The sequence below is a fragment of the Aliiroseovarius sp. PrR006 genome, from assembly GCF_010500215.1.
In the GTDB taxonomy this organism is placed as follows: Bacteria; Pseudomonadota; Alphaproteobacteria; order Rhodobacterales; family Rhodobacteraceae; genus Aliiroseovarius.
Genome location: NZ_JAAGOY010000004.1, coordinates 1,529,091 through 1,735,817 on the forward strand (window position 1 = coordinate 1,529,091; position 206,727 = coordinate 1,735,817).

203 protein-coding genes, 3 tRNA genes, 1 other RNA gene and 2 pseudogenes (1 of these 209 cut by a window edge) are annotated in these 206,727 nt (G+C 59.4%); 108 read left to right on the forward strand and 101 right to left on the reverse strand.

Annotation, left to right across the window (positions count from 1 at the left end):
- On the forward strand, window positions 1–815 hold the 3' portion of the coding sequence (locus tag G0Q00_RS07480) for a mandelate racemase/muconate lactonizing enzyme family protein (protein ID WP_163037818.1). It extends 430 nt beyond the left edge of the window; only the last 815 of its 1,245 coding nucleotides appear in the window; the start codon falls outside the window, past its left edge; the stop codon is at window positions 813–815.
- On the opposite strand, the gene G0Q00_RS07485 is transcribed toward G0Q00_RS07480, so the two are convergent.
- Window positions 816–1,787: a Hint domain-containing protein gene (locus G0Q00_RS07485; protein WP_163037820.1), complete on the reverse strand. Its 972-nt coding sequence runs from the start codon at window positions 1,785–1,787 to the stop codon at window positions 816–818.
- Window positions 1,788–2,145: 358 nt separating this feature from the next.
- Here G0Q00_RS07485 and G0Q00_RS07490 point away from each other — a divergent pair, with 358 nt between their 5' ends.
- From G0Q00_RS07490 to G0Q00_RS07500, 3 genes are all read left to right on the forward strand, one after another.
- Window positions 2,146–3,105 carry a dihydrodipicolinate synthase family protein gene (locus G0Q00_RS07490; RefSeq protein ID WP_163037822.1) on the forward strand — a complete coding sequence of 320 codons (960 nt, stop codon included), beginning with the start codon at window positions 2,146–2,148 and terminating at the stop codon, window positions 3,103–3,105.
- Between the two features lie 25 nt (window positions 3,106–3,130).
- The gene (locus G0Q00_RS07495; RefSeq protein WP_163037824.1) at window positions 3,131–4,156 is read left to right on the forward strand and encodes a proline racemase family protein; all 1,026 of its coding nucleotides are present in this window, start codon (window positions 3,131–3,133) and stop codon (window positions 4,154–4,156) included.
- A gap of 66 nt (window positions 4,157–4,222) precedes the next feature.
- Window positions 4,223–4,903: a GntR family transcriptional regulator gene (locus tag G0Q00_RS07500; RefSeq protein ID WP_163037826.1), complete on the forward strand. Its 681-nt coding sequence runs from the start codon at window positions 4,223–4,225 to the stop codon at window positions 4,901–4,903.
- Window positions 4,904–4,939: 36 nt separating this feature from the next.
- Here G0Q00_RS07500 and G0Q00_RS07505 read toward each other — a convergent pair whose 3' ends face one another.
- Window positions 4,940–5,899 carry an NAD(P)-dependent alcohol dehydrogenase gene (locus tag G0Q00_RS07505; RefSeq protein ID WP_163037827.1) on the reverse strand — a complete coding sequence of 320 codons (960 nt, stop codon included), beginning with the start codon at window positions 5,897–5,899 and terminating at the stop codon, window positions 4,940–4,942.
- Between the two features lie 143 nt (window positions 5,900–6,042).
- Between G0Q00_RS07505 and G0Q00_RS07510 the strand changes: the two genes are divergently transcribed.
- Window positions 6,043–7,041 carry an NAD(P)-dependent alcohol dehydrogenase gene (locus G0Q00_RS07510; protein WP_163037829.1) on the forward strand — a complete coding sequence of 333 codons (999 nt, stop codon included), beginning with the start codon at window positions 6,043–6,045 and terminating at the stop codon, window positions 7,039–7,041.
- Window positions 7,042–7,082: 41 nt separating this feature from the next.
- Here the strand turns inward: G0Q00_RS07510 and G0Q00_RS07515 are convergent, their stop codons facing one another.
- Both G0Q00_RS07515 and G0Q00_RS07520 read right to left on the reverse strand, forming a co-directional pair.
- Window positions 7,083–7,559, reverse strand: coding sequence for a YqhA family protein (locus G0Q00_RS07515; RefSeq protein WP_163037831.1), 477 nt, complete (start codon window positions 7,557–7,559; stop codon window positions 7,083–7,085).
- A 136-nt stretch (window positions 7,560–7,695) separates the two neighbouring features.
- Window positions 7,696–9,375 (reverse strand): glycosyltransferase family 39 protein, encoded by a 1,680-nt coding sequence (locus G0Q00_RS07520; protein ID WP_163037833.1) that lies wholly within the window; start codon window positions 9,373–9,375, stop codon window positions 7,696–7,698.
- A 27-nt stretch (window positions 9,376–9,402) separates the two neighbouring features.
- Here G0Q00_RS07520 and G0Q00_RS07525 point away from each other — a divergent pair, with 27 nt between their 5' ends.
- Both G0Q00_RS07525 and G0Q00_RS07530 read left to right on the forward strand, forming a co-directional pair.
- Window positions 9,403–10,380 (forward strand): glycosyltransferase family 2 protein, encoded by a 978-nt coding sequence (locus tag G0Q00_RS07525; protein WP_239058344.1) that lies wholly within the window; start codon window positions 9,403–9,405, stop codon window positions 10,378–10,380.
- A 21-nt stretch (window positions 10,381–10,401) separates the two neighbouring features.
- A complete protein-coding gene (locus tag G0Q00_RS07530; protein WP_163037837.1) occupies window positions 10,402–11,100 on the forward strand; it encodes a class I SAM-dependent methyltransferase in 699 nt (232 codons plus the stop codon).
- Here G0Q00_RS07530 and G0Q00_RS07535 read toward each other — a convergent pair.
- The 9 genes and pseudogenes from G0Q00_RS07535 to G0Q00_RS07575 all read right to left on the reverse strand — a co-directional run bounded on the left by G0Q00_RS07535 (window position 11,097) and on the right by G0Q00_RS07575 (window position 16,126).
- The gene (locus G0Q00_RS07535) at window positions 11,097–11,381 is read right to left on the reverse strand and encodes a hypothetical protein (protein WP_163037839.1); all 285 of its coding nucleotides are present in this window, start codon (window positions 11,379–11,381) and stop codon (window positions 11,097–11,099) included. The two genes, G0Q00_RS07530 and G0Q00_RS07535, sit on opposite strands and share 4 nt — an antisense overlap.
- A 95-nt stretch (window positions 11,382–11,476) precedes the next feature.
- Window positions 11,477–11,701: pseudogene (locus G0Q00_RS07540) on the reverse strand (IS481 family transposase); the annotation flags it as partial.
- Between the two features lie 215 nt (window positions 11,702–11,916).
- A tRNA-Arg gene (locus G0Q00_RS07545) sits at window positions 11,917–11,993 on the reverse strand.
- A 54-nt stretch (window positions 11,994–12,047) separates the two neighbouring features.
- Complete coding sequence (locus G0Q00_RS07550; RefSeq protein ID WP_163037841.1) at window positions 12,048–12,227, reverse strand: CTP synthetase; 180 nt, start codon at window positions 12,225–12,227, stop codon at window positions 12,048–12,050.
- A 70-nt stretch (window positions 12,228–12,297) separates the two neighbouring features.
- A complete protein-coding gene (locus G0Q00_RS07555) occupies window positions 12,298–12,492 on the reverse strand; it encodes a CTP synthetase (protein ID WP_163037843.1) in 195 nt (64 codons plus the stop codon).
- 46 nt (window positions 12,493–12,538) lie between these two features.
- Window positions 12,539–13,045, reverse strand: coding sequence for an alkylphosphonate utilization protein (locus G0Q00_RS07560; protein WP_163037844.1), 507 nt, complete (start codon window positions 13,043–13,045; stop codon window positions 12,539–12,541).
- Window positions 13,046–13,107: 62 nt separating this feature from the next.
- A complete protein-coding gene (locus G0Q00_RS07565; protein ID WP_163037846.1) occupies window positions 13,108–13,467 on the reverse strand; it encodes a hypothetical protein in 360 nt (119 codons plus the stop codon).
- A 351-nt stretch (window positions 13,468–13,818) separates the two neighbouring features.
- A complete protein-coding gene (lepA, locus tag G0Q00_RS07570; RefSeq protein WP_163037848.1) occupies window positions 13,819–15,618 on the reverse strand; it encodes a translation elongation factor 4 in 1,800 nt (599 codons plus the stop codon).
- Between the two features lie 52 nt (window positions 15,619–15,670).
- Window positions 15,671–16,126, reverse strand: coding sequence for an Lrp/AsnC family transcriptional regulator (locus tag G0Q00_RS07575; protein WP_163037850.1), 456 nt, complete (start codon window positions 16,124–16,126; stop codon window positions 15,671–15,673).
- 124 nt (window positions 16,127–16,250) lie between these two features.
- On the opposite strand from G0Q00_RS07575, the gene G0Q00_RS07580 reads away from it, so the two are divergent.
- On the forward strand, window positions 16,251–17,300 hold the full coding sequence (locus G0Q00_RS07580) for a Glu/Leu/Phe/Val dehydrogenase (protein WP_163037852.1): 1,050 nt from the start codon (window positions 16,251–16,253) through the stop codon (window positions 17,298–17,300).
- A 148-nt stretch (window positions 17,301–17,448) separates the two neighbouring features.
- Entirely contained in the window at window positions 17,449–17,754 is a 306-nt protein-coding gene (locus G0Q00_RS07585; RefSeq protein ID WP_163037853.1) for a hypothetical protein, read from the forward strand.
- Here the strand turns inward: G0Q00_RS07585 and G0Q00_RS07590 are convergent.
- Window positions 17,751–18,203, reverse strand: a complete 453-nt coding sequence (locus G0Q00_RS07590; protein ID WP_163037855.1) for a low molecular weight protein-tyrosine-phosphatase — start codon at window positions 18,201–18,203, stop codon at window positions 17,751–17,753. The genes G0Q00_RS07585 and G0Q00_RS07590 overlap by 4 nt on opposite strands.
- A 124-nt stretch (window positions 18,204–18,327) precedes the next feature.
- On the opposite strand from G0Q00_RS07590, the gene G0Q00_RS07595 reads away from it, so the two are divergent.
- Together G0Q00_RS07595 and G0Q00_RS07600 are read left to right on the forward strand one after the other, a co-directional pair.
- A complete protein-coding gene (locus G0Q00_RS07595) occupies window positions 18,328–18,978 on the forward strand; it encodes a helix-turn-helix domain-containing protein (protein ID WP_163037857.1) in 651 nt (216 codons plus the stop codon).
- Window positions 18,975–19,664 (forward strand): NAD-dependent deacylase, encoded by a 690-nt coding sequence (locus G0Q00_RS07600; RefSeq protein ID WP_163037859.1) that lies wholly within the window; start codon window positions 18,975–18,977, stop codon window positions 19,662–19,664. The genes G0Q00_RS07595 and G0Q00_RS07600 overlap by 4 nt, the downstream gene beginning before the upstream one ends.
- Before the next feature lie 123 nt (window positions 19,665–19,787).
- Here G0Q00_RS07600 and G0Q00_RS07605 read toward each other — a convergent pair whose 3' ends face one another.
- The 5 genes from G0Q00_RS07605 to meaB form a co-directional block, all read right to left on the reverse strand.
- Window positions 19,788–20,312 carry a copper chaperone PCu(A)C gene (locus G0Q00_RS07605; RefSeq protein ID WP_163038379.1) on the reverse strand — a complete coding sequence of 175 codons (525 nt, stop codon included), beginning with the start codon at window positions 20,310–20,312 and terminating at the stop codon, window positions 19,788–19,790.
- Between the two features lie 50 nt (window positions 20,313–20,362).
- A complete protein-coding gene (locus tag G0Q00_RS07610; RefSeq protein WP_163037861.1) occupies window positions 20,363–20,710 on the reverse strand; it encodes a hypothetical protein in 348 nt (115 codons plus the stop codon).
- Window positions 20,711–20,840: 130 nt separating this feature from the next.
- Entirely contained in the window at window positions 20,841–21,128 is a 288-nt protein-coding gene (rpmB, locus tag G0Q00_RS07615; protein ID WP_163037863.1) for a 50S ribosomal protein L28, read from the reverse strand.
- A 201-nt stretch (window positions 21,129–21,329) separates the two neighbouring features.
- Window positions 21,330–23,159 (reverse strand): ABC transporter ATP-binding protein, encoded by a 1,830-nt coding sequence (locus G0Q00_RS07620; RefSeq protein ID WP_163037865.1) that lies wholly within the window; start codon window positions 23,157–23,159, stop codon window positions 21,330–21,332.
- Between the two features lie 283 nt (window positions 23,160–23,442).
- On the reverse strand, window positions 23,443–24,417 hold the full coding sequence (gene meaB / locus G0Q00_RS07625; protein ID WP_163037867.1) for a methylmalonyl Co-A mutase-associated GTPase MeaB: 975 nt from the start codon (window positions 24,415–24,417) through the stop codon (window positions 23,443–23,445).
- Window positions 24,418–24,548: 131 nt separating this feature from the next.
- On the opposite strand from meaB, the gene hrpB reads away from it, so the two are divergent.
- From hrpB to G0Q00_RS07640, 3 genes are all read left to right on the forward strand, one after another.
- Window positions 24,549–27,002: an ATP-dependent helicase HrpB gene (gene hrpB, locus G0Q00_RS07630; protein ID WP_163037869.1), complete on the forward strand. Its 2,454-nt coding sequence runs from the start codon at window positions 24,549–24,551 to the stop codon at window positions 27,000–27,002.
- 116 nt (window positions 27,003–27,118) lie between these two features.
- Window positions 27,119–27,577 (forward strand): NUDIX hydrolase, encoded by a 459-nt coding sequence (locus tag G0Q00_RS07635; protein ID WP_163037871.1) that lies wholly within the window; start codon window positions 27,119–27,121, stop codon window positions 27,575–27,577.
- Window positions 27,578–27,705: 128 nt separating this feature from the next.
- Window positions 27,706–29,187, forward strand: a complete 1,482-nt coding sequence (locus G0Q00_RS07640; RefSeq protein ID WP_163037873.1) for an inorganic phosphate transporter — start codon at window positions 27,706–27,708, stop codon at window positions 29,185–29,187.
- 70 nt (window positions 29,188–29,257) lie between these two features.
- Here G0Q00_RS07640 and argF read toward each other — a convergent pair whose 3' ends face one another.
- Together argF and G0Q00_RS07650 are read right to left on the reverse strand one after the other, a co-directional pair.
- The gene (gene argF, locus G0Q00_RS07645) at window positions 29,258–30,184 is read right to left on the reverse strand and encodes an ornithine carbamoyltransferase (RefSeq protein ID WP_163037875.1); all 927 of its coding nucleotides are present in this window, start codon (window positions 30,182–30,184) and stop codon (window positions 29,258–29,260) included.
- Window positions 30,181–31,362 carry an aspartate aminotransferase family protein gene (locus G0Q00_RS07650; protein ID WP_163037877.1) on the reverse strand — a complete coding sequence of 394 codons (1,182 nt, stop codon included), beginning with the start codon at window positions 31,360–31,362 and terminating at the stop codon, window positions 30,181–30,183. The genes argF and G0Q00_RS07650 overlap by 4 nt, the downstream gene beginning before the upstream one ends.
- Before the next feature lie 247 nt (window positions 31,363–31,609).
- Between G0Q00_RS07650 and G0Q00_RS07655 the strand changes: the two genes are divergently transcribed.
- From G0Q00_RS07655 to rimO, 3 genes are all read left to right on the forward strand, one after another.
- Window positions 31,610–32,485 carry a DMT family transporter gene (locus G0Q00_RS07655; protein WP_163037879.1) on the forward strand — a complete coding sequence of 292 codons (876 nt, stop codon included), beginning with the start codon at window positions 31,610–31,612 and terminating at the stop codon, window positions 32,483–32,485.
- A 107-nt stretch (window positions 32,486–32,592) separates the two neighbouring features.
- Window positions 32,593–33,177: a GcrA family cell cycle regulator gene (locus G0Q00_RS07660; RefSeq protein ID WP_163037880.1), complete on the forward strand. Its 585-nt coding sequence runs from the start codon at window positions 32,593–32,595 to the stop codon at window positions 33,175–33,177.
- Between the two features lie 104 nt (window positions 33,178–33,281).
- A complete protein-coding gene (gene rimO, locus G0Q00_RS07665; protein WP_163037882.1) occupies window positions 33,282–34,673 on the forward strand; it encodes a 30S ribosomal protein S12 methylthiotransferase RimO in 1,392 nt (463 codons plus the stop codon).
- On the opposite strand, the gene G0Q00_RS07670 is transcribed toward rimO, so the two are convergent.
- On the reverse strand, window positions 34,670–35,455 hold the full coding sequence (locus G0Q00_RS07670) for a hypothetical protein (RefSeq protein ID WP_163037884.1): 786 nt from the start codon (window positions 35,453–35,455) through the stop codon (window positions 34,670–34,672). The two genes, rimO and G0Q00_RS07670, sit on opposite strands and share 4 nt — an antisense overlap.
- A gap of 169 nt (window positions 35,456–35,624) precedes the next feature.
- Between G0Q00_RS07670 and G0Q00_RS07675 the strand changes: the two genes are divergently transcribed.
- From G0Q00_RS07675 to G0Q00_RS07685, 3 genes are all read left to right on the forward strand, one after another.
- Window positions 35,625–36,101, forward strand: a complete 477-nt coding sequence (locus tag G0Q00_RS07675; protein WP_163037886.1) for a hypothetical protein — start codon at window positions 35,625–35,627, stop codon at window positions 36,099–36,101.
- Window positions 35,986–36,531 carry a DUF4864 domain-containing protein gene (locus G0Q00_RS07680; RefSeq protein ID WP_239058346.1) on the forward strand — a complete coding sequence of 182 codons (546 nt, stop codon included), beginning with the start codon at window positions 35,986–35,988 and terminating at the stop codon, window positions 36,529–36,531. The genes G0Q00_RS07675 and G0Q00_RS07680 overlap by 116 nt, the downstream gene beginning before the upstream one ends.
- A 108-nt stretch (window positions 36,532–36,639) precedes the next feature.
- Window positions 36,640–37,674 (forward strand): fatty acid desaturase, encoded by a 1,035-nt coding sequence (locus G0Q00_RS07685; protein ID WP_163037890.1) that lies wholly within the window; start codon window positions 36,640–36,642, stop codon window positions 37,672–37,674.
- Here G0Q00_RS07685 and G0Q00_RS07690 read toward each other — a convergent pair.
- Together G0Q00_RS07690 and carB are read right to left on the reverse strand one after the other, a co-directional pair.
- Window positions 37,671–37,988 (reverse strand): hypothetical protein, encoded by a 318-nt coding sequence (locus tag G0Q00_RS07690; RefSeq protein ID WP_239058347.1) that lies wholly within the window; start codon window positions 37,986–37,988, stop codon window positions 37,671–37,673. The genes G0Q00_RS07685 and G0Q00_RS07690 overlap by 4 nt on opposite strands.
- Window positions 37,989–38,111: 123 nt before the next feature.
- A complete protein-coding gene (gene carB / locus G0Q00_RS07695) occupies window positions 38,112–41,381 on the reverse strand; it encodes a carbamoyl-phosphate synthase large subunit (protein WP_163037891.1) in 3,270 nt (1,089 codons plus the stop codon).
- A gap of 278 nt (window positions 41,382–41,659) precedes the next feature.
- Between carB and aspS the strand changes: the two genes are divergently transcribed.
- The 3 genes from aspS (at window position 41,660) to G0Q00_RS07710 (ending at window position 45,651) form a co-directional block, all read left to right on the forward strand.
- Window positions 41,660–43,510: an aspartate--tRNA ligase gene (gene aspS, locus G0Q00_RS07700; protein ID WP_163037893.1), complete on the forward strand. Its 1,851-nt coding sequence runs from the start codon at window positions 41,660–41,662 to the stop codon at window positions 43,508–43,510.
- A 93-nt stretch (window positions 43,511–43,603) separates the two neighbouring features.
- Window positions 43,604–44,401, forward strand: coding sequence for a DUF1800 family protein (locus tag G0Q00_RS07705; RefSeq protein WP_163037895.1), 798 nt, complete (start codon window positions 43,604–43,606; stop codon window positions 44,399–44,401).
- A 14-nt stretch (window positions 44,402–44,415) separates the two neighbouring features.
- Window positions 44,416–45,651: a DUF1501 domain-containing protein gene (locus tag G0Q00_RS07710; RefSeq protein ID WP_163037897.1), complete on the forward strand. Its 1,236-nt coding sequence runs from the start codon at window positions 44,416–44,418 to the stop codon at window positions 45,649–45,651.
- A 77-nt stretch (window positions 45,652–45,728) separates the two neighbouring features.
- Here G0Q00_RS07710 and G0Q00_RS07715 read toward each other — a convergent pair whose 3' ends face one another.
- Entirely contained in the window at window positions 45,729–45,911 is a 183-nt protein-coding gene (locus G0Q00_RS07715) for a hypothetical protein (protein ID WP_163037899.1), read from the reverse strand.
- A 119-nt stretch (window positions 45,912–46,030) separates the two neighbouring features.
- On the reverse strand, window positions 46,031–46,750 hold the full coding sequence (locus tag G0Q00_RS07720; protein ID WP_163037901.1) for a response regulator: 720 nt from the start codon (window positions 46,748–46,750) through the stop codon (window positions 46,031–46,033).
- A gap of 158 nt (window positions 46,751–46,908) precedes the next feature.
- On the opposite strand from G0Q00_RS07720, the gene mce reads away from it, so the two are divergent.
- Window positions 46,909–47,313, forward strand: coding sequence for a methylmalonyl-CoA epimerase (gene mce, locus G0Q00_RS07725; protein WP_163037903.1), 405 nt, complete (start codon window positions 46,909–46,911; stop codon window positions 47,311–47,313).
- Window positions 47,313–47,591 (forward strand): DUF1467 family protein, encoded by a 279-nt coding sequence (locus G0Q00_RS07730; protein ID WP_163037905.1) that lies wholly within the window; start codon window positions 47,313–47,315, stop codon window positions 47,589–47,591. The genes mce and G0Q00_RS07730 overlap by 1 nt, the downstream gene beginning before the upstream one ends.
- Window positions 47,592–47,624: 33 nt before the next feature.
- On the opposite strand, the gene G0Q00_RS07735 is transcribed toward G0Q00_RS07730, so the two are convergent.
- The 3 genes from G0Q00_RS07735 to G0Q00_RS07745 form a co-directional block, all read right to left on the reverse strand.
- Window positions 47,625–48,311, reverse strand: a complete 687-nt coding sequence (locus G0Q00_RS07735) for an EI24 domain-containing protein (protein WP_163037907.1) — start codon at window positions 48,309–48,311, stop codon at window positions 47,625–47,627.
- Window positions 48,311–48,889 carry a nitroreductase gene (locus tag G0Q00_RS07740; protein ID WP_163037909.1) on the reverse strand — a complete coding sequence of 193 codons (579 nt, stop codon included), beginning with the start codon at window positions 48,887–48,889 and terminating at the stop codon, window positions 48,311–48,313. Before G0Q00_RS07740 ends, G0Q00_RS07735 begins: the two co-directional genes overlap by 1 nt.
- Window positions 48,890–48,988: 99 nt before the next feature.
- Window positions 48,989–50,101 (reverse strand): class II histone deacetylase, encoded by a 1,113-nt coding sequence (locus tag G0Q00_RS07745; RefSeq protein ID WP_163038383.1) that lies wholly within the window; start codon window positions 50,099–50,101, stop codon window positions 48,989–48,991.
- Window positions 50,102–50,175: 74 nt separating this feature from the next.
- Between G0Q00_RS07745 and G0Q00_RS07750 the strand changes: the two genes are divergently transcribed.
- Window positions 50,176–50,433, forward strand: a complete 258-nt coding sequence (locus G0Q00_RS07750; RefSeq protein WP_163037911.1) for a DUF167 domain-containing protein — start codon at window positions 50,176–50,178, stop codon at window positions 50,431–50,433.
- Here G0Q00_RS07750 and G0Q00_RS07755 read toward each other — a convergent pair whose 3' ends face one another.
- The 5 genes from G0Q00_RS07755 to G0Q00_RS07775 are packed head-to-tail and all read right to left on the reverse strand — an operon-like array spanning window position 50,434 to window position 54,172.
- Window positions 50,434–50,856 carry a DUF805 domain-containing protein gene (locus G0Q00_RS07755; protein WP_163037913.1) on the reverse strand — a complete coding sequence of 141 codons (423 nt, stop codon included), beginning with the start codon at window positions 50,854–50,856 and terminating at the stop codon, window positions 50,434–50,436.
- Between the two features lie 22 nt (window positions 50,857–50,878).
- Entirely contained in the window at window positions 50,879–51,484 is a 606-nt protein-coding gene (gene plsY / locus G0Q00_RS07760) for a glycerol-3-phosphate 1-O-acyltransferase PlsY (protein WP_163037915.1), read from the reverse strand.
- Complete coding sequence (gene pyrC, locus G0Q00_RS07765) at window positions 51,477–52,748, reverse strand: dihydroorotase (RefSeq protein ID WP_163037917.1); 1,272 nt, start codon at window positions 52,746–52,748, stop codon at window positions 51,477–51,479. The genes plsY and pyrC overlap by 8 nt, the downstream gene beginning before the upstream one ends.
- A 10-nt stretch (window positions 52,749–52,758) precedes the next feature.
- The gene (locus G0Q00_RS07770; protein WP_163037919.1) at window positions 52,759–53,217 is read right to left on the reverse strand and encodes a hypothetical protein; all 459 of its coding nucleotides are present in this window, start codon (window positions 53,215–53,217) and stop codon (window positions 52,759–52,761) included.
- On the reverse strand, window positions 53,210–54,172 hold the full coding sequence (locus tag G0Q00_RS07775; RefSeq protein WP_163037921.1) for an aspartate carbamoyltransferase catalytic subunit: 963 nt from the start codon (window positions 54,170–54,172) through the stop codon (window positions 53,210–53,212). Before G0Q00_RS07775 ends, G0Q00_RS07770 begins: the two co-directional genes overlap by 8 nt.
- Before the next feature lie 240 nt (window positions 54,173–54,412).
- On the opposite strand from G0Q00_RS07775, the gene G0Q00_RS07780 reads away from it, so the two are divergent.
- The 4 genes from G0Q00_RS07780 to G0Q00_RS07795 all read left to right on the forward strand — a co-directional run bounded on the left by G0Q00_RS07780 (window position 54,413) and on the right by G0Q00_RS07795 (window position 60,708).
- Window positions 54,413–55,228, forward strand: coding sequence for a uracil-DNA glycosylase family protein (locus G0Q00_RS07780; protein ID WP_163037923.1), 816 nt, complete (start codon window positions 54,413–54,415; stop codon window positions 55,226–55,228).
- Window positions 55,229–55,252: 24 nt separating this feature from the next.
- Entirely contained in the window at window positions 55,253–55,801 is a 549-nt protein-coding gene (gene moaB / locus G0Q00_RS07785) for a molybdenum cofactor biosynthesis protein B (protein WP_163037925.1), read from the forward strand.
- Window positions 55,802–55,923: 122 nt separating this feature from the next.
- Window positions 55,924–57,381, forward strand: a complete 1,458-nt coding sequence (locus tag G0Q00_RS07790) for an efflux RND transporter periplasmic adaptor subunit (protein WP_163037927.1) — start codon at window positions 55,924–55,926, stop codon at window positions 57,379–57,381.
- Between the two features lie 3 nt (window positions 57,382–57,384).
- The gene (locus G0Q00_RS07795; RefSeq protein ID WP_163037929.1) at window positions 57,385–60,708 is read left to right on the forward strand and encodes an efflux RND transporter permease subunit; all 3,324 of its coding nucleotides are present in this window, start codon (window positions 57,385–57,387) and stop codon (window positions 60,706–60,708) included.
- Between the two features lie 293 nt (window positions 60,709–61,001).
- Here G0Q00_RS07795 and G0Q00_RS07800 read toward each other — a convergent pair whose 3' ends face one another.
- A complete protein-coding gene (locus tag G0Q00_RS07800; protein WP_370458551.1) occupies window positions 61,002–62,072 on the reverse strand; it encodes a hypothetical protein in 1,071 nt (356 codons plus the stop codon).
- 2 nt (window positions 62,073–62,074) lie between these two features.
- The gene (gene greA, locus G0Q00_RS07805; protein ID WP_163037931.1) at window positions 62,075–62,545 is read right to left on the reverse strand and encodes a transcription elongation factor GreA; all 471 of its coding nucleotides are present in this window, start codon (window positions 62,543–62,545) and stop codon (window positions 62,075–62,077) included.
- A gap of 293 nt (window positions 62,546–62,838) precedes the next feature.
- On the opposite strand from greA, the gene G0Q00_RS07810 reads away from it, so the two are divergent.
- The 3 genes from G0Q00_RS07810 (at window position 62,839) to G0Q00_RS07820 (ending at window position 67,162) form a co-directional block, all read left to right on the forward strand.
- Window positions 62,839–64,491 carry an electron transfer flavoprotein-ubiquinone oxidoreductase gene (locus G0Q00_RS07810; protein WP_163037933.1) on the forward strand — a complete coding sequence of 551 codons (1,653 nt, stop codon included), beginning with the start codon at window positions 62,839–62,841 and terminating at the stop codon, window positions 64,489–64,491.
- 122 nt (window positions 64,492–64,613) lie between these two features.
- On the forward strand, window positions 64,614–66,335 hold the full coding sequence (locus tag G0Q00_RS07815) for a tetratricopeptide repeat protein (protein WP_163037935.1): 1,722 nt from the start codon (window positions 64,614–64,616) through the stop codon (window positions 66,333–66,335).
- Entirely contained in the window at window positions 66,332–67,162 is an 831-nt protein-coding gene (locus tag G0Q00_RS07820; RefSeq protein ID WP_163037937.1) for a 4-(cytidine 5'-diphospho)-2-C-methyl-D-erythritol kinase, read from the forward strand. Before G0Q00_RS07815 ends, G0Q00_RS07820 begins: the two co-directional genes overlap by 4 nt.
- A 93-nt stretch (window positions 67,163–67,255) precedes the next feature.
- On the opposite strand, the gene G0Q00_RS07825 is transcribed toward G0Q00_RS07820, so the two are convergent.
- Window positions 67,256–68,251: a polyprenyl synthetase family protein gene (locus tag G0Q00_RS07825; RefSeq protein WP_163037939.1), complete on the reverse strand. Its 996-nt coding sequence runs from the start codon at window positions 68,249–68,251 to the stop codon at window positions 67,256–67,258.
- Between the two features lie 59 nt (window positions 68,252–68,310).
- Between G0Q00_RS07825 and G0Q00_RS07830 the strand changes: the two genes are divergently transcribed.
- From G0Q00_RS07830 to G0Q00_RS07840, 3 genes are all read left to right on the forward strand, one after another.
- Complete coding sequence (locus G0Q00_RS07830) at window positions 68,311–68,526, forward strand: DUF2007 domain-containing protein (protein ID WP_163037941.1); 216 nt, start codon at window positions 68,311–68,313, stop codon at window positions 68,524–68,526.
- A 5-nt stretch (window positions 68,527–68,531) separates the two neighbouring features.
- Window positions 68,532–69,290 carry a tRNA1(Val) (adenine(37)-N6)-methyltransferase gene (locus G0Q00_RS07835; protein ID WP_163037943.1) on the forward strand — a complete coding sequence of 253 codons (759 nt, stop codon included), beginning with the start codon at window positions 68,532–68,534 and terminating at the stop codon, window positions 69,288–69,290.
- A gap of 126 nt (window positions 69,291–69,416) precedes the next feature.
- Window positions 69,417–69,590: a YdcH family protein gene (locus G0Q00_RS07840; RefSeq protein ID WP_163037945.1), complete on the forward strand. Its 174-nt coding sequence runs from the start codon at window positions 69,417–69,419 to the stop codon at window positions 69,588–69,590.
- Between the two features lie 16 nt (window positions 69,591–69,606).
- On the opposite strand, the gene G0Q00_RS07845 is transcribed toward G0Q00_RS07840, so the two are convergent.
- From G0Q00_RS07845 to G0Q00_RS07865, 5 genes are all read right to left on the reverse strand, one after another.
- Window positions 69,607–70,482, reverse strand: coding sequence for an EamA family transporter (locus G0Q00_RS07845; protein ID WP_163037947.1), 876 nt, complete (start codon window positions 70,480–70,482; stop codon window positions 69,607–69,609).
- Entirely contained in the window at window positions 70,482–71,420 is a 939-nt protein-coding gene (locus G0Q00_RS07850) for a transcriptional regulator GcvA (RefSeq protein WP_163037949.1), read from the reverse strand. Before G0Q00_RS07850 ends, G0Q00_RS07845 begins: the two co-directional genes overlap by 1 nt.
- A gap of 296 nt (window positions 71,421–71,716) precedes the next feature.
- Window positions 71,717–72,439, reverse strand: coding sequence for an acetoacetyl-CoA reductase (gene phbB / locus G0Q00_RS07855; RefSeq protein ID WP_163037951.1), 723 nt, complete (start codon window positions 72,437–72,439; stop codon window positions 71,717–71,719).
- Window positions 72,440–72,622: 183 nt separating this feature from the next.
- Window positions 72,623–73,798 carry an acetyl-CoA C-acetyltransferase gene (locus G0Q00_RS07860; protein WP_163037953.1) on the reverse strand — a complete coding sequence of 392 codons (1,176 nt, stop codon included), beginning with the start codon at window positions 73,796–73,798 and terminating at the stop codon, window positions 72,623–72,625.
- Window positions 73,799–73,957: 159 nt separating this feature from the next.
- Window positions 73,958–74,761, reverse strand: coding sequence for an EAL domain-containing protein (locus G0Q00_RS07865; RefSeq protein WP_163037955.1), 804 nt, complete (start codon window positions 74,759–74,761; stop codon window positions 73,958–73,960).
- A 136-nt stretch (window positions 74,762–74,897) separates the two neighbouring features.
- Between G0Q00_RS07865 and G0Q00_RS07870 the strand changes: the two genes are divergently transcribed.
- Window positions 74,898–75,482 (forward strand): DNA-3-methyladenine glycosylase I, encoded by a 585-nt coding sequence (locus G0Q00_RS07870; protein WP_163037957.1) that lies wholly within the window; start codon window positions 74,898–74,900, stop codon window positions 75,480–75,482.
- On the opposite strand, the gene G0Q00_RS07875 is transcribed toward G0Q00_RS07870, so the two are convergent.
- On the reverse strand, window positions 75,479–76,681 hold the full coding sequence (locus G0Q00_RS07875; RefSeq protein WP_163037958.1) for a lytic murein transglycosylase: 1,203 nt from the start codon (window positions 76,679–76,681) through the stop codon (window positions 75,479–75,481). The genes G0Q00_RS07870 and G0Q00_RS07875 overlap by 4 nt on opposite strands.
- Before the next feature lie 180 nt (window positions 76,682–76,861).
- On the opposite strand from G0Q00_RS07875, the gene argH reads away from it, so the two are divergent.
- From argH to G0Q00_RS07890, 3 genes are all read left to right on the forward strand, one after another.
- Window positions 76,862–78,259: an argininosuccinate lyase gene (argH, locus tag G0Q00_RS07880; RefSeq protein WP_163037961.1), complete on the forward strand. Its 1,398-nt coding sequence runs from the start codon at window positions 76,862–76,864 to the stop codon at window positions 78,257–78,259.
- 258 nt (window positions 78,260–78,517) lie between these two features.
- Entirely contained in the window at window positions 78,518–79,783 is a 1,266-nt protein-coding gene (lysA, locus tag G0Q00_RS07885; RefSeq protein ID WP_163037963.1) for a diaminopimelate decarboxylase, read from the forward strand.
- Window positions 79,740–82,352, forward strand: a complete 2,613-nt coding sequence (locus G0Q00_RS07890; protein WP_203564957.1) for a DUF4175 family protein — start codon at window positions 79,740–79,742, stop codon at window positions 82,350–82,352. The genes lysA and G0Q00_RS07890 overlap by 44 nt, the downstream gene beginning before the upstream one ends.
- Before the next feature lie 7 nt (window positions 82,353–82,359).
- Here the strand turns inward: G0Q00_RS07890 and recR are convergent, their stop codons facing one another.
- From recR to G0Q00_RS07905, 3 genes are all read right to left on the reverse strand, one after another.
- Window positions 82,360–82,956: a recombination mediator RecR gene (recR, locus tag G0Q00_RS07895; protein ID WP_163037966.1), complete on the reverse strand. Its 597-nt coding sequence runs from the start codon at window positions 82,954–82,956 to the stop codon at window positions 82,360–82,362.
- Window positions 82,957–83,301, reverse strand: coding sequence for a YbaB/EbfC family nucleoid-associated protein (locus G0Q00_RS07900; RefSeq protein ID WP_108855271.1), 345 nt, complete (start codon window positions 83,299–83,301; stop codon window positions 82,957–82,959).
- A gap of 66 nt (window positions 83,302–83,367) precedes the next feature.
- Window positions 83,368–85,128, reverse strand: a complete 1,761-nt coding sequence (locus tag G0Q00_RS07905; protein ID WP_163037968.1) for a DNA polymerase III subunit gamma/tau — start codon at window positions 85,126–85,128, stop codon at window positions 83,368–83,370.
- A 108-nt stretch (window positions 85,129–85,236) separates the two neighbouring features.
- Here G0Q00_RS07905 and G0Q00_RS07910 point away from each other — a divergent pair, with 108 nt between their 5' ends.
- A complete protein-coding gene (locus G0Q00_RS07910; protein ID WP_163037970.1) occupies window positions 85,237–85,722 on the forward strand; it encodes a dual specificity protein phosphatase family protein in 486 nt (161 codons plus the stop codon).
- Window positions 85,723–85,813: 91 nt separating this feature from the next.
- On the opposite strand, the gene rsgA is transcribed toward G0Q00_RS07910, so the two are convergent.
- The 3 genes from rsgA to G0Q00_RS07925 form a co-directional block, all read right to left on the reverse strand.
- Window positions 85,814–86,845, reverse strand: coding sequence for a ribosome small subunit-dependent GTPase A (gene rsgA, locus G0Q00_RS07915; protein ID WP_163037972.1), 1,032 nt, complete (start codon window positions 86,843–86,845; stop codon window positions 85,814–85,816).
- A 191-nt stretch (window positions 86,846–87,036) separates the two neighbouring features.
- Window positions 87,037–87,134, reverse strand: an RNA gene (ffs, locus tag G0Q00_RS07920) — signal recognition particle sRNA small type.
- 37 nt (window positions 87,135–87,171) lie between these two features.
- The gene (locus tag G0Q00_RS07925; protein WP_255464738.1) at window positions 87,172–89,001 is read right to left on the reverse strand and encodes a bifunctional 2',3'-cyclic-nucleotide 2'-phosphodiesterase/3'-nucleotidase; all 1,830 of its coding nucleotides are present in this window, start codon (window positions 88,999–89,001) and stop codon (window positions 87,172–87,174) included.
- A gap of 184 nt (window positions 89,002–89,185) precedes the next feature.
- Here G0Q00_RS07925 and nudC point away from each other — a divergent pair, with 184 nt between their 5' ends.
- On the forward strand, window positions 89,186–90,148 hold the full coding sequence (gene nudC, locus G0Q00_RS07930) for an NAD(+) diphosphatase (protein WP_163037975.1): 963 nt from the start codon (window positions 89,186–89,188) through the stop codon (window positions 90,146–90,148).
- A 39-nt stretch (window positions 90,149–90,187) separates the two neighbouring features.
- Window positions 90,188–90,649, forward strand: coding sequence for an SRPBCC family protein (locus tag G0Q00_RS07935; RefSeq protein WP_163037978.1), 462 nt, complete (start codon window positions 90,188–90,190; stop codon window positions 90,647–90,649).
- Between the two features lie 19 nt (window positions 90,650–90,668).
- On the opposite strand, the gene G0Q00_RS07940 is transcribed toward G0Q00_RS07935, so the two are convergent.
- Window positions 90,669–91,502 (reverse strand): prephenate dehydratase, encoded by an 834-nt coding sequence (locus tag G0Q00_RS07940; protein WP_163037980.1) that lies wholly within the window; start codon window positions 91,500–91,502, stop codon window positions 90,669–90,671.
- 98 nt (window positions 91,503–91,600) lie between these two features.
- On the opposite strand from G0Q00_RS07940, the gene G0Q00_RS07945 reads away from it, so the two are divergent.
- The 5 genes from G0Q00_RS07945 (at window position 91,601) to G0Q00_RS07965 (ending at window position 98,088) form a co-directional block, all read left to right on the forward strand.
- Window positions 91,601–92,173 carry a cytochrome c family protein gene (locus G0Q00_RS07945; protein WP_370458552.1) on the forward strand — a complete coding sequence of 191 codons (573 nt, stop codon included), beginning with the start codon at window positions 91,601–91,603 and terminating at the stop codon, window positions 92,171–92,173.
- A gap of 179 nt (window positions 92,174–92,352) precedes the next feature.
- The gene (locus tag G0Q00_RS07950; protein WP_239058349.1) at window positions 92,353–94,251 is read left to right on the forward strand and encodes an extracellular solute-binding protein; all 1,899 of its coding nucleotides are present in this window, start codon (window positions 92,353–92,355) and stop codon (window positions 94,249–94,251) included.
- Window positions 94,252–94,289: 38 nt separating this feature from the next.
- A complete protein-coding gene (locus tag G0Q00_RS07955; RefSeq protein WP_163037982.1) occupies window positions 94,290–95,375 on the forward strand; it encodes a microcin C ABC transporter permease YejB in 1,086 nt (361 codons plus the stop codon).
- Window positions 95,376–95,377: 2 nt separating this feature from the next.
- Window positions 95,378–96,484, forward strand: a complete 1,107-nt coding sequence (locus G0Q00_RS07960) for an ABC transporter permease (RefSeq protein WP_163037984.1) — start codon at window positions 95,378–95,380, stop codon at window positions 96,482–96,484.
- Complete coding sequence (locus tag G0Q00_RS07965; protein WP_163037986.1) at window positions 96,481–98,088, forward strand: ABC transporter ATP-binding protein; 1,608 nt, start codon at window positions 96,481–96,483, stop codon at window positions 98,086–98,088. The genes G0Q00_RS07960 and G0Q00_RS07965 overlap by 4 nt, the downstream gene beginning before the upstream one ends.
- Before the next feature lie 6 nt (window positions 98,089–98,094).
- Here the strand turns inward: G0Q00_RS07965 and G0Q00_RS07970 are convergent, their stop codons facing one another.
- On the reverse strand, window positions 98,095–99,603 hold the full coding sequence (locus tag G0Q00_RS07970; RefSeq protein ID WP_163037988.1) for a D-alanyl-D-alanine carboxypeptidase family protein: 1,509 nt from the start codon (window positions 99,601–99,603) through the stop codon (window positions 98,095–98,097).
- A gap of 399 nt (window positions 99,604–100,002) precedes the next feature.
- Here G0Q00_RS07970 and clpS point away from each other — a divergent pair, with 399 nt between their 5' ends.
- The 6 genes from clpS to G0Q00_RS08000 all read left to right on the forward strand — a co-directional run bounded on the left by clpS (window position 100,003) and on the right by G0Q00_RS08000 (window position 105,082).
- On the forward strand, window positions 100,003–100,344 hold the full coding sequence (gene clpS / locus G0Q00_RS07975) for an ATP-dependent Clp protease adapter ClpS (protein ID WP_133489087.1): 342 nt from the start codon (window positions 100,003–100,005) through the stop codon (window positions 100,342–100,344).
- A gap of 21 nt (window positions 100,345–100,365) precedes the next feature.
- On the forward strand, window positions 100,366–101,355 hold the full coding sequence (locus tag G0Q00_RS07980; RefSeq protein WP_163037990.1) for a class I SAM-dependent methyltransferase: 990 nt from the start codon (window positions 100,366–100,368) through the stop codon (window positions 101,353–101,355).
- A gap of 46 nt (window positions 101,356–101,401) precedes the next feature.
- Window positions 101,402–102,229 carry an SDR family NAD(P)-dependent oxidoreductase gene (locus tag G0Q00_RS07985; RefSeq protein ID WP_163037992.1) on the forward strand — a complete coding sequence of 276 codons (828 nt, stop codon included), beginning with the start codon at window positions 101,402–101,404 and terminating at the stop codon, window positions 102,227–102,229.
- A 92-nt stretch (window positions 102,230–102,321) separates the two neighbouring features.
- Window positions 102,322–103,212 carry an oxygen-dependent coproporphyrinogen oxidase gene (hemF, locus tag G0Q00_RS07990; protein ID WP_163037994.1) on the forward strand — a complete coding sequence of 297 codons (891 nt, stop codon included), beginning with the start codon at window positions 102,322–102,324 and terminating at the stop codon, window positions 103,210–103,212.
- 158 nt (window positions 103,213–103,370) lie between these two features.
- The gene (locus tag G0Q00_RS07995) at window positions 103,371–103,820 is read left to right on the forward strand and encodes a MarR family winged helix-turn-helix transcriptional regulator (RefSeq protein WP_163037996.1); all 450 of its coding nucleotides are present in this window, start codon (window positions 103,371–103,373) and stop codon (window positions 103,818–103,820) included.
- An 86-nt stretch (window positions 103,821–103,906) separates the two neighbouring features.
- Entirely contained in the window at window positions 103,907–105,082 is a 1,176-nt protein-coding gene (locus G0Q00_RS08000) for an acetyl-CoA C-acyltransferase family protein (protein WP_163037998.1), read from the forward strand.
- A gap of 48 nt (window positions 105,083–105,130) precedes the next feature.
- Here G0Q00_RS08000 and hemC read toward each other — a convergent pair whose 3' ends face one another.
- Window positions 105,131–106,087, reverse strand: coding sequence for a hydroxymethylbilane synthase (gene hemC / locus G0Q00_RS08005; protein WP_163038000.1), 957 nt, complete (start codon window positions 106,085–106,087; stop codon window positions 105,131–105,133).
- A 115-nt stretch (window positions 106,088–106,202) separates the two neighbouring features.
- Here hemC and hemE point away from each other — a divergent pair, with 115 nt between their 5' ends.
- Both hemE and G0Q00_RS08015 read left to right on the forward strand, forming a co-directional pair.
- Window positions 106,203–107,240 carry a uroporphyrinogen decarboxylase gene (gene hemE / locus G0Q00_RS08010; protein ID WP_163038002.1) on the forward strand — a complete coding sequence of 346 codons (1,038 nt, stop codon included), beginning with the start codon at window positions 106,203–106,205 and terminating at the stop codon, window positions 107,238–107,240.
- A gap of 116 nt (window positions 107,241–107,356) precedes the next feature.
- The gene (locus tag G0Q00_RS08015; protein WP_163038004.1) at window positions 107,357–108,544 is read left to right on the forward strand and encodes an MFS transporter; all 1,188 of its coding nucleotides are present in this window, start codon (window positions 107,357–107,359) and stop codon (window positions 108,542–108,544) included.
- On the opposite strand, the gene G0Q00_RS08020 is transcribed toward G0Q00_RS08015, so the two are convergent.
- The gene (locus tag G0Q00_RS08020; RefSeq protein ID WP_163038006.1) at window positions 108,541–109,857 is read right to left on the reverse strand and encodes a DEAD/DEAH box helicase; all 1,317 of its coding nucleotides are present in this window, start codon (window positions 109,855–109,857) and stop codon (window positions 108,541–108,543) included. The two genes, G0Q00_RS08015 and G0Q00_RS08020, sit on opposite strands and share 4 nt — an antisense overlap.
- 356 nt (window positions 109,858–110,213) lie before the next feature.
- On the opposite strand from G0Q00_RS08020, the gene G0Q00_RS08025 reads away from it, so the two are divergent.
- Both G0Q00_RS08025 and G0Q00_RS08030 read left to right on the forward strand, forming a co-directional pair.
- Window positions 110,214–111,236, forward strand: a complete 1,023-nt coding sequence (locus G0Q00_RS08025; protein ID WP_163038008.1) for an aspartate-semialdehyde dehydrogenase — start codon at window positions 110,214–110,216, stop codon at window positions 111,234–111,236.
- A gap of 233 nt (window positions 111,237–111,469) precedes the next feature.
- A complete protein-coding gene (locus G0Q00_RS08030) occupies window positions 111,470–112,438 on the forward strand; it encodes a hypothetical protein (RefSeq protein WP_163038010.1) in 969 nt (322 codons plus the stop codon).
- Between the two features lie 218 nt (window positions 112,439–112,656).
- Here the strand turns inward: G0Q00_RS08030 and G0Q00_RS08035 are convergent, their stop codons facing one another.
- Window positions 112,657–113,301 carry a carbonic anhydrase gene (locus tag G0Q00_RS08035; protein WP_163038012.1) on the reverse strand — a complete coding sequence of 215 codons (645 nt, stop codon included), beginning with the start codon at window positions 113,299–113,301 and terminating at the stop codon, window positions 112,657–112,659.
- 143 nt (window positions 113,302–113,444) lie between these two features.
- On the opposite strand from G0Q00_RS08035, the gene G0Q00_RS08040 reads away from it, so the two are divergent.
- From G0Q00_RS08040 to G0Q00_RS08050, 3 genes are all read left to right on the forward strand, one after another.
- Complete coding sequence (locus tag G0Q00_RS08040; protein ID WP_163038014.1) at window positions 113,445–113,825, forward strand: hypothetical protein; 381 nt, start codon at window positions 113,445–113,447, stop codon at window positions 113,823–113,825.
- 84 nt (window positions 113,826–113,909) lie between these two features.
- The gene (locus G0Q00_RS08045; protein ID WP_163038016.1) at window positions 113,910–115,292 is read left to right on the forward strand and encodes a M17 family metallopeptidase; all 1,383 of its coding nucleotides are present in this window, start codon (window positions 113,910–113,912) and stop codon (window positions 115,290–115,292) included.
- Window positions 115,292–116,140 (forward strand): NlpC/P60 family protein, encoded by an 849-nt coding sequence (locus G0Q00_RS08050; protein WP_163038018.1) that lies wholly within the window; start codon window positions 115,292–115,294, stop codon window positions 116,138–116,140. Before G0Q00_RS08045 ends, G0Q00_RS08050 begins: the two co-directional genes overlap by 1 nt.
- 3 nt (window positions 116,141–116,143) lie before the next feature.
- On the opposite strand, the gene G0Q00_RS08055 is transcribed toward G0Q00_RS08050, so the two are convergent.
- A complete protein-coding gene (locus G0Q00_RS08055; protein WP_163038020.1) occupies window positions 116,144–116,491 on the reverse strand; it encodes a DUF2794 domain-containing protein in 348 nt (115 codons plus the stop codon).
- 330 nt (window positions 116,492–116,821) lie between these two features.
- Here G0Q00_RS08055 and paaI point away from each other — a divergent pair, with 330 nt between their 5' ends.
- The 13 genes from paaI to G0Q00_RS08120 all read left to right on the forward strand — a co-directional run bounded on the left by paaI (window position 116,822) and on the right by G0Q00_RS08120 (window position 128,382).
- Entirely contained in the window at window positions 116,822–117,256 is a 435-nt protein-coding gene (gene paaI, locus G0Q00_RS08060) for a hydroxyphenylacetyl-CoA thioesterase PaaI (RefSeq protein WP_163038022.1), read from the forward strand.
- A 38-nt stretch (window positions 117,257–117,294) separates the two neighbouring features.
- Window positions 117,295–118,602: a phenylacetate--CoA ligase PaaK gene (paaK, locus tag G0Q00_RS08065; protein ID WP_163038024.1), complete on the forward strand. Its 1,308-nt coding sequence runs from the start codon at window positions 117,295–117,297 to the stop codon at window positions 118,600–118,602.
- A 3-nt stretch (window positions 118,603–118,605) separates the two neighbouring features.
- A complete protein-coding gene (locus G0Q00_RS08070; RefSeq protein ID WP_163038026.1) occupies window positions 118,606–119,184 on the forward strand; it encodes a TetR/AcrR family transcriptional regulator in 579 nt (192 codons plus the stop codon).
- A 220-nt stretch (window positions 119,185–119,404) separates the two neighbouring features.
- Entirely contained in the window at window positions 119,405–119,803 is a 399-nt protein-coding gene (locus tag G0Q00_RS08075) for a cytochrome c (protein ID WP_163038028.1), read from the forward strand.
- Window positions 119,804–120,023: 220 nt separating this feature from the next.
- The gene (locus G0Q00_RS08080; protein WP_163038030.1) at window positions 120,024–121,136 is read left to right on the forward strand and encodes an S-(hydroxymethyl)glutathione dehydrogenase/class III alcohol dehydrogenase; all 1,113 of its coding nucleotides are present in this window, start codon (window positions 120,024–120,026) and stop codon (window positions 121,134–121,136) included.
- 127 nt (window positions 121,137–121,263) lie between these two features.
- Window positions 121,264–122,241, forward strand: a complete 978-nt coding sequence (gene mbfA / locus G0Q00_RS08085; RefSeq protein ID WP_163038033.1) for an iron exporter MbfA — start codon at window positions 121,264–121,266, stop codon at window positions 122,239–122,241.
- Window positions 122,242–122,321: 80 nt separating this feature from the next.
- Window positions 122,322–122,636, forward strand: a complete 315-nt coding sequence (locus G0Q00_RS08090; RefSeq protein ID WP_163038035.1) for a cupin domain-containing protein — start codon at window positions 122,322–122,324, stop codon at window positions 122,634–122,636.
- Between the two features lie 44 nt (window positions 122,637–122,680).
- Complete coding sequence (locus G0Q00_RS08095) at window positions 122,681–123,607, forward strand: AEC family transporter (RefSeq protein WP_163038037.1); 927 nt, start codon at window positions 122,681–122,683, stop codon at window positions 123,605–123,607.
- Window positions 123,592–124,716 carry an NnrS family protein gene (locus G0Q00_RS08100; RefSeq protein ID WP_163038039.1) on the forward strand — a complete coding sequence of 375 codons (1,125 nt, stop codon included), beginning with the start codon at window positions 123,592–123,594 and terminating at the stop codon, window positions 124,714–124,716. Before G0Q00_RS08095 ends, G0Q00_RS08100 begins: the two co-directional genes overlap by 16 nt.
- 35 nt (window positions 124,717–124,751) lie before the next feature.
- Window positions 124,752–125,582 (forward strand): S-formylglutathione hydrolase, encoded by an 831-nt coding sequence (gene fghA / locus G0Q00_RS08105; RefSeq protein ID WP_163038041.1) that lies wholly within the window; start codon window positions 124,752–124,754, stop codon window positions 125,580–125,582.
- A gap of 4 nt (window positions 125,583–125,586) precedes the next feature.
- Window positions 125,587–126,039 (forward strand): YaiI/YqxD family protein, encoded by a 453-nt coding sequence (locus G0Q00_RS08110; RefSeq protein WP_203564911.1) that lies wholly within the window; start codon window positions 125,587–125,589, stop codon window positions 126,037–126,039.
- 300 nt (window positions 126,040–126,339) lie between these two features.
- Window positions 126,340–127,194, forward strand: a complete 855-nt coding sequence (gene sseA, locus G0Q00_RS08115) for a 3-mercaptopyruvate sulfurtransferase (protein ID WP_163038043.1) — start codon at window positions 126,340–126,342, stop codon at window positions 127,192–127,194.
- Between the two features lie 3 nt (window positions 127,195–127,197).
- Window positions 127,198–128,382, forward strand: a complete 1,185-nt coding sequence (locus G0Q00_RS08120; protein ID WP_163038045.1) for an amino acid aminotransferase — start codon at window positions 127,198–127,200, stop codon at window positions 128,380–128,382.
- Window positions 128,383–128,479: 97 nt separating this feature from the next.
- Here the strand turns inward: G0Q00_RS08120 and G0Q00_RS08125 are convergent, their stop codons facing one another.
- The 3 genes from G0Q00_RS08125 to G0Q00_RS08135 form a co-directional block, all read right to left on the reverse strand.
- A complete protein-coding gene (locus tag G0Q00_RS08125; RefSeq protein WP_163038047.1) occupies window positions 128,480–129,319 on the reverse strand; it encodes a cation transporter in 840 nt (279 codons plus the stop codon).
- Between the two features lie 209 nt (window positions 129,320–129,528).
- Window positions 129,529–130,836 carry an ammonium transporter gene (locus G0Q00_RS08130; protein ID WP_163038049.1) on the reverse strand — a complete coding sequence of 436 codons (1,308 nt, stop codon included), beginning with the start codon at window positions 130,834–130,836 and terminating at the stop codon, window positions 129,529–129,531.
- 17 nt (window positions 130,837–130,853) lie between these two features.
- Entirely contained in the window at window positions 130,854–131,192 is a 339-nt protein-coding gene (locus G0Q00_RS08135; protein WP_163038051.1) for a P-II family nitrogen regulator, read from the reverse strand.
- 285 nt (window positions 131,193–131,477) lie between these two features.
- On the opposite strand from G0Q00_RS08135, the gene G0Q00_RS08140 reads away from it, so the two are divergent.
- Window positions 131,478–133,700: a transglycosylase domain-containing protein gene (locus G0Q00_RS08140; RefSeq protein ID WP_163038053.1), complete on the forward strand. Its 2,223-nt coding sequence runs from the start codon at window positions 131,478–131,480 to the stop codon at window positions 133,698–133,700.
- A 225-nt stretch (window positions 133,701–133,925) separates the two neighbouring features.
- Here the strand turns inward: G0Q00_RS08140 and G0Q00_RS08145 are convergent, their stop codons facing one another.
- From G0Q00_RS08145 to G0Q00_RS08155, 3 genes are all read right to left on the reverse strand, one after another.
- The gene (locus tag G0Q00_RS08145) at window positions 133,926–134,258 is read right to left on the reverse strand and encodes a hypothetical protein (RefSeq protein WP_163038055.1); all 333 of its coding nucleotides are present in this window, start codon (window positions 134,256–134,258) and stop codon (window positions 133,926–133,928) included.
- A gap of 241 nt (window positions 134,259–134,499) precedes the next feature.
- Window positions 134,500–135,105, reverse strand: coding sequence for a phospholipid-binding protein MlaC (locus G0Q00_RS08150; protein WP_239058350.1), 606 nt, complete (start codon window positions 135,103–135,105; stop codon window positions 134,500–134,502).
- Complete coding sequence (locus G0Q00_RS08155; protein ID WP_163038057.1) at window positions 135,098–135,841, reverse strand: VacJ family lipoprotein; 744 nt, start codon at window positions 135,839–135,841, stop codon at window positions 135,098–135,100. The genes G0Q00_RS08150 and G0Q00_RS08155 overlap by 8 nt, the downstream gene beginning before the upstream one ends.
- Before the next feature lie 194 nt (window positions 135,842–136,035).
- On the opposite strand from G0Q00_RS08155, the gene G0Q00_RS08160 reads away from it, so the two are divergent.
- From G0Q00_RS08160 to rsmD, 7 genes are all read left to right on the forward strand, one after another.
- Window positions 136,036–137,763 carry a type I secretion system permease/ATPase gene (locus G0Q00_RS08160; RefSeq protein WP_163038059.1) on the forward strand — a complete coding sequence of 576 codons (1,728 nt, stop codon included), beginning with the start codon at window positions 136,036–136,038 and terminating at the stop codon, window positions 137,761–137,763.
- Complete coding sequence (locus G0Q00_RS08165) at window positions 137,760–139,073, forward strand: HlyD family type I secretion periplasmic adaptor subunit (protein WP_163038062.1); 1,314 nt, start codon at window positions 137,760–137,762, stop codon at window positions 139,071–139,073. Before G0Q00_RS08160 ends, G0Q00_RS08165 begins: the two co-directional genes overlap by 4 nt.
- 118 nt (window positions 139,074–139,191) lie before the next feature.
- Entirely contained in the window at window positions 139,192–139,653 is a 462-nt protein-coding gene (locus tag G0Q00_RS08170) for a RidA family protein (RefSeq protein ID WP_163038064.1), read from the forward strand.
- Window positions 139,650–140,417: a glycerophosphodiester phosphodiesterase family protein gene (locus G0Q00_RS08175; RefSeq protein ID WP_163038066.1), complete on the forward strand. Its 768-nt coding sequence runs from the start codon at window positions 139,650–139,652 to the stop codon at window positions 140,415–140,417. Before G0Q00_RS08170 ends, G0Q00_RS08175 begins: the two co-directional genes overlap by 4 nt.
- Window positions 140,418–140,448: 31 nt before the next feature.
- Window positions 140,449–141,636, forward strand: coding sequence for a GNAT family N-acetyltransferase (locus tag G0Q00_RS08180; RefSeq protein WP_163038068.1), 1,188 nt, complete (start codon window positions 140,449–140,451; stop codon window positions 141,634–141,636).
- Window positions 141,637–141,716: 80 nt separating this feature from the next.
- Complete coding sequence (locus G0Q00_RS08185) at window positions 141,717–142,925, forward strand: NAD(P)/FAD-dependent oxidoreductase (protein ID WP_163038070.1); 1,209 nt, start codon at window positions 141,717–141,719, stop codon at window positions 142,923–142,925.
- Window positions 142,922–143,482 carry a 16S rRNA (guanine(966)-N(2))-methyltransferase RsmD gene (rsmD, locus tag G0Q00_RS08190; RefSeq protein ID WP_163038072.1) on the forward strand — a complete coding sequence of 187 codons (561 nt, stop codon included), beginning with the start codon at window positions 142,922–142,924 and terminating at the stop codon, window positions 143,480–143,482. The genes G0Q00_RS08185 and rsmD overlap by 4 nt, the downstream gene beginning before the upstream one ends.
- A 76-nt stretch (window positions 143,483–143,558) precedes the next feature.
- Here rsmD and map read toward each other — a convergent pair whose 3' ends face one another.
- Both map and sfsA read right to left on the reverse strand, forming a co-directional pair.
- Entirely contained in the window at window positions 143,559–144,407 is an 849-nt protein-coding gene (gene map / locus G0Q00_RS08195; RefSeq protein WP_163038075.1) for a type I methionyl aminopeptidase, read from the reverse strand.
- Window positions 144,408–144,442: 35 nt separating this feature from the next.
- On the reverse strand, window positions 144,443–145,141 hold the full coding sequence (gene sfsA / locus G0Q00_RS08200) for a DNA/RNA nuclease SfsA (protein WP_163038077.1): 699 nt from the start codon (window positions 145,139–145,141) through the stop codon (window positions 144,443–144,445).
- A gap of 38 nt (window positions 145,142–145,179) precedes the next feature.
- On the opposite strand from sfsA, the gene G0Q00_RS08205 reads away from it, so the two are divergent.
- Genes G0Q00_RS08205 through G0Q00_RS08220 form a run of 4 tightly spaced genes read left to right on the forward strand, consistent with a single transcriptional unit; the run spans window position 145,180 to window position 148,144 of the window.
- Window positions 145,180–145,908, forward strand: coding sequence for a molybdopterin-binding protein (locus G0Q00_RS08205; RefSeq protein WP_163038079.1), 729 nt, complete (start codon window positions 145,180–145,182; stop codon window positions 145,906–145,908).
- On the forward strand, window positions 145,905–146,636 hold the full coding sequence (locus G0Q00_RS08210) for a GNAT family N-acetyltransferase (protein WP_163038081.1): 732 nt from the start codon (window positions 145,905–145,907) through the stop codon (window positions 146,634–146,636). The genes G0Q00_RS08205 and G0Q00_RS08210 overlap by 4 nt, the downstream gene beginning before the upstream one ends.
- A gap of 12 nt (window positions 146,637–146,648) precedes the next feature.
- A complete protein-coding gene (locus G0Q00_RS08215; protein ID WP_163038083.1) occupies window positions 146,649–147,224 on the forward strand; it encodes a peroxidase-related enzyme in 576 nt (191 codons plus the stop codon).
- On the forward strand, window positions 147,221–148,144 hold the full coding sequence (locus G0Q00_RS08220; RefSeq protein WP_163038086.1) for an OmpA family protein: 924 nt from the start codon (window positions 147,221–147,223) through the stop codon (window positions 148,142–148,144). Before G0Q00_RS08215 ends, G0Q00_RS08220 begins: the two co-directional genes overlap by 4 nt.
- A 61-nt stretch (window positions 148,145–148,205) precedes the next feature.
- Here the strand turns inward: G0Q00_RS08220 and G0Q00_RS08225 are convergent, their stop codons facing one another.
- The 7 genes from G0Q00_RS08225 to G0Q00_RS08255 form a co-directional block, all read right to left on the reverse strand.
- A complete protein-coding gene (locus tag G0Q00_RS08225; RefSeq protein WP_163038088.1) occupies window positions 148,206–149,111 on the reverse strand; it encodes a LysR family transcriptional regulator in 906 nt (301 codons plus the stop codon).
- A gap of 234 nt (window positions 149,112–149,345) precedes the next feature.
- Complete coding sequence (locus tag G0Q00_RS08230; protein WP_163038090.1) at window positions 149,346–150,266, reverse strand: AEC family transporter; 921 nt, start codon at window positions 150,264–150,266, stop codon at window positions 149,346–149,348.
- A gap of 25 nt (window positions 150,267–150,291) precedes the next feature.
- Window positions 150,292–152,319 (reverse strand): NADPH-dependent 2,4-dienoyl-CoA reductase, encoded by a 2,028-nt coding sequence (locus tag G0Q00_RS08235; protein WP_163038092.1) that lies wholly within the window; start codon window positions 152,317–152,319, stop codon window positions 150,292–150,294.
- 176 nt (window positions 152,320–152,495) lie between these two features.
- The gene (locus G0Q00_RS08240; protein ID WP_163038094.1) at window positions 152,496–152,981 is read right to left on the reverse strand and encodes a DUF523 domain-containing protein; all 486 of its coding nucleotides are present in this window, start codon (window positions 152,979–152,981) and stop codon (window positions 152,496–152,498) included.
- Window positions 152,978–153,358 (reverse strand): hypothetical protein, encoded by a 381-nt coding sequence (locus G0Q00_RS08245; protein WP_163038096.1) that lies wholly within the window; start codon window positions 153,356–153,358, stop codon window positions 152,978–152,980. Before G0Q00_RS08245 ends, G0Q00_RS08240 begins: the two co-directional genes overlap by 4 nt.
- Window positions 153,359–153,383: 25 nt before the next feature.
- Window positions 153,384–154,157 (reverse strand): DUF6478 family protein, encoded by a 774-nt coding sequence (locus G0Q00_RS08250; RefSeq protein WP_203564912.1) that lies wholly within the window; start codon window positions 154,155–154,157, stop codon window positions 153,384–153,386.
- Between the two features lie 120 nt (window positions 154,158–154,277).
- The gene (locus tag G0Q00_RS08255) at window positions 154,278–154,949 is read right to left on the reverse strand and encodes a hypothetical protein (RefSeq protein WP_163038098.1); all 672 of its coding nucleotides are present in this window, start codon (window positions 154,947–154,949) and stop codon (window positions 154,278–154,280) included.
- Window positions 154,950–155,143: 194 nt separating this feature from the next.
- Here G0Q00_RS08255 and G0Q00_RS08260 point away from each other — a divergent pair, with 194 nt between their 5' ends.
- The 3 genes from G0Q00_RS08260 to G0Q00_RS08270 are packed head-to-tail and all read left to right on the forward strand — an operon-like array spanning window position 155,144 to window position 158,338.
- Complete coding sequence (locus tag G0Q00_RS08260; RefSeq protein ID WP_163038100.1) at window positions 155,144–156,070, forward strand: CPBP family intramembrane glutamic endopeptidase; 927 nt, start codon at window positions 155,144–155,146, stop codon at window positions 156,068–156,070.
- 31 nt (window positions 156,071–156,101) lie between these two features.
- Entirely contained in the window at window positions 156,102–157,067 is a 966-nt protein-coding gene (gene accD, locus G0Q00_RS08265) for an acetyl-CoA carboxylase, carboxyltransferase subunit beta (protein ID WP_163038102.1), read from the forward strand.
- The gene (locus tag G0Q00_RS08270; RefSeq protein WP_370458553.1) at window positions 157,064–158,338 is read left to right on the forward strand and encodes a folylpolyglutamate synthase/dihydrofolate synthase family protein; all 1,275 of its coding nucleotides are present in this window, start codon (window positions 157,064–157,066) and stop codon (window positions 158,336–158,338) included. Before accD ends, G0Q00_RS08270 begins: the two co-directional genes overlap by 4 nt.
- A gap of 406 nt (window positions 158,339–158,744) precedes the next feature.
- Here G0Q00_RS08270 and zapE read toward each other — a convergent pair whose 3' ends face one another.
- Window positions 158,745–159,830 (reverse strand): cell division protein ZapE, encoded by a 1,086-nt coding sequence (gene zapE, locus G0Q00_RS08275; protein WP_163038395.1) that lies wholly within the window; start codon window positions 159,828–159,830, stop codon window positions 158,745–158,747.
- 98 nt (window positions 159,831–159,928) lie between these two features.
- Between zapE and G0Q00_RS08280 the strand changes: the two genes are divergently transcribed.
- Complete coding sequence (locus G0Q00_RS08280; RefSeq protein ID WP_163038104.1) at window positions 159,929–161,170, forward strand: MFS transporter; 1,242 nt, start codon at window positions 159,929–159,931, stop codon at window positions 161,168–161,170.
- A 97-nt stretch (window positions 161,171–161,267) separates the two neighbouring features.
- On the opposite strand, the gene G0Q00_RS08285 is transcribed toward G0Q00_RS08280, so the two are convergent.
- Entirely contained in the window at window positions 161,268–161,726 is a 459-nt protein-coding gene (locus G0Q00_RS08285; RefSeq protein ID WP_163038106.1) for an Lrp/AsnC family transcriptional regulator, read from the reverse strand.
- Between the two features lie 160 nt (window positions 161,727–161,886).
- On the opposite strand from G0Q00_RS08285, the gene ald reads away from it, so the two are divergent.
- Window positions 161,887–163,005, forward strand: coding sequence for an alanine dehydrogenase (gene ald / locus G0Q00_RS08290; protein WP_163038108.1), 1,119 nt, complete (start codon window positions 161,887–161,889; stop codon window positions 163,003–163,005).
- A 118-nt stretch (window positions 163,006–163,123) separates the two neighbouring features.
- On the opposite strand, the gene G0Q00_RS08295 is transcribed toward ald, so the two are convergent.
- The 14 genes from G0Q00_RS08295 to pyk form a co-directional block, all read right to left on the reverse strand.
- Window positions 163,124–163,200 (reverse strand) — tRNA-Met (locus G0Q00_RS08295).
- A gap of 142 nt (window positions 163,201–163,342) precedes the next feature.
- On the reverse strand, window positions 163,343–163,771 hold the full coding sequence (gene mscL, locus G0Q00_RS08300; protein WP_163038110.1) for a large conductance mechanosensitive channel protein MscL: 429 nt from the start codon (window positions 163,769–163,771) through the stop codon (window positions 163,343–163,345).
- Window positions 163,772–163,899: 128 nt separating this feature from the next.
- Window positions 163,900–164,349, reverse strand: coding sequence for a YtoQ family protein (locus tag G0Q00_RS08305; protein WP_163038112.1), 450 nt, complete (start codon window positions 164,347–164,349; stop codon window positions 163,900–163,902).
- Window positions 164,346–165,002 (reverse strand): phosphoribosyltransferase, encoded by a 657-nt coding sequence (locus G0Q00_RS08310; protein ID WP_163038114.1) that lies wholly within the window; start codon window positions 165,000–165,002, stop codon window positions 164,346–164,348. The genes G0Q00_RS08305 and G0Q00_RS08310 overlap by 4 nt, the downstream gene beginning before the upstream one ends.
- Window positions 165,003–165,039: 37 nt before the next feature.
- Window positions 165,040–167,436, reverse strand: a complete 2,397-nt coding sequence (gene pheT / locus G0Q00_RS08315) for a phenylalanine--tRNA ligase subunit beta (protein WP_163038116.1) — start codon at window positions 167,434–167,436, stop codon at window positions 165,040–165,042.
- The gene (locus G0Q00_RS08320; RefSeq protein WP_163038118.1) at window positions 167,433–167,741 is read right to left on the reverse strand and encodes a hypothetical protein; all 309 of its coding nucleotides are present in this window, start codon (window positions 167,739–167,741) and stop codon (window positions 167,433–167,435) included. Before G0Q00_RS08320 ends, pheT begins: the two co-directional genes overlap by 4 nt.
- On the reverse strand, window positions 167,738–168,811 hold the full coding sequence (pheS, locus tag G0Q00_RS08325) for a phenylalanine--tRNA ligase subunit alpha (RefSeq protein WP_163038120.1): 1,074 nt from the start codon (window positions 168,809–168,811) through the stop codon (window positions 167,738–167,740). Before pheS ends, G0Q00_RS08320 begins: the two co-directional genes overlap by 4 nt.
- A gap of 70 nt (window positions 168,812–168,881) precedes the next feature.
- Window positions 168,882–170,129, reverse strand: a complete 1,248-nt coding sequence (locus tag G0Q00_RS08330) for an RNA polymerase sigma factor (RefSeq protein WP_163038123.1) — start codon at window positions 170,127–170,129, stop codon at window positions 168,882–168,884.
- 6 nt (window positions 170,130–170,135) lie between these two features.
- On the reverse strand, window positions 170,136–170,486 hold the full coding sequence (locus tag G0Q00_RS08335; protein ID WP_163038125.1) for a YciI family protein: 351 nt from the start codon (window positions 170,484–170,486) through the stop codon (window positions 170,136–170,138).
- Between the two features lie 125 nt (window positions 170,487–170,611).
- The gene (locus tag G0Q00_RS08340; protein WP_163038127.1) at window positions 170,612–172,021 is read right to left on the reverse strand and encodes a hypothetical protein; all 1,410 of its coding nucleotides are present in this window, start codon (window positions 172,019–172,021) and stop codon (window positions 170,612–170,614) included.
- Between the two features lie 317 nt (window positions 172,022–172,338).
- Window positions 172,339–172,704 (reverse strand): 50S ribosomal protein L20, encoded by a 366-nt coding sequence (rplT, locus tag G0Q00_RS08345; RefSeq protein WP_108855191.1) that lies wholly within the window; start codon window positions 172,702–172,704, stop codon window positions 172,339–172,341.
- 14 nt (window positions 172,705–172,718) lie between these two features.
- Window positions 172,719–172,919, reverse strand: a complete 201-nt coding sequence (gene rpmI / locus G0Q00_RS08350; RefSeq protein WP_142851789.1) for a 50S ribosomal protein L35 — start codon at window positions 172,917–172,919, stop codon at window positions 172,719–172,721.
- Window positions 172,920–173,051: 132 nt separating this feature from the next.
- Window positions 173,052–173,288: a hypothetical protein gene (locus tag G0Q00_RS08355; RefSeq protein WP_163038129.1), complete on the reverse strand. Its 237-nt coding sequence runs from the start codon at window positions 173,286–173,288 to the stop codon at window positions 173,052–173,054.
- A 62-nt stretch (window positions 173,289–173,350) separates the two neighbouring features.
- Window positions 173,351–174,790 carry a pyruvate kinase gene (pyk, locus tag G0Q00_RS08360; RefSeq protein ID WP_163038131.1) on the reverse strand — a complete coding sequence of 480 codons (1,440 nt, stop codon included), beginning with the start codon at window positions 174,788–174,790 and terminating at the stop codon, window positions 173,351–173,353.
- Window positions 174,791–174,936: 146 nt separating this feature from the next.
- Between pyk and G0Q00_RS08365 the strand changes: the two genes are divergently transcribed.
- From G0Q00_RS08365 to parA, 6 genes are all read left to right on the forward strand, one after another.
- Window positions 174,937–175,677, forward strand: coding sequence for an N-formylglutamate amidohydrolase (locus tag G0Q00_RS08365; protein WP_163038133.1), 741 nt, complete (start codon window positions 174,937–174,939; stop codon window positions 175,675–175,677).
- Between the two features lies 1 nt (window position 175,678).
- Window positions 175,679–176,014: a 5-carboxymethyl-2-hydroxymuconate Delta-isomerase gene (locus G0Q00_RS08370; RefSeq protein WP_163038135.1), complete on the forward strand. Its 336-nt coding sequence runs from the start codon at window positions 175,679–175,681 to the stop codon at window positions 176,012–176,014.
- Window positions 176,015–176,026: 12 nt separating this feature from the next.
- A complete protein-coding gene (locus G0Q00_RS08375; RefSeq protein WP_163038136.1) occupies window positions 176,027–176,341 on the forward strand; it encodes a DUF1244 domain-containing protein in 315 nt (104 codons plus the stop codon).
- A gap of 94 nt (window positions 176,342–176,435) precedes the next feature.
- Window positions 176,436–177,230: a class III extradiol ring-cleavage dioxygenase gene (locus G0Q00_RS08380; RefSeq protein ID WP_163038138.1), complete on the forward strand. Its 795-nt coding sequence runs from the start codon at window positions 176,436–176,438 to the stop codon at window positions 177,228–177,230.
- A 249-nt stretch (window positions 177,231–177,479) separates the two neighbouring features.
- Window positions 177,480–178,280, forward strand: a complete 801-nt coding sequence (locus G0Q00_RS08385; RefSeq protein ID WP_163038140.1) for a sulfotransferase family 2 domain-containing protein — start codon at window positions 177,480–177,482, stop codon at window positions 178,278–178,280.
- Between the two features lie 223 nt (window positions 178,281–178,503).
- Window positions 178,504–179,142 (forward strand): ParA family partition ATPase, encoded by a 639-nt coding sequence (gene parA, locus G0Q00_RS08390; protein WP_163038142.1) that lies wholly within the window; start codon window positions 178,504–178,506, stop codon window positions 179,140–179,142.
- A 69-nt stretch (window positions 179,143–179,211) separates the two neighbouring features.
- Here parA and G0Q00_RS08395 read toward each other — a convergent pair whose 3' ends face one another.
- On the reverse strand, window positions 179,212–180,066 hold the full coding sequence (locus G0Q00_RS08395) for a D-amino-acid transaminase (protein WP_163038144.1): 855 nt from the start codon (window positions 180,064–180,066) through the stop codon (window positions 179,212–179,214).
- A 102-nt stretch (window positions 180,067–180,168) separates the two neighbouring features.
- Here G0Q00_RS08395 and G0Q00_RS08400 point away from each other — a divergent pair, with 102 nt between their 5' ends.
- Window positions 180,169–180,618 carry a DMT family transporter gene (locus G0Q00_RS08400; RefSeq protein WP_163038146.1) on the forward strand — a complete coding sequence of 150 codons (450 nt, stop codon included), beginning with the start codon at window positions 180,169–180,171 and terminating at the stop codon, window positions 180,616–180,618.
- A gap of 2 nt (window positions 180,619–180,620) precedes the next feature.
- Here the strand turns inward: G0Q00_RS08400 and dgcA are convergent, their stop codons facing one another.
- Both dgcA and dgcN read right to left on the reverse strand, forming a co-directional pair.
- Window positions 180,621–181,586 (reverse strand): N-acetyl-D-Glu racemase DgcA, encoded by a 966-nt coding sequence (gene dgcA / locus G0Q00_RS08405; RefSeq protein WP_163038148.1) that lies wholly within the window; start codon window positions 181,584–181,586, stop codon window positions 180,621–180,623.
- A 72-nt stretch (window positions 181,587–181,658) separates the two neighbouring features.
- On the reverse strand, window positions 181,659–182,660 hold the full coding sequence (dgcN, locus tag G0Q00_RS08410) for an N-acetyltransferase DgcN (protein WP_163038150.1): 1,002 nt from the start codon (window positions 182,658–182,660) through the stop codon (window positions 181,659–181,661).
- Window positions 182,661–182,931: 271 nt separating this feature from the next.
- Here dgcN and G0Q00_RS08415 point away from each other — a divergent pair, with 271 nt between their 5' ends.
- Both G0Q00_RS08415 and G0Q00_RS08420 read left to right on the forward strand, forming a co-directional pair.
- Window positions 182,932–183,891 (forward strand): L-malyl-CoA/beta-methylmalyl-CoA lyase, encoded by a 960-nt coding sequence (locus tag G0Q00_RS08415; protein WP_163038155.1) that lies wholly within the window; start codon window positions 182,932–182,934, stop codon window positions 183,889–183,891.
- 258 nt (window positions 183,892–184,149) lie between these two features.
- Complete coding sequence (locus G0Q00_RS08420) at window positions 184,150–184,578, forward strand: Spy/CpxP family protein refolding chaperone (RefSeq protein ID WP_163038156.1); 429 nt, start codon at window positions 184,150–184,152, stop codon at window positions 184,576–184,578.
- A gap of 43 nt (window positions 184,579–184,621) precedes the next feature.
- Here G0Q00_RS08420 and G0Q00_RS15950 read toward each other — a convergent pair whose 3' ends face one another.
- On the reverse strand, window positions 184,622–184,744 hold the full coding sequence (locus tag G0Q00_RS15950; RefSeq protein ID WP_255464745.1) for a hypothetical protein: 123 nt from the start codon (window positions 184,742–184,744) through the stop codon (window positions 184,622–184,624).
- A 193-nt stretch (window positions 184,745–184,937) separates the two neighbouring features.
- On the opposite strand from G0Q00_RS15950, the gene G0Q00_RS08425 reads away from it, so the two are divergent.
- Both G0Q00_RS08425 and G0Q00_RS08430 read left to right on the forward strand, forming a co-directional pair.
- Window positions 184,938–185,903, forward strand: coding sequence for an acetyl-CoA carboxylase carboxyltransferase subunit alpha (locus tag G0Q00_RS08425; protein WP_163038157.1), 966 nt, complete (start codon window positions 184,938–184,940; stop codon window positions 185,901–185,903).
- An 86-nt stretch (window positions 185,904–185,989) separates the two neighbouring features.
- The gene (locus G0Q00_RS08430) at window positions 185,990–186,325 is read left to right on the forward strand and encodes a carboxymuconolactone decarboxylase family protein (protein WP_163038158.1); all 336 of its coding nucleotides are present in this window, start codon (window positions 185,990–185,992) and stop codon (window positions 186,323–186,325) included.
- A gap of 3 nt (window positions 186,326–186,328) precedes the next feature.
- On the opposite strand, the gene G0Q00_RS08435 is transcribed toward G0Q00_RS08430, so the two are convergent.
- From G0Q00_RS08435 to G0Q00_RS08450, 4 genes are read right to left on the reverse strand one after another with little or no spacing between them, the layout of a single operon-like run.
- Window positions 186,329–186,934, reverse strand: a complete 606-nt coding sequence (locus G0Q00_RS08435) for a pyridoxamine 5'-phosphate oxidase family protein (RefSeq protein WP_163038159.1) — start codon at window positions 186,932–186,934, stop codon at window positions 186,329–186,331.
- On the reverse strand, window positions 186,934–187,668 hold the full coding sequence (locus tag G0Q00_RS08440) for a 1-acyl-sn-glycerol-3-phosphate acyltransferase (RefSeq protein ID WP_163038160.1): 735 nt from the start codon (window positions 187,666–187,668) through the stop codon (window positions 186,934–186,936). Before G0Q00_RS08440 ends, G0Q00_RS08435 begins: the two co-directional genes overlap by 1 nt.
- Window positions 187,668–188,570, reverse strand: a complete 903-nt coding sequence (locus tag G0Q00_RS08445; protein WP_203564914.1) for an ABC transporter permease — start codon at window positions 188,568–188,570, stop codon at window positions 187,668–187,670. Before G0Q00_RS08445 ends, G0Q00_RS08440 begins: the two co-directional genes overlap by 1 nt.
- The gene (locus tag G0Q00_RS08450) at window positions 188,570–189,244 is read right to left on the reverse strand and encodes a cell division ATP-binding protein FtsE (RefSeq protein WP_163038162.1); all 675 of its coding nucleotides are present in this window, start codon (window positions 189,242–189,244) and stop codon (window positions 188,570–188,572) included. Before G0Q00_RS08450 ends, G0Q00_RS08445 begins: the two co-directional genes overlap by 1 nt.
- Window positions 189,245–189,401: 157 nt before the next feature.
- On the opposite strand from G0Q00_RS08450, the gene G0Q00_RS08455 reads away from it, so the two are divergent.
- From G0Q00_RS08455 to G0Q00_RS08470, 4 genes are all read left to right on the forward strand, one after another.
- Complete coding sequence (locus G0Q00_RS08455; RefSeq protein ID WP_163038163.1) at window positions 189,402–190,376, forward strand: zinc-ribbon domain-containing protein; 975 nt, start codon at window positions 189,402–189,404, stop codon at window positions 190,374–190,376.
- Window positions 190,377–190,938: 562 nt separating this feature from the next.
- Window positions 190,939–191,715: an FkbM family methyltransferase gene (locus tag G0Q00_RS08460; RefSeq protein ID WP_163038165.1), complete on the forward strand. Its 777-nt coding sequence runs from the start codon at window positions 190,939–190,941 to the stop codon at window positions 191,713–191,715.
- 12 nt (window positions 191,716–191,727) lie between these two features.
- Complete coding sequence (locus G0Q00_RS08465; protein ID WP_163038167.1) at window positions 191,728–192,609, forward strand: hypothetical protein; 882 nt, start codon at window positions 191,728–191,730, stop codon at window positions 192,607–192,609.
- A 10-nt stretch (window positions 192,610–192,619) separates the two neighbouring features.
- Window positions 192,620–193,588, forward strand: coding sequence for a hypothetical protein (locus G0Q00_RS08470; protein WP_163038169.1), 969 nt, complete (start codon window positions 192,620–192,622; stop codon window positions 193,586–193,588).
- 39 nt (window positions 193,589–193,627) lie between these two features.
- Here G0Q00_RS08470 and G0Q00_RS08475 read toward each other — a convergent pair whose 3' ends face one another.
- A complete protein-coding gene (locus G0Q00_RS08475) occupies window positions 193,628–195,352 on the reverse strand; it encodes a hypothetical protein (protein WP_163038171.1) in 1,725 nt (574 codons plus the stop codon).
- Window positions 195,353–195,497: 145 nt separating this feature from the next.
- Here G0Q00_RS08475 and G0Q00_RS08480 point away from each other — a divergent pair.
- Window positions 195,498–195,880 (forward strand): annotated as a pseudogene (locus G0Q00_RS08480) (transposase); the annotation flags it as partial.
- Window positions 195,881–196,152: 272 nt separating this feature from the next.
- Here G0Q00_RS08480 and G0Q00_RS08485 read toward each other — a convergent pair.
- The 5 genes from G0Q00_RS08485 to G0Q00_RS08505 all read right to left on the reverse strand — a co-directional run bounded on the left by G0Q00_RS08485 (window position 196,153) and on the right by G0Q00_RS08505 (window position 205,114).
- On the reverse strand, window positions 196,153–197,619 hold the full coding sequence (locus tag G0Q00_RS08485) for an HlyD family type I secretion periplasmic adaptor subunit (protein WP_163038175.1): 1,467 nt from the start codon (window positions 197,617–197,619) through the stop codon (window positions 196,153–196,155).
- Between the two features lie 47 nt (window positions 197,620–197,666).
- Window positions 197,667–199,391, reverse strand: coding sequence for a type I secretion system permease/ATPase (locus G0Q00_RS08490; protein WP_163038177.1), 1,725 nt, complete (start codon window positions 199,389–199,391; stop codon window positions 197,667–197,669).
- On the reverse strand, window positions 199,388–200,131 hold the full coding sequence (locus G0Q00_RS08495) for a SapC family protein (RefSeq protein WP_163038179.1): 744 nt from the start codon (window positions 200,129–200,131) through the stop codon (window positions 199,388–199,390). Before G0Q00_RS08495 ends, G0Q00_RS08490 begins: the two co-directional genes overlap by 4 nt.
- 270 nt (window positions 200,132–200,401) lie before the next feature.
- Entirely contained in the window at window positions 200,402–203,995 is a 3,594-nt protein-coding gene (locus G0Q00_RS08500) for a hypothetical protein (protein ID WP_163038181.1), read from the reverse strand.
- A 1,042-nt stretch (window positions 203,996–205,037) separates the two neighbouring features.
- Window positions 205,038–205,114: transfer RNA gene (locus G0Q00_RS08505), tRNA-Met, on the reverse strand.
- Between the two features lie 144 nt (window positions 205,115–205,258).
- On the opposite strand from G0Q00_RS08505, the gene G0Q00_RS08510 reads away from it, so the two are divergent.
- Window positions 205,259–205,771, forward strand: a complete 513-nt coding sequence (locus tag G0Q00_RS08510) for an acyloxyacyl hydrolase (protein ID WP_163038183.1) — start codon at window positions 205,259–205,261, stop codon at window positions 205,769–205,771.
- Window positions 205,772–205,773: 2 nt separating this feature from the next.
- Here G0Q00_RS08510 and G0Q00_RS08515 read toward each other — a convergent pair whose 3' ends face one another.
- The gene (locus tag G0Q00_RS08515; RefSeq protein WP_163038186.1) at window positions 205,774–206,454 is read right to left on the reverse strand and encodes a cyclic nucleotide-binding domain-containing protein; all 681 of its coding nucleotides are present in this window, start codon (window positions 206,452–206,454) and stop codon (window positions 205,774–205,776) included.
- Window positions 206,455–206,727 lie beyond the last annotated feature (273 nt).

Consider the following 206,727-nt stretch of genomic DNA (forward strand, 5'->3'; position numbering starts at 1 on the left):
CGTCGCCTGAGATGGCAGCCGAGGCAGCACTCACTCGCGTCGAACAAGGCTTTACCGCGCTGAAATTCGACCCCGCCGGGCCTTACACCATTCGATCGGGCCACATGCCGTCGATGAAAGACATCTCGCGATCCGTGGCGTTCTGCAAAGCGATCCGCGAGGCCGTCGGCGACCGCGCGGACCTGCTGTTCGGCACCCACGGCCAGTTCACAACCGGCGGCGCGATCCGCATGGCGGAAGCCATCGCCCCCTATCAGCCGCTCTGGTTCGAGGAACCCATCCCGCCCGACAACTTCGCCGAGATGGCCAAGGTCGCCCGCGCCAGTTCGGTCCCGGTCGCGACCGGCGAACGCCTGTCCACCAAGGCCGAGTTCGCGGAAGTTCTGCGCCAAGGCGCGGCCTCGATCCTGCAACCCGCGCTTGGCCGTGCGGGCGGCATCTGGGAAGTCAAGAAGATCGCGGCGATTGCGGAAGTCCACAATGCCTTGATCGCCCCGCACCTCTATGCTGGCCCCATCGAGTGGGCGGCGAATGTGCATCTGGGCGCCTCGATCCCGAACCTGCTGATGGTCGAGACCATCGAACAGGGCGGCGATTTCCACCTCGCCCTAATTGGCAATACCATCCGCTGGGAAGAGGGCTTCGTGATCCCGCCCGACGCACCGGGGCTGGGCATCACTCCCAATGAGGACCTGATGCGCGCGCATCCCTATACGGGCGACGGATTGCATCTGGAAATGCAAGAAGATCCCTGCAGCTATACCAAAGAGAACTGTTTTGAAGGTGGTGCGCCCGCACCAAAAGACGACCGCTGATCAGCAGTGCGACAACAACGGCTTTCCGTTTTTCAGATGCCGCGCCACCAGCTTTTTCTGACGCTTCCCGTCGGGCGCGAAAGTGGCGAATTCCGGAGCGTAATCCCGATCTGCAAGCTCGGGAAACAGCGCCAAGACCTCGTCCCGCGCGTCATCGCTGATCGCCTTCAATGCCTCTGGCCCAGTATACAGGCTTTCGCTGGGGGCGCCTTCTGCATAGACCACCTGATGTTCGTCAAACAGCATGTGGTAATAGGTGACCGTGGACACGGATTGGTCAACATAGATGCCGGGAAGCTGTGTCAGTTTGATCGCATGAATCAGAACATCTGTCGTGCCGAACATCCGTTGCGCGATGGGGGATTGGACCAGCATCCGATGTTGACGAGACACCAGCAAATCACGTTTGGGCAACCCGGCCCCCAGTGCTCCGGCGATGATGCGAATTGGAAACAGCTTGGGATTGCTTAAAAGCTGAAGCGGGGCAACCGGGCTTTTCCCGATCCAGCGCACAGGCTGCAACCCGTCAGCGGTCAAAACCAGGTCGCCTTCCTGAATGCCCTCGATCGCGACAGAACCACGATCCGTTTCGATCAGCGTTCCGGCAGTAAAACAGGTCACGTCCGTCCAGGCAAAACCGGATGTAATGTCCTTCGCGCCGCCGTCACTGATTATTATCGAACCATCATCGAATGCCGATCCCGGTGCAGGGACGAAGATATTTGTGGTTCCAGAGGCCCACCAAAAGAAATCCTCGGTATGCGTAACCCCATTGGAATCGGTGAAAGTTAGTTCGCGTGTTCCCCCGTAGATGTCGCCGTAGGTTGTGCCGCCAATCGTGATCTCTTCGCTGGGATCAAGCGTGAAGTAGGGCGACATGAACGGGTCGTCATCTTCGATGGTAACAGGCTGCAAGGTGATTGGGGTTCCAAAGCCAGACCAAATCCAGCCTTGCGTGCTATAGGTGGCCATGCGTCTGTTCCACCTTTTTAGCTCGCACCACATGACACCAGATGCTCGGCGACAGAGAGGATCCCCCGGTACTCGCCCCGAAGGCGGAGGGGCGGTGACGCTTGATCCTGTCGCTCGTCATCATGGGTTTGCCTGCTTTCATTGTAGATTTGCGCCGGTTGAAAATGCGGCCATCAATCTCCTTTAACGAAAGATTACCCTAAATTTACTCTCTTTCAAGTAGTATTCTCTGAAAGGTAGAATTCCCGACATTCTGGCCGCGCACCCGCGCCCAATTCAGTCATCGCACATTTTTCTGGATTTTGGATACATTATCCCTTAAACGTGACCTGAGCCCCAGATTGCAAAGGAATCCCTCATGCCCAAGACCGTGTTCGCAGGAACCATGCCTGCCCTGATGACCCCCTGCAAAGATGATCGCACGCCTGACTACGATGCGCTGGTGCGCAAAGGGCACGAAATGATCGCGGCAGGTATGTCCGCTGTGGTCTATTGCGGCTCGATGGGTGACTGGCCGCTTCTGACGGATGAGGAGCGAATGACCGGTGTCGAACGGCTGGCACAAGCAGGCATTCCTGTCGTTGTCGGAACCGGTGCGATCAACTCGAAATCCGCTGTGGCGCACGCAGCCCATGCCCAGAAGGTCGGCGCCGTCGGCCTGATGGTGATCCCGCGCGTTCTGTCTCGCGGGTCGTCGATGGCTGCGCAGAAGAACCACTTCAAAGCCATCCTGTCGGCAGCACCTGACGTGCCCGCCATCATCTACAACAGCCCCGTCTATGGCTTCGCGACCAAGGCGGATCTGTTCTTTGCCCTGCGTGCCGAGCATCCCAACCTGATCGGCTTCAAGGAATTCGGCGGCAAGGACGACCTGCGCTATGCGGCTGAACACATCACCAGCCAGGACGACAGCGTCACCCTGATGGTCGGCGTCGATACCGAGGTCTATCATGGCTTCGTCAACTGCGGCGCAACCGGGTCCATCACCGGGATTGGCACTGCCCTTCCGAAAGAAGCGCTGCTTCTGGCGGCCCTGTCCCAGAAAGCGGCCGAAGGGCACGCCGAAGCCCGCATGCGCGCGTTGGAATTGGAAGGTGCCTTTGGGGTTCTTGCCAGCTTTGATGAGGGCACAGATCTGGTACTCTACTACAAGCACCTTCTGGTTCTGAATGGCGAAGATGAGTACCGCCTACATTTCAACGAAACTGACGTCCTGTCGGACGCCCAGCGGAACTATTGCGAACAGCAATACAAACTGTTCCAGACGTGGTTTGCGGACTGGTCGAAACAGGGTGGCGTCATCTCCGAGTGCATGTAAGCTCTGACAAAACACGAGGTTCCAGATGCGCAGCAGCAAGACCATCCATGTTGTGTCCGCCCATGCCGAGGGCGAGGTCGGCGACGTCATCGTCGGTGGCGTGGCCCCGCCCCCCGGCAACACGGTGTGGGAGCAACGCAATTTCATTGCCGAAGACCAGACCCTGCGCAACTTCGTTCTGAACGAGCCACGTGGCGGCGTGTTTCGCCACGTGAATCTGTTGGTTCCCCCCAAGCATCCAGACGCGGACGCGGCGTGGATCATCATGGAGCCAGAGGACACACCGCCCATGTCGGGATCGAACTCGATCTGCGTGTCGACCGTGCTGCTGGACAGCGGCATCCTGCCCATGTCTGAGCCCGAAACTCATCTGACACTGGAAGCCCCGGGAGGGCTGGTCCGCGTGCGCGCCGAGTGCCGAAACGGCAAGGCTGAACGGATCTTCGTGCAAAACGTAGCCAGCTTCGCCGACAAGCTGGACGCAATGATCGAGGTTGAAGGGATCGGAACCCTGCGCGTGGACACAGCCTATGGCGGCGATAGTTTCGTGGTGGTCGAAGCAGACGATCTTGGCTTTAGAATTGCCGAAGACGAAGCCAAAGACATTGCCCGTCTGGGTGTACGGATCACCAATGCCGCCAATGAGCAGCTGGGGTTCTCGCACCCAGAAAATCCAGAATGGGATCACATCTCATTCTGCGCCTTTGCTGGATCACTATCGAAGACGAGCACAGGTTTTCAAGGCAAGTCTGCGGTGGCAATTCAACCCGGGAAAGTCGACCGCTCGCCGACCGGAACCGCTGTATCCGCCCGCATGGCGTTGATGGCGGCCAAGGGCCAGATGGCAATGGGGCAGTCCTTCGAAGCCATATCAATCATCGGTTCGCGCTTCACCGGGCAGATCGTTGGCCAAGCGCAAGTCGGACAACGCGACGCCATCATTCCCGAGATCTCGGGTCGTGGTTGGATCACAGGGACGCACCAACACATGCTGGACCCCGAGGACCCCTGGCCCGGTGGTTATCGGTTAAGCGATACGTGGGGGGCATAACCTCCCCCTTGCACATCTCGCACCCGCGCCCCAAAATGCCCGACAACCAAGAACCGAGATCCCTTTATGACCGCCAAACGCAAGATCGCACGCCAAAGCCTTCCGGATGTTATCGCCAATGACCTCCGCGAGCGCATTCTCAGCGGCGAACTGGCCGAGGGCGAGGTGATCCGGCAAGAGGCATTGGCCGACGAATACGACGTCTCGCGCATGCCCATCCGCGAGGCGTTGAAGCGGCTGGATTCCGAAGGCTTGGTCCACTTGACCAACAATCGCGGAGCCTCGGTCGTGAAGCACTCCATCGACGAGATTGCCGAGATCTTTGACCTGCGCATCTTAATCGAGGTCGACCTTTTCAAACGCGCGATCCCCAACATGACGCAAGCCGATTTCGATCGCTGCGAGGACATTCTGGACAAGATGGAAACCTCGTATGACGAAGATGACGTGATCCAGTGGGGGGCGTTGAACTTCGACTATCACACGGCACTTTATGCGGCGGCTGGGCGCGGCCTGACCAACGAGCTGTTGCACCGCGTGAACCTGCAGTCAGATCGTTATGTGCGGATGCATCTGAGCATCGGCGGCAAACGTGAATCTGCCAAAGACGAACACCGCCGCCTTCTGAACTTCGCCAAAGCCGGAGATATAGACGCCGCTGCCGCGCTGCTTACCCACCACATCAGCCACACCAAATCCGAGCTTGTGAGCGTGATCGCCGAGCTTAGGGAGGCCGAAACGCGCTGAGCGCGGGAGGCGGCACAAAATCCGCCCGGCGATCTGCTATGCAAGCTCCGGCTTGATGACGATCTTGCCCAGAACCTTGCCCTTACCCGTCCGCGCCAAGGCCTCTGGAACGGCTGCGAAAGGCAACACGGCGTCAATATGCGGCACAATCCGACCTTGAAGTGCAAGCTCGGCCGCTCGGCGCGTCAGATCCTGACCGGACGGCACCAAAAGCATCCCGATAGAGCGATTGCGCGACAGAAGCTTCCCCCCAAAGACGATGGACAACAGCGTGGGCACGTCTCCGCCCAGCGCCATATAGGCCCCACCTTCGGCAAGGGCCTGGGATATTTCACGCGGCCCGCGGGTTGCGACCATGTCGAGTATCCTGTCCCATCTCTCGCCCGTTTCGGTGAAATTCACCGTGGCATAGTCGATCACCTTGTCCGCGCCCAAGCTTTCAAGCCATTCAGTTTTGCCTGCGTTGTCCACCGCTGTCACATGCACGCCAGCCGCCTTCGCCAGCTGCATCGCCATCGTCCCGGACCCGCCGCCCGCACCGTTGATCAGCATCCGATCCCCGTCTGAAAGACCATCGGTGCCTGCCACAGCAATCCCCCCAGCCTGCGGGATGCAGGCCGCGATCTCATCCGAGAGAGCATCGGGGACGGCCACGGTTTCGTCGGAGGGCACACAGGCATATTCAGCAAAACCGCCGCGCGTCATGACGTAATCCCCCATGACCCTCTGCCCGATCTCAAAGCCGCTGACACCCTCGCCCAGCTTGTCGACAATCCCGACAATGTCCGATCCCAAAACCGGCACCTTGGGTTTGAACAACCCGCCGACAGTGCGCACCCATGCTGGCGCGCCGGTCAGGTATTCCCAATCGGACAGGTTAACCGCACAGGCCAAAACCTTGACCCGAATTTCACCCTTGGCGGGTTCAGGCAGGTCGATATCCGCGAATTGGAGCTGATCGGGACCGCCGTAGCGGCTATAAACAACTGCTTTCATGTTCAAATCCTTGCTCTAAATCTTGGCTTGCTCGCCGCGTCATAGTCAAGCACCCGTCATCTGGGCAAACCGACCGCATCTGAGAACTTCTTCACCCCCCCTGCCCGGGATGCTACACTTTCAGCATGATAGCAGATCCGACCATGAAAGCCGCCGTGATAACGGGCTATGGTTCTCCGGACCGTTTGGAACTGTGTGACGTCCCGCGCCCAAAACCGGCGAAGAACGAGGTTCGGGTGCGCGTACATGCCAGCACCGCAAACCGGACGGACACGGCCACATTGCGGGCGCATCCGTTCTTCGCACGCGCCATGACGGGCCTGTTTCGTCCGAAAATGCAGTCACTGGGAATGGATTTTGCCGGGGTTGTCGACATGCTTGGGTCTGAAGTGTCGTCCTACCAAGTGGGAGATCGCGTCTTCGGAATGTCGCCAGAACGTTTTGGCGCACATGCCGAATATCTCTGCATTCCGATTGACGATGCGATAGCCCCTATCCCTGACGGCATTCCATTTGATCAGGCCGTCGTTGGTGAAGGCGCATGGTATGCACATGGCACGACGAAGCTTCTGACCGAGGGCAAGCGTTGCCTGATCTACGGTGCCTCTGGAGCGATCGGGACAGCGGCGGTCCAGCTTGCCAAAGCGAACGGCGCCTATGTCGTTGCTGTCGTTGGCACCCGACATACGAGCTTGGCCAACGCGCTGGGTGCGGACCGCGTCGTGAACTATGAGAGAGAGGATTTCACCGCCATCGGCGAGACATTCGATCTGGTATTTGATGCAGTGGGAAAAACCTCCCGTTGGGCATGCCGACCCCTGTTGAAAAAAGGCGCACTCTATTGCGCGACTGACATGGGGCCATATTGGTCGAACATGCTGCTTGGCATCTGGTACGGACTAACGGGAAGCAAGCGGGTCCGCATACCATTTCCCGAGGACGCACCAGGCTTCATCAGGCGTCTCGCCGATCTCATGGCGCACGGAAAATTTCGAGGCGTTTTCGACCGCACCTATCCGCTGGCAGAAATCGCCTCGGCCTTTCGCTATGTTGAATCTGAACAAAAGACCGGGATCGTGGTGATAGATACGCTGGGTGAGTTAGAGTCTACCGGCGCACCAAAACCATACCCAGATCTTTAGAGGCTCGGTTTGCGGATAGATGCGCGCCCCGCACCCCCTCCTTACTTCGTCTTGCCACCCGTCTTCTGCGACAGGAAATAGCTGAGCGCCCCAATGACAAGCGCCACCGCAGCGCCATACCCAAGCAGGTCACGTTCTCCGTCCCAGCTGACCACCTGCCCCAAGAAGAGCACACCAAGCACAACGATTACCACTGCAATCAGCTTGTTCTTCAGGTCATCCAGATTGTTGATCGTCAGCCAGCTTGGCAGCTTCACATTCGTGCTGATGAACAACTCGTAAAGCCCGATCGCGACGATATAGAACACCGTCCCAAGCAGGAAGAGGTCAATGATTTCAATGAACTCCAGCGCAAGCGCCTTTGCAACCTTCCGCGTTACTTCACCGTTCTGAATGGTGCTCAAGATCAGCTGCACCGTCTCGATCAGCCCATAGACAAGCAACGTCGTCGCTGCCAGAAGTGCGCCAATCACTGCCAAGATGACCATAAAGCGGCTTGCGCCAAGGAGTGTGCTCATTCTTTTGCTCCGTTTTCGCCTGTCTGCGTGGCACGTCGTCCCACGTCAAGCACAGTCTTGTTCAACAGGCATTTCTAAAACGGAACTGATACACAGGAGCAACCTGAGCCATGCATAGCTGACAGGTTGCGGCCCCTTACTGGCCTGCGACACCTTTGTCCGCAGCTTTCAACTCGTACAATTTGAACCTCGGATACTGTTCTATCAGGCGATAGGAACCATGAATAAACTCGCGCAGTTCAGGAAGCTCATCGAGCTGTTCCTCAGAGGATCGATGATTACCAGTCACCCAAGGCGCCGCGTCTTTCGGTTGCACGACGATGCGGGTGGGAGGAGAGGCCTTCAACCGCGAAATAAGATCCTGACTGTACTGCCCCTCATAGTGGTTGACCATGAACGGCCAGGAATAGGGGTACTTGTATAGTGGAGGTGTTTCAGCCAAGAAATAAAGCATCGTCGCATACCCCCAAACAAAAAGCGTATCACCGGGTTCGTGGTACTTGTTCAACGTTGTAGTGAAGTCGAGCGTTTCCGTGAGATCAAAGTCAGTGGTGGGTTTGAGTTCGGAGAAATACGCACTACTCTGATTGCCTGTCGCAAACGCGATGATCCCATGCTTGTTCGACTTTGCGGCCACGCTGGGAATATAGAGCGAAAGCAGCAATACGCAGGCAATTCCATAGGACCGCTTACGATCTTCGGAGAGGTTAGAAAAATACTCGACTGCTATTCCGATCAGGAGTGCGTAAATTGGCACCAACGGAAGGAAATGATAGGCAAACCCCTTTCCTTGTGCTCCGCCAGACAGCCAGCCTGCAAATAGCCAAAGAATACATAATGCCAAGACGGCAGACCGCTTGGCCTTCATCCATTCAGATGCAGCGCACAATAGCCCAACAAACACCGCGCCCAGAACATAGACTGAGGCCATTCCGGGCAGCAGGAAACCGATTAGGGTTCCTGGAGCCTCGGGATTTTTGTATCCGATATAGCTCATGACGTATTTTTGAATCTCGATAAAATCCGTCCAAGCACCGAAGTAAACGAGCACCGCAACCACAGCAGCAAGGGTGATTACTCCTCCGATGCAACAAGCAAGGAAGTCAGTGACGTAGAAGCGGATGTCGCCTTTTCCAATGAGGTTGGCGAGCAAAGGCACAAATACCAGTATTCCCGCTCCGCCGATCGTATACTTGAAACAAAAAGCAGTTCCGAGGATTGCTCCTGCCCCGACCATCGCAGCGAACCGCGTTTTGTCGTTTTCACGCCTCCATCCCTTGAGCAGAAGCAAGAGGGCTGGAACCACAAGAAAACCCGCCCAACCGTCCGTTTGCGCGTGTTCCCAATACCCATAACTAAAGTACAAAATCGAGAACCCAACAGCAGCAGCGAAACCAAAGATCGGATTTCTTCCCAGTTGCTTTCCGATCTCGATCAAACCAAGCGCCGCAAGGGTCGCCACAACAAGATCCAGCGCACGGATTGCCATCATGTTATGCCCGAAAAGGGCTTGCGATAACCAGTGCATGGCTGTCGTCAGTGGGGGCTTGATGTTGTAGACATCCCGGTAGGTCACAAGCCCTTCATCCAATGCGAAAGCAATGGTGGCGTGTATCCCCTGATCGCGTCCAAAAGGCTCTAGAAGTGTGTAGGAACCAATGAATGGAACGATGAGCATCGTGAATACGCGCACAGCCCACCAAACTGTCTCACGCTCAAAGTTTTGCTGCATAGGCTGACCTGCGATGGAAAATGCTTTATGTTTTGATTTACATGATCTTATAACCACTCCATTAAATTGAACAAGACTGGCCAAGAAGGCTTACAAATGAACCGCACATCAATGGTTGAAACTGCAGATGCTCAGTCGCCCACTGCGCCCGAAGATGCCAGTGTTTCTATAGTCGTGCCATTTCTTGATGAGGCATCAACCCTTGAAACGTTGTGCAGCCGCATTCAGGCCGTCATGGAAACGCTCGGCCGTGATTGGGAGTTGATCTTCGTTGATGACGGAAGCACCGATGGCGGAGGAGAAATCGCAGCCGATCTGGCAAGACGCGTGCCACAGGTGAAGCTTGTTCGATTCACAAGAAACTTTGGCAAAGCATCCGCACTGTCTGCGGGGATCGCACAAGCACAGGGCGATATTATCGTTACCATGGATGCCGATCTTCAAGACGACCCTACTGAGATTCCACGCTTCTTGGAGAGACTGGCCGAGAACTACGACGTTGTTTCGGGATGGAAGCAGACACGTCATGATCCGCTGGGAAAAACACTGCCGTCACGCGTATTTAACCGCATGACCGCAAGAATGTTCGATATCGACATCCATGACATCAACTGCGGCTTTAAAGCTTACACGCGGCGCGCGGCGAAACGCCTGAACCTTTATGGGGAGCTTCACCGTTTCACTCCTGCATTGCTGCATGCTGTTGGTTTTAACTGCACCGAGATCGTTGTTCAGCATCACGCCCGAGAGCACGGTCAATCTAAATATGGTGTAACGCGGATGATCAAAGGCTTCCTTGATCTAAGCACGGTCAAGCTTCTGACGCGGTACCAGTCGCGACCGCTCCATTTTTTTGCGATGATCGGCCTTCCGCTATTGTTGATTGGCCTTGGCTTCATCGCGTACCTTACCGCACTTTGGCTGCTCGGAATGGGACCGATAGGGACGCGCCCACTCTTATTCATTGGCATCTTATTTACCGTCACGGGCACACAGATCCTTGGCGTCGGCCTCGTGGCAGAACTTTTACAGGCCTCGGGCCTGCGTGAACGCGACAAGTACGTCATTGATGAAATCGTCCAATCTTAAGACAAACGCGGAGTGATCTCAGTGCAAAGCCTCGTTCGTTCCGCCTATGTAAAGGTCATGCGTCTTGCCCGTGTTGTTTTATCCTTCGCAGGGCTGACACGATGGCTGGAACGCCGTGATGGCCGGTTCGCTAAGTGGCTTAGATCCCTGCTGGCAATCTATGATATCGACGACATGGTGCATCTGGATATCCCCTGGTGGAGCTTTGATGCGATTGATGCTGTGGATAAGAAACTAGCCAGAACCCAGAATGCACGTGTGTTCGAATGGGGGTCGGGTGCCAGCACGGTATGGTTGGCTAAACGGGCTGGTGAAGTGATCTCGGTCGAACATGATCCTAGCTGGGCAAAGATTGTTGAGCCTCGGCTTAAGCCCTTTGCTCATGTTCATACAGTTCAGGTGAAGCCACAGAAACATGGCGCGATTCCGTCAGCAAAGTTTGGCTTCGAAGGGCAATACTTTGACGACTACGTCGCCGCGATAAACGATATAGAGGGTGAATTCGATCTGATCGTGATTGATGGGCGCGCACGCGAAGCCTGCCTTCAGGTCGCGATCCACCGCTTGAAGCCGGACGGTCATATCCTGCTTGATGACTATAAACGCCGCCGCTATCAGGACGCTGTATCTGCCTTGGGATTGAAGGCCGTAACCCTAAATGGGCTAGCCGCGTGTCTGCCACTTCCAGACAGTACAGCTCTCATTTCTCGGGGCGATTAACCCAAATTCTCTCGCTTTTCGCGACGCCTTATCAAATGAATATTGTACAGCATCAAAAGCAATGTTGCCCCCATTACCAACGAGATTGACACAGACCCAATCCGAATGCCCTCGAAGGTAAGAAGCGCCGAGGCCAGAGCGCGCAATGAAAAGAAGCTCTTAGAGACAACAGCCTGTTTTGCTTGGCGCGATTGCCAAGCCTGCAGCAGCCATGATCCAAAGAACACCACCCCACCGATCAGGCCTATAGCCTCATTGACCAGAAAACTTTTCAATTCCATCAGTAAGTGTTCCTTACTTCGCACGAACGAATCCGCCGCTTTCGAACTTTTACACTTGAGGTGAGTGTCTGCAATGAGGGTTGTGAGCGTAGTCTCTAGTTGTTTAGTCCCGGCGTGTGGTGGGCTGGATTAACATTGAATCTTTCCGGCTCTAATGTCCAGATTTTGCAGATGCATTCGAATGGCGTGAGGCCTTGCGACGTCTTCAATCTGCGTGCGTAATTGTAGGCTGCAACGAAGTCGGTGATGTGCGTTCCAAACCGCAAATGGGTGTCGTAGTGATACCGATTGACCGTCGCTTCCTTGATCGTCCGGCTCATTGTCCGTCCTCAAGTTGGGTCGGGCTCTAATCGATGGCAGAGGAAAAATCCCGGGCAGGTCACGTCGCAAAGCATTTTCATCTGGAAAGTGATTCCGCGCACGCTTGACAGTAGCCGTAGCGCTACAGCCCCACCCTGCTTCCGTATTGCTTCCAGTGTTTTTCGACGCAGAGACACCCGAAACTCGCAATGATAAGCAATTTAAAAAATTAATATGGCGATCCCTGAAGGACTCGAACCCTCAACCTGCTGATTAGAAGTCAGCTGCTCTATCCAGTTGAGCTAAGGGACCGCTGGACGAAGCATTACCCCCGCCAGCGGTCTATTTTCAACCTGAAAACGTGGCTTAGCCGTTGATCTGCTTGGCGACGACCCAAGAAATAGGGGCGGCGACAACGAAACCGGCGACTGCGGCGTAGATGATCGGCTGTGCGGTATCCATGCCCACGGTCAACGCGGCGACGATAAGGATGCCGGCCAGAGTGACACCGAGAAGGATATAGATCACAGCGGCAAGACGTAACATATTAATTTCCTTGCATAATATTTGCAGGAGCGACCTTCTGCCCGTCTAAACCATGACGCTTTGATCAGGATCAATCGCCCGCCATAGCGCGCGCGACATAGTAACTCACCGGCAGACCAAGCACGAAGCCCACAGCGGCCGCGCCCAGAAGCGGCCACAGACCCGTCACGCCGTTCACCAGTGCGATCACCACAAGCACCGACGCGACGGTCGAGCCGATGATGCCGTAAAACGTGGCGACGATTTTCCAAAGCGGTGCGCGCATGGCGGGCCTCCTTCGCAGGCGGCATAGCCCACGGGGCCCGCGCTGCCTACTTCTTCTTCACAAACTGCGTCAGAATGACAATGCGCTGGCCTTCCACGCGGCCCTCGATATGCTCGGGATTATCGGCAACAAGGCTGATCCCCCGCACCGCCGTGCCGCGCTTCGCGGTGAAGCCCGCGCCCTTCACGGGCAGATCCTTGATCAGCACCACGGTATCCCCCGCACTCAGCGTGACCCCGTTGCTGTCCTTGTGGTTTGAGACCGCGGCCACATTGTCGACCCACGCCTGCGTGTCCTCGTCCAGATAGACCTGATCCAGCAAATCCCGCGCCCACGCAGCCTCCAACCGCTTGAGCATCCGCACCGACAGCACCTGAACCGCCGCATCCTCGGACCACATCGAGGACGCCAGCCCGCGCCAATGGTTTTCATCCGGCGTGCCGTCGATCTGAGCCGCACAGGTGGCGCAAATCAGGACCGAGGCGTCAGTTGGTCCGCCGGGAACGGAGAAAGAGGAGAGAGGCGCATCTGCGGCGCAGAGGGGGCAAGGCATGGGGGCTCCGAGGTTGGGTGAGGGAGCTATAGGGGGGATTGGGAGGGGAGGGAAGGTGGGAGCTAACTATCAAATTCAATCAAGTCTTCAACTGCAGCCCGAAGCCATGAATAGAGACCATCAAAGGTATCGCGTTCTTCATATCCGACCGACGCAAAATCGTGAATAATGTAGACCGTATTGTTGTCTTGCTGGTCCCAACATGCTGTGTCGTCGTTGTCCTGTCGGCGCGCAAAGGGGATGAGTTTTCGGTCCGGATACCGTTGTCTTAAGCCGGCGAGCGTTTGACTAAGCTGTTGTTCATCCAAGAAGTACCACGGCTCGAGGTCTGAAAACCCCAAGCGCCTGAGGCGAATATACTCTGGCGGAAACTCAAATCCATCGAGCGGTTTAGGAGCTATTGATTTGAATGCACTCGACATAGGCTCAGTTCACCCATATGGCATAGATTAATCAACCCAAAATTGCACATCAGCATAGCAAAGAGGACATCGCCTGACCCTGGGTGGGCGGAACGCCCTCCCGTGGGGAGGGTCGGGCGTTGTCCGGTCTGTCGACCGGACGGGAAGGTGTTGGGATGGGCCGACGGGTTAGCGCTCCAAGAGGGAGGCTGAATAGACGAGTGTGTGGACACGGAGTCGATGGAGTTGTGAGGGGGTGGGCACGCGATTTGCTGCGCAATTCGCTGCCGCCCACTGGTGCAATTTTCAATTGCACCTAATTCGCTGCCGCGCACAGAATGAAAAAGGCCGCTGACGCGGCCATTTTCATTCTTAATCATCCATCTTCAGCGCGTTGATAAACGCTTCTTGTGGGATATCCACCTTACCGAACTGGCGCATCTTCTTCTTCCCCGCTTTCTGCTTCTCCAGCAGTTTCTTCTTCCGGGTCGCGTCGCCGCCATAACATTTCGCCGTCACGTCCTTGCGCATGGCCGACAGCGTCTCGCGGGCGATGACTTTGCCGCCGATGGCCGCTTGGATCGGGATTTTGAACATGTGGCGCGGGATCAGGTCTTTCAGCTTCTCGCACATGGCGCGGCCACGCTGTTGCGCGCGGTCGCGGTGCACCATGGTTGACAGTGCGTCCACCGGCTCGTCATTCACCAGAACGGACATTTTCACAAGGAAGTCCTCGCGATAGCCGATCATCTGGTAGTCGAAGCTGGCGTAACCTTTTGTTACCGATTTCAGACGATCATAGAAGTCGAAGACAACCTCGTTCAGCGGCAGGTCATAGACGACCATGGCGCGCGAGCCTGCATAGGTCAGATCCATCTGGATACCACGGCGGTCTTGGCACAGCTTCAACACGTCGCCCAGATACTCGTCGGGCACAAGGATGGTCGCCTTGATACGCGGCTCTTCCAGGTGGTCGACGGTCGACAGGTCGGGCATGTCGGCGGGGTTGTGCAGCTCCATCATCGTGCCGTCTTTCAGATAGACGTGATAGATGACCGAAGGCGCGGTGGTGATCAGTTCGATGTTGTATTCGCGTTCGATCCGGTCGCGGATCACTTCGAGGTGCAGCAGGCCAAGGAAACCGCAGCGGAAGCCAAAGCCCAGCGCGGCAGAGGTTTCCATTTCATAGCTGAACGACGCGTCGTTCAGGGCGAGCTTTTCGATAGAGTCGCGCAGGTCTTCGAACTCGGCGCTGTCGACAGGGAAAAGACCACAGAACACCACGGGCTGGGCGGGCTTGAAGCCGGGCAGCGCGTCTTCGGTGCCTTTCTTTTCGTGGGTGATCGTGTCGCCCACACGCGTGTCGCGCACCTGCTTGATCGAGGCAGTCAGGAAGCCGATTTCGCCGGGGCCCAGCACGTCGATGGGCTGCATCTCGGGCGTGAAGACGCCCACGCGGTCCACAGGATAAACGGCATTGGTCGAGAGCATGCGGATCCGCTCGCCCTTTTTCAGCTTACCGTCGATCACGCGGATCAGAACGATCACGCCCAGATAAGCGTCATACCAGCTGTCCACCAGCATCGCCTTCAGGGGCGCATCGGGGTCGCCTTTCGGGGCGGGCAGCTCGTTAACAATGGCTTCCAGCGTCTCGCGGATGCCCTGCCCGGTCTTGGCGGACACCTGAATGGCACCGGATGCGTCAATGCCGATCACATCCTCGATCTGCTCGGCCACGCGGTCACAGTCGCTGGCGGGCAGGTCGATCTTGTTCAGAACCGGCACGATCTCGTGGTCAGCGTCGATGGCCTGATACACGTTGGCCAGCGTTTGCGCTTCCACGCCTTGGGTCGAGTCGACCACCAGCAGCGAACCCTCGACCGCTTTCATCGAGCGGCTAACCTCGTAGGCGAAGTCAACGTGGCCGGGGGTGTCGATCAGGTTAAGGATATAATCCTCGCCATTATCCGCCGAGTATTCGATCCGAACAGTGTTGGCCTTGATGGTAATCCCGCGCTCGCGCTCGATATCCATACTGTCGAGCATCTGCTCTTTCATGTCACGGTCGGCAACGGTGTTCGTCTCTTGGATGAGACGATCAGCCAACGTGGATTTACCGTGGTCAATATGCGCCACGATCGAGAAATTGCGGATGTGTTTCAGGTCGGTCATAGGCGGGATATGATGTGGTTTTTAAGGGCCGTCAAGGACTTCGATGCATCCCTCACTCCATCGGCATCACATTCCGCTTCACCATAGTCCGCAAGGTAAAGCTCGACCGCATCCGTGCGATGCCGTCCACACGCATCAGTTTCTCTTCCATGAAGCGGTCAAAGGCCGTCAGGTCGGCGACGGCGACGCGCAGCAGGATGTCCCGGTTGCCGCTCATCAAGTGGCATTCCATCACCTCGTCCATGCGCGAAACGGCGCGTTCGAATTTGGTGACGGCCTCGCCCATTTGGCTTTCCAATTCGACCGAGATGAAGACCGTCACCGGCAAGCCAAGTTTGGCCTGATCGACGCGCGCGCCATAGCCGGTGATCACGCCAGCCTCCTCCAGTGCGGTGATGCGGCGGGCGCAGGGTGTGGGGGACAGACCGACGGAATCAGCAAGCTCCCCAAGCTTCTGGCGTCCATTCTCTTGCAGGGCAGCGATGATGCGGCGGTCGATGGCGTCCATTAGATTTCTCTCGTCGTGACGTATTTCACATAAGATAATCTCTAAGCTTTTACGAGTCGACGCCTGATTTTGGTGAAATTCCCCCAAGTCGTGTTGTTAGCCTGTTAATAACAGGGAGGACATCATGAACATCACACAAGTGGCATCGCACACGCATGAAGGCGTCTATCGCGTCGAAGCAGCTGAGTTTGGGTTGGTTGGATTTATCGCCATCCACTCGACAGCGCTTGGTCCGGCGGCGGGCGGCTTGCGGATGAAACCATACGGGTCCGAGGACGAGGCGTTGACGGACACACTGCGCTTATCCGAGGGCATGACCTATAAAAACGCGGCGGCGGGACTGCCTTTGGGCGGCGGGAAATCCGTGATCATGGGCGATCCTGCGACGCTGAAAACACCCGAACTGCTGCGTGCGTTCGGGAAAGCGGTTGAAGCCTGCGAAGGCCGGTACTGGACAGCCGAAGACATGGGCATGACACCCGCAGACATGGCCGAAGTGGCCAAGGAATCGCGCTACGTCGCCGGGCTGGCGGACGGCAAGTTTGCATCGGGCGACCCCTCTCCAATCACCGCGCGCGGGATTTTCAACGCGATCCGTCAGGTATCCGCGCACGCGCTTGGCGATGCGTCGCTGAACGGCCGCGTGATCTCGGTTCAGGGATTGGGGCATGTGGGATGGAACCTGTGTCATCGCCTGAAAGCCGCAGGCGCCGAGTTGATCGTCACCGACATTGATCCCGACCGTGTTCAGGCCGCTGTCGCGTCGCTGGGGGCAACACCCGTGTCGCTGGACGAGATCTATGCGGTCGAAGCCGATATTTTTGCGCCCTGTGCAATTGGTGGCATCCTGAACGCGAACACCATTCCGATGCTAAAAGTGAAAGCCGTGGCGGGCGGTGCCAACAACCAGCTAGCCACGCCCCAAGATGCCGAACTGCTGCACGGTCGCGGGATCCTTTATGCGCCCGATTATGTCGCGAACGGAGGTGGCATCATCAACGCCGCGACCGAGATCCTTGGCATCGAAAACCAGGTCGATTGGGTAGATGAAAAGCTGCGCGCCTTGGATAGAACCATGGGTGACATCCTAACCAGCGCGAAAGAGGCGAATGTCAGCCCGGCCGTGGTGGCACAGGATGTGGTCACCCGCTCGATGACGCCGCGCGCCGCGTAAACGGATTGGCACTGCCCGGTCCATCGACCGGGCAGTGCCGGAAACCCGCGCATTGAAGCGCGGGGCAAATTGCATCTGGCACGTTCTGTCGGTATCCTGTGTGCAAATCGGGCAACAGACCCAAACAGGCACATATTTAGGTGATGGTATGAAACGAGCAGTTCTTGCAGTGACCTTGGCGACCGCGATGCTATCGGGCCCTTCAGCCTATGGCGGCACGATTGAACGCGCCTGTCTGAAGGCAGATCGCCCTGATGCCACGCGCAGCCTATGCCGCTGCATTCAGCGCGTTGCCGATGCGACCCTGTCCGGCGGAGAGCGCTCGAAAGTGGCGAAGTTCTTTAGTGATCCCCACAAAAGCCAATCAACGCGCCAATCCGACCGGCGCTCGGACGAGCAGTTCTGGAAAAGATACAAGCAATTTGGCGAGCTGGTATCGCAACACTGCAACTAAGACAGTCGCGCAATCAACCCCAGTGAAGCCGCCTGAACCAGATCAAGCGTCTGGTCGAAATCGCGCGTGTAATACGGGTCCGGCACATGATCCATTCCGGTCTCGGACGTGAAATCCGTGAAGATCTGAACCGGCGTCTGTGATCCCGCAGGGCGCAGGCGCTCGATACTCCCAACGTTACTATCATCCATGCCGATGATCAGGTCGAAGGCCTCGAAATCCCGGGCCGTGAACTGGCGGGCACGCAAATCGGACAGATCAAAGCCGCGCGCTTTGGCGGCGGCCTGCATCGGGGCATAGGGCGGGTTGCCCACGTGCCAATCCGAGGTCCCGGCGCTGTCGGTTTCTACCTCAAGCCCTGCCTCGGCGGCAAGCGCGCGAAAGACGCCCTCGGCGCTGGGGGATCGGCAGATATTTCCAAGGCAAACGAAAAGAATACGTGTGGTCATGGGCCGGTTGTAGCGTCGGCGACGCGGGCTGTCACCTGCTTGTGAACACCCCTGGCGGGCGCTGTTTCGCTTAGGGTGCAGATCGTGTCTTGCGGCCCCGTCGGCACTGGGTCAAAAGCAGGTCATGTCGCGTGCAAAACCTTACTCTCTGAACTGTCCGATTTCTCTTTCTCTTGACCTGCTGGGCAACCGCTGGGCACTGCATGTGCTGCGCGAGCTGCACGCAGGTCCGTCCGGCTTTGGAAAGCTGCGCGACGGGCTGCCCGGCATCGCGACCAATATGCTGTCTGCCCGTCTGGCCGAACTGGTCGAGGCAGGCTTGGTGTCAAAAACCGGGCGCGTCTACGCACTGACCGAGCGTGGGCAAGCAACGCGCGGGATCCTGTTTGAACTGGCCAGGTTTGGCCGCGACATTCCAGCGCCCGAGAATGCCGCCCCGACCAACGCACCGTCGTCGCAGGTTGCAGTTCTGGCTGGCGCGATCGAGCGTGCCGCCGGACCTCTGGACGAATTGCGAGCCGAGATCTGGCTGGACGATGCGCCGTTCTCGCTGACCGTTTCGCAGGGACGCGCGGCCATGGTCGCCGGGTCGATGCCGCTGGCCCCGGTGCGGCTTGGCTTCGCCTGGCAGGATCTTGAAGCGGTTGCACAGGGCGAACAGCGCGTGGCTAATTTCGCGGCCCAAGGTGAAATCGCCGCGCAGGATCCCTTGCAAGTGGCCGCGCTGCTTGATCTGTTGCAAAAGGCAATGGACATCTATGGCGGCTTTAAATGACACATATCCTGATCCTGACCGGCGCCGGTATTTCGGCTGAAAGCGGGTTAGGAACGTTTCGCGATGTGGACGGGCTTTGGACGAAATATGATCTGGAAGACGTGGCCACGCCCGAGGGCTTTGCCCGTGATCCGGCGCTGGTGCATGCGTTCTATAACGCCCGACGCGCCAACTGTCTGGAGGCCGCGCCAAACGCCGCACATGGCGCCCTTGGTCGCTTGCAAGCCCAACACACCGGGCATGTGACGCTGGTCACGCAGAATGTCGACGACCTGCACGAACGCGGCGGCGCGACAAATGTGATCCACATGCACGGCGAATTGGCGGGTGCGCTTTGTGCCGCTTGCGATCATCGCTGGCCCGCCCCGCGCGAGATGTCTCCGTCCGCCCCCTGCCCCAGCTGCAACGCCCCGCGCACCCGCCCTGACATCGTGTGGTTCGGAGAGATGCCCTATCAGATGGACACGATCTATGCCGCATTAGGAGAGGCGGACCTGTTCGTCGCCATCGGCACCTCAGGCACGGTCTACCCTGCCGCCGGGTTCGTGGGCGAGGCGCGCGCCATGGGCATTCCAACGCTTGAACTGAACCTCGAGCCCTCCGATACAGCGGGCATCTTCGACGACGCGCGCTTTGGACCCGCAACCGAGATCGTCCCTGCGTGGGTGGACGAAGTACTCGGCTAGCCCGCCAAAAAGGAAAGGCCGCAGCGGTTCGCTACGGCCAGTCGGGGTTGACGAGACCCCATAAGGGGGCGCGGGGCCGGGGACGCATAATCGCCCCGCACCCCCAATTCTGAAGGGCTGTCCTTAGTTGGAATCCACAGCGCCTTGGGTCATGGCGCCGTGACCTTCGCCCATTTTGCCACCTTCAGGCATACCGTGCTGCATGCCGCCGCCCATCGGGTTGCGGTTCAGATCAACCGGGATCTCGACAGTCATTTCGCCGGCTTTTTCAAACACCAGCGTTACGGTCAGGGTTTCGCCATCCACGAAGGGCGCATTCAGGCCCATGAACATCACGTGGTCACCGCCACGCTTCAGTGCGTGCATGCCTCCAGCGGCGATCGGGAAGCCCTCTTCGACCTCCATCATTTTCATGACGCCATCGGCGATTTCTTTGTGGGTGTGCAGCTCGACCCGCTTGGCGGCGTCGGATTTCGCGGCGATCAGGCGGTCATCCTCAGTGCCGTGGTTCATGATCTGCAAGAAGGCAGCACCAGCCTTGGCATTCATACCCGAGGCACGCGCATAGGCGTCGTTGATCATGATGTCACCGGCAAAAGCAGGCATGGCGATTAGGGCAGCTGCACCGGCAGCCAGAACGGATTTCATACGGAACATAGTCTTGTCCTTTGGTCTTTGGGTTGGTCTTGATGAAGGGATCAGACCAGCGCCGGGGGACCTCGGGCAGACGGGGACAGTTCATCCCGACCCGGCATGGCGACGGCACGCGAAGGGACGATGCTCGCGATCACCCGTGTTTCGGGCATATCAAGGGATGGAAGCGAGAATGCGGCCGCAAAGATCGACGTGCCATCGGGACACAGATGCACCGATTCGATGGGCTCGCCATCCGGGCCAAGCGTAATGGTGGTCATTCCGGTACCGGTACACAGCACCATGTCAAACGCACCATTCATATCCGGGTTTTCACCACGGGCATCCGCCAGCGCGAAGCTGGTGATGGTCAGCGCAAAGGCCAAAACATATGCGAATGCCGCTTTGATCATGCCACTTAGCTATGCCTCTTTTTCGAGGGCGACAAGTGACAAAATGTAACAGGTGAGACACACGCGAAAACCGCCCGCAGCCAAGGGCCGGGGCGGTTCAAAATCTGGTAGATCCAGAAAAGCGCGGGGCTTAGGCGGCTGCCTGAGCTTTCGCGATTTCTTTCTTGATCTTCAGAGCGTTGGCCGACAGCTCAACGTCTTTGGCTTTTGCCAGGAACGCGTCCAGACCACCACGGTGGTCAACCGAACGCAGGGCAGCAGCCGAGATGCGCAGTTTGAACGCGCGACCCAGTGCTTCCGACTGAAGCGTCACGTCGTTCAGGTTCGGCAGAAACCGGCGGCGGGTTCTGTTTTTGGCGTGGCTGACATTGTTGCCAGTCATCGGGCCTTTTCCGGTCAGTTCGCAAACTCGCGACATGGCTCTTTTCCTTGCTCACTCGGGCCAGATTGGTGAGATTTCAGCGCGCCCTCGCGCCGCTCACGTCCAGCCGGTCAATACAAACGGGCACTGCCACGGCAGCGCCCCGAATTCCGTCCGCGGTGAATAGACGCCTTATCGGGGGACGTCAAGTGAGTCGCGGGGCCGCGGGGCAGGAATTTTCCGCCCCGCCGCAATTGTTTACTCCTCGGCCAGAAAACCACCAGATTGGCGATCCCACAGCCCGGCATAGGTGCCTTTGGCGGCCAGAAGTTCGTCATGACTGCCGTCTTCGATCACCCGGCCCTGATCCAGCACGACAATGCGGTCCATCTGGGCGATGGTAGACAGACGGTGCGCGATGGCGATCACGGTTTTGCCTTCCATCATTCCATAGAGGGTCTTCTGGATGGCGGCCTCGACCTCGCTGTCGAGCGCCGAGGTTGCCTCGTCCAACACCAGAATCGGCGCGTTCTTCAGCATGACGCGGGCGATAGCGACACGCTGACGTTGGCCGCCTGAAAGTTTCACACCGCGCTCGCCCACATGGGCGTCATAGCTGGTGCGCCCTTCCGGGTCTTCTAGCGACTGGATGAAGTCATGCGCTTCGGCCCGTTCGGCAGCGGCAATCATCTCGGCCTCGGTGGCCGAGGGGCGACCATAGAGCAAGTTCGCACGCACCGAGCGGTGCAAAAGCGAGCTGTCTTGCGTGACCATGCCGATCTGCGCACGCAGGCTGTCTTGCGTCACACCCGCCACGTCCTGACCGTCGATCAGGATGCGCCCGCCTTCCGGATCGCGGAAGCGCAGAAGCAAGTTCACAAGGCTAGACTTGCCCGCGCCCGAGCGCCCGACCAGCCCGACCTTTTCGCCGGGATGCACCGACAGGGTGACATTGTCCAACCCACCCGAGCCTTTGCCATAGTGATGGGTTAGCCCGTCAAACTGGATCTCGCCTTTTGTCAGCGCCAGCGCAGGCGCGTTCGGCGCGTCCGTCACTTCATGCTCGACCGAGATCGAGCGCAACCCTTCGCGGATCACGCCCGCATGTTCAAACAGCCGCACCGTGACCCACATGATCCAGCCGGACATGCCGTTCAGACGGATGGTCAGGGCCGAGGCCGCAGCGACCTCGCCCACGGTGACAACGCCACGTGTCCAGAACCAGATCGAGGTCCCCAGAACGCCCACGATCAGCAGCCCGTTCAGCACGTTCAGGCCAAAGCTAAGCTCCGTCATCAGACGCAGGAAGCGTTGGAACCGCAGGCGGTGACGTTTGAGGGCTGACAGGACATAGCGCTCCTCGCTTTCGCCCTGAGAGAACAGTTTGACGCTTTCAATATTGGCATAGGCGTCCACGATCCGCCCCGACAGAAGCGACCGTGCGTCGGACCATTTCTCGGACGCGGACGCCACGCGCAGCGCGACCCAGCGGGTGTAGATGACGTAAAGCACCAGCCAGATCAGCAAGGGCGCGGCCAGTCGCGGGTCGATCTGGCTGAGGATCAGGGCCGCCGCGATCACATAGGTCAGCGCGTACCAGATGCCCTCGAACGCCATATAGGTGCCGTCCTCGACCGCGCCGCCCAGCTGCATCACGCGATTGGACAGCCGCCCGGCAAAATCGTTCTGGAAAAAGCCCATGCTTTGCCCCAGAAGATGCTTATGCGCACGCCAGCGGACTTGGTCATGCAGGTTGCCTACGAGGGTCTGTTCGAGCAGCAGGTGGTTCAGCCCGATGGTGGCGGGGCGTAGGAACAGGATGAACAGGGCCGCCAACAGCAACTCGACCCCATGGGAGGCGAAGAAGCTTTCGGTGGTGCTGCCATCCATCAGGTCGATCACGCGGCCCGAATAGAAGATCAGGGTGGTTTCGATCAGGGCGACGATGACACCCGACATGGCCATGAATGCCATCAGTCTGCCGAAGCCGTCATATTGCGACTTCAGATATGGCCACAGCTTGGCAGGCGGGGTGTTATCCGGCGACGGACGGAACGGGTCGATTAGATTTTCAAAGAAACGGAACATATCTGCGCCTCATGCGCTGAAAGAAATGGAAATGGGGGAGCGAGGCTGACGACAGCCTAACAGGACCGGCGTCTTACGCGTGGTATGGGGTCCTGAATACTCGCATCCGGCAATTCCTTCTTGGTGTCCGTGACGGGACGCTATCCGAAATGTTAGCGCCGATCAACCTTTGGCTTTAAGTGGGGTTTCGGTGGCTCGCTTCGCGAGCCTGAGGGGGCTTTGCCCCTCGCCCCATTTTGGGGCTCACCCCAGGATATTTATGGCAAGAAAATAAGAAGGGCCGCTAGATCTTCAAATGTCCCAACATATCCTCGGCGGCGCGCGTGGCCGAAAGCGTGCCGTTTGCCACCTGTGCGCCAAGGGTTTCGATCCGGGCACGGGTGTCAGGATTTTCCAGCACCGAGAGCAGGCCGATACGCAGGTCTTCCTCGAACCAGTGGCGGGCTTGGGCTGCGCGACGCTTGTCCCAATGGCCTTCGGCACGGCGCCAATCTGTCAGCTCGGTCATGGCCTCCCACGCGTCGGGCAAGCCGTCATGGGTGACGGCCGAGACCATCAGCGCTTTGGGGAAGCCTTCAGGGTCATAGACGCGTTTGCGCAGAAGACGTAGGGCACCGGCATAATCCGCACAGGTGCGCATGGCGGTTTCTTTGAGCGGCCCGTCGGCCTTATTCACCAAGATCAGGTCGGCGATCTCCATGATGCCGCGTTTGACGCCTTGCAGCTCGTCACCGCCAGCAGGCGCGAGAAGCAGGAGGAACAGGTCCGACATTTCGGCGACCATCGTTTCAGACTGGCCGACGCCCACGGTTTCGATCAGCACAATGTCAAAGCCTGCCGCCTCGCACAGCGCTACCGCTTCGCGCGTGCGGCGCGCCACGCCGCCCATCTGCGCCTGCGACGGTGAGGGGCGGATGAAGGCGTTCTTTTCGCGGCTCAGGCTTTCCATGCGAGTCTTGTCGCCCAGAATGGACCCACCGGAACGCGCCGAGCTGGGATCCACAGCCAGCACGGCCACTTTCAGACCCTTCTCGATCAGGAACATGCCGAAGGCTTCGATGAAGGTCGACTTGCCGACGCCGGGTGTGCCAGACAGACCGATACGCAGCGCCTGACGACCCTCAGGCGCGGTGGCTTCCAGAAGTTCGACCGCTTGCGCGCGGTGATCGGCGCGACCGCTTTCCACCAGTGTGATGGCACGCGCCAAGGCGCGGCGTTCGCCTGCAATCACCCGATTGGCCAGATCCTGAATGTCCATGTCGCCTCCCGCTTGTTGCCCTGTTCATGCCGCGCCGCCGCGTCCCTGTCCAGAGGCCAGCCGCATGTTAGCGCCCGCGCGTACAGTGATCTGGGCTGGACCCGACGCGCGGAGCGTCGGATAAGAGCGGGATGACGGACCAACTGCCCATTCACGACGCGATCCCTGATCTGCTGGCCGCATTGCGCGCACAGGGTCGCGCGGTACTGATGGCGCCGCCGGGTGCGGGCAAGACGACAGTGGTGCCGCTTGAGATGCTGAAGGCGGGTTCGTTTGACGGGCGGCTGATCATGCTAGAGCCACGTCGCTTAGCTGCGCGTGGGGCTGCCGAGCGCATGGCACAGACGTTGGGCGAGCGTGCGGGGGAAACTGTCGGCTATCGCATTCGCGGCGAGGCAAAGGTCTCGAAATCCACTCGGGTCGAGGTCGTGACCGAGGGTATCCTGACGCGGATGCTGCAATCGGATCCTTCGCTGGACGGCATTGGCGCGGTGATCTTTGACGAGTTTCACGAACGCTCTCTGAATGCAGATTTGGGGCTGGCGCTGACATGGGAAGCGATGGGCGCACTGCGCGATGATCTGAAGCTGGTTGTGATGTCCGCCACGCTGGACGCAGACCCGGTGGCGCGGTTATTGGACGACGCGCCGATTGTGCGCTCGGAAGGGCGCGCCTTTCCGGTCGAGACGCGGCATTTGGAACGGCCCTTGGCGAAAAACGTGCGCCTGCCCGAGGCCACAGCCGATCTGGTTCTGACCGCTTTGGCCGAAACCGAGGGTGGTGTCTTGGTCTTCCTGCCCGGCGAGGGCGAAATTCGGCGCTGCGAGGGCGCGCTGAAGGGGCGTCTGCCCGGTGGCTGCCACCTACACACGCTGTATGGCGCGATGGATTTCGCTGCCCAGCGCGCCGCTATTCAACCCGCGAAAGAGGGTCGCAAGATCGTGCTGGCGACCGCGATTGCCGAAACCTCGCTGACTATTCAGGACATCCGCGTGGTGGTGGATGCAGGACAGGCGCGGCGCGCTCGGTTCGATCCGGGTTCAGGCATGTCCCGACTGGTGACCGAGCGCGTGTCCAAGGCCGAGTCCGAACAACGGCGCGGTCGTGCTGGCCGTGTCGCGCCCGGCACCTGTTACCGGCTGTGGACCAAGGGCGAAGACGGCGGCATGCCTCCCTTTGCGCCCGCCGAGATCGAAACCGCAGACCTTGCCCCTCTGGCGTTGGAGCTGGCCGGTTGGGGCAGCCCGGACGGGTCGGGACTGGCGTTTCTGACGCCACCCAATGCAGGTGTGCTCTCTGAGGCGCAGGCGCTGTTGCGCGGGTTGGGCGCGTTGGATGATGCAGGACGGATCACCGATCACGGAACGAAACTCGCCCGTCTGCCTTTGCATCCACGTCTCGGGCATATGCTGCTGACCGCCGGTCCGGATGCCGCCGATTTGGCCGCGCTTTGGAGCGACCGCGATCCCCTGCCTCGTGGTGTCTCGATGGACCTGAGCCTGCGGATTGAGGCGATCCGCGATCCGAAAGGCTTTGCGACCAAGCGCGGCATTCAGGCAAACCGGGGCGGTATCGAACGTATCCGGACCGAGGCCAAGCGCCTACGCCGGATGGCCGGGGATGCCCGCCCGGACCTAAGCCCCGCGCAGATGGCGGCTTTGGCCTATCCCGACCGGGTGGCCTTGCGGCGCCCCGGTGACATCCCGCGTTTTGTGATGTCCGGCGGCAAAGGCGCGGTGATGGACGAAGGCGACGTGCTGGCCGGGTCGCGCTTGTTGGTGATCACCGACACGGACGGCAACCCGCGCGAGGCGCGTGTGCGGCAAGCGATCCAGATCGGCGAAAGCGAGTTGCGCGAACAGTTTGAAGATCAGATCCGCTGGGTAGACAGCTGCGCGTGGTCGAAACGCGAAGGGCGTGTGATTGCGCGGCGGCAGGAATGCCTGGGTGCAGTAGTACTGGATGACCGCATCTGGAAGGACGCGCCGAAAGATACTGTGGCACAAGCGATGCTCGACGGCGTGCGCGACATAGGGCTGCGACCCTCGGCTGCTGCAAAACGGTTCATCGCGCGGGTCGAACTGGTGCGGGCCGGAGGTAACAGCCTGCCCGAGATGACCGAGCCCGCCCTGATGGACACGCTTGAAGAGTGGCTACTGCCGCACCTGACGGGCGTCAAAACCACCGCCGACTGGAAGAAGTTCGACATCCTCGATGCCCTGCGCGCTATGCTTGACTGGAACCAGATGTCTCGGCTGGATACCGAGGCGCCTGCCCATTTCATCACGCCACTGGGGCACAAAACCCCCATCGACTATTCCGGCGACACGCCCGAGATCAGCCTGCGCCTGCAAGAGATGTTCGGCGTCACCCGTCACCCGACCGTGGGCAAGACTCCGCTGCGTGTGACATTGCTGTCACCCGCACGCCGACCGGTGCAGACGACAACGGACATCCCGAACTTCTGGGCCACCAGCTATGCCGATGTGCGCAAGGACATGCGCGGGCGCTACCCCAAGCACCCCTGGCCCGAGGATCCAACTGTCGCAGACCCGACCTTGCGCGCCAAACCAAGGGGCAAATAGCCACGCAAACCGGCCCCAAACACCTAATCACGGCCCGTTTACTTGCAATTTAGTCGCAAACCGTTATTTAACAGCGCAACAAGTAAAAGAATGAGCAAGAATACCACAGGCCCCCTATGTCGTCGCTTTTGAAACAAGCTTGGGACGAAGTCCTATCGCCAATGCTGAAACGCCCCAGCCGTCCTCAGGTTGCGGCGCTGTGCTATCGTGGCCAAGGCGATGACAAGGAAGTGCTGCTGGTCACCTCTCGCGGAACCGGACGTTGGATCCTGCCCAAAGGCTGGCCGATGGAAGGCACGAATGACGCTGACGCCGCTGCTCAGGAAGCTTGGGAAGAGGCTGGGGTCAAGAAAGGCCAGTTGGATCGCGCGCCCATCGGCGAATACAGCTATGCCAAGGAACTGGACGACGGTGGGTTAGCCCACTGTTCAGCCACAGTATTCCCGCTGAAGGTCAAAAAGCTGGAAAACGACTTCCCCGAGGCCGACGAGCGCTCTCGCGCGTGGGTGTCGCCAGAAGAGGCCGCCGAGATGGTGCAGGAAAAAGGTTTGCGCAAACTGTTGCGTGATTTCTGATTTCCCCACGCCACAAGGCATTTCCATCACAGAATCTGTTGCAATCGCAGTCCTGACAAGCTAGCGCAGGCGCTGAATTGTAACGGCTGCGTAACGGCCGTGTGACAAGCAGCTTGCGAGGATGGGACATGAGCGGCGAGAACAGCGGCAACCAGTGGAAGACACTGGACAAGGACCTGAACAAGATCACCCAAGTTGAATATGCAACCCAGCTGGTGGCGCGCCCGCTGGTGGGCATGGGCGTAGCTTTGGCTTTCATCGTGATTGCCGCTCTAGGCGCCGCAGTATTCTTTGGCCAAACCCCGACGTCTCTGGTCGTCGTCATCGCTGCCGCGTTTGGTGCCTATATGGCCCTGAACATCGGCGCGAATGACGTGGCCAACAACATGGGGCCTGCGGTAGGTGCAAATGCGCTGACCATGGGGGGCGCCATCGTGATTGCAGTCCTGTTCGAAAGCGCGGGTGCGCTTCTGGCGGGTGGCGACGTTGTTTCGACCATCTCGAAGGGCATTATCGACCCATCAGGCTTTGACCACTCGCGCACCTTTGTCTGGGCCATGATGGCTGCGCTGATCTCGTCTGCGTTGTGGGTGAACCTTGCCACTTGGGTTGGCGCTCCGGTGTCGACCACGCACTCGGTCGTGGGCGGCGTCATGGGTGCGGGCATCGCAGCCGCAGGCTTTGCTGCCGTCAGCTGGCCCACTATGGGCAAGATCGCGGCCAGCTGGGTAATTTCGCCGGTTCTGGGTGGTGTCATCGCTGCGGCCTTTCTGGCGCTGATCAAGCACAAGATCGTTTATCAGGAAGACAAGATTGCTGCGGCCAAACGCTGGGTGCCAATCCTGATCGGGATCATGGCCGCCGCCTTCGGCGCCTATCTGTCGATCAAAGGCCTGAAGCGGATCGTGAAGATCGACCTCGGCACCGCGCTTCTGATTGGGGCCGCCGTGGGTGGTGCGGCTTACGTAATCACCGCACCGCTGATCGCCCGTCAGGCAGAAGGGCTTGAGAACCGCACCAAGTCGCTGAAGACCCTGTTTGCCCTGCCGCTGATCTTCTCGGCAGCCCTGCTGTCATTCGCACACGGTGCAAATGACGTGGCAAACGCCGTTGGTCCCTTAGCCGCAATCGTGCACGTGGAAAGTGTGGGCGACTTCGCCGCCAAGGTCTCGATCCCCACATGGGTCATGGTCATTGGCGCGTTCGGCATCAGCTTCGGCCTGATGCTGTTCGGCCCGAAACTGATCCGCATGGTAGGCAGCCAGATCACCAAGCTGAACCCGATGCGTGCCTATTGCGTCGCGCTTTCGGCCGCGATCACCGTGATTGTCGCCAGCTGGCTGGGCCTGCCGGTCAGCTCGACCCATATCGCGGTCGGCGGCGTCTTTGGCGTTGGCTTCTACCGCGAATTCCACATGGAGCGCCGTCTGCGCAACTCGCGCGCAACTCGCCCCGAGGCAAAACGCATCGCCCCCGAGGAACGCCGCCGTCGCAAGCTGGTACGCCGCTCGCACTTCATGACCATCGTGGCCGCGTGGGTGATTACCGTACCCGCTGCCGCAATGATGTCGGCCGTGATCTTCTATCTGCTGAACTCCATCGTGGCGTGATCCACGGGACAGTCGAAACAAAAAAGGGCGCCTGTTGAGGCGCCCTTTTCTATTGGAGCTGAGTAGCTGCTTACTTGCCCAAGCACCAGCGCATCACGGCTTTCTGCGCGTGCAGGCGGTTTTCAGCTTCGTCAAAAATCACGGACTGCGGGCCATCCATGACCGAGTTCGTTACTTCCTCTTCGCGGTGGGCTGGCAAGCAGTGCATGAACAGCGCATCCGGTTTGGCATGTGCCATCAGGTCGTCATTGATCTGATAAGGCCGCAACAAATTGTGACGACGTTCACGGGCCGATGGCGCGTCGTGCATCGACACCCAGGTGTCTGCGACGATCAGGTCAGCGCCTTCGACGGCCGCAACAGGATCACGCACGATTTCGATGTTGGCCCCCTTGTCGCGCGCTTCGTTGACGAACGCAGCCTCGGGGTCAAGAACCTCGGGTCCGGTAAAGGTCAGGTCAAAGCCGAACTGGCCAGCGGCGTGCAGGAACGATGCACAGACGTTGTTGCCGTCACCGGCCCAGACGACTTTCTTGCCCTCGATGGATCCGCGATGCTCTTCGTAGGTCAGGATGTCGGCCATGATCTGGCAGGGGTGCGAGCGGTTGGTCAGCCCATTGATCACCGGCACGTCGGCGTGCTCGGCCATCTCAAGCAAGGTCGCCTCTTCGAAGGTCCGGATCATGATCATGTCGACATAACGGGACAGCACCTTGGCGGTATCGGCAACCGTTTCACCATGGCCCAGCTGCATTTCCGAGCCGGACAGAACCATGGTCTGCCCGCCCATCTGACGCACACCCACGTCAAAGCTGACGCGCGTCCGGGTCGAGGGCTTTTCAAAGATCAGCGCGACCATGTGGCCGTCCAGCGGCTTTTCGTCATCCAATGCCCCCTTGGGGCGGCCTGCGCGCGCGGCTTTGATCCGGTGTGCTTCCGAGATGATGTTTTTCAGATCGCTGGTATCAGTAGCGTTGATATCGAGGAAATGTGTCATGCGCTCTGGCCCTCCACAGCCTTGGCAGCGGTTTCAAGGCGGGTGATCGCCTCCGCAATGTCTTCGTCTTCAATGGTCAGCGCGGGCAGGATGCGCAGCACGTTGTCGCCGGCGGGCACGCAGAGCAGGTTCGCGTCATAGCATTTCGCCAGCACGTCCATGTTGGTCGCCTTGCATTTCAGGCCCAGCATCAGGCCCGACCCGCGCACGGCCTCGAAGACATCGGGATGTTCGGCGACAAGGCCCTCCAGCTTCTGACGGAACAGACCGGCCTTGCGGCTGACCTCGGACAGAAACTCGGGATCGGCGACGATCTCGGTCACTTTCGAGCCGACGGCACAGGCCAGCGGGTTGCCGCCATAGGTGGACCCGTGCGTGCCCGCGACCATGCCGCTGGCTGCGTCTTCGGTTGCCAGCACAGCACCCAGCGGGAAGCCCCCGCCGATGCCCTTGGCGACCATCATGATATCTGGCGTGACGCCCGAAAACTCGTGCGCGAACAGTTTTCCGGTCCGGCCCATGCCGCATTGAACCTCGTCAAAGATCAGCAGAGCTCCAGCGTCGTCACAGGCGGCGCGGATTGCCTTCAGCTCGTCATCTGGAACGGGACGGATGCCGCCCTCGCCCTGTACGGGTTCGATGATCACGGCGGCGACGTCGCCCTCGGCCAATTCGTTGGTCAGACCGTCAAGGTCGCCGAACGGCAGATGCGTGAAGCCGGGCAGAAGCGGGCCAAAGCCAGCGGTTAGCTTCTCGCCACCCGCGGCGGCAATCCCCGCGGACGACCGTCCGTGGAACGAGCCCTCAAAGCCAATGATCCGCGCGCGGTCCTCGCCTTTATCCGACCAGTATTTCCGCGCCATCTTCACCGCCAGCTCGCACGCCTCGGTGCCCGAGTTGGTGAAGAACACGGTGTCGGCAAAGGTCAGATCGACCAGCTGATCGGCCAACGTCTGCTGCTGCGGGATCTTATAGAGGTTCGACACATGCCAAAGCTTGGCGCCCTGTTCGGCCAGCACGTCGACCAGCGCTGGATGGGCATGGCCCAACGCGTTCACCGCGATGCCCGCGCCCAGATCCAGGTATCGCTCGCCCCCATCCGTGACAAGCCAGCTGCCCTGGCCACGCTCGAAAGCAAGGTCTACACGGTTATAGGTCGGCAAAAGCGACGGGATCATGGCGGTATCCTCTTCAAAAAGAAGCCTTTGGGTGCCGGATGGCGGGCTTCAAGTCAACAATTTCCAGATGGTTTTGGATGGGTTTGCGCAAACGGTGCGCAAGAACAAACGAACGGGACGTCAGGCGCGGGTGCGTCGGCGTCGGGTTTCAGCGATATGCAGGCGTTTGATCATGGGGGCGGGATAGGGGATCGCGACCGTGCTGTCCAGCCTTTTCAATCTGGAGAGGCGCGCGTAGGAGGGATGCATGGAAACGCGCAACGCTCCCCTCGTCGCCGTTGGCTTCATGCTGGTGGCCACTGTGTTCATCGCGGGCACGACCCTGATGGCGAAGCTGGCAGGGACGGACCTGCTGGGCGATCCACTGCATCCATTCCAGATCACCCATGGGAGATTTACCTTTGCATTTCTGGCGATCGGCAGCTTTGCGCTGTTTCGACGGCTGCGCATCATGCGCCCCAACCTGAAACTCCACGCCGCGCGGTCTGCCGCCGGGTTCGCTGGGGTAACCCTGATGTTTGCCGCAGCCACGCTGATCCCTTTGGCCGATGCCACGGCAATCTCGTTCCTGAACCCTGTCTTCGCCATGCTACTGGCGATCCCCTTGCTGGGTGAACGCGTCGGCCCTTGGCGCTGGCTTTCGGTCGCGATGGCGCTGACAGGGGCGCTGATTTTGATCCGCCCGGGCGCGTCCAGCTTTGATCCCGCAGCACTGCTGGCACTTGGAGCCGCAGCGCTCTTGGGACTCGAGACCATCTTTATCAAACGGCTGGCCGGACGCGAGGCACCCCTGCAGATCCTCGTCGTCAACAACGCCATCGGCCTAACGATTGCCTCTTGCGCCGTGCTGTTCGTGTGGCAAACCCCGACGCCCGCGCAATGGGCCGTGCTGGCCGCGCTTGGCTTCATGATGGCCGCGGCGCAGGCATGTTACGTGCAGGCGATCCGACGCGCCGATGCCAGCTTTGTCGTGCCGTTTTCCTACGCCACACTGATCTTCGCCGCGCTCTATGATTTCGGCCTGTTCGGCGTGGCGCCGGGGTGGGTCAGCGCACTTGGCGCAGCCATTATCGTGGCGGGCGGCGCCATTCTGGCGTGGCGCGAAGGACGACAGGCCAAGTAAAGCGGCTTCTTGGCTTGTATCCGCCGCGTGGGTGACTAGTATAGGGACTTGTGAATTTACAGGGGCCTGACCGGGAACGGCCGCCCCCAAGCAGACGGGAAGAAAGCATGTCCTGGACCGACGAGCGCGTAGAAATCCTGAAAAAGATGTGGGGCGAGGGTCAATCGGCCTCGGTCATCGCCAAGGAACTTGGTGGTGTGACCCGCAATGCGGTCATCGGCAAGGTGCATCGTCTGGGCCTGTCCAACCGTTCGGCTGGCGGCACCAAAGCGCCCGCTGCGGACAAGGCCAAGGCAGCGGCCAAACCGAAGGCAGCCGCAAAGCCCAAACCCGCGCCAAAGAAAGCCGCCGATCCTGCGCCGAAACCGGCAGAAGCTCCAGCAGCCGAAGCAAAGCCCGTATCACCCGCGCGCAAGGCAATCATTCCGGCCGGCCAACCCCTGCCCCCGCAGCCCTCGGCCAATGAAATCAGCCCCGAGGCTCTGGCCAAAGTCAGCGAAGTTGAAAAGGGCGCCAAGCGCTTGAACCTGATGGAACTGACCGAGAAGACCTGCAAATGGCCCGTGGGTGACCCGGCCACCGATGATTTCTGGTTCTGCGGTCTGGGCGTGCAGCAAGGCAAACCGTATTGCGAGGCCCATGTGGGCGTAGCATTCCAGCCCATGTCCTCGCGCCGCGACCGCAAGCGGTAATCAACCGCGACAAAGCATTTCGAAAGCGCGTCCCACCGGGCGCGCTTTTGCATTCCAGCCCCGCGCCCTTCCCATATCGTCCAGCTTTAGCTATACGGCCCGCCATGACAGATCCTGCAAATCCGCCCAACCTGCGTCCCGACCTTGCCCCCAAGGCCCGCTTTTCCGAGCCCGCCCGTGATGGCCAACCCACCGTGGGCATGGTCAGCCTTGGCTGTCCCAAGGCGCTGGTCGACAGCGAGCGCATCCTGACGCGCCTGCGTGCCGAAGGCTATGCAATCAGCCCGGACTATTCTGGCGCGGATGCGGTGATCGTGAACACCTGCGGGTTTCTGGATAGCGCCAAGGCCGAAAGCCTTGAGGCCATCGGGGAAGCCCTGAACGAGAACGGCAAGGTGATCGTCACCGGCTGTCTGGGCGCGGAAGAGGATTACATCCGCGGCACCCATCCCAGTGTGTTGGCCGTCACCGGCCCGCATCAATACGAACAGGTTCTGGACGCCGTGCACGGTGCCGTGCCACCCAGCCCTGATCCCTTCATCGACCTGCTGCCCGCCACCGGCGTCAGCCTGACCCCGCGCCATTACAGCTATCTGAAGATTTCCGAGGGCTGTAACCACAAGTGCAAGTTCTGCATCATCCCCGACATGCGCGGGAAACTGGCCAGCCGTCCGGCTCACGCAATCGTGCGCGAGGCCGGGAAACTGGTGGACGCCGGTGTGAAAGAACTGCTGGTGATCAGCCAAGATACCTCGGCCTATGGCGTCGACATCAAACACGCGGAAGAACGCGGCCACCGCGCCCACATCACCGATCTGGCGCGTGATCTTGGGGCGCTCGGCGCGGGCAAGGACCTGTGGGTGCGCCTGCACTATGTCTATCCCTATCCGCATGTACGCAATCTGATCCCACTGATGGCGGAAGGGCTGATCCTGCCCTATCTGGACATCCCGTTCCAGCACGCCCACCCGGACACGCTGAAACGCATGGCCCGCCCGGCGGCAGCCTCGAAAACGCTGGACGAGATCGCCGCGTGGCGCACCGACTGCCCCGACATCACCCTGCGCTCGACCTTCATCGTCGGCTACCCCGGCGAAACCGAGGAAGAATTCCAGACCCTCTTGGACTGGATGGACGAAGCCCAACTGGATCGCGTCGGCTGCTTCCAATACGAAAACGTCGACGGCGCACGGTCCAACGACCTGCCCGATCACGTCCCCGCCGAAGTCAAACAAGACCGCTGGGAACGCTTCATGGAGAAAGCGCAGGCGATCTCCGAAGCTAAGCTGGCCGCAAAAGTTGGTCAGGTGATGGACGTGATCGTCGACGACATCGACGAAGACGGCATCGCCACCTGCCGCACCAAAGCCGACGCGCCCGAGATCGACGGCAACCTGTTCATCGACGACGGCACCGAGGGGCTTTCGGTCGGGGATATCGTGTCCGTCGAAGTGGATGAGGCAGGGGAATATGATTTGTGGGGGCAACTCAACTAGCGTTCTTCGACCAATAAACCATCCAGAACTTCGTAGCCAAGTGAGGTTAGAGAAATCTTATCGTCGTAGCTAGTCTGCAATATGTTTGTTCTCTCAAGTTCCCTAAGAGCCTCCGCTGCATCAACCTCCAAACGCTTAGGCGTGAAGTTGCGAATATATTTTGCTGCAATTCTCTGAACTGTAGGATCCTTCACAAAATCTGAGAGTTTGGGGGATGCAGATTGCTGTCCTCCAACAAATCTCACCAACAGGTTTTGAAGATCGCTGAGACCCCTCACAATTTCAGACAGTTTATCTTCCTGCGTTGCTTGCTTTCGCTTTATCTCTTCTACAAGCATGTCATCGCCAGTCTCGCTTGCACGTATTTGTCGTTCAGCGGCTTCAATAATCCGAGTTTCCTCGGCCTTCTCTTGCTTAGCGCGGGCGTCAGCAAGACGAGCAGATTGTTCTAACGCATGGATTTCACGCTCGATTTCCTCGTGATGCTGTAGGTTTCGCAACAACCTCACAGGTCTCGAAGCAATCCACGCACCTAACAACTTGAGCCAAGGTGCGGCGAAGGCAACAAGAAACCCAAGAATCGGAGGATACACATACAAACTCCAATTATCCGTATTCGCTTCGAAATATAGAAACCGCGCCCGAACGGGCTTGTCTGCAAACAGCAGATAAAACAGCGGCTGCCAGTTGATCGCCAGAAATACGATCACGATGGACCCGATGAAGGGGCTACGTATGCGGGATTGTGCGGCGTCGAATACGTCTTTCAGAAAATCGGTCATCTTAGTTCCAAGAATGCGGTGCGGCCAAACTAGATCAACTTATTCGGGATAAAAACACCCATCCAGGGAATTATTCATTGATGCACCGCACATCTGAACCGCAATCCAAGACTTGCCCCCGCCATCCCCTCGGCTAAATTGATGCCGGACTTATCGGGAGCATTTGCACATGAAGCTACGTATCGGAATGGCGTTCGCCTTTACTTTGGCCGCCCTGGCGGGGTGCCAATCGAACAGTGGCCTGGAAAGTCAGTTTTTGCTCAGAACATCCACCGTGACGGCATGTGGCCCTGCGGCGGCCGCGCGGGTCGAGCAAGAGCTGGCAGCGGTCGAGACGCTGCGCCGTGGCTATGACCGGTTCCAGATCCTGCGCAACACCGTGGCCAACAGCACCCGCGCGTCCGTGACGGGGCCGACCCATGCGAACCCCTATGCCACCGTCGATACCTCCAGCACCTCGGCCAACGGCAATGTCACTTATTTCGGCAATCAGCGGGTGGCCATGTCCGGTGCGCATGAGGCCATGATGTATGTCCAGATGTTCAAGCCACGCGACCGGGGCTACAAGACCGCAACCGACGCCCGCGCGGTGTTGGGTGCGGATTGGAAAGCGATTGTCGCGCGGGGCATCTATTCCTGTAACTGATCCAAACCGCACCTCGCGCCGTACTCATCTTCATATAGGAGGTGATACACATGAGGCTTCCGACATCTCTTCTGCTGGGCTTGGCGCTGATGCTGACCCCAACCTACGCACAGAATCAAAGCATCGAGGATATGATCTCGTCCCAGATCGACGCATTCGGGCGCAGGATACAGACAAGGCATTTTCCTATGCCTCGCCCAATATCCAAAGCCTGTTCGGCACACCCGGAGCCTTCGGCATAATGGTGCAGAACCCGGCCGAGCTTGAGTATGCCGATCAGATCACCAACGGCAGCTATACACTGCAGCGTCTGCGCATTCAGGATCAGTCCGGCGAGGACCATTGGTTCGCTTACGAGATGATTGTGATCAACGGCATTTGGCGGGCCAACGGCGTCTATCGAATTGAACCGATCGGACTTAGCGCCTGAGCTTTGGCGCACTCTCGCCTAACGAGAGTTCCCAACATATTCCAGAATTCGCTTGATATGTTGACGCGATAGTCTATCCGAATGGCTTGACACTACGTAAGCAGGCCCATGACAGAGCTCTCAAGCATTCCGCTCCCGAAAGACGAAGACCTTACCGCCCGTGATTGGGTCAGGACACTTGCCAAGTATCGCGAACCCAGCACGCTGCGCAGTTCGTTCGAACTGGCCGTCAGCGCGGTTCCGTTTCTGCTGCTCTGGGCGCTTGCATGGTATTGCCTGTCGATCAGCCCCTGGCTGAGCCTTGGCATTGCGCTGTTCAACGCGGCGTTCCTTCTGCGGCTATTTGCGATCCAGCATGACTGTGGACATGGTTCGGTCTTCAAAAGCCGGACCGTCAGCGATTGGGTTGGTCGCGCGATTGGTGTGGTCACCCTGACGCCCTATGACGTCTGGAAGCGCACCCATTCGATCCACCACAACTCGGCCGGCAATCTGGGCAAACGTGGTATCGGCGACATCATGACCCTGACTGTGGCCGAATACAAAGCGCTGTCGCCGCTGCGCAAGTTTCAGTACCGGGTGTATCGCAACCCGATTACGCTGTTCGGCTTTGCGCCCGGATACCTGTTCCTGCTGCAAAACCGCCTGCCTTTCGGATTGATGAACGCTGCGAAATATTGGGTCAGCGCCATGGGTACAAACATCGTCATCATCGCCGCGCTTGTGCTGATCTGGTATTTCGGCGGGCTAATGCCGGTCTTGCTGATCTTCCTGCCGACCACTTTGCTGGCCGCCACCGCAGGTATGTGGCTGTTCTATATCCAGCACCAGTTTGAAGAGACTCACTGGAAGGCCGAAGAAGACTGGCAGCTGCACGATGCGGCACTGCATGGCAGCTCGCATTATGTGATGCCGTCCATCCTTCAGTGGTTCAGCGCCAATATCGGCATTCACCATGTGCATCACCTGCACAGCCGCATCCCGTTCTATCGCCTGACGGAAGTCCTGAAGGACAATGATTATCTGGCGACGATCAACCGAATGACGATCCGTGAAAGCTTGGCCAGTGCGCGGCTGCATCTGTGGGACGAGAAAAGCAAGAAGCTGATGTCATTTACTCAGGCGCAGCAGCTTTACGGTTAATTCCCCCGCGGGACACTGAACAGAACCCAGCCGTCAATCCGCGCGACCTCGGTACCGCCGGTGTCCGTTTGGAACACGCCCAGACCTTCATAGTCTGCCGGGCAGCCGACCAAGGTAGCCGTGTGGTCCAGATAGGCGATGGTCAGCTCGTTCTCGCCCAGCTTCTCGCATTCATCCGCCGGGTCGCGATATCCGCCCATCAACGGCAGGTCCGTGACGTTGGTGGTGGGCGTAGTGGCCGGTTTCATCAGCTGACAGCCGGACAGAATGCCGACAAACGCGACGGGCAGGATCATGGGCGCAAAGGGTTTCATCACTGCTCTCCTTCTTGTTGAGGGAAACATAGCACAGCCTGTGCGGATCGAACGAAGATTTCACCCCACAACGAAAAAGGGCGCGGAATTGCCGCGCCCTTCGTTCTGTCTGTGCTGGTGGGCTTACGCCTCTTGCAACGATTTCACCGTGATCTCGCGTTCGCCGCGGACCTTCATCGCGCGGGCGGCGGCATGGCTGCCGGCCAGCGTGGTGAAGTAGGGGATCTTGTCCATAAGGGCGACGTTGCGCATTGCGCGGCTGTCGTTAACGGACTGAGCGCCCTCGGTCGTGTTCATGACCAGATGCACTTCGCCATCTTTCATGATGTCGATAATCATGCGGCCCGGTTCATAGGCTTTCGCCACAACATCCGCCTCGACCGCGTTTTCAGCCAAGAACTTGGCCGTGCCCGAGGTTGCGATGATGCGGAAGCCTTGTTCGGCCAGCATCTGCGCGGTTTCGACCAGCTGAGGCGTCTTGTCGCCATCCTTGATCGACAGGAACACGGTGCCACCGGTCGGCAGCACGGTGCCTGCGCCCAACTGGGCCTTCAGGAAGGCCATCGCAAAGCTCTTATCAGCGCCCATCACCTCGCCGGTCGAACGCATTTCCGGCCCAAGCAACGTATCGACACCCGGAAAGCGGGCGAAGGGCAGAACGGCTTCTTTCACCGCGTAGGTGTCGATGTTGGGATCGACCAGATCGAACGCGTCCAGCTTCTCGCCCGCCATGACGCGTGCGGCAATCGAGGCGATGGGCGACAGAACCGCCTTGGCCACGAAAGGCACGGTACGCGAGGCACGCGGGTTCACTTCGATCAGATAGATCTCGCCATCTTTCACAGCAAACTGCACGTTCATCAGGCCAACCACGTTCAGGGCCAAGGCCAGAGCATGCGATTGGCGACGCAGCTCGGCGATAACCTCGTCCGACAGGCTGTATGGCGGCAAGGAACAGGCGCTGTCCCCCGAGTGAACACCAGCTTCTTCGATGTGTTGCATGATGCCTGCAACGTGCACGCTTTCGCCATCGCAGAGCGCATCCACGTCCACCTCGATCGCACCTGCCAGATAGCTGTCCAGCAGAACCGGGCTGTCGCCCGAGACCACAACCGCCTCGGCGATATAGCGTTCAAGCTGGGCCATATCGCGCACAATCTCCATCGCGCGGCCACCCAGAACGTAGGACGGGCGGATGACCAGCGGGAAGCCGATTTCCTCAGCAATCTCAAGCGCCTGTTCGTCGGTCGAGGCGATGCCGTTCTTCGGCTGTTTCAGACCAAGCTTGTTGACCAGATCCTGGAAACGCTCGCGGTCTTCAGCCAGGTCAATCGCGTCGGGCGTGGTGCCCAAGATCGGAATGCCTTCGGATTCCAGCGCGTTGGCCAGTTTCAGAGGGGTCTGACCACCGAACTGAACGATCACGCCGTGCAGCGTGCCGTTGTCTTGCTCGACACGCAGGATCTCCATCACGTGTTCGAAGGTCAGCGGTTCGAAATACAGACGGTCCGAGGTGTCATAGTCGGTCGACACCGTTTCGGGGTTACAGTTGACCATGATGGTCTCGTACCCGCTTTCGGTCAGTGCGAAACAGGCGTGACAGCAGCAATAGTCGAACTCGATCCCCTGCCCGATCCGGTTCGGGCCACCGCCCAGAATGACGACCTTTTTGCGGTCCGAGGGGCGCGCTTCGCATTCGACTTCGCCCATCATCGGGGCTTCATAGGTCGAGTACATATAGGGCGTCTGCGCTTCGAATTCGGCCGCGCAGGTGTCGATGCGCTTGAACACGGCGTTCACGCCTGCGTTCCGGCGCGCATCCCGCACGTCTTTTTCGCTTTTATCAGTCAGCTTGGCCAGACGGGCATCGGTGAAGCCCAGCATCTTCAGCTTGCGCAGACCGTCGGGGTCTTGCGGCAGGCCGTTCTCACGCACGTCGTTTTCGGCGTCCACGATCTCGCGGATACGATCAAGGAACCACGGGTCAAACGCGGTCACACGTTGGATGTCAGAGTTCGACATGCCAAGGCGCATGGCCTGCGCGATCCGCAAAATGCGGTCGGGACGCTGTTCCGAGATCGCCTTAACGATGGCAGCCTCTTCCGGCGCGCCTTCGATCTCGACCTCGTCAAAGCCGGTCAGGCCCGATTCCATCGACGCCAGCGCCTTCTGCATCGATTCGTGGATGGTGCGGCCGATCGACATGGCCTCGCCCACGGATTTCATCGCGGTGGTCAGTTCAGGCTTGGAGCCGGGGAACTTCTCAAACGCGAATTTCGGGATCTTGGTGACGACATAGTCGATGGTCGGCTCGAACGAGGCGGGCGTGACCTTGGTGATGTCGTTGTCCAGCTCGTCCAGCGTATAGCCAACCGCCAGCTTCGCGGCGATCTTGGCAATCGGGAAGCCGGTGGCTTTCGAGGCCAGCGCCGAAGAACGCGACACGCGCGGGTTCATTTCGATGACGACCATGCGGCCATCGGCGGGATTCACGGCCCACTGCACGTTCGACCCGCCGGTTTCCACGCCAATCTCGCGCAGAACGTTGATCGAGTGCGTGCGCATCAGCTGGTATTCCTTGTCGGTCAGCGTCAGCGCAGGCGCAACGGTGATCGAGTCGCCGGTGTGCACACCCATCGGGTCCACGTTTTCGATCGAGCAGACGATGATGGCGTTGTCGGCAGTGTCGCGCACAACTTCCATCTCGTATTCTTTCCAACCCAGCAGGCTTTCATCCACAAGAATCTGGTTCACCGGCGAAGCGTCCATGCCAGTTCGGCAGTAGTGAATGTAGTCTTCGCGGTTATAGGCCACACCACCGCCGGTACCGCCCAAGGTAAAGGCGGGGCGGATGATCGCGGGCAGACCGATCTCGTCCAGCGTTTCCAGAGCCATCTGCACGCCAGCGTCCAGATCCGCGTGACCCTTTTCGTTGGTCGGGGCGGTAACGATGGTTGCGCGCGGGTTCTCGATGCCCAGACGGTCCATCGCTTCGCGGAACAGCTTACGGTCTTCGGCCATCTCGATGGCGTCGCGCTTGGCGCCGATCAGTTCTACGTTGAACTTGTCCAGCACACCAAGATCGTCCAGCTCCAGCGCGGTGTTCAGACCGGTCTGACCACCCATCGTGGGCAGCAGCGCGTCGGGGCGCTCTTTCTCGATGATTTTGGCGACGACCTCGGCGGTGATCGGCTCGATATATGTGGCGTCGGCCAGACCGGGGTCGGTCATGATCGTCGCCGGGTTCGAGTTCACCAGAATGACGCGATAGCCTTCTTCGCGCAGCGCCTTACAAGCTTGGGCACCCGAGTAGTCAAACTCGCAGGCTTGCCCAATAATGATGGGCCCCGCGCCGATGATCATGATCGAGTTGATATCGGTTCTTTTTGGCATGGTATCCCCCATCGGCAGACTGAACGCGCGCGGGAATCCCTGCCGCACGCAAATTGTCGTGGGTTATAGACACCAGCGGGGTTTCTGCAAGCCCTGTTTGTGCTGAACCCATCATTGTTTCAGGTTCAGCCGGAATTCTCGTTCATTGTGCGATAAAGACCAAGAAAATTGCACCTTGAAGGGGCTCTTTTGCGCCATTGATGCCGCTGCGGCTTGACTTTGCCCGCCAAGGCAGGTGTATCGGCCCGAGATTATAGAACCGCTCGTGGGAGCCTGACATGCACGCCTATCGCAGCCACACCTGTGCTGAACTGAACAAATCTAACGTCGGTGAGACCGTCCGCCTTTCGGGCTGGGTCCATCGTGTCCGCGATCATGGCGGCATCCTGTTCATCGACTTGCGCGACCATTACGGCGTGACGCAGGTTCTGTGTGACCCCGACAGCCCGGTTTTCGCCGAGATGGAGAAAGTCCGCGCGGAATGGTGCATTCGCATCGACGGCAACGTGAAAGCGCGCGACGAAGATCTGGTAAACCCGAAAATCCCGACCGGTGAAGTCGAAGTCTTCGTGCGTGATCTGGAAGTTCTGGGTGCGTCGGATGAACTGCCGCTGATGGTGTTCGGCGATCAGGAGTACCCGGAAGAAACCCGCCTGAAGTACCGCTTCCTCGACCTGCGCCGCGAGGTGATGCAGGAAAACATGAAGCTGCGGTCTGACGTTGTGGCCTCGATGCGCAAGCGCATGTGGGATCAGGGCTTCCGCGAATACCAGACCCCGATCATCACGGCCTCAAGCCCTGAAGGTGCGCGTGACTTCTTGGTGCCGTCACGTCTGCACCCGGGCAAGTTCTACGCCCTGCCGCAAGCCCCTCAGCAGTTCAAACAGCTGATGATGGTCGCGGGCTTCGACAAGTATTTCCAGATCGCGCCCTGCTTCCGTGACGAAGACCCGCGCGCGGACCGTTCGCCCACCGACTTCTATCAGTTGGACATGGAGATGTCGTTCGTTGAGCAGCAGGACGTGTTCGACACGATCGAACCGGTTCTGCGTGGCGTCTTTGAAGAGTTTGGCGGCGACCGCAAAGTCGACCAGACATGGGAGCAGATCTCGTACGCAGACTCCGCCCTGTGGTATGGCACCGACAAGCCGGACCTGCGTAACCCGATCAAAATGCAGATCGTCTCGGACCACTTCCGCGGTTCGGGCTTCACGATTTTCGCCAAACTGCTGGAACAGGACGGCACACAGATCCGCGCCATCCCGGCCCCGAAAGGTGGCTCGCGCAAGTTCTGCGACCGCATGAACAAGTTCGCACAGCAAGAAGGTCTGCCCGGCATGGGTTACATCTTCTGGCGCGAGAAAACCGCCGATGCCGTGGCGCAAGAGCTGGGCATCACGGTGAAAGAGGCTCAGGCCAAGCTGAAATCCGGCGAAGTCGAAGGTGGCATGGAAGCTGCTGGTCCGCTGGCCAAGAACATCGGCCCCGAGCGCACCGAAGCCATCCGCCAGCAACTGGGTCTGGACATCGGCGACGCGGCCTTCTTCCTTGGCGGCAAGCCGAAAGCATTTGAAGGTGTCGCTGGCCGTGCCCGCACAACCATCGGCGACGAGCTGGGCCTGACCGACAAGGACCGCTTTGCCTTTGCATGGATCGTCGACTTCCCGATCTTCCAGCTGGACGAAGAAAACGGTGGTCTGGACTTCGACCACAACCCGTTCTCAATGCCGCAAGGCGGTCTGGACGCGCTTCTGGGCGATCCGCTGCACGTCAAAGGCTTCCAGTATGACTTGGCCTGTAACGGCTATGAACTGGTGTCGGGCGCGATCCGGAACCACCAGCCTGAAATTATGTTCAAAGCCTTTGAACTGGCTGGCTATGGCAAGAGCGAAGTGATCAAACGCTTCGGCGGCATGGTCAACGCGTTCCAGTACGGTGCCCCCCCGCACGGTGGCTGTGCTGCCGGTGTCGACCGTATCGTGATGCTGCTGGCCGATCAGGACAACATCCGCGAAGTGATGATGTTCCCGATGAACCAGCGCGCCGAAGATCTGATGATGAACGCTCCTTCCGAGCCGCTGAACGAACAGCTGCGCGAGCTGCACCTGCGGGTCATTCCGCAAGAGTAATCTGCTCGCTGTCATCGCATATCAATAATTCCCCTGGCATAATCTGGCGTGCCCGCACATTCTGCGCGGGCCGTCTGGTGCCAGGAGACCGCATTGTCTTTCGACCCACGTATTGCGCAGAGCCGTTTTGGGTTCGGGCCGGGCCCGGGTTTCGAACTGCCGCGCTCGGCCCAGCAGATGCTAAACCTGTTGGCTGGACCGGATAGGCAAGCAAAACGTTTTCCGATCTCGGGCTTTGTCGACGTCTCCGACGACCTGAGGGAACTCCGGAAACTGAACAAAACCCTTCGCAAAGCCCGCGGCGCAGGTGGCGTCGGTTTCAAAACTGCCCAAGCCGCCCGCAAAGAAAAATACCGCGAAACGCGCGGCAAGCGGGACGCGTGGTTTCTGGCCGCCATGGCGCGCTGCACCACGGCCGAGGATGCATTTCGCGAACGCTTGGTGCGTTTTTGGGCCGATCATTTTACGGTCGTCGGCAAGGGACAGCTGTTCCGGGGCGTGGCCTCGACCTTCCCCGAAGACGTCGTCCGCCCCCATGTCACCGGACGTTTTGCCGACACACTGACGTCGCTGAACCGCAAAACCCGCAATCAACTGCTCTTCGGGCCACTGAAGCTGATGGGGCAACCGTGGGAAGCCCCCGGAGGTCCCGATGGCTGGCCTGAAGATGCCGCCCATTGGATCACACCGCAGGGGCTTGCCGCGCGCATCCAGTGGGCAGTCTCGGCCCCATCATCCTTTGGCGTGAAGCTACCTGACCCGCGCGACTTCGTGCAAACCGCGCTGGCCGGACAGGCATCCAAGGTAACCGAGTTCGCAGCCCGCGCGGCTGAAACCCGCTGGGAGGGGATCGGGATCATCCTGTCCTCGCCCGAGTTTCAGCGCCGCTAGAAAGGAGACTGGATATGACAAGACACACTTCCCTTTCCCGGCGCGGGTTCCTAAAGAACGCGGGCATTCTGGGCTGCTCTTTGGCCGCAAGCCCGCTGGTCACGCCCGTCAGCCTGGCGGCGACTCCCGGCGACCACCGTCTTGTGGTCATTGTCTTGCGCGGTGGTATGGATGGGCTGGACCTTGTGCGCCCTGTGGGTGATCCCCTGTTTGCCGATCACAGACCGAACCTGTCCATGGCGGACCCGAAACTTCCCCTGACGGACTTCTATGCCCTGCACCCGGCGGCGGACAAACTCCACGATCTTTGGACGGCGGGCGAGCTGGCGTTCGGCCAAGCGGTCTCGACCCCATATCGTGACAAGCGCAGCCATTTCGATGGACAGGATATTCTTGAAGCCGGCGTCAATGCGGGTGGCGCGATACGGGACGGATGGCTGAACCGGCTGGTGCAGACCATGCCGGATACGCGGCTCCGCACCGCGTTGGCGGTCGGTCGCGAGGATCTGCTGATCCTCAGCGGGGATGCGGCAACGTCCGGGTGGTCCCCGGATGTGACCCTGCCCCTGACCGAAGCGTCCCGGCTGCTGATGGCAAGAGTGTACGAACATGACCCGCTGTTCTCTGCCGCCTTGGATGAGGCCGTTGGTCTGACCAATACCTTGCACCCTGAGCTTTTGTTGAACGGGGATGACGCCGCAAGCGATCCCGCCGATATCATGTCAAACGCTATGATGATGGCGAAAGATCACGACGGCATCAACAGCGTCGCCTCGTTCACCGCCGAGATGTTGAAACAAGACACACGCATTGCGTCGTTCTCGATCGGGGGCTGGGATACGCATGTGGCACAGCCGGGGAATTTCAAACGAGCGCTGGGAACGTTGCAAGACGCGATCATGACCCTGAAGGCTGATCTGGGCGCGACATGGGGCAAGACCACGGTGCTGGCCATGACCGAGTTTGGGCGGACGGTCCGCCAGAACGGAAGCAAGGGGACGGATCACGGCACCGGCGGCACGGTGATTGTGGCTGGCGGCGCGGTGCGAGGCGGCAAAATCTACGGAGACTGGCCCGGGCTGGCAGAAGAGGATTTGTATAATCGCCGCGACCTGATGCCGACTGCCGACATCCGCCTATATGCAGCGGCCGCGATGCGCGGGCTGTTCAACGCCACCCCCTCCGAGATCGAAGGCACCATTTTCCCCGGGTTGGATCTGTCCCCCGGCCTACCCAAGATCATCGCTTGATCGGACAAAAAGAATAGGGCGCGCTTTAATAGCGCGCCCGATACTCATAACAGCAGAACAATTACTATTAGGTCAGGTCAACCTGCCAAGGGCTGCATCTCGACGACTTGGCCCGTTGCGTCGCTCACCGGAGCATTGGGTTCGACCACCGCAAGAACCACCGCAGTCACCATCATAACCGCACCCGCAATCAATACGGTCCAGTCAATTACGGCATTGCCCAGCTCTTCATCTGCAAATTTCTTGATCAGGTCTTTCACGATATCAACCTCGCAAATTGATTCAAATACCTTTCCTATTTCTTAAGACTGCCCCCGAAAAGGGGCGGAAATGTGAAGGGCCGAGGTCTATTTCGTGCCAGATTCCCCGAAACCACTACTTAAAGATGTCGTCGTTCCTTTAATCGGCCCTCTACCAAATGCGTCACATGGGCCATGTCCGCCCCCGTGGATCGTCCCGCATGTCGGGCCGCAGCAAGCCGTTTGGCGGCGGTGGCCAGCCCCTGATCATGGGCAGAACACGCCAGCCCACCCAGAAACTGCGCGACATAATCCTGTGTCGCATCGTCGTCACCCGCACGCATGATCTGCGCTAGATGCGACAGGTCATCCTGAAGCGCCAAAGCATCCGGGGCAATTACGTCGTTCGGAAGCGTACGCGGGGTCGCCGGGCCTTCTTGGTGCGGCAAGACGCTAAGGATGGCTTGCTGAAACGCGGCCAAACGTTCGACGGGCTTCTCAAGGAAACCATCCGCCCCTGCATCAAGCGCGGCATCGCGAGTGCCGGCATCACCGCTCATCCCAAGAATCACGGGGACGCGGATCGCATCACCTGAAAGCTCTTCGATCAAGTCGGCGCCAAACCCATCTGGAAGTCCCATATCCACAATGACTACAGTCGGCCGATAAACACGGAGATGCCGATGCGCAGCGGCCAGATTGTCAGCACGACGGATCCGTGCGCCAGAGCGCAAACACAACAGGCGGATCGCCTCGGACGCAAAGCGGCTGTCTTCGACCACCAGAACAGTCATCCCGTTCAGGGGGCGCTCGGCGGTCGGCGGTTGGGTCATCATGAAGGCTTCCAGTTCATCGCTCATCTTCATGCTCCTTTCAGGGATCACCTTGAAGCAAAACTGCCTAACAACCGGTTAACCTGTGAAACGCAGCGGCATTCCCGGCCTGTGGCACAGTGCCGCTTGCCCTGAACGGGCCGCTTATGCATAAGCAGCACAGTATTTGAATTGGGAGAGACAAGATGATCGGACGCCTGAACCACGTAGCCATCGCCGTACCGGACCTTGAGGCCGCAAGCGCACAATATCGCGACACGCTTGGCGCAAAGGTTAACGCACCGCAGGACGAGCCCGACCACGGTGTAACCGTTGTGTTCATCGAACTTCCCAACACCAAGATCGAGCTGCTCTACCCGCTGGGGGACAACTCGCCCATCGCTGGCTTCCTGGAAAAGAACCCGTCGGGTGGCATCCACCACATTTGTTACGAGGTTGACGACATTCTGGCCGCACGTGACCAACTGCAAGCCTCGGGTGCACGCGTACTGGGCACGGGCGAGCCGAAGATCGGCGCCCACGGCAAGCCGGTTCTGTTCCTGCACCCGAAGGACTTCACCGGTACGCTGGTGGAACTGGAACAAGTCTGATGTCGATCACCGCCGCCGCCGTCCTTTATGTCGTGATCTGGTTCGTGACCATGTTCGTGGTCCTGCCGATCCGCTTGCGCACTCAAGGCGACGAGGGCGAGATCGTACCCGGCACCCATGCCGGAGCCCCGGCCAATTTCAAGCTGGGGCGCACCTTGTTGATCGTGACCATCGCGGGCACGATCGTCTGGGCGATCATCGCGGGCATCATCATGTCGGGCTGGATCGGGGTCGAGGATATTGACTGGTTCGACCGCTACGATGACACCAGCGGATAAGAAAAGGGCGCCCAGTGGGCGCCCTATTTCGTTCTAACGTCCTGCAAGACGGTGGAACATATGCGTGAAGCTTGCCGCGCCCAGAATGGGGATCAAGAGGTTCACCAGCGGCACTGACAACGGCACTGCCATCAAGCATCCGGCAAACCAGATCTGCGCGTTGTGACGGCGGCGTAAGGCATGCGCGTCTGCGCGGGGCATGCGGCGCATGGCGGCCATGGTGAAGTATTCTCGGCCCAGCAGGTATCCGTTCACCGCGTAGAACAGGATCGGGGCCAAGGGACCCACGAAGAAGAACAGGATCAGGGCGATCAGGTTCACGCCGACAATCACGCCGAAAAAGCCAAGGCTTTCGCGGACGTCATTCAGGATCGAGGTCTCGGGGTTGGGCGGGAGGTGGGGATAGTGCTTGGCCTCGACTGCGTCGGCGACCTCGTCCAGAAACAGACCCGTGAAGGCGCCCGCGACGGGAACCATCAGGATGACCGACAGCACCAGCATCAGCAGCACCGACGCCCAAAGCGCCAGCCCGTTGACCCACGAGATCTCGCCCACGAAGGGCAGCGACAGGGTGTCGGGGACCAGTAAGCCCACCAGCCATGTCATCGCGAAGGTGATCGCCGCCAGAAGGCCAACGGTCAGGCCAAGCCCCTTCAGCAGCACATTGCGAAAGCGCGGGTCGCCAAGCTGGCCAAGCGCGCGGAAGAAATCGTCAAACATTAGCTTTCAATCCAAGTGGTGATTGCGTCCAGATCCGGGCGCGGACGCTCGGGCGGGGCAACGGTTTCGGTGCCGATATGGATGATGCCTGCAACGCTTTCGTGACTGTCCACGCCAAAGGCAGCACGGGTGAAATCCGCGTCAAAGCTGGCCCAGCCAGACAGCCAGTTCGCCCCCCAGCCCGAGGCCAAAGCGGCGTTCAGAAGCGCCAGACAGACGGCGCCGGCAGAATAGGTCTGCTCGATCGCTGGCACCTTCTCGCTGTCGACAGGGCTTGCCACCACCACGACAGCCAGAGGGCTGCGCGCGTAAGCGATCTGTTCTTTCTCGATCTTGGCAGGATCAAGACCCAGCGCGGTACCGCGTTCTGCCACAAGCGCATGGGCGCGCATCAAGGCAGGCTTTTCCAGCACGACAAAACGCCACGGTTCCAGCTTGCCGTGATCCGGCGTGCGGGCGGCGGCGGTTAGGATGGTTGTCAGCGTGTCACGATCCGGGCCGGGACCGGTCAGGGTCTTGGCCGGGCGCGAGCGTCGGGTCAGAAGGAAATCAAGCGCCGCTTGGTTGCGTTCAGGCATATGTTTGTCCTTGGTCAGAGCAATATCTTGCTTGGCCGCGGGACGCGGCTGGCTTGGGGGATATGTCGGGTCTGCGTGGCCCGACGTCAAGATGTTAAGTCACTTTACATTGAAGAAATCGGACAGGTCGGCCAGCTGACCGGAAAAGAACGCTTCGGCCTTGGCGTTGGGTTGGCGGATGGCGAAAGCCTCGGCCAGAGGGTCAGGGGCGTGAATGCCCGCGCCTGACAATTCCTCCAGTACGGCGTGGCCGCAGAAGGGCACATAGACCTCGGAGTACCCGCCCTCATGGGCCATCATCACGCGCCCATCGCAGATGTCGCCAGCCAGCTCCATGACCATACGGGTCATCTGGCGGAAGGTGTCGGCAGTGGCCAACATGCAGGACAGCGGGTCGATCACCGCCGCGTCATAGCCATTTGCCACCACGATCACCTCGGGCTCGTGCGCGCGGATGGCGGGCAGGATAATCCGCTCCATCGCCTCGATATAGGTCGCATGCCCCGCGCCCGGAGGCAGCGGAAGGTTCATGTTGGCGCCCTGCCCTTTCCCTTCGCCCCGCACATCCGCGTCGCCCGTATCCAGCGGATAGTTCCGCTCTTGGTGGATAGAGATCGTCAGCACGTCCGGATCATCGATAAAAATCGCCTCAGTCCCGTTGCCGTGATGCACGTCCCAATCCAGCACAACAAAGCGCTTGGCCAGACCCTTGGCCTGCGCATTGCGGATCGCGACGCCAAGGTTGGCAAGCAGACAGAACCCGTTCGGGAAATCCGGCAGACAGTGATGGCCGGGCGGGCGCGACAGGGCATAGGCGTTGTCGACCTCGCCCCGCAGAACAGCCTCCAATGCGGCGACGGACAAGCCTGCCGAGAGCGCCGCGATCTCGAACCCACCTTGGCCGAAGGGGGTGCGCAGGCCCAGCTCGCCTCCGCCCGTGTCCGAGGCGGCTTTGAAATCCGACAGGAAGGATGCGGGGTGGACGCGGGCCAGCGTCTCGATGTCCGCTTCGGCAGCGGTGCGCTGGACCAGTGCGCGCGACAGGCCGGTCACGTCCATCAGGTTCTTCAATCGCCGTTTGGTCTCGGGGCTTTCAGGCAGACCGCCTGCCGCCAAGGGTTGCACCAACCCGCCCACGGGCAGGTTGCCCGCATAGTTGCCGCCCGAATGCCAAAAGCACTTCTCGTCCCAGAAAAACCCTGTCTTGCGCATGCCGCCCTCCATCGTTGCCTGCACAGTGACCCACAGCCCTTGCGCCGTCCAGCCCCGCGCGGCACTCTGCGCCCATGAAGAAGGGCGAGTTGTCATATCTGGCCGAGGAAGGCGCGCGGATCGCGGTGCGGGTCACCCCGAAAGCGTCTCGGAACAAGGTCTCTGTGCGCGATGGGCAAATCCGCGTTCAGACCACAACCGCGCCCGAGAACGGTAAGGCCAACAAGGCGGTTGGAAAGCTGCTGGCAGACGCGCTTGGCATCGCAAAATCGCGCCTTGAACTGGTCCAAGGCGCGACGTCGAAAGATAAGGTGTTTCAGGTCAACGGGTGATCAATGGCCCGCGCGCGGGATCGAGGAGGTGGCATAGTCGCCGTCATCATCGCTCGGGGCATTGCCAAGCGGATCATGTCCAAAGCGGTTCGGACCATCGGTGCCTATCGACGCCCACCAAACGATCAGCACAATGATACCGATCAACGGCACAAGGATCAGCAGATACCACCATCCGCTACGATCGCGATCATGCAGGCGGCGTACGGCCACAGCCAAGCCCGGAAGAAATGTCGCGAGTGAGAACAGGCTGCTGAGTGGTGACAGGGTTTCAGACCCGAGCAGCATAATGTCAACGAGCGTCAGCGCAAATGAACCGATAACGAGAAACAACGTGAACCACCAAAATTCACTGCGAGAAGCTCGGCCTGAAAAGGTGACGTATTTCTGAAAGCACGTCCGAACTGATGTTTGGAAATCCATATTAAATGCCCCTTAGCTGGGATTACTTGCGCCCAATGCGTGGCTCTTCGCCAGAGATGATGCGCGCAATATTCGCGCTGTGGCGGTAGAAAATCAAGGCAGCCAATGCAACTGAAATTAGAACAAGGCTGTTCCAGCCAAACACCAAAGCGATGACCGGCGACAGCGCCGCTGCGACCAACGCGGCAAGCGAGGAGATGCGGAAGATCAGCGCAGTAACCAACCATGTGGCACAAGCGGCCAGCCCCAGAGGGAAGGCCAGCGCCAACATGGTGCCCAGCCAAGTGGCCACGCCCTTGCCGCCCTTGAACCCCAGAAACACCGGGAAGCAGTGGCCAAGAAACGCCATGAACCCTGCCAGTTGGGCGGCGTCTTCGGCAAAGAGAGCGCGGGCCAGCAAGACGGCGGCGCCCCCTTTGCCGGCGTCTCCGATCAGGGTCAGGAATGCGGCGACTTTGTTGCCGGTGCGCAGCACGTTGGTCGCCCCGATATTGCCCGATCCGATCTGGCGCAGATCGCCCAGCCCAAACAACCGCGCCATGACGATACCAAAGGGGATCGAGCCCAGCAGATAGCCAGCGATGGCGACACCAATCAGCAGCGGGAATGAGGTGAGCAGATCAGGCATCTTCGCCCCCAAACACACGTTCGCCGCCAACCCATGTGCCCAGCACTTTGCCCTCCATCCGCGCGCCATCAAACGGCGTGTTTTTGGATTTCGAATTCAGCTTGAAGCGGTCCAGAACGAAGGGCGCATCGGGGTCGAACAGGACCAGATCGGCGGGCCCACCCACGGTCAGCTCTCCTCCCGGTAGGTTGAAGCGGCGGGCGGGGTTCAAGGACAGCGCACGCCACAGCGTCGGCAGGTCGATCAGACCCGCATGCACCAGACGCATCGCAGCGGGCAGCAGCGTTTCCAACGCCACCGCGCCCGAGGCCGCTTCTTCGAACGGCAGGCGTTTGCTTTCCTCATCCTGCGGGGTGTGCATGGAGGAAATTATGTCGATCAGGCCCGAGGCCACGGCCTCGACCATCGCCAGACGGTCGTCTTCGCTGCGCAAGGGCGGCTTCACCTTGAAGAAGGTGCGATAGTCGCCCACGTCCAGCTCGTTCAGGGTCAGGTGGTGGATGTTCACACCTGCGGACACATCGACGCCAGCCGCTTTCGCGCGCTCCAGCGCAGGCAACGATTTCGCGGTGGACAGACTGTCAGCGTGATAGGCCACGCCCGTCATCTCGGCCAGCGCCAGATCACGTTCCAACCCCATCCGTTCGGCCATAGGGGTGACCGCTGGCAGACCGCGCAAAGACGCAAATTTGCCCGAGGTCACCGCCGCCCCCTTCGACAGTTGCGGATCCTGCGGGTGGCCGATGATCAGCGCGCGCAGCGAGCGGGCATAGGTCATGGCGCGGGAATAGACCTTGTTGTCGGTCACCACATGGTCGCAATCGGTAAAGGCAATTGCTCCGGCATCCAGCATAAAACCCATCTCGACCATCTCGCGGCCTTCACGGCCTTTAGTCAGGGCGCCCATGGAATGCACGTTCACAGGCGTCACCTGCCCGGCGCGGCGGGTTACGAAGGACAACGTCTCGGGCGTGTCCACGGCGGGGGTGGTGTCGGGGCGAATGACCATCGTGGTCACGCCGCCCGCCGCCGCCGCCAGACCGGCGGTGCGGAAGCTTTCCTTGTGCCGCTCGCCCGGCTCGCCGATCTTCACACCGATATCCACGATGCCGGGAGCCAGACATTTGCCGCCGCAATCGATGACATCGCCTTCCTCGCCCGCATTCACGCCGGTGATCAGCCCGCCTTCGATGGTCAGGCTGCCAACCTCGTCCGTGCCGGTTTCCGGGTTGATCAGGCGGGCATTGGTGAAGGTGGTGGTCATGTCAGTCTCCTTACGCGCCTCGCGCACGATCAATCGCGGCTTGGGTGGCCTTGGCGTTGGCCTGATATTTCAACATGTATTTGTCGCCGGACAGGGTGACCAACTGAGCCGCGGTGAAGATCACGTTCACCTTGTCGATCGAGGTCAACAGAATGGTGCGCCCATCCGGACCAATCATGCGACGGTTGGTCAGGTGCCACGTAAAGCCCAGCTGTTCTTTGGCGACATAAAGCCCGCGCACGGCGATCGCCGCGACAGAACCAATCACACCCGTCCAAGCATGCGGGTTACCCATCGCCATCAATGCGCCCGAGATCACAAGCGCGCCCAAGGCGGCCAGCATCACATGCTCTTTCACATAGGTCGTTGTATTACCCGAGAATCTGTCGATCAGCGTCTCGCCCGGTTCCAGTTGAGGGGCGGTCTGGCTTTCCAGACGGGGTTCCAGTTCGAACTCTTGCTCAGACATAGACGCCCTCGGCCTTATTCTCGCGTTCCGCCTTCAGATTGCGCGCCAGAAGGTCCATCGCGGCCATGCGCACGGCGACGCCCATTTCGACCTGTTCCTGAATGACCGAACGGTTGATGTCGTCGGCGATGGTGCCGTCGATCTCGACCCCACGGTTCATCGGGCCGGGATGCATGACGATGGCGTCATCCTTGGCGTGAGCCAGCTTTTCGGCGTCCAGACCGTAACGATGATAGTATTCGCGTTCCGAGGGGATGAAGCCGCCATCCATACGCTCGCGCTGAAGCCGCAGCATCATGACGACATCGGCGTCTTTCAGACCCTCTTCCATGTCGTCATAAACCTCGACCCCGAACTGGTCGATCTGGCTGGGCATCAAGGTCGGCGGGCCGACGAGGCGCACGCGGTTTTCCATCTTGCCCAGCAGGATCAGGTTCGAACGGGCAACGCGGCTATGCGCGATGTCGCCGCAGATCGCCACGGTCAGACGATGAAGGCGGCCCTTCTCGCGCCGGATGGTCAGCGCATCCAAAAGCGCCTGCGTCGGGTGCTCGTGCTTGCCGTCGCCAGCGTTTAGAACGGCACAGTTCACCTTCTCGGCCAGAAGGTTCACCGCGCCCGAATGCGGGTGACGCACAACCAGCAGATCCGGATGCATCGCGTTCAAGGTCAGCGCTGTATCAATCAGCGTCTCGCCCTTCTTAATGGACGACGCCTGCATCGCCATGTTCATCACATCCGCACCCAGACGCTTGCCGGCAATCTCGAAAGACGCCTGCGTGCGGGTGGAGTTCTCGAAGAACATGTTGATCTGGGTCAGCCCCGCCAAAGCATCGGAATGCTTGGTGGTCGATCGGTTCATCTCGGCATAGCTGTCGGCAAGATCGAGAACGGTTTTGATCTCTTCCGGGTGAAGCTGTTCGATCCCAAGAAGATGTCGTTGGCGGAATGTCATACGGGCCTCCGTCCTGTGTTCCACGCGCTTATAGGGTTGAGGCGCGGGTTCGTCTATCCCTTGTGTGCATGTGACACCGTCGTCGCGTGTTAGACGCAGGTGGCGCACGAGCCTGGGTGGGTGTGAAGCGCCCTCCCATGGGGGAGGGTCGGGCGCCGCCTGCCTATCGGCAGGCGAATGGGCAGATCCTATTGCCTTGAGTACGTTTACCTTCCCTTGTCGCCCCCGTAAGCTGCGCACATGGAATCGGCACAAGACTGGCACAGCGCAAAAGCGCTTTTGGAATGGCAGATCGAGCTGGGCGCGGTGGATGCAATTTCCGACGCCCCGGTGGATCGCTATGCCCTGGCCCCATCTGAACCGAAACCTGCCCCCAAAGCCCAAGCATCCGCACCGGTCGAGCTACCCAAACGGACCGCCCCGACACCGCCGCCTGCTGAGCCCAAGATCGACTATGTTGCGCTGGCCAAACAGGCCGCCGCAGGGGCGCAGGATCTGGACGGGCTGAAGGCCGCGATGAAGGCTTTTGATGGCTGCGAATTGAAGAAGGGCGCACGCAATACGGTGATCTCTGACGGCAACCCCGCCGCGCGCGTGATGATCATCGGCGAGGCTCCGGGCCGGGACGAGGATATCGAAGGCCGCCCCTTCGTGGGCCGCGCCGGGCAGCTTCTGGACAAGATGTTCGCCGCAATCGGCATGGGGCGCGATGTACCCCTGTCGAAAGATGCCGTTTATATAACCAATGTCATGCCCTGGCGTCCTCCGCAAAACCGCGATCCTAGCCCCGAGGAAATGGCCATGATGGTCCCCTTCCTTGAGCGTCACGTGCAGCTGGTCGCGCCCGAACTGATCGTGTTGATGGGCAACACGCCCTGTCAGGCCATCCTCGGCAAGCGCGGCATCACCCGGCTGCGGGGCAACTGGGACAGCCATTGGGGCAAGCCGATCATGCCGATGTTCCACCCCGCCTATCTGCTGCGCAACCCCACCGCCAAGCGCGAGGCATGGGCGGATCTGTTGGAAATCCAAGCAAAACTGAACGAGGGCTCATAGCCCACCAAAGACACAGGCCACACCATGTCCAAGATCCCCGCCGACAACCAACGCGAATTCATCCCCGTCCGCATCGCGGTTTTGACCGTGTCTGACAGCCGCTCGATGGACGAGGACCGTTCGGGCGACACCTTGGTGAAGCGGCTCGAAGGGGCTGGGCATCTACTGGCTGATCGGAAGATCATCCGCGACGAACGGGGAGAGATTGCGGATCAACTGCGCGCTTGGTCGCTGGACCCCGAGATCGACGTGGTGATTTCCACCGGCGGCACAGGCCTGACGGGCCGCGATGTCTCGGTCGAGGCGCATCGCGATGTCTATGAAAAGGAAATCGAGGCCTTTGCGACTGTTTTCACCATCGTCTCGATGAAAAAGATCGGTACCTCGGCCGTGCAAAGCCGCGCCACAGGCGGCGTCGCCAACGGCACGTACCTCTTTGCACTACCCGGCAGCCCCGGCGCCTGCAAAGACGCGTGGGACGAAATTCTGGTGCATCAACTGGACTATCGCCACCACCCCTGCAATTTCGTCGAAATTTTTCCGCGTTTGGACGAACATAAGCGACGGAAGTAATCCACTCATCCGTTTGATCCGTATGGATCATATGGACCGACGCTATCGCAGCTGTGACCACACGCCGCTTGCCCCGGCTTGTGGCGCAGGTCAGGATAGCAACGGATGAGACGGAGAGATGTATGCGATTTCTGGGACGCAGCCTGATTGGGCTTTTCCTGTTGGCTGCCACAATCGGCCTTTTGGCGATGGCTGGACTGATGGTGCAAACGGCCTTTAAGGCGCGCGCGGATCGCGACAACGCGGCCCCGTCGGGGCGCGAGCGGGTGTTTTCGGCCAATGTGGTCACGCTGGAGCCCGCGACCATCACCCCCATCCTGTCATCTTTCGGGGAACTCGCCACACGCCGGGGCTTGGACATCCGCGCCCGCGCCTCGGGCACGGTGGTCGAAATGTCAGACGCCTTCGTGAACGGCGGGCAGGTCGAGGAAGACGCGCTTCTTCTGCGTATCGACCCGACCGACTACAAAGCCGCGCTGAGTTTGGCCGAGACAGACCTGACCCAAGCCAAGGCTGAACTGCGCGATGGGACGGCCGCTTTGGATCTGGCGCGCGATGATCTTGCGAATGCCCGCCGTCAGGCCGATTTGCGCGATGCCGCATTGGCCCGTCAGAACGATCTTGTTGAGCGGGGTGTCGGCACCGAAGCTGCTGTTGAAAACGCCGCGCTGGCGGCCTCTACCGCTGCACAGGCCGTGCTGGGCAAACGGCAGGCAGTCATCACCGCCGAAGCCCGCGTCGCCACGGCCGAAGCCTCCCTATCTCGCCGCGAAATCGCCCGCGACGAAGCCCAGCGCCGTCTGGACGAGACCGAAATTCGCGCCGCATTCGCAGGCACCCTGACCGACGTGACTGTCCTGCGTGGCGGGCTCGTTACCCCGAACGAAAAGCTGGCGCGCTTGGTCGACCCCAACAAGCTCGAGGTCGGCTTCCGTGTCTCGACCGCGCAATATGCACGGCTTTTGGCCGATAACGGCGCATTGGCAGACCTGCCCGTAATGGTCCGGCTGGAAGCCACCGGCGTGGACCTGACCGCCACGGGCCGCGTTGACCGCGAAAGCGCCGATGTGGGTGAAGGGCAGACGGGCCGGATGCTTTTTGCCAATCTGGACGCCACGCCGGGCCTGCGTCCGGGGGATTTCGTGACCGTTGAACTGTCCGAGCCGCCGCTGGACCAAGTGGTGCGTCTGCCCGCGACCGCATTGGACGCCTCGGGCAACATCCTGCTTTTGGGCGAAGGTGACCGGCTGGAAGGCGCGCAGGTGACACTTCTGCACCGCCAAGGTGACGACGTTCTGGTCCGTGCGTCCGGCCTGAATGGGCGCGAGGCGATTACCAAGCGCAGCCCGGTTCTGGGCGAAGGCATTCGCGTGCGCCCTGTGCGCGACGGCAAACTGGTCCCGGAAACCAAGCCCGAAATGGTTGCCCTGGACCCCGCCCGAATTGCGCTGTTGAAAAGCTTTGTGGAAAGCAACACACGGATGCCCGAACCCGCCCGCGATCGCATCCTGCGCCAGTTGGACGAGGGCGAACTGCCCGCTGACACGCTGGCGCGGCTTGAAAAGCGCATGGGGAACTAAGTTATGTCTCCGGCCACCGGCATCCTGTCTTATTTCACCCGCCACGCCACGGTCGCCAACCTGCTATTGGTGATTCTTATGGCACTTGGCATCGCCAGCTATCCGCAGATGCGGGCGCAATTTTTCCCCGATGTTGTGGTCGAGACTGTCTCGGTCAACACCACATGGCAAGGCGCAGGCGCCGAGGATGTAGACACCGCAATCGTCCAAGTGATGGAGCCTTCGCTTCTGGCTGTTGACGGTGTGTCCAGCGTCAGCTCGCGCGCCTTCGAAGGCCGCGCAAACATAACGATGGAGTTCGAACCCGGCTGGGACGTTAATCAGGCTGCTGATGACATTCAGACGGCGGTGGATGAAATCACCGACCTGCCCGAGGACGCCGACACCCCGAAGGTTCGGCGCGGCGTGTGGCGCGACAGCGTGACGGACGTGGTGATCTCGGGGCCTGTGGCCATTGAACAGCTGGGCCGCTTTGCCGATGAAATGGTAATCCGCCTGTTCGAACGCGGCGTGACGCGCACCTCGATCCGGGGCTTCGCCGCCCCGCAAACCGTGGTCGAGGTCACGTCCCTGTCGCTGATCAAGAACGACGTAAGCATGGCTGAGATTGCTCAGGTTATCTCCGGCGCCGTCAGCACCAACCCAGCGGGCAATGTCTCGTCCGGCGCGGCAAGGGTCCGCACGGGTGATCCCAAGCGAACGCCGGATGACATCGCCGCACTGGTCCTGCGCGCCAATGCGGACGGCTCGAACTTGACCATCGGTGACGTCGCGACCGTGCGCGTCGAAGGCGTGAACCGCAACCGCTCTTATTTCGTGGGCGACGATCCGGCGATGGCGCTGAACGTCTCGCGGTCCGCCCAAGGGGACGCGATCGAGCTGCAAGAGATCGTCGAGGAAATCCGCGCCGAAATGCTGGAAACCCTGCCCGAAGGGGTCGAGATCGAGCTGATGCGTACGCGCTCTGCCCTGATTTCTGCCCGCCTGAAGATGCTGACCGAAAACGGGCTACAGGGACTGGGACTGGTGCTGCTTCTGCTCTTCCTCTTCCTGAACGCCCGCACCGCGTTCTGGGTTGCTGCCGGAATCCCCGTGGCCATGACCACCGCCGTCTTCCTGATGTACATGTCCGGGATCACGATCAACATGATCTCGCTTTTCGCGTTGATCATCACGTTGGGGATCGTCGTGGATGACGCCATCGTGGTGGGCGAACACGCGGATTTCCGAGCGCGCAGGTTGGGTGAAAGCCCCTTCACAGCTTCTGAGAACGCGGCGCGACGGATGTTCCCGCCGGTTTTCTCGGCCACCCTGACCACGATCATCGCGTTCTTCGGTCTGACTTCGATTGGTGGTCGGTTTGGGGATCTGATCACCGACATTCCCTTCACCGTGATCGTGGTGCTGGCGGCATCACTGATCGAATGCTTCCTGATCCTGCCGCACCACATGGCGCATGCGTTGACACATACAACGAAAGAACACTGGTATGATTGGCCGTCGCGACAGGTGAACAAAGGCTTCCGCTGGGTGCGAGACAACGGATTCCGTCCGCTCATGGCGCTGGTGATCAAAGCGCGCTATCCGGTAATTGCCGCGACCATCCTGATCCTCGCCAGCCAAGTGTCGGTCTTCATTCGCGGCGATCTGACCTTCCGCTTTTTCAGCGCGCCCGAGCAATCCACCATCACCGCCAACTTCGCGATGGCCGAGGGCGCAACCCGTGCTGATACCCGTGCCATGCTGGACAATGTGCAGCGCGCCGTGGAAGCCACCACCGCTCAATTCGAAACAGAATACGGTGCGGACCCCGTGGCCAGTGCGCTAGCACAAATCGGCGGCAACGCGGGGCGTGGCCTATCCGGCGTAGACAACAAGGATGCTGATCTTCTTGGGTCCATCGTGGTCGAACTGATCGATGCCGACCTGCGCCCCTATTCCACGTTTGAACTCGTCTCGGCCCTACAAGACGAGATCGTGAACCATCCGCTGCTCGAGGTTCTGTCTTTCCGCGGTGGCCGGTTCGGTCCGGGCGGAGACAGCCTTGACGTCGATCTGTTCGGGGCGACCTCGGAGGCCTTGAAGGCCGCTGCCGAAGACCTGAAAATGCAGCTAATCCAATACCCCGAAGTGTCAGCACTGGAAGACAGCCTGAGCTATGATAAGGAAGAGCTGGTTCTGGATCTGACCGCGCAAGGCAAGGCGCTGGGGTTCACCATTGATGACCTCAGCCGCGTCTTGCGCAACCGCCTGAACGGGGTCGAGGCCGCGACGTATCCCGACGGCACGCGGTCCGCTGAAATCCGGGTCGAAATTCCGGATGGCGAACGCTCGGCCGATTTCCTTGAGCGGATGCAACTACGCACGCAGGCGGGCGATTATGTCAGCCTCGCGGATCTGGTGTCTGTCCAGACACGACAAGGGTTTGCTACGGTTCAACGTGAAAACGGCATTCGGATGGTCAATGTCTCGGGTGATATCAGCGAAGACAACGCAGCCCGCGCCGAAGAGATCCAGCGCACGATCGAGACCGAGATCCTGCCCGCGCTGGCCGAGGTCCACTCTATCGAATATCGCATCGGCGGGTTGGCCGAACAGCAAAGTGATTTCCTGTCGGATGCGCGCACCGGTCTGATCTTGGTGCTGCTGGGAATCTTCCTGACGCTCGCGTGGATTTTCTCAAGCTGGACGCGGCCTTTGGTGGTGATGTCGATCATTCCCTTCGGGCTGGTTGGGGCGATCTACGGCCATGTGCAATGGGGGGTCCCCCTGTCCATGTTCTCGGTCGTGGGGCTGATCGGGATGACGGGGATCATCATCAACGACTCCATCGTGCTGGTCACCACCATCGACGAGTACGCAAAGGAACGCGGGATTATACCAGCCATTATCGAAGGCACCGCCGACCGCCTGCGCGCGGTGATGCTGACCACAATGACCACGGTTCTAGGGCTGATGCCGCTGCTCTATGAAACCTCGCGGCAGGCGCAGTTCCTGAAACCCACGGTGATCACGCTGATCTATGGGCTTGGGTTCGGAATGTTTCTGGTGCTGCTGATCGTGCCATCGCTGATCGCTATTCAGACTGACATCGGGAAGATGCTGGCCACGTTGCGGCGTCTCTGGCACGGGCGCGGGCGCGCTGCAGCCAAACCGGCAGTGCGCGTCACCGGGCTGGCTGCGGGCGCGATGCTGCTGGCATTTGTTGGATCCATCGCGATCTGGGGCGCCACCAACGGCGCGATCCTGCGTGCGGTCATAATGTGCGGCACAATAGCGGTGATCAGCATGGCCGCGGCCTATGCCAGCCAGCGACGCGCAGGGTGATGAAGCCAAGTAGGGGCGCTGCCCCTCGCGGCTGCCGCCGCTCACCCCGGGATATTTGAGACAAGAAAAAGAGAGGGGCCGCCCTCTCTTTCAAGCTGTCGCTTTTCCTTGTGCGGTCATCGGCGTCCCCGCCTGTACCGCCCCTTCACACTATGGCCCGGGGGTTAAGAATTGGTTTTCGCGCTTTTCTAGTTGGAAAATATCCCCGCCGGAGGCATCAAATCTACCGAGCGCAGCGAGGCCACCCCCAACCGGGGAACATGCCGTCAGGCATGGCGCACGGGCGGGAGGGTTTAGTCGAACGTCCCCGTCACGCGCCCGAGAAGCATGAAGGCCCGCGCAGTGCGGGTGTCTGCCATCGCCGCCAAATCTGCATCCGAAGCGTTCTTTTCGAACTGCGCATAGGTCTGGTCAAAGCGGCGTAGGAAATGGTGGGCCGTATCGCGGAATACCGGATCTTTGCGCATCCGCCCAGCGGTCAACGCCAAGGACGAGCGGTCACGAACCCCACCCAACGCGGCAATCTCTTTGCCGCGTTCACCAGCTGCAAATTTGCGCCAGACTTCGGGGCGGGCGCGGTCAGGGCGCAGGTCATCCATGTAGATGCCATCCTGAGACATCAGCGTCAGAATATCTTGCGCGGCCTGCACCAGCCCCGCCACCTGACGATCTTCAAGGGCGCGGCGCAGGGCGCGGAACCCTTCAGCGTCCTGCGCGTGTTCGGGGAAATGCATCGCGCGGATGAAATCCTCGATCGACAGCGGCGGGATCATGTCCTCTGCCGGGGTGCCAAGCTCGAGCTTCGTTTGATCCACCGGATCTTTCGGCGCTTCCTCAGCCCCCATAGCAGGCGCAATCGGAGCTGGGTGTGGGTTGGTCAGGCTGGGCATGCCGGGGCGAATCGACACAAAGGTCGCCAGCGCCGTTTCTGTCCGGCGCGAGACCTTGGCGATCTCTTCCAGCTTTTGTTCCACCTTGGACGCCTGCGCGCCAGGGCCGCCCATGCTTTGTTGCTGCTGCAGATACGCCGTGCGCATCCCGTCGATCGCCGCTTTCAACCGAGTGCTTTCCTGACGCATGATCCGGGCCGAGCGCATCGCGGCAACGGCCACCCAGATCATTGCAACAGGCATGGCAATGGCAACCACGACCATCACGAAGCGCAACGGATCAAATCCGCCCTCCGACGGGCCGGTGCCCAGTACCATGAAGAACATCGCACAGGCGGCCAACCAGACGAAGGACAGGGCAAGGCCGATTACTTCGGCCACGCTGAGCGAAGAAGCCTCGTCCAGCAGCTCTAAAGGTGCAGTACCTTTAGGGGCACGTTGCTTGGCGTCCTTCTTCTGGGGCTTGTCTGCCACGTTCAGATCCAGTCGATATTCAGGATTTCATAGGCTTTCTCGCCACCCGGCGTGCGCACTTCGACGCTGTCGCCTTCTTCCTTGCCGATCAGGGCACGGGCCAAGGGGGACTTGATGTTCAATTTGCCATTCTCGATGTCGGCTTCGGGTTCGCCGACAATCTGATAGGTCTTCTCTTCGTCGGTGTCTTCATCAACGATGGTGACGGTCGCCGAAAACTTGACTGTGCCAGACATGTTCGCGGGGTCGATCACTTCGGCCAAAGACAGAATGCCTTCCAGCTCTTTAATGCGGCCTTCGATGAAACCCTGCTTTTCGCGGGCCGAGTGGTACTCGGCATTTTCTTTCAGGTCACCAAGCTCGCGCGCGGTGGCAATCGCCTCGATGATCGCGGGGCGTTCTACAGTTTTCAGCTGTTTCAACTCGTCATTCAGCGCGGTGTGGCCCGCGCGGGTCAAAGGTATTTTTTCCATCAAACCTGTTCATTTATTGTCGCCCGGCACCGAGGCACCCGACAGCGTGGTCTCATTACGGCTCGGTCAGGTCGAAAATCTAGCAATCCGGCGCGATTTGCAACGCCCTTGTTGGTCTGCGCGATTGGATCCGAAAAGGGCCATTCCAGCCCTATACGGTGTGTGTCAGCGCAAACAACGCCGCGGCACCGCAAATTTGTCGGAAACACCCCCTTGTAACGTCGTGTCCTGATTGACCCGCCCCGTGCGTCAAGCTAACGATCTTGCGAAACGGACCATCCGGGGAAAAGATTATGAGCGACATCGAACGCGAAAGCATGGAATACGACGTGGTCATCGTGGGCGCAGGCCCCGCAGGCCTGTCCGCCGCCATTCGTCTGAAACAACAAGACCCAGACCTTGAGGTCGTGGTGCTTGAGAAGGGCTCGGAAGTGGGCGCGCACATCCTGTCGGGTGCTGTGCTGGACACCTGCGGCCTGGACAAGCTGATCCCCGACTGGAAGGAAAAAGGCGCACCGATCAAGACGGAAGTGAAGAAAGACAACTTCCTTGTGCTTGGACCGGCAGGTCACCTGCGCGTGCCGAACTGGCCGATGCCGCCTCTGATGAACAACCACGGCAAATACATCGTCTCGATGGCGAATGTCTGCCGCTGGATGGCTGAACAAGCCGAAGAACTGGGCGTGGAAATCTTCCCCGGCATGGCCGCATCGGAACTGGTCTACGGCGACAACGGCGAAGTGAAGGGCGTCGTAGCCGGTGTCTTCGGTCTGGAAGCTGACGGATCCTACGGCCCCAACACCGAACCGGGCATGGAGCTGCACGGCAAGTACGTCTTCATCTCGGAAGGCGTGCGCGGGTCGCTGGCGAAAGAGATCATCGGCAAATACGACCTGCAGGCTGGCCGCGACGTTCAGAAATTCGGCGTCGGCATGAAAGAAATTTGGGAGATCGATCCCGCCAAGCACCGCGAAGGCACCGTGACCCACACGATGGGCTGGCCGCTGGGATCGAACGCGGGTGGTGGTTCGTTCATCTATCACCTGGAAAACAACCAAGTGTTTGTCGGCTTCGTGGTTCACCTGAACTATAAGAACCCGCACCTGTATCCTTACATGGAATTCCAGCGCTTCAAGCATCACCCGGAAATCGCCAAGCTGCTGGAAGGCGGCAAGCGCGTCGCCTACGGCGCGCGTGCGATCTCGGAAGGCGGCTATCAGTCGATGCCAAAAGCCTCGTTCCCCGGTGGAGCACTGCTGGGCTGCTCGGTCGGTCTGGTGAACGTGCCGCGCATCAAGGGCAACCACAATGCCATGCTGTCGGGCATCGCTGCGGCTGATGCCGCTGTGAAAGCCATCAAGGCAGGCCGCTCCAGCGACGAGCTGAACGATTACGAAGAAGAACTGCGCACCGGTGACGTCGCGAAAGACCTGAAGAAGGTCCGCAACGTCAAGCCGCTGTGGTCGAAATACGGCCTGACCGCATCGCTGATGCTGGGCGGTCTGGACATGTGGGTTCAGTCGATCTTCAAGTTCTCGCCCTTCGGCACCGTGAAGCACGGCAAGTCGGATGCGGAAGCCACCGGCAAAGCCGCGGACTATCCGGAAATCGAGTATCCGAAGCCCGATGGCACGCTGTCGTTCGACCGCCTGACCAACGTGTCCTTCGCAGCCACCAACCACGAGGAAAGCCAGCCTTGCCACCTGAAGCTGGCCAACCCGGACCTGCCGATCTCGGTCAACCTGCCCGAGTTCGCAGAGCCCGCGCAGCGTTACTGCCCGGCTGGTGTGTACGAAGTTGTCGAAGAAGAAGGCAAAGACCCGCGCTTTGTCGTCAACTTCCAGAACTGCGTGCACTGCAAGACCTGCGACATCAAGGATCCCAGCCAGAACATCACCTGGACGGTACCGCAGGGCGGCGACGGACCGAACTATCCGAACATGTGATCGCAACCGATCAAAAAAGCGACAAAGAGGGGCGGCCATGTGCTGCCCCTCATTGTTTTCAACTGGAAGGCACATTAGGTTTTACAGACGTAACCCTGCTGCGACTTAAGGAATTTATGCCCTTGTTCCGCCTGACTTCTTCGGCCCTGCGCGGCCTTGCCCTTTCGACCCTTCTGGCCGCGCAATGCGCGGTGGGAACCGCTGCCTATGCGGATAATGTGGCGGGGGCGTATCTGGCCGCACGGCATGCCGATCTGTCACGCAGCTTTCCGGAAATGGTTGAATACGGCACCCGCGCGATTGCGCAGGACCCGCAAAATCTGGACGTTCTGGAAGGGCTGATCGTCGCCCAGATCGCGCTTGGAAAACTGGACGATGCACTGCCCTACGCGCGCCGGCTGGCCTCGGTCAGTGAAGACAATCAGATCGCGGCACTTGTCCTGCTGGGCAATGCCCTGACAAGGAGTGATTGGGAGACCGCTACCGCACTTGTGGGCACCAAAGTTTCTATCGCCCCGGTTATCGACCAGATGATTCAGGCGTGGATCCGTATTGGACAAGGCAAGATGTCGGACGCGCTGGCTATTTTTGACGCGATGGGTGAAGACAATGCGAGCCACGGATTTACCCTGTATCAAAAAGCGCTTGCGCTGGCCTATGTCGGAGACTTCGAAGGCGCGGCCCGCATTCTGGGCGGCGAGAACGGCGCGCTTCAACTGAACCGCTCGGGCCTGTTTGCCCATGCCCAGTCGCTTAGCCAAAGCGACCAGCAGGACAAAGCGATTGAGCTGATGACGGCCGCACGCACCGGCATGTCCGATGCCGAAGTCGAACAAATGATCGCGGATCTCGAGGCGGGAAAAACGCTGGACTTCACCATCATCCGCGCGCCGCAAGATGGAATTGCCGAGCTCTTGTTTGCCGTGGCCGAGTCGGTCGGCCCTGAAGGCGACCAAACTGGCATCCTTCTGTACAACCGAGTGGCCGAGCATCTTGCCCCAACCCATGCCGGGGCTCTGGTCCTGTCGGCCCAGATCCTTGAAGACATGGGCCACCATGATCTGGCGATCGAGAGTTATGGCCGGGTGCCGCAAGATAGCTTTGCCTATCAGCATGCCGCTCTTGGCCGTACCGATGTTCTGCGTCGTGCCGACCGACTGGACGAAGCCACTGGCGAGCTGCGCGCGTTGGCTGAAACATTCCCTGACACACTGCGCTTTCGCGTGGCGCTTGGGGACACTCTGATGCAACAGGACCGCTTCGCCGAAGCACGCGATGCATATGACCTTGCAATTGAGCGCTTCGAAGCCAAGCTGCCGTCCCAATGGCCCACCTATTTCCAGCGCGCGATCGCCGCCCACAAACTGGATGATTGGCCAGCTGCGGAAGCCGATTTCCGCAGGGCGCTAGAACTCAGCCCCGAGCAACCCACCGTTCTGAACTATCTGGGCTATTCGCTGGTGGAGAGGCGCGAGAAGCTGGACGAGGCTCTGAACATGATCGAGCGCGCCGTCGCGGCCCGCCCGGATCGCGGCTATATTGTCGACAGTCTGGGTTGGGTTCTCTATCGCTTGGGCCGCTATGACGAGGCTGTCGTGCAAATGGAACGCGCGGTCGAGTTAGATCCCGTTGAACCCATCCTTAACGATCATCTGGGCGACACATACTGGGCCGTAGGTCGCAAACGCGAAGCCGAGTTCCAATGGAGCCGCGCCCTAAGCTTCATCACCGATGACACCGACCTGACCGAGCTTGACCCCGACCGCATCCGCCGCAAGCTCGAGGTTGGTCTGGACGTGGTTCTTGAAGAAGAAGGGGCCGACCCCCTGAACGCCTCGGAATGAGCATCGCGAAGGTTTTCGCCCCCGCCAAGGTGAACCTGACCCTGCATGTCACCGGGCAGCGGCGCGATGGCTATCATCTGCTGGACAGCCTTGTGGTCTTCGCCGATGTGGGCGACCGGATCACCGTGATGCCCGCCGAGCAGAACCGGCTGGAGGTGATTGGCCCGAAGGCGGCAGGTGTGCCGACGGATGGATCGAATCTTGTTGCCCGCGCCGCGGACCTGTTTGGCGTGCCCGTCCATATTGTCTTGTCCAAACACCTGCCGGCTGCGGCGGGAATCGGCGGCGGAAGCGCGGACGCCGCGGCGACCATTCTTGCTCTGTCCGACCTGATCGGCGACACGCGCCTGCCCGAGGGCGTTGCGGACCTTGGCGCAGATGTACGTGTCTGCCTGATGCGACAAGCCGCCCGGATGCGCGGGATTGGCGAAGACGTCACCCCCTGCTCCGGCCTTCCGCCCATCTTCGCGGTTTTGGCGAACCCCGGTGTGGACGTACCGACCCCAGAGGTCTTCAAGGCGCTGGAGAACAAACAAAACCCACCGATGCCCAAACGGATCCCGCAGGGCCTAAAGGCACGCGCGTTTATCGACTGGCTGGCCACTCAACGCAATGATCTGGAGGCCCCGGCGATTGCGCGGTCCCCGGTCATTCACGATGTGTTGGACGCGCTGGCGAATCTGCCCGGCGCACGGCTGGCGCGGATGTCGGGGTCGGGCGCGACGTGCTTTGCTCTGTTCGAGACCGTGGAGGCTGCGCAATCAGGTGCTGCCACACTGGCGCAAACCAAAGCTGACTGGTGGGTGGAAGCCGCGAAACTATCGTAAGGCTATAGGTAGCTCACTTCGTGAGCCTGGAGGGGCGTTGCCCCTCGCCCATACGGGCTCACCCCAGGATATTTCCGGCAAGAAAATGAGCGATTAGTTCAGGCGCGCGACCACGTAATCTGCAATGTCGTGCAACATGTGGCGGATCGGGGCGTCGGGCAGTGCAGTCAGGGCGGCTTTGGCTTTGTCCGCCCAAGCGATCGCTTCGGCGCGGGTGTCTTCCAGAGCACCGTGCTTGTTCAACAGCTCCAAAGCGTGTTCCAGATCGCCCTCTTCCTGACGGCCTTTTTCGATCGTACGGGTCCAGAAGGCGCGCTCTTCGTCGTCGGCCTTGGCCACAGCCTTGATCAGCGGCAGGGTTAGTTTGCGTTCGCGGAAATCGTCACCGATGTTCTTGCCGGTGGCATCGCCGCCCCAGTAATCCAGAAGGTCGTCCACGATCTGGAAGGAAATCCCCAGCGCGTCGCCATAGTCAAACAGCGCCTTCACCTGATTTTCCGGCGCATCCGCGATGACACCGCCGACCTCGGTCGCAGCCGAGAACAGTGCGGCGGTTTTACCGCGAACGACCTGACGATAGATGTCTTCATCCGTCGACAGATCCTGCGCGGCAGTCAGCTGCAGCACTTCGCCCTCAGCAATTGTGGCCGAAGCATTGGACAGGATGCGCAGCACATCCAACGAGCCGGTGTCGGTCATCAGCTGGAACGAACGCGAGAATAGGTAGTCCCCCACCAGAACGCTGGACTTGTTGTCCCACAGAAGGTTCGCGGTCGGGCGGCCACGGCGTTGGGCGCTCTCATCCACAACGTCATCATGCAGAAGCGTCGCGGTGTGAATGAACTCGACCGTTGCGGCCAGATGGATGTGATAGGGGCCGTCATAGCCACACAGACGCGCGGCTGCCAAGGTCAGCATCGGGCGCAGACGTTTGCCGCCTGCATCAACCAGATGCGCAGTCACTTCGGGAATACGCGGCGCATGTTTCGAGGCCATCCGTTCGCGAATCAGCGTGTTCACGGCCTCCATATCCTTGGCCAAATGCTGGCCCAGGCGCTCATGCGGCTTATGTGCAGCTTCGATCAGCATATTCACCTTCCCGTCAACCGGCTCGACAAATGGGCAGGGATGCCCTTATCTCCGAAAGCATGAAAGAGCTTCTGAGAACCACGGATCCAACTATGATCCCCTTCGTCACCGCCCTTCTTACAGGCGAGGATATAGCTTGCTTTGCGATGGACGTCCATATGAGTGCGCTGGAAGGAAGCATTGGCATTTTGCCGCGCCGACTGATGGTGCGGGACCAGGATCTGTTCATCGCCCGCGCCATCCTGCGTGACCATGACATCGCCTTCGAAAGCTAAGGGCCATGATGCATCCCGGCGATCTGACACAGGATGACTTTCTGGGCGGGCAGCTTGTGCTGACGCAACCCAGAACGGGCTATCGTGCAGGGGTTGATCCTGTATTTCTGGCAAGCGCCGTGCCTGCGCAGACCGGTCAGGCCGTGCTGGAGCTGGGTTGCGGCGTCGGGGCGGCGTCTTTGTGCCTAGGCCGGCGGATACCCGGGCTGGACCTGTACGGGATCGAGCGACAAGCCGATCACGCAGATCTGGCCCGCAAGAATGCAGAAGATAACGGAATTTCTCTGACCGTGCATGATGGGGATCTGACACAGATGCCCGAAATACTACGTGCCCGAAGCTTTGATCATGTGATTATGAACCCACCCTATTTCGACCGAGCACGCGGAAGTATGTCACCGCATGGTGCCCGCGAACAGGCGATGGGGGAAGAGACCCCATTGGCGGTTTGGTTGGATCAGGCCACACGTCGTTTGAGGCCGCGTGGGCTATTGACGATGATCAACGCCGCCGAGCGGTTGCCAGACATTTTGTCAGCGCTCGATGATCGGCTTGGGTCGGTGGTCGCACAACCTTTGTCCCCACGCACCGGGCGCGCGGCGAAACTGTTACTGCTGCAGGCCCGCAAAGGCGGGCGTGCGGCATTTCGACTGGCAGCACCGATTGTTCTGCATGAAGGCGCGGCACATACCTCGGATCGTGAACACTATACGCCTGCGATACAGGCCATCCTGCGCGACGGAGCGGCATTGAGTTGGGGGTAAAGCCCACCAGTTAAATCCCGCGCAACCACGTCAGCAGATACCCGCAAAGATTTGCAACGATTCCGTGACAAGCGGGAAAAAGTGTGGTGCACTCAGTACGTTCTATAAACCAACAGGAGGATCGCCATGAGCATGAGTTCGCATCTTGAAGAGCTGCGCAGGAAACACGAGGTCCTCTCGGATAAAGTCGAAGAGATCCAGCGCGCGCCCGGCACCACCGATGCCGAGATTACCGAACTAAAAAAGCAAAAGCTCCAGCTCAAGGAAGAAATTGAACGACTGACGACGGCCACGGCCTGACGACTTTAGGCTCGGGTCAGGTCTGTTTTGACGAACCGGCGCTGGCCCGTGCCGCCATCAAAGCCCCAGCAGTGATCAACACCCCCGCGATCAGCAAGGATGGGTGTGGCTGGGCAACACCCGCTAAGATCAAGACCAGCGTAGACAACAATGGCGCGCCATAGCTGGCAACGCCAAGAAGTTGGATATCGCCGCGTTTGACCCCCACATCCCAGACATAAAAGGCCAATCCAACCGGCCCAAGCCCAAGCCCTGCGACGGACGCCCAGCCCAATGCTCCGTTGGGCCAGACCGTATCCTCCCACAGCATATGCGCGCCGATGGATAGGATGGCGGTGGATAGGCAGAACACCACCACCGAAGCCGTGGGCGTATTTCCGAGACGGCGCGACAGAACCGAATAACCCGACCAAGTCAGCGCACACAGAAAGGCCAGAGCGAAGCCCGGCAGCGCAGCGGTGTCAAAGCCCGTGGCGCCGCCCAGCACGATCAAAGCGGCCCCTGCAAAAGAGACCAGCGCTCCGATCACATGCATCGGGCGCAGGCTTTCCCCAGGCAGCAATCCGGAAAACAAAACGATGAAGAGGGGCCATAGATAGGCAATCAGCCCAGCCTCGGCCGCAGGTGCCATGCGCAGGGCCGAGAAATACAGCGCGTGATAGCCAAACAGGCCCAGAGTTCCGAACGCATAGACGCGCCAACTGACCGTGCGCAGAACCCCCAACCCCTCGGTTGTGGCAATCCAGATGACGCCCAGCGTGCCCCCTACAAGAAAGGTCATCGCAGCCAGTTGGAAGGGCGGTACGGGGTTCGTGCCTACGGTAAAGAGCGCCAAGAGCGACCAGAGCAGTACAGCAATAAACCCGATGAGGGTGGCAGTCTTCCGCGTCACTACAAATCCTCGACCGAAACGATCTTCAAACTTTCAGTTACATGCGTGTTTTTTGCGATTTCAGCAAGTACCCAATCGCGGAACGCCGCGATGGCTGGCCGGTTTTCCTGCCCCTGACGGCAGAGGAAACGGTACCGGGCTTTGGTGGACAACGCCAAGCCATATGGTGCGACCAGACGCCCTTCAGTCAGATATTTCACAACAAAGGCACGCCGTCCCAAGACGACGCCCACTCCGGACATCGCCGCATCCAGCGCGTGGTCGGGTTGCGAGAACACCGAGGCAATCCGGGGCGCACCTTCAACCCCAGCCGCGCGCAGCCAAGCGGGCCAATCACAGGGCGGGTTCAGGAAATCATCCGAGGTGTTGTGTATCAGAGGCGCCGACAACAAGTCTTTCGGCTCCGGATATTTTTCGGCCAGTGCAGGCAGCATAACCGGGGTCAGCCATTCGTTCGCCAGCGGATGAGAATACAACCCGTCGTCCGGGCCATAGCCAAAACGAATGGCAACATCGACCTCGTCCCGGTTCAAATCCACCATTTTCAATCCAGCAGCGAAGCGCAGCTCGATCTCGGGATGGTCCTGAGCAAAGGCATACAGCCGGGGCGCAAGCCACTTCGATGTAAACGCCGGGCCCGCCGTTACGGTCAAAGTATTGCTATCCAAGCTGCGCCGCGCATTGCGCCACGCTCTGGTCAGCATCTCGAACCCGTCCGCCGCGCCGGGGGCCAAAAGGCGTCCGGCCTCGGTCAGCTCAACAGCACGGTTAAGGCGATGGAAAAGTGGCGCTCCGAAATGTTCTTCAAGCGATTTAATCTGAAAAGACAGGGCCGCCGGCGTCACATTCAGCTCGGCCGCAGCCTTCTGAAACGACATATGGCGGGCAGCGGCATCGAAAGCACGCAGGGCGGTCAACGGAGGCAGGCGGTCACTCATTTCAGTCAAGTATCACTTATCTGAAACCTTTGAAAGTCTCGTTTGTCGCCTGCATTTCAACATCCCATACTAAAATCACGCAAAGATGACTTAAGGGGATTAGGATTATGTTGGAGACCGCGACAACCCAGACCGAGCTTCAAGCCGCCTATCAGCGCGCACATAAAGAGCGCGCCTTGGTCTTTCGGAACATTGGCCGTTCGATATCAACGCGTCTGGCTTCGCTGACTCCTCAGCTGCCAACAAAAAAGGCTGGCCAGAACGGCCAGCCCCTGAATTGTGATTGTCCCGCGTAATTAAACGAAGAACTGAGCACCGTTGGCCGAAATGGTCGAGCCGTTGATGAAGCCCGCATCGTCCGACGCCAGGAAGGCCACGCAGCGTGCGATTTCTTCCGGTTCGCCCAGACGGCCTGCCGGGATGCCGGCAACGATCGAGTCGCGCACTTTTTCCGGGATCGCCATAACCATTTCGGTCGCGATGTAGCCGGGGCAGATGGCGTTTGCGGTGATGCCTGCGCGTGCGCCTTCTTGGGCCAGCGACTTAACGATACCCAGATCGCCTGCTTTGGTCGCAGCATAGTTCACCTGAGCGAACTGACCTTTCTGACCGTTGATCGAGCTGATCACGATGATGCGGCCGAACTTGCGCTCGCGCATGCCGGGCCAGATCGGGTGCACGGTGTTGAACACGCCAGTCAGGTTGGTGTCGATGACTTCTTGCCACTGTTCGGGCGTCATCTTGTGGAACGGTGCGTCACGGGTGATGCCAGCGTTGGCAACGACCACGTCGATCGGGCCAAGATCAGCTTCGACCTGTGCGATACCGGCCTGGCTTTCTTCATAGCTGCCGACATTCCACTTGTAAGTCTTGATGCCGGTTTCGGCGGTGAAGGCTGCGGCTTTCTCTTCGTTTCCAGCGAAAGTCGCGGCAACTTCGTAGCCTTCCGCTTTCAGCGCTTTTGAAATTGATGCGCCAATACCGCGCGAACCTCCGGTGACGAGTGCAACTCGGGCCATGTATTCCTCCATTACGAATCTTGGGTCTGAAACTCTGTTACATTTTCAATTTAACTTGCGCAATATTATTGCGCAAACATTTTGCCGCAATGCAGAGTTTATTTTGCATCTGCGACAAGAGCACGACAAAACTCTTAACAAAAAAGGCGCCCGAAGGCGCCTTTTCCATCGTTCATTTCGATCTTACGGACGCTCAAGGCACATGGCCACGCCCATGCCGCCGCCGATGCAGAGGGTCGCAAGACCCTTCTTGGCTTCGCGGCGCTTCATTTCGAACAGCAGCGTGTTCAGGATACGGCAGCCCGAGGCGCCGATCGGGTGACCGATGGCGATGGCGCCACCGTTTACGTTCACCACATCCGGGTTCCAATCCATGTCCTTGTTCACAGCACAAGCCTGAGCCGCGAAGGCTTCGTTGGCTTCAACCAGATCCAGATCCTGAGCTTTCCAGCCAGCCTTATCCAGCGCCTTGCCCGATGCGTGGATCGGGCCAACGCCCATGATCGACGGGTCCAGACCAGCAGTGGCGTAAGAGGCGATGCGGGCCAGCGGCTCCAGCCCACGCTTCTCGGCTTCATCAGCCGACATCAGCAGCACAGCGGCAGCACCATCGTTGATGCCCGAGGCGTTTGCAGCAGTGACCGAACCGTCCTTGGTGAAAGCCGGGCGCAGTTTCTGCATGGCTTCCATAGTGGCGCCGTGGCGGATGTATTCGTCCTGATCCACAATGATCTCGCCCTTGCGGGTTTTCACGGTGAAGGGAACGATCTCGTCAGCAAATTTGCCTGCTTTCTGAGCGGCTTCGGCCTTGTTCTGCGAGGCTACGGCGAACTCGTCCTGCATTTCGCGGGTGATCTGCCACTGCTCAGCCACGTTCTCGGCGGTCTGGCCCATGTGGTAACCGTTGAACGCATCCCACAGACCATCTTTGATCATGCAGTCGATGAATTTCATATCACCCATTTTGTGCCCAGCGCGCAGATGTGCGACGTGGGGGCTGAGGGTCATGTTCTCTTGACCACCGGCAGCTACGATGGCGGCATCGCCCAGCTGCACGTGCTGCGCGCCCAGCGCCACGGTACGAAGCCCCGAACCACAAACCTGGTTGATTCCCCAAGCCGACGCCTCTTTCGCGAAGCCCGCGTTGATGTGTGCTTGGCGTGCCGGGTTCTGACCCTGACCGGCCTGAAGCACCTGACCCAGAATGGTCTCGCTGACCTCGGACGGGTCAATTCCAGCGCGGGCGACGATCTCGGCCAGAACAGTGGCGCCAAGATCATGGGCGGGGGTGTTCGCGAACGATCCCGAGAAACTGCCCACGGCGGTGCGCGCGGCCGATACGATTACGACATTGGTCATGTTGCTTCCTTTTCCTCCAGACTGACGATCAGCAAGATGTCGCGTATTTCAGAAATTTCCAAAACACACGCCATCCCGCACGATCATTGCTGAGCGCATCCTGTGCTGCATTGCAGAGAAAATCAAGCGAAGAGCGCGTGGTTGCGTTATCACACGCGCCTATGCCGCTTTACACCAATAGGGGTTCAGGGTCGGAACGCCGAAGTAATACCCCTGCATGCAGTCCACACCGATCTGGGTCAGAAAGGCCGCATCCTCGGCCGTTTCGACACTTTCGGCCACGGTAAACATATCGAAATGCCGCGCGACCGAGACCATGGCCTGCGTGAGGATCTGATTATCCGCGTCGCTATGGATCCCGCGGATGAACTCGCCATCAATCTTAATAATGTCAAAATAGAAATCCTTGAGGTATTTGAATGAGGTATAGCCTGCCCCAAAGTCATCCAGCGCGAAACTGATGCCGTGACCCTGCATCTCGGCCATGAAGACCCCCACCAACTCGGGCATGGTGATTGCAGTACGCTCCGTGATCTCAAGGATCAGACGCTCGCCCAGATGCGGATCATCTTCGAGCCCCCGCTCTAACACCTTTTTCCATCCCGGGTAACCGATCGACCGGGCAGACATATTGATGGCTAGGCGAAGGTTGGGTTCGGCCTGCAATGCCTCCAATCCTTTTTCCAGCGCAAGCGCATCCAATTGGCGCCCCATCTCTTTATCTTCGACCGAGTCGATGAAGTCCTTGGCGGGAATCACCCGTCCGTTTGGGTCCAAAACGCGGATCAGCCCTTCGAAAAACGCATGGCGATCTGGTCTGGTCGATTGCACGACGGGCTGAAAGGCCAGCCGGACGCGTTTTTTGCGCAACGCCTCGCGCACAAGGCTGATCGCACCCTTATCCCGCATCCTGATCGCCGAACTGAGCGGATCCCCGACGGGGCCGCCCACAGGGTCTTGCATCTGCGTGTCCGGGAGTATCTTACTTCCATCGTTGAACATGGTGTCACCTGTGCTGCCGTACGACCATAAGTGACAATTCCATGCTAATGAGACGTAAATCAGATAAGTTGCCTAAAATCGTAACGGACCCGACCTTATGACCCTTTCCACGTCGCAAAACCCTGACACCGCCCGCTGCCCGTGGTGCGGAAGCGAGCCGATTTATCAGGAATATCACGATCTTGAGTGGGGCGTGCCGGAATGGGACGGGCGTGCGCTTTGGGAAAAATTAATCCTTGATGGCTTTCAGGCCGGGCTCAGCTGGATCACGATCCTTAAAAAGCGAGATAATTTTCGTGCGGCTTTTGAGGGGTTTGATCCCGAACGCATCGCCACATGGGGTGAGCCCGAGATTGAGCGCCTCTTGCAGGACAAAGGCATCATCCGGCATCGCGGCAAGATCGCAGCGACGATCACCAACGCGCAGGCCTATCTGGACTTGGGCGGTGCCGACGCCTTTCGGGATATGATGTGGGGTTATGTGGGCGGCGAGCCGCTGAACGGGCGATACAAGGCGCTGGACGAAGTGCCGACTTCGTCCCCGCTGTCCACGCAGATCTCAAAAGACCTGAAGAAAGCTGGTTTCAAGTTCTGCGGTCCGACGATTGTCTATGCGTGGATGGAGGCCTGCGGGTTGTTCAACAACCATCTGGTCAGCTGCCACCGGCACGATCAGGTCTAGCTGAGGCGCGCCAAAAGCTGGGAGCTGGGCACGCCAGTCACCGGCATCCCGCGCGACGCCTCATAGGCGCGGATGGCGGCGCGGCCTTTTTCTCCGATCACACCATCGGGGCGCCCCGCCTGAAACCCCAGATCGTTCAAACGCTTCTGAAGCGCCTGCCGTTCTTTGGTGGTCATCCCCCATGGGTTCTTGGGATAGCTGGCCCGGATCGCACCGCGCCCCGCTAGACGGTCGGACAGGTGGCCCACACCGATCACATAGCTATCAGCATAGTTATAGGTCTTCAGAACGTGGAAATTCTGGAAGATCATAAAGACAGGGCCCGTCGGGCCAGCTGGCAGAATCAGTGCACCACTGGCGTCACCAGTCAGCGGGTGTCCCGCCACATTCGTCACTCCCAACTTTCCCCAATCACGCAGGCGGCGCGAATAGATCCGTCCAGTCAACGCTAGATCAAACCCTTTCGGTAGACGAACCTCGATCGCCCAGGGCTGACCTTTTGCCCACCCTTTGGCCCGTAGATAGGCAGCGGTCGAGGCCAGCGCATCCGTTGGATCATCCGACCAGATGTCCCGCGCGCCGTCGCGGTTGAAGTCTTCGGCATGGGCCAGATACGAGCTGGGCAGGAATTGTGTGTGTCCCATCGCCCCTGCGTATGATCCCTTCAAACGTGATGGCGACACGTCGCCCGCGGTCAGGATCTGCAGGGCGGCCAGCAGCTCGGCCTCGAACAAATCGCGGCGGCGGCCTTCATAGGCAAGAGTGGCCAGCGTCGACAGGACCGAAGCTGATCCACGCACCGCGCCAAAGCTGCTTTCCATGCCCCAGATTGCGACGATGACCTCTTTCGAGACGCCATATTTCCGTTCAATCTTCTTCAGAAGCGTCGGATAGCGCGACAGCATTCGCTGCCCGCCCTTGATGCGCTGAGGCGACGCCGCCGAGCTGATATAATCTTGCAAACTGCGCGCAGTTTCCGCCGGACGTCGGTCCGATTTGATGACCGAGGGCAGGTACTCTGCCCGCCCAAGCGCCTTAAGAGCTGAGGCACTGACCCCTACCGACCTTGCCTTGGTCGCAAATCCCGACAGCCAGCCCGCAAACCCGCTATCGGCCAGCACGCGCCCCGGCATCACCGCCGCAGCGGTCAGCGTGGCCATCGCCAAACGGCGACTGAGGGACGGGGAATGTCGGGTCATCGGGGATCCTGTTGGCAGCAGCGTGTCCAGCCACTCTAGGGACTGCAAGTGGCGACACAAAGGCAATCCGGCCACATCGGCAAAAGCGTGCCGTGAACAACCGGGGCTACAGCAATTGCACCCACCCGCCTTGCCGCGTATAGCATGCAGTCAGCAGAAATATGTCCTGAAAGGCAGATCATGAGCGACGACACGAAATCCGCGAATGAAATGTGGGGCGGCCGGTTCTCGGCAGGGCCCGACGCGATCATGGAGGCGATCAATGCCTCGATCGGCTATGACCAGCGCATGGCACGACAGGACATCGAAGGCTCGCGCGCCCATGCCGCGATGCTGGCCGCGACTGGTGTGATCACCGAAGACGACGCCAAGGTCATCCGCGAGGGTTTGCTGACCGTGCTGTCCGAAATCGAGGAAGGCAACTTCGCCTTCTCGACCGCGCTGGAAGACATCCACATGAATGTGGAAGCGCGTCTGAAAGAAATCGTAGGCGAACCGGCTGGTCGCCTGCACACCGCGCGGTCGCGCAACGACCAAGTTGCCACCGATTTCAAACTGTGGGTCCGTGACCAGATGGACGCCGCGACCCAAGGGCTCGAAGCCCTGATCCGCGCGCTGCTGGGTCAGGCCGAAGCGGGTGCCGATTGGGTCATGCCCGGCTTCACCCACCTACAAACCGCACAGCCCGTGACATGGGGCCACCACATGATGGCCTATGTCGAGATGTTCGGCCGCGATATGTCGCGCTTCCGCGACGCCCGTGCCCGGATGAACGAAAGCCCATTGGGGTCCGCTGCCCTCGCCGGCACGTCCTTCCCCATCGATCGCCACATGACGGCCGAGGCGCTTGGCTTTGACCGCCCGACCGCAAACTCGCTGGACGCCGTGGCCGACCGTGACTTCGCGCTGGAGTTCCTGTCGTCCGCCACGATCTGCGCTATGCACCTGTCGCGCTTCGCTGAAGAGCTGGTGATCTGGTCCTCGGCCCAGTTCCGCTTCGTGCGCATGTCGGACAAATGGTCGACGGGCTCGTCGATCATGCCGCAGAAACGCAACCCCGACGCCGCCGAGCTGATCCGCGCCAAAATCGGCCGGATCATGGGCGCCAATATCGGTCTGATGACCGTAATGAAGGGTCTGCCGCTGGCCTATTCCAAAGACATGCAGGAAGACAAAGAGCAAGTCTTTGACGCCGCCGACAATCTGATGCTGGCACTGGCTGCAATGACCGGGATGGTGTCGGACATGACCGCGAATACCGAAAGTCTTGAGGCCGCGGCCTCGTCCGGGTTCTCGACCGCGACCGATCTGGCCGACTGGTGCGTACGCGCGCTGAACATGCCGTTCCGCGATGCCCACCACGTCACCGGGTCTCTGGTGGCGATGGCCGAGGATCGCGGCTGTGACCTGCCCGACCTGTCGCTGGAAGACATGCAGTCAGTCAACGCGCAGATCACCGAAGAAGTGTTTGGCGTGCTGGGCGTCCACAACTCGGTCGCCTCGCGCACCAGCTATGGCGGCACCGCGCCTAGCGAAGTGCGCAAACAGATTGCCCGCTGGACCGAGGCGTTGACATGATCCGCGCGCTTCTGATCACCGCGCTTCTAGGGCTGGCGGCCTGCGGCGCGGATGGCGAGCCCATCCGTCCGGGGTCACCCGAGGACACTCAAGCACAATAGCTTCAAACGCCGGTCCAAGTGGCCGGCGTTTTCATTTGCGAGGCTCTGCCTCGCGCTCCGGGATATTTAAGACAAGAAAAAGAGCAGGCCCGGAGGGTTGAGCGGCAGGCGCAGTTCCGCTAGGGCAGTCGGGAAGCGCAGACAGACGAGGCCCAAGATGGACCATTTCCTTTACCGTGACGGCGTATTGCACGCCGAAGACGTATCGATTGAAGAGATCGCTGCCAAGGTTGGCACGCCCTTCTATGTCTATTCCGCGGCAACGTTGAAACGTCATATTGGACTGTTCAATGAAGCGCTGGATTGGGCCGATCATCTGGTCTGTTTCGCGGTGAAATCGAACTCGAACCTCGCAGTGTTGAAACTGCTGGGCGAGAAGGGCGCGGGGATGGACGTGGTATCGGGCGGCGAATACCGCCGCGCGATTGCGGCTGGCGTGCCGGGTGACCGGATCGTGTTCTCGGGCGTTGGCAAAACCCGCGACGAAATGCGTCTGGCGCTGACGGGCGGCATCCGCCAGTTCAATCTGGAAAGCGAGCCCGAGATGCGTGTGCTGTCCGAGGTCGCCAGCGATCTGGGCGTTGTTGCCCCCGTCACTGTGCGCGTGAACCCCGATGTGGACGCGAAAACCCACGCCAAAATCTCGACCGGGAAGTCGGAAAACAAGTTCGGCATTCCGATTGCACGTGCACGCGAAGTTTATGCGGAAATCGCATCCCTGCCCGGCCTAAAGGCCGTTGGCATCGACGTGCATATTGGCTCGCAGCTAACCGAGCTTCAGCCGTTCCGTGAAGCCTATGAAAAAGTGGCCGAACTGACCGAAGCGCTGCGCGAAGACGGCCACGACATTACGCGCCTTGATCTGGGCGGCGGGCTTGGCATTCCTTATGAACGCTCGAACGACGCGCCCCCCCTGCCCATCGAATACGGGCAGATGGTGAAAGAAACCGTGGGTCATCTGGGGTGCGAGATCGAGATTGAACCGGGTCGTCTGGTCTCGGGCAATGCCGGGATCATGGTCACCTCCGTCATCTATGTGAAGGAGGGCGAAGGGCAGGACTTCCTGATCGTCGACGCGGCAATGAACGACCTTGTGCGCCCCGCGATGTACGAGGCGCATCACGATATCATCCCCGTGGTCGAAACCGCCCCGGGTGAAGAAAAGTCCCGTTATGACATTGTCGGCCCGATCTGCGAAACCGGCGACACCTTTGCCAAAGGCCGCGATCTGGACAGCCTGAAGCCAGACGATCTGATCGCCTTCCGCTCGGCGGGGGCCTATGGCGCAGTGATGGCGTCCGAGTACAACTCGCGGCCCCTCATCCCCGAAGTGCTGGTGATGGACGATCAATATGCTGTCATCCGCGCACGTCCCACCTATGAAGAAATGCTGGGACGCGATACCATTCCAGAATGGCTGTGATGTTCCCACGGGTTCGGTGACCCGGCCCGACCTGTCCCAGAAGGTGCAAAAGCGCCTTCGTTGGCCCTTGGCACTGACAAGGGGCGGGATGGTTTTGGAGCGACTCTGGCACGTCGGATGGCCGCTTGCGACCGTTGGGTTGGCGACGATCGCGCTGGCGGGCTTCGGTGGATTGCGGGGCTGGGCAGTGCCTGTGGTGCTTGCTGTCGCAGCGCTGGCCTTCCTTGCCTCGGCGGCGCGGCGCTTTGTCTGGCCCACTTCAGGACATGCCCTTCGACGTCTGGATGACAGCTTGAAGGGCCACCCGATTGCCGCACTTCAAGATGATCAGGCAACCGGCGTGGGTGACGTGGCCTCGGCCCAGCTGTGGCAGGCCCACCAGGACCGGATGCTCGCGCAGCTGGATGATGTGCAGGCAGTCCATCCTGATCTGCGGGTGGCACGGAAAGATCCGTTTGCATTGCGGTTGATTGCGGCGACCGGGGCGGTCATGGCGATTGGGTTTGGGCCTTGGAACAGCCCGGCACCCTCGGGCGCACCCGGTGCGGCCGCGCAGGTTGCCGCCAGTTGGGAAGGCTGGATCGAGCCGCCGTCCTATACCGGCCAACCCAGCCTGTATCTTCACGACCAACCCGATGGGGCGCTGACAGTCCCGAGGGGCAGCCGCCTAACCCTGCGCAGGTACGGCGATCCAGACGCCTTAGAATTCGCTGGGTCGGTTCTGGACAGGGATGCGGGCGCAGCGCCAAGCCTCAGCCAACGGATCACACGCAGCGGCGGCTTGACCATCGACGGGCCAAAGGCACGCGACTGGGCAATCACCGCCTTAGAAGACACACCGCCGACGATTCAGCCGAACGGGCCACTGACCCGGCAGCTCAATGGTGATTTCACGCTCGGTTTCGTGGCCACAGATGACTATGGCATCACGGGGGGCGCCGTCATCATCACCCTGTCGCTGGACGATGTCACACGCGCGCACGGGCTGACCATCGACCCTGAACCACGGCCCGAGGCGGCGGTGGACCTGCCCCTGCCCTATCGCGGGGCGCGCAAGATGATCGAAGGGACACTTCAGGAAAATCTGATCGAACACCCTTATGCGGGCCTTCCCGTCACCCTCACTTTTCAGGCGCAGGACGGCGCGAAACAGACAGGAGACAGCCAGCCCTACCCCATGATCCTGCCCGGTCGGCGCTTTCTGAACCCGATGGCCAAGGCGCTGATCGAACAACGCCGCGACTTGTTGTGGAACCGCGTCAACGCCCGGCGTGTCTCGCAAGTTCTGCGCGCCACATTGTTCCACCCGGAAGACCTGTCCCTGCCCGAAGGCATCTATCTGCAACTGCGCGGCGCGATCCGGCGGCTTGAGGCGGGTCTGGCGTTTACCGATGTGGCCAAAGGTGTCCCCGGCGACCTGCGGGACGAGGTGGCGCAGGTATTGTGGGATGTGGCAGTTGAACTGGAAGACGGGCAGCTGGATGACGCCCGCGCCCGCATGGAAGAGGCGCAGCGGCGTCTGGAACAAGCCATGCGCGACGGCGCCACGCCCGAGGAACTGGCCGAGCTGATGGACGAATACCGCGAGGCGATGCGCGACTATATGGACCAACTGGCCCAGCAAGCCCCGGAAGGCGATCCGAACGCACCGCAGCCTGACAACGCGATAGAGCTTAGCCAATCTGATCTGGACGCGATGATGGACCGGATCGAAGAACTGATGCGCGAGGGCCGCACCGATGAGGCGATAGAGCTTCTCGACCAGATGCGCCGGATGATGGAGAACATGCAGGCCCAGCGCGGTGGTGAAAGCCAGCGCCCCGGCGAAGCGGCACGCGACGAGCTGCGCGAGACCATGCGTCAGCAGCAGGGCCTATCGGATCAGGCCTTCCGCGATCTTCAGGAACAGGGACAAGGATCCGCCGCCGGTGAAAACCAAGAGAACGAAGGACGCGATGGCGGTCAGGGCCGCGGACAAAGCCACGAGGGATCGGGCGGCGAACAGGGCCAGGATGGCCAAGGCGGCGCGCAGGAAGGGCAAGACGGCCAAGGCCGTGGCGGTGATCCCGGCACCAGCCTTGCGGATCGTCAGCGCGCCTTGCAAAACGAACTGGACGCGCAACGCCGCAACCTGCCCGGCGCGGGCGATCCCGCCGGGCAAGCCGCCCGCGACGCGCTGGATGAAGCGGGCCGTGCGATGGGGCAAGCAGCCGATGCACTGGAGCAAGGCAACATCCCCGAAGCCCTGAATCAGCAAGCCGACGCGATGGAAGCCATGCGCGAAGGTTTGCGTCAGTTTGATCAGGCAATGGCCAATCAGCAGGCCCGCGAGAATGGTCAGCAGGGCGAGAACCCGGGCGAAAACAATCAGGCCTCGGATCAGGATCCGCTGGGCCGCAGCGCATCGGGCCGCGGCGGGGCGGCATCGACCGACAGTCCGCTGGGCGACACGGACGAGACCTATCGCCGGGCCGAAGAGTTGATGCAGGAATTGCGCAAACGCTCGGGCGAGTCAGACCGCCCGCAATTGGAACGCGATTATTTGGAACGTCTGTTGGATCAGTTCTAAGCCGCAGTTACATCCGCTTGCGTGCAGACAACGCGGCCGAGATCGTGCCCTCGTCCAGATAATCCAGCTCGCCCCCGATGGGCACACCTTGAGCCAGCGAGGACACCAGACAGCGACCCTCAAGCTCGTCAGCAATATAGTGCGCGGTGGTCTGGCCATCGACGGTGGCGTTCAGGGCCAAAATGACTTCGCTGATGTTGTCATCGACAACACGCTGGACCAGACGCGGTATGCCCAAATCCTCAGGGCCAACGGCGTCCAACGCAGACAGCGTTCCGCCCAGCACGTGATAGCGGCCCTTGAACAGACCCGCGCGCTCCATCGCCCACAGGTCGGCCACGTCTTCGACCACGCAAATCTCGCCGGTGGCACGCTTTTCCGACACGCAGATGTCACACCGATCCGAGGTCGAGACATTGCCGCAGGTCACGCATTCCCGCGCGGTTTCCGCAACCGCCTGCATCGCATCCGCCAAAGGCGTCAGCACCAGCGCACGTTTGCGGATCAGGTAAAGCACCGCCCGACGGGCAGAACGCGGACCGAGCCCCGGCAGCTTCGCCATCAGCTCGATCAGGTTCTCGATATCGCGCGGTGCTTCTGACATTTAGAACGGCAGGTTCATGTCTTTGGGCAGGCCCAGCTCTTCCGTCAGACGCGACATTTCGCTTTCCGAACGCTGCGCCGCCTTGGCCTGAGCATCCTTGATCGCGGCAAGGATCAGATCCTCGACCACTTCTTTTTCATCCGGATTGAAGATGGTCGGGTCGATGTCCAGACTGGTCAGAACGCCTTTTGCGGTAGCGGTCGCCTTGACCAACCCTGCGCCGCTTTCGCCAACCACAGTCATGGTCTCGAGGTTTTCCTGCAGCTCGGCCATCTTGGCCTGCATTTCCTGCGCTTTCTTCATCATCCCGGCCATATCGCCGAGACCGCCCAGTCCTTTGAACATGTGATGCTCCTGTTATGTCACTTGAGGATTAGATACGGGCGGCGCGCCTATGATACAAGGTCGCGCTTAGTCTTCCTCGAACGGATCCCATTCGTCTTCGACCTCGGCCAGACCTTCCTCGGCGGCCTCCTGCACCATATCCTCAGCGGAACGAATTTCGGTGATACGGGCCTTTGGGAAGGCGGCGATCACGGCCTGCACCAACGGATGCGCCTTGGCCTCTTCCTCCAGCGCCAGCTTCTCGCCATCGCGGGTTTCGGTGATGGTCGGCGCCTCGCAGCCATTCACCAGTGTCACGCCCCAACGCACGCCGGTCCAGCCATGCAGGCGCTGTGCCAGACGCGCAGCCAAATCCTGCGGCGCGTTGTCGGACGGCGTAAACTCGATCCGTCCCGGCTGGTATGCGGCCAAACGCACTCCGCCTTCAACCTCGACCAACAGCTTCACATCGCGGTTGATGCGGATCAGCTCGACCACATCCTCGAACCGCGCATAGCGGGCCAGAGAGGTTTCGGCATCTGCCGCCACGGCCAAAGCGGTGGCCCCGCCACCCGGTCCCGAAGGCATAGATTGCGTCGACATGGCCGGCGCACCCATTGGTGCGCCATTGCCCGCAGGCATCCCGCCGCCACCACCCGGCCCAGTTGGCGGTGTCGGCGTATCTTTCAGCTTACGCACCAGCTCTTCAGGCGAGGGTAGATCGGCCACATGGGTCAGACGAATGACTGCCATTTCCGCCGCCATCATCGCGTTTGGTGCACGGCCCACTTCCTCGATCGAGGTCAGAAGCATCTGCCACATCCGGGCAAGGACGCGCATCGGCAAAGCCTGTGCCATCTGCTGCCCGCGCGTACGTTCGTCGGGGGACACGGTCGGATCCTCGACCGCTTCCGGCGTGATCTTGATGATACTGACCCAGTGCGAGACCTCGGCCAGATCGCGCAGCACCGCCATCGGGTCGGCCCCATCCGCATATTGCGCGCCCAACTCGGTCAGCGCGCCTGCGGCGTCGCCCTTCAGGATCATGTCAAACAGGTCCAGAACCCGGCCACGGTCTGCCAAGCCAAGCATCGCGCGCACTTGATCGGCGGTGGTTTCACCTGCGCCATGCGAAATCGCCTGATCGAGCAAAGACTGCGCATCACGCGCAGACCCCTCGGCCGCCCGCGTGATCAGGGCCAGAGCGTCATCTGCAATCTCGGCCCCTTCGGCATCGGCGATCCGGCGCAGCATGGCCAGCATGTCTTCAGGCTCAATCCGGCGCAGGTCAAAGCGCTGACAACGCGACAGCACCGTCACTGGAACCTTGCGAATTTCAGTCGTCGCGAAGATGAATTTCACGTGCGCGGGCGGCTCTTCCAGCGTCTTCAACAGCGCGTTGAACGCACTGGTCGACAGCATGTGAACCTCATCGATGATGTAGATCTTGTAGCGCGCCGAAGCCGCCCGATAATGCACGCTTTCAATGATCTCGCGAATGTCGCCAACCCCGGTGCGGGATGCGGCGTCCATCTCCATCACATCCACGTGGCGACCTTCGGCAATCGCCACACAGTGCTCACACTCGCCACATGGCTCGACCGTCGGGCCACCCTGCCCGTCCGGGCCGATGCAGTTCATCCCCTTGGCAATGATCCGCGCTGTGGTCGTCTTGCCGACCCCGCGAATGCCCGTCATCACAAAGGCTTGCGCAATCCGGTCCGCCTCGAACGCGTTTTTCAGCGTGCGAACCATCGCCCCTTGCCCAACCAGATCGGCGAAGGTTTCGGGGCGGTATTTGCGCGCCAGAACCTGATAGGCGGGGGCGTCGGATTGCGTGTCGGTCATGGAATGCCTTCGGGCCGGATTCGTATCTGGGCCAGACTATGCGGCCAAAGCCGCGCCGTCCACCGAAAGCCAATTGGCGGATCCCATTCCGCGTGCTACGCCATGCGCATGGATCCACTCTTTCCCATCGCACAGCTGCCCGCAGGCAACGGAACCCTTGGCATCTGCCCACTGCCCGGCCGCAGTGGGGATTACCGCGAAGACCTTGAGGCGCTGCTTGAATGGGCGCCCGACATGGTGCTGACCATGACCACCACGCGCGAGATGGACAGCTTTGGCGCTGCCGATTTGGGCCGAGACCTGACAAAGGCGAATGTCATCTGGCATCACCTCCCCATTCAGGATTTCGGCGCCCCCACCGCGAAGATCATCGCCAGTTGGCACGACATATCCCCCACCACCCACCGCATCCTCGCCCAAGGCGGCAAAGTGCTGGCTCATTGCAAGGGTGGCTGCGGACGGTCCGGCATGATGCTTCTGCGCATCCTCTGCGAAACCGGGGTAGAGCCCGCCACAGCCCTCTCCCGCCTACGCGCGGCCCGCCCCTGCGCTGTCGAAACCGACGCACAGAAAGACTGGGCCAGCAGCCCCTAACCCGCATTTTCTTGTCCTAAATATCCTGGGGGAATGTGAAAGCCCGCAGGGATTTCACAGGGGGCAACGCCCCTCAGGCTCGCGAAGCGAGCTACCGACCCTTGCGGTGCTTCGTGCCCTTCACGACACCTTTCACCATCTTCGAGAACTTCTTTTCCCGCGACCGCGACTGCGCCACGGTTTCCGAGTTCTTCTTCTCGCCCTTGCGCAGCTTCAGCCAGCGGTCCAGACGTTCCAGATCCAACTCGCCCGCTGCAATTGCGGCCTGCACAGCACAGCCCGGCTCGGTTTCATGGGCACAATCGGAAAAGCGGCACTGGGCTTCCAGCTCGGCCAGATCGTCGAACACGTTGTCGATGCCATCGCGGGTGTCGATCAGACGCAGGGCACGCATGCCCGGCATGTCGATGATCCAACCGCCTTGCAACATCGGCCGCATCGAGCGCGCAGTGGTCACGTGACGACCCTTGGCGTCATCCTCGCGGATCCCTCCAGTGGCCGCATCCCCGCCGGTCAGCGCGTTGGTCAGCGTGGTTTTTCCCACTCCGGAAGAGCCGATAAAGGCAGCGGTTTGCGGGGCTTTGCACCACGCAGCAACCGCAGCCGCGCTTTCGGGATCGCGCGCGTTCACTGTCAAGATCGTCAGCATCGGATCCAGCGCCTGTGCCTCGCGCTCGTATTCGCGCGGGTCATCGCAGAGGTCGGCCTTGGTCAGCACCAGAACCGGATAGCACCCGGCCTCGTGCGCCAGCGCCAGAAAGCGCTCCAACCGCGCGACGTTGAAGTCGTCGTTGCACGAGGTCACGATGAACAGCGTGTCCACATTCGCAGCGATCAGCTGCACATGTGCATCCGTCCCCGCGCCGCGCCGTTGCAGCAGCGAGCGGCGATCTAGAATATGCTGAATGCGCATCTCTGGGTCCGCCAGAACCCAGTCGCCCACCGCCAGCTCCCCCGCCGAGAACTTCGGTGTGGTCAGCGTGACAGCGCCACCCTCGCCAAGCGCAGACATCTGCGCACGGTGGATTTCGGTCAGCCGGAAGGGGGTCAGCGTGTCCGGATGTTCGGCGCGTTCCTGTTCAAGCACAGGCGACCAGCCGAGTTCCACAAGCGCATGCGTCATTGGGCATCCTGATGGGCCGGAACAACACGCATGAAAACACTCCGTTCAAATGCGTGGCGAAATTGGGGGATCGCCGCGCGGGCTTTGGGCCGACCAAGTGAAACCGTGTTTCATGTGTCGGGAAGTTCATTGTCCCTCTCGGCGAAACACGTTTCGCCTGTCGGGGTTTCAAATCCTGCGGATTTGAAACTTGGTGAGAGGCTGAACACGACCCAGACGGGGCTCGTTGTGGCTGCTTCCTTCCGGACCTGACCAGATTGGCGAGGCGCCTACCCGCGCCAACCTCTCGCCTTCCATATATGAGGCTGCGCTGAGGGATGCAAGCCTCAGAGCGGCAGCTCGTAGCAGGTAAATCCACGGTCATCACACGCGGTCCGTTCGTTTAACTGCAGCCACGGATACTCCTGGACGACGTCACGCCCCTTTGGCGAAGATCGAAACCAGACCGAAGCCCCGGCAATCGGCTCGAACTGCCAGGTCGGAGCGACATCAAGCCTGATACGGTCTTGATTGGCGACATAATCCGTCAACAGCTCGCGAATCTCGATGGGTACAACAGGAAGAATGTCTTCGGGTGCGGGGATCGGATAGTTCCCCCCACCCAGAACGCGATAATCCGTCGTTGCCAGAAGAAACTGGTCGTCATCCTGTACCGAGCGCCCTTCGTGGCGCAACGACCTGAGACGCCCCGCGTCGGCCGTGCGCAAGGCCCCTGCTGGCGAAAAGCGCGCGGGCTGGCTCAGATCGACCTGATAGGTCAGGCCAAGAACACTTTCGTGGATATAGCCGGGCACGCCATCATCTTTCAGCTGAACCGCCCCTTGCCCCGGCAAAACTTGGTTGAAGATACTGCACGACCGCTCAAGCCAGTTGCGCAAAAACGCGCCGGTCACCTTCACCAAAGCAAAGCTGTTAGGAAACATATAGAGGTCTGCCAAGGATCGCTGCGTCATCGTTCCGGCGCTCAAGGCCGTGTAGTAGTCAGGCCCGCCAAACCCGCCCGACTTGAAGGCCGCACTGGCGGCGAGAAGCGGTAGGTCGGGCAGGTCCAGCGCCTCTTGGACCAAGCGGGCATGGTCCAACATGGCATGTTGTACCAGCCGCGTCGCGCTGTCTGCGCCGACAAGGGTGAAATAGTTATTCAGTGGTTGAACGGTTTTCCCAACCCGTGCCTGCATCGCGGCGCGTGTGGCGTCGTGAAGATCAGAAAACAGCGTTTCGATGGTGCTTTTCGTCGGCGCTTCATCGCCGGGGTCGTCCGACACCGCCCGCAAACTGGCGGCCCCATGACACAGGCCCCACTGCCCATCGAGACAGACCATCGACAGGTCAATCACCCCCAGATGAGACCCCCAAAACCCCGGCATGACCGTGGGAACGCCATTCAGAACACCGTCAGCCTCGGCCTCTTCAGCGGGGAATACCTGATGCGTATGCCCTCCGATCAATGCGTCAATCCCCGGAACAGTCGAAAGGGGGTACAGCACGTTTTCCATATCCGCGCGGTGTGCCTTGGCCCCCATCCCGCTATGGGCAAGCGCGATGATCACATCCGCACCTTCCGCTTTCATCTGCGGCACATAGTGACGCGCCGCATCCAGAATATCGGTCGTGTCAATCTGCGCCTGATGAAGCGAGTTCGGTGGCAGGAAGCCAATGACGCCAATCGTCAGCATCTGCACACCGCCCTGATCGTCTTTGACCTGCCTGCGCAGCAAAACATACGGGACAATCCCCGCACCCTTTGGCAATTCGGCATTCGCCGTCAGCACCGGGAACTCAGCCCCGCGAATAGCCCGCAAGACGGCATCCCGCCCCTGATCGAAATCATGGTTGCCAAGGTTCATGGCATCATAGTTCAGGTGGTTCATGGCGCGGATCATGGGATGTACCGGGTCGCTGTCCACATTGGGCAGACGCTCCCCCAGCGCCGAGCCGTAAAGGCTGTCGCCATTATCCAGCAATATCACGTTAGCCGCTTCGCCGCGAGCGTCGTCGATCAGTTGCGCCGTGCGTGACAGCCCCCACCCGCTGACAGACCGGTCCGCGTGATAGTCATAGGGCAGGATATTCATGTGCAAATCAGTGGTTGCCAAGATCCGCAAGCTTACACGAACACCTTGATCCGAAACTGGATTTTGAACGAAGTGCCTCATCCCCTCGCCATTTCCTTTCCCTTGATCACTTTGCAAGATCACCTTCTGGATGTTTATGTATTTTCAATTCTCGCTAATGTTGCATGATGTCAATTTAATGACCCGATAACGGCAAGATTCCAAACTGGACAGCCGGGTCGTCTCTGATAGCGTGCGCGCCACCATACCAACGCAGGACAGCCTCATGAAAATCGCCGAACAGGTCACGTTTGCAGCTGGCAATTTGAACCGGGATGCCGAAAGCCGTGCAAAACCGGAAAAGCTTGCAGAGCTGGCGCAAACCGCGCAGCTATTGCCGCTGTGGCGCGGGAAAATCCTGCTAAAGCCCGAGGGCGAGGGCTGGGATCTGGCCTATCTGACCCAAGACACGCTTCCCGCCGATTTCGAGGCTACCCCGCGTGTCTATCTTGGCCTTCAGAATGATGTGCCGCTGTTTGCCTTGGATGTTTCACGGTGGGAGCCCGAAGACGCCCTGCCAGACGCGACACAGTTCGTAGATCGCAGCATTCAGACGCATCCAGATCTGCCAAAGGATTTTGGCTTTGCCGAGCTGCGCGCGACGATGGCGGGGCTAACCCCCGACGAGGCCGAAGTCGCCGCCACCGCGCGGTCGATCCTTGAATGGCACCGCATCCACGGGTTCTGCGCCAATTGCGGCGCGAAAACGCGCGTTGCAATGGCGGGTTGGCAACGTGATTGCGACGCCTGCGGTCGGTCGCATTTTCCGCGCACCGATCCGGTGGTGATCATGCTGATCACGCATGGCAACTCGGTTCTGGTTGGGCGCGGGATCGGGTGGCCCGAGGACATGTATTCCCTTCTGGCGGGGTTCGTGGAACCCGGCGAAACCATCGAAGCGGCTACGCGGCGCGAAGTTTTCGAAGAATCAGGCGTGCGCGTTGGGCCGGTTGGCTATCTGGCGTCTCAGCCCTGGCCTTATCCATCCTCGCTGATGGTCGGCACCTGGGGGCATGCGACCACCAGCGAGATCAAGCTGGACCCGGCCGAACTGGCCGACGCCCTTTGGATCACGCGCGAGGACATGCTGGATATCTTTGCCGGTCGCAATCCCGCAATCAAACCCGCCAGAAAAGGTGCAATTGCGCATTTTCTAATGCAGAACTGGCTTGCAGATCGGTTGGACTAACCTCATTTTCACCCCAGACGCGAACAGCAGGAGCGATTGATGAAGATCAAGACCCATGAAGACATCGAGGCCACAATCGATCAGGTGTTCGACGCCGTCACCGATTTCGAAAGCTTCGAACTTGCCGCTTTGCGCCGTGGGGCCGAGGTCCGTCGGGTTGATTCTCTGCCCCAACCCGGTCAGGGCATGAGCTGGCAGGCCAAATTTGCCCATCGTGGCCGTCAGCGGGTTGCCGATATCAACATAGAGCAGTTCGACCGCCCCAATTATCTAGGCATCTGGACGAAAATCTCGGGGATGACTGCCAACGTGGAAGTCGATCTCGTGCCCCTGTCCCGCACGCGCACACGCATGAGCCTGAGCGTCGACATGCGCCCCAAGACCATTCCGGCACGGCTTCTGATCCAGTCCTTGAAGCTGGCGCGCACGACGATGTTGCGTCGTTTCCGCAAGCGCGTGTCGGAATACGCGGCAACGATCGAAGCGCGCTACAGGGCCTGACCGCGCCCGGGGCGTTCGCTTAATCGCGCGCCGGATCGCGGGGATAGACCCCAAGAATGTCCAGCGTCGAGGTGAAATAGGCCAGCTCTTCCAGAGCCAACTGAACGCCACGATCATCTGGGTGACCGTCGATGTCGGCATAAAATCGCGTCGCGTTGAACGATCCGTCCACCATATAGCTTTCAAGCTTGGTCATGTTCACGCCGTTGGTCGCAAACCCGCCCATCGCCTTATAGAGCGCGGCGGGTATGTTGCGCACTTCGAAGACGAAGGTGGTGATCATGCCATGCTCGCCGCGCCGCTCCAAATTGGGTTCGCGGCCCATGATGACAAAGCGGGTGGTGTTGTGGCCGTGATCCTCGACATCCTCGGCCAACAGATCGAGCCCATAGATCTCGGCTGCCAGCGCAGAGGCAAGCACACCTTCACCCGGCGATTTGGTCTTTGCCAGATGCGCAGCCGCCCCGGCACTGTCTGCAGCCCCGACACCGCGCATGCCGTGCAACTTCAGGAAGTTTGCCGACTGGGGAAGCAACACGGGATGCGCGCGCACAAGCCGAATATCTTCGATCTTCGCCTGCGGCAGCCCCATCAGGCTGATCCGAACCCGCACAAAAGCCTCGTCCAGAATGTGCAGCCCGCTTTCCGGCAACAGCCGGTGAATGTCCGCAACCCGACCGTAAGTGGTGTTCTCGATCGGCAACATGGCCTGATCCGCTTTCCCAGAGCGCACGGCCGCGATGACCTCGTCAAAGGATTCGCAGGGCATGGCTTCCATATACGGTCTAGCGGCCTGGCATGCCTCGTGGGAATAGGCGCCTGGCTCTCCCTGAAAGGCGATTCGGCTGGTCATTTTGCGGACCCTCCCTGCGGGTTAGCGTTAAAGGACTATAAGTTGGGCGTCATATCGCTTGAAAAGACACAAGGGAAGCGGCTAGAAGGCTTCTGACTTTGGATGAGACGGATCGCGACATGTTCGACACAATGACCTTTACAAAAGCGAGCGCCGCCGTGATTGGCACGCTCTTGGTATTCCTGCTGGGCAACTGGGCCGGCAGCGCCCTGTATAACACCAGCGGCGGCGGCCATGACGCTGGCCACGGCGACGAAGCACACGCAGCCGCCACCGGCTATGTCATCGCAGTGGAAAGCGACGACCACGGCGCCGAGGAAGAAGAGGTAGAAGCCGTACCCTTCGCGGATCTGGTTGCAGCAGCCGACGTAGAAAAAGGCGCGAAGGTCTGGAGCAAGTGTAAGGCCTGCCACAAGCTGGAAGACGGCAAGAACGGCACCGGCCCGCACCTTTACGGTCTGATCGACCGCCCGATCGCTGGCGTTGCTGGCTTCGGTTACTCGGACGTTCTGGCAGGCATGAGCGCCGAGGCTTGGACCATCGAAGCGCTGGACGCATGGCTGGCCGATCCGAAAGGCTTCGCACCGGGCAACAAGATGAGCTTCAAAGGCCTGAAGAAAGACGGCGATCGCGCCAACCTGGTTGCGTATCTGGCGACCATCGGCGGCTAAGCGCCCCTCGGTGAAGAATTTGAAAGGCCGTCCGGTATTCCGGGCGGCCTTTTTCGTTGCGCCGTTTCGGGCGGCGTACGGCGGATTAACACCCAGTTCACCAATTCGCGCCTTGAATGTTACCGGGCAGCGCTTTTTACTCGGATCAACGCATTCCGCTGATGAACGGAGGTATCGCCATGCGCGACGCACAGACAAAGACCATGACCCGACCCGACACCCGTGCCCTGACTCTTGGGTTCGGACTGGCCGCAGGGGCTTTGCTGGCGTTGTCACCTTTGGCGGCTAAAGCGGACACCACCGTCAGCCACGGCTATTCCAATTTTGGCGAACTGAAATACGGTCCGGATTTCAAACATCTGGATTACGTAAACCCGAACGCTCCGAAGGGTGGCGAGATTTCGATCTGGGCGCAGGGCACGTTTGACAGCTTCAACCAGTTCACCCGCAAGGGGACCACGGCCTCGATGGCGACGATCGGGTATGAAAGCATCCTGACTTCGACCGCCGACGACCCCTATGGCACCTATTGCTTCCTCTGCACCACGATGGAGTATCCGGACGATCTGTCTTGGGTCATCTTCAACCTGCGCGACGACGTGACCTTCTGGGACGGCACGAAGATGACGGCAGAGGACATCGCCTTCAGCCACAACCTGTTTGTCGAACAGGGCATCGCCGAATACCGCGCCATCATCACGGAAATCGTTGCGGGCGTCGAAGTCATCGGCCCGCTTCAGGTCAAATACACCTTCACCGAGGACGCCCCGAAACGTGATCGGATCAGCTTTGCCGGCAGCAGCATGGCCTTGTCGAAAGCATGGTTCGAAGAAACCGGCGCACGCGTGGACGACCGATCCGACGCGCCGTTCATGGCGACCGGCGCCTATAAGCTGGGCAGCTTCGACTATGGCCGCCACGTGACCTATGTGCGCGACCCGAATTATTGGGGCGCGGATCACCCACTGTCGGTTGGTCAGAATAACTTTGACGAGATCACGGCGATCTATTTCGCAGACGGCACCGCCGCGATGGAAGGCTTCAAGGCGGGCACCTACACGTTCCGCACCGAAAACTCCTCGCAAATCTGGGCCGAGGATTATGACTTCCCGAACCTGCGCAACGGCTATGCAATCAAGGCCGAGTTCCCCGATGGATCGGTTGGCACGGCGCAAAGCTTCATCTTCAATCTGGACAAAGGTGTCTGGCAGGATCCCAACGTGCGTGACGCATTTGGGCTGATGTTCAATTTCGAATGGTCGAACGAGGCCCTGTTCCGCGGGCTCTACAGCCGTGTCGACAGCTTCTGGCCGGGCATTGATCTGGGGGCCAAAGGCGCCCCCAGCGCCGGCGAGGTCGAAATCCTGCAGCCGCTGGTCGATCAAGGCCTGCTGCCCGAAAGCATCCTGACGGATGATGCCGTGATGCCTCCGGTCCACAACGCCGACGAAAACCGGCCCTCGCGCAAGTTCTATCGGACGGCCAACAAACTGCTGGAAACAGCCGGGTGGGAGATCGGATCGAGCGGCTTTCTTGAAAAAGACGGCCAGCGCATGTCGGCGACCTTTGTCACCTACAGCCCGGCGTTTGACCGCGTGATCAATCCCATTGTCGAGAACCTGAAACAGCTTGGCGTAGATGCGAAACTCGACCGTGTGGACATCCCGCAATATATCGAGCGCACCCGCTCGGGTGATTTCGACCTTGTGACCCATTCGATTGGCATGGGATTCGAGCCCGGCACTGGGCTAGAGCAATGGTTCCATTCGAAAACCGCCGATGACAGCTCCCGCAACCTGATGCGTCTGCGCGATCCTGCAGTGGATGCGCTGCTGCCCATCGTGGCGCAGTCGGAAACGCTGGATCAGCTGCGCACCTCGACCAACGCGCTGGACCGCGTGCTGCGTCATATCGGTTTCACAATTCCGCAATGGTACAAGAACAAGCACACCGTGGCCTTCTATGACGTCTTCGGCTACCCGGAAAATCTGCCGCCGTTGTCTCTGGGCGAACTGTCCTTCTGGTGGTACGACGCAGACAAAGCCGCCAAGTTGGAAGCGGCGGGCGTGTTGAAGTAACCCGCGCCGTATAACCGAGCACAAACCAAGGACCGCATATGGGCGCCTATATCCTGCGAAGATTGCTTTTGATCATCCCGACCCTTTTCGGGATCATGGTGATCAATTTCACGCTGACGCAATTCGTGCCCGGAGGCCCGATCGAGCAGATCATCGCCCAGATGGAAGGCGGCGGGGATGTATTCGAAACGATCTCGGGCGGCGGGGACGCGGGGATTGAGGCGGCCAGCAGCGGCGATGAAAGCTATCTGGGTGCGCGCGGCCTGCCTGCGGAGTTCATTGCCGAGCTGGAAAAAGAATTCGGCTTCGACAAGCCGCCGCTTGAGCGGTTCTTCACCATGATCTGGAACTATATGCGGCTGGATTTCGGCGAAAGCTACTTCCGCTCGATCGGTGTGTTTGAACTGGTGGCCGAGAAGATGCCTGTCTCAATCACGCTTGGGCTGTGGTCCACCGTGATTGCTTACATGGTGTCGATCCCGCTGGGCATTCAGAAAGCCGTGCGCGACGGATCGAAATTCGACACTTGGACCTCGGGCATGATCATCGTGGCCTATGCCATCCCGGGCTTTCTGTTCGCGATCCTTCTGCTAGTGCTATTCGCAGGCGGGTCGTACCTGCAATGGTTCCCACTGCGCGGTCTGACGTCCGACAACTGGGAGGAGTTGTCACTGTGGGGCAAGGTCGTGGATTACTTCTGGCACATCACCCTGCCGGTTCTGGCCTCGACGATTGCCAGCTTCGCCACGCTCACCTTGCTGACCAAGAACAGCTTTCTGGATGAGATCAAGAAGCAATATGTCGTCACCGCCCGCGCCAAGGGTCTGGCCGAGAACAAAGTGCTGTACGGCCACGTCTTCCGCAACGCGATGCTGATTGTGATCGCGGGCTTCCCCTCGGTCTTTCTGGGCGTGTTCTTCGGCGGCTCGGTGATCATCGAAACGCTTTTCTCTCTGGATGGGCTGGGACGTCTGGGCTACGAGGCCGCGCTGGCCCGTGACTATCCGGTGATTTTCGGCACCCTTTTCGTCTTCGGCCTGCTTGGCCTTCTGGTCGGCATCCTGTCGGACCTCATGTATGTCTTCGTCGACCCCCGCATCGACTTTGAAGGGCGCGAGGTCTGATTATGGCGCTTTCCCCCCTCAACCAACGCCGCTGGCGCAACTTCCGCCGCAATGGCCGCGCCTTCTGGTCGCTGATCCTGTTCGCGATCCTGTTTGGCCTGTCGCTATTTGCCGAGCTTCTGGCGAACGACAAACCGATCTTGGTGAAGTATGATGGCAGTTTCTACACGCCTGTCGTCAAATTCTACCCCGAAACCGCGTTCGGCGGCGATTTCAAGACCGAAGCCGTCTATGGCGATATCGAGGTGCAATGCCTGATCATCGCCCAAGGGTCCGAGGCCTGCTGGGACGACCCCGAAGGCGTGATTGCCGAAGCCAAGACCGGTACGGTCGAGGGCGAACCAATCAGTAAAGGGTGGCTGATCTGGCCGCCGGTCCCCTACAGCTATACCACTATCAACGACATCGATGGCGCCGCCCCCAGCGCGCCCGATGCGCAGCACCTTCTGGGTACAGACGACACCGCACGCGACGTGCTAGCCCGTGTGATCTATGGCTTCCGGCTGTCAGTCTTCTTCACCATTGTCGTTACGGTGCTGACCTCAGTCATCGGTATCGCCGCAGGGGCCATTCAGGGCTATTTCGGTGGTTGGATCGACCTGATCTTCCAGCGGATTCTTGAAATCTGGTCGTCGACCCCGTCGCTTTACGTGATCATCATCCTGTTCGCGATCCTTGGACGAAGTTTCTGGCTGCTGGTCTTCGTCACCGTGCTGTTCGGCTGGCCCGCCTTGGTGGGCGTCGTCCGCGCCGAGTTCCTGCGCGCCCGCAATTTCGAATATGTCCGCGCTGCCCGCGCGCTTGGGGTCTCGAACCGCGTGATCATGTTCCGCCACGTGCTGCCCAATGCGATGGTCGCCACGCTGACCATGCTGCCCTTCATCATCACCGGCACGATCTCGACACTGGCGACACTGGACTTCCTTGGCTTTGGCCTTCCGTCCTCGGCCCCGTCACTGGGCGAGCTGACCCGTCAGGCAAAACAGAACCTGCAAGCCCCGTGGCTGGCCTTTACCGCCTTCATGACCTTCTCGATCCTTCTGTCACTGCTCGTCTTCATTTTCGAAGGTGTGCGGGACGCGTTTGACCCAAGAAAGACCTTCCAATGAGCCTTCTGAACGTCAACAACCTAAGCGTCTCGTTCCGACAGGATGGGCAAAGCCACCCCGCCCTGCGTGGGATCAGCTTTGACGTGGAAAAGGGCGAAACCGTCGCGCTGGTGGGCGAAAGTGGATCGGGAAAATCTGTATCCGCCCTGTCAACCGTGTCACTTCTGCCGGACAGCGCCGAGGTCACCGGATCGATCACCTACGAAGGGCGCGAGATGATCGGCGCGTCCAAGTCTGATTTGCGCGACGTGCGCGGCAATGACATCAGCTTCATCTTTCAGGAACCGATGACATCGCTGAACCCGCTCCACACGATTGAAAAGCAGATGGCGGAATCGATCCAACTGCATCAAGGGCTAACCGGCGACGCCGTGCGTACGCGCATTCTGGAACTTCTGGACAAGGTCGGCATTCGTGACGCCGAAACCCGGCTACCAAACTATCCGCACCAACTGTCCGGCGGGCAACGTCAGCGCGTGATGATCGCCATGGCGCTTGCCAATGGGCCTGAACTGCTGATCGCGGACGAACCCACCACGGCGCTCGATGTGACCATTCAGGCGCAAATCCTCGACTTGCTGGCAGATCTGAAGGAAAGCGAGGGGATGAGCCTTCTGTTCATCACCCACGACCTTGGCATCGTGCGCAAAATTGCGGACCGCGTCTGCGTCATGAAAGACGGCGAGATCGTCGAGACCGGCCCGACCGCCGAAGTCTTCGAGAACCCGCAGCACGAGTATACCAAAATGCTGCTGGGGGCCGAGGCACATGGCCGCCCCGATCCCGTCCCCGCAGACGCACCCGAAATCGCATCCGCTAAAGACCTGCGCATCTGGTTCCCCATCCAGCGCGGTCTGATGCGTCGTACCGTTGGCCACATCAAGGCGGTGAACGCCGCAACCTTCAACGTGCGCGCGGGCGAGACCATCGGCATCGTCGGTGAAAGTGGCTCGGGCAAAACCACACTGGCGCTGGCCGTTATGCGATTGATCAGCTCCGACGGGCCGATTGTCTTCATGGGCGATGGCATTCAGGGGCTGAAATCTCGCCAGTTGCAACCGCTGCGCCGTGATATGCAGATCGTGTTCCAAGACCCATATGGGTCGCTATCCCCCCGCATGACCGCCGAGGAAATCATCGCCGAGGGCTTGTCGGTACATGGGCTGGAACCGGGCCGCAATCGGCGCGAGATGGTGGCCGAGATCATGGAGGAAGTGGGTCTCGACCCCGACACCATGCACCGCTATCCGCACGAATTCTCGGGCGGTCAGCGTCAGCGCATCGCCATTGCCCGCGCGATGATCCTACGCCCGAAACTGGTTGTTCTGGACGAACCGACTTCGGCGCTGGACATGACCGTACAGGTCCAGATCGTCGAGCTTCTGCGCAATTTGCAGAAAAAGCACGGGCTGGCTTATCTATTCATCAGCCACGACCTGCGCGTCGTGCGTGCGCTCAGCCACAAGGTGCTGGTGATGCGGGCGGGCGACGTGGTGGAAAGCGGCGATGCTGATCAGATCTTTGACGCGCCCGCGACAGACTATACCCGCGCGCTGATGGCCGCGGCCTTCGACATGAAGGCCAGCGACGCCGTTTCTCAGTAGATCGAATTAGGACGGCCCAATTACCTTGCAACGCGTGTTGCGGGCGTTCAGGCGACGGCAGGCCAGATCGGCCTGTTCCTGCGTCAGGCTGACAAAGTTCGCATGCCACCCGTCCGAGCGTTTGATGACCTTGCGCAAAGCCTCGTCCAGCGTATCAAGCTCGCGCAATGCGGTTTTCAGCAGGCGGCGTTCGGCGTGATAGCGGGTGCCCAGAACGCCCACGTTGATCGCATAGTGCCGCCCACCCGAGGTAGACATGCGGGTCACGATCTCGGGCGCGGCCTCGGCGGGTTGCGCCGTGGGTTCCAGCGAGGCGAGGATGATCGCTGCGGGACGCGGCGGAGGCGACGTCATGGCCGCAGAAGCGATGGTCGCCTCGCCACCGAAGGGTTGAACAGCCGCCGGCACCGGGGTCGTTTCGATCGCCGGAACCATGGCGATGGCTTCGGCCTCGGGTGACGTGGTACCGTCTTCGGTAACTGCGACCACGGCGTCTTTGATGCTGTCAGTCAGGCTGGCCAATTGCGTGTCGACGACCAGCTCTTGCGCCACTCCCGGACGGGGCGCGGGGCGCGGGCTGCGTTTGACGGCGGTGATCAGGCGAATGGTCTTGCCAGCGGCACCCGGTTCGGGGGCGTCACTTCCAACATTCCCCGCATAAACGGGCAGCTCAGGCTTGCGCACGGCCGCATGGCTGGGCGCGCGACGGAAACCAAGGTCCATCAGCTCGGCCACTTTGGCGTTGCGCGATGCGGTCGAGCGCCCGCCGAATACGGTGGTGATAATCCGTTCTTGCCCACGCTCCGCCGAGGCAACCAAGTTGAACCCGGCAGCATTGGTAAAGCCCGTCTTAATGCCATCCGCGCCTTTATAGGCGTTCAGAAAGCGGCGGTTGGTGTTGTTGACGGACTTCATCCCAGCATGGGTCGAGCGGCGCGAGAACAGGTTGTAGTAATCCGGGTGGTCATAGAACAGGTGACGGCCCAGCGTGGTCATGTCACGCGCCGTGGACAGGTGACCGCTTTCGGTCAGACCGTGTGCGTTCTTGAAATGCGTACGCGTCATGCCCAGCGCCTTGGCGGTGCGGTTCATGCGACGTGCAAAGGCAGCTTCGGATCCCGAGATTGCGATGCCGATCGCCGTGGCCGCGTCATTTGCAGATTTCACCGCAGCGGCGCGGATCAGGTAGCGCAGCTTGATCTTCTGGCCCTTGCGCAGACCCAGTTTAGACGGCGGCTCGGCGGCAGCTTTTCCGGTGATGGTCACAACAGTGTCGGCCGAGATCTCGCCATGCTTGATCGCCTCGAAGGCGACGTAAAGCGTCATCATTTTGGTCAAAGAGGCCGGGTGTAGCCGGGTATCCGCGTTGCGAGAATGCAGAACTTTGCCGGTGCGCGCGTCAATCACCATCGCCGCATAGGGCGCGGCCTGTGCACGTGTGGGGGCAAGCGCCACCAAACAGCCAATAACTGCGAGAAAGAACCCAAAACGGGCCAACTGCTTAAAACGCGTCATCACGACGGTTACCTTTTCTGCCTCAATCGCCGGATCTTTTTTTCGCCCAGCTGATTTGTTTTTTTCAGGCTAGCACGCGGAAATCGTTTGGGAAACCGCTTATTTACTTAGCCGCATGGCGTGTCCTGAGAGTCACGGCGCACAATCATCCACAAAATATGGTGCACCTGAGGGGGCATCGCCACCAAATCTACGCATCCCTCGCGTACGCTCAGGATCGTATAGATGCCGGATTTGGCGGATCTAGCCCCTTCAACGAAACCAAATGTTGAGACTTACGCGCTCTTTTTGTATGAGCGGTTCCGGATGCACAGTCCCCTGCCCCTTTTCACGGCACGGACAAGCCCTATATTGTGTGTCCCGGATGCCTTTGACTGCAACCCACGGAGCGATGTCGACATGACAACATCACCCTTCATCCTGTCCTCGGGCGGTCCCGATGATGACGGTGACGCTGGCCTTGCGGTTGCAACCAAGCCCAAGACCAAGCGCCCGCCGATGTACAAGGTGCTGCTGCTGAATGACGATTTCACCCCGATGGAATTTGTCGTCATGGTGCTGGAACGCTTCTTTGGTCTGAACCATTCACAAGCGTTCGAGCTGATGTTGACCGTGCACAAGAAGGGGCTGGCCGTCGCCGGTGTCTTCTCGTACGAGATCGCGGAAACCAAGGTTACTCAGGTGATGCAGCTGGCGCGTGAGCACCAACATCCGCTGCAATGCACCATGGAAAAGGAATGACCGCCGCGCGCGGGGTCTGACATGCTTCAAACACGTTTGCCTATTGCCCTTGATGATGGGTTGATTGCGTTGCCTGACGAAGGCGACATTCTGGTGATCGGCCCGACGCCGGATCACGACGTCTCGGCGCTGCCCAAAGATCGCGTGACGATCTACAGCCACTTCTTCCCCGACGTGCAGTTCTGGACCGCACGCGGATACAAGGTTGTCAACGACCTGCCGGACGCAGGCTTCGCCGCCGCGCTGGTCTGTGCGCCCCGATCTAAGTCACAAGCGCAGGCGTGGCTTTATACCGCCAATCGCGCCACAGATGGCGGATTGGTCATTCTGGACGGCCAAAAGACGGACGGGATGGACAGCCATCTGAAGGCGCTGAAGAAACGCGCGAACCTGCTGGGGAACCTGTCGAAGGCGCATGGCAAGATCGTCTGGTTTCAAGGTCTGGACGCCCCGGAGTGGGAAGCCCAAGACATCACCCTGCCCGACGGGTTCATCACCCGCCCCGGTGTCTTCTCGGCCGAGAAGTTCGACAAAGGGTCCGAGGTTCTGGCTGCGGCCATGCCCGATGTCATCAATGGCCGCGTGGCCGATCTGGGTGCGGGCTGGGGATATCTGTCACGCCACATCCTGTCGCGCGAAGGGGTCGAGGCGCTGGACCTGATTGAGGCCGACAAGGTGGCGCTGGACTGCGCCCGTCGCAACATCGACGACCCGCGTGCAAGTTTCCTCTGGGACGACGCCACCGCGTTCACGCCGGATCAGCCCTATGACGTGGTGATCTCGAACCCGCCGTTTCACACCAGCCGCGCGGGCCGTCCCGAATTGGGACAGGCCTTCATCCAGTCGGCAGCACGCATCCTGAAGCCCTCGGGCCGCTTCGTCATGGTTGCCAACCGCCACCTTCCGTACGAAGACACGCTGGCCAAATATTTCCGCGTGGTCGAGGATCTGGGCGGCACGCCGGGCTTCAAGCTTCTGGCCGGGCTGAAACCTCATCGCGTGGCGCGGTAACTTCCGCTAGTCTGGCGCGGGGAATCGCCCCGAGATAGGAGAGCTCATGTCCTTCAACATCGCAGGCAAGACCGCCATCATCACCGGCGCCGCAAACGGCATCGGCCTATCCATCGCCCGCCATTTCGCCGATCATGGCGCCAATGTGGTGTGCGCCGACATGGACGAAGCAGGGCTTCTGGATCAATGGGGCCCGAACCCCGATGAGACCAGCGACGAGGCCGGGAACACCCGCATCTTCGCAGGCGACCTGCGCGAGAAGCTAACCATCGCAAACCTGTTGTCCGCCACGATCGACGCATTCGAGCGGGTAGACATTTTGATCAACGCCTCGCGCCAAGTGTCACTGGCGGATCCTCTGGACGTGGATGACAAATCCGTCACCTGCTTGCTGGATCAGAACCTGATGACCAGCCTGCGCCTGAGCCAGCAGGTGGCCAAACGGATGATCCTGCAAGGCGAGGAACTGGACGAAGACGATACTGAAACCCCGTTGGGCGCCATCGTGAACCTGTCCTCGATCGCGTCGACCCGCACGCAACCGGGGCTGATGGCCTATTCGATCGCCTCGGCGGCGGTGGATCAGATGACACGGTCGCTGGCCGTGGCGCTGGCCCCCAACCGCATCCGAGTGAACGCCGTGTCCTTTGGCTCGTTAATGAGCGCAAGCCTGCGCAATACGATCCGAGAGAACCCCGAGACCCGGCAGGACATCATCGACGGCACGCCCTTGGGGCGGATCGCACCGGCCGCGGACATCACCGAGGCAGTGCAGTTTCTGGTGTCAGAAGCGTCCAGCTTCATGACCGGCCAGATTGTTCAGGTCGATGGCGGACGCAGCCTGTTGGACGTGGTGGGCAACCCGGCGCACTGACATCCCCCTCGCGGCATCCTGCCTTTTGCCAAATCCGCCCAGCTTTGATAGCTGGTCCGGACAGCCGTAACTTTTGACACCCGGAGCCCATGATGACCGACCAGATGACCGATCAAAAAGCCCGCGCCAGCCAGTGGTTCCACGATCTGCGCGACCAGATCGTTGCCGCGTTCGAGGCGCTGGAAGACAGCCAGAAGGACGGGCCCCTGTCGGATCAGCCTGCCGGTCGGTTTGAGGTCACCAAAACCACCCGCCAGTCGGATGACGGATCGGATGCCGGTGGCGGATTGATGAGCGTCATGCGCGGCGGGCGCGTGTTCGAGAAAGTGGGCGTCAACATCTCGACCGTCTACGGCACGCTGGGCAAGCCAGCGCAGCAGGCAATGGCCGCGCGAGGTGTGCCGGGGATCGAGGATGATCCCCGCTTCTGGGCCTCGGGCATTTCGCTGGTGGCACATATGCAGAACCCGCACTGCCCTGCGGTGCACATGAACACCCGCATGTTCTGGACGCCCAATGCGTGGTGGTTCGGTGGTGGCTCGGACCTGAACCCCTGCATCGAATATGACGAAGACACGGCGCATTTCCACACTGTTCAGAAAGAGCATCTGGATCCCCATGACCCCACGCTTTACGGCAAGCTGAAGGAGTGGGCGGACGAGTATTTCTATGTCCCCCACCGTGGCCGTGCCCGCGGCGTCGGCGGAATCTTCATGGATGACCGCAACACCGGCGATTGGGAAATCGACTTTGCCCTGACCCAAGACATCGGCCGCGCCTTTCTGCCTGCCTTCGTTCCGCTGACCGAAAAACGCCGCAACACGCCGTGGAACGAGGTCGACAAGGACACGCAGCTGGTGCATCGCGGGCTCTATGCGGAATACAATCTGGTTTATGATCGCGGTACGAAGTTTGGCCTGGCGACGGGGCACGACGCGAATGCAGTCCTGATGAGCCTGCCGCCAATGGCCAAGTGGATCTAATCTCGTCGGTAGCTCACTTCGTGAGCCTGAGGGGCGTTGCCCCTCGCCCTGGCGGGCTCACCCCAGGATATTTTTGACAAGAAAATGCGCGAATTGCCTTTGGCTTGCCTTGGCGGACGTGTCGGGGCAAGCTGTGGAAAAACCCGAAAGGCCTAGGCGTGACCAGCTTTAAACTTGACGATTTCCTGCCCTATCAGCTTGCTGTTCTGTCCAGCCGTGTCAGCGCGGAGTTTTCCAAACACTACCGCGAGGCCTATGGGATTTCGGTGTCCGAATGGCGGGTCGTGGCACATCTGAGCCAGGCCGACAGTGTCAGCGTGCGCGAGATCCACAAGCGGGTGGATATGGACAAACCAAAAGTCAGCCGGGCGGCGTCTCGGCTTGAGGCGGCGGGCTATGTCACCAAGACCATCAACCCCAATGACCGTCGTCTGGTTGAGCTGTGTCTGACCGACAAGGGGCGCGCGATGATCGAGGCTTTGGCCCCTATTGCCGATGATTATGAAGCACAACTGACATCGCTTCTGGGCGCCGAAGATGCGTGTTTTCGCGAGGCTTTGGAAGATCTTTTGGTCAAACTAGCCCCCGGCAACACCGCTGACAGCTGATCCGGACCCCTCTGACGGAGCGTTACACAAGACAGGTCTTCTGCTTTACGGCACAATGCTGCCAATGCAAAACAGGAGGTCCAGACATGTCCGATATTGTCATTCTTGACGGTGTACGCACTGCAATCGGTGGCTTTGGCGGCAGCCTTGCCCAAACCCCACCCAGCGCGCTTGGCGCAACCGTCACCCGCGAGGCGATGGCCCGCGCTGGTGTCACCCCGGAACAGATCGGACACGTTGTGTTTGGTCACGTGATCAACACCGAGCCGCGCGACATGTATCTGTCGCGTGTCGCAATGATCGAGGCCGGCATTCCAGACACCACCCCCGCGATGAACGTGAACCGCCTGTGCGGCTCGGGCCTGCAGGCCATTGTGTCCGCGACCCAGAACCTGATGCTGGGCGACGCAGATTTCGCCGTGGCAGGCGGGGCCGAAAACATGAGCCGCTCGCCCTATATCTTGCCGCAAGCGCGGTGGGGTCAGAAGATGGGCGACACGGGTGCGCAGGACATGATGCTCGGCGCGCTGAACTGCCCTTTCGGCACCGGCCACATGGGCATCACCGCTGAAAACGTCGCGTCCGAGAACAACGTGACCCGCGACGACCAAGATGCGTTTGCGCTGGAAAGCCAGCGCCGCGCCGCTGCTGCGATTGAAGCTGGCTATTTCGACAGCCAGATCGTGCCCGTCGAGGTCAAAAAGCGCCGCGAGGTGGTGGCCTTTGCCCGCGACGAGCACCCCAAGCCGACCACCGCCGAAGCGCTGGCAGGTCTGCGTCCCGCGTTCCAGAGAGATGGCAGTGTGACGGCGGGCAATGCCTCGGGCATCAATGACGGTGCTGCGGCACTGGTTCTGGCCCGCGCGGACGCCGCCGACGCCGCTGGCCTGAAACCCAAAGCGCGCATCATCGGCTATGGCCATGCAGGCGTCCGCCCCGAGGTGATGGGCATCGGCCCCGTCCCGGCGGTCGAGAACCTGCTGGCGCGCACCGGGCTGTCGGTCAGCGATTTCGACGTGATCGAATCGAACGAGGCCTTCGCCTCTCAGGCCATTGCGGTGAACAAAGGGCTAGGTCTGGACACGGCCAAGGTGAACCCGAATGGTGGCGCGATTGCCTTGGGCCATCCGGTCGGCGCCACAGGCGCGATCATCACTGTGAAAGCGCTGTATGAGTTGGAGCGCATCGGAGGCTCGAAAGCGCTGATCACCATGTGTATCGGCGGCGGTCAGGGGATCGCGCTGGCGATTGAGCGCCTGTAAGCAAGCATCCAAAAGAAGAAAGGCCCGGTCGCAATGCCGGGCCTTTTGTTATTTCCAGTCGAAGAAGTCGTCACCCACTTGTGACAACAGCTTTTCAGCCAGTGTTCGTCCCAGTTCTGGTCCGTCAGAAATCGGGCCCGAAATCTGATCGGCGACGCTTTCCGATCCGTCTGTCCGCAGAATCTCGCCCTTCAGGGTCAGGGTGTCGCCGTCCAAAGTCGCCAGCCCCGCGATCGGGGTCTCACACGATCCGTCCAGTGCCCCAAGGAAGGCACGTTCGGCGGCCAGACGTTGGCCGGTTTCAAGGTTGTGGATCGCATCCAGCATATCCTTGGCGCGGGCGTCGTCCGCGCGGCGTTCAATGCCGATGGCTCCTTGGGCGACCGCGTTCAGCATGTCCGCGGTCTCGATCGCTGTTGCGGGGACGTCGTCCATGCCCAGACGGTTCAGACCGGCCATCGCAAGGAAGGTCGCCTCGGCCACGTTGTCACCCAGCTTTTTCAGGCGGGTCTGCACGTTGCCGCGGAACTCGACCACGTTCAGGTCCGGACGACGGTTCAGAAGTTGCGATTTGCGGCGCAGGGACGAGGTGCCGACGACGGCCCCTTCCGGCAGCTCCGCAATCGAGGTGTACTTGATCGAGACGAACGCATCGCGCGTGTCTTCACGCGGCAGATAACACTCCAGCACTAGCCCCTCGGGCTGTTCAACCGGCATGTCCTTCATCGAATGCACGGCAATGTCGATGCGGCCATCCAGCATCGCCTCTTCGATTTCCTTGGTGAACAGTCCCTTGTTGCCGATCTCTTTCAGCGGGCGATCCGCGTCGATCATCGAGCGGTTGTCACCGGTGGTATGGATCACCACAACCTCAAACGCCGCTTCCGGCAGATCAAACGCAGCCATCAGGCGGCGGCGTGTCTCATAGGCCTGCGCCAGCGCCAAGGGGCTGCCACGGGTGCCGATATTCAGGGGGGCGTCGGGGGTCGGAAGCGTGTAAGTCATGGCGGTTGGTTTACGCGCGAAGCCCCCCTCTGTCCATGCCTGCGACACACCCGGCGCTTGACATCTTGCCGCTGCTTTGGGACGAGGCTTGGACCCGAACAGGAAAGGCCACCTTATGACCCAGCAAAAGACCATTCTGCGCGCACTTGCAGGCGAGACCCTTCCGACCCCTCCAATCTGGATGATGCGTCAGGCGGGGCGTTACCTGCCCGAGTATCGTGCGACGCGTGCCGAGGCCGGGGATTTCCTGAAACTGTGCTATAACTCGGAACTGGCGGCTGAGGTCACGTTGCAGCCCATTCGCCGCTATGGCTTTGATGCGGCGATCCTGTTTGCCGACATCCTGCTGCTGCCGCAGGCGCTGGGTGCGGATCTGTGGTTCGTGACCGGGGAAGGCCCGCGTCTGTCCACGATCACCGAGCAGGCCGATTTCGACAAGCTGTCGGGCAAGGATGACATCCACGAGACGCTGAACCCCATCTATGAAACCGTCCGCATTCTGCGTCGCGAACTGCCGGAAGAGACCACGCTGATCGGTTTCGCTGGCATGCCGTGGACCGTGGCGACCTATATGATCGCCGGTCAGGGCACCAAGGATCAGGGCCCGGCACACGCGCTGAAGGCCGAGAATCGGCCGCTGTTCGAAGCCGTGATGGACCGCCTGACCGAGGGCACCATTGAATATCTGTCGAAACAGATCGAGGCTGGTGCCGAAGTGGTGAAGCTGTTTGACAGCTGGGCCGGATCGCTGAAGGGCGAGGACTTCCAGAAATACGCTGTCGAGCCCGCCCGTGTGATCACTCAAGAACTGAAGAAACGTCACCCCGGCATTCCCGTCATCGGCTTCCCGCGCGAAGCGGGCGAGGGCTATGTTGGGTTTGCAAAGGCGACCGGCGTGGATTGCGTTGCGTTGGACAACTCGGTCAGCCCGGAATGGGCGGCTGCGAATGTGCAGGTCGATGGCTGCGTACAGGGCAATCTGAAGTCCAGCCACATGGTTACGGGCGGTCAGGCTTTGGTCGACGAGACCCGCGCCATCGTAGACGCCTTCAAGAACGGCCCGCATATCTTCAACCTTGGCCACGGGATCACCCCGGACGCCGATCCTGAAAATGTGCAGCTGATGATCGACACCGTGCGCAGCTGCGGCTAGGGGCGTTGCCCCTCGCCCTGACGGGCTCACCCCAGGATATTTGTGACAAGAAAATGCGGGCTTGCCAAATGGTGAGCCCACGTGTTTTCTGCGCGGGTTGAATTGAGGAGATCCACATGCGGATTGGTATCATCACATTGATCGTGGCTTACGTGCTAAGCCAGTTTTATCGCGCCTTTCTGGCAGTGATGACACCTGCGTTGAAGACAGATCTGGGCGCCACGCCTGAGGATCTGGCTCAGGCTTCCGGCGCTTGGTTCCTTGTCTTTGCCCTGATGCAAATCCCCGTGGGCTGGGCCTTGGACAATATCGGTCCGCGTAAGGTTGCCGCTGGCCTTCTGGCGCTTGGCGGGGCCGGAGGGGCCGCGATGTTCGCCATGGCCTCCAGCCCGGATCACATCCTCTATGCAATGATCTTGATCGGGATCGGGTGTTCTCCGGTTTTGATGGCAAGCTATTTCATCTTCGCGCGGCTTTATTCCCCCGCCGTCTTCGGCACGTTGGCAGGGATGGTGATCGGATTTGGATCGCTGGGCAATATCGCGGGCGCCCTGCCCTTGGCGCTGGCGGTCGAACAGTTTGGCTGGCGCACCTGCCTGTGGGCCTTGGCGGCTGTGACGCTAGTGGTCGCGGCGCTGATCATGGTGACGGTCGACAACCCACCAAAGGTCGAGGTCGAAGAGGGGCAAGCCAAGGGGTCCGTGTTGGATCTGCTGAAAATGCCCGCGCTTTGGGCGCTGTTCCCGCTGATGTTCGTCAACTATGCGGCGGCGGCGGGGCTGCGCGGCAGCTGGGCCGGTCCTTTCCTACGCGATGTCTATGGGTTGGGCACGACAGGCATCGGCTGGGTCACCATGGCGATTGCACTGGCCATGGTGGTGGGCAGCTTCGCCTATGGACCGATGGATCGCATCTTTGGCACCCGAAAATGGGTGATTTTCACCGGCAACATGATCGCGGTTGGCATGGTGTTCCTGTTGTGGGCCTTCCCCGAGGCTGGCGTCCTGAATATATCGTTGACCATGGCCGCAATCGGATTGTTTGCCGCCAGTTTTCCACTGCTCATGGCGCACGGACGCAGCTTCTATCCGCCCCACCTTGTTGGGCGGGGCGTGACGCTGATGAATATGTTTGGGATCGGCGGCGTGGGCGTATTCCAATACGCTTCGGCCAGCGTGTATCGTTCAGCGCAAGGTCCGGATGTGGCGGTCACGGCCCCCTATCAGGCCGTGTTCCTGTTCTTTGCTGTGCCGGGTCTGATCGGCTGCCTGCTGTATCTGTTCAGTCAGGACCGTACAGACTAAGCCGACTTACGGGGCCTGCGACGACGGCGCTTACCCGCGCCTCCGTTCGGATTGCCTGCGGGCTTCGGCCCTTGACCGGACGCACCGCGCGGTTTGCGCCCGCCACCTGCGCCAGCTCCGCCTCCGCCACCACGGCGACCACCGCCGCCACCTTGTCCGCGCTGTGGGCGCTTTTCCTCGGCGGGGCGTTTGCCACCCAGTACCGGGATCTCGATCTTCATGACCTTTTCGATGTCACGAAGCAGGCCTAGTTCGACACCAGATACGAAGGAGATCGCATCCCCGTCGGCACCCGCACGCGCGGTGCGGCCGATGCGGTGGACATAGTTGTCGGCGACCTCGGGCAGGTCAAAGTTGTAGACATGGCTGACGCCGGGAATGTCGATCCCGCGTGCGGCCACATCGGTGGCCACCAGAATACGCGCCTCGCCCGCACGGAAGGCGGCAAGGGCGCGGTCGCGCTGGCCTTGGCTTTTGTTCCCGTGGATCGACACCGCCGCGAAGCCTTCGTGCACCAGATGCTTCATCAGCTTCTCGGCCCCGTGCTTGGTGCGCGAGAAGACCAGCGACAGTGCCTGCTCATCATGGCGGAGCAGATCAACCAGTCGGGTGATCTTTGCCCCCCGGTCAGGGCAGTAATAGAGCCCCTGCGTGACCTTGTCCGCCGCCTTGCCCGGAGGCGACACCTGCACGCGCGCCGGATCGGTCAGATAGGCTTTCGACAGTTCGGCCATCAACTTGGGCATGGTGGCCGAGAACAGCATGGTTTGGCGCGGCTCGCCCAGTTCGGGCGCGATTTTGCGCAGCGCGTGGATGAAACCCATGTCGAGCATCTGGTCTGCTTCATCCAGAACAAGGAAGGTCGCCGTATCCAAGCGGATCGAGCCACGGTCCATCAGGTCAATCAGGCGCCCCGGCGTGGCGACCAGTATGTCGATCCCGTTCGCCAGCATGCTGATCTGCTTGTTGATCGACACACCGCCAACAACGGTGCGCACTTTCAGGTGGGTGCCCTGCACATAAAGGCGCAGGTTGTCAGCGATCTGGTTCACCAGCTCGCGGGTCGGCGCTAGTACAAGCGCCTTAACCGATTTCGGCTGACGCTTGTCATGGTTGCTTAGAAGCTGATGGATCAGCGGCAAGCCAAAAGCCGCGGTCTTGCCGGTGCCGGTTTGGGCCAGACCCATGACATCACGGCCTTCCAGAACCAAAGGAATGGCCTGAATTTGAATGGGGGTTGGGGTCTCGTAACCAGCCTCGGTCACGGCGGATACCAGCTTCGGGTCCAACCCGAGCTCTGCAAATTTTGTCATCATCGTCTTTCTGGCACACGCAAGGGTGCACCGCTGTCACGCGGGTGGGGCATGATCGCCCGTCGCTTAGGTTTGCGGTGGATGCTCGCACGAAGGCCGAATGCCCAAGCGCCGATCTGACCGCTAGAACCCCGCGTGATTTGGGAACTTGTGGAAAGGACTGTCTGCCTCACATCTGGGGCGGGTCGCTCACGCGTCGACCGGACAGTTAGCGCGCGTATCACAGCGAATTGCACACAAGTCAACGACAAATCATGTCGGAACGACGCGAAAAGCCTTTCCTGCAAGGCGGAATTGCTCTAAGGAACCCCCCGTCTTTGGGTGGTTCAAAGACGAACTGAAAATAGGAGGCCGTAATGGGCTATAAAGTCGCCGTCGTAGGCGCCACGGGCAACGTGGGCCGCGAAATGCTGAACATCCTGGCGGAACGCCAGTTTCCTGTAGACGAGATCGCCGCGCTTGCATCGCGCCGTTCGCTCGGTACTGAAGTCAGCTTTGGTGACAAGACCCTGACCACCCAGGATCTGGACACTTTCGACTTCACCGGCTGGGACATGGCGCTGTTTGCTGTGGGTTCGGAAGCAACCAAGGAATACGCGCCGAAAGCGGCTGCGGCTGGTTGTGTGGTGATCGATAACTCGTCGCTCTATCGTTACGACCCCGACATCCCGCTGATCGTGCCCGAGGTAAACCCGGATGCGATTCACGACTATAAAAACAAGAACATCATCGCAAACCCCAACTGCTCGACCGCGCAGATGGTTGTGGCGCTGAAGCCTCTGCATGACCGCGCCAAGATCAAGCGCGTTGTCGTGTCGACCTACCAGTCGGTGTCGGGCTCGGGCAAAGACGCGATTGACGAGCTGTGGAACCAGACCAAGGGCATGTATGTCCCCGGTCAAGAAGTCGAGCCGAAGGTCTACCCCAAGCAGATCGCCTTCAACGTGATCCCGCACATCGACGTCTTCATGGACTCGGGTGACACGAAAGAAGAATGGAAGATGATCGCCGAGACGAAGAAAATCGTCGACCCGTCGATCAAAGTCACCGCGACCTGCGTGCGCGTGCCGGTCTTCGTGGGCCACTCGGAATCGATCAACATCGAAACCGAAGAGTTCCTGGACGAAGACGAAGCCCGCGACATCCTGCGTCAGGCCCCCGGCCTGCTGGTTGTCGATAAGCGCGAGAACGGCGGCTACGTGACCCCGGTTGAATGCGTCGGCGACTTCGCCACCTTCATCAGCCGTATCCGTCAGGACGTGACGGTCGAGAACGGCCTGAACATGTGGTGTGTCTCGGACAACCTGCGTAAGGGCGCCGCCCTGAACGCCGTCCAGATCGCCGAGCTGCTGGGCCGCGAGGTTCTGAAGAAGGGCTGATTGACCCTCGATAGATTAAGAGAAAGCCCTGCCATTTGGCGGGGCTTTTTTTGTGGGGTGGTGTTTGTTTTGAGGCCAACTTTGCTGGATATTGAGTTGAATGCTATGCGCAGGAGTGGGCTTTGCAAAATCCGGTCGAAATCTCTAGATTCACCATATGCTGGATTCTAGCCGTGTAGCCGCTTCTCACTGCGGTTATTGTGCGCTTAGGAGGTTACGAACCTAATTCGGGTATGCTTTTGGAAGATAAGAAGAAATTTACCGTTTATTTGGATCAGAACATCGTCAGCCACCTTCGAGAGGGAGAACCCGCGAAAGAGGAGCTTTCAAGGGTACTAGAACGTTTTCAAGAGCATGGGGCGGTATTTGTCTATTCGCATGTTCACGTTGAAGAGTGCAGGGCATTCTATGAACCGGAACAATACGTGCGAGTTCTCGATAAAATTGATGGCCACTACATTCAACCTACAGGACAGCAATGCGAAGCAGTATCCAACATGGCGAATGGTCTCATATTGTGCAAAACGGACTTTGCCAGCAAGAGTCATGCTCTGCTATGCCATCCAATGGCACTCTCACAGTACATTTTAGGTTGGCTCGGCGAATTGGAAGCCGACGAGTTGAAGCGAGAACTCAATGCAGATATCGACCTTTGGGTTAAGGAATTAGAACGTGAAACTCTGGGGCTTTTCGAAACTTCTTTAATCCGCCAACAGCTCTCGGAGCCTTTACTGTCTTTAGAACTGAATAAGCTAAAGCAAGAAGGCTTGAAGCAGAAACCTCAGACAGAGCGAGAATGGAATGTCAGATATGGACGAATTGACAATCTTGCGCCAAGCAAAGTCGTAGATTTTATTCTCTCAGAAATTGACGGCGAAGCAGCGCGGTCTCTGGCCGATCAGTTTCCCAAAGGAACTTGGCCGAATGGTACTTACAAGGAAAATGGTACCTTAACTGGACTCTTGTTTTTCTTGTTTACCCAAGGCGTTGGCAGAGACCCGAGGGTGAAGAAAGGTAGCCAATCACAGCGGAGGAAAAGACTTCAAGCGCAGTTCCGTGATTGTCAGCATATAGAAGAAGCGGCGCGTTGCGATCTCTTTCTTTCTAACGATGCTGCTGCAATCAAGTTGGCGCAGGCGGCCTATGACTACGCAGGAGTTGACACTGTTGCAAAACATGTTCTCATCCATCTGACACAGTAAAGCCGTGCATTCTTGCCACCCCACTCTACCTCCACGACTTTTGCATTAATATGTCCTCGCCAACGGCCAGCCCGAAATCAGTATCGAAACCACTCTGCGCTGGCCCGAGGGCAAGACCCTCTCGTGGGCACCGTAAATGTGGAGGCGTGGCGCTAGCTTTGCGCCACGGGTAATGTATCTAAGGCAAGGACCAGCAACGACCGGCCCCTGCCTAGTAATCAAAGTGCTTCGAATGCGCCGGTTTCAGCGTTCAGGGCCTGAACGTCGCCATTGCTGATATCCATCCACAGACCGTGCAGCGTCAGGGTGCCTGCCTCGACCGCGTCGCGCACGAAGCCATAGGTCATCAGGTTGTCCAGCGATTGCATCACACCTGCTTTTTCCAGATCAACGTCTTCACGCCCGGCGTCTACGCCACCGATCCGCTCCAGCGCGGGGGCCAGGTGACGGATCCAACGGCCTACAAAGCTGGCCTCGTCCTCAAGCCCGGGGGCGTCGCCTTTGCACATGTCGTGATAGCCTTTCACGCCGCCACATTTGCTGTGCCCCATGACCACGATGTGCTTCACCTTCAATGCAGTGATCGCATATTCCAGCGCCGCTGCCGTGCCAGTGTTTTCGCCCGTCGCGTCCGCAGCTGGTACGAAGTTCGCGATGTTGCGGTGCATGAAGAACTCGCCCTGCTCGGCACCAAAAAGTGCCGTCGCGTGAACCCGGCTGTCACAGCAGGAAATGACCATCGCGGGCGGCTCTTGCCCGTCTGCCAGCTTCAACAGGCGCGCCTTGGTGTCGTCGGACATGGCGGCCTTCTGCGCGTGATAGCGCTGGACCAGAAACTCGGGAAGGGGGCTGGCATTGGTCATCTGGGTGTCTCCTCACTTTGACTTCAGCACTTTTAGGCCGAATTCCCGCGTAATTCGAGGCAATTTCAACGCATCCATATACGATTTCTTGAGGCACTGCGGTCATTCTGCCCATGAGGGAAAGATACAACCGGGGTGCTGGTATGAGTGACATTGCGAAACTAACCCATTTCGAAGACATCCAGCTGGATCGGGATCAGCTGCGCGCGCTTTACGTCCGTTTTGGACCGATACAGGCGGATCGCAACCTGAACCAATCGCTTGAGGATTTAGCGCTGTGGCTGGGCCGCCTGCAACATGCGCTGAAGACCCGGCGGTATGGGGATCTGCGGCAAGGGGCCGACGATTTGAAACGCATCGCACAGCGGCTGGGTATGACCACCCTTGCCCGCGTGGCGCGTGATGTGGCGGAACAATGCGTCGTGCAGGATCCGGCAGCGTTGCCCGCAACGGTGGCGCGCCTGAACCGCGTTGGGGAACGCAGTCTGATTGCCGTGTGGGATCATCAGGACATGTCGCTTTAGACAGCTGCATATCGGGGATTGCCCCTGCGCTTGGGGGCGTTACTCTGCCAGACAGAACCGGCACAGATAAGAACCGAGGCCCCTATGACCCTGACTTTTGCCAGCCACACCGACGCTGCCATCCCGCTTTACCTGATCGAAAAGGGCGATGACGCCGCGCGCTCTGCGCTTCCGCAATCGGCTCAGATCTGGGCGGATGCCAATGGGTTTGATGGGGGACTGGGGCAATGCCTTGTGGTACCTTCGAGCTCTGGAGCGGTCGAGATTGCTTTGATTGGCCTTGGCTCCGCGCAAGCACGCAAACGCAAACGATTTGGCGCTGTTTCGGCACGCGGGAAGCTTACTGAGGGCGTATACCAACTGGCCAGCGCGCATACGGCGCAGATCACGCAGGAATTCGCCCTTGGCTGGCTTCTGGAAGGTTATCGCTTCGACCGCTACGCCAAGCAATCAACCCCGAAAGCCCAGCTTGTCGCCCCTGAGGGCGTGGACGCCGGGCAGTTGGAAGCAATCGCGGCGGGTGAGCTTACGACCCGTGACCTGATCAACACGCCCGCCGAGGATATGGGACCGGACGAGCTGGAACTGGCGGCTCGCAAACTGGCCGACGCACATGGGGCCAAGATCTCGACTGTCTTGGGCAAGGCGCTGCTCGACCAGAACTTCCCCATGGTCCATACGGTTGGCCGCGCCGCCACCCGTGCGCCGCGTCTGATCGACATGCGCTGGGGCGATGAAGGCCCGGCGCTGACCTTGGTGGGCAAAGGTGTGTGCTTTGACACGGGAGGGCTGAACCTGAAGCCCGGCGGCTCGATGGGCTTGATGAAGAAAGACATGGGCGGAGCAGCGACCGTGCTGGGGCTGGCGCAGATGATCATGGCTCTTGGCCTGAAGCTGCGTCTGCGCGTGCTGATCCCGGCTGTAGAAAACGCCGTCGCGGGCAATGCGTTCCGTCCCGGCGATATCCTGACCTCGCGCAAAGGTCTGACGGTCGAGGTCAATAATACGGATGCCGAGGGCCGTCTTGTGCTGGCGGATGCGCTGGCCCTGGCGGATGAAGAAAAGCCGGACCTGATCGTCTCGATGGCGACGCTGACCGGGGCCGCGCGCGTTGCGGTCGGGCCGGACCTGTCGCCGTTCTATGCCACTGAAGCCGGCGACGCAGATGCCTTGCGCAAAGGCGCGGAGAGCAGCGCCGACCCGGTGTGGGAAATGCCCCTCTGGGAACCCTACGAGGCAATGATCGAACCCGGCATCGCCGATTTGGATAACGCGCCGAAGGGCGGATTTGCGGGATCCATCACAGCGGCCCTATTCCTGAAGCGCTTCGTCACCGACACGCCGCGCTATGTGCATTTCGACATTTATGGCTGGAACCCGACCGCCGCGCCGGGCCGTCCCAAAGGGGGCGTGGGCATGGGCGCACGTGCGCTTCTGGACGCGCTGCCTGACATGTTGGACCTGTGATGGACCGCCGCCTGACGCCCGCCAACGCCCACGTCGCACACGAAAGTCTGCGTGGGATAGTCAATGCACCGCGCTACACCGAAGGCACATTGAAACAGGTCGTCGGAGACAGCTTCCTGTTGGACGCGCCCAGTGGAAACCGGGATCGGCAGGTTCTGTCAGGCGATCAGTTCAACATTCTGGACGGCGACGACCACATGGTGTTCGGCCAGTCGCTGAAAGATGGATATGTTGGATATCTTGAAGCGTGGAGCCTTGGGGATCCGCAGCCCCTGACCCATCGCGTGATCCGGCGCACAACACACATGTATCGCGAGCCAGATTTCAAAACACCGCATTGTCGGGCGTTTCATCTGAACAGCACGGTGCAGGTCATATCTCAACAGGGAAAATGGGCCGAAATCTCTTTGCCCGAAACCCCGATGTCTGCCCCTAAACACGGCTTCATCCCGGCCTCGCATCTGTGCCCGATCGACATGTTTGTCTCAGACCCGACCAGCGTGGCCGAGCAGTTTCTGGACACGCCCTATGTCTGGGCGGGCAACTCGGGCTTTGGCATCGACTGTTCGGGGCTTGTGCAGGCGGCGTTGCTGGCCTGCGGCATCCCCTGCCCTGGTGACAGCGACCTGCAAGAGGCAGCGTTGGGTCAGAACATTCCCGAGGGCGCGCCGCTTCAGCGCGGGGATATCTTGTTCTGGAAAGGCCATGTGGCGATGGTGGTGGATGCCGAGCGGATTATTCACGCCAATGCGCATCATATGTCGGTGGCCTATGAGAACACCGCGGATGCCATTGCGCGGATCGAGGCGCAGGGCGACGGCCCGGTCACCTCGCGTAAGCGGTTATAGACATTATTCGACCGCGCGGATCAGTTTGCGCTCCAATACCCGCAATACGGTGCGCAGGTCACTTCCGCGCTTCAGAATGCGCCCGTCCATACCAATGACCGAGTACTGCCCCTGCTTGCCACGCAACTTGGGCCGCTTCTCGATTCGGTAGATTGGGTGCTCTGCAGAGCGCCGGAATATCGAAAAGATCGCAACATCACTGAGAAAGCTCATCCCGTAATCGCGCCACTCACCAGCGGCAACCATCTGTCCATAGAGTCCCATGATGGCGCCAAGTTCGATGCGATTGAAGGCGACCTGCTCGGCCGGTTTGCCTGCCCCTTTAAAGGGCGTCGTTGTCTGCCAGTTCATAAACTTAGAGTGGACCGACATGGTAAACAAATCAATACCTGCCCCAGTTTTGCCCTTAAATGACCGGCAAGATACCCTTCAGCGACCGCGTAAACGCCCCCATGGTAGGGAATTCTTAACACGTCACGAGCGAGGGCTCTTCCGGCGCCGCGAGAACAGCCCCCATCCAGTAAGCGGCGCCGGAATCGACAACATCCCAAAAATCTCCAGTCCTCTTTCCCGCCCTCGGCGGTGACGCAGCGTGCCTGACTATTGGAAAATCAAAACGCATTATTGACCGCGCGGTCGGTTTTGTGCATCCTATAGCCAAGTGATCTTGGGGGAGGCCAGATGACGCCGCAGGAAATCGCAGAGAAAAGCGCCGACGCTATGTGGGCCGACGATCCGGCCAGTCAGGAACTGGGGATGCGGATCGACCGCATTGCGCCGGGCGAGGCCGCCCTGTCGATGGAGATCCGCAAGGACATGGTGAATGGGCATGGTATCTGCCACGGTGGATTTTCCTATACGCTGGCAGACAGCGCTTTTGCCTTCGCCTGCAACAGCTACAACCAACGCGCGGTCGCGCAGCATTGTCAGGTCTCCTACCTGAGCCCGGGCAAACTGGGCGAACGCCTGACCGCCACCGCGATCGAGATTAGCCGCGCCGGACGGTCGGGCACCTATGACGTGACCGTCACTGGGGAAGACGGGCGCACGGTGGTTCTGTTCCGCGGTCATTCGCGACAGATCCAAGGCGCACATTTTGACGAACAAGACGGATAGAATCACCGGGGCACGCGCGTCCCAGTCGGAGGAGAAACATGAAAGACCTGACACCTCGCAAGGAAGACCTTGACCCGATCGAAATCGCATCGCGCGATGAGATTGCCGCCACGCAGCTGGAACGCATGAAATGGTCGTTGAAACACGCCTATGAGAACGTGCCGTTCTACCGCAAAAGCTTCGACGACGCAGGCGTGCATCCGGACGATCTGAAGACGCTGGCGGATCTGGCCAAGTTCCCCTTCACCGTCAAACAGGATCTGCGCGACAACTATCCGTTCGGCCTGTTTGCTGTGCCCCGCGAGCAGATCTCGCGCATCCACGCCAGCTCGGGCACCACGGGTCAGCCGACCGTTGTGGGCTATACCAAGAATGACCTGACCATGTGGGCAAGCGTCGTTGCGCGCTGCATGCGCGCCTCGGGTCTGCGTCCGGGTGACGTGCTGCACAACGCCTATGGCTATGGCCTGTTCACTGGTGGTTTGGGTGTGCATGGCGGTGCGGAAGCCGCTGGCCTGACGGTTGTCCCGGTCTCGGGCGGGATGACCCAGCGCCAGGTGCGTCTGATCGAGGATTTCCGCGCCGACGGTATCACCGTGACGCCGTCCTACGCGCTGTCCATTCTGGACGAATACGCCAAGCAAGGGCTGGACCCGCGCGAAAGCCCACTGAAAGTCGGCATCTTCGGTGCCGAGCCGTGGACCAACAACATGCGCCGCGAAATCGAAGACGCGTTCGACATGCACGCGGTCGACATTTACGGCCTGTCGGAAGTCATCGGACCGGGCGTGGCCAACGAATGTGTGGAAACCAAAGATGGTCTGCACATCTGGGAAGACCACTTCTATCCCGAGATCATCAACCCCGAGACCGGCGAGGTCTGCGAGGATGGTGAGCTGGGCGAGCTGGTGTTCACCTCGTTGACCAAAGAAGGCTTCCCGATCATCCGCTACCGTACCCGCGACCTGACGCGCCTGCTTCCGGGCACCGCACGCTCGATGCGCCGGATGGAGAAGATCACCGGTCGTTCGGACGACATGATCATCCTGCGCGGCGTAAACGTCTTCCCGACCCAGATCGAAGAACAGCTGATGGACGTACCTGCCCTGTCGCCGCACTTCCAGATCGAGCTGGTCCGCCCGGGTCGCATGGACGAGATGCACGTGCACGTGGAAATGGCCGAAGGTCAGTCGCAGGAAGGCGCCGAAGCCGCCGCCCGCGCCCTGTCTGGTAAGATCAAATCCAACGTGGGCGTCAGCGCCAAAGTGCACGTCGCCGACGGCGGCAAGGTTGCACGAAGCGAGGGTAAGGCTGTAAGGGTCGTCGACAACCGCCCGAAGGAGTAATCCATGCCACGTGGGATCGCCCGTGATCACGAAGAAAAACGCGCTGCCATCCGCAAGGGGGCAGCGGCCTATTTCGCTGAACATGGATTTGACCGGGCATCCATGACCGCAGCTGCCAAGCATTGTGGGGTCTCGAAAGCGCTGATATATCACTACTATGACAGCAAAGAGGCCCTGCTTTACGACATTCTGGACCACCACCTGTCCAAGCTGGTGGCCGACGTTGAAGCCGCCCCGGAAACGGACGGGCTGCGGGGGTTGGTCCGCGCCATTCTGGTCGCCTATAAGGGCGCAGATGCCGAGCACAAATTGCAGTTGGACAGCCTGACCGTGCTGGAACCCGACCAGCAGGCACCTTTGGTGGACCTGCAGCGCCGCCTGATCGACATGATGGGCGCTGCGTTGAAGGCCGAAGCGCCTGAACGGTTTGAAGACAGCGCAAACTTGCGCGCCGTGACCATGTCGGTCTTTGGCATTCTGAACTGGTACTATATGTGGAACCGCCCCGGCAAAGGGCTGAACCGCGAAGACTATGCCGATCTGGTGACCGATCTGGTGGTTGGCGGCGTCCACAATCTATAGCCACGATCCCGCCTGTCGCACACATCCGGCACGGCTTTTGCTCAGACCAGCACAACCACGCTTTCGGCGATCTTCCCCCTAAATCTAGTGGATCACGATCCTGTGATTTCGAAAATAGATGCATGTGCATACAATTAGGCATACGAGTCACCATTGCCTGAAAGGACTAATTATGAAATCTGCACGCATTCTCGTTCTCGCATCCCTTGCAAGCCTCACCATGGCAGGAAGCCTTGCGGCTCAATCAGAGCCCACCAATCCCGCCGTGATCAAGCGGTCGGAGACCATGAAGGCCATTGGCGGATCCATGAAGACGCTCGCAGGCATGGCCAAAGGCGAGATGGCGTTTGATGCCGACAAGGCCAACGCAGCCGTCGCCACCATCGTCGAGAAGGGCATGACGGTCCCTGCTGTCTTCGAGGCCAATGAAACCGACCCTGCGACCGAAGCCCTGCCCGCAATTTGGGAAAACTGGGACGATTTCGCCAAGAAATCTGACGACATGGTCATGGCGGCCAAAGGCGTTTCCGAGATCACCGAGCAAGGCGCGATTGGCGCAGCTTTGGGCCAAATCGGGGGCACCTGCAAAGCTTGCCACGACGATTATCGCAAGAAGTAAACGCGGCTAGAACAGAAAGGGGGCGGCGCGATAACGCGCCGCCTCTTTGCGTTTCAGGGGTTATAATTCGCCTCATCGCGGCTTCGTCAAACACGACCATCCCTGAACAGCAAAGGATTTCCTTTTCAATGTCGCGCTTGTACAAATGCGTGTCGTAGGCTGGTTGAAATCGTTCCGGCTTTTCGCCCACCCTTGCGACCACCAACAGAGGAGTATGAACATGCGCACCCGTGCCGCCGTAGCCGTTGAAGCTGGCAAACCGCTTGAGATTATGGAAGTGAACCTTGAAGGCCCGCGCGCCGGCGAAGTTCTGGTCGAAATCAAGGCCACCGGCCTGTGCCACACCGACGAATTCACCCGTTCTGGCGATGACCCCGAGGGGATCTTCCCCGCCATTCTGGGCCACGAAGGCGCAGGCGTGGTGATCGAAGTGGGCGAAGGCGTCACCTCGCTTGAGGTCGGCGATCACGTGATCCCGCTTTACACGCCCGAGTGCCGCGAGTGTGACTATTGTCTGAACCCGAAAACCAATCTCTGCCAGTCAATCCGCTCGACCCAGGGCGCTGGTCTGTTGCCCGATGGTTCGACCCGTTTCTCGATGCTGGATGGCACGCCGATCCACCACTACATGGGCTGCTCGACCTTCGCCAACCATACGGTTGTGCCCGAGATCGCGCTGGCAAAGGTCCGCAAGGACGCGCCGTTTGATAAGATCTGCTACATCGGTTGCGGCGTCACCACCGGCATCGGCGCGGTGATCAACACCGCCAAGGTCGAAATCGGCTCGACCGCCGTTGTGTTCGGTCTGGGTGGCATTGGCCTGAACGTGATCCAAGGCCTGCGCATGGCCGGAGCGGATCAGATCGTCGGCGTTGACCTGAATGACAGCAAAGAAGAAATGGGCCGCCACTTCGGCATGACCGATTTCGTGAACCCCTCGAAGGTGGACGGCGATATCGTTGCCCATCTGGTCGAGCTAACCGGCGGCGGCGCCGATTACTCGTTCGACGCCACAGGCAATGTGAACGTGATGCGCCAAGCGCTGGAATGCGCCCACAAGGGCTGGGGGGAATCGATCATCATCGGCGTCGCCCCAGCTGGTGCCGAGATCTCGACCCGCCCCTTCCAGCTGGTCACCGGCCGCGTCTGGCGCGGCACTGCATTTGGTGGTGCTTCCGGCCGTACGGACGTGCCGAAGATCGTCGACTGGTACATGGACGGCAAAATCGAGATCGATCCGATGATCACCCACAAGCTGACGCTGGATCAGATCAACGAAGGGTTCGACCTGATGCACAAAGGCGAAAGCATCCGTGCAGTAGTTGAGTTCTGATCCACTTTCTATTCCTGATCAACTAAGGGGGCCTCGGCCCCCTTTTTCTTTTCAGCCGCGACAGAATGTAGACTTGCCTTCCTAGTCTAATTTCATAAATTAGAACCATTCTAATCAGGAGCTTTCCATGCTGTCCGCCACCTTGCATCGACGCCGTTTTTCCGATCTGTCCGAACAGGAGATCATCGCGCTGGCCATCTCGAACGAGGAAGACGACGCGCGGATTTATCGACAGTATGCCGAACATCTGCGAGAAGAGTTCCCCTCGTCCGCGAAGGTGTTCGACGGCATGGCCGAGGAAGAAGACGAGCATCGCCGCCTGCTGATCGAGGCCCACAAGGCCCGGTTCGGCGACGTCATCCCCCTGATCCGGCGCGAGCACGTGGCCGGGTTCTACGCCCGCCGACCGGTGTGGCTGGTCGAAAATCTTGGCCTTGAAACCATCCGCGGCGAAGCACGCGAGATGGAACGGCAGGCCGAACAGTTTTACCGCAAAGCCGCCGACCGCACATCGGACGCCAACACCCGCAAACTTCTGGGCGATCTGGCCGCGGCCGAGGCCGACCACGCCCACGCGGCCGTCGATCTAGAGACCAAGCATCTGGATGACAGCGCCCGCGAGACCGAAGATGAAGCCGCCCATCGCCAATTCATCCTGACATGGGTGCAGCCGGGGCTGGCGGGATTGATGGACGGCTCGGTCTCGACCCTCGCGCCGATTTTCGCCACGGCGTTTGCCACGCAGGACACGCACACCACGTTCCTTGTGGGGCTTGCCGCCAGCGTCGGTGCGGGCATCTCGATGGGCTTCACAGAAGCGGCCTCGGATGATGGCGAATTGTCTGGGCGCGGCAGCCCGGTGAAGCGCGGTTTTGCCTCGGGCATCATGACCACGCTGGGCGGGCTAGGTCACGCCCTGCCCTATCTGATCACCGATTTCTGGACCGCCACAACCATCGCAATCATCGTCGTCTTTATCGAGCTTTGGGCGATCGTCTGGATCCAGAACCGCTTCATGCAGACCCCGTTCATGCGCGCCACGCTGCAAGTTGTTGTCGGCGGTGCGCTGGTCTTTGCAGCAGGGGCGATCATCGGCGGCGGCTAGGCTGGCCTGACGTATCTCGACATCTGGCGATAGCTGATGCGGCGACCCAAACTCAGGATAGCCTGATGTAGGAGGCGATCATGTGCGACGCAACCGGAACCGCCGTGGGAACGGTATTGCTGGAAAACGACCGGATGCGCGTCACAGAATGGCGGTTTGCCAAGAAGGGTGACAACACCGGCTGGCATCGACATGCCTATGACTATCTTGTCATCCCGATGTTCGACGGAACCCTCGACATTGATCTGCCAGACGGAACCCGCGTTCAGGCACATCTTAAGAACGGCGTGCCCTATGACCGCAAGGCGGGTGTCGAGCATGACGTCATCAGCGGCAACGACTTCGAATGTGCCTTTATCGAGGTCGAGTTGCTTGAGGACCCCCGGCCTGCCTAAGCGCCGCATGGTCAAGTGAAATTCCCCATGCTAGGGCTTGGCGCATGATCGACGTGCTTTTACAGACCCTTCCGTTTTTTGCCCTGATCGGGCTTGGCTTTGGTGCTGCAGCACGTGGCTTTTTCCCACCCGAGGCTACGGCTTATCTGACCCGCTTTGTGTTCTACTTCGCGCTGTCGGCCATGCTGTTTCGCTTCTCGGCCAACCTGTCACTGGCCGAGGTGATCAACTGGCCCTTCATCTGGGCCTACGCGCTGGGGGGATTGGGGGTCTATATCTTGGCCACCGTGGTCGCCCTTGTCCGCAAACGTGGCGCGCAAGAGGCCGCCGTGGAAGCGCAATGCGCCGTGATCGGCAACACGGGGTTTCTGGGCGTCCCGATGCTGGCGCTGCTCTTGGGCGAGGCCGCAATCCCCGCCGTCATGTTGGTTTTGGCCGTGGATCTGTTCCTGTTCAGCAGCCTGATCGTCATCATCATCACCGGCACCCGCGACGGGCGGGTTAGCCCCGCCGTGCTGGGGACTGTCGGCAAGGGGCTGATGTCAAACCCGATGATCGTCTCGATGGCGCTTGGATTCGCGTGGTCGTCAACCGGGTGGGACTTGGCCGAACCGGTGCAGCGTTTTCTGGACCTGCTTGCTGGCGCCTCTACCCCCGGCGCGCTGTTTGCGATCGGGGCATCTCTGGCCTCGAAATCAGCTGAACGCCTGTCCGTCGCAGGCTGGCTGAGCTTCGCCAAGCTGATCCTGCATCCGCTGGCCGTAGGCATTCTGGCCTTCATGGTTTTCGATGTCGAGCCCTTCCTGGCGGGCGTCATGGTCGCCGCCGCAGGCCTGCCCGTGGCAGGCAACGTCTACATCCTGGCACAACACTATGGCGTGGCACCGCAGCGCGTGTCCTCAGCCATCCTGCTATCGACCCTCATTTCTGTGCTGACGGTCTCGGCCATCATCGCATGGGTGACATCATGATCATTCTGACCGGCGCATATCGCCTGTTCTTCCCGTCCGCGGCCTTGTTTGCCGGGCTGTCGATCCCCCTTTGGCTTCTGTCCCATGCCGGAGGAACCACGCCCACCTCTGATCCCTATCTGTGGCACCAGCACGAGATGCTTTGGGGGTATCTGCCCGCCGCATTGGTTGGGTTTCTGTTCACCGCCATTCCAAATTGGACGGGACGTCCGGCCCTGTCTCCAATGGCTCTGCTTGCGCTGTTTACGCTGTGGCTTGCGGGACGAGCGGCGATGTTCGTCACGTCCGGCGCGGTAGCCCCGCAAATTTTGGCGGCCAGTTTCCTGCCGGTTGCAGCGGTACTGGCCCTGCGTGAAGTCGTGGCCGCAGGCAACAAACGCAACATCGTCGTGGTCGCCATGGTCGGAGCCTTCTGGGTGGCGCAGCTCGTGTTTCTTTGGCTTGATACTCAGATCGGCCTGACGATTGGCTTCGCCGTCGCGCTTCTGCTGATGACCTTGATCGGCGGACGCGTGACCCCTGCCTTCAGCCGTAACTGGTTGAAGAAACGCGGCGCAACGCACCTGCCCGCTGAATTCGGCACGGTCGACAAATCCGCCCTGATCTTGACCATGGCAACCGCGCTTCTTTGGATCATCACAGACACCAGCCTGCTGACAGGCAGCGCCGCTGCACTTGCCACGCTTGCCCAAGCCCTGCGCCTGTCGCGGTGGCGTGGTCTGGCCGTCTGGAAAGAGCCGCTGCTTTTTGCCCAACACGCGGCCTATGCTTGGATCGTGATAGGTCTGGGCCTTCTGACGGCGGTCTGCCTTGGCGATTGGGCCAGCAGCGGACAGGCGCATCACGCGTTGGGGGCCGGAGCGATCGGCTCTATGACTGCCATCGTCATGCTGCGCGCGCTTCTGGGGCACTCGGGCCGCCCGATCGAGGCAACCCGCGCCGACACAATTCTGTTGATCACGCTGCATTTGGGCGCTGCGCTGCGCATCTGCGCCGATTGGGTATCGGACCCGACAGTTTTCTATCACGCAGGCGGCACGCTTTGGGCCGTTGCCATGATCGCGCTTGCAATACGCGCATTCCCCATTGCCATTGCGCCGCGCCTCTAGTTAGGTCGATCCAATACACGTGAAAGGAACGCGCCATGGAAACGATTTCGGAAAACGCCTGTTTCGGCGGCACGCAAGGGGTCTACAAGCACGCCTCGGAGGCCACCGGCACGGACATGACCTTTGGCCTGTTCCAACCAGCCGAGGCGCAGGACGGCCCTGTTCCCGTGCTGTGGTATCTGTCGGGCCTGACCTGCACCCACGAAAACGCCATGACCAAAGCAGGCGCGCAGGCGTGGGCGGCGGAACAGGGCATCGCGCTGATCTTCCCCGACACCAGCCCGCGTGGCGAGGGTGTGGCCGATGACGATGCCTATGATCTGGGACAGGGTGCTGGATTTTATGTGAACGCCACACAGGATCCGTGGGCGCCGCATTTCCAAATGTGGGACTACATCACCGAGGATCTGCCTGAACTCGTCTTCACCAAGTTCGCTCTGGACGCGGAACGTCAGGGCATCACTGGCCATTCGATGGGTGGGCACGGCGCGCTGACCATTGCCATGTCGCTGCCGGAACGGTTCCGCTCGGTCTCGGCCTTTTCGCCGATTTGCAATCCGACCGCCTCGGATTGGGGCAAGAAGCAGCTGGGCGCCTATCTGGGTGACGACACCACCAAATGGGTCGCGCATGACGCCAGCCTTCTGATGAAGAACGTGGGCTTTGACGGCCCGATGCTGATCGACACCGGCACCAAGGACCAGTTCATCGACCTGCTGAAGCCCGAAACTCTGGCCAACGCCATCGCCACGCGTCGGCAAGAAGCCGTATTCCGCATGCAGCCGGGCTATGACCACAGCTATTTCTTCGTCTCGACCTTCATGGAAGACCACGTGAGCTTCCACGCCGAGGCCCTGTGGGCGTAACCTGATGGCCCTGTATATCGACGCAGATGCTTGCCCGGTGAAAGCCGAGGCCGAGGACGTTGCGACCCGCTATAAGACCCGGATGTTTCTGGTGTCGAATGGTGGGCTGCGGCCATCACCGAACCCTCTGGTCGAAATGATCTATGTCCCCGACGGGCCGGACGTGGCCGACATGTGGATCGCTGACCGCGCGGGGGCGGGCGATGTGGTGGTGACCGGGGACATCCCGCTGGCCGCAAAATGCGTTGAAGCCGGGGCCGAAGTGCTGCGCCACAACGGCGAGCGTTTCACCCAGGCCAACGTGCGCGAACAGCTTGCCATGCGCGACCTGATGGCCGATCTGCGCGCCGCCGATCCGTTCCGTCAGGGTGGCGGCAAGGCATTTTCAAAAGCCGACCGCGCGCGCTTTCGACAGGCGTTGGACGCGGCTTTGCGCCGCGTCACGCAACCACGTTGACCAAAACGTAAGCGTCGATTCTTGCCAAGTTTTCCCCTTAATTGATCCAGCGTCATCATGGTTCGCTGATCCTACTAGGACAGCCCATCTGCATGCTTGCGGGCCGGGTTGACGGTAGCATGATGCGTGCTGTGGTAGGCGTTATGCACATCATGCTGGCGATATTTAAACCAAAGCCATTTTCAAACACAGGGGGAAGGCAATCGCTTTCCCCTTTTTTATTGGGCAATTCAACGCAATCGCTTGCCTAACCGACCTTCCGGGACTAGGCAGTAATTAACACTGACCGGAGGGCAAGCCATGCCGCATAGCGACCCAAAAACGCTGGTCTCAACCGACTGGCTGGCGAAACATCTAAAAGATCCCGACCTGCGCATCCTCGATGCCAGTTGGTATTTGCCGGATATGGAGCGTGACGCGAAGGCGGAATATGACGCCGCGCACATCCCCGGCGCGCGCTTTTTCGACATCGATGAAATTGCCGACCTGCGCTCGGACCTGCCACACACGATGCCTCCGGTGGAAAAGTTCATGTCCCGCGTGCGCGCGATGGGTGTGGGCGACGGCCACCAGATTGTTGTCTATGATGGCATGGGTCTGTTTTCCGCAGCCCGCGTCTGGTGGATGTTCCGCCTGATGGGCCACAAGGATATTGCCGTTTTGGATGGTGGTCTGCCGAAATGGCAAGCCGAAGGCCACCCAATCGAAGACATGCCCCCCGTCATCCGTGACCGCCACATGACCGTCACCCGTCAGGCCCACATGATCAAAGACGTGACGCAGGTGGCTGCTGCCTCGAAGCTTGGCGATTACGAGATCATTGACGCCCGCGGCGCTGAACGCTTCCGCGGCGAAGGTCAAGAACCGCGTGAAGGCCTGCGTTCCGGTCACATCCCGAACTCGAAAAACGTACCATTTGCCACGCTTCTGAATGCGGACGGCACGATGAAATCCCCCGAAGACACCCGCGCCGTGTTCGAGGCCGCGAATGTCAATCTGGACAAACCCGCCATCCTCAGCTGCGGATCGGGCGTGACGGCCGCGATCCTTGCGCTTGCGCTGGAACGTCAGGGCCATGACCGCCACGCGGTCTATGACGGCAGCTGGTCCGAATGGGGCATGTATTCCGACCTGAAAGTCGAAACCGGAGAGTAGACGATGTTCACCAACCTGAAAGCCCAGCCCAAAGACAAGATCATGGCGCTGATGCAGCAGTACCGCGAAGACCCGCGCGAAGGCAAAATCGACCTTGGCGTTGGCGTGTATAAGAACGCGACCGGTGTGACCCCGGTCATGCGCGCTGTGAAAGCCGCCGAGAAGGTTCTGTGGGACTTGGAAAGCACCAAGGCCTACACCGGTCTGGCTGGCGATCCGGCTTACGGCAACGCGCTGACCAAGCTGGTTCTGGGCGACGCAGTACCGTCCGAGCGCCTGTCGATGGCTGCCCAACCCGGCGGCACCGGTGCGATCCACCAAGCGGTCGAGTTGATCAAGATGGCCTCGCCCGATGCCACGATCTGGCTGTCGGCACCCACGTGGCCGAACCACCCCTCGATCATCAAGCACCTCGGCATGAAAATGGCCGAGTACCGCTATTTCGACAACGAAAGCCGCGCGGTTGATTTCGACGGGATGATGGAAGACCTGAAGGGCATCAAGGCGGGCGACGCGGTGCTGCTGCACGGCTGCTGCCACAACCCGACCGGCGCGAACCTGACCCTGCCTCAGTGGAAAGAGGTCGCAGACCTGATCGTTGAAAAAGGCGCGACCCCGTTGATCGACATCGCCTATCAGGGCTTTGGCGACGGTCTGGAAGAAGACGCCGCAGGCGTACGCCTGATCGCGCAAGCTGTGCCGGAAGCAATGATCGCGGCCAGCTGCTCGAAAAACTTCGGCATCTATCGCGAGCGGACCGGGCTGCTGACCTGCATCTCGGAAAACGCCGAGCAAGCCGGGATCACCCAGCAGAACCTGACCCACCTGAACCGTCAGAACTTCAGCTTCCCACCCGATCACGGCGCCCGTCTGGTGACCATGATCCTTGAGGACGAAGGGCTTAAGGCGGACTGGATGGCCGAGCTGGAGGAGGTCCGCACCGGCATGCTGGGTCTGCGTGAGCAACTGGCTGGCGAGTTGCGCACCCGCACGGGGTCCGACCGCTTCGGCTTCATCGCCGACCACCGCGGCATGTTCTCGCGCCTCGGCGCTACGCCCGAACAGGTCGAGGCCCTGCGCGTCGATCACGGCATCTACATGGTCGGCGACTCGCGCATGAACATCGCGGGTCTGAACGAAGAAACCGTGCCGATCTTGGCAGAAGCGATTGCGAAGGTTGGGGTTTAGGCCCCAACTTTTTCCCGCCGTTTTTTGAAGAACTGCTTTGCGGGACGAAACCGCCGTTGACTCCACCAACTTGAGCCACTGCTAGGTAAGTGGCCTTTCAAGTTCCTTGCAGGTCTGTACGTGCATCGCGGATGATCGAGATTGACGAATGAAGGAATAGCCCGGCTATACCAAACGCTACAATCAGGTCCGGCAAGGGGCTAGAAAATACCGCAACAAGACCCGCCGCAAGCACTACGGCCACATTGCCAATGGCGTCGTTACGAGAAAACATCCACACAGCGCGCATGTTCGCATCGCCTTTGCGATAAGGTAGCAGAGGCAAAACAGCCACGACATTGACGATGAGGGCTATGAGGCCAAACACCCCCATTAGGTCTGCGTCCGGAACTGAACCTGTGAACAAGCGCCAAAATGTCGAGCCAAGAACGCCAAATCCAAGAACCCCGAGAAAGACACCTTGGACAAGAGCAGATCTCGCTCGCCACACGAGGCTCCAACCAATCGCAACCAAACCAAGAAACGTGATGAGGCCGTCCCCAATAAAATCAAGCGCATCCGCCTTTAAAGCCTGCGAACCGGCAAAAAATCCGCCCAGCATCTCGATGCCGCCATAACCCACATTCAGGATGACAACGATCCAGAGTGCCCGCCGATAGGCCGGATCTTGATGAGCCACACCTCCCTGGAGTTCGGCATCTTCCCCGATCCGATCAAAACCGTACCCTGTCGTTGCCACAGCACGCTCGATTTCTGGCAGGAGAGTTTCCGCCACATTCAGCGTCATGATGTGCGTTGCGGCGGAGACTTTCACCGCATCAGGAGCTATCCCAGTAGATTGCGCTGCACGCTCAATTTGGGCCGCGTCCTTTGAACAATCCATCCCAGAAACGCGATAGCGCACTGAGATGGGTTTTGAGGTTTGGGCATCGGCCATTAGAAATACCTAGCTTCGGAGTCATCAATGGCCAAATAAATATCCGACGTTCGGTAAGATTGCAGCCTAAGAAATATGGGCTCAAAGCGGTCGTCGAAACCTCGAAAACATCACAAAAAGAAAAGGGGACCTTCCAGCCCCCTTTTCCACCCTGTTGGCCTTGGCGTTTGCGCGGCCAGCGTGCCGGGGGTTTGCCCCCCGTTCACCTCTTACCCGTTGGTGAATTCCGGGTAGGCTTCCATGCCCAGCTCGGCCATGTCCAAGCCGTTCACTTCTTCCTCTTCGCTGACCCGCAGACCGATGGTGGCCTTGATGATCGAGAAGAAGATGTAGCTGACCACGAAGACGAAGATGCCGATTGCCAGGAAGCCCATGATCTGGGTGCCAAAGCTGGCGTCGGTGTTGGTCCAAGCCACGATGAACGTACCCCAGAAGCCTGCAACCAGGTGAACCGGGATGGCACCAACCACATCGTCGATCTTCAGCTTGTCCAGCAGCGGAACCACGAAGACCACGATCGCGCCACCTACACCACCGATGATCAGCGACTGGAACAGCGTCGGGGCCAGCGGCTCGGCAGTGATCGAGACCAGACCAGCCAGCGCGCCGTTCAGGGTCATCGTCAGGTCGACCTTTTTGAACATCACCTGCGTCATGATCATCGCAACAACAGCACCTGCAGCAGCAGCCATGTTGGTGTTGGCGAAGATACGCGCCACGTCCGAGACGTCGCTGATCGTGCCCATGGCCAGCTGCGAGCCGCCGTTGAAGCCGAACCAACCCAGCCACAGGATGAACGTCCCCAAAGTTGCCAGCGGCAGGTTCGAACCCGGCATCGGGATCGTACGGCCGTCTTTATACTTGCCGATACGCGGCCCCAGGATCAGGACACCCGCCAGAGCTGCGAAGCCACCTGCTGCGTGCACCAGCGTCGACCCGGCGAAGTCCGAGAAGCCAGCTTCCGACAACCAGCCGCCGCCCCACTGCCAGCTTGCTTCGATCGGATAGATGAAGCCGGTCAGGACAACCACGAAGGCCAGGAAGGGCCACAGTTTGATGCGCTCAGCCAGCGTGCCCGATACGATCGAAGCCGTGGTGGCGCAGAACATCAGTTGGAAGAAGAAGTCCGATGCGCCCGAGGCATAGCCTACGTCCACCGCATCAGCGGCAACACCAACCGGATCAAGCGAGGTCACGGCGAAGAACGGGCCCAGCCAACCTTCGACCAGCCAGTCACCGGGATACATGATGCCGTAACCGGCCAGCCAATACATGATCGCCGCAATCGAGAAGAGCGCGATGTTCTTGGTCAGCTGCATGGTCACGTTTTTGGACCGCACAAGGCCCGCTTCCAGCATGGCAAAGCCTGCGGCCATCCAGAACACCAGAACGCCACCCAGAAGGAACAGGACCGAAGTCAGGATAAAGCCGGTGTGTGCGGCCGCTTCGCCTTCCGCGAAGGCCAGCCCCGGCAGTGCGGCCAACACGGCCGTCGAAATCAGAAGTTTGCGTGTCATAGTCTGTCCTTTCACGCTTAAACGGCGTCTGCGCCGGTTTCGCCGGTGCGCACGCGCATGGCGTCCGACACGTCGAGGGTGAAGATCTTGCCGTCACCGATCTTGCCGGTGTGCGCGGCCTTCGAGATGGTCTCGACGACCTCGGAGGCAAGGTCGTCATTCACGACGATCTCAAGCTTGATTTTCGGCAAAAAATTCACGGCATATTCCGCGCCGCGATAGATCTCGGTGTGACCCGATTGGGCCCCGAAGCCTTTGATTTCAGAAACCATCATGCCGGTGACGCCCACGGTGGTCAGGGCCTCGCGTACGTCTTCCAACTTGAACGGTTTGATCGCTGCAATGATCAGTTTCACGTTCTTTCCTTTCCTTCATCGGCATGGCGTGGTCACCATGCGCTTGAGGCAAGTCAGACGCCGCAGCGCAGCAAATTGCACGGAGATGGACAGAAATTGGGCAGGAAAGCTGACCTGAAAACCGGTCACGCCCGGAAATTGACACGGTTGCCTAGGGCAGTGCTGAAATTTGCGGCAGCGCGAAAAGTCGCGCGCTAACAGGCTTCGGGCTACACTTGCCCGAAACGAATCGCTAAGTCACAAGACAAGCCCAGAGCAGACACCGAGCAGACCCGGACAAGTATCATGAGCCAATCTGGCCAAAAGCGCCCCCCTTTGGTGGCAGACAAGCGTTATCCTGCGAAAAAGGCGGCGCACAAGAAGCCTGCGCGCAAGACGACGACCACCAAACGCAAGGCAGCGCCGAAGCGTCGCGGCGGGGGCGGTGGCGGGCCGCGCAAACCTCGTTCGATTTTCATGTGGCCCTTCGTGCTGATCGGCTGGGTGTTCCGGCTGTTCTGGCGATTGATGTGGAAAGGCGCGGTGGTCACCGCGCTGATCATCGGGCTTGCCGTGTTCTATTTCGCATCCACCATGCCCGAACTGAACGCGATGCTGGATGGCCGTGCCAAGGGGTCCGTCACCATTCTGGACCGCTACGGCGAGGTTTATGCTTGGCGCGGAGACCAGCGCGGGCGCACCATCACCACGGAAACCGTCAGCCCGCATTTGAAGAATGCCGTGGTCGCGACGGAAGACAAACGGTTCTACGGTCATTTCGGCCTCAGCCCGCGCGGGATTGCCAGCGCGGTGCGGATTAACCTGCGCGAAGGGCGCGGGCCTTTGTCTGGTCACGGCGGGTCCACGCTGACCCAGCAGGTCGCCAAGCTGCTGTGCTTGGGCGTGCCGTATGATCCCGACCAGTGGAAGAACGAAGCCGCCTACGAGGCTGACTGCCGCCAAGGGTCGCTGTGGCGCAAGATGAAGGAAGCCGTCTATGCGATGGCCCTTGAGACAAAGTTCACCAAGGACGAGATCCTGACGATCTATATGAACCGCGCCTATCTTGGTGCGGGATCGTTCGGGTTCGACGCGGCATCGCAACGCTACTTCGCAATCCCTGCATCCGAGCTGAACCCCGCGCAAGCTGCGATGCTGTCCGGGATGCTGACGGCGCCCTCGCGCTTTGCCCCGACCAACAACCTGAAACGCTCGCAGGATCGCGCCGCCACCATTTTGCGCCTGATGAACGAACAGGGCTATCTGTCGGACAAGGAAACCGCCCAGTATCAAGCGAACCCCGCCGTACTGTCGAAAGCCGCGAAGGCACAGGCGGGTGGGTATTTTGCGGATTGGATCATGGGCGACTTGCCCGCCTTCCTGACCCGCAAGACCACCGAAGATGTGATCATCAAAACCACGCTCGACCCGCGCATTCAGAAAGCGGCAGAAGGCGCGATGGCCAAGATCTTCGACGAGAAGGTCTCGGAAGGATCGAAAGCGCAGGCTGCGATTGTGGTGATGAGCGCGGATGGCGCGGTGCGTGGCCTTGTGGGCGGACGCGAAACCCGCGTGACCGGAGCGTTTAACCGCGCGACACAGGCCAAGCGCCAGACCGGCTCTGCCTTCAAACCCTTTGTGTATGCCGCCGCGCTGGACATGGGGTATCAATGGAACGACTTCGTGATCGACGAGCCGTATTGCCTGAGCATCGCGGGATCGGGCGAATGGTGCCCCAAGAACTACTCGAAGAAGTTCTATGGCCCGGTCAGCTTCACCGAAGCCTTAGCCAAGTCCCTGAACATTCCCGCCGTAAAAGTGTCCGAGGAAGTCGGGCGCGAGGCCGTGCGCTCGGTCGCGTCCATGTTTGGCATCGAAAGCGATCTGGCTGCGGGTCCGGCGCTGGCGCTTGGTGCTTCGGACGGAACGCTTCTGGAAACCACCGGTGCCTATGCGGGCATCCTGAACGGCGGCTCGTCGGTGACACCCTATGGCCTGACCGAGCTAAGCCTTGTGGGCGACCGTGATCCCCTGATGACCCAGACCGGCGGCATCGGCGAGCGCGTAATCTCGCGCGAGGCAGCTGCGCAGTTGACCTATATGATGAGCCGCGTGGTCGAAGAAGGCACCGGCACACGCGCGCGGATCGACGGGCTTGAGATCGCGGGCAAGACCGGCACCAGTCAGTCGGCACGCGATGCGTGGTTTATTGCCTTCACGGCGGACTACGTGATGGGCATCTGGATGGGCTATGACGACAACACGCCCCTGAAAGGCGTAACCGGCGGCGGCCTTCCGGCCGAGATGTGGCGCGAGGCGATGGTGAACATCCAGTCGCAGCTTGTCCCCACGCCGCTGCCGATGATCCGCCCGGATTTCGTGCCGCAGTTCGACGGACGTACGATGAACTCGGGCGAGCCCGGCTTCCAAACCAGCCCGCAGAACGGTCGGGGTGGCGATTCAGTTGGCGAGGCTGTCGAGGATGTGTTTATCGGGGTGCTGAGGTCGATCTTCGGGCAAGGAAACTGATCCAAGAGACACCCAAAGAAAAAGCCCCGGCCCCTTGCAAAAAATGTTGCTATTTGTGCTTCTGCAGACCCATAGCGATGTCGAAATTGGTTTGCTAAATCAAAAACTCCCGAAAATTTCTTCGGGAGCTCTTTCCACAATCCACCGCGACCAACGGCCACCATGCGGACGAAGTCGCCGATTAAAAATGCCCGCAATCACAAGAGAAGTAGCTGGCGACAGTGGCTACACTATATCCTGCCAGCAGATAAAAACCATGTCCTTGGCGCGTGAATACACGCCCTTATGCGCGGATTCCGAGGGTTCCTCGTGCTTTAACATGAGTTCAATTGCTGCGTCAGACTGCGCACGATCGAGAAATGACATGACGACAAAATACTCGTGATCTCGCTCATCATCCGTATCCATGATTGTATCACGTTGTCGTTTGCCGATCGCCCCTGCACGCTCGACCAGCCCGATGCTGCGCATGTGATCAACAAACCCCACAAAGGCGTCTCGAAAAGCCTCAATCTCGACCCCGGGCTTGAGGTTGAAGCAAGTCAACATGTGGAACATTGTAGTGCTTCCTTCGCCCCTTAAGAGTTTATCTCTGCAAGCAGATAATAGACCACGCAATCCTGTTTTCAAAATCGTAGAAGAGCGCCACCAAGGATGCTACCGAACATGGCGCCCTTACTTAAAGCCGACCTTCACTGCAGGGGTATTGTTGATGTTGCAGATCCCTAGATACGATATCTGCAACATTTACTGCAAAGGGCTGGACACAGGCCGGGGCTTTTTATCTTTGGGCCGAAGATCAGCCCTTCTGCAGATCCGCGATCAGCTGGTTCAGATCACCCTTGCGACGATCCAGCATCGCGCCGATTTCTTTCCGCTCGGACTTCACGATCGAAATGCCTTCGACCTGCATGTCGATGAACTTGCCGTTCTTGGCCGCCACGATGAACACAACGTCAAACGGCGCATGGCCCTTCAGCGTGGTCTTAGTCAGCACCTCAAAGCGCGTTTTCACTTGTGTCGTGCTGATAACATCAATGCGCCCGCCTTCAAATTCGCGGAAACGGCTTCCATAGCGGCGCGCGATATAGGTGCGGAAGGCTTTGACGAATGCGCTTTTCTGCGCGGCGCTGGCCGACCGGCCATCGGGGCCAAGCGCGGACAGGGCGATGAAGTTCACGTCTGCATATTTTGCGAACACATCTTCGAACCGTTTGATCATCGTCGCCTCGGAGGCGCCCGAATTGATGATTGAATTGATGTCACGCACAACCTTGCCGATCAGGTTCTCTGCCTGAGACGCAGAGATCGCCGCCAATGCACGACCCGGCATCGCAGCCAATACGCCCAGCCCGGCCAGCCCGCCAACAAAGGCGCGGCGTGTCACCCGAGTCTCGTTACCCATCATACGCATCGTAAATATCCTCAAGCTCGTCATCTTCTACTTCAACGCCCAACTCGTAGCGGCGCGAGTCCAGATAATAGAGCTGCATCAGCTCATAGCCTTCTTCGCTCTCATAGAACTCTTCAATTGTACCGCTGAACTGATAGCGATCACCAAACTTAGACAGGACCCACGCCGCTTTTGGAAGGTGTTTCACATCGGTCGGCAAAGCCAAGCTCAGCGGGTTAAACGCGAAGTCCACCAAGATCCCGATGCCATCACGCTCGGTCGACGGGCCAAAGAATGGCAGAACCACATAGTCCCCTTCCGGCACCCCCCAAACGTGCAGGGTTTCACCAAAATCGCTGCCACGTTCTTCCAGACCAATATCGGTCGCCACGTCGAAAATGCCAAGCAGACCTAACGTAGAGTTGAACACGAAGCGGACCGTGTTGTGAACGGCGTCTTCGACATTGCCCTGCAGCAGGTTGTTCGCGACAACGCCCGGCAAGGATGCATTATCTGAGAACGCCGAGACCGAGTCGCGCACGGGTTGGGGCAGCACGGTCCCATAGGTGTCAGACGCCGGGGACACAAAAATGCGATCCAGCTTGATATTGGCGCGGTGGGTGCGGCGGTTCTGATCCTCGTGCGGATCAGCATATCCGGACGGTGCGGGCGCCGTTGCACAAGCACTGAGCCCCATCAGAGCCAGACCGGCCAGCGCCAAAACAAATTTTGAATTTCTTTTCGTCACGTGAACTATCGCTAAACTTGGTGTTATCTGCTTATTCCGGCAACACATAATAGATGTAGCCCTAATGCACAGATGTTAAGGCTTCCGCAGCATTTGAATGTGACTATTTGGCGACAGGTACAAGCAGAATCCCGCCAAGCGTATGATGTTCGGCGGGCTACTGGCAAGCATTCGCGGGAACTAGCTAGACCAACATGAAACAGAACCAACTGATTCAAGGGCTGGAGGAGCTCCGATCTCAGCGCCACAAGCTGCGGGGCCTGATGTGGGCCGTCGCGCTGTTCTCGATCTTTGTGAACCTGCTGATGCTGACGGCGCCGATCTATCTGCTGCAGTTGTATGATCGGGTGCTTGGTAGCCGGTCCGAGGCGACGTTGATCGCCCTGACCCTGCTGATGGGCTTCCTGTTTCTGATGATGGGCATTCTGGACTATGCCCGCGCGCGCATTCTGGCGCGTGCCGGGGCACAGTTTCAGGCCTCGCTTGATCAGCGCGTGTTTTCTGCCGTCCTGCGCCAGCCGCTTAAGGATGGCGGCACCACGGCCGGGCTGAAGGATCTTGAGGCGGTGCAAAAGCTGCTCTCCAGCCCCGCTATCACCGCCGCCTTCGACATTCCTTGGACCCCGTTTTTCCTGTTTGCCATCAGCATTTTCCATCCGTGGCTGGGGCTTCTGGCCATCGCGGGTGGGGCCGTGTTGATCGGAATCACGGTACTGAACCAGATCATGACCAAGGGGCCGTTGACCAAAGCAACGATTGCCACCCACCACGCAGATCAGATGGCCGAGCAGATGCGAGTCGAGGCCGAAATGGTCCGCGCGCTTGGCATGTCCAGCGGGGCGTATAGGCGCTGGCATCAGTCCCGCGATATGTCGCTATATGAAAACCTACGCGCCTCGGATCGGCTGGGGCAGTTTTCCGCCATGTCCAAGACCTTCCGCCAGTTTCTGCAATCCGCGATGCTGGGACTTGGGGCGTATCTGGCTTTGAAGGGCGAGATATCTCCGGGCGCGATGATCGCGGGATCAATCCTGCTGGGCCGTGCCCTTGCGCCTGTGGATATGGCCGTGAACCAATGGCAACTCGTGCAACGCGCACGGTCCGGCCGGCAGGCTCTGGCCGAGCTTTTGGCCGAAACCCCGCCCGAGCAAAACCGCACCGCATTGCCGCGCCCAGGCGCGAAGCTGAGCGTAGACAAGCTGACTGTCATTCCGCGTGGCGCAAGCCGCGCCGTCCTGCGACAGGTCACATTCGACCTGAACCCGGGCGAGGCATTGGGGGTCATCGGCCCATCAGGATCGGGCAAATCAACCCTTGCGCGCGTACTGACGGGCGTTGTCGCGCCAGATGCCGGGACGGTCCGCTTGGGCGGCGCATCTCTGGACAATTATGCGCCCGAGGCTTTGGGGCAGTATATCGGCTATCTGCCGCAGCGCGTGCAAATGTTCGACGGCACGATTGCCGAAAACATCGCCGGGCTGGAGCTGCAGCCAGACGCCACCGCCGTCGTCGCTGCCGCCCAGATGGCCGGCGCGCACGAGCTGATCCTGTCGCTACCCGACGGCTATGACACGCGGCTTGCACCGGGGGGCGCCCCCCTGTCAGGGGGACAGATGCAGCGCGTAGGGTTGGCCCGCGCGATCTATGGCGACCCGGTCATTCTGGTGCTGGACGAGCCGAACTCGAACCTCGACAACGACGGGACGCAGGCGTTGAACAACGCAATCCGCGCGGTAAAAGACCGCGGCGGCGCCGTGATGATCATGGCCCACCGCCCCGCCGCCATTCGGGAATGCGAACTGCTCTTGATCATCGGCGACGGTGTCGCCCGCAGCTTCGGCCCGCGCGACGAGGTGCTGAACAAGCATGTTCAGAATGCGCAGCAAATCCAGACGGCGCAGACGAACGGGGGCACGCAATGACACACGCACCCGACGCCCCGAATTTCTCGGCCCGCCGCCCGCTGATCCTTGGCTTCATCGCTTTGCTGGTCCTGATCGGCGGCTTCGGCACATGGTCTATCGCCAGCAAATTGTCAGGCGCTGTGATCGCCGAGGGGCAGGTCCAGATCGAACAGAACCGCAAGGTGGTTCAGCACCCGGACGGCGGCGTCGTGACCGAAATCCTGATCAAGGAAGGCGGCGCGGTGCAGGCGGGCGACGTGCTGGTGCGCCTGGACGCAAGGCAGCTGGCCTCGCAACTGACCATCATCGAAGGCCAGTATTTCGAGCTTCTGGCCCGCCAAGCCCGCTTCGAGGCCGAGCGCGACCGCGCGGTCGATTTGACGTTTGACCCCGAGTTGATCGACGCCGCCGCAATCAATCCAGAAATCGACAGCCTGATGCAGGGCCAGATGCGCCTGTTCACCTCGCGCATGGACGGGCTGTCGACACAGCTTGAACAGCTCGACAAACGCAAGACCCAGATCTCGCGCCAATTGGACGGGTTTGATGCGCAAACCACCGCGCTGCGCGAACAATTGGCCTTGATCCGCGAGGAACTGACAAACCAGCAAGCCCTGCTGGACAAAGGCCTGTCGCAAGCCTCGCGCGTGCTGGGTTTGAAGCGTGAAAAAGCGGGCATTTCCGGGCGTCTGGGCGAACTTTCTGCCGCCCGCGCCGAGGCCGAACTGCGCATCACCGAGACCGAGCTGCAAAGCATCGGATTGCAAACCGACCTGCGTGAACAGGCGATCTCGGAACTGCGCGATTCCCGCGCCAACACCCGCGATCTGGCCGAACAGCGCCGCAATCTGCTCGAGCAACTCGACCGCTTGGAAATCCGCGCGCCCGTCACCGGCGTGATCCACGGATTGCAGGTCTTTGCAGAACGTGCCGTGATTCAACCCGCCCAGCCCTTGCTGTTTGTCGTCCCGCAAGACCGCAATCTGGTGATCAATTCGCGGGTTGAACCGCTGCATGTGGACCAGATCTATGTGGGGCAGACCGTGTATCTGCAATTCCCCGCCTTCAACAGCCGCGAGACCCCCGATCTGCTGGGCCATGTCACGCGCATCTCCGCAGACGCGTTCGTGGACGATGTGACCGGGCAGGCCTTCTATCTGACAGAAATCCGGATGAATGACGGCGAGATTGATCGCCTGCCAGAAGGCGCGGTGCTGATCCCCGGCATGCCCGTTTCAGCTTTCATCCGCACCACGGATCGCAGCCCGATCCTGTATCTGGTCGAGCCGCTGCTGGACTATTTCAAGAAGGCCTTCCGCGAGTCCTGATCCCCCGCGACGGGGAAAAGCGCGAAGGCGTCGGTTTCCCCCTTCCCCTGATCTCGGACGCGGGCTAGCGTCCGGACAACGCCTGTCCAACAGGCCAATCAAACGAAAGGATCACCCGATGAGCGCTTTTGAAACCCGCCTTGCCGAACTGGGCGTCACCCTGCCCGACGCCCCTGCCCCTGCAGCCAATTACGTGCCTTATGTTCAGGTCGGAGACCTCGTGCATGTCTCGGGCCAGATCTCGATGAAGGACGGCGCGTTCCTGACCGGCAAGCTGGGCGACGACATGACCGCCGAGGAAGGTGCCGACGCCGCCCGCAGCTGCGCCATTGCCCTTCTGGCCCAAGTGAAAGCCGCCTGTGGTGGCGATCTGGACCGTCTTCAGCGCGTGGTGAAACTGGTGGGCTTCGTGAACTCGACCGCTGACTTTGGCGACCAGCCGAAAGTGATCAACGGCGCGTCGGACTTCATGGTGGAAGCTCTGGGGGATGCTGGTCGTCACGCCCGTTCCGCCGTGTCCGCCGCCAGCTTGCCCTTTGGCGTGGCCGTGGAAATCGAAGGCATCTTTCAGATCAAATGACGCGTAAACCCGTCCCTCTGCCGCAAAGCTTCTTTGACCGGCCGATTGCCCACCGCGCCCTGCACGATCTGTCGGCGGGTCGGCCCGAGAACTCGCGCGCGGCCATCCGTGCCGCTGTGGATGCGGGCTACGGGATCGAGATTGATCTGCAAATGTCGAAAGACGGGCAGGCCATGGTCTTTCACGACTATGACCTGTCCCGATTGACCGGCGATACGGGCCCCATTCGTCAGCACGATGCGGTCGAGCTGGCCGGGATCGGACTAACTGGCGGGGACGAGGGTATTCCCAGCTTCGCCGAAGTGCTCGAGATCGTCGCAGGCCGCGTCCCCTTGCTGGTCGAGCTAAAAGACCAGCACGGCGCCATGGGGCCGCATGACGGGATGATGGAGAAGGCCACGGCCGAGGCGCTGGAGGGCTACACCGGCGACGTCGCCGTCATGTCCTTCAATCCCCATTCTGTTGCAGAATTTGGCAAGCACAACACCACCCTGCCCCTTGGCCTGACAACCGAGGCCTACACCGACGAAGATACCTCGCTTCTGCCTGCTGCCACGCGCGCATATCTGCGCGACATTCCCGACTACGACCGGGTGGGCGCAAGCTTCATCAGCCATGATGTGCGGGATCTGAACAACCCGGCGGTCACGCGCCTGAAGGATCGCGGCGTGCAGGTTCTGTGCTGGACCGTGCGATCGCAAGAGGTCGAAGCCGAGGCCCGCAAAGTGGCCGACAACGTCACGTTCGAAGGCTATCTGGCTTGACCCGTCCTGCCCTCTGCCCCTCAATAGGACCGTGAGCGAAACCCAAGTCGACATCCGCACCCACCAGTCCCTCGACGCGATCCGCGCCGAGGATTGGGATGCCTGCGCCTGCCCCGAACGGGCCGCGGGCGGGCGGGCATTGGACCCATTTACGACACACGCGTTTCTGTCAGCGCTGGAGCGGTCGGGATCGGTCGGGGAAGGCACGGGCTGGCATCCACAACACCTGACGGTCCACGCGGGAGATCAGGTCATCGCAGTGATGCCGCTCTATGTAAAAACCCACAGTCAGGGCGAATACGTGTTCGACCACGGCTGGGCGGATGCGTATGAGCGTGCCGGGGGAAGTTATTATCCAAAGCTACAATCCGCCGTCCCGTTCTCGCCCGTCACCGGGCGCAGGTTTCTGACCCGCCCCGGCAACACGCAGATCGGGCGGGCCGCGCTGGTGCAGGGCATGGTGCAGATCGCGGCGGACAACCAGATCAGCTCGGCGCATGTGACTTTCTGCACGGGCGACGAGGCCGAGGCAGGCAAAGCCATGGGGCTGCTAGCCCGCGAAGGGTTGCAGTACCATTGGCAGAATGACAGCTACGCGGATTTCGACGGTTTTTTGAACGCGCTGAGTTCTCGCAAGCGCAAGCAAATCCGCAAGGAACGCCGCATCGCCCAAGGGTTTGATGGCGAGATCATCGCCCTAACCGGCGACCAAATCCAACCGCAGCACTGGGACGCGTTCTGGCATTTTTATCAGGACACCGGCGCGCGCAAGTGGGGCCGCCCGTACCTGACCCGCGCCTTCTTTGATCAGCTCCATGACACGATGGCAGGCGACTTGCTCCTGGTTCTGGCCGAACGCGACGGCCGCCCCGTGGCCGGCGCGCTGAACGTGATCGGCCGCGACACGCTGTTCGGTCGCTATTGGGGCTGCGTCGAGGACCACCCGTTCCTGCATTTCGAGCTGTGTTATTATCAGGCCATCAGTTTTGCCATTCAGCACGGGCTGGACCGGGTCGAGGCTGGCGCGCAGGGTGAACACAAACTGGCGCGCGGCTATCTGCCCGTCACCACCCATTCGCTGCATTGGATCAACGACCCCGGCTTTCGCGAGGCCGTCGACCAGTTTTTGCAATCAGAGCAGCGCGCCGTTGCGCAGGACATCGACATCCTGACCTCATACGGCCCGTTCAAAGCAATCGGAAATGCCGAACCAGAGTAGCGCGAAATACTCACCAACTGATCGTTGTCAAAGCAACCAATTTTCGCCTAACGTCGGGGCGAAGAAACGCGGAGAAAACCATGAGCCATATCGTCGTGATCGGAGCCGGACAGGCCGGAGCATCCCTGGTCGCCAAACTGCGCAACTCGGGCTTTGACGGGGACGTTACTCTGATTGGCGCCGAAAGCGCGCCGCCCTATCAGCGACCGCCGCTATCCAAGGCCTATCTGCTGGGGGATATGGAGCTGGAGCGCCTCTATCTGCGGCCTGAGAACTTCTATGCGGATCAGAACATCGCCCTGCGGCTGGACACCCGCGTGAACGCGATTGATGCGGCTGCGAAAGAGGTCGTGATCGGGGATGAGCGCATCTCCTATGACCAACTGGCCATCACCACCGGATCCACGCCCCGCTATCTGCCTGCCGCGATTGGTGGCGATTTGGACGGCGTGCACGTGGTGCGCACTCTGGCTGATGTGGACGGCATGGCGCCCGAGTTCGCCGAAGGTCGCAGCGTATTGATTATCGGTGGGGGCTATATCGGTCTGGAAGCCGCGGCAGTGGCCGCAAAGAAGGGCTTGAAGGTCACGCTGGTCGAAATGGCCGACCGCATCCTGCAACGGGTCGCGGCACCCGAGACCTCGGACTATTTCCGCACGCTACATACCTCGCATGGCGTCGACATTCGGGAAGGCGTTGGGCTGGATCGGCTAACCGGCGAGGGCCGCGTGACGGGTGCCACCCTGTCAGACGGGGCCATGCTGGAGATTGATTTCGCCATCGTTGGTGTGGGCATCGCTCCCGACAGCGCACTGGCCGAAAGCGCGGGGCTGGAGCTGGACAACGGCATCAAGACCGACGCACAGGGCCGCACCTCGGATGCGTCGATCTGGGCGGCGGGCGATTGCGCCTCGTTCCCGTATCGCGGCGAGCGTATCCGTTTGGAAAGCGTCCCCAACGCGATTGATCAGGCCGAAATCGTCGCCCGCAACATGATGAACGAAGGTGTCGATTACGTCGCCAAACCGTGGTTCTGGTCGGATCAGTATGACGTGAAGCTGCAAATTGCGGGCCTGAACACGGGCTATGACAACATCGTCACCCGCCCCGGCGACAAAGAGGGCAGCGTCAGTTTCTGGTACTATCAAGGCGATACGTTGCTAGCTGTCGACGCGATGAATGATCCGCGCGCCTATATGGTCGGCAAGCGGCTGGTCGAAGGCGGGAAGTCGCCCGACAAAGCCGCCGTGGCCGATCCGGGAACCGAGCTGAAAGCCCTTCTGGCATGAGGATCATCGCTGGCCGATTTCGCGGGCTTGCGTTGGCAAGTGTCGGCAAAGGGGATGCGGGCGCACATTTGCGCCCCACCACCGACCGCGTACGTGAAAGCCTGTTTTCCATGCTGACCGGCGGGCGCTTTGGCGACCCGATCGACGGTGCGCGTGTGCTTGACTTGTTTGCAGGCACCGGCGCGTTAGGGCTTGAAGCCCTGTCGCGCGGGGCCGCTCATGTGACCTTGGTCGATGACGGGCGCAAATCTCTATCGCTGATCCGCGAGAACATCCAGAAATGTCGCTGCGCGGACGAAGCGACAGTGCTGAAACGCGACGCCACCCGCCTGCCCGAAGGCACGCCCCATGATCTGATCTTTCTGGACCCGCCCTATGGGAAGGGACTGGGCGAAAAGGCGCTGGCGGCAGCGATCAAGTCGGGCTGGGTGGCTGATGGTGCACTGATCGTGTGGGAGGACAACGTGCCGGTAATCCCGCCTGCTGGAGTCACTCAACTGGACAGCCGCCGCTATGGCGACACGGTGATTTCGATTTGCGAGTACACAGAAACGTAGCAGGCACCACAGATTTAAAGAAAACTTGGAGACTAGGGGGAAACTTGAAGAAGTTTCCCCTAAGTCAAATTTGCGTTCACCCCCAGGTCGGGTGGAACTTTCCAGCAGGCGACAAGGTAAAGATCTCGCACCCATCTGCGGTCACACCGACCGAGTGTTCAAACTGCGCCGACAGCGATTTATCTCGGGTGATCGCGGTCCAGTCATCGGACAGGATCTTAGTCTCCGGGCGACCCAGATTGATCATCGGCTCAATGGTGAAGAACATGCCTTCTTCCAGCACAGCACCCGTACCCGGACGGCCATAGTGCAGCACGTTGGGAGGCGAGTGGAACACGCGGCCCAGACCGTGACCGCAGAAATCGCGCACGACGGACATGCGCTGTGCCTCGGCGTATTTCTGGATGGCGTGACCGATGTCGCCAAAGGTGTTGCCCGGCTTGACGGCGGCGATGCCCTCCATCAGCGCGTCATGGGTCACTTGGATCAGACGGTCCGCATAGGGTTTGACCTTGCCGACCTTGTACATGCGACTGGTGTCGCCATACCAGCCATCGACGATCACAGTGACGTCAATGTTCAGGATGTCGCCCTCGACCAGCTCGTCATGTTTGCGACCGGTCTTGTCATTCTTCATCTTCGGCGTTTTCGAGCCGGGAATGCCGTGGCACACCACATGGTTCAGCGAGATACACGACGCGTGCTTATAGCCCTTGTAGCCGATCGTGGCCGACACGGCCCCTGCTTCGTCCACCATCGCCTCGATTGCGGCATCCAGTTCGGCGGTGGTCACACCGGGGGCGATCATCGGGGCCACGCGGTCCAGAATCTCGGCTGCCAGCTTACCCGCTGCATGCATCCCAGCGAAATCCGCCGGGTCATAGAGGCGAATGCCTTCCTTGGTTACGCGCATCTTGTCGTCCATGGTGGTTTCCTTCTTCTGCCCCCTAGATAGGGCGTTCAGACCAAAGACGCCAGAGGGGCTGCGACATCGACCCCAGACGGCGAAATTGTGGTACCCAAAACGATCACCTCGACCCCCGCCGCGCGGGCCGCATCGAAGGCCTGCCCATAGGTGGGATCAATGTCCCGTGCCAGATCGAACCGGTCGCAATCCGTGCGCTGCACCAGATAGAGCATCACGGCCCGGTGGCCTTCGCCGACCATCTTCGCCAGCTCGCCCAGATGCTTGGTGCCGCGGGCGGTGACGCTGTCGGGAAACTCGGCCAGACCGGGCTGACGCGACAGGGTGACGGATTTGACCTCAACATAGGTCAACCCGTCGCCTTCCAGCAGGAAATCAATGCGGCTTTTCTCGCCGTATTTCACCTCGGCCCGGACGCTGTGGTAGTCGCCCAACCCCGGCACGGCACGCACCTCAAGCGCGGCTTTCAGTGCACGGTTCGGAACCGAGGTGTCCACGCCGGTGAAATGCCCGTCCGGATGTTCCACCAATCGCCAGCCGAATTTCAGCTTTTTCTTGGGATCATCGTTAGGCTCCAACCAGATTTTCGAGCCCGGCTCGGCCAGCCCCATCATGGAACCGGGATTGGCGCAGTGGGCTGTCACTTCGCGACCATCTGTTAGCAGGCAGTCGGCAAGAAAGCGTTTATAACGACGCACAAGCGTGGCGGGTATAAGAGGGCTGGGAAATTCCATATCTCGGGCCTATACCGGAAACAGGAAAGGAACAAGCGATGCCCAACCCCTCTGCCGCAATGCTGGTGATCGGAGATGAAATCCTGTCGGGCCGGACGCGGGATGCGAATATGCATCACCTTGCAGGCCGCCTGACCGAGCACGGCATTGATCTGAAAGAGGTGCGTGTGGTGTCCGACGACGCAGACGCGATTGTCACCGCCGTGAAAGCCCTTTCCGCCGGATACGATCATGTCTTTACCTCGGGTGGGATCGGCCCGACGCATGACGACATCACCGCCGACTGTATCGCCCGTGCCTTTGATGACCATATCGACATTCGCGACGACGCCCGCGATCTGCTTGCCGCCTATTACGCCGAAAATGGGCGCGAGTTTAACGAAGCTCGCCAGCGCATGGCGCGCATCCCGGATCGGGCCACGCTGATCGACAATCCCGTCTCGATCGCGCCCGGATTTACACTGGAAAACGTGCATGTGATGGCTGGGGTTCCATCGGTCTTCACCGCCATGGTCGAAAGCGTTCTGCCCGGACTGACCGGCGGTGCGCCTTTGGTGTCCCGCACGGTGCGGATCAACCGCGGTGAAGGCGACATTGCTGGGCCTTTGGGGCAGCTTGTCCAGCAATATGCTACACTAAGCTTCGGATCCTACCCGTTCATTGAAAACGGCGCATTCGGCGTCAACATCGTTATTCGCGGCACGGATGTGTCCCTTTTGGAAGACGCCACCCGTTCGCTTCAAGACCAGTTCAAGGAGGCCACATGACAACGCCCCATCTTCCCACCGCCGAACACCTGATCGAGGTCTGTGAAGCCACTTGGCCCCCAGCCGCTACGCACCGCGTTGGCGCGTGGGTGGTGCGCGACGGCGCAGGTGGCGGCAAGCGGGTGTCCGCCGCGACCGAGAACTGGCCGACCACCGAAGCCGATCTGCCCGCCGCCGAGAAGGCCATGCGCGACATGGGTATGGACCCGCTGTTCCAGATCCGCGCAGGCGACGAACATCTGGACGAGATGCTGGCGCAACACGGTTATGACATCGTCGACCCGGTGAACATCTGGGTCGTTCCCGTGGCTGAGCTGACACGCGAGCCTCTACCGCCGGTCTCGGCCTTTGCGATCTGGCCCATGCTGTCGATCATGACCGAGCTATGGGAAGAAGGCGGCATCCACGAACATCGCCGCGCTGTGATGGACCGCGCAGACTGCCCCAAGACCGCCCTTCTGGCACGCACCGATGACACGCCTGCGGGCGTTGGCTTCGTAGGCGTTCACGACGGCATCGCGATGGCCCATGCTTTGCATGTCGATTCCAAGCTACGTCGCATGGGCACCGGCCAGAACCTGCTGAAACAAGCCGCAAAATGGGCCGAAGAACAGGGTGCCGAGTTCCTGTCGCTGATCGTGACCCAAGGCAACCACGCTGCAAATCCGCTGTATGCAAATCTTGGCATGCATCTGGTTGGGCACTACCATTACCGAGTGAAACGCTAAGAAGGATACAGCATGGCGCGCAAAACGAACGGCATCACCGCCCTTGACCTGCCGATGGTCGACCCCCTGCCCGAAGACATCCAGAAGTACTTCAACATCTGTGATGAAAAGCTGGGAATGGTCCCGAATGTGCTGCAGGCCTATGCGTTCGATATGGCCAAGCTGCGCCCCTTCATGGACATGTATAACGAGGTGATGCTGGACGACAGCGGCCTGTCCAAACTGGAGCGCGAGATGATCGCGGTGGTCGTCAGCTCGATCAATCGGTGCTGGTATTGTCAGGTCGCTCACGGCGCCGCCGTACGTCAACTGTCGGGAAATCCGCAACTGGGCGAGGCGATGGTGATGAACTGGCGCATGGCCGATCTGGACGCGCGTCAGACCGCAATGCTGACATTCTCTGAAAAAATCACCAAAGCGTCCTCAGAGACTGAGGAAGCAGATCGCCAAGCGCTGCGCGACGTTGGGTTCTCGGACCGGGATATCTGGGACATCGCGGCGACGGTCGGGTTCTTCTCGATGTCAAACCGCATGGCCTCGGCCGTGGGCATGAAACCAAACGACGAATATCACGCTCAAAGCCGATGATCCAACTCCGCCGCCTGTTCGCCTTTGCCTGTGTGGTCGCCACGCTGCCCTTCGGGGCGGCGGCGCTGGACCTGCCCGCGGGGGCCAGGCTTCAGGCCGAAGTTTCGGAAAATGGTCAGGTCGAGATTGCCACAAGCCGCTTTGACGGTGCGACGGTTCCGGCCATCACCGCCGCTGGCCATGTTAGCCGGCAAGCGTGGCGCGTCCCCGGCCAAACCGGCCGCAGCTATCAAATCCTGACCGCGCTGCGTGAACAGTTGCGTCAGGATGGTTATCGTGTCCTGTACCAATGTCAGGCGGTGTCCTGCGGCGGATTCGATTTCCGGTTTCAGCTGGGGCATTTTCAGTCCCCCGATATGTTCGTCGATCTGGCAGACTATCACTTCCTGAGTGCCCGCAAGGATGACAGCTTTGCGCAAATTCTGGTCAGCCAAAGCGCGCAGGATGCGTTTTTCGAGCTAACCTTCGTGACGCCCTCGGAAGACAGCGCGCCTGTGCCGGTCACGACCGAGGCTGCGCCGACTGCTGCGCCTCAGTCAAGCGGTCCGTTGGACGCCCAACTTCAGAGTGCTGGATATGTGGTGCTGTCCGGCCTGACCTTCGCGACCGGATCGGCAGAGCTTGCCAATGGCGACGTACCCGCGCTGTCAGAACTGGCCAATTTCCTGTCCGCCGATCCTACCCGACGGGTCGTGCTGGTGGGGCATACCGATGCCGAAGGCAGTTTAGACGGCAACGTCGCTCTGTCACGCAAGCGCGCCGCATCGGTGATGGAGCGTCTGATCAACGGCTATGGCGCGGACGCGGGCCAGCTGTCTGCCGATGGCGTGGGCTATCTATCCCCCTTGGCCGGGAATGCCACAGCCGAGGGACGCGAATTGAACCGGCGTGTGGAAGCGGTTCTTCTGAACACGGAATAGTTCACAAAAAAGCGGCGGGACCAGCCCGCCGCAGATACTCTTCGCTTGTACTGCTCTGCCTTTACCAGATGTCAGGCCCTTTGTTTGCAAAGGCCTGCACCAGAAAATCAATGAACGCGCGTACTTTAGGCTGCGTAAACCGGCCCGGAGGATACACCGCATAGATCCCCTGAATATCGGCAGGTAGGTTTGGAATGGCCTCTTCAACCAAGCCCTGCTCTAACGCGTCGGCATAGAGGAAGCTGGGCAGATAGGCGATGCCCAAGCCCGAGATCGCCGCGTTCAACAGCGACTGCCCGTCATTCACGCTCAGCCACCCAGCCGAACGCACCTGCCGCAGCTCGCCCGACGGGGCGGGGATCTTCCAGACATTGCCCGAGCTTTGGCTGGAATAATGCAGAAGCTTGTGGTTGTTCAGGTCGTCAATGCGTTGGGGACGTCCGTAACGCTCGAAATACGCGGGACTGCCGACCATTTTACGTGTGGTTTCAGCAATCTTGCGCGCGCGCAGCGAGCTGTCTTCCAGCTCGCCCACGCGGATGGCCATGTCGAACCCTTCCGAGATCAGTTCGACATACCGGTTCGCCAATTCCATGTTTACGGTGACCTCGGGGAAATCCTTCAGGAACTCGCCCAAGACTGGGCTCAGGTGATTGACGCCGAAATCTGTCGCAACCGAAATCCGCAGCATCCCTGCAGGTGCTGATTGCATGGACGTCACCAAGGCGTCCGCCTCGCCCGCGTCATTCAGAACACGACGCGCACGATCATAATACGCCAAGCCAATCTCAGTCGGGCTGACACGTCGTGTTGTTCGGTTTAGAAGCCGCGCACCCAAACGCGCCTCAAGACTGGACACATGTTTCGATACAGCCGACTTCGAAATCCCCATCTTCCTGGCGGCATCTGTGAACCCCCCTTGATCCACGACTGTTGCGAATGCCTCCATTTCGGTCAATCGATCCATCACACACTCTCTAAAAAATCCTCGCAGCCATATTTGTATCGCCATAAATTAGGGCAAGACTGTGAAGACCTGCCGACATTAAGGGGGTAATTCGGCTTATGTTCACGATCTGGAAACGAGACAATTTGACAGATCTCGGGGACCTCACAACCCCAGGCTGCAGAGGTCGGAGCACCTATTCATAAGCATAACAAAACCTAAGCGAATGAAGCGCTAACTGAACGAGCGTTCACTCTAACGTAAGGCAAACACAACTTCAGCGATTGTAATCCACAGCGGCAGGCTGAGGGCGGACAGCAATGTGGTTTGTGCAATCAATGTGGCCACAAGACGGCGCTCGGCCCCAAATGCGGACGCAAGCACATGCGCAGCGGACGCGGTCGGAAGCGCTGCAAACACCACCAGAACCGAGGCAACCGCCGGTGTCAGCCCCAAGACAACGCCGCAGGCCAGCGCGAAGGCAGGCAGGGCCACCAGTTTGATCGCCGAGATCGCCGCGCTGAAGCGGTTCAGCCGCGCCAGAGCCTTCCACTCCATCGTGGCCCCAATGGACAGCAGCGCGACGGGAATGGCGGCTTTTGCCAGCAGATCAAGCGGCGCCATGATCGGCTGTGGGATCTGGATCTTCAAAAGCCCCACACACAAGCCCGACAGGCTGGCCAGCAGAAAGGGATTCAGCGCGATCTTCAGAAGCGTCTGTTTCAGCCCCATCGCGCCACCACGGGACAACGCGCTGACCGCAAACAGATTTGCAACGGGAACCCCCATACCGACGGCCACGGCCATCTCGCCCAGACCGCCCTGCTGCAATAGCGCAACAGCCACCAGACCCAGCGCGGTGTTGAAGCGCCACGTGACCTGCCACGCACCTGCGAAATCCAGAAAACGGTCCGGCCCGATGCGGCGCGTCAGCCAGCCCAGCGCCAGCCCCATCCCCAGAATGGCCCAGACCACGGGCGCCATGGTGATGACCTGCGCAATTTCGATCGGGCGGCTCGCGGCGGCGACGAACAGAAGGGCGGGGAACAGGATCTCGAAATTCAGGCGATCCAGCCCCTGCCACGCGTTGTCCGATAGACGCCCACGAACCAGCCCGCCCAGCCCTATCAAAAGGAAGCTGGGCAGAAGTCCTAAAAAGATCGACAGGAAAAGCATGGGGCCTCCTTCAAGGCCCCAGTCATTAAAGCGAGGCCGCCAGTCGCGATCCTTGGTCGATGGCCCGCTTGGCGTCAAGCTCGGCCGCGACATCTGCACCACCAATGATATGCGCGGTAATGCCTTTCTCGGCCAGCTGATCAAAAACTGTGCGTTCCGGCACCTGACCCGCGCAGAGGATGATGTGGTCAGCCTCGATCACGCGGGGGTTCTCGCGTGCCTCGCCCGAGCTGACCATCAGCCCCTCGTCCGAGATGCGTTCGTAGTTCACGCCGCCCTGCATTTCGACGCCCTTCATTTTCAGGGTCGCACGATGGATCCAGCCGGTGGTCTTGCCCAATCCCTTGCCCAGCGCCTGCGCCTTGCGTTGTAGCAGCACGACCTGACGCGCCGGAGCTTCGGGGCTCGGGCCTTCCGGGGCCAATCCACCCCGCGCTTCGCCCGGATCGGTGACGCCCCATTCGGCGAGCCATTCCTCGAGGTTCTCGGTCGGGCTGTCACCGGCCTGCGTCAGATACTCGGCAATATCAAACCCGATGCCGCCCGCGCCGATGATGGCAACGTTTTTGCCCACAGGCGCCTCATGGCGCAGCACGTCGATATAGGACAGGACATTCGCACCGTCCTGCCCGTCGATCTGTGGATCGCGCGGCGCGACGCCCGTGGCGATCACCACCTCGTCAAAGCCAACCAGATCGTCAGCCGACACCTCACGCCCCAACTGCAGATCAATGTCCGAGGCGCGGACCATCCGGTCATACCAGTCGACCAGCCCTATGAACTCTTCCTTCCCGGGGATTTTCTTGGCCATGTTCAGCTGCCCCCCTACCTGATCGGCGCGATCAAACAGCGTCACCTTATGGCCGCGCTCATCCGCGACCAGCGCGGTGGCCAGCCCCGCAGGCCCAGCGCCCACGATGGCGATGGATTTCGGCGTGTCGGTCAGGTCATAGCTGAGCTCGGTCTCGTAACAGGCGCGCGGGTTGACCAGACAGGTCGAGATCTTGCCGCCGAACGTATGATCCAGACAGGCTTGGTTACAGGCGATGCAGGGCGCGATATCGCCCGCGCGATCCTCGGCCGCTTTGACCACGAAATCCGGATCCGCCAGGAACGGGCGCGCCATCGACACCATGTCGGCCGCGCCACCTGCCAGAACCTCTTCGCCCACGTCGGGCGTGTTGATCCGGTTCGAGGTGATGACCGGGATCGACACCTGCCCCATCAGCTTCTTGGTCACCCATGTGAACGCCGCACGCGGGACCGAGGTGGCGATCGTCGGGATGCGTGCCTCGTGCCAGCCAATGCCGGTGTTGATGATGGTCGCGCCAGCTGCTTCGATTTCCTTGGCCAGCTGGATCACCTCCTCAAAGGTGGACCCGTTGGGCACAAGGTCGATCATCGACAGGCGATAGATAATAATGAAGTCCGGCCCGACCGCCTCGCGCACTGCCTTCACGACCTCGATCGGCAGACGCATCCGGTTTTCATAGGACCCGCCCCAACGGTCCTCGCGTTTGTTGGTGTGGGTCACAAGGAACTGGTTCAGGAAATAGCCTTCGGACCCCATGACCTCGACCCCATCGTATCCGGCTTCCTTGGCACGGGAGGCAGCGGTGGCGAAATCGTCGATCTGTTTCTGAATACCTTCTTCGTCCAGCTCTTTCGGCGGGAAGGGCGAGATCGGGGACTTCACGGGGCTGGCGGACACACAGTTCGGCCCATAGGCATAGCGCCCAGCGTGCAGGATCTGCATGGCAATCTTGCCGCCTTCCGCATGCACGCGATCCGTGACCGTCTTGTGGTTGGCAATATCTTCGTCCGAGAACAGCCCGGCCGCACCGGGGAACACGCCGCCTTCTTCATTCGGGGACATCCCGCCCGTCACGATCAGGGCTGCACCGCCACGGGCGCGGGTTGCATAGAACTCGGCCACGCGGTTCCAATCGCCGCGCTCCTCAAGTCCGGTGTGCATCGACCCCATCAGGACACGGTTTTTCAGCGTGGTGAAACCAAGGTCGAGCGGGGCAAGAAGATGTGGGTAGCGGGTCATAGCGGTCCTCGGGCTGCGTTTCCCGAAATATTGACGTGCACGTAAAGCAGTGTCACCTGAAACGCTGCGTAATCTAGAGTGTTCGATCTTTTAATTCGATCACGATGTGACACGAATGTCCCGAGAACGCCGGAGGCGTGGCAGGGTATTCGTGTCTCAATTCTAAGATCGATCACTCAGAAGTCGATCACAGCCGCCAATTCCTCGATCCGCTCGGACGAGAACACCTGCACGCCAGCCCGCGTCAAAGCTGCAGCCACTACGCCCATCCCGGCGCGTCGGACACCATCGTGATGGCCGCTATAGATAACATCTGTGCCACAAGACGGGCTGGCTTCGGTCAACAGGGCGAATTTACATCCATGCTTTTGCGCCGTGGCCACTGCGATCTTGGCGCCATGCAGAAATGCCTCTGTCACGTCGCCCCCATGCATATCCAGAATACGCCCCTGCCCCGACAGAACCGATACACCATCGTGACCCGGTTCGATCTCGGCGGGCAGGCGTGGGACGGACAGACCACCCAAAAGCTCGGGACAGATCGGATGCAACCAGCCTTTCTGCGCCCAACGGCTTAACCGATCATCCGTCAACGTTTTCGCCGCCCCGTCATAGCGCACTTTCTGCCCCAGCAGGCACGCACTGACGAGAATCGCGGTCATCCTTCGCCGCCGTCCTGACAATGCCGGCGAAAGGCCCGTTTCAGCATGTCGAGTTCCGAGCGCAGCAGGTCCATCTCGGCGCGGATGTCCGCCTGAAGCGGCTCGCCGGTGACAATCACGAAACTGTCCAGCGTCTGCCCGGTCAACTTGTCCTGAATGACGAAGGTCTGGATCCCGTCGCCCAGCAGCGCGGCCGGGATCGGTACACGCACGCTGAATTGACCAGACAGGCCTTCCACCACAGCGACCTCAACCCCCGACACAACCTGCGCCTGATGTGTCACCTCAAGCTCGGGCGCGGCATCGACATTCGCCGTCAGAACACCTTCCCAGATACCGGCGTGAATGCGGGCTTTCTCAAGCGTCATGTCAGCCATGATAGCTCCTTCTCAACAGATGCCCTTAGATCTCGGCACGGGGATAACGGTACAGCGTCAGGTCGCGCAGCGTTATCTGGTTCATTTCAGGATCGCCAAACACCAGATCAATCCACATCTTCTGCACCCGCTTTTCGTTCATGTTGGAATAAGCGAGGTCAAATTCGAACTGCACGCTGCCGTCCCCAAGGGTTTGCTTGTCAGGCAGTTGTTCGTGGTTGGGGCCGTGCTGGATGTTCAGCCGCGCGAAGACTTCGATGGGGCGCTCGGCCTCGGCGGATACGGCCAGACGCACGATATGGTTACGATGCAGCCCGTCGGTAGCGCCGTCAGGAAGCTCGACCGCGAAGGACAGGAACGAGCCTTCGAAACCGAACACCTCGAGCGCCACGCCAAACGGGGCAAGGTCCGCTTCGCGCGTGTTGCGCACTTGGCGCACGGCGACCTCGGCCAGCGGGCAATCGTGAAACAGCTTCACCTCGTCCCCGAACGGCGTCGCGTTTCGGACCGAGGCCACGCCGGATGGCTCAAGCGGGCCGCGCCACGCTTCCGGGCGGTGGGCCCAATCGGAATGCAGCGGCTTTTGGAACGTGTTGGACCCCAAAGCCGGCAGCGCCAAACGGCTGTCTGCTGTGAACAGCACCTGATCCAACTGCTGTCGCAACTGACGCGCCCGCACACGTGCGTTCCGTAGCAAAGGCTTGTCGACAGACCCCGCATCACGCGCCACACGCGCCCAGCGGCGCAGGGCCCGACGGTCGGCCAAACGATCCGAAAGCGAGGTGATCCAACTTTGCATATCTGTGTCTCTGCCCGTTCTGGTGGTGATCAGGTGTCAGGATGGCCGCACTTAATCAGATAATCGTTAATTTCGCAATTTGCGAAAAATTGACGCCGCGCCACCGTTGCCAACGCGGCTTTACGGGTTTGCTTTCTCGATCGCCGCGATGAATTTATTCAACTGCGCCAGACCATTGCGCGGGCTCAGCGGGTGCTTCGTGAACCCCGTCACACTGGCCACGACCAGCTTATCGCCCACAGTCAGGAACGCGCGCCATGTGGTGTCCGACAAAGTCTCAGGACGGTTGGCAGAGCTGTCGCGCGTCAGCACCTTCACCACGCCCGCGGCGGCCTTCAGGTCCAGAACGGTCACCGTGCTGGCATCGCCCGAGCGGCTCAGCGCAGCGCGCCCGGCGGTGCTTTCCAAAAAGCGGCGCGCCTGCTCTGTCAGCACCTCTGGGTCATCGTCGGCAATCGCCGCGCCAGCGGGCTGGTCTGTCACGCTGGCCACCAGAAAGGCAGGGATCTTGGGGCTGGGATCGGCAGCATTCCGCGTCAGAGCCGCGCAGGCGCCAAGCGGCACGAACGCCCCAGGCGCCTGATCCCGCAGCGAACTGACATCGACGCAATATCCCTTGGGCGCGGCGATGGTGACCGTCCCGGACATGACCGCCCGCCGCCGCACCAAATCGCGCGACGCAGACGGCGCCTGTTTTGAAAACAACGGGCTGTTGCGCACGTCATACGAGCTGGCTCCGTCGAAACACCCGGCCAGTATCACCGTCACAACGCCCCCTGCGATCCAGCGCATTTGACGCTTGATATTTCCCGCTTTTCGGCAACTTAACACGCGCGCACCCAATCCTGCACCATTCCGGCTTCAACTGTGATCGGATAGCAAGCCTGCCCAGCAGGACGCAAGTCAGGGAAAACCTGATTGTCCTTTTCGGCGATCCACGACACATTTGCAGGGACTATCCAGTTGATGCGTACAGGAGCCGCCCCGTGACCCTCGCCCCCCAGTCTTCTTTCTGGTCCCCTGCGCAGCCAACGTGCCAGATCTGGCGCTCGGTCCTTGGGTTCATCCTGATCCATGTGGTCTTTTTCGCCGCCACCTTCGCAATCTTCATGGGCGGAGGGTGGCTGATCGGCGCGCACCCGGCAACCATTCTGGACGGGGCAACCCCGACACATACAGCGATCTTCTTTCTGACCTTCTTGGGTTACCATCTGGGTCTGTGGCTGGTCGTGCGCTTCTTGCACAAGCGTAGCTTCCTGACCCTTCTCGGCACACAAAAACGCGTGCTCTGGCGGCAATTCCGCATCGGCATCCTGATCGCACTTGGGGTCGCCTTTACCGCGGCCCTGCTGCAATTGGTCGAGCCGCTCTTCGTCGCCCCTCAGGACCAAACCCAGCTTGAACGCAATCTACCAACGCGCGAATGGCTGCTGATCCTTGCCCCCGCCCTATTTTTGATCTTCGTCCAGATTTTCGCCGAGGAATTGGTGTTTCGCGGCTACATGCTCCAACAACTCCGCGCCCGGTTTCAGTCGGTCTGGATCTGGGCCATCCTGCCCTCGGTCGCGTTCGGCCTTCTGCACGCCGATCCCGCCACTTGGGGGATCAACGCCGTGTTTTATGTCATCCACACCAGCGTTGTGGGCATTGTTCTAAGCTTTGTAACTGTACGCACCGGCAACATCGGCGCCGCCGCCGGGCTGCACTTCGGCAATAACATGTCGATGGTGCTGCTGGGCAATAAGGGAAGTTTGGATGGGTTTTCCCTTTTCGTGGCCGAGGTTGATCTGATGGGATGGACCACGTCGGCCTCGATGATGCTGCAAACTGTTCTGGTTCTGGTCGCATTTGCGATATGGTGGAACCTCACGCAGCGGAAGCCGCCAATTGCAAATGCCGCCAAGGCAGACTAACTAAGGCCAAACGCAACAAGGAAGTCTGGCGATGAACTGGATCTCAAACTACGTCCGCCCCCGCATCAACTCGCTTTTCTCGCGTCGCGAGGTGCCGGAAAATCTGTGGACCAAATGTGGTGAATGCGGAACCATGCTGTTCCACCGCGAATTTGCCGAGAACCAGAATGTCTGCACCAGCTGCGATCATCATATGGCGATCACGCCGCGTGACCGCTTTACGCACCTGTTTGACGGCGGCATTTTCACCGAGGTGGACGTTCCTGCACCGATCGACGATCCGCTGCAGTTCAAAGATCAGAAGAAATATCCCGAGCGCATGAAGTCGGCCCGCAAGGGCACCGGCGAACGCGAAGCTATGCTGGTCGCTGAAGGCGAAATTGGGCGCACCCCGATCATCGCCGCCGCACAAGACTTCAGCTTCATGGGCGGCTCGATGGGTATGTATGTGGGCAATGCGATCATCGCCGCTGCCGAACGCGCCGTGGAAACCAAACGCCCGCTGGTGCTGTTCTCAGCTGCAGGTGGTGCCCGGATGCAGGAAGGTATCCTGTCGCTGATGCAAATGCCGCGCACCACGGTTGCCGTGCAGATGCTGAAAGAAGCAAACCTGCCCTATGTTGTCGTCCTGACCCACCCGACCACAGGTGGCGTAACCGCGTCCTACGCGATGTTGGGCGACGTACATATCGCTGAACCCAACGCTCTGATCTGCTTTGCCGGCCCGCGTGTCATCGAACAGACCATCCGCGAAAAACTGCCCGAGGGCTTCCAGCGCGCCGAGTACCTGCTGGATCACGGCATGCTGGACCGCGTGACGCACCGCAAGGACATGAAAGACGAGCTGGTGACGATTTTGCGGATGCTGACAGGCAAACCGCCTGCGGTGAAAGGCGATCTGCCGAAGCCCGAGCCAGAAGCCGAAGTTGAAACGCAGGCCGAACCAACCGCGACCGCAGAGGCGCCTACAGACGCGGAAAAGGCTGACAAAGCGTGAGCGCCCAAGGCTCGGACGTCATCCTTGACCGGATGATGTCACTGCACCCGAAAATCATCGACCTGACGCTTGATCGTGTTTGGCGGCTGCTCAAGGCCGTGGACAACCCGCAGGACAAGCTGCCTGCCGTGATCCATCTAGCGGGTACAAACGGCAAAGGCTCGACCCAAGCGATGATCCGTGCCGGGCTTGAAGGCGCGGGCAAGGCGGTGCACGCCTATACCTCGCCGCACCTTGCGCGCTTCCACGAACGCATTCGTCTGGCGGGCGAGTTGATCAGCGAAGACGCCCTGACCGAGGTGCTGGACCGCTGCTATGCCGCCAATGGCGGCGAGAACATCACCTATTTCGAGATCACGACTGTCGCAGGGCTGATGGCCTTTGCCGAGACCTCTGCCGATTTCACCCTGCTGGAAACCGGGCTGGGCGGACGGCTGGACGCGACCAACGTCGTTGAGAAACCCGCGCTGACCGTGATTACCCCGATCTCAATCGACCACACGCAGTTTCTGGGCGAAACCCTGCCCGAGATCGCGGGCGAGAAAGCCGGCATTCTGAAACGCGGCGTGCCCTGCGTGGTTGGCCCGCAAAAAGACGAAGCGCTCGAGGTGATCGAGGCGCGCGCCGCCAAGCTGGGTTGCCCTTTGTTCGTACATGGCCAGCACTGGCATTTCTGGGAAGAGCGCGGACGTCTGATCTTCCAAGACGAAAACGGACTTCTGGACCTACCCCTGCCCGCCCTGATCGGCCCGCACCAGATCGAAAACGCAGGCGCCGCGATTGCCGCGCTACGCGTACTGGGCTTTGACGAAGCCGCCTGCGAAGCCGCCATGCGCGACGTCACGTGGCCCGCACGGATGCAGCGTCTGAAAACCGGCCCGCTGATCGATGCCGCGGGCGAGGCCGAGCTGTGGCTTGATGGCGGTCACAACCCGGCCGCGGGCGAAATGCTGGCCACCGTTCTGGCTGACCTACCCAAACGCCCCACCCATCTGATCTGCGGGATGCTGAACACCAAGGACATCGCAGGCTATCTGCGCCCCTTGGCGGGCGTGGCGGACAGTCTGACCGCCGTGTCCATCCCCGACGAGCCCAATACCCTGCCTGCCGAAACCACGGCGGATGAGGCTACAAAGGTTGGGATGACCGCGGCCACAGCACCTTCGGTCGAGGCTGCGATTGCCGCCATCACGCAGGCCGATCCACAGTCGCGCATCCTGATTTGCGGATCCTTGTATCTGGCGGGTGCAATCCTGCGCGAAAACGGTTGAGAAACTGCATTCAGCGGGCGTGATCACAAAATTAATTTTGCACGCCCGCGCTGAACCGCATCAAGAACACGAGTCAAACCCCCGAAAAGAATCACTTTTTTGCCCGATTCGCGAATCAACGACGATTCTATGTAAAACGTTGACGGTTTAAGGGGTTAGCGCCTATAAATAGAGTATTCTATAGGCAAAGTCCGCATGAAGCAGACGGCTTATCGAGCAGTACATTTCGCCGGGGCGGCAAAGTGATTCGCACAAGGCACGAATTATCTATGCCTTTGTGATCACAAACCTACATCGTGACTCTTTGCCTAACCCAGCGGCGCTTCGGGGTATTCCGACCCCATCCGAGTTAGGCAGGCAGGTGCAAACCTGAGGGGTCGCAGACGCGCGGCCCCTCGTCACTCCGCTAGACGTCCATTCCCCAGTCTTTATCCTGCATCTCGCGCAGACGGCTTGCGGTCCGCTCGAACTCGAACGAGCCTTCGCCTTCGACATACAGCATCTCGGGCAGAGCTGCAGCAGATGCGATCAGGCGCACCTTTGCCTCATAAAGCGCGTCGATCAGCGTGACGAATCGCTTGGCCTCGTTGAAATTCTGACGGCTCAGGCGCGGGATGTCTTCCAGCACCAGCAGCTTCACGGCATTGGCAACGGTCAAATAGTCGCCCGGCCCAAGCATCGCGCCACACAGGTCATGGAAACGCGCACGCGCGGCACCATTGCGATAGGCGGGCAACACCACCTCGCGCCCCTTGACGGTCAGCACCAAAGGCTCGGCCTGTCCGCCCGTCATATCCTTCCACAGCGCATCAATCGCCTGACGTGCGTCGGCATTCGCCGGACTGAAATAGACCTGCTCACCTGCCAGCCGGTCTTGGCGATAGTCATTCGGGCTGACCAGCTCGTGCACTACCATCTGGTCCTTCAGAAGCGCAATGAAGGGCAGGAACAACTGGCGGTTCAGCCCGTCTTTATAGAGCGCATCCGGGTGGCGATTCGACGTGGTGACAACAACCACACCCGCCTCGAACAGCTTTTCGAACAGGCGCCCGACGATCATCGCGTCGGTGATGTCGGTGATCTGCATTTCATCAAAGGCGAACAGCTTTACATCTGCGGCGATCTTCGCGGCGACAGGTGCCAGCGGGTCATCCACGCCGGTCTTGCGCGCCTCGGCCATGCCCTCGTGCACCTCTTGCATGAAGGCGTGGAAATGCACGCGGCGGGCGGCGGTGTTTTCCAGACTGTCGACAAACAGATCCATCAGCATCGACTTGCCGCGCCCAACGCCACCCCACAGGTAGAGCCCCTGCGGAACCTCTTCGGGTTTGGAATGAAACAGCCCGCCCAGAATGCCGCGTTTGCGCTTGGGGGCAGCGTCCAGATGTTCACGGATGTCTTCGAGACCCGGCAGGCAGGCCTCTTGCGCGGGGTCGCGGGTAATCTCGCCCGATTGGGCAAGGGCATCATAGGTTTGGATCAAGTTCGCCATGACCGACAGATAAAACGCCACGTCACATAAAGAAAGGTTAAGTGCCACATCAAAAAGCAAGAATTGACGCAGTGCGGCAATTGTCTGACATTGCGCGAATGACTGAGACACGCGCACCCCTTATCACCCCGGTCCTTGTGGCTGGTTGCATTATCATCCTGATCAGCTTTGCGGTCCGGGCCAGCTTCGGCGTGTTCCAGATCCCGATTGCCACCGAGTTCAACTGGCCACGCGCCGAGTTTTCGCTGGCGATTGCGATCCAGAACCTTGCTTGGGGCATCGGGCAGCCCATTTTCGGCGCCATTGCCGAGAAGATCGGCGACCGCAAAGCAATCATCATGGGCGCGTTAATCTACGCGGTTGGCCTTGTGGCAAGCTCTATGGCCGTCACCCCGGAAGCGCATCAAATGCTTGAGGTATTGGTGGGCTTCGGCATCGCGGGCACCGGGTTTGGCGTCATTCTGGCCGTCGTGGGACGTGCCTCCAGCGACGAGAATCGCTCGATGTCTCTGGCAATTGCAACCGCTGCCGGGTCCGCCGGTCAGGTCTTTGGTGCGCCGTTGGCCGAATACCTACTGAGCTTCATGACATGGCAAAACGTCTTCGTGGTCTTTGCGGCCGCTATTCTGGCCACGCTCGCCCTGCTTCCGCTAATGAAGACCGAGACCATCGCCAGCAAATCCGAGCTGGAAGACAGCATGGGGCAGATCCTGATCAAGGCATTCAAGGATCCCAGTTATACCCTGATCTTTCTAGGCTTCTTTTCCTGCGGCTATCAACTGGCCTTCATCACCGCCCACTTCCCGGCCTTCGTGACCGAGATGTGCGGGGCGATTGATCCCTCAGGCACGCTGGCGGCGGTTGGGGTCTCGACGACCTCGGCGCTGGGGGCGATCTCGATCTCGCTGATTGGTCTGGCCAATATCGCGGGCACGTTGTTTGCGGGCTATCTAGGTAAGACGTACTCAAAGAAGAACCTGCTGGCGGCAATCTATACCGGGCGCACGATTGTGGCGGCCTTGTTCATCCTGATGCCGATCACACCGACTTCGGTCATCATCTTCTCGATCGCGATGGGATCGCTGTGGCTGGCGACGGTACCGCTGACCTCGGGTCTTGTCGCGCATATCTATGGGTTGCGCTATATGGGCACGCTTTACGGGATCGTCTTCTTTTCGCACCAGCTCGGCAGCTTCCTTGGCGTCTGGCTGGGCGGTCGGATGTATGACGCCTTTGGCGACTACACGATGGTCTGGTGGATTGGTGTGGGGGTCGGTGCGTTCTCGGCCATTGTGCATTTGCCGGTGAAAGAGCAGCCCCTGTCGGCGCGCACGGCGTAGGCTTGGGTGGCTCGCTGACGCGAGCCTGAGGGGCGCTGCCCCTCGCCCCTGCGGGGCTCACCCCGGGATATTTATGGCAAGAAAATGCAGGCGCGTATCAGACGGGCAACGCCGTGGTTTTGAACACCGTGCGCAGGGCAAAGCTGGATTGCATGCCCTGTACGCCCGGAAGGCGGGCGAGATATTGCCGGTGGATTCGCGCGAAGTCCTCGGTGTCTTGTGCGACGACTTTCAGGATGTAATCCGCCGTGCCCGCCATCAGATGGCATTCCAGTACATCCGGAACGCGCGCAACCTCGCGTTCGAAGGCATCCAGCACCTCGTCAGCCTGACCCGACAGCGTAATCTCGACGAACACAGTCGTTGGGCATTTCAGCTTGCGGGCATCCAGAAGGGCCACGTAGTTCTTAATGAAGCCCTCGGTCTCGAGCCGCTGCACACGCCGGTGACACGCGGACGGGGAGAGGTTCACCTTCTCGGACAGTTCAGCGTTTGAGATGCGTCCGGTGCGCTGCAGTGCCCGCAAGATGCGGCGATCTACACTATCAAGTTCCAATTTCGATCACATTCCTTGCGCTGCTTGCGCCATCGGCGCAGTTTTCTTCGAAGAACTATACCCTGTACGCTACATCTTTTCAAAGCAATTGCGTGAGGACACCCCCAAGATCAATGGATAACAGCTTAAGTTTCCGCGCCAGAGAGAAGGAGGACACCCCATGCTGATCGGATGCCCAAAAGAGATCAAACCACAGGAATTTCGCGTCGGATTGACGCCCGCCGCCGCAGGCGAGGCCATCGGACGTGGTCACTCTGTCATCGTAGAAACCAATGCCGGTATGGGCGCTGGGTTCTCGGACGACGATTACCGCGCCGTTGGTGCCACCGTGCTGGGCACGGCAGAAGAAATCTTCGCCAAAGCCGACATGATCGTGAAAGTGAAAGAGCCGCAGGCCGTTGAGCGCAAGATGCTGCGCGAAGGTCAGCTGCTGTTCACCTATCTGCACCTGGCTCCGGATCCCGACCAGACCCATGACCTGCTGGCCTCGGGCTGTACCGCGATTGCGTACGAGACCGTGACCGACAACAATGGCGGCCTGCCTCTGCTGGCGCCGATGTCGGAAGTTGCGGGTCGTCTGGCCCCGCAGGTCGGCTCGTGGACGCTGCAAAAGGCCAATGGCGGCCGTGGTGTGCTGATGGGCGGCGTGCCCGGCGTTGCACCGGCCAAAGTTGTCGTGATCGGCGGCGGTGTCGTCGGTACGCATGCAGCCAAGATCGCTGCGGGTATGGGCGCGGACGTCACCGTTCTGGATCGCTCGCTGCCGCGTCTTCGCTATCTGGATGACGTCTATGGCGGCACTTTCAAGAATCAGTATTCGACCGCTGCAGCCACCGCCGAGCTGGTCCAGCAGGCTGACATGGTGATCGGCGCCGTTCTGATCCCGGGTGCTGCAGCGCCCAAACTGATCAGCCGCGCGCAGCTGTCGACCATGAAGCCGGGCGCCGTACTGGTGGACGTTGCCATCGACCAAGGTGGCTGCTTCGAGACCTCGAAGGCGACCACTCACGCTGACCCGATCTATGAAGTCGACAACGTGATGCATTACTGCGTGGCCAACATGCCGGGCGCTGTTGCCCGCACCTCGACCATCGCGCTGGGGAACGCCACCCTGCCCTTCATGCTGTCGCTGGCCGACAAGGGCTGGAATGAGGCCTGCGCCGCAGATCCGCACCTGCTGAACGGCCTGAACGTGCATGCAGGCAAGCTGACCTATGCAGCCGTGGGTGAAGCCCTTGGTCTGGACAGCATCACCGGAGAAGAGGCGCTGAAAATCTGATCCCCCCTTCCAGATATCGCGCATTGAAGGCCCCGCCAGTGAGCGGGGCTTTTATTTTGGCAGGTCCGTGAAACGAAAGAAGCCCCGCCAAGTGGCAGGGCTTACTTCAGGATTGAGATGGTAGCGTGGGGCGGACTTGAACCGCCGACCCCAGCATTATGAGTGCTGTGCTCTAACCAGCTGAGCTACCACGCCATCTCATATCGGAGGTCCGAATATTCCGGCACGCTGCCAGTGTCAAACGAAAAACGCCAGAAATCGGCAAACGGACGCAGAAATTTCAAACAAAAGGACGCCGGTTTTTCCGACGCCCTATCGCGGTCCAATTCGGCCCGTTTTATTTCTTCAAAGCGTCGCGAATCTCGGTCAGCAGATCCAGCTCGCTGGGGCCTGCGGGGACCTCTTCCACGGCTTCCTGCTCTTTCTCGGCGGCTTCTTTGGCCTTGTTGACCATCTTCACCAGCATGAAGACCACCCAAGCGATGATCAGGAAGTTGATCACGGCCATAGTGAAGGCACCGTAAGCGAAAACCGATGCGCCTGCCTCGCGTGCAGCTTCAAGCGAACTGCCCGCGGCGACATCACCTGACAGAACGGCGAACTTGTTGGTAAAGTCCACACCACCGGTGAACAGACCAATGATCGGGTTGATCAGGTCGTCGACCATAGATTTGACGATGGCGGTGAAGGCCGCACCGATGATGATACCAACGGCCATATCCATGACATTGCCCTTGGCGATGAAATCCTTGAATTCTTTAAGCATACTATCCCCGTATGTTTTTGACCGCGCAGAATGCGTGATCCCGTTCGCATTGGCACAACGGTACACAAAATCTGCGCGATTTTGCTGGGGAAAATTTAGACGCTCGTCACCGCAAGCTGACGTGTGGGTCAGCTTGGCAGGGAGCCGTTCAGCACATAGGCTAGAATCTCGACCACTTGCGCGGGCTCGCGTGCGACGGCCAGTGCTGCAGCGTCGACCTCTTTCAAGGCGTGGTCATGCTCGGGCATTTGCAGGACGATCAGCGACTTGCCCTTTGCGGCCGCATAGCCCGCGTCGAAGGCTGCGTTCCACTGGCGATATTTCTCGCCAAAGCGCACGACGACGACGTCGGCATCTTCGATCCCTTTGCGCGTGCGGATGGCGTTGATCAACGCACCTTTGTGGTCGTGCCAGTACTTGTTGGGCTCTTCGCCCAGAATAGCCACACCGCAATCATCCGAGGCATCGTGATCGGTGACGGGGGCCGAGAATGCGATGTCCAGATCCTTGGCTCCATCGATGATTTGCTCACGCCAGTCCGTGTGGATTTCGCCGGAAAGATATACCTTCAGTGTCACGTGCTTCGCTCCTGTTCATTCCAATAATCTTGCAGCATCTGAACCACGTCTTCATCCGAGACCTGCTCAAAACTGCGGTAATGCGCACCAACCGCGTAGAAGGGGTGCGGCGTCTCAATGCAGACTACGCCATCTACTTGCGACTGCAACTCGTCAATCCCGTCCTGCGGGGCGACGGGAACCGCAAGAATGATCTGGCGCGGATCTCGCCTGCGTAGCGCTTTCAATGCAGCTTTCACGGTCGCCCCGGTGGCAATGCCATCATCGACAACGATCACGTCCTGCCCGGCGGCATCCAGAGGCGCGTGACCAGACAAATACATCGCACGCCGCGCTTCGATCTGAGAGAGCTTATCGGCAATCATCTTGTCGAAATCTGCTTCGGTCAGCCCGGCGCGTCGTAAGACGTCGGTGTTGAACACCACGTCCGTGCGCGCACCATCCACCACGGCACCTGCCGCAAGTTCGGCATGGCCCGGCAATCCCAACTTACGCACCATCAGCAAGTCCAGCGGCGCATCAAGTGCCCGCGCGACCGGAAGCGCCACAGGCACGCCCCCGCGCGGCAAGGCCAGCACCAGCGGCGATGAAAGATCGAGGTCTATGACGCGGGCAGCAAGGGCATCGCCCGCCTGATGTCGGTTCGTGAACATGTCTTCACTATGCCGAAACAGGCGGGTTTGCGCAAAATCAGCCGCGCAGGCTTCCGCCTGTGGCTTTCTCGACCTTCTGGACAATCTTCTGGCTGACGGCCTCAATGTCTTTGTCGGTCAGGGTCGCGTCACGCGGTTGCAGACGCACGGTGATGGCGAGCGATTTCTTGCCTTCGCCCAGCGATCCGCCGATGAATTCGTCAAAGACGTTCACATCGGTGATCAGAGCCTTGTCGGCACCTGCGGCTGCGTTCACCAGATTGATGGCTTCTACGTCCGCGTCCACCACGAAGGCGAAGTCACGCTCGACCGGCTGCAGGTCCGACGCGCCCAGCGCCGCGCGGCCCGTGCCTTTGGCTTTCGGGAACGGCACTTTCGCCAGATGTACGGCGAAGGCCACAACGGGACCTTTCACGTCCATCTCGGCGATGGTTTTCGGATGCAGCTCGCCAAATGCGCCAAGGATGTTCTTCGGACCCAGACCCAGCTTGGCCGAGCGGCCCGGATGCCACCACGCGTTCATGTCACGCACGAAAGTCAGCTTCGCGGGCGCACCGATGGCGGCCAGAACGGCCTCGACATCTGCTTTGGCATCATATGTGTCGACCGGGCGACGCGCGCCGAAACGGTCGCGCGGGCCAGTGTGACCGACGAGGATACCGGTGACCATCTGCTCGTATTCATCCGGCTCGCCGCCGTGGAAGACGGGGCCAACCTCAAACAGGGCCAGATCCATGAAACCACGCGCTTGGTTGCGGGCGGCGGCTTGCAGCAGACCGGGCAGCAGCGAGGGGCGCATGTGGCTCATCTCGGACGAGATCGGGTTGGCGAGCGAGACGTCGTCGCCACCGGTGCCGAAACGTTCAGCACTGGCCTGATCAATGAAGCTGTAGGTCACGCATTCGTTGTAGCCCAGCGCGGCCACGGTGCGACGCGCGATGCCTTCGCGCTTTTGCATCGGGGTCAGGATTGCTTTCGGCACGCCCACATGGCTGCGCGGCAAAGGCTTGCCGACCAGCTTTGTCAGGGATGCAACACGGGCGACTTCTTCGACCAGATCAGCCTCGCCCAGCACGTCAGGGCGCCACGACGGGACGTGCGCCATGTCGCCGTCCAGTTCGAAGCCCAGCGCGGTCAGGGTCGCGCGCTGCTCATCGGCAGGAATGTCCATACCCACCAGCGACTGCACGCGGTCGGTGTCCAGCTTGTACGCACGCGATACGTCAGGCACTTCGCCAGCGACCACAACGTCTGACGCTTCACCGCCGCAGAGATCAAGGATCATCTGGGTCGCGGCCTCGATCGCCGGGGCGTTATATTCCGGGTCGATGCCGCGCTCGTTGCGATAGCGTGCGTCCGAGTTGATCTTCAGCGCACGGCCGGTTTTCGCGATCTGGATCGTGTCCCAAACAGCGGCTTCGAGGAAGACATTGGTGGTTTCGTAGGTCGCACCCGTGGGCAGACCACCCATGATGCCACCGATGCTCTCGACGCCTTCTGCGTCCGAGATCACAACGGCGCCCTCGGGGAAGGTGTATTCCTTCTCGTCCAGACCCACCAGCGTCTCGCCACCCTTCGCACGGTGAACGCGCAGGTCGCCTTTGACCTTGTCCGCGTCAAACACGTGCAGCGGGCGGTTCATGTCGTAGGTGAAGAAGTTGGTGATATCCACAAGCGCCGAGATCGGGCGCAGGCCCACGGCCTTCAGACGGGCCTGCAACCACGCAGGCGACGGGCCGTTCTTCACGCCCTTGATCAGACGGCCCATGAAGACGGGCGCATCGTCGCGTGTGTCGTCATCAATGGTTACGTTGATCGGGCTGGGGCCGTTGCCCGCAACTTTGTGTTCTTTCAAGGGCTTCAGCGTACCCAAACCACGGGCGGCCAAGTCACGCGCAATGCCGCGCACGCCCAGCGCATCGGGGCGGTTCGGCGTGATCGCAATCTCGATCACCGGGTCCACCTTGGTCGGGTCATTGGCGGCGAGCCAATCGACGAATTTCTCGCCGACTTCGCCCGAGGGAAGCTCGATAATGCCGTCATGTTCTTCCGACAGCTCCAGCTCGCGCTCGGACGCCATCATGCCGTGGCTTTCCACGCCGCGGATTTTGCCGACCGAGAGCGTCACATCGATGCCGGGCACATAGTCGCCGGGCTTGGCCAGCACCACGGTGATGCCTTCACGCGCATTCGGCGCACCGCAAACGATCTGCTTTTCGCCTTCGTTGGTGTCGACCGTGCACACGCGCAGACGGTCGGCGTCGGGGTGTTTCTCGGCCGATTTGACCTTGGCGATGGTGAAGGCGCCCAGACGGTCCATGGGGTTGAAGATATCCTCAACCTCGAGCCCCAGATCGGTGCATGCCTCGGCGATCTCATCGACGGAGGCCGTGGTATCGAGGTGGTCTTTCAGCCAGGAGATGGTGAATTTCATGGGTTTGATCCCTCAAGTTTTTCTATCTCACGATCTAGCTCGGAGAAGTAATTTTTTGTCATGCGGTCAACATAGAAGTAGCGCACTCCAGCAACGACAAGCGCGGTGATGGTTATCGCCAGCTCGTTTGCCGTGAGGCGCACATTTGCAACGAGACCAAAAAGGAAAATGACAAGAACTGTTCCAATCAATGCAACGACGGCTTCACCGACTGGGTTCTTATCCTTGAAGCGAGCCAAGTCCGGCAATCGCTTAGCGATGGTATGCTCCGCTTCTTCCCTTATTTTGGTGTAGCGGTTGCTCACCTACTCAGCCCCCCACGCATGGTCGGCACGTCCAGCGAGCTGAAACCATAGTGGCGCAGCCAGCGCAGGTCGCTGTCAAAGAACGCGCGCAGGTCGGGGATGCCGTATTTCAGCATGGCCAGACGGTCGATGCCCAGACCGAAGGCAAAGCCCTGCCAGTCGTCGGGATTCACGCCTGCGGCTGAGAGCACTTTCGGGTGCACCATGCCAGAGCCAAGGATTTCCATCCAGTCGTCGCCCTCGCCCAGTTTCAGGGTGCCGCCTTCCCACGAGCAGCGGATGTCGACTTCGGCCGACGGTTCGGTGAAGGGGAAGTGCGAGGCGCGGAAGCGCAGTTCGATGCCATCGATCTCGAAGAAGGCGCGGCAGAATTCTTCCAGCGTCCATTTCAGGTTCGCCATCGAGATGTCTTTGTCGATCGCCAGACCTTCGACCTGATGGAACATCGGGGTGTGGGTCTGGTCGTAATCCGAGCGGTATACGCGACCCGGTGCGATCACGCGGATCGGCGCGCCGGTCTTCTCCATCGCGCGGATTTGTACCGGTGAGGTGTGGGTGCGCAGCACGTGCGGCGGGCGGTTGTCGCCTTCGTCGCGGTGCATATAGAACGTGTCGAATTCCTGACGCGCAGGGTGGTGCGGCGGGATGTTCAGGGCGTCGAAGTTGTACCAATCGCTTTCGATCTGCGGCCCTTCGGCAACCGAGAAACCCATATCGCCGAAGATGGCCGAGATTTGCTCGGTCACTTGGCTGATCGGGTGGATCGTACCTTGGCGCTGCGGGCGGCCCGGCAGGGTGACGTCCAGCCATTCGGTGCGCAGACGTTCATCAAGGGCAGCATCCGCCAGCGCGGATTTCTTGGCGGCAATGGCCGAGTTGATCTCGTCCTTCAACGCGTTCAGCTTGGGGCCAGCCACTTGGCGTTCCTCGGGCGTCATCTTGCCCAGCTCGCGCATTTTCAGGGCCACTTCGCCCTTTTTGCCGACCGCCTGCACGCGGATATCTTCCAGCGCTGCTTCATCCGCAGCCCCACCGATTGCGTCCAGATATTTTGTTCTGAGCTCGTCCATCTCGGTCCCTTTGCTTCGCACCGTTTCCAGCTAGCGAATAGAGGGCAAAATGGCAAGCGGGGGAAGGGGTTCAGGGCGCGTTCAATGCGTGAAGGCGGCTTTCAAGGAACGCTGCTTGCGCAGGGGCGTCGGACAGCGCGATGGCGGCACGATAGCTTTCGGCGGCATCGCGGTCCCGGCCGAGGCGGGCCAGAAGGTCGGCGCGGCAGGCGTGGAAGGGTTGATAGCGGGCAAATTTGCCTTCCGCCTCGACCGAGTTCAGCAGGGTCAGACCTGCCTCTGGGCTATCCGCATAAGACAGCGCCACGGCCTGATTGATCCGCAGAACCGGGTTGGGCTGGCGGGTATAGAGCACGTCATACAGCGCCACGATCTGCGCCCAGTCAGTCGCGGCAAAATCGGGCGCCTGCGCGTGTACCGCGCTGATCGCGGCCTGAAGCGCATACGGCCCCGCGCGCCCCATCGAGAGGGTGGTTTCCACCAGCGCCAGCCCCTCGGCGATCTTGGCACGGTCCCATCGGGCGCGGTTCTGAAGCTCTAGCGGGATGAACGCCCCGCCCTGCCCTTGTCGCGCCAGCCTGCGGCTTTCGCCCAGCAGCATCAGGGCCAGAAGGCCGTGCACCTCGGCATGATCGGGAAGCAGGCCGGTCAGGATGCGTCCCAGACGGATCGCCTCGGCCACCAGATCGCCGCGGGTCAGTTGGCCGTCGGACGCCTGATAGCCTTCGTTGAAGATCAGATAGATAACGCGCAAGACGGCGTCGGTCCGGTCGTGCAGGTCTTCGGGTTCGGGCAGCTTGAAGGGGATGCCTGCGTCGCGCAGCTTCTTCTTGGCGCGGGTCAAGCGAGCGGCCATGGCGTCGGTTTTGTCCAGAAACGCGCGGGCGATCTCGGCCGTGGTCAGCCCGCCCAGCGCCCGCAGAGTCAGGGCCACGCGAGACTTTTCCTCGAGCGCGGGGTGGCAGCAGGTAAAGATCAGCTCGAGCCGGTGGTCAGTGATCAGCATCGGTGTGTTCTCGGGATCGGTTTGGTGCTGTTCCAGCCACAAGGTCAGTTCGGCCTCTTTGCGGGTCGCCGTCGCGTTGCGACGCAGACGATCCAGCGCCTTGCGCTTCGCGACCGAGATCATCCACGCGTCGGGATGACGTGGCGCGCCCTGTTTCGGCCACACCTCAAGCGCTGAAATAACGGCATCCTGCAAGCTGTCTTCGGCCAACGCGTAGTCGCCGATAGACGACACAAGCGACGACAGGATGCGCCCCCAGTCTTCACGGATCAACCGCGTGACCAGCGTCTGAACCTCAACCGGGGGCAGCATGTGGGATCAATCGAAGACCATGATCGGGCGGACTTCCACCCAGCCATATTTCGCATCCGGGATCTTGGCGGCATATTTCAGCGCCTCGTCCAGATCCTTGCAGTCGAGAATATAGTAGCCGCCCAACTGCTCCTTGGTTTCAGCAAAGGGGCCGTCCACAACCTCGGTCTTGCCGTCACGCACGGACACTGTGGTGGCGGTCGCCACGGGATTAAGGGCGTTGCCCCCAACCATCACGCCTGCATCCTGAACTTCCTGCGTATAGTCCACGTAGGCCTGCATATAGGGGCCAAATTCGTCGGTTCCGGGCTGCGGGCCGTTATCCTCGGCATTATAAATCAAACAGATATATTGCATCGGTTTTCCTTTCGTCTGTTGGGAAAGGTCTATGCCTTTCTGTGTACCAGACGTTTGAGGATCGGCAAAATCGACATACGTTCCGCATTAACAAAGGCAGACCGCAGTACCCGACGCAATCTTATCTAGGAACAAACCCGCACATAATAAACAAATGGAAACGGATTGTCCGCGTCCTCAAACGGAGGTGTCAAATCCTTCGAGAAAGAGACCGGCTCAACTATCCGCTTATAGCATTGCGAAAACTCGGGCATGCGCTCAAGTTCTTTCCCGGTCAGGAACCATGCAAAAGCCACATCTACACCAGTTACCGGCCCTATGATGATACGGTCAGGTTTTCGCGACAAGACATAGGCTCCGTCGCCCTTGGCATGACCGGGCCAGTACTGGCGCTCTGCAATCATTGGAACATTTTCGCGCTTTGCAATCGTAGCGTCATTCAGGCCTAGCATGTCGATGAAAACACGCCCCTCATCTGCCACAAAGGGCGTCGAGCCCGCGGTATTCAACGCAACCGTTATGTTCCGAGGCCAAGTGTCGTTAATGTGCCGACCGACAATCTCGCCATAGAACGCTGCAGGATCTTTCAGCTTGGGCGGCTCGACAATCGCAACGACCACAACCGCCAAAGCCGACGCCCCCAAGGTGATATTTCTTGCACGCAGCTCCATTCTTGAGACGCATGCAAGAAGAAGCAGTGAAATTGGCACAGTAAGCGGCACCATCATCCGCGCCCACGGCATATGGTCCCCTCCGGCCCAGCAAATGTATAGCAGCTGCAAGGCGATCGCGCTCAGCAGGAACCGGGACGAAGCGTTCAAATTTCCGGCTCTGTACATTACGCTTACGATCGCCAACGCAATCCCCAGCGTTGGAATAATAACCACCGCAGTAGCAAGGTATTCAGCGCCGTTCAGAAGTTTCTCGGACAGAGGCAGATCGGCTTTCGCGTAGAAAGTCAGGGGAAAGAGCTCTCCATAGATCTGCCAGCGGAACCCCATTTGAACAAAAGACACCGCAGCGGGGATGCCAACCACGATCACTGCGGACATCAGGCGGGTACGAACGGCACCGGGTCCGGCCAGAAGAAGACCGAGGCCCGAACCCGCGATGAACACCGATGCATCCAGCCGCGTCAAGATAGCCAGCGAATAGGCCAAGGCTGCCATGAACAGCAAACCCGTACGCGGCTGGCGTAGAAATGTGAGCAACGCCGCGAGCCCGCTGGCCAGGAATGCCGCGACGATCACAGCCTCGAGCCCACCCAGCATCCAAATCGCAATCGGTGTCGAACTCGCAACAGTCAGCATCGTCAACACTCGTCCAAGCCAGTTTTCTCGGCCTGGCAGCACTGCACGCGCCGAAACAGCGGTCATCACAAGCAACACAGCGACAGCGACGGCGTTCACCAATTGCGCTGACGCAACCGCTGAAACACCAAGCCGCATTGGCCAGCTTATCACGACAACATGAAGCAGGCTTGTATAACCCTCGGCCCACTCACCAGGGTTCCATTGGATCAATCCGGTTTCCACGAATGTCCGTGCATATCGCAGGGTGATATACGCATCATCGTGAAAATATAGGCTGTGCTTGGAAACAAGAAACGCCACTACAACAAGCGCAACCACAACCGAAATACTGTCAGCAGAAACCCGCCTCAACATTGATTTGCCTTCAATTCATCTAATCGCTGGCAACCTACCCCAAATACACCTCTTTGCAATGCTAAGTTGATCTGCGCAGCCCTTTCAGACGAAGTTATAGGGTATCGGCAACAAATACGCCGATCACACGAAAAAGCCGCGAAGGGGTCCCCTCGCGGCTTTCGAATTCTTCGCTGTGATCAGGCTTAGGCAGCCAGAGCAGCCTGTGCTTTTTCAACGATGGCACCGAATGCTTCGGGCTCGTGAACGGCCAGATCGGCCAGAACCTTACGGTCCACTTCAACGCCAGCCAGGTTCAGGCCGTTGATGAAGCGCGAGTAGGTCAGGCTTTCGTCATGCGAACGGACAGCAGCGTTGATACGCTGGATCCACAGCGCACGGAACTGACGCTTGCGGTTCTTACGGTCGCGGGTTGCATACTGGTTCGCCTTGTCGACGGCCTGACGGGCTACCTTGAAGGTATTCTTGCGGCGGCCGTAGAAGCCTTTAGCGGCCTTGACGACTTTTTTGTGACGGGCGTGGGTTGTGGTTCCACCTTTAACGCGGGACATATCAGTATCTCCTCTTAGCGGTCGTAGGGCATGTAGCCCTTGACGATCTTAGCGTCGGGGGCGGACAGAGCGGACGTGCCGCGTGCGTTGCGGATGAATTTCTTCGTCCGTTTGATCATTCCGTGCTGTTTACCAGCCTGGGCTCCGATGACCTTGCCGGTCGCGGAAACCTTAAAGCGCTTCTTGGCGCTCGATTTGGTCTTCATCTTGGGCATTTTCGTCTCCAATTAAAGGTTACGTTTATGCACGGCGGGCATGCCACATTAGCCCACGCGCACATGAAGTTGGCCGTATAGGGCCAGATCGCCCGACTCGCAAGCGTTTTTTCTTGGGAAACCGACGTTGGTTCAGGCGCCCAGATAGGCAACGTAGTGGCTGATCACAGAATCGATGACCTGTGGGATTGTACTGATCGAATAGGCGTTGGGTTTGGCGCTGATCGCAACCACGATCAGCCCCCCACCAATCAGCAACATGAGACCCGGAATACGAGGTGTCTGTCCGCGCCGAAACGCGCCCAGAATTGCCGGAATGGCCAGAACCAGCATCAAAAGCCCTACAACAAAAAAGGTATCGTACGTCATACGCGGACCTCCATCGATAATACCACCTCGATGCTCCGTGTCCCGAGGATAGCATAAATCGATCAAGTTGCGTAGATCATACTTTCGTCACAGGGCGCCACGCGCAGAATGTTGGTGGTTCCGGGCACGTTGAACGGCACTCCGGCAGTGACAACAATCTGGTCGGTTTCTCCAGCGAATCCGGCACTTCTGGCTGCGCGCGCCGCCGAGACCACCGCGGCTTTGAAACGCTCAACCTCGCCAGCGGTCACGAAACAATTGGTCCCCCAGGACAGACACAGACGACGGGCCGTGCCGCGCAGCGGGGTCAGCGCGATGATCGGCACGCGGGGGCGTTCCCGCGATGTCAAAAGCGCCGTGGTGCCCGACTGGGTGAAGCAGCAGATTGCCTTGATATCCGTGGTTTCCGCGATCTCGCGGGCAGCGGCCACGATCGCGTCATTCACGCCCGAACGGCTGGCCACGCGAGAGGCTTCGGCCTGCTCGCGGTAGAGGTCATCATTTTCGACTTCGACGGCGACGGCGTTCATGGTGGACACGGCCTCGATCGGATATTGTCCTGCGGCACTTTCGGCGGACAGCATAACGGCGTCGGCGCCGTCATAGATCGCGTTTGCCACGTCCGAGACTTCGGCCCGCGTCGGCATCGGGCTTTCGATCATGCTTTCCAGCATCTGGGTGGCGACGATCACCGGCTTACCGGCACGACGGCAGTCATGCACCAGACGTTTCTGGATCGGCGGCACCGCGTGCACGGGCAGTTCGACACCAAGGTCGCCGCGGGCAACCATGATCCCGTCCGAAGCCTTCAGAATCTCGGCAAAAGCATCCACGGCAGCGGGCTTCTCGATCTTCGACAACACCGCGGCGCGCCCTTTGGCCAGATGGCGCGCTTCTGCAACATCCTCGGGACGCTGCACAAAGCTCAGCGCCAGCCAGTCCACGCCCAGTTGGCAGGCAAATTCCAGATCCGCGCGGTCTTTGTCGGACAGGGCCGCCAAGGGAAGCACCACGTCAGGCACGTTCACACCCTTGCGGTCAGAAATCGTTCCGCCGACTTCAACCATACAATTGGCAAAGTCCGGACCACATTCCTTGACCTTCAAGCGCAGCTTTCCGTCATTCACCAAAAGGGTCGATCCGGGCTCCAGCGCGGCGAAAATCTCGGGATGCGGCAGGCAGACGCGGTGCCCTTCGCCCGGGGCCTCATCCAGATCAAAGCGGAACTCCTGCCCCTCTTCGATGTCGGCCGCACCTGCAGCGAACACACCGCAGCGCAGCTTCGGCCCCTGAAGGTCCGCCAAAATCGCAATCGGGCGATCCAGATCCTTTTCGACCTGACGCACCAGGGCATGACGCGCGCGCTGCTCGTCATGGGTTCCGTGGGACATGTTCATGCGGAACACATCGGCACCAGCCTCAAAAAGAGCCCGAATTGTATCGTAGTCGCTTGAGGACGGTCCTAGGGTTGCGACGATCTTGACATTACGATGGCGTCTCACGGCGCACCTCTCTTTCATCTCTTACGCGGGGTTACCCGCTCTATGCCCTAAATTGTTAGCGCTGACAACAAAATGTTAGCGCTCACATGTGGCGCTCGGCTTTGACCTCGCTTAAAGGGGATATGAATCAGAATAACAACACCATCATGACATACCTTCCATTTCACGTTCATGGGCCAGATCGGCCTTCGCGCTGGCTGATCACATGTGATCATGCTGCAAATACCGTGCCCTCTTGCGTCGGCAACGGCGATCTAGGCATCGCGCCCGAAGATATGAACCGCCACATCGCCTATGATATTGGCGCAGCCGGTGTCAGCATCCATCTGGCCGAGCTTCTGGACGCACCCGCGATCCTGTCAAACTTCTCGCGTCTGGTGATCGATCCCAACCGGGGTGAGGATGACCCGACACTGCTGATGAAGCTCTACGACGGCACCGTGATCCCTGCGAACCGCCAAGCGGATGCGGTGGAAAAGGCCCGCCGTCTGGATGCCTTCCACCGCCCCTATCACAATGCGCTGGCCGATATGGCCGCCCGTCAGGAAAACACGGTGATCGTGGCGATGCACTCTTATACCCCGCGCTTAAACGGCCGCCCTCTGCGCCCGTGGCACGTTGCCGTCCTGCATGAAAAAGACAGCCGCCTCGCGACGCCTCTGATCAAGAAGCTGGAACAGGATCCCGATCTGTGTGTGGGCGAGAACGAGCCCTACGGCGGCCACCTGGACGGCGACAGCATTGACCGCCACGCGGTTGTGCAACAGCGCCCGAATGTCCTGATCGAGATCCGCAACGACCTGATCGAAACCGAAGAGCAGCAGCGCGCTTGGGCCGAGCGACTGGCCCCGGTCCTTATGGAAACTCTGGCCGAAACGGGGCTCTGACATGCCACATATCCGCATTGAATACACCGGCGAAGCCGACCTAGCCATGCAATCGCTGTGCGAGGCGCTTCTTGAAGCACTGTCGTCCCATGACGCGATCCCAAACCCCGCTTCGATCAAGATCCGGGCGCTGCCGACCGCCTACGCCGTGATGGGCACCGAGGCGCAAAGCTTTGCCCACGCCCAGTTCGCGCTTCTTCCCGGCCGCTCCGAGGCCGTGAAATCCGACCTTTCCGGGCTGATCCTGACCACCATGCGCGCCCATCTGCCGCAGATCGCCAACCTATCCGTTGACGTCGAAGACCTCAGCCCCTCCTATGCCAAAGACGTTCTCTAAGGAGTGACCCACATGGACGACCAGACCCGTATCGAGATCGAAGCCGCCGCCTTTCGCCGCCTGCAAAAGCACCTGATGGAAGACCGCACCGACGCGCAGAACATCGACATGATGAATCTGGCCGGCTTCTGCCGCAACTGCCTTGCCCGCTGGTATCAAGAAGCCGCCAACGAACGCGGCATCGAGATGTCGAAGGACGAAGGCCGCGAGGCATTCTATGGCATGACCATGGCCGAGTGGAAGGCGAACTATCAGACCGACGCCAGCCCGGAAAAGCAGGCCGAGTTCGAAGTGGCGTTCAAAGAGAACGTGACGGACAAGCAGTAATCCTCCTGTGCAAATACGCAGACTGGATGTTCGTACGCACCGGTTATGCAATATGGGCGCGGGCCTTATCTGAGTTCCAACGAAAGGACCTGATATGACTCGCATGCCCACATACTTCATTTCACATGGCGGCGGCCCGTGGCCGTGGCTGCCCGAGATGCGCCGCGGCTTTGCCGAGCTGGAACGCTCGCTCGCCGCGATGCCGTCGGAACTCCCCGAAAAGCCTAAAGCGGTCTTGATGATCTCGGGCCATTGGGAGACAGCGGATTTCGCGGTGATGTCCTCGGACGCGCCGCCGATGGTCTATGACTATACCGGCTTCCCGGCCCACACGTACGAGATCACCTATCCTGCCCCCGGCGCGCCCGAACTGGCCCAGCGCACCGCGGATCTAATTGCTGCGGCAGGTCTACCCACGCATCTGGACGATCAGCAGGGGTTCGACCACGGGGTCTTTGCGCCCATGGCGGTGATCTATCCCGAGGCGAACGTGCCGACCTATCAGGTGTCGCTTCAGCACGGCTATGACCCGGCCGCCCACTTCGCCCTGGGACGCGCCCTTGCGCCCTTGCGGGACGAAGGCGTTCTGATCGTCGGATCGGGCCTGAGCTATCACAACCTGCGCAATTTCGGCCCCGGCGCGCGGGTACCCTCGACCGAGTTTGACACGTGGCTGAATGACGTGATGCGGCGCGATCCTGCGGAGCGTACGCAGGCGCTGCTGGATTGGGAAACGGCCCCGTCCGCCCGGATTGCCCACAAAGAAGAAGACCATCTCGCCCCGATCTTCGTGGCCCTTGGAGCTGCGGAAGAGGATCCATCGACAGTGACCTACCACGAAGAGGGCATCTTCGGCGGTGTCACAGCGACAAGTTTCCGACTTGGATAAGGGAAACGCCCCGCGATGTGCGGTCGCGGGGCATTCACAGGATCATTTAAGGTTGGTCCGATAGCGAAATCTGAGGATCGTTCTGCGGCGACATTCGCGCAAAGCGTCGTTTGGGCAGAGAAATGCTCACTCGAATCCACGAATTTGCAATCCAAGGGCTGGTACAACCCTGTGACGAAGTGCAAATAGTAGATGGATACACTCGCGTGACAATACGCTCGCCCTCCAACACCTAACTTGCGCACAGATATGATAATCAGCCACAAGCACCGTTTCATTTTCGTTAGAACTCGCAAGGTCGCCAGCTCCTCGCTTGAGATCGCATTGGCGAAACTCCTTGAACCGAACGATTTTGCGACAAGGCAGTCAGATCGCGAGAAGCAAACAGGCCAGCTGTTCCCTAACTTTGACAGCCGGATTTTTGGTGGCTTCGACAAGCGCCTCCGTCCGATTTTCCCCTATGGCCACGCGCCGATCACTCAAGCCTATCGTTTGTTCGGGCGGCAGGTAGAGGACTACAAGGTTTTCTCGGTGGATCGAAATCCCTGGGATCGCGCCGTTTCGACGTTTTTCTGGAGCAACCGTTCGACAGACATGCGTGATCTTCCAGAGGATGAACAACGTTCGGCTTTCCGTGCATTCCTGAAGAGCTCTGCACACCCTGGGCTGAAGCGGCGACTATTTGGCATCAACGCGCATCGCGACATTTCTCAGCGTCATCTCTACTGCATTGGTGACGTGCCGATGGTCGACTTCATGCTGCGTTTTGAAAATCTCAACGACGACCTCGAGCAGCTCTCGACGTTCCTTGATCTTCCTGAACCCATTGATGTTGCAAATATTCGCGCCAAGACACAGCATCGCCCAAAAACATCCCGCGCTTATCAGTCCTTCTATGACGACGAGACCCGAAAGCTGGTTGAAGATGCTGCGCAATGGGAAATCAAACACTTGGGTTATCAGTTCGACAACACCCCCCCCAAATTCGCACCCGATCCGAACCGTAGCGAGACCAAAGCCCGCTATATTGCGAAGGTTTCCCGAAAATAAAGCCTCGCGGCTCTCGCCGCGGCGTTGTCATTCACTCCCCATTTGAAACCGCTGCTCTTTTCCGAGCGGGGCACCAATTTGTGCATCGGCGACTTATGTCAGGCTATTTTTCGGGCCGTAACAGCAATCGAATTCGCCCCAGAAACCACCCGCATTAGTCCTATCGCTCCTCCCTTCCAAGTGGTATGCTGCACCGCAGAAACGACATTTGGAGGCTTGACCAATGAGCAGTCGGATCATCTGCGTGGCGCAGCAGAAAGGTGGCGCGGGCAAAACAACGCTCGTCTCCAATCTGGCCATCGCGTTCTTGGCCGAGGGGAAAAGCGTGGCCCTGCTGGACACGGACCCCCAAGGCAGTCTTGGTAAGTGGTTGGATATTCGCGAAGAAACGCTGGGCGAGGATGACAACCTTCAGTTCGCAACGGCGACCGCCTATGGGATTTCTCGCGCCGTCCGTGGCGTGAAAGAACAGGCCGACATCATCCTGATCGACACGCCCCCCAAAGCCGACAGCGACGTCCGCTGGGTCTTGGCTGAGTCGGATTTGGTTCTGGTCCCCGTCTCGGCCAGCAAGGCCGATGTCTGGGCAACCAATGATGTTCTTGATTTGGCAGACCGGGCTGGGAAACCAACGAACGTTGTCATGAATCGCACTCGAAATGGAACGCGCGTTGGTGAACAAGTCGCCGCGTCAGTGGCCGAGCTTGGAGCAAAGCCGTTGCAGTCTTCCCTCTCTAGCCGAGTGATCTATGCCGAGGCGCTGGGTCGTGGCCTGGGTGCGATCGAAGCGAAACGGACAGGGCCCGCTGCAGACGAAGTGCGTGCCCTCGCTGCCGAAGTCACTGCGGTTTTGAAGCTGTAAAGCAGCGCGCACTGCGCAACAAAAAAGGGGCCGCAACTGCAGCCCCTTCGGAAGTCTTTTACCTGTGGCTTACACAGCCTTCTTCAGGCTCTCATCCAGATAGATCTCGCGCAGGCGCAGGGCCACGTTGCCCGGCGTGCCATCGCCCAGCGCCTGACCGTCGATCTCGACCACCGGCATCACGAACGCCGACGCCGAGGTGAAGAAAGCTTCGTCCGCATTCTGCGCTTCTTCGATCGTGAAGTTGCGCTCTTCGATTTCCATCTGCGCCTCTTCGGCGAAACGCAATACGGCGGCACGAGTGATGCCGTGCAGGATGTCGTTGGACAGGCCGCGCGTGATGATTTTACCGTCTTTCACGATATAGACGTTGTTCGAGGTACCCTCGGTCACGAAACCATCTTCGATCAGCCACGCGTCATCCGCGCCAGCGGCCTTGGCCATCATCTTGCCCATCGACGGGTAGAGCAGCTGTACGGTTTTGATGTCGCGACGACCCCAACGAATATCCTCGATCGAGATCACCTTCATCGGCTTCACGGTCTCGGCCAGACCCGGCTTGTTCTGGGTGAACAGAACCACGGTCGGCTTCACCTTCTCGGGATCCGGGAAGACGAAATCACGGTCGCTATCTGCGCCGCGCGAAATCTGCAGATAGACCAGCCCCTCGTCGATCTCGTTCACGCGCACCAGCTCCCGGTGGACCTCCAAAAGATCTTCTTTCGAGATCGGGTTCTCGATCCCCAGCTCGTTCAGCGAACGGGCCAAACGCACGGCGTGACCTTCGAAATCAATCAGCTTGCCGTTCAGCACGCTGGTCACTTCATACACCGCGTCCGCAAACAGGAAACCACGGTCAAAGATCGAAACCGATGCTTCGGTCTCGGGCAGATATTCTCCGTTCACGTAAACGGTGCGGGTCATGTCAGGTCTCCTTCATGTGACGCTGCGGGCCATTTGACCCGCGCGGCATTTCCTGTTTGGGGTGTTGATACAAATACCGACGCCAGAGTCAAAGGAAACCCCATGCCCAGCGCCACGCAATCCGCCGCCATCATGTTGACTGCGGGGATCGGTATCCCAATTTTGGCCGCCCTGAACGCTGCATTGGGCCAGCGCATGGGGTCGCCGATCGCGGCGGGACTGATCCTGTTCGTAGTGGCATTTCTGACAACCGGCGTGGTGTTCCTGATGTCCGGCGCGTCGCTGAAAGGCGCGGTGGGATCGCCGCCGCACCTGTTCTTCGCGGGCTGCCTTGTGGCGTTTTACGTTCTGACCATCACATGGGTCGCACCCAGCTTTGGCGTCGGAAATGCCGTGTTCTTTGTGCTGATCGGTCAACTGATCGCCGCTGCTGCCATCGACCATTTCGGCCTGTTTGGCGCGAATGTCACACCCCTGACCTTCTGGCGAATCGCCGGGATCACGGTCATGGGCGTGGGCGTCTTTTTGACCCAGATTGCAGGACGTGGCTGACATCAGCCCCAAAGCGCGGCGCTTGGCGGGTGCACACCGGCGTCGTCGAACAGAAGCGGCGTCTCGCGGTCCTCGGCCAGCAAAAGCGGGCCGTCCAGATCGGTGACCATCGCGCCCTGAGCAACCAGCGTGGCAGGTGCCATCGCCAACGACGAGCCGACCATACAGCCAACCATAACCTGATAACCCTCGGCCAATGCGGCATCGCGCAACGCCAGCGCCTCGGTCAACCCGCCGGTCTTATCGAGCTTGATGTTCACCACATCGTATTTGCCCTTCAGCTTAGGCAGGCTGGAGCGGTCGTGGCAGCTTTCATCGGCGCAAACCGGCACCGGACGCTCCATTCCAATCAGCGCATCGTCCTCACCTGCAGGCAACGGCTGCTCGACCAGATCGACACCCAGACGCACCAGATGCGGGGCCAGATCGGCATAGACCTCGGCCGACCAGCCTTCATTGGCATCTACGATGATGCGCGAGCTGGGCGCACCGGCACGCACAGCTTCCAGACGCGGCATGTCATCCGGCGTGCCCAGCTTGATCTTCAACAGCGGACGATGCGCATTCTTCGCGGCCTGTGCCTGCATTGCGGCAGGTTCGTCCAGCGACAGCGTGTAGGCGGTGATCTCGGGGCCCGGCGCAGTCAGCCCGGCCAACTCCCACACGCGTTTGCCCGCACGCTTGGCTTCCAGATCCCACAACGCACAGTCGACGGCGTTGCGGGCCGCTCCGGCAGGCAGCAGGTCATACAGCGCCGCGCGGGTAATGTCGGTCGGCAGGCCCATGATCTCGTCCGTCACGCTCTCCAGCGTCTCGTCATAGCGCGCATAGGGCACGCATTCGCCCCAACCCACATGATCGCCATCCTGAACCCGAACGGTCAGAACCTTCGCTTCGGTCCGCGATCCGCGCGAAATGGTGAACACCTGCGCCAGTTTGAACACGTCCGGAGTGACTGAGATTTCCACGCGCCTGCCCTCTTTTTCTTGTCATAAATATCCCGGGGGTCCGGGGGCTGGCCCCCGGTCCACCTTCAAAGCTTAGATCGCTTCCAGCGCATCCACCAGCTTGCCCGCGCCATAGCGGAACGGGTCGGTCGCAGGCAGACCCATGTCAGCTTCGACCTTCGCCAGATAGGCCTTGGCGTCGTCATCCGACATGTGCTGCGTGTTGACCGAGATACCGATGACCTTGCAGTCTGGGTTCGCCACCTTGGCCAGATTCAGCGCAGTGTCGCGCAGCGCTTCCAGCGAGGGCTGGGTGTATTCTGGCAAACCGCGCATATGCTCGCGGGTCGGCTCGTGCGCCAGAACCAGTGCATCCGGCTGACCGCCGTGGATCAGCGCCATGGTCACGCCCGAATAGGACACGTGGAACAGGCTACCCTGACCCTCGATGTGATCCCAGTGATCTTCGTCATTGTCCGGGGTCAGCCATTCCACAGAACCCGCCATGAAATCGGCGATCACGGCGTCCAAGGGCACACCGTCACCGGTGATCAGAATGCCGGTCTGGCCGGTGGCGCGGAAGGTCGACTTCAGGCCGCGCTCGCGCATTTCAGCATCCATGCACAGGGCCGTGTACATCTTGCCGACCGAGCAGTCGGTGCCCACAGCCAAGCAGCGCTTACCTGTGCGCTTCTTACCGTTTGCGATCGGGTACTCGACCTCGGGGATGCGTACGTCGTGCAGCTCTTGGCCGGTGGCTTCGGCCACAGCGACCAGATCGGGCTCGTCCCGCAACAGATTGTGTAGGCCCGAAGCCAGATCGAAACCCTCTTCCAACGCGGTGACCAGCACCTTTTTCCACTCTTTGGAAATCACGCCGCCACGGTTGGCCACGCCAACAACCAGCGTTTTGGCGCCAGCGGCTTTGGCTTCAGCCAATGTCATGTCGGTCAGACCCAGATCTGCGCCACAGCCTTCCATACGGAACTGGCCCACAGCGTTTTCCGGACGCCAGTCACGGATGCCGATGGCCACTTTGGCGGCCAGTTGGTCGGGCGCGTCGCCCAGGAACAGAAGATACGGTGTCTTGATCATGGCCGTGGCCCTTTCGATGAGTGGTGGATTATCCGTCGCGTCATTTTGACGATTATCCAGCGGATTTTCTTGCGAACTCACTTCGAAACGCGGCCTTTTCGCAACTTCCTCCGTCAATTAGCCATATTTAAGCAATTTTCTTCGACACAAAGTCGGTTTACCTAAGAATCCGCCCAATATGCTGCGCGCGCAAAATAACCTTGCGGGCAACGCAGCAATTTAATAACGATTGCACCCAAGAAATCGCAACATCATTACCGAGAGGCCCGTCATGTCCTTCCGACTGCAACCCGCCGCCCCGTCCCGCCCGAACCGCTGCCAACTGTTTGGCCCGGGCTCGAACACTAAGCTGTTCCCGAAAATGGCCGCCTCGGCGGCTGACGTCATCAACCTCGACCTCGAGGACTCGGTAGCCCCTTCAGACAAAGATGTGGCCCGCGCCAACATCATCGAAGCGCTGAACACCATTGATTGGGGCAACAAATACATGTCGGTGCGCATCAACAGCCTCGACACGCCTTATTGGTATCGCGACGTTGTGGACCTGCTGGAGCAAGCGGGCGACCGCATCGACCAGATCATGATCCCGAAAGTGGGTTGCGCTGAAGACGTCTATGCCGTGGACGCTCTGGTCACCGCGATCGAGCAAGCCAAAGGCCGCACCAAGCCGGTCAGTTTCGAAGTGATCATCGAATCGGCTGCCGGCATCGCGCATGTTGAAGCCATCGCAGCCTCCAGCCCTCGCCTGCAAGCCATGTCGCTGGGCGCGGCTGACTTCGCAGCCTCGATGGGCATGCAGACCACCGGCATCGGCGGCACGCAAGAAAACTATTACATGATGCGCGAAGGTGAAAAGCACTGGTCGGACCCGTGGCACTGGGCACAAGCCGCCATCGTCGCTGCCTGCCGCACCCACGGCATCCTGCCGGTCGACGGTCCGTTCGGCGACTTCTCGGATAACGAAGGATATATCGCGCAGGCCAAACGCTCGGCCACCCTGGGCATGGTTGGCAAATGGGCCATCCACCCCAAGCAGATCGCACTGGCGAACGAGGTCTTCACCCCGTCGGAAGAAGCCGTCGCCGAGGCCCGCGAGATCCTTGCCGCCATGGAACAGGCGAAAGCCAATGGCGAAGGCGCAACTGTCTATAAAGGTCGTCTGGTCGACATCGCGTCGATCAAACAAGCCGAGGTGATCGTGGCACAGGCCGAACTGATCGCTGGCAGCTAAAGCGTTATCAGGAATCAGCAATCCGTATGTGGACGCAATCGCGTTCGAGCCAGAGGCGAGAGGCAGCGAATGCGGCCTCATCTGAACCTGAAAACGCTCTAACTGGAAGAATATTCCCCGACTGGCCCCGCGTTTTCGCGGGGCTTTTTTTATGCGCGGTCAACTGGTCGCATGGGCAACCGCATGCCGGGGGCTAAGGTGGGCACGGGTCATGACGAGGCCTGTTTGGGGGCGCATCCCAAACTGAAAGAAATATTGATGAAACCGCTTCTTATCGCCGCCGCGTTTACCCTTGGCCTGTCCGGGGCTGCATTGGCGCAAATGCAACCCTCTAACCCCGCGAAAACCGGGCTGTCGCGCCCTGTCATCCAACTGACCGGCATTCTGGCCAAAAACATGGACGTGCTTCAGCTGAACGACGAACAACGCGCGGACGTGAAAAACCGGGTCGCCACCATGCCCGCCAATCGCAAGGCACTTGAGGCTGAAACGATCGAACTGCGCGCAGCCCTGCGCCAAGCCATCGTGGACGGAAAACCCACCACCGAGCGTCAGGCCATCGCTGACAAGGTCGGCGCGAACGAGGTCAAGCTGGTGATGATGCGGTCAAACTGCGCCGATCATTGGCGTGAGGTTCTGACCGACGCGCAGTTCACCAAACTGCTGGAAATCGCAGGCGTATCCTGATCCTGCAGGGCGGCGGCACGGCGTGTTGCCGCCCTCGCTGTTCCTACAGCCCGACCAGCACCTCGGACGTCGCAACTGCGGCGAAGCTTAGGGTCATCAGCAAGACCAAATAGCTGGCCGTAAAGGCGCGAAAAGCGCTCCGTCGTGAGAATATGGCTTGTGTCATACGTCTGCTCCCTTCGTGTTTGGTATTGAGCTTCGTCCAATCGGCCCTATCGGCCATCTAATTTACAAACGCGCGAGCTACGGATTCCCGTCGCAGGATTCGACATATTGGGCGATCTGGTTTTTCGCCCCCCGTTGCAAAGCCGCTTCCCAAGCGTCATATAGTCATGAACATTGTGTAATCAGGCAGGCCCATGACCAACTATCTCGAGTTTGAAAAACCGCTGGCTGAAATCGAAGGCAAGGCAGAAGAACTGCGCGCACTTGCCCGCAACAACGAAGAGATGGATGTCGAAGGCGAAGCGCAAGCGCTGGACGCCAAGGCCGAGAAGCTTCTGAAAGAACTCTATGAAGGGCTGACCCCCTGGCGCAAATGCCAGGTCGCGCGTCACCCCGACCGCCCGCATTGCCGCGATTACATCAACGCGCTGTTCACCGAATACACGCCGCTGGCAGGCGACCGGAACTTTGCCGACGACCACGCGGTCATGGGCGGTCTGGGCCGCATCGGCGACATCCCGGTGGTCGTCATGGGTCAGGAAAAAGGCCACGATACGAAAACCCGCATCGAACGCAATTTCGGCATGGCCCGCCCCGAGGGCTATCGCAAGGCCATCCGCCTTATGGATCTGGCCGACCGGTTTGGCCTGCCCATCGTTGCGCTGGTAGACACCCCCGGCGCCTATCCCGGCAAGGGCGCGGAAGAGCGCGGCCAGTCCGAGGCCATCGCGCGTTCCACCGAACGCTGTTTGAACGTGAAATCCCCCGTGATCTCGGTGATCATCGGCGAAGGTGGCTCGGGCGGCGCGGTTGCGCTGGCGACGGCGAACTCGGTCATGATGCTGGAGCACTCGGTCTATTCGGTAATCTCGCCGGAAGGCTGTGCCTCGATCCTATGGAAAGACGCCGAGAAAATGCGAGAGGCCGCCGAAGCGCTGCGCCTGACCGCGCAGGACCTGAAACAGCTGGGCGTGATTGACAACATCATCCCCGAACCGATGGGCGGTGCCCAGCGCGGGCGTGAAGACACCATCGCCGCTGTCGGCAAAGCCATCGAGGCCGAGCTGAAAGAGCTTCTGAAGCGTCAGGACGGCGACGCGCTGTTGAAAGAACGCCGCGAGAAGTTCTTGAAAATGGGCTCGAAAGGTCTGGCGGCCTAAACACCGGATCACGCTTTCGTGGGGCGGGTTGGAAGCCCGGCCCGCGTCCACAATATTCACGGGACCACAGATCAGGAGGGTTCCCCGTGGATTGGACAGCATTTCTTGCAGAAACCGAAGGCAATATTGGACATCTGGCCAAGGACGTTCCGGCCACGATGAAAGGCTTTGGTCAAATGGGTGCTGCGGCTAAGACCGACGGCGCACTCAGCGAGAAAACCAAAGAACTGATCGCCCTTGGCATCGCCATCTCGACCCGCTGCGACAGCTGCATTGGCTTTCACGTGCGGTCTTTGGTCCGCCTTGGCACCACGCTGGATGAGCTGAACGAGGCGTTGGCGATGGCGACCTATATGGGCGGCGGCCCGTCGCTGGCCTATAGTGCCAAGGCGCGTGAAGCCTACGAGCAGTTCAGCGCCTGACGGTTACCACAAAGTCCGCTCTGCTCGCTCCGGCCAGGCGCGGTCATACTCCGCGCCGCCAAACTCGCCCGAGCTCATTTCCTTCAGAATGTCCCCGATGCTGGGCAGCGCGCCGCTCTGATCCCCGGCGCTCCACATCTTGGAACGCATCAGGGCCTTGGCGCACTGCACATAGATCTCGTGAATGCGGAAGATCAGGACGGTGCGGGGACGTTTGCCGGATTTCTCGAACCGGGCGCAAAAGGCGTCGTCTGCGGTGATCCGCGCCTCTCCGTTCACGCGGACCACGTTGTCGGATCCGGGCACCATAAACATCAGGGAGGCGCGTGGGTCATTGACGATGTTGCGCAGGCTGTCGATGCGGTTGTTGCCGCTCCAGTCGGGCATCGCCAACGTACGCGCATCCAGTTCGGTCACCACCGGACCATCATCGCCGCGCGGCGTGCCATCGGTGCCATCAGGACCAACAGTCGACAAAATGCAGAACTTCGATGCCATGATCCATTGGCGGTAGGTCGGCGTCAGTTCCTGCGCGACTTTGACCTGCGATCCCTTGCTGGGCGTTCCGTAAAGTGCTTCCAGCGCCTCTGTCGTCTCGATGAAGTCCATTATTTCTCCAGTTTAAATCCGGCCTCTTCCATCAACGCATCCGAGCCGCTTTCCACCACATCCTCGACGCGCTCCATGAATTCGCCCAGTTCCAGACCCGGTTCGATTGGGTCGTGAAACTCAAGCACGGCAAGCCCCGGATGGCGCATGATCCCGTGGCGCTTCCAGAACACGCCGACATTGGTCGAGGCGGGAATGACGGTCTGCCCGGTTTCCCGATACAGCACGCCCGTGCCAACCTTGTAGGGCTTCTTCGCCCCCGCCGCGACGCGCGTCCCTTGCGAGAAAATCACAAGCTGTCCCGGCTTCGCTTGCCCGTCCTTCACCGCGGCCACCATCTGCTTGATCGCGGCGCCCTTCTTGCCGCGGTTCACCGGAACTGAGTTGGTATAGACCGCATAGATGTTGATAATCGGCGCCCATTTCAGCTGGCTTTTATAGATGAACTTCAGGCGCGGCAGGACCGAGGCCAGCAGCAGGATGTCGAAGAACGACTGGTGTTTCGCCGCGATCAGAACCTCGCCCGCCGGCACCTCGCCCCGGATTTCGCTTTTAAGCCCAACCATCCATGACGCGGTCCAGCGCACCCAGTTGCAGTAAAAGCGGATCACCTTGAACGCATTGTCTCGCTTGATCCACACCAGCGGCACACCCAAGAAGCCCACGACCGGCAGCATGATGTACATCTGAGTGATAAACAGAAGCGAGCGCAGCCATTGAATTGCGTGACGCATCAGCGTTTCTCCTGCAAGGTTGTCAGGGCGGCCTGACGAGTGGCCAAGAATGCCACCAGAGCCGCGAAGGGGGGAATCAAAAGGGGCCACAGCCATTGCCAGCCCTGAAGGCCAAGCCCGGTCAGGAAGCCACCTTCGGACCCGGCCGAGGGCAGCATGAACAGCGCAAGCGCGCCAAGAAGTGTGCCAACAACGGCACCGCCAAACGCGCGCAGCGTGTATCGTCGCACAAATGCGTGGGCGATATAGCTATCCCGCGCGCCGATCAAACGCAGCACACGGATCACCTGTTCGTTGGCCGCCAGCGCGGCCGAAGCCGCCAGCGTGATTACCACACCTGCCAGCGTCGTGATCAGCACAATCGCGACAAAGCCCAAAGACCGCAGCCGTGTGGCGGCCTTCACCAAGGGTTCGCGCCAGCGTGCGTGATCATCCAGTATTGCACCGGGGGCCTCGCCAGCTAGTCGGGCGCGTAACCCGTCGGGGTCAAAGCCCTCGTCGTCCTCAATCACCTCAACCAAGCGCGGGATCGGCAGACGGTCCAGCGGCAGATCCGGTCCAAACCACGGCTCGAGCAACGCTCGCTGTTCTTCTTCGCCAAGGGGACGGGCCTCTTTCACGCCGGGGGTGGTGGCCAAGATCTCGGTCACAGCCAGAAGCTGGGCGTCCATCTGGTCAGCCGGGGCCGAAATACGGATCGTGGCGCTTTTCGCCAAGGCATCCCCCCAACGATCAGCAAGGCGTCCGGTTGCCAGCGACAAAGCCAAGGCAAACACCGCCAGAAACGCCATCGCAGCCGAGGCGAATACGGTCAGGCGCGCGGTGAACCCCGTGGGCGGCACCACGCGGTCGGCTTGCGCGTCGCCTGACAGAAATCGAAGGATGTTGGACAGAAGGGTCATCACAGATTTGCCCCCGCTGCCGTCACCTGATGGTTCGAAATCCGCAGCACACGTGCCTGCACCTGCGATTTGGCCGAACGGATCAGATTCATGTCGTGGGTGGCGATCATCACGGTTTTGCCCATGCGGTTCAGCTCGACCAGCAACTGAAGCAGGCGCAAGGACATCTCCCAGTCGACGTTGCCCGTGGGTTCGTCGGCTAGGATCACATCCGGGGACATGATCACCGCCCGCGCAAGCGCTGCCCGTTGACGTTCACCGCCAGACAACTCGGGCGGTTTGGCATTGGCTTGTTGCTGTAGCCCGACCCAGGCCAAAAGTTCTTGCAGCTCGGACGGATCGTGCAGTGCGCGACCAGATACAGTGAGCGGCAACATGATGTTCTCCGCCAAGCTGAGATGATCCAGAAACTGGCAATCCTGATGCACAACACCAATCCGGCGGCGCACTTCGGCCACGTCATCGCGCTGCATATTGCGCACGTTCTGACCGAACAAAGCGACGCTGCCCTGTTCCGCGACCAGCTCGCCATAGCACAGCTTCATCAACGTGGTTTTACCCGCGCCGGACGGCCCCGTTAGGAAATGAAACGATCCCTGCGCCAGAGACATGGTCACATCGGACAGCAACGTCCCCGTGCCATAGCCATAAGCGACCTGTTCCAGCTCGATCAATGTGATGCCCTCGTGCTTGCTTGGCGCCAGTTGTGCCCCAGCTAGCGGATTGTTTCAATGTGCGACACACGAGTGTTTGATTTCCACAAGCTTTTTGCTCATATTACTCTTGATTGAGGCGGGAATTATCCGGCCAGTCTGAGGGGAATAGTTAAAAATGCGTTTGGTTTGCCCCAATTGTGGCGCTCAGTACGAAGTTGATGATCGCGTTATGCCCGATGGGGGCCGTGATGTTCAGTGTTCGAATTGTGGTCACGCGTGGTTTTTCACCCCCCCAAGACCTGCAACCGCCCAAGCCGTAGTCAAACCCGAACCGAAAATCGAAATCCCGGCCCCGCTGCCCCCCAGCATCGAAGAAGCATTCAAGTCTGATCCGACGCCCAAGCCAACCCCGGAAGAAACGCCGAGCGCTGAGGCCAGCGAAGACCTTGCCGAGCCTGATGAGGCCGACGCGGATGTGACCGATGCCCACGATCAAGACGAAGCCGCGACAGAGGACTCAGTCGAACCGGACGCTGACGATACCGACGATGGCGACAATGACACCGAGGATGCGCCGGTCCCCGCCGCCCCCCGCAAAGAGGTCAGCGACGAGGTCAAGCAGATCCTTCAGGAAGAAGCCAAACAAGAGCTGCGCGCCCGCGAGGCCGAGAGCCAGGGGCTTGAAACGCAGCCGGATCTTGGCTTGGACGTGGCTCAACGCGACAACGACGCCGAGCTTGCCGCCCGCCTTCAGAAAATGGAAGACGGGGCGAATGCCGACGAGGAAGAGGTCGGCGAAAAAGATCTGCGCAGCCGCGACATGCTGCCAGACATTGAAGAGATCAACTCGACCCTTGATGCGCCCGACGCCTCGGATGACACGCGGATCGATCTTGGCCCGATGGCCGGGGACACCGCGTCGGGCGGAAAAGGATTCCGCCGCGGGTTCAGCCTGACCATCTTGCTGGCCGTGCTGCTGGTCAGCCTCTACATACTGGCGCCGCAAATCGCTGAACGTTTCCCGCAGGCGCAAGGCGTGCTTGACCAGTATACCGCGTTCGGCGACAACACCCGGCTGTGGCTGGAAGGCGCCATGCAATCCGCGATCGAGAAGATGCGCGGCTTGATGGACACCTCGTCCGACGGCTGAGTGAAAAAACCCTTCCGTTCAGGAGCTTTTTGACTGGCTGTGCGTCGTCAAAGTTTTTGGGACCAATGTTGGCCTGAAGTAAGAGAGCGTTTGGCTCATCTTGTTGGCTTGATTATGCGGCGGGCCGCCAATGCTGCTTTCCCCGAAATCGTCCGATGCGCATTTGGCAGAAATCGAACGCAACCACAGCCCTTCCTTGACCATTGACGCATCAGTCGTTCAGGCGATCGGAACAGAACAACGCGATCTTGAGACGAGCCATCTATCTGGAAGCTTGGACGCATCAGTTGTGTTCACATCGGGATCAACAGGAACGCCAAAGGGTGTGGTGCAAAAAGCATCATCGCTCTTGTCGGGCGTAAAACGAGTTGCCGCAGCTCAGGGGTTCTCGGACGCCGAGAGGATACCGACACGGTATCGTTTAGCCACGACCATGGCTGGGGCAATCTTTTGCCTGACTGACGGCCCGCGACACAGCTATTTTATGTGAGCTATGGATGTGCCGGGCTTTTGAAGCTATGCGTTATTGTGGTTTGAATATTGGGATATGGAATTAGGCAACATGCAAGTAAACGTTGGGAGCGATGAGCAAGTTGAAGCGGCCAATTTGCTGACGCAAGCTCAGAATCTGATCAAGCAACTAGAACGCCAAATTCAGTTGATGTCCAATCCTCAAGAAGGGACGTGCTCGGTGTTCTATCGCGATGAGGAATTCCGGGTCGCGCTGCCGTGGGCTAGTTTTGAAAATTATCAGTTTCGAATTGCGAGCAGTCATGTGGTGCCCGATCCGGTGCTCTTAACCCAGCTGTTTGATCTCGTGCCGAGTTTAGAAGGGAAGTCACTGATTGATGTTGGTTCGTATACTGGCCTGCAAGGTCTTGTACTAAGAAAATTCCTATCCCCTGCAAGCACGCATATGGTCGAACCGCAAAAAACCGTCCAGAACGCGCTGTCCAGAACCATCGAAGCGAATTCAGACGGTGGCCCGATATCGCTGATCAGGGCCGTCGTTGATGACGGTACTTCAATGATGGTGCGGGGTGACATACAGCCCGCGAAGCTTTCTGAAACGGCATACATCCGGCGTGAAGGAGGAGACGTCGAGGCTAAGGCGATTGATGACTTAGGTATCGAAAATGTCGGTCTGATTAACTTGGATATTCCAGGGCAAAAAATCTATGCGCTGCGTGGGGCCGAGGAGACGATGAAGAAAGACAAGCCAGTGATTCTCACAAACCTTTCGGGTCGCGATGCTGTTGAAATAAAAGAGTTTATGGAGGCCAGATCGTACGAAGCCGTCCGAGTTGGTCGACATTCGTTGGTTTGCTTGCCTTCATAACAGAGCAAAGCCATGTCAGTTGCCTATGTAACAATGGTCTACAATGACGAGTTCTTTCTAGAACTGTGGTTGGGCCATTATCGCAAGTTCACCAACCCAGAAAATATCTATATCGTTACTCATGGTCCACAGCCATATGTGCACGAGGTTGCCGGAGACTGTAACATCGTTGAGATCGAAAGAGATCCGCGCAATCCGCGGCTTGATCAAGACCGAATGAGCTTTCTCAGTACGTTCTGTTCAGAGCTGACCGAAAAGCACAGCCGGGTCGTGATGAATGATGTGGACGAAATCATTGCGTTGGATCCGGATGTCGGGTGGGATCTGGATGCATATATCTCGAACATTCCAAGCTCGGTCAATGTGATCTCGCCGCTTGGTCTTGAGATTATGCACCGGTTCGACATTGAAAGCGATTATGACTACTCGCGGAAGATGTTTGACCAGCGGCAGTTTGTGCGGATGAACGGGTGGTATACAAAGCCCAATATTACCAACGTTCCGATCGTCTGGGGGCCGGATGGGCATGGATGCTCTCACGACACGCTTTACCTCGACGACAATTTGTACACGTTCCATTTGAAGTGGTTCGACCAGAATACCCATATCCGGCGGCATGAAGAACGCCTTGGCTTCCGCTTCAACGATGAAGACGGAAACGAAGTGGTGATCGGGGCTGGAAGCTGGGGATGGTCAGAACAGGTATACCGTATTGTTACTAACTCATTTCTGAGATTCCCGATTTTGCCTGAAGAGAAATCCTTTGAGTTTTCAGCGCAAAGAGAAAGAGTTCGATCCTCTTTCCAGGAAGGGAAGCCCGGCATGTACAAAATTCATTGGTTTGTTGAGGGGACGCTACATATCTTGCCCGATCGCTTCATCGGGATGATCTAAGGAGATATATGTGGAAGAAAGGCTAGAACTGGATATGCCTTGTACATCGGAATCGTTGGTCTTGGCCGAGACCGATGAGTTCCGCATTACATACCATCGCCATGAGCAAGACGATCATTCGCCAGAGCGGACTGTGGTAATTACATTCGGAACGCTGCAATCAGATATCGACTACAGTGGCTTTGGAACTGAGCTTTTACTGAAGAATGGTTATTCGACAATCTACGTCGCCCCGAAGCGTGGTAAGCAGTATCAAACCTTATCGCGTGAGCAGTTCTTGGACGCAGTTTCTGATCACATTCACGGGCGCAGGGTGGTCGCATATGGCGCAAGTTTAGGTGCTTATGCTGCAGCCTATTATACCGGTGCACTGGGTGCAGAGTTGATAGCTGTGGCTCCGCAGTTGCCAGCACTTCCGGCGCTTGGAATGCGGCATGCTCAAACAGTGCCAATTTTGCATCAAGATCTCAAGGAAGCACCCAGAACCAGTGGACGGGTTGTTGTTGTCTGGGACCCTCATGAAAAGCCCGACAACATTCTTACGAACGACTTCCTACGAGTCCTTTATCCGTCGGCCGCGTTTGTTGAACTGCCCTTTACGGGTCACAAAGTTTTGGAAACTCTCGCGGTGTACGGGGTGGTCGCTGATTACATCCTGTCAATCGTTGAGGACTTCACGATTCCACCGCTCGATCTGCCGACAACGACTTCGCATATTTGGAACAGCAACTATGGAAAGAAGCTTGTTCGGGAAGCAAAGCCGCAGGAGGCGTTGCACTACTTGGAAAAAAGCTTTGAGATGCAGCCGAGCTCTGAAAACATTCAGTTGCTGGCCAAGGTTTACGAGCAACTAAACCTAGTCGAGGCGGGAGCAAAGCTTCACGATGTCATCACCTCGGATCCTCAGGTTGAACGATTGGTTTTCAACAATGCACGTCGCTCTCTTGCCTCACTGCTGGGGCATGATCCAATCGTCTGAGCTGGTTCAACGAGGGAAAGCCTCAACACTGGACACAGTTCAAGACGCCAATACGAGATCGGATTTGCGTTCGTCTGTGTGTGTGTTCACAAAGTCCGCGATCTTGAAATAGCCTGTGCGGGTATAGTGATCGCTGTCTGCAAACTCGTCCGGATCCAAAAGCGTATCTACGTCGACGAACTCGGCATCCGGGTGCGCGTCACAGAAGCGTCGGCACATCCGGTTGAAGTCTTCGCGCATTTCCAAAGTTCGTTTCGCTTGCTCGCCGTGCTGCGTCGCTGCACCTAGAATGAACAGCGGAACTCCGGGCTGTTTCAGATCATATGAGTGCTGGAAAGCGCGGCGGGTCAATTCCAGCCGCTCTTCTCGCGGAAGGCGGCGGTGGTGCATTTCTTTTGCGAATCGCATGGCGAGTTGATGATCGCGCATAAGTTTCTTGAACCGGCGTGGCGGTACAGTGGCCCAATATTTTCCGCCGAACTCCTGTCCGCCATAGGTGAACAACAAATCGGACGGAATCGAGAAATACAAGGACAGAAGGATCAAGTCTGCTTCTTGTAGGCTGCGGTCCAGCGCCTTCATTTCATCCAGTGTCTGGCCTACAAAAAGTTGTAGTGGCTTAGAGTGTTTCAGGGCCATGTCACGAGGGTTGATGAAGAAACCAACATCGTCATAGCGGACCAGCATGCCCATATCGTCTTGTTTGTTTACAAACTCATCGCGGTTTGTCCCGCAATAGAACGACACCTGCAATAGGTCACACCCACCGACCAAACACAAACGCTTCTGTTCTGAACTATTCTCGTCCGAGTCGAAACTTGAAACCTCGGTGATCCAATCAACCGTCGTATCAGTAGCAAGCGACCCGGAAACCGGACCTACGACATCGAACTCTGGTCGTCCGAGATAATCCCAGACCCATTGTTCAACACCCATGTTCAAGGTACGGCAAGAGAAGGCAAAATGGTGCATTGTGGTGCCCGAGAACTTGGTTCTCACACAGAAGAACCCAACGATGCCATAGTCTCCGTACCGGTCTTGAGCGTGTATAAGACCTGCATGCATACCCGAGGTGTTCAACAACTCGTTGAGGTTTTCGATTTCCTCTTCAGTGTTGGCTCGCACTTTCGTGAAATTCAACTGATTGGTCCGGTTTAGAAGTTCCAGAACCCGGTCCATTTTGTCATCAATATCGGTGATGATCTTGATCTTGATGCCCGACTGTCGAAGGAATTCCTCGTTCGACAACCCGCTATCGGTTTGTTCGAGAAACTTTTCTTCCATGACGCGGTACTGAGCCAGTCGGGAATGCTTAGCGTCATCCTTCCCCTTCAACTCTGGCAGCGCCAGAAGTTCAGTCATATCAAGGCGACCATCGACGCACATCAGGTCTTCATTGAAGAACGATGCTTCCTCGAGATTCATATGATTGTCGTCCAGAAACAACGCGTTCTGGGGGCGCAAACCCATTCGGTCAAGCATCGTTTTGATGGCCTGTCCTTTTGGCGTCCAATCAATGTGAGGGAAGACAAACCAGTCCCAAACGCCCAGCTCTACCAGTTTGGCCTTTGCGGTTTCGAAGTCGTTCTTGGAACAGATTGAACACATTATCCCCCGGTCGACGAGGGTGCGCACAAGGGAAGCGTACTCTTCGATAGGCTGGATGCCTTCTTCGCTAAGCGTCCCTTTCCAAAAGGTTTCGTCCAGGTCCCAAATCACGATTTTCACTTGGGACTGAATTGCGCCGAAGGAGTGGTCGCTCATATTTCTTCCAATCAAGTAATAGACTTTTGCGTAACTATACTGGCTGTGAATCGGGGAGCAATACTAGGTTGGTCTTGCCCCCTGAAACTGATCCGAACTGAGAGCGAAATTTTGGGTACATTCTGGCAAGAGAGGGAGTGTACCAATGCCGAAGAAACGATTCAGGGATGAACAGATTTCCTTTTCGCTGAGACAAGCGGAAGCCGGAACGACGGTTGGCGAGATCTGCCGAAAGATGGGGATTTCTGAGGCGACATTCTATCGTTGGGAGAAGGTCTATGCCGGGATGGGCGTGTCGGAGATTCGACGGCTAAAACTGCTCGAAGATGAAAACGGCAAGCTGAAACGGCTGGTCGCGGATCCGACGCTGGACAAGACGATGCTTCAGAATGCGCTGAGAAAAAAGTGGTTAAGCCTGTCCGCCGCCGCGAGATTGTCCGGCACTATCAAGATGTGTTTGGGGTGTCTGAGCGCCGTGCGTGTAATGCCATGGGCTTCGGGCGGGCTTCTCACAGATATCAATCCAGGCTGTCTGATGTCAGCGCTAATGGGTCCAAATAGGTTCATTTACTAAGAGAGCGTTTGTTGCTCATCGTAACCACTGAGGAGTGGACGATGAGAAAGACGACGAAGAGCCCTGGCGAGAAGATCGGCAAAGACATCAAGCGCGCCACGCGCAAGCAATATTCCAGCGAAGAGAAGATTAGGATCGTGTTGGATGGCCTGACGTCCTCACGGTACGAAATTACAATTGTGCCGTCTTCACGCTGGCTGGCTCTCAGTAAAGCAGGCAAGAACACCTATTCTTCTTTGAAACTCGTGCGAATAGAATCAACAAAAGGCTTCATCAAGAAGTCAAACAATGTCCGTTCACCGGTCAAAATCATGACATCTGCGGGCATCCCGACAATTAGCTCGACATTGCTCCCCAATGTTTCCGCCTGATCCCCATCAACAACAATTTTCGCAAGAAAATAGGGCTCACCCGTGCGCTCATCGACAAACCGGTCGGCCGATACGCTTTGCAAAGTTCCATATATTCGGGGCAAGTTTCGTTGAGCGTAGGCCGTTAGAATAATCTGCGCGTTCATACCCGGAAACACCGTATCAATATCGGTCGGACGAACCCGCGCATCGATAATCAGTGCTGCATCATCGGGAACAATATCCAGAATTTCGCCACCGGGGCTAAGAATACCTCCGGTTTCAGTTGTCACCTGAATATTCAGGATTTGTCCCGAGATAGGTGCCTTAACGATGGTTCGATGCAAAGCATCCATCCTCTCGGGAATCTGGGACCTTATGGTTGCGAGTTCAGTTCGCACCTGGCTCAATTCTTCACTGATCTCTTCCTTGGCCTGCTGACCGATTGCCGCCAACTGCAACTCAGTTTCACCAATCTGCTGCCCAAGTCGCGCAATAGAGGCCCGATTGGCGGCTCGCTCAGCTTTCAAATTTGCTTCCTGCCGTTGAAGAGCCAAATAGGGGGACAGGCGTTGAAGGCCTTGCTCATAAAGTCTTTGGGTGGCTTCCAATTCCTGGCCAACAAGATCAAGCTGTTGGTTCTGCGCTGCGATAAACTCCTCGAGACCGATGATTTCCTCATTCAACTGATCGATACGCTTACCCAGAATGCGAACCCTTGCGTCGTGCACATCCCTTCTGTTTTCAAACAGTTGCTGCTGTCCAGTTCTCGCAACCTCCACTCTAGCGGCTGCTTCATTCATCAGATCATCAGGGAAACTAAACTCAATAAGACCCTGATCGGCCATCTCAGCCACCAAGCGGCTTTCTGTCGCTAGCAGGAAAATCGTTCGCTCACGCAGTTCATCCAAGCGTGCGAGAGCACGCACACTTTCCAAGGTGATCAGCGTTGCGCCAGCCTCGACGTGTTGCCCTTCACGGACATGGATACGCTGTATGATCCCCCCCTCCAGATGCTGTACTGTCTTGCGTGATCCATCTGGGCTGACCACTCCGGGGGCGATAGCCGCGCTCGCAAGAGGTGCATACCAAGCCCATCCTCCCAGAACACCAAAAAATAGAACGGTTACCCCAACCCCAAGCAGGCGGGCGCCTCTGGTCTGAGAGGATAGTGGCGTACGGGGGGATTGCGCCGCATCCGAGCCGAGCATCACCCTGAGCAGCAGCGCAACGATGAGGACCCCGATCAATCCAACGACAACAAAAACTGCCGGGGTGTGCAAATCGGCTTCTCCCGACAACAACTTATTGATCGCATCGGAGGCTTTGCCCCATAAATCCATATACCCATTTAGGTCATGCGACGGTGTCTCATACTCTGACATTGTTTCTACTCGGCTGCTTTCGCTGGGCTGGACTCTGTCCGGCTCTTCGCCATCAATTCGCGCATTACTTCATCACGACCCCCGAATTTCTTCATAGCGCCATCCTGAATGACCATGACTTTGTCGACTGCCCGCAACAAATGCGGCACATGCGTCACGATAAGTACGGTTTGCCCGGATTTTTTCATGGCCGCGAGCGCGTGTTGAAGCGCGATCTCACCGTTTCCATCCAGATTGGAGTTTGGCTCGTCCAACACCAAAAAGCTGGGATCATTATACAGGGCCCGCGCAAGTCCGATCCTTTGTTTCTGACCACCAGAAAGCTGATCGCGATATTGTCCCAACTGGGTTTCATAGCCCTCGGGCAGGGACAGGATCATTTCATGAGCCCCTGCTTTTTGCGCGGCCTTTAACACCGCTCCATCATCCAAGTCACCTAGGCGCGCAATATTTTCGGAAACCGAGCCAGAAAACAGTTCAGCGTGCTGGGGAAGATAACCAACATAACGCCCACGCTCGGCACTGTCCCATTCGTTCAGATCAGCACCATCCAAACGAACTTCACCAAAACTGGGCTTCCAAGCGCCCACGATTAGGCGACAGAGGCTCGACTTTCCACCACCGGACGGCCCCAACACGCCGCATATCTCGCCTGGAGCCAGCTGGAAAGAAACAGATTTTATAAGGGGTGCCCGTGTTTCAGGTGCGAAGTACTGCAAACCCTTGACGGTTAGCTTTCCCTTCGGTTTCGGAAGAGATACACGCTCAACCAGATTGTTGGTCACCCCGAAAAGAGTTTCCAGACGCCTGCGAGCCAAGCGGTAAGATCCGAACCCCTTCCAGGCCGAAATGGCCCGCTCAACCGGTGAAAGCGCGCGTGCCAGGATGATCGAAGCTGCAATCATCCCTCCTGCTGTCAGTTCCGCTTGCAAAACCAGTGCTGCACCTGCGCCCAAGATACAGATCTGCAATCCCAGCCGCAAAGCTCGCGACAGGTTGAACAGGATGGACGACACTTCGGCCGCATTGGTCCCTTCCCGCTCTGCCGCATCGTGCTGGGCGCTCCATCGGCTTGTGGCGGATGCGATCATTCCCATCCCTTCCAGGACTTCAGCACCTGCGACAAACGCATCTGCATCGCTTTGCACCTGCCGAAGTTTCGCTGCGGCCTCTGCTTGCGATTTACGCGTAATTGCATCGTTAAGAACGCCGATTGAAAACAAAGCGACCGCACCGAATATCGCGATCACACCAAGTACTGGATGCATCAACCATATGATCGCAATAAAAATCGGCGACCAGGGTGCATCGAAAAAAGCGATAATGGCTTCGCCACTCACGAAACTCCGGACATCTCTGACATCTCCGAGTCCAGCAGGGCTACGCCCGCTGCCCAGGCGTGCCGCGATGGAACGGCGGATCACTTCGGGGGAAAGCTCAGCCGCGATCCAAGCCCCGGTCCTCATAAGAATCTTGCGCCGGGCAAATTCAAGAAAGCCGTAGGTCATGATGGCCAGAAGTGCGACAACGGACAACCAGATCAGCGTATCAAGTGATCCGCTGGACAGCACGCGATCGAATACCTGCAACATATAGATCGAAGAAACCAAGAGAAGGATGTTGGCTAAGAAACTAAGTGCGAATAAAATCGCAAACTGCCTACGCCCTTCCCTCAAAATCCGGCCAAGTAATGTAGGCTCCCTCATGCCGAAATCCTTCTTAGTTTTCAATGGGATTGCGGTTTTGTATGACCAGCTGCTCGCGTTGCCAAAGACCGAAGATTACCCAAGCTCAACTGGTGAAGATGGAGCATTTCCAGCGTTCCGTTCTTTTGAAGATCCTTCAACGTCTTGGCTGGCAAATCATTCAACTTGTTTCGGTTCACGGCTTGGACGCCAGCCAGTTTGAACTTTTCTCCAATTTCGGTTTCGATCATGGCCTGTAGCGGGGACAGCACATCAAGTTCTTTTAGCCGCTTGCAAATCTCTTCACTATGCAACCCATCACTCGTGGCCTGTGAAACCATTGATTGCGCACGCGTTGTAAACTCGCTCAGTTCACCTTCACTGTCATATAAGGCATACCCTTTCTCAGCCTTATTGAAGCCCGGATGGTCCTCGGCGATGCAAAGCACGCCAGACTTTTGGTCATCACTGGGGCGGAGCATTGCCGTAAATGGGTACTGCCGCAGAATGGCCGGCATGTAGTCCGCGCTCCAACTGCCGTCGGCAGAAACAAAAAGATTCTCATCTTCCCTCAGAGCCAACAGCGCAACCACGCCGACATCTTCTTCGTTCTCCCAAAAAACAATTGGATACTCGCGCACCAAGTTCGGGAATTCGGAAAACAACGCGGGAACGCAGTGAAGACTTCTTGCGAAATCATAGCCCTGCCCCGTTTCGAAATACGTATCCTGATGTCTGCCCTTCGAAAGGGGAACAACGCTTTTAAACAATGTGTCAATATTCATTTTCGGTAACCACTCATAACAACATCACAAAGTAACAGTATGCGAAATCAGAACATTTGTCTATTTTTTCAACAACTTCCGGGTGCGCGGATACCCAGCGGCAAAGATTCCATGAGCACATTTACATCGCACACACCTAGCTGAACGATAGCCCTAAAGGATATCAGGAGCTCGGCTAAGACCTTGCAACATAACGGGAAGTGCGTTGTGAATAGTGAGATAGCAGCGCCAAATGGCGACGCTGCTATCTCCTGTTTCATAGAGAGGTTATTAAGCAATCGCAGCAACGAGATCGCCGTCTTCCTCCCAATTGAAGATCTCGAACTGATCCCCTTTGCCCAGGGTAAATTCACCAGATTCTGCTACCAGATTATTGTCAGCATCGTACACCAAGATCTCGTAGGTACTTACCTTGCCCTTATGGACATAATCGGAATGGTACCAGCCATCTTCATCCGTAACCATCACTTCCAATGACGTCCAATCAGAGCTCTTCCGGTCGGCATAGCCCATGAGTACGACATTATAGCCTTCCAAACCTTCTCCGGAATCATAGTCGGCGCTATCATTCTGATCGTCCCAAATGAACCCACCAACACCCTTCATCTTGAAGTCTTTAAAGTCATTGATGTTGGCAACACTGTCCTGGCTGCCTTCGACAACTGTTTCTACTACGCCATCTCCAATGGTCGTGTAGAACTCGTAGTTCGTGCCATCTAGGATTGTGTCCGTTCCGTACACATCGTGCTCATTGGCCAACGCGTCAGGTCCCGGTCCTGCAACAGCATCCGTGCCGTCTTGGCTCCAGCTGCTTGTCCCCTCAGTTTCGTGGTCAAGATGGACATTGACCGCAAAGTTACCTTCCAGCTCTTCAGAGAAATGCTCCGGATCGAAGGTGATGACCACGTCGAATGATCCATAGTTCGGATCTGAGGGATCCGTGTCGATTACCCAACCGCGTCCATCGGGATCATCGAAGTCCTGATCGCCGTAATAGACGAAATCGACTGTGTAGTATTGCTGCGAAAGTTCATCACTCCAAATGAAGCCAAGTTCCGGACAATCAGGATCAACTTCGATCCCATCATATACGTGCACTGCACTTTCAAAGAACGCATCCGGTGACTGCAACGCAAACCCATCTGGAATGTGAAGCGTAAGAGTGTAGCCAGCGCTCTCGAGGTTCTCTACTGTCTCAAAAGCATTGTAGAAAAACTGTCCAGGCTGTGTCGACGTTTCCGTATATGTCCCATCCATATCAGGTGAGAACAATACGTTGAAATCTTCGATTACGCAGAAACTTGAATTGGTCACATAACCCTTGTTCAGAACGACATAGCCAGAATCATCCTGCGCAACTGACGTATCGACATCAAGTTCAGTTGTCCCGGTTGCATATGCAATGTTGGTGTAGACGAAGGTCTCTGCGTCGACGGTCAAATTCGGCACCGAGCTATAGTGCCAGCTCTCGCCAACATCCAGCAAGCCATTGCCGTTCACATCACCTTCCCAAACTTCGCCAGCTTCCAGCACACCATCACCATCATCTCCGTTAATGATGATCTTTGGCGAACCATTAGTCCCAAGCGTATCGAAATCATCTGATGGATCACCGGGAGTCCCGTTATCATCAATGATGTAAACATTCGAGATCGTTACATTGCCGTTATTTGTAACGACGTATTGCCAAGAAACTTCCTGCCCAGCAAATGCACCGGTTAAACCGTCACCGACTTGATCCACTTGACCATCGATTGTGTAGAGTACGGTCTGCTTGTCGATCGTTAGGGCGGGATTGTAGTCTATGCCAACAGCCGCGCTGTCATCCGCGGGGTCGGTCTCGTCACTGTCAGCCGTCGCGGTGTTGTCGATATAGCCATTGCCGTCAACATTGCCGTCCTTGTCGATCCCGTTGTCGTCAATGTCATCCTGCGTGACCGTGTAGCTGCCGCTGTAGAGCCAGGTCTCATCCACATCCAGCTCATTGTCCATGTCCGTGTCACCGACATTGAAGCCGCCGGACAGAACAGGCGCCTCATTGTCGAGAAGCGGATCATCAACCGTGATGTTGGTCAGAGACTGGTTGCCGCCGTTCGACACCGCAATCTGGTAGGTGATCACATCACCCGCTGCATCCACATTGCTGGTGCCCGTCCCGTCACCATCCACATCCGTGACCGTCTTCTCAATCTCAAGAACAGGGGTCTGGATTATATCTACATCCGCAGTAGCAGTCTTCGCACCCTCGATTTCCGCGAAACTAACCGTCACCGTGTTGTCAATGTCGCCGTCTGGAGTTGCTGCAACTCCGGTATCATTGTCTATATCATCGTTATTAACTTCCAACGCACCGTTGCTATCGATGTCCGATTGGTCGACAGAATAACTGCCCGTGTAGACCCAGATCTCCCCGGCATCCAGAACGTCGTCATCGTTCCCGACTTCATCAGCTTGGCGGGTCAATACCCCAAGCAATGGGTCGGAAATATCAATTCCGGTCAGCGGGGTATCACCAGTATTGAAGACCTTGATCGTGTAGTCGATCACGTCGCCGTGTGCATCAACGGTTTCAACGTTGGCTTCCTTGGTCACTTCAAATGCGGGATTGCTCAAGATAATTGCCGTGCGGGAAAGTGATCGGTCTTGGTTGCCGCCACCGTCGACGATCTCTCCTCCATCGTCGTCATAACCCGCAATGTTCAGAAGCCGCATGTGGTAAGGCGAACCAGACGGATTGGCCTGGTCATTCCAGTCCTCATTCGATCCGATGTGTCCACTCCAAGACAAAACGGCATCGCCATCGGTTTCGTTGTAGTATTCAAAAATGACCGTGAGGCTATTTTGGGAGTTAGCTGTGATATCGCCGGATTGAGTGTAGATTAACGCTCCAACTTGATCAGACGTAAGTGTGCCCGCCTCTGCGGTGCCATTGGAGTAATTGGTGAAACCATTATAGACCAGCCACGTGTCCGGAGCAGAATTGATGTAGTAGACATCCGTTTCATTCCCAAATCCGTCACCACCAGTATCTACCGCATAGCCCAGAAGAGTCGCATCATGCATGGTGAATACGCCGGCTTCCTGCGCATCCCCAGCATCGTTTAGCGCGTAGAACGGGTCTTCAACGATTTCCAGAGTGGTCGTCTCGTTGTTAGGCGTCAATCCATCCGTCGGGTCAGGGAGGACTGCTTCTCCGACATGAAAACCACTGCCCGTATAGCCAGCATCATAGGTTCCAAGGTGATCGATCGAAGTTTGGCCACCTTCAGTGGTATCCCATTCTATCGTCAGAAAGTAAGTGCCCGCTTCAAGATCGGAAAGCGTCGCGCGGTAGGGGACAAAATCATCTGCATAATAATGCGCTTGGCTACCATTGAGGTTACCGTTGGCCCATGCATCACCATCATCAATATGGTCGCCACTTGATCCGTTTTTCCACTGGTCCAGATTGTAAGCCGGGGCGGGTCCATCCGTGAATGTGGCATAAGCGATTTCGGTCCCGTCATCCGCTGACAGCAGAAATGTCTCATCCAATGAATCATCGGGGTTCACAAACCAACTGGTAACGATGGTGCCATTTGCTTCACCGTCTAGATCGCCTTCACCGCCGTCAGTGACTGTCCAGGCATCGTGGCCGTCCCCACCCAGATCGACGATAGTATCGTCCTCTGTGCCATAGATACCATCTTCACCCGCGTCGGACACGTGTTCGACTTCAAATGTAACCGTTCCCCCGACATCTACCCCAGTGACCGTAATTTCGGCATCCGATGCCGGAGCATAATCATCCTTGTCTGTGATGACTTCCAAGCTGTCATCAATGATCTCGTCTTCGGTCAGAATAATCTTGTCGTCGCTAGGCATGGCACCCCTCCAATCCACTTACAGCCACTATCCGCGCGATCCCCCAAAACCGACCCGAACAAAAGGCACAATCATCACACCTGAAAACAGGCACTAAACTTTCTGGGATGGGCGAACGAATGCCGGACACCCCATCTGACCGGTGGGTTTCCTGACATGATCTGCGCTCAAATATTCGGATAACAAAGGTGGTTGAAGACACAGTCTGTCTTCATATCGGCCGCCTTGCAAACAGTGAAAATAGCAACCACGCTTCTTATTAAATTCAATATCCGTTTTTATAGATTGGTCGAACTATGTGTAATTTTTCCGAATATGTCAAGATTGTGTCGCTATAACGCCCCAAATGAGGCACCCCACGCCCGGACGGATCAAACCTTTGTCGTCACCTCCCCAAATATCGTCGCAGCCTTCAGTGGGGGAGGATCAAAAGTGATCCTTACTGAGATGCCCCTACACCATAGACGACTGAGACAGGCATTAGTTTTGCAACTGCGCCTGTCTAACCCACCACCTATAAAGGTAACCAGAAAGTAATTTTTTCCTTTATTGACTATTATTTAGGCAGAGTTACAAGTGGCACCACTATCAACCTCCAGCCATGATGGCTGGCCGCAGGGAGCATGCCGGGCTGTGATAGCCTTACAGCGAGCACTCGATGGCAATGATCCTGACCTTTTCCAAAAGTCTGTGATCTGTCATCTGGAGTGCACTCCCTGACCAGATCATAAGGCTCATTGTCACGTGCGGTTCCGCTCAAAGGAACATGCTCGAAGACAATCGCGTCCTCTCCCTCCATTGGGTCCACTCCCCTCCCTTCCTGTCTGATGTCAGCGCTAATGGGTCCAAATAGGTTCATTTGCTAAGAGAGTGTCTGTTGCTCATCGTAGTCGGCACACTTTTCGGCGTCGCATCCGAATGTGCCAATTCTGGCACACATTGAATCTTCCCCAATTGCTTCCACAATGCTTCCACAAACATTCACCCAAACAAAAAGGCCACCCGAAGGTGACCTTTAAGTATCTGATTACTAATCAGCTTTTGGTTGCGGGAGCAGGATTTGAACCTGCGACCTTCAGGTTATGAGCCTGACGAGCTACCGGGCTGCTCCATCCCGCGCCAGTAGTGTGGTGTATATAGGCCTAAGAATTGGGAAGCTCAAGCGCAATCGGCAAAAAATCTATTACAAAATGCGATACGGTCTAGCAGTTGATGACAGCGGGCGCGTAGTTCGCTAAGTCTCTGGGAATAAACGAGGGATCCATGGACGGCACACTGGCAATTTTGTTTCTGCTTACCGGGTTGATCGACATGTGGGTCAATCACTGCGATCGCGGTTGTGTCAAACCCGCCATCGAAGTTGCGCGTCACGCAGTGTCTGCTGGAAGCGTTATCTTTGATGCAGATTCGATTGGTGGCGAAGTTTACTATCGTCACGATCTTCCCTTCAGTTTCGGACCCTTCCGCCCCGTTGTTGGTTTATCTGTCGACAACCTCGGCGATGTTTGGATTGGCGCGGGTGCGGTGAACGAGTTCCGAATGCCAAGTGGCCCGGGCTTTGCCGAGCTCAGTTTTATCCCTGGCTGGTGGATGCGATCGGAGAACGGACCACGGCTCGGCTATCCGCTCGAGTTCAGGTCGGGCATCGAAGCCGGATTTTATCGCCAGACTGGAGAGCGCATTGGCGCGTCACTGGACCATCGTTCGAACGGAGGGCTGAGCCATCCGATTCCGAATCCAGGTTTGGAGACTATCCTCCTACGCTACGCACAATAGAATCACACAGCAGCGTCCAAATTACCCTCGGCCGTAGACCTTGGCGCCCCCGCCTGCGCCACCTTGCGTGCGAGATCCAGAGAGATCATTGCGTCCAAGGCCAGCCGGAACCTCGCATCCCGTTCTGCCCGCGCACGAAGCTGATTGGCGTCCCAGCTAAGCAATTCCCCCTCTTCGGCCATCACGACCGTCGCTGATGCCTTTTCATTTGTCAGGAACGCGACTTCACCCACGAAATTGCCGCGGTGCATCGTGAAGCTGCCATCCTTTTTCTGCACATCCACTAAGCCAGATATGACGTAGTACAGATCTGGCACCGCAGCTCCGACCGTCGTTAACACACTGTCTTTTGCGTGTTTTTCCCTCCGTGCCAATAACATGAGCTTTCGAAAATCCCCCGGAGGCAGTGCGCTGAAAGACGGATAGATGTCGACATCGCGCCTCGGAATGATCCACTTGGACCGTCGGATAAACAGATTGGACAGCCCAATCAGGTTTGCTAATCCGGTCGCCCCACTGGCCCAGATCGCGGGCCAAAGTGGCGTATCGTTCACGACAGCATAGTACCAAATGTACAACCCTGTCCCGATCAACAGCATAATACGTAGAGCCGCCTGATTGATGATCAGGTAGCCCAGAACAAACGTGGCCGCGGCTGCGAATACAAGAATGTCTGACGACATGAACGGGCGCTCCTCATCTCTGGGAACGACGCGCCTTACTCTGTTCTACGATCATTCCAGGGATAACCAGTTCCTGCATGTTAACCTTTAGAACGGTTTATCGCTAGAAATCAGTCTTCCAACACAAAAACGCCGGCAGCTTTTGGCTACCGGCGTTTTGTGTTGTTCTGATCATCGATTTGAGAGGATACTTTTGTTGCTCTTTATTAGGTTTGGCGGTGACCTACTCTCCCACACCTTAAGATGCAGTACCATTGGCGCAACCGTGCTTAA

Bases quoted from the DNA above. Each gene is read 5' to 3' on its own strand.
- G0Q00_RS07485 (WP_163037820.1), bottom strand. From the start codon at position 1,787: ATGGCCACCTATAGCACGCAAGGCTGGATTTGGTCTGGCTTTGGAACC.
- G0Q00_RS07490 (WP_163037822.1), top strand. From the start codon at position 2,146: ATGCCCAAGACCGTGTTCGCAGGAACCATGCCTGCCCTGATGACCCCC.
- G0Q00_RS07495 (WP_163037824.1), top strand. From the start codon at position 3,131: ATGCGCAGCAGCAAGACCATCCATGTTGTGTCCGCCCATGCCGAGGGC.
- G0Q00_RS07500 (WP_163037826.1), top strand. From the start codon at position 4,223: ATGACCGCCAAACGCAAGATCGCACGCCAAAGCCTTCCGGATGTTATC.
- G0Q00_RS07505 (WP_163037827.1), bottom strand. From the start codon at position 5,899: ATGAAAGCAGTTGTTTATAGCCGCTACGGCGGTCCCGATCAGCTCCAA.
- G0Q00_RS07510 (WP_163037829.1), top strand. From the start codon at position 6,043: ATGAAAGCCGCCGTGATAACGGGCTATGGTTCTCCGGACCGTTTGGAA.
- G0Q00_RS07515 (WP_163037831.1), bottom strand. From the start codon at position 7,559: ATGAGCACACTCCTTGGCGCAAGCCGCTTTATGGTCATCTTGGCAGTG.
- G0Q00_RS07525 (WP_239058344.1), top strand. From the start codon at position 9,403: ATGGTTGAAACTGCAGATGCTCAGTCGCCCACTGCGCCCGAAGATGCC.
- G0Q00_RS07535 (WP_163037839.1), bottom strand. From the start codon at position 11,381: ATGGAATTGAAAAGTTTTCTGGTCAATGAGGCTATAGGCCTGATCGGT.
- G0Q00_RS07550 (WP_163037841.1), bottom strand. From the start codon at position 12,227: ATGTTACGTCTTGCCGCTGTGATCTATATCCTTCTCGGTGTCACTCTG.
- G0Q00_RS07555 (WP_163037843.1), bottom strand. From the start codon at position 12,492: ATGCGCGCACCGCTTTGGAAAATCGTCGCCACGTTTTACGGCATCATC.
- G0Q00_RS07560 (WP_163037844.1), bottom strand. From the start codon at position 13,045: ATGCCTTGCCCCCTCTGCGCCGCAGATGCGCCTCTCTCCTCTTTCTCC.
- G0Q00_RS07565 (WP_163037846.1), bottom strand. From the start codon at position 13,467: ATGTCGAGTGCATTCAAATCAATAGCTCCTAAACCGCTCGATGGATTT.
- lepA (WP_163037848.1), bottom strand. From the start codon at position 15,618: ATGACCGACCTGAAACACATCCGCAATTTCTCGATCGTGGCGCATATT.
- G0Q00_RS07575 (WP_163037850.1), bottom strand. From the start codon at position 16,126: ATGGACGCCATCGACCGCCGCATCATCGCTGCCCTGCAAGAGAATGGA.
- G0Q00_RS07580 (WP_163037852.1), top strand. From the start codon at position 16,251: ATGAACATCACACAAGTGGCATCGCACACGCATGAAGGCGTCTATCGC.
- G0Q00_RS07585 (WP_163037853.1), top strand. From the start codon at position 17,449: ATGAAACGAGCAGTTCTTGCAGTGACCTTGGCGACCGCGATGCTATCG.
- G0Q00_RS07590 (WP_163037855.1), bottom strand. From the start codon at position 18,203: ATGACCACACGTATTCTTTTCGTTTGCCTTGGAAATATCTGCCGATCC.
- G0Q00_RS07595 (WP_163037857.1), top strand. From the start codon at position 18,328: ATGTCGCGTGCAAAACCTTACTCTCTGAACTGTCCGATTTCTCTTTCT.
- G0Q00_RS07600 (WP_163037859.1), top strand. From the start codon at position 18,975: ATGACACATATCCTGATCCTGACCGGCGCCGGTATTTCGGCTGAAAGC.
- G0Q00_RS07605 (WP_163038379.1), bottom strand. From the start codon at position 20,312: ATGAAATCCGTTCTGGCTGCCGGTGCAGCTGCCCTAATCGCCATGCCT.
- G0Q00_RS07610 (WP_163037861.1), bottom strand. From the start codon at position 20,710: ATGATCAAAGCGGCATTCGCATATGTTTTGGCCTTTGCGCTGACCATC.
- rpmB (WP_163037863.1), bottom strand. From the start codon at position 21,128: ATGTCGCGAGTTTGCGAACTGACCGGAAAAGGCCCGATGACTGGCAAC.
- G0Q00_RS07620 (WP_163037865.1), bottom strand. From the start codon at position 23,159: ATGTTCCGTTTCTTTGAAAATCTAATCGACCCGTTCCGTCCGTCGCCG.
- meaB (WP_163037867.1), bottom strand. From the start codon at position 24,417: ATGGACATTCAGGATCTGGCCAATCGGGTGATTGCAGGCGAACGCCGC.
- hrpB (WP_163037869.1), top strand. From the start codon at position 24,549: ATGACGGACCAACTGCCCATTCACGACGCGATCCCTGATCTGCTGGCC.
- G0Q00_RS07635 (WP_163037871.1), top strand. From the start codon at position 27,119: ATGTCGTCGCTTTTGAAACAAGCTTGGGACGAAGTCCTATCGCCAATG.
- G0Q00_RS07640 (WP_163037873.1), top strand. From the start codon at position 27,706: ATGAGCGGCGAGAACAGCGGCAACCAGTGGAAGACACTGGACAAGGAC.
- argF (WP_163037875.1), bottom strand. From the start codon at position 30,184: ATGACACATTTCCTCGATATCAACGCTACTGATACCAGCGATCTGAAA.
- G0Q00_RS07650 (WP_163037877.1), bottom strand. From the start codon at position 31,362: ATGATCCCGTCGCTTTTGCCGACCTATAACCGTGTAGACCTTGCTTTC.
- G0Q00_RS07655 (WP_163037879.1), top strand. From the start codon at position 31,610: ATGGAAACGCGCAACGCTCCCCTCGTCGCCGTTGGCTTCATGCTGGTG.
- G0Q00_RS07660 (WP_163037880.1), top strand. From the start codon at position 32,593: ATGTCCTGGACCGACGAGCGCGTAGAAATCCTGAAAAAGATGTGGGGC.
- rimO (WP_163037882.1), top strand. From the start codon at position 33,282: ATGACAGATCCTGCAAATCCGCCCAACCTGCGTCCCGACCTTGCCCCC.
- G0Q00_RS07670 (WP_163037884.1), bottom strand. From the start codon at position 35,455: ATGACCGATTTTCTGAAAGACGTATTCGACGCCGCACAATCCCGCATA.
- G0Q00_RS07675 (WP_163037886.1), top strand. From the start codon at position 35,625: ATGAAGCTACGTATCGGAATGGCGTTCGCCTTTACTTTGGCCGCCCTG.
- G0Q00_RS07680 (WP_239058346.1), top strand. From the start codon at position 35,986: ATGTCCAGATGTTCAAGCCACGCGACCGGGGCTACAAGACCGCAACCG.
- G0Q00_RS07685 (WP_163037890.1), top strand. From the start codon at position 36,640: ATGACAGAGCTCTCAAGCATTCCGCTCCCGAAAGACGAAGACCTTACC.
- G0Q00_RS07690 (WP_239058347.1), bottom strand. From the start codon at position 37,988: ATGAAACCCTTTGCGCCCATGATCCTGCCCGTCGCGTTTGTCGGCATT.
- carB (WP_163037891.1), bottom strand. From the start codon at position 41,381: ATGCCAAAAAGAACCGATATCAACTCGATCATGATCATCGGCGCGGGG.
- aspS (WP_163037893.1), top strand. From the start codon at position 41,660: ATGCACGCCTATCGCAGCCACACCTGTGCTGAACTGAACAAATCTAAC.
- G0Q00_RS07710 (WP_163037897.1), top strand. From the start codon at position 44,416: ATGACAAGACACACTTCCCTTTCCCGGCGCGGGTTCCTAAAGAACGCG.
- G0Q00_RS07720 (WP_163037901.1), bottom strand. From the start codon at position 46,750: ATGAGCGATGAACTGGAAGCCTTCATGATGACCCAACCGCCGACCGCC.
- mce (WP_163037903.1), top strand. From the start codon at position 46,909: ATGATCGGACGCCTGAACCACGTAGCCATCGCCGTACCGGACCTTGAG.
- G0Q00_RS07730 (WP_163037905.1), top strand. From the start codon at position 47,313: ATGTCGATCACCGCCGCCGCCGTCCTTTATGTCGTGATCTGGTTCGTG.
- G0Q00_RS07735 (WP_163037907.1), bottom strand. From the start codon at position 48,311: ATGTTTGACGATTTCTTCCGCGCGCTTGGCCAGCTTGGCGACCCGCGC.
- G0Q00_RS07740 (WP_163037909.1), bottom strand. From the start codon at position 48,889: ATGCCTGAACGCAACCAAGCGGCGCTTGATTTCCTTCTGACCCGACGC.
- G0Q00_RS07745 (WP_163038383.1), bottom strand. From the start codon at position 50,101: ATGCGCAAGACAGGGTTTTTCTGGGACGAGAAGTGCTTTTGGCATTCG.
- G0Q00_RS07750 (WP_163037911.1), top strand. From the start codon at position 50,176: ATGAAGAAGGGCGAGTTGTCATATCTGGCCGAGGAAGGCGCGCGGATC.
- G0Q00_RS07755 (WP_163037913.1), bottom strand. From the start codon at position 50,856: ATGGATTTCCAAACATCAGTTCGGACGTGCTTTCAGAAATACGTCACC.
- plsY (WP_163037915.1), bottom strand. From the start codon at position 51,484: ATGCCTGATCTGCTCACCTCATTCCCGCTGCTGATTGGTGTCGCCATC.
- pyrC (WP_163037917.1), bottom strand. From the start codon at position 52,748: ATGACCACCACCTTCACCAATGCCCGCCTGATCAACCCGGAAACCGGC.
- G0Q00_RS07770 (WP_163037919.1), bottom strand. From the start codon at position 53,217: ATGTCTGAGCAAGAGTTCGAACTGGAACCCCGTCTGGAAAGCCAGACC.
- G0Q00_RS07775 (WP_163037921.1), bottom strand. From the start codon at position 54,172: ATGACATTCCGCCAACGACATCTTCTTGGGATCGAACAGCTTCACCCG.
- G0Q00_RS07780 (WP_163037923.1), top strand. From the start codon at position 54,413: ATGGAATCGGCACAAGACTGGCACAGCGCAAAAGCGCTTTTGGAATGG.
- moaB (WP_163037925.1), top strand. From the start codon at position 55,253: ATGTCCAAGATCCCCGCCGACAACCAACGCGAATTCATCCCCGTCCGC.
- G0Q00_RS07790 (WP_163037927.1), top strand. From the start codon at position 55,924: ATGCGATTTCTGGGACGCAGCCTGATTGGGCTTTTCCTGTTGGCTGCC.
- G0Q00_RS07795 (WP_163037929.1), top strand. From the start codon at position 57,385: ATGTCTCCGGCCACCGGCATCCTGTCTTATTTCACCCGCCACGCCACG.
- greA (WP_163037931.1), bottom strand. From the start codon at position 62,545: ATGGAAAAAATACCTTTGACCCGCGCGGGCCACACCGCGCTGAATGAC.
- G0Q00_RS07810 (WP_163037933.1), top strand. From the start codon at position 62,839: ATGAGCGACATCGAACGCGAAAGCATGGAATACGACGTGGTCATCGTG.
- G0Q00_RS07820 (WP_163037937.1), top strand. From the start codon at position 66,332: ATGAGCATCGCGAAGGTTTTCGCCCCCGCCAAGGTGAACCTGACCCTG.
- G0Q00_RS07825 (WP_163037939.1), bottom strand. From the start codon at position 68,251: ATGCTGATCGAAGCTGCACATAAGCCGCATGAGCGCCTGGGCCAGCAT.
- G0Q00_RS07830 (WP_163037941.1), top strand. From the start codon at position 68,311: ATGAAAGAGCTTCTGAGAACCACGGATCCAACTATGATCCCCTTCGTC.
- G0Q00_RS07835 (WP_163037943.1), top strand. From the start codon at position 68,532: ATGATGCATCCCGGCGATCTGACACAGGATGACTTTCTGGGCGGGCAG.
- G0Q00_RS07840 (WP_163037945.1), top strand. From the start codon at position 69,417: ATGAGCATGAGTTCGCATCTTGAAGAGCTGCGCAGGAAACACGAGGTC.
- G0Q00_RS07850 (WP_163037949.1), bottom strand. From the start codon at position 71,420: ATGAGTGACCGCCTGCCTCCGTTGACCGCCCTGCGTGCTTTCGATGCC.
- phbB (WP_163037951.1), bottom strand. From the start codon at position 72,439: ATGGCCCGAGTTGCACTCGTCACCGGAGGTTCGCGCGGTATTGGCGCA.
- G0Q00_RS07860 (WP_163037953.1), bottom strand. From the start codon at position 73,798: ATGACCAATGTCGTAATCGTATCGGCCGCGCGCACCGCCGTGGGCAGT.
- G0Q00_RS07865 (WP_163037955.1), bottom strand. From the start codon at position 74,761: ATGCAAGACCCTGTGGGCGGCCCCGTCGGGGATCCGCTCAGTTCGGCG.
- G0Q00_RS07870 (WP_163037957.1), top strand. From the start codon at position 74,898: ATGACCCTTTCCACGTCGCAAAACCCTGACACCGCCCGCTGCCCGTGG.
- G0Q00_RS07875 (WP_163037958.1), bottom strand. From the start codon at position 76,681: ATGACCCGACATTCCCCGTCCCTCAGTCGCCGTTTGGCGATGGCCACG.
- argH (WP_163037961.1), top strand. From the start codon at position 76,862: ATGAGCGACGACACGAAATCCGCGAATGAAATGTGGGGCGGCCGGTTC.
- lysA (WP_163037963.1), top strand. From the start codon at position 78,518: ATGGACCATTTCCTTTACCGTGACGGCGTATTGCACGCCGAAGACGTA.
- G0Q00_RS07890 (WP_203564957.1), top strand. From the start codon at position 79,740: ATGAAGAAATGCTGGGACGCGATACCATTCCAGAATGGCTGTGATGTT.
- recR (WP_163037966.1), bottom strand. From the start codon at position 82,956: ATGTCAGAAGCACCGCGCGATATCGAGAACCTGATCGAGCTGATGGCG.
- G0Q00_RS07900 (WP_108855271.1), bottom strand. From the start codon at position 83,301: ATGTTCAAAGGACTGGGCGGTCTCGGCGATATGGCCGGGATGATGAAG.
- G0Q00_RS07905 (WP_163037968.1), bottom strand. From the start codon at position 85,128: ATGACCGACACGCAATCCGACGCCCCCGCCTATCAGGTTCTGGCGCGC.
- G0Q00_RS07910 (WP_163037970.1), top strand. From the start codon at position 85,237: ATGGATCCACTCTTTCCCATCGCACAGCTGCCCGCAGGCAACGGAACC.
- rsgA (WP_163037972.1), bottom strand. From the start codon at position 86,845: ATGACGCATGCGCTTGTGGAACTCGGCTGGTCGCCTGTGCTTGAACAG.
- G0Q00_RS07925 (WP_255464738.1), bottom strand. From the start codon at position 89,001: ATGAGGCACTTCGTTCAAAATCCAGTTTCGGATCAAGGTGTTCGTGTA.
- nudC (WP_163037975.1), top strand. From the start codon at position 89,186: ATGAAAATCGCCGAACAGGTCACGTTTGCAGCTGGCAATTTGAACCGG.
- G0Q00_RS07935 (WP_163037978.1), top strand. From the start codon at position 90,188: ATGAAGATCAAGACCCATGAAGACATCGAGGCCACAATCGATCAGGTG.
- G0Q00_RS07940 (WP_163037980.1), bottom strand. From the start codon at position 91,502: ATGACCAGCCGAATCGCCTTTCAGGGAGAGCCAGGCGCCTATTCCCAC.
- G0Q00_RS07950 (WP_239058349.1), top strand. From the start codon at position 92,353: ATGCGCGACGCACAGACAAAGACCATGACCCGACCCGACACCCGTGCC.
- G0Q00_RS07955 (WP_163037982.1), top strand. From the start codon at position 94,290: ATGGGCGCCTATATCCTGCGAAGATTGCTTTTGATCATCCCGACCCTT.
- G0Q00_RS07960 (WP_163037984.1), top strand. From the start codon at position 95,378: ATGGCGCTTTCCCCCCTCAACCAACGCCGCTGGCGCAACTTCCGCCGC.
- G0Q00_RS07965 (WP_163037986.1), top strand. From the start codon at position 96,481: ATGAGCCTTCTGAACGTCAACAACCTAAGCGTCTCGTTCCGACAGGAT.
- G0Q00_RS07970 (WP_163037988.1), bottom strand. From the start codon at position 99,603: ATGACGCGTTTTAAGCAGTTGGCCCGTTTTGGGTTCTTTCTCGCAGTT.
- clpS (WP_133489087.1), top strand. From the start codon at position 100,003: ATGACAACATCACCCTTCATCCTGTCCTCGGGCGGTCCCGATGATGAC.
- G0Q00_RS07980 (WP_163037990.1), top strand. From the start codon at position 100,366: ATGCTTCAAACACGTTTGCCTATTGCCCTTGATGATGGGTTGATTGCG.
- G0Q00_RS07985 (WP_163037992.1), top strand. From the start codon at position 101,402: ATGTCCTTCAACATCGCAGGCAAGACCGCCATCATCACCGGCGCCGCA.
- hemF (WP_163037994.1), top strand. From the start codon at position 102,322: ATGACCGACCAGATGACCGATCAAAAAGCCCGCGCCAGCCAGTGGTTC.
- G0Q00_RS08000 (WP_163037998.1), top strand. From the start codon at position 103,907: ATGTCCGATATTGTCATTCTTGACGGTGTACGCACTGCAATCGGTGGC.
- hemC (WP_163038000.1), bottom strand. From the start codon at position 106,087: ATGACTTACACGCTTCCGACCCCCGACGCCCCCCTGAATATCGGCACC.
- hemE (WP_163038002.1), top strand. From the start codon at position 106,203: ATGACCCAGCAAAAGACCATTCTGCGCGCACTTGCAGGCGAGACCCTT.
- G0Q00_RS08015 (WP_163038004.1), top strand. From the start codon at position 107,357: ATGCGGATTGGTATCATCACATTGATCGTGGCTTACGTGCTAAGCCAG.
- G0Q00_RS08020 (WP_163038006.1), bottom strand. From the start codon at position 109,857: ATGACAAAATTTGCAGAGCTCGGGTTGGACCCGAAGCTGGTATCCGCC.
- G0Q00_RS08025 (WP_163038008.1), top strand. From the start codon at position 110,214: ATGGGCTATAAAGTCGCCGTCGTAGGCGCCACGGGCAACGTGGGCCGC.
- G0Q00_RS08030 (WP_163038010.1), top strand. From the start codon at position 111,470: ATGCTTTTGGAAGATAAGAAGAAATTTACCGTTTATTTGGATCAGAAC.
- G0Q00_RS08035 (WP_163038012.1), bottom strand. From the start codon at position 113,301: ATGACCAATGCCAGCCCCCTTCCCGAGTTTCTGGTCCAGCGCTATCAC.
- G0Q00_RS08040 (WP_163038014.1), top strand. From the start codon at position 113,445: ATGAGTGACATTGCGAAACTAACCCATTTCGAAGACATCCAGCTGGAT.
- G0Q00_RS08045 (WP_163038016.1), top strand. From the start codon at position 113,910: ATGACCCTGACTTTTGCCAGCCACACCGACGCTGCCATCCCGCTTTAC.
- G0Q00_RS08050 (WP_163038018.1), top strand. From the start codon at position 115,292: ATGGACCGCCGCCTGACGCCCGCCAACGCCCACGTCGCACACGAAAGT.
- G0Q00_RS08055 (WP_163038020.1), bottom strand. From the start codon at position 116,491: ATGAACTGGCAGACAACGACGCCCTTTAAAGGGGCAGGCAAACCGGCC.
- paaI (WP_163038022.1), top strand. From the start codon at position 116,822: ATGACGCCGCAGGAAATCGCAGAGAAAAGCGCCGACGCTATGTGGGCC.
- paaK (WP_163038024.1), top strand. From the start codon at position 117,295: ATGAAAGACCTGACACCTCGCAAGGAAGACCTTGACCCGATCGAAATC.
- G0Q00_RS08070 (WP_163038026.1), top strand. From the start codon at position 118,606: ATGCCACGTGGGATCGCCCGTGATCACGAAGAAAAACGCGCTGCCATC.
- G0Q00_RS08075 (WP_163038028.1), top strand. From the start codon at position 119,405: ATGGCAGGAAGCCTTGCGGCTCAATCAGAGCCCACCAATCCCGCCGTG.
- G0Q00_RS08080 (WP_163038030.1), top strand. From the start codon at position 120,024: ATGCGCACCCGTGCCGCCGTAGCCGTTGAAGCTGGCAAACCGCTTGAG.
- mbfA (WP_163038033.1), top strand. From the start codon at position 121,264: ATGCTGTCCGCCACCTTGCATCGACGCCGTTTTTCCGATCTGTCCGAA.
- G0Q00_RS08090 (WP_163038035.1), top strand. From the start codon at position 122,322: ATGTGCGACGCAACCGGAACCGCCGTGGGAACGGTATTGCTGGAAAAC.
- G0Q00_RS08095 (WP_163038037.1), top strand. From the start codon at position 122,681: ATGATCGACGTGCTTTTACAGACCCTTCCGTTTTTTGCCCTGATCGGG.
- G0Q00_RS08100 (WP_163038039.1), top strand. From the start codon at position 123,592: ATGGGTGACATCATGATCATTCTGACCGGCGCATATCGCCTGTTCTTC.
- fghA (WP_163038041.1), top strand. From the start codon at position 124,752: ATGGAAACGATTTCGGAAAACGCCTGTTTCGGCGGCACGCAAGGGGTC.
- G0Q00_RS08110 (WP_203564911.1), top strand. From the start codon at position 125,587: ATGGCCCTGTATATCGACGCAGATGCTTGCCCGGTGAAAGCCGAGGCC.
- sseA (WP_163038043.1), top strand. From the start codon at position 126,340: ATGCCGCATAGCGACCCAAAAACGCTGGTCTCAACCGACTGGCTGGCG.
- G0Q00_RS08120 (WP_163038045.1), top strand. From the start codon at position 127,198: ATGTTCACCAACCTGAAAGCCCAGCCCAAAGACAAGATCATGGCGCTG.
- G0Q00_RS08125 (WP_163038047.1), bottom strand. From the start codon at position 129,319: ATGGCCGATGCCCAAACCTCAAAACCCATCTCAGTGCGCTATCGCGTT.
- G0Q00_RS08130 (WP_163038049.1), bottom strand. From the start codon at position 130,836: ATGACACGCAAACTTCTGATTTCGACGGCCGTGTTGGCCGCACTGCCG.
- G0Q00_RS08140 (WP_163038053.1), top strand. From the start codon at position 131,478: ATGAGCCAATCTGGCCAAAAGCGCCCCCCTTTGGTGGCAGACAAGCGT.
- G0Q00_RS08145 (WP_163038055.1), bottom strand. From the start codon at position 134,258: ATGTTCCACATGTTGACTTGCTTCAACCTCAAGCCCGGGGTCGAGATT.
- G0Q00_RS08150 (WP_239058350.1), bottom strand. From the start codon at position 135,105: ATGGGTAACGAGACTCGGGTGACACGCCGCGCCTTTGTTGGCGGGCTG.
- G0Q00_RS08160 (WP_163038059.1), top strand. From the start codon at position 136,036: ATGAAACAGAACCAACTGATTCAAGGGCTGGAGGAGCTCCGATCTCAG.
- G0Q00_RS08165 (WP_163038062.1), top strand. From the start codon at position 137,760: ATGACACACGCACCCGACGCCCCGAATTTCTCGGCCCGCCGCCCGCTG.
- G0Q00_RS08170 (WP_163038064.1), top strand. From the start codon at position 139,192: ATGAGCGCTTTTGAAACCCGCCTTGCCGAACTGGGCGTCACCCTGCCC.
- G0Q00_RS08175 (WP_163038066.1), top strand. From the start codon at position 139,650: ATGACGCGTAAACCCGTCCCTCTGCCGCAAAGCTTCTTTGACCGGCCG.
- G0Q00_RS08185 (WP_163038070.1), top strand. From the start codon at position 141,717: ATGAGCCATATCGTCGTGATCGGAGCCGGACAGGCCGGAGCATCCCTG.
- rsmD (WP_163038072.1), top strand. From the start codon at position 142,922: ATGAGGATCATCGCTGGCCGATTTCGCGGGCTTGCGTTGGCAAGTGTC.
- map (WP_163038075.1), bottom strand. From the start codon at position 144,407: ATGGACGACAAGATGCGCGTAACCAAGGAAGGCATTCGCCTCTATGAC.
- sfsA (WP_163038077.1), bottom strand. From the start codon at position 145,141: ATGGAATTTCCCAGCCCTCTTATACCCGCCACGCTTGTGCGTCGTTAT.
- G0Q00_RS08205 (WP_163038079.1), top strand. From the start codon at position 145,180: ATGCCCAACCCCTCTGCCGCAATGCTGGTGATCGGAGATGAAATCCTG.
- G0Q00_RS08210 (WP_163038081.1), top strand. From the start codon at position 145,905: ATGACAACGCCCCATCTTCCCACCGCCGAACACCTGATCGAGGTCTGT.
- G0Q00_RS08215 (WP_163038083.1), top strand. From the start codon at position 146,649: ATGGCGCGCAAAACGAACGGCATCACCGCCCTTGACCTGCCGATGGTC.
- G0Q00_RS08220 (WP_163038086.1), top strand. From the start codon at position 147,221: ATGATCCAACTCCGCCGCCTGTTCGCCTTTGCCTGTGTGGTCGCCACG.
- G0Q00_RS08225 (WP_163038088.1), bottom strand. From the start codon at position 149,111: ATGGATCGATTGACCGAAATGGAGGCATTCGCAACAGTCGTGGATCAA.
- G0Q00_RS08230 (WP_163038090.1), bottom strand. From the start codon at position 150,266: ATGCTTTTCCTGTCGATCTTTTTAGGACTTCTGCCCAGCTTCCTTTTG.
- G0Q00_RS08235 (WP_163038092.1), bottom strand. From the start codon at position 152,319: ATGACCCGCTACCCACATCTTCTTGCCCCGCTCGACCTTGGTTTCACC.
- G0Q00_RS08240 (WP_163038094.1), bottom strand. From the start codon at position 152,981: ATGACCGCGATTCTCGTCAGTGCGTGCCTGCTGGGGCAGAAAGTGCGC.
- G0Q00_RS08245 (WP_163038096.1), bottom strand. From the start codon at position 153,358: ATGGCTGACATGACGCTTGAGAAAGCCCGCATTCACGCCGGTATCTGG.
- G0Q00_RS08250 (WP_203564912.1), bottom strand. From the start codon at position 154,157: ATGCAAAGTTGGATCACCTCGCTTTCGGATCGTTTGGCCGACCGTCGG.
- G0Q00_RS08255 (WP_163038098.1), bottom strand. From the start codon at position 154,949: ATGCGCTGGATCGCAGGGGGCGTTGTGACGGTGATACTGGCCGGGTGT.
- accD (WP_163038102.1), top strand. From the start codon at position 156,102: ATGAACTGGATCTCAAACTACGTCCGCCCCCGCATCAACTCGCTTTTC.
- zapE (WP_163038395.1), bottom strand. From the start codon at position 159,830: ATGGCGAACTTGATCCAAACCTATGATGCCCTTGCCCAATCGGGCGAG.
- G0Q00_RS08280 (WP_163038104.1), top strand. From the start codon at position 159,929: ATGACTGAGACACGCGCACCCCTTATCACCCCGGTCCTTGTGGCTGGT.
- ald (WP_163038108.1), top strand. From the start codon at position 161,887: ATGCTGATCGGATGCCCAAAAGAGATCAAACCACAGGAATTTCGCGTC.
- mscL (WP_163038110.1), bottom strand. From the start codon at position 163,771: ATGCTTAAAGAATTCAAGGATTTCATCGCCAAGGGCAATGTCATGGAT.
- G0Q00_RS08310 (WP_163038114.1), bottom strand. From the start codon at position 165,002: ATGTTCACGAACCGACATCAGGCGGGCGATGCCCTTGCTGCCCGCGTC.
- pheT (WP_163038116.1), bottom strand. From the start codon at position 167,436: ATGAAATTCACCATCTCCTGGCTGAAAGACCACCTCGATACCACGGCC.
- pheS (WP_163038120.1), bottom strand. From the start codon at position 168,811: ATGGACGAGCTCAGAACAAAATATCTGGACGCAATCGGTGGGGCTGCG.
- G0Q00_RS08330 (WP_163038123.1), bottom strand. From the start codon at position 170,129: ATGCTGCCCCCGGTTGAGGTTCAGACGCTGGTCACGCGGTTGATCCGT.
- G0Q00_RS08335 (WP_163038125.1), bottom strand. From the start codon at position 170,486: ATGCAATATATCTGTTTGATTTATAATGCCGAGGATAACGGCCCGCAG.
- rplT (WP_108855191.1), bottom strand. From the start codon at position 172,704: ATGTCCCGCGTTAAAGGTGGAACCACAACCCACGCCCGTCACAAAAAA.
- rpmI (WP_142851789.1), bottom strand. From the start codon at position 172,919: ATGCCCAAGATGAAGACCAAATCGAGCGCCAAGAAGCGCTTTAAGGTT.
- G0Q00_RS08355 (WP_163038129.1), bottom strand. From the start codon at position 173,288: ATGACGTACGATACCTTTTTTGTTGTAGGGCTTTTGATGCTGGTTCTG.
- G0Q00_RS08365 (WP_163038133.1), top strand. From the start codon at position 174,937: ATGACATACCTTCCATTTCACGTTCATGGGCCAGATCGGCCTTCGCGC.
- G0Q00_RS08370 (WP_163038135.1), top strand. From the start codon at position 175,679: ATGCCACATATCCGCATTGAATACACCGGCGAAGCCGACCTAGCCATG.
- G0Q00_RS08375 (WP_163038136.1), top strand. From the start codon at position 176,027: ATGGACGACCAGACCCGTATCGAGATCGAAGCCGCCGCCTTTCGCCGC.
- G0Q00_RS08380 (WP_163038138.1), top strand. From the start codon at position 176,436: ATGACTCGCATGCCCACATACTTCATTTCACATGGCGGCGGCCCGTGG.
- G0Q00_RS08385 (WP_163038140.1), top strand. From the start codon at position 177,480: ATGATAATCAGCCACAAGCACCGTTTCATTTTCGTTAGAACTCGCAAG.
- parA (WP_163038142.1), top strand. From the start codon at position 178,504: ATGAGCAGTCGGATCATCTGCGTGGCGCAGCAGAAAGGTGGCGCGGGC.
- G0Q00_RS08395 (WP_163038144.1), bottom strand. From the start codon at position 180,066: ATGACCCGCACCGTTTACGTGAACGGAGAATATCTGCCCGAGACCGAA.
- G0Q00_RS08400 (WP_163038146.1), top strand. From the start codon at position 180,169: ATGCCCAGCGCCACGCAATCCGCCGCCATCATGTTGACTGCGGGGATC.
- dgcN (WP_163038150.1), bottom strand. From the start codon at position 182,660: ATGATCAAGACACCGTATCTTCTGTTCCTGGGCGACGCGCCCGACCAA.
- G0Q00_RS08415 (WP_163038155.1), top strand. From the start codon at position 182,932: ATGTCCTTCCGACTGCAACCCGCCGCCCCGTCCCGCCCGAACCGCTGC.
- G0Q00_RS08420 (WP_163038156.1), top strand. From the start codon at position 184,150: ATGAAACCGCTTCTTATCGCCGCCGCGTTTACCCTTGGCCTGTCCGGG.
- G0Q00_RS15950 (WP_255464745.1), bottom strand. From the start codon at position 184,744: ATGACACAAGCCATATTCTCACGACGGAGCGCTTTTCGCGCCTTTACG.
- G0Q00_RS08425 (WP_163038157.1), top strand. From the start codon at position 184,938: ATGACCAACTATCTCGAGTTTGAAAAACCGCTGGCTGAAATCGAAGGC.
- G0Q00_RS08435 (WP_163038159.1), bottom strand. From the start codon at position 186,934: ATGGACTTCATCGAGACGACAGAGGCGCTGGAAGCACTTTACGGAACG.
- G0Q00_RS08440 (WP_163038160.1), bottom strand. From the start codon at position 187,668: ATGCGTCACGCAATTCAATGGCTGCGCTCGCTTCTGTTTATCACTCAG.
- G0Q00_RS08445 (WP_203564914.1), bottom strand. From the start codon at position 188,570: ATGACCCTTCTGTCCAACATCCTTCGATTTCTGTCAGGCGACGCGCAA.
- G0Q00_RS08455 (WP_163038163.1), top strand. From the start codon at position 189,402: ATGCGTTTGGTTTGCCCCAATTGTGGCGCTCAGTACGAAGTTGATGAT.
- G0Q00_RS08460 (WP_163038165.1), top strand. From the start codon at position 190,939: ATGCAAGTAAACGTTGGGAGCGATGAGCAAGTTGAAGCGGCCAATTTG.
- G0Q00_RS08465 (WP_163038167.1), top strand. From the start codon at position 191,728: ATGTCAGTTGCCTATGTAACAATGGTCTACAATGACGAGTTCTTTCTA.
- G0Q00_RS08475 (WP_163038171.1), bottom strand. From the start codon at position 195,352: ATGAGCGACCACTCCTTCGGCGCAATTCAGTCCCAAGTGAAAATCGTG.
- G0Q00_RS08485 (WP_163038175.1), bottom strand. From the start codon at position 197,619: ATGGATTTATGGGGCAAAGCCTCCGATGCGATCAATAAGTTGTTGTCG.
- G0Q00_RS08495 (WP_163038179.1), bottom strand. From the start codon at position 200,131: ATGAATATTGACACATTGTTTAAAAGCGTTGTTCCCCTTTCGAAGGGC.
- G0Q00_RS08500 (WP_163038181.1), bottom strand. From the start codon at position 203,995: ATGCCTAGCGACGACAAGATTATTCTGACCGAAGACGAGATCATTGAT.
- G0Q00_RS08510 (WP_163038183.1), top strand. From the start codon at position 205,259: ATGGACGGCACACTGGCAATTTTGTTTCTGCTTACCGGGTTGATCGAC.
- G0Q00_RS08515 (WP_163038186.1), bottom strand. From the start codon at position 206,454: ATGTCGTCAGACATTCTTGTATTCGCAGCCGCGGCCACGTTTGTTCTG.